Origin of the sequence: Sulfurimonas sp. hsl 1-7 (genome assembly GCF_030577135.1) — a bacterium.
Lineage (GTDB): Bacteria > Campylobacterota > Campylobacteria > Campylobacterales > Sulfurimonadaceae > Sulfurimonas > Sulfurimonas microaerophilus.
The window spans coordinates 1-230686 of sequence record NZ_JAUIRR010000002.1 but is presented as its reverse complement, the minus strand read 5'-3'; the positions used below and the strand labels follow the sequence as shown (position 1 = coordinate 230686).

At 36.1% G+C, this 230686-nt stretch carries 234 protein-coding genes and 1 pseudogene (1 of these 235 cut by a window edge); 146 read left to right on the top strand and 89 right to left on the bottom strand.

All coding sequences use genetic code 11. The annotated features are described in order from the left end of the window. Window positions 1-36 carry the 3' end of a CZB domain-containing protein gene (locus tag QWY88_RS04765; RefSeq protein WP_304544660.1) on the top strand. The gene continues 411 nt to the left of window position 1, outside the view, so only the last 36 of its 447 coding nucleotides appear in the window; its start codon lies beyond the left edge, outside the window; its stop codon occupies window positions 34-36. On the opposite strand, the gene QWY88_RS04760 is transcribed toward QWY88_RS04765, so the two are convergent. Together QWY88_RS04760 and ribA are read right to left on the bottom strand one after the other, a co-directional pair. Then, window positions 29-2494: an EAL domain-containing protein gene (locus tag QWY88_RS04760; protein WP_304544658.1), complete on the bottom strand. Its 2466-nt coding sequence runs from the start codon at window positions 2492-2494 to the stop codon at window positions 29-31. The genes QWY88_RS04765 and QWY88_RS04760 overlap by 8 nt on opposite strands. Before the next feature lie 14 nt (window positions 2495-2508). Further along, a complete protein-coding gene (gene ribA, locus QWY88_RS04755) occupies window positions 2509-3072 on the bottom strand; it encodes a GTP cyclohydrolase II (RefSeq protein ID WP_304544656.1) in 564 nt (187 codons plus the stop codon). A gap of 57 nt (window positions 3073-3129) precedes the next feature. Here ribA and hemB point away from each other — a divergent pair, with 57 nt between their 5' ends. From hemB to soxZ, 8 genes are all read left to right on the top strand, one after another. Then, window positions 3130-4101: a porphobilinogen synthase gene (hemB, locus tag QWY88_RS04750; protein WP_304544654.1), complete on the top strand. Its 972-nt coding sequence runs from the start codon at window positions 3130-3132 to the stop codon at window positions 4099-4101. A 36-nt stretch (window positions 4102-4137) separates the two neighbouring features. Continuing rightward, the gene (argF, locus tag QWY88_RS04745) at window positions 4138-5061 is read left to right on the top strand and encodes an ornithine carbamoyltransferase (RefSeq protein WP_304544652.1); all 924 of its coding nucleotides are present in this window, start codon (window positions 4138-4140) and stop codon (window positions 5059-5061) included. 3 nt (window positions 5062-5064) lie between these two features. Beyond that, window positions 5065-6252 (top strand): multiheme c-type cytochrome, encoded by a 1188-nt coding sequence (locus tag QWY88_RS04740; RefSeq protein WP_304544650.1) that lies wholly within the window; start codon window positions 5065-5067, stop codon window positions 6250-6252. Between the two features lie 114 nt (window positions 6253-6366). Continuing rightward, the gene (locus tag QWY88_RS04735) at window positions 6367-7035 is read left to right on the top strand and encodes a response regulator transcription factor (protein WP_304544648.1); all 669 of its coding nucleotides are present in this window, start codon (window positions 6367-6369) and stop codon (window positions 7033-7035) included. Next, on the top strand, window positions 6992-8179 hold the full coding sequence (locus QWY88_RS04730; RefSeq protein WP_304544642.1) for a sensor histidine kinase: 1188 nt from the start codon (window positions 6992-6994) through the stop codon (window positions 8177-8179). The genes QWY88_RS04735 and QWY88_RS04730 overlap by 44 nt, the downstream gene beginning before the upstream one ends. Window positions 8180-8254: 75 nt before the next feature. Beyond that, window positions 8255-8551: a c-type cytochrome gene (locus tag QWY88_RS04725; protein WP_304544640.1), complete on the top strand. Its 297-nt coding sequence runs from the start codon at window positions 8255-8257 to the stop codon at window positions 8549-8551. A gap of 48 nt (window positions 8552-8599) precedes the next feature. After that, a complete protein-coding gene (locus QWY88_RS04720; RefSeq protein ID WP_304544638.1) occupies window positions 8600-9079 on the top strand; it encodes a thiosulfate oxidation carrier protein SoxY in 480 nt (159 codons plus the stop codon). 125 nt (window positions 9080-9204) lie between these two features. Continuing rightward, the gene (gene soxZ, locus QWY88_RS04715) at window positions 9205-9519 is read left to right on the top strand and encodes a thiosulfate oxidation carrier complex protein SoxZ (RefSeq protein WP_304544636.1); all 315 of its coding nucleotides are present in this window, start codon (window positions 9205-9207) and stop codon (window positions 9517-9519) included. A gap of 9 nt (window positions 9520-9528) precedes the next feature. Here the strand turns inward: soxZ and trpS are convergent, their stop codons facing one another. Next, entirely contained in the window at window positions 9529-10494 is a 966-nt protein-coding gene (trpS, locus tag QWY88_RS04710) for a tryptophan--tRNA ligase (RefSeq protein WP_304544635.1), read from the bottom strand. Between the two features lie 102 nt (window positions 10495-10596). On the opposite strand from trpS, the gene hpf reads away from it, so the two are divergent. From hpf to hemJ, 3 genes are read left to right on the top strand one after another with little or no spacing between them, the layout of a single operon-like run. After that, the gene (hpf, locus tag QWY88_RS04705; protein WP_304544633.1) at window positions 10597-10926 is read left to right on the top strand and encodes a ribosome hibernation-promoting factor, HPF/YfiA family; all 330 of its coding nucleotides are present in this window, start codon (window positions 10597-10599) and stop codon (window positions 10924-10926) included. Next, complete coding sequence (locus QWY88_RS04700) at window positions 10919-11527, top strand: hypothetical protein (RefSeq protein WP_304544631.1); 609 nt, start codon at window positions 10919-10921, stop codon at window positions 11525-11527. The genes hpf and QWY88_RS04700 overlap by 8 nt, the downstream gene beginning before the upstream one ends. 11 nt (window positions 11528-11538) lie before the next feature. Further along, window positions 11539-11961, top strand: a complete 423-nt coding sequence (gene hemJ / locus QWY88_RS04695; RefSeq protein WP_304544629.1) for a protoporphyrinogen oxidase HemJ — start codon at window positions 11539-11541, stop codon at window positions 11959-11961. A gap of 49 nt (window positions 11962-12010) precedes the next feature. Here the strand turns inward: hemJ and der are convergent, their stop codons facing one another. Continuing rightward, window positions 12011-13486, bottom strand: a complete 1476-nt coding sequence (gene der, locus QWY88_RS04690) for a ribosome biogenesis GTPase Der (protein ID WP_304544623.1) — start codon at window positions 13484-13486, stop codon at window positions 12011-12013. Window positions 13487-13635: 149 nt separating this feature from the next. On the opposite strand from der, the gene QWY88_RS04685 reads away from it, so the two are divergent. Both QWY88_RS04685 and QWY88_RS04680 read left to right on the top strand, forming a co-directional pair. Further along, on the top strand, window positions 13636-14448 hold the full coding sequence (locus QWY88_RS04685) for a DNA adenine methylase (RefSeq protein ID WP_304544621.1): 813 nt from the start codon (window positions 13636-13638) through the stop codon (window positions 14446-14448). Between the two features lie 8 nt (window positions 14449-14456). After that, the gene (locus QWY88_RS04680) at window positions 14457-15701 is read left to right on the top strand and encodes a type II restriction enzyme (protein WP_304544619.1); all 1245 of its coding nucleotides are present in this window, start codon (window positions 14457-14459) and stop codon (window positions 15699-15701) included. Between the two features lie 6 nt (window positions 15702-15707). On the opposite strand, the gene QWY88_RS04675 is transcribed toward QWY88_RS04680, so the two are convergent. Beyond that, on the bottom strand, window positions 15708-16292 hold the full coding sequence (locus QWY88_RS04675; RefSeq protein WP_304544612.1) for an LPP20 family lipoprotein: 585 nt from the start codon (window positions 16290-16292) through the stop codon (window positions 15708-15710). 97 nt (window positions 16293-16389) lie between these two features. On the opposite strand from QWY88_RS04675, the gene QWY88_RS04670 reads away from it, so the two are divergent. Continuing rightward, window positions 16390-16839 carry a phosphoribosyltransferase gene (locus tag QWY88_RS04670; RefSeq protein WP_304544610.1) on the top strand — a complete coding sequence of 150 codons (450 nt, stop codon included), beginning with the start codon at window positions 16390-16392 and terminating at the stop codon, window positions 16837-16839. 2 nt (window positions 16840-16841) lie between these two features. On the opposite strand, the gene QWY88_RS04665 is transcribed toward QWY88_RS04670, so the two are convergent. Next, the gene (locus QWY88_RS04665; RefSeq protein ID WP_304544608.1) at window positions 16842-17597 is read right to left on the bottom strand and encodes a DnaJ domain-containing protein; all 756 of its coding nucleotides are present in this window, start codon (window positions 17595-17597) and stop codon (window positions 16842-16844) included. 76 nt (window positions 17598-17673) lie between these two features. Here QWY88_RS04665 and QWY88_RS04660 point away from each other — a divergent pair, with 76 nt between their 5' ends. The 13 genes from QWY88_RS04660 (at window position 17674) to aguB (ending at window position 30523) form a co-directional block, all read left to right on the top strand. After that, complete coding sequence (locus QWY88_RS04660; RefSeq protein WP_304544606.1) at window positions 17674-18561, top strand: DMT family transporter; 888 nt, start codon at window positions 17674-17676, stop codon at window positions 18559-18561. Next, window positions 18558-19073 (top strand): hypothetical protein, encoded by a 516-nt coding sequence (locus QWY88_RS04655; protein ID WP_304544604.1) that lies wholly within the window; start codon window positions 18558-18560, stop codon window positions 19071-19073. The genes QWY88_RS04660 and QWY88_RS04655 overlap by 4 nt, the downstream gene beginning before the upstream one ends. Window positions 19074-19157: 84 nt before the next feature. Continuing rightward, on the top strand, window positions 19158-19949 hold the full coding sequence (gene kdsA / locus QWY88_RS04650) for a 3-deoxy-8-phosphooctulonate synthase (RefSeq protein ID WP_304544602.1): 792 nt from the start codon (window positions 19158-19160) through the stop codon (window positions 19947-19949). 14 nt (window positions 19950-19963) lie between these two features. Then, window positions 19964-20428, top strand: coding sequence for a 6,7-dimethyl-8-ribityllumazine synthase (gene ribH, locus QWY88_RS04645; protein WP_304544600.1), 465 nt, complete (start codon window positions 19964-19966; stop codon window positions 20426-20428). Further along, entirely contained in the window at window positions 20428-20829 is a 402-nt protein-coding gene (nusB, locus tag QWY88_RS04640) for a transcription antitermination factor NusB (RefSeq protein ID WP_304544598.1), read from the top strand. Before ribH ends, nusB begins: the two co-directional genes overlap by 1 nt. 4 nt (window positions 20830-20833) lie before the next feature. Next, a complete protein-coding gene (locus tag QWY88_RS04635; RefSeq protein WP_304544596.1) occupies window positions 20834-22105 on the top strand; it encodes a hypothetical protein in 1272 nt (423 codons plus the stop codon). Beyond that, window positions 22105-22548 carry a DUF302 domain-containing protein gene (locus QWY88_RS04630; RefSeq protein WP_304544593.1) on the top strand — a complete coding sequence of 148 codons (444 nt, stop codon included), beginning with the start codon at window positions 22105-22107 and terminating at the stop codon, window positions 22546-22548. The genes QWY88_RS04635 and QWY88_RS04630 overlap by 1 nt, the downstream gene beginning before the upstream one ends. Next, window positions 22533-23582, top strand: a complete 1050-nt coding sequence (locus tag QWY88_RS04625) for a dehypoxanthine futalosine cyclase (RefSeq protein WP_304544591.1) — start codon at window positions 22533-22535, stop codon at window positions 23580-23582. Before QWY88_RS04630 ends, QWY88_RS04625 begins: the two co-directional genes overlap by 16 nt. Further along, entirely contained in the window at window positions 23582-24865 is a 1284-nt protein-coding gene (locus QWY88_RS04620) for a M16 family metallopeptidase (protein ID WP_304544590.1), read from the top strand. The genes QWY88_RS04625 and QWY88_RS04620 overlap by 1 nt, the downstream gene beginning before the upstream one ends. Window positions 24866-24872: 7 nt before the next feature. Next, window positions 24873-27113 (top strand): AAA family ATPase, encoded by a 2241-nt coding sequence (locus QWY88_RS04615; RefSeq protein ID WP_304544588.1) that lies wholly within the window; start codon window positions 24873-24875, stop codon window positions 27111-27113. 41 nt (window positions 27114-27154) lie between these two features. Next, window positions 27155-28066: an LOG family protein gene (locus QWY88_RS04610; RefSeq protein WP_304544586.1), complete on the top strand. Its 912-nt coding sequence runs from the start codon at window positions 27155-27157 to the stop codon at window positions 28064-28066. A gap of 44 nt (window positions 28067-28110) precedes the next feature. After that, window positions 28111-29634 (top strand): tetratricopeptide repeat protein, encoded by a 1524-nt coding sequence (locus tag QWY88_RS04605; RefSeq protein WP_304544584.1) that lies wholly within the window; start codon window positions 28111-28113, stop codon window positions 29632-29634. 43 nt (window positions 29635-29677) lie between these two features. Then, on the top strand, window positions 29678-30523 hold the full coding sequence (gene aguB, locus QWY88_RS04600; RefSeq protein WP_304544582.1) for an N-carbamoylputrescine amidase: 846 nt from the start codon (window positions 29678-29680) through the stop codon (window positions 30521-30523). Between the two features lie 248 nt (window positions 30524-30771). On the opposite strand, the gene QWY88_RS04595 is transcribed toward aguB, so the two are convergent. Further along, the gene (locus QWY88_RS04595; RefSeq protein WP_304544580.1) at window positions 30772-31308 is read right to left on the bottom strand and encodes a hypothetical protein; all 537 of its coding nucleotides are present in this window, start codon (window positions 31306-31308) and stop codon (window positions 30772-30774) included. A gap of 4 nt (window positions 31309-31312) precedes the next feature. Further along, entirely contained in the window at window positions 31313-32239 is a 927-nt protein-coding gene (locus QWY88_RS04590; protein ID WP_304544577.1) for a helix-turn-helix transcriptional regulator, read from the bottom strand. 169 nt (window positions 32240-32408) lie between these two features. Between QWY88_RS04590 and QWY88_RS04585 the strand changes: the two genes are divergently transcribed. Next, window positions 32409-33020 (top strand): adenylate/guanylate cyclase domain-containing protein, encoded by a 612-nt coding sequence (locus QWY88_RS04585; RefSeq protein ID WP_304544575.1) that lies wholly within the window; start codon window positions 32409-32411, stop codon window positions 33018-33020. Window positions 33021-33065: 45 nt separating this feature from the next. On the opposite strand, the gene QWY88_RS04580 is transcribed toward QWY88_RS04585, so the two are convergent. The 4 genes from QWY88_RS04580 to QWY88_RS04565 are packed head-to-tail and all read right to left on the bottom strand — an operon-like array spanning window position 33066 to window position 39277. Then, a complete protein-coding gene (locus QWY88_RS04580; RefSeq protein WP_304544574.1) occupies window positions 33066-33710 on the bottom strand; it encodes a CCDC34 family protein in 645 nt (214 codons plus the stop codon). A gap of 21 nt (window positions 33711-33731) precedes the next feature. After that, window positions 33732-37322: a caspase family protein gene (locus QWY88_RS04575; protein WP_304544572.1), complete on the bottom strand. Its 3591-nt coding sequence runs from the start codon at window positions 37320-37322 to the stop codon at window positions 33732-33734. Then, the gene (locus QWY88_RS04570) at window positions 37322-37936 is read right to left on the bottom strand and encodes a hypothetical protein (RefSeq protein WP_304544570.1); all 615 of its coding nucleotides are present in this window, start codon (window positions 37934-37936) and stop codon (window positions 37322-37324) included. Before QWY88_RS04570 ends, QWY88_RS04575 begins: the two co-directional genes overlap by 1 nt. A 12-nt stretch (window positions 37937-37948) precedes the next feature. Beyond that, window positions 37949-39277 carry a CHASE2 domain-containing protein gene (locus QWY88_RS04565; RefSeq protein WP_304544568.1) on the bottom strand — a complete coding sequence of 443 codons (1329 nt, stop codon included), beginning with the start codon at window positions 39275-39277 and terminating at the stop codon, window positions 37949-37951. A gap of 265 nt (window positions 39278-39542) precedes the next feature. On the opposite strand from QWY88_RS04565, the gene QWY88_RS04560 reads away from it, so the two are divergent. After that, window positions 39543-39905 carry a hypothetical protein gene (locus tag QWY88_RS04560; RefSeq protein WP_304544565.1) on the top strand — a complete coding sequence of 121 codons (363 nt, stop codon included), beginning with the start codon at window positions 39543-39545 and terminating at the stop codon, window positions 39903-39905. Window positions 39906-40017: 112 nt separating this feature from the next. Here QWY88_RS04560 and QWY88_RS04555 read toward each other — a convergent pair whose 3' ends face one another. From QWY88_RS04555 to QWY88_RS04545, 3 genes are all read right to left on the bottom strand, one after another. Further along, the gene (locus tag QWY88_RS04555; protein WP_304544563.1) at window positions 40018-40422 is read right to left on the bottom strand and encodes a hypothetical protein; all 405 of its coding nucleotides are present in this window, start codon (window positions 40420-40422) and stop codon (window positions 40018-40020) included. After that, the gene (locus tag QWY88_RS04550; RefSeq protein WP_304544561.1) at window positions 40423-40836 is read right to left on the bottom strand and encodes an RDD family protein; all 414 of its coding nucleotides are present in this window, start codon (window positions 40834-40836) and stop codon (window positions 40423-40425) included. It lies immediately after the preceding gene. A gap of 270 nt (window positions 40837-41106) precedes the next feature. Further along, entirely contained in the window at window positions 41107-41559 is a 453-nt protein-coding gene (locus QWY88_RS04545) for a hypothetical protein (RefSeq protein WP_304544560.1), read from the bottom strand. A 140-nt stretch (window positions 41560-41699) separates the two neighbouring features. Here QWY88_RS04545 and QWY88_RS04540 point away from each other — a divergent pair, with 140 nt between their 5' ends. Next, window positions 41700-42101: a hypothetical protein gene (locus tag QWY88_RS04540; RefSeq protein WP_304544559.1), complete on the top strand. Its 402-nt coding sequence runs from the start codon at window positions 41700-41702 to the stop codon at window positions 42099-42101. A gap of 191 nt (window positions 42102-42292) precedes the next feature. Here the strand turns inward: QWY88_RS04540 and miaA are convergent, their stop codons facing one another. Continuing rightward, window positions 42293-43201 (bottom strand): tRNA (adenosine(37)-N6)-dimethylallyltransferase MiaA, encoded by a 909-nt coding sequence (gene miaA / locus QWY88_RS04535; RefSeq protein ID WP_304544558.1) that lies wholly within the window; start codon window positions 43199-43201, stop codon window positions 42293-42295. A gap of 81 nt (window positions 43202-43282) precedes the next feature. Between miaA and mqnP the strand changes: the two genes are divergently transcribed. Genes mqnP through bcp form a run of 8 tightly spaced genes read left to right on the top strand, consistent with a single transcriptional unit; the run spans window position 43283 to window position 48942 of the window. Continuing rightward, window positions 43283-44143 carry a menaquinone biosynthesis prenyltransferase MqnP gene (gene mqnP, locus QWY88_RS04530; RefSeq protein ID WP_304544556.1) on the top strand — a complete coding sequence of 287 codons (861 nt, stop codon included), beginning with the start codon at window positions 43283-43285 and terminating at the stop codon, window positions 44141-44143. Continuing rightward, entirely contained in the window at window positions 44140-44664 is a 525-nt protein-coding gene (locus QWY88_RS04525; RefSeq protein ID WP_304544554.1) for a hypothetical protein, read from the top strand. Before mqnP ends, QWY88_RS04525 begins: the two co-directional genes overlap by 4 nt. 44 nt (window positions 44665-44708) lie before the next feature. Then, window positions 44709-45185, top strand: coding sequence for a DUF6115 domain-containing protein (locus QWY88_RS04520; RefSeq protein ID WP_304544552.1), 477 nt, complete (start codon window positions 44709-44711; stop codon window positions 45183-45185). 5 nt (window positions 45186-45190) lie between these two features. Next, entirely contained in the window at window positions 45191-46366 is a 1176-nt protein-coding gene (locus QWY88_RS04515; RefSeq protein WP_304544550.1) for an FtsW/RodA/SpoVE family cell cycle protein, read from the top strand. Then, the gene (gene murG, locus QWY88_RS04510) at window positions 46363-47391 is read left to right on the top strand and encodes an undecaprenyldiphospho-muramoylpentapeptide beta-N-acetylglucosaminyltransferase (RefSeq protein ID WP_304544549.1); all 1029 of its coding nucleotides are present in this window, start codon (window positions 46363-46365) and stop codon (window positions 47389-47391) included. The genes QWY88_RS04515 and murG overlap by 4 nt, the downstream gene beginning before the upstream one ends. Beyond that, entirely contained in the window at window positions 47384-47983 is a 600-nt protein-coding gene (locus tag QWY88_RS04505) for a DedA family protein (RefSeq protein WP_304544547.1), read from the top strand. The genes murG and QWY88_RS04505 overlap by 8 nt, the downstream gene beginning before the upstream one ends. A 2-nt stretch (window positions 47984-47985) precedes the next feature. Next, window positions 47986-48462 (top strand): DUF420 domain-containing protein, encoded by a 477-nt coding sequence (locus tag QWY88_RS04500; RefSeq protein WP_304544545.1) that lies wholly within the window; start codon window positions 47986-47988, stop codon window positions 48460-48462. A gap of 12 nt (window positions 48463-48474) precedes the next feature. Further along, complete coding sequence (gene bcp / locus QWY88_RS04495) at window positions 48475-48942, top strand: thioredoxin-dependent thiol peroxidase (RefSeq protein ID WP_304544543.1); 468 nt, start codon at window positions 48475-48477, stop codon at window positions 48940-48942. A gap of 55 nt (window positions 48943-48997) precedes the next feature. On the opposite strand, the gene QWY88_RS04490 is transcribed toward bcp, so the two are convergent. Further along, window positions 48998-50617: a DUF3373 family protein gene (locus QWY88_RS04490; protein ID WP_304544541.1), complete on the bottom strand. Its 1620-nt coding sequence runs from the start codon at window positions 50615-50617 to the stop codon at window positions 48998-49000. A 312-nt stretch (window positions 50618-50929) separates the two neighbouring features. Between QWY88_RS04490 and rpsB the strand changes: the two genes are divergently transcribed. From rpsB to argS, 9 genes are all read left to right on the top strand, one after another. Continuing rightward, window positions 50930-51697 carry a 30S ribosomal protein S2 gene (gene rpsB / locus QWY88_RS04485; protein ID WP_304544539.1) on the top strand — a complete coding sequence of 256 codons (768 nt, stop codon included), beginning with the start codon at window positions 50930-50932 and terminating at the stop codon, window positions 51695-51697. 2 nt (window positions 51698-51699) lie between these two features. Then, on the top strand, window positions 51700-52755 hold the full coding sequence (tsf, locus tag QWY88_RS04480) for a translation elongation factor Ts (RefSeq protein WP_304544537.1): 1056 nt from the start codon (window positions 51700-51702) through the stop codon (window positions 52753-52755). A gap of 149 nt (window positions 52756-52904) precedes the next feature. Next, window positions 52905-54122: an NAD(P)/FAD-dependent oxidoreductase gene (locus QWY88_RS04475; protein WP_304544535.1), complete on the top strand. Its 1218-nt coding sequence runs from the start codon at window positions 52905-52907 to the stop codon at window positions 54120-54122. A 28-nt stretch (window positions 54123-54150) separates the two neighbouring features. Continuing rightward, a complete protein-coding gene (locus QWY88_RS04470) occupies window positions 54151-54795 on the top strand; it encodes an ABC transporter ATP-binding protein (RefSeq protein ID WP_304544533.1) in 645 nt (214 codons plus the stop codon). 1 nt (window position 54796) lies between these two features. After that, window positions 54797-55561, top strand: coding sequence for a flagellar biosynthetic protein FliR (gene fliR, locus QWY88_RS04465; protein WP_304544531.1), 765 nt, complete (start codon window positions 54797-54799; stop codon window positions 55559-55561). A 69-nt stretch (window positions 55562-55630) separates the two neighbouring features. After that, window positions 55631-57514, top strand: a complete 1884-nt coding sequence (locus QWY88_RS04460) for a DNA topoisomerase IV (protein WP_304544529.1) — start codon at window positions 55631-55633, stop codon at window positions 57512-57514. Then, window positions 57511-58131, top strand: coding sequence for a guanylate kinase (gene gmk, locus QWY88_RS04455; RefSeq protein ID WP_304544527.1), 621 nt, complete (start codon window positions 57511-57513; stop codon window positions 58129-58131). The genes QWY88_RS04460 and gmk overlap by 4 nt, the downstream gene beginning before the upstream one ends. Before the next feature lie 87 nt (window positions 58132-58218). After that, window positions 58219-58458 carry a Sec-independent protein translocase subunit TatA/TatB gene (locus QWY88_RS04450; RefSeq protein ID WP_304544525.1) on the top strand — a complete coding sequence of 80 codons (240 nt, stop codon included), beginning with the start codon at window positions 58219-58221 and terminating at the stop codon, window positions 58456-58458. Window positions 58459-58463: 5 nt separating this feature from the next. Further along, the gene (argS, locus tag QWY88_RS04445; protein ID WP_304544523.1) at window positions 58464-60059 is read left to right on the top strand and encodes an arginine--tRNA ligase; all 1596 of its coding nucleotides are present in this window, start codon (window positions 58464-58466) and stop codon (window positions 60057-60059) included. On the opposite strand, the gene QWY88_RS04440 is transcribed toward argS, so the two are convergent. After that, window positions 60056-60739 carry a L,D-transpeptidase family protein gene (locus tag QWY88_RS04440; RefSeq protein WP_304544521.1) on the bottom strand — a complete coding sequence of 228 codons (684 nt, stop codon included), beginning with the start codon at window positions 60737-60739 and terminating at the stop codon, window positions 60056-60058. The two genes, argS and QWY88_RS04440, sit on opposite strands and share 4 nt — an antisense overlap. A gap of 51 nt (window positions 60740-60790) precedes the next feature. On the opposite strand from QWY88_RS04440, the gene QWY88_RS04435 reads away from it, so the two are divergent. Both QWY88_RS04435 and QWY88_RS04430 read left to right on the top strand, forming a co-directional pair. Beyond that, the gene (locus QWY88_RS04435; RefSeq protein ID WP_304544520.1) at window positions 60791-61414 is read left to right on the top strand and encodes an acyl-CoA acyltransferase; all 624 of its coding nucleotides are present in this window, start codon (window positions 60791-60793) and stop codon (window positions 61412-61414) included. 90 nt (window positions 61415-61504) lie between these two features. After that, window positions 61505-62791 carry a Na+/H+ antiporter NhaC family protein gene (locus QWY88_RS04430; RefSeq protein WP_304544518.1) on the top strand — a complete coding sequence of 429 codons (1287 nt, stop codon included), beginning with the start codon at window positions 61505-61507 and terminating at the stop codon, window positions 62789-62791. Here the strand turns inward: QWY88_RS04430 and QWY88_RS04425 are convergent. From QWY88_RS04425 to QWY88_RS04405, 5 genes are all read right to left on the bottom strand, one after another. Beyond that, window positions 62786-64225, bottom strand: a complete 1440-nt coding sequence (locus QWY88_RS04425) for a hypothetical protein (RefSeq protein ID WP_304544516.1) — start codon at window positions 64223-64225, stop codon at window positions 62786-62788. The two genes, QWY88_RS04430 and QWY88_RS04425, sit on opposite strands and share 6 nt — an antisense overlap. A gap of 1 nt (window position 64226) precedes the next feature. Next, entirely contained in the window at window positions 64227-64967 is a 741-nt protein-coding gene (locus QWY88_RS04420) for a 3'-5' exonuclease (RefSeq protein ID WP_304544514.1), read from the bottom strand. Further along, entirely contained in the window at window positions 64967-66295 is a 1329-nt protein-coding gene (locus QWY88_RS04415; protein WP_304544512.1) for a DUF4139 domain-containing protein, read from the bottom strand. The genes QWY88_RS04420 and QWY88_RS04415 overlap by 1 nt, the downstream gene beginning before the upstream one ends. Window positions 66296-66361: 66 nt before the next feature. Continuing rightward, window positions 66362-67225: a DMT family transporter gene (locus QWY88_RS04410; RefSeq protein ID WP_304545302.1), complete on the bottom strand. Its 864-nt coding sequence runs from the start codon at window positions 67223-67225 to the stop codon at window positions 66362-66364. A 225-nt stretch (window positions 67226-67450) separates the two neighbouring features. Continuing rightward, window positions 67451-68689, bottom strand: a complete 1239-nt coding sequence (locus QWY88_RS04405; RefSeq protein ID WP_304544509.1) for a hypothetical protein — start codon at window positions 68687-68689, stop codon at window positions 67451-67453. A gap of 190 nt (window positions 68690-68879) precedes the next feature. On the opposite strand from QWY88_RS04405, the gene QWY88_RS04400 reads away from it, so the two are divergent. Together QWY88_RS04400 and QWY88_RS04395 are read left to right on the top strand one after the other, a co-directional pair. Next, the gene (locus tag QWY88_RS04400; protein ID WP_304544507.1) at window positions 68880-70010 is read left to right on the top strand and encodes a DUF819 family protein; all 1131 of its coding nucleotides are present in this window, start codon (window positions 68880-68882) and stop codon (window positions 70008-70010) included. Next, window positions 70007-70996 carry a dipeptide epimerase gene (locus tag QWY88_RS04395; RefSeq protein ID WP_304544504.1) on the top strand — a complete coding sequence of 330 codons (990 nt, stop codon included), beginning with the start codon at window positions 70007-70009 and terminating at the stop codon, window positions 70994-70996. Before QWY88_RS04400 ends, QWY88_RS04395 begins: the two co-directional genes overlap by 4 nt. Here QWY88_RS04395 and nhaA read toward each other — a convergent pair. After that, window positions 70956-72308: a Na+/H+ antiporter NhaA gene (gene nhaA, locus QWY88_RS04390; RefSeq protein ID WP_304544502.1), complete on the bottom strand. Its 1353-nt coding sequence runs from the start codon at window positions 72306-72308 to the stop codon at window positions 70956-70958. The two genes, QWY88_RS04395 and nhaA, sit on opposite strands and share 41 nt — an antisense overlap. Before the next feature lie 102 nt (window positions 72309-72410). On the opposite strand from nhaA, the gene QWY88_RS04385 reads away from it, so the two are divergent. Genes QWY88_RS04385 through QWY88_RS04375 form a run of 3 tightly spaced genes read left to right on the top strand, consistent with a single transcriptional unit; the run spans window position 72411 to window position 75779 of the window. Further along, window positions 72411-73649: a hypothetical protein gene (locus QWY88_RS04385; protein WP_304544500.1), complete on the top strand. Its 1239-nt coding sequence runs from the start codon at window positions 72411-72413 to the stop codon at window positions 73647-73649. Continuing rightward, the gene (locus QWY88_RS04380) at window positions 73646-74635 is read left to right on the top strand and encodes an AAA family ATPase (RefSeq protein ID WP_304544498.1); all 990 of its coding nucleotides are present in this window, start codon (window positions 73646-73648) and stop codon (window positions 74633-74635) included. The genes QWY88_RS04385 and QWY88_RS04380 overlap by 4 nt, the downstream gene beginning before the upstream one ends. A gap of 1 nt (window position 74636) precedes the next feature. Beyond that, entirely contained in the window at window positions 74637-75779 is a 1143-nt protein-coding gene (locus tag QWY88_RS04375; protein WP_304544496.1) for a vWA domain-containing protein, read from the top strand. Here the strand turns inward: QWY88_RS04375 and QWY88_RS04370 are convergent. From QWY88_RS04370 to QWY88_RS04360, 3 genes are read right to left on the bottom strand one after another with little or no spacing between them, the layout of a single operon-like run. Further along, window positions 75765-77021 carry a GGDEF domain-containing response regulator gene (locus QWY88_RS04370; RefSeq protein WP_304544494.1) on the bottom strand — a complete coding sequence of 419 codons (1257 nt, stop codon included), beginning with the start codon at window positions 77019-77021 and terminating at the stop codon, window positions 75765-75767. The two genes, QWY88_RS04375 and QWY88_RS04370, sit on opposite strands and share 15 nt — an antisense overlap. After that, window positions 77014-77727, bottom strand: a complete 714-nt coding sequence (locus QWY88_RS04365; RefSeq protein ID WP_304544492.1) for a phosphatase PAP2 family protein — start codon at window positions 77725-77727, stop codon at window positions 77014-77016. Before QWY88_RS04365 ends, QWY88_RS04370 begins: the two co-directional genes overlap by 8 nt. Further along, on the bottom strand, window positions 77693-79336 hold the full coding sequence (locus QWY88_RS04360; RefSeq protein WP_369811213.1) for a phosphoethanolamine transferase: 1644 nt from the start codon (window positions 79334-79336) through the stop codon (window positions 77693-77695). The genes QWY88_RS04365 and QWY88_RS04360 overlap by 35 nt, the downstream gene beginning before the upstream one ends. Window positions 79337-79357: 21 nt before the next feature. Between QWY88_RS04360 and QWY88_RS04355 the strand changes: the two genes are divergently transcribed. The 4 genes from QWY88_RS04355 to QWY88_RS04340 are packed head-to-tail and all read left to right on the top strand — an operon-like array spanning window position 79358 to window position 83557. Beyond that, a complete protein-coding gene (locus QWY88_RS04355; protein ID WP_304544489.1) occupies window positions 79358-80620 on the top strand; it encodes an ATP-dependent DNA helicase in 1263 nt (420 codons plus the stop codon). Next, window positions 80614-81504 carry a DMT family transporter gene (locus QWY88_RS04350; RefSeq protein ID WP_304544487.1) on the top strand — a complete coding sequence of 297 codons (891 nt, stop codon included), beginning with the start codon at window positions 80614-80616 and terminating at the stop codon, window positions 81502-81504. The genes QWY88_RS04355 and QWY88_RS04350 overlap by 7 nt, the downstream gene beginning before the upstream one ends. Window positions 81505-81546: 42 nt before the next feature. After that, window positions 81547-83382, top strand: coding sequence for a pyruvate kinase (locus tag QWY88_RS04345; protein ID WP_304544485.1), 1836 nt, complete (start codon window positions 81547-81549; stop codon window positions 83380-83382). 34 nt (window positions 83383-83416) lie between these two features. After that, window positions 83417-83557: a hypothetical protein gene (locus QWY88_RS04340; RefSeq protein WP_304544483.1), complete on the top strand. Its 141-nt coding sequence runs from the start codon at window positions 83417-83419 to the stop codon at window positions 83555-83557. A 9-nt stretch (window positions 83558-83566) separates the two neighbouring features. On the opposite strand, the gene QWY88_RS04335 is transcribed toward QWY88_RS04340, so the two are convergent. Together QWY88_RS04335 and QWY88_RS04330 are read right to left on the bottom strand one after the other, a co-directional pair. Continuing rightward, window positions 83567-84163, bottom strand: coding sequence for a peroxiredoxin (locus QWY88_RS04335; RefSeq protein WP_304544481.1), 597 nt, complete (start codon window positions 84161-84163; stop codon window positions 83567-83569). Window positions 84164-84277: 114 nt separating this feature from the next. Beyond that, complete coding sequence (locus QWY88_RS04330) at window positions 84278-85048, bottom strand: CHAD domain-containing protein (protein WP_304544479.1); 771 nt, start codon at window positions 85046-85048, stop codon at window positions 84278-84280. Window positions 85049-85197: 149 nt separating this feature from the next. On the opposite strand from QWY88_RS04330, the gene metK reads away from it, so the two are divergent. The 7 genes from metK (at window position 85198) to QWY88_RS04295 (ending at window position 89866) form a co-directional block, all read left to right on the top strand. After that, window positions 85198-86358, top strand: a complete 1161-nt coding sequence (metK, locus tag QWY88_RS04325; protein WP_304544477.1) for a methionine adenosyltransferase — start codon at window positions 85198-85200, stop codon at window positions 86356-86358. Between the two features lie 101 nt (window positions 86359-86459). Next, window positions 86460-86744 carry a 4Fe-4S dicluster domain-containing protein gene (locus tag QWY88_RS04320; RefSeq protein WP_304544475.1) on the top strand — a complete coding sequence of 95 codons (285 nt, stop codon included), beginning with the start codon at window positions 86460-86462 and terminating at the stop codon, window positions 86742-86744. A gap of 150 nt (window positions 86745-86894) precedes the next feature. After that, entirely contained in the window at window positions 86895-87308 is a 414-nt protein-coding gene (gene ndk, locus QWY88_RS04315; protein WP_193113987.1) for a nucleoside-diphosphate kinase, read from the top strand. 15 nt (window positions 87309-87323) lie between these two features. Continuing rightward, window positions 87324-87680: a DUF177 domain-containing protein gene (locus tag QWY88_RS04310; RefSeq protein ID WP_304544472.1), complete on the top strand. Its 357-nt coding sequence runs from the start codon at window positions 87324-87326 to the stop codon at window positions 87678-87680. A 21-nt stretch (window positions 87681-87701) separates the two neighbouring features. Beyond that, window positions 87702-87851 carry a 50S ribosomal protein L32 gene (rpmF, locus tag QWY88_RS04305; protein WP_013326319.1) on the top strand — a complete coding sequence of 50 codons (150 nt, stop codon included), beginning with the start codon at window positions 87702-87704 and terminating at the stop codon, window positions 87849-87851. 3 nt (window positions 87852-87854) lie between these two features. Further along, the gene (plsX, locus tag QWY88_RS04300) at window positions 87855-88865 is read left to right on the top strand and encodes a phosphate acyltransferase PlsX (protein ID WP_304544460.1); all 1011 of its coding nucleotides are present in this window, start codon (window positions 87855-87857) and stop codon (window positions 88863-88865) included. Beyond that, entirely contained in the window at window positions 88865-89866 is a 1002-nt protein-coding gene (locus QWY88_RS04295) for a beta-ketoacyl-ACP synthase III (RefSeq protein ID WP_304544457.1), read from the top strand. Before plsX ends, QWY88_RS04295 begins: the two co-directional genes overlap by 1 nt. Window positions 89867-90016: 150 nt before the next feature. Here the strand turns inward: QWY88_RS04295 and QWY88_RS04290 are convergent, their stop codons facing one another. The 4 genes from QWY88_RS04290 to QWY88_RS04275 all read right to left on the bottom strand — a co-directional run bounded on the left by QWY88_RS04290 (window position 90017) and on the right by QWY88_RS04275 (window position 96814). After that, window positions 90017-91486 (bottom strand): acetyl-CoA carboxylase biotin carboxylase subunit, encoded by a 1470-nt coding sequence (locus QWY88_RS04290; RefSeq protein WP_304544455.1) that lies wholly within the window; start codon window positions 91484-91486, stop codon window positions 90017-90019. Window positions 91487-91661: 175 nt separating this feature from the next. Next, on the bottom strand, window positions 91662-94769 hold the full coding sequence (locus tag QWY88_RS04285) for an HD domain-containing phosphohydrolase (RefSeq protein WP_304544452.1): 3108 nt from the start codon (window positions 94767-94769) through the stop codon (window positions 91662-91664). An 82-nt stretch (window positions 94770-94851) separates the two neighbouring features. Next, complete coding sequence (locus tag QWY88_RS04280; protein WP_304544450.1) at window positions 94852-95229, bottom strand: HIT family protein; 378 nt, start codon at window positions 95227-95229, stop codon at window positions 94852-94854. Window positions 95230-95305: 76 nt separating this feature from the next. Beyond that, a complete protein-coding gene (locus tag QWY88_RS04275; RefSeq protein WP_304544447.1) occupies window positions 95306-96814 on the bottom strand; it encodes a DEAD/DEAH box helicase in 1509 nt (502 codons plus the stop codon). A gap of 219 nt (window positions 96815-97033) precedes the next feature. Between QWY88_RS04275 and QWY88_RS04270 the strand changes: the two genes are divergently transcribed. From QWY88_RS04270 to QWY88_RS04240, 7 genes are read left to right on the top strand one after another with little or no spacing between them, the layout of a single operon-like run. Continuing rightward, window positions 97034-98251, top strand: coding sequence for a DNA recombination protein RmuC (locus QWY88_RS04270; RefSeq protein ID WP_304544445.1), 1218 nt, complete (start codon window positions 97034-97036; stop codon window positions 98249-98251). Between the two features lie 59 nt (window positions 98252-98310). Continuing rightward, entirely contained in the window at window positions 98311-98589 is a 279-nt protein-coding gene (locus tag QWY88_RS04265; RefSeq protein WP_304544443.1) for a hypothetical protein, read from the top strand. 44 nt (window positions 98590-98633) lie between these two features. Next, entirely contained in the window at window positions 98634-99803 is a 1170-nt protein-coding gene (locus tag QWY88_RS04260) for a TolC family protein (RefSeq protein ID WP_304544441.1), read from the top strand. After that, on the top strand, window positions 99800-100858 hold the full coding sequence (locus QWY88_RS04255; RefSeq protein ID WP_304544439.1) for an efflux RND transporter periplasmic adaptor subunit: 1059 nt from the start codon (window positions 99800-99802) through the stop codon (window positions 100856-100858). The genes QWY88_RS04260 and QWY88_RS04255 overlap by 4 nt, the downstream gene beginning before the upstream one ends. Beyond that, entirely contained in the window at window positions 100851-103913 is a 3063-nt protein-coding gene (locus QWY88_RS04250; protein WP_304544438.1) for an efflux RND transporter permease subunit, read from the top strand. The genes QWY88_RS04255 and QWY88_RS04250 overlap by 8 nt, the downstream gene beginning before the upstream one ends. Then, the gene (locus QWY88_RS04245) at window positions 103910-104104 is read left to right on the top strand and encodes a hypothetical protein (protein WP_304544436.1); all 195 of its coding nucleotides are present in this window, start codon (window positions 103910-103912) and stop codon (window positions 104102-104104) included. The genes QWY88_RS04250 and QWY88_RS04245 overlap by 4 nt, the downstream gene beginning before the upstream one ends. A gap of 2 nt (window positions 104105-104106) precedes the next feature. Beyond that, on the top strand, window positions 104107-104493 hold the full coding sequence (locus tag QWY88_RS04240; RefSeq protein ID WP_304544434.1) for a DoxX family protein: 387 nt from the start codon (window positions 104107-104109) through the stop codon (window positions 104491-104493). A gap of 1 nt (window position 104494) precedes the next feature. Here QWY88_RS04240 and QWY88_RS04235 read toward each other — a convergent pair whose 3' ends face one another. Then, window positions 104495-105052, bottom strand: a complete 558-nt coding sequence (locus QWY88_RS04235; RefSeq protein ID WP_304544432.1) for a CDP-alcohol phosphatidyltransferase family protein — start codon at window positions 105050-105052, stop codon at window positions 104495-104497. Window positions 105053-105204: 152 nt separating this feature from the next. Here QWY88_RS04235 and QWY88_RS04230 point away from each other — a divergent pair, with 152 nt between their 5' ends. Genes QWY88_RS04230 through mltF form a run of 6 tightly spaced genes read left to right on the top strand, consistent with a single transcriptional unit; the run spans window position 105205 to window position 112316 of the window. Then, entirely contained in the window at window positions 105205-106470 is a 1266-nt protein-coding gene (locus QWY88_RS04230; protein ID WP_304544430.1) for an OprD family porin, read from the top strand. A 10-nt stretch (window positions 106471-106480) separates the two neighbouring features. Continuing rightward, entirely contained in the window at window positions 106481-106705 is a 225-nt protein-coding gene (locus tag QWY88_RS04225) for a FeoA family protein (RefSeq protein WP_304544428.1), read from the top strand. After that, window positions 106702-108846, top strand: a complete 2145-nt coding sequence (gene feoB, locus QWY88_RS04220; protein ID WP_304544425.1) for a ferrous iron transport protein B — start codon at window positions 106702-106704, stop codon at window positions 108844-108846. Before QWY88_RS04225 ends, feoB begins: the two co-directional genes overlap by 4 nt. Window positions 108847-108895: 49 nt before the next feature. After that, window positions 108896-109564 (top strand): response regulator transcription factor, encoded by a 669-nt coding sequence (locus QWY88_RS04215; protein WP_304544422.1) that lies wholly within the window; start codon window positions 108896-108898, stop codon window positions 109562-109564. Continuing rightward, the gene (locus QWY88_RS04210) at window positions 109561-110841 is read left to right on the top strand and encodes an ArsS family sensor histidine kinase (RefSeq protein ID WP_304544420.1); all 1281 of its coding nucleotides are present in this window, start codon (window positions 109561-109563) and stop codon (window positions 110839-110841) included. Before QWY88_RS04215 ends, QWY88_RS04210 begins: the two co-directional genes overlap by 4 nt. A 23-nt stretch (window positions 110842-110864) precedes the next feature. Further along, on the top strand, window positions 110865-112316 hold the full coding sequence (mltF, locus tag QWY88_RS04205; protein ID WP_304544418.1) for a membrane-bound lytic murein transglycosylase MltF: 1452 nt from the start codon (window positions 110865-110867) through the stop codon (window positions 112314-112316). On the opposite strand, the gene rsfS is transcribed toward mltF, so the two are convergent. Next, window positions 112300-112623 (bottom strand): ribosome silencing factor, encoded by a 324-nt coding sequence (gene rsfS / locus QWY88_RS04200; protein ID WP_304544416.1) that lies wholly within the window; start codon window positions 112621-112623, stop codon window positions 112300-112302. The two genes, mltF and rsfS, sit on opposite strands and share 17 nt — an antisense overlap. After that, window positions 112613-113155 (bottom strand): nicotinate (nicotinamide) nucleotide adenylyltransferase, encoded by a 543-nt coding sequence (gene nadD / locus QWY88_RS04195; RefSeq protein WP_304544414.1) that lies wholly within the window; start codon window positions 113153-113155, stop codon window positions 112613-112615. Before nadD ends, rsfS begins: the two co-directional genes overlap by 11 nt. A 62-nt stretch (window positions 113156-113217) precedes the next feature. Between nadD and gap the strand changes: the two genes are divergently transcribed. Genes gap through fabI form a run of 4 tightly spaced genes read left to right on the top strand, consistent with a single transcriptional unit; the run spans window position 113218 to window position 117001 of the window. After that, the gene (gene gap, locus QWY88_RS04190) at window positions 113218-114219 is read left to right on the top strand and encodes a type I glyceraldehyde-3-phosphate dehydrogenase (RefSeq protein WP_304544412.1); all 1002 of its coding nucleotides are present in this window, start codon (window positions 113218-113220) and stop codon (window positions 114217-114219) included. 20 nt (window positions 114220-114239) lie between these two features. After that, entirely contained in the window at window positions 114240-115433 is a 1194-nt protein-coding gene (locus QWY88_RS04185) for a phosphoglycerate kinase (RefSeq protein WP_304544410.1), read from the top strand. A gap of 11 nt (window positions 115434-115444) precedes the next feature. Next, on the top strand, window positions 115445-116155 hold the full coding sequence (locus QWY88_RS04180) for a triose-phosphate isomerase (protein WP_304544408.1): 711 nt from the start codon (window positions 115445-115447) through the stop codon (window positions 116153-116155). A 24-nt stretch (window positions 116156-116179) separates the two neighbouring features. Beyond that, window positions 116180-117001: an enoyl-ACP reductase FabI gene (fabI, locus tag QWY88_RS04175; RefSeq protein WP_304544406.1), complete on the top strand. Its 822-nt coding sequence runs from the start codon at window positions 116180-116182 to the stop codon at window positions 116999-117001. A 2-nt stretch (window positions 117002-117003) separates the two neighbouring features. Here the strand turns inward: fabI and QWY88_RS04170 are convergent, their stop codons facing one another. Beyond that, window positions 117004-117429, bottom strand: coding sequence for a hypothetical protein (locus tag QWY88_RS04170; protein ID WP_304544404.1), 426 nt, complete (start codon window positions 117427-117429; stop codon window positions 117004-117006). A 108-nt stretch (window positions 117430-117537) separates the two neighbouring features. Between QWY88_RS04170 and QWY88_RS04165 the strand changes: the two genes are divergently transcribed. After that, window positions 117538-118905: an OprD family porin gene (locus tag QWY88_RS04165; RefSeq protein ID WP_304544402.1), complete on the top strand. Its 1368-nt coding sequence runs from the start codon at window positions 117538-117540 to the stop codon at window positions 118903-118905. A 174-nt stretch (window positions 118906-119079) separates the two neighbouring features. On the opposite strand, the gene QWY88_RS04160 is transcribed toward QWY88_RS04165, so the two are convergent. Both QWY88_RS04160 and QWY88_RS04155 read right to left on the bottom strand, forming a co-directional pair. Beyond that, window positions 119080-119667 carry a hypothetical protein gene (locus QWY88_RS04160; protein WP_304544400.1) on the bottom strand — a complete coding sequence of 196 codons (588 nt, stop codon included), beginning with the start codon at window positions 119665-119667 and terminating at the stop codon, window positions 119080-119082. A gap of 59 nt (window positions 119668-119726) precedes the next feature. Then, window positions 119727-120773 carry a BaiN/RdsA family NAD(P)/FAD-dependent oxidoreductase gene (locus QWY88_RS04155; RefSeq protein WP_304544398.1) on the bottom strand — a complete coding sequence of 349 codons (1047 nt, stop codon included), beginning with the start codon at window positions 120771-120773 and terminating at the stop codon, window positions 119727-119729. A 68-nt stretch (window positions 120774-120841) separates the two neighbouring features. On the opposite strand from QWY88_RS04155, the gene rimO reads away from it, so the two are divergent. Together rimO and tilS are read left to right on the top strand one after the other, a co-directional pair. Then, window positions 120842-122173, top strand: a complete 1332-nt coding sequence (gene rimO, locus QWY88_RS04150) for a 30S ribosomal protein S12 methylthiotransferase RimO (RefSeq protein ID WP_304544396.1) — start codon at window positions 120842-120844, stop codon at window positions 122171-122173. Further along, on the top strand, window positions 122154-123143 hold the full coding sequence (gene tilS, locus QWY88_RS04145) for a tRNA lysidine(34) synthetase TilS (protein WP_304544394.1): 990 nt from the start codon (window positions 122154-122156) through the stop codon (window positions 123141-123143). Before rimO ends, tilS begins: the two co-directional genes overlap by 20 nt. Here tilS and QWY88_RS04140 read toward each other — a convergent pair. The 8 genes from QWY88_RS04140 to QWY88_RS04105 are packed head-to-tail and all read right to left on the bottom strand — an operon-like array spanning window position 123089 to window position 128635. After that, window positions 123089-123646 (bottom strand): hypothetical protein, encoded by a 558-nt coding sequence (locus tag QWY88_RS04140; RefSeq protein ID WP_304544392.1) that lies wholly within the window; start codon window positions 123644-123646, stop codon window positions 123089-123091. The two genes, tilS and QWY88_RS04140, sit on opposite strands and share 55 nt — an antisense overlap. Continuing rightward, window positions 123636-124166, bottom strand: a complete 531-nt coding sequence (locus tag QWY88_RS04135; RefSeq protein ID WP_304544390.1) for a hypothetical protein — start codon at window positions 124164-124166, stop codon at window positions 123636-123638. Before QWY88_RS04135 ends, QWY88_RS04140 begins: the two co-directional genes overlap by 11 nt. Continuing rightward, on the bottom strand, window positions 124163-125170 hold the full coding sequence (locus QWY88_RS04130) for a hypothetical protein (RefSeq protein ID WP_304544388.1): 1008 nt from the start codon (window positions 125168-125170) through the stop codon (window positions 124163-124165). Before QWY88_RS04130 ends, QWY88_RS04135 begins: the two co-directional genes overlap by 4 nt. 23 nt (window positions 125171-125193) lie before the next feature. Further along, entirely contained in the window at window positions 125194-126030 is an 837-nt protein-coding gene (locus QWY88_RS04125) for a tyrosine-type recombinase/integrase (protein WP_304544386.1), read from the bottom strand. Next, window positions 126011-126466 carry a PWWP domain-containing protein gene (locus QWY88_RS04120; RefSeq protein WP_304544384.1) on the bottom strand — a complete coding sequence of 152 codons (456 nt, stop codon included), beginning with the start codon at window positions 126464-126466 and terminating at the stop codon, window positions 126011-126013. Before QWY88_RS04120 ends, QWY88_RS04125 begins: the two co-directional genes overlap by 20 nt. Continuing rightward, entirely contained in the window at window positions 126456-127079 is a 624-nt protein-coding gene (locus QWY88_RS04115; RefSeq protein ID WP_304544382.1) for a lysophospholipid acyltransferase family protein, read from the bottom strand. The genes QWY88_RS04120 and QWY88_RS04115 overlap by 11 nt, the downstream gene beginning before the upstream one ends. Further along, the gene (miaB, locus tag QWY88_RS04110) at window positions 127072-128376 is read right to left on the bottom strand and encodes a tRNA (N6-isopentenyl adenosine(37)-C2)-methylthiotransferase MiaB (protein WP_304544380.1); all 1305 of its coding nucleotides are present in this window, start codon (window positions 128374-128376) and stop codon (window positions 127072-127074) included. Before miaB ends, QWY88_RS04115 begins: the two co-directional genes overlap by 8 nt. 13 nt (window positions 128377-128389) lie before the next feature. Next, window positions 128390-128635, bottom strand: a complete 246-nt coding sequence (locus QWY88_RS04105) for an HP0268 family nuclease (RefSeq protein WP_193114028.1) — start codon at window positions 128633-128635, stop codon at window positions 128390-128392. Window positions 128636-128807: 172 nt separating this feature from the next. Between QWY88_RS04105 and nusA the strand changes: the two genes are divergently transcribed. Then, window positions 128808-129944, top strand: coding sequence for a transcription termination factor NusA (nusA, locus tag QWY88_RS04100; protein WP_304544375.1), 1137 nt, complete (start codon window positions 128808-128810; stop codon window positions 129942-129944). A gap of 34 nt (window positions 129945-129978) precedes the next feature. Here the strand turns inward: nusA and QWY88_RS04095 are convergent, their stop codons facing one another. From QWY88_RS04095 to tatB, 4 genes are read right to left on the bottom strand one after another with little or no spacing between them, the layout of a single operon-like run. After that, window positions 129979-130938, bottom strand: a complete 960-nt coding sequence (locus tag QWY88_RS04095) for an ABC transporter permease (RefSeq protein ID WP_304544372.1) — start codon at window positions 130936-130938, stop codon at window positions 129979-129981. Window positions 130939-130957: 19 nt separating this feature from the next. Continuing rightward, complete coding sequence (gene queA, locus QWY88_RS04090) at window positions 130958-132004, bottom strand: tRNA preQ1(34) S-adenosylmethionine ribosyltransferase-isomerase QueA (protein WP_369811212.1); 1047 nt, start codon at window positions 132002-132004, stop codon at window positions 130958-130960. Further along, entirely contained in the window at window positions 131976-132767 is a 792-nt protein-coding gene (gene tatC, locus QWY88_RS04085) for a twin-arginine translocase subunit TatC (RefSeq protein WP_304544368.1), read from the bottom strand. The genes queA and tatC overlap by 29 nt, the downstream gene beginning before the upstream one ends. Next, window positions 132760-133140 (bottom strand): Sec-independent protein translocase protein TatB, encoded by a 381-nt coding sequence (gene tatB / locus QWY88_RS04080; protein ID WP_304544366.1) that lies wholly within the window; start codon window positions 133138-133140, stop codon window positions 132760-132762. The genes tatC and tatB overlap by 8 nt, the downstream gene beginning before the upstream one ends. Window positions 133141-133272: 132 nt before the next feature. Here tatB and QWY88_RS04075 point away from each other — a divergent pair, with 132 nt between their 5' ends. Further along, entirely contained in the window at window positions 133273-133476 is a 204-nt protein-coding gene (locus QWY88_RS04075) for a hypothetical protein (protein WP_304544364.1), read from the top strand. Here QWY88_RS04075 and hemW read toward each other — a convergent pair. Next, on the bottom strand, window positions 133473-134528 hold the full coding sequence (gene hemW / locus QWY88_RS04070; protein ID WP_304544362.1) for a radical SAM family heme chaperone HemW: 1056 nt from the start codon (window positions 134526-134528) through the stop codon (window positions 133473-133475). The genes QWY88_RS04075 and hemW overlap by 4 nt on opposite strands. Before the next feature lie 92 nt (window positions 134529-134620). Between hemW and QWY88_RS04065 the strand changes: the two genes are divergently transcribed. The 7 genes from QWY88_RS04065 (at window position 134621) to QWY88_RS04035 (ending at window position 142602) form a co-directional block, all read left to right on the top strand. Then, window positions 134621-137230 carry a bacteriohemerythrin gene (locus QWY88_RS04065; protein WP_304544360.1) on the top strand — a complete coding sequence of 870 codons (2610 nt, stop codon included), beginning with the start codon at window positions 134621-134623 and terminating at the stop codon, window positions 137228-137230. Between the two features lie 61 nt (window positions 137231-137291). Then, on the top strand, window positions 137292-137762 hold the full coding sequence (locus QWY88_RS04060; protein ID WP_304544358.1) for an RNA pyrophosphohydrolase: 471 nt from the start codon (window positions 137292-137294) through the stop codon (window positions 137760-137762). Further along, window positions 137762-138973, top strand: a complete 1212-nt coding sequence (locus QWY88_RS04055) for an aspartate kinase (RefSeq protein WP_304544357.1) — start codon at window positions 137762-137764, stop codon at window positions 138971-138973. Before QWY88_RS04060 ends, QWY88_RS04055 begins: the two co-directional genes overlap by 1 nt. A 9-nt stretch (window positions 138974-138982) precedes the next feature. Continuing rightward, window positions 138983-139528, top strand: coding sequence for a HobA family DNA replication regulator (locus QWY88_RS04050; RefSeq protein WP_304544355.1), 546 nt, complete (start codon window positions 138983-138985; stop codon window positions 139526-139528). Beyond that, window positions 139518-140135, top strand: coding sequence for a DNA polymerase III subunit delta' (locus QWY88_RS04045; RefSeq protein ID WP_304544353.1), 618 nt, complete (start codon window positions 139518-139520; stop codon window positions 140133-140135). Before QWY88_RS04050 ends, QWY88_RS04045 begins: the two co-directional genes overlap by 11 nt. Further along, window positions 140135-141277 carry a dihydropteroate synthase gene (gene folP, locus QWY88_RS04040; RefSeq protein ID WP_304544351.1) on the top strand — a complete coding sequence of 381 codons (1143 nt, stop codon included), beginning with the start codon at window positions 140135-140137 and terminating at the stop codon, window positions 141275-141277. Before QWY88_RS04045 ends, folP begins: the two co-directional genes overlap by 1 nt. Window positions 141278-141279: 2 nt before the next feature. After that, window positions 141280-142602, top strand: a complete 1323-nt coding sequence (locus QWY88_RS04035) for a diguanylate cyclase (protein ID WP_304544349.1) — start codon at window positions 141280-141282, stop codon at window positions 142600-142602. Window positions 142603-142615: 13 nt separating this feature from the next. Here QWY88_RS04035 and QWY88_RS04030 read toward each other — a convergent pair whose 3' ends face one another. The 8 genes from QWY88_RS04030 to QWY88_RS03995 form a co-directional block, all read right to left on the bottom strand. After that, window positions 142616-144259, bottom strand: coding sequence for an inorganic phosphate transporter (locus QWY88_RS04030; RefSeq protein WP_304544347.1), 1644 nt, complete (start codon window positions 144257-144259; stop codon window positions 142616-142618). A 9-nt stretch (window positions 144260-144268) separates the two neighbouring features. Further along, window positions 144269-144811, bottom strand: a complete 543-nt coding sequence (locus QWY88_RS04025) for a peptidylprolyl isomerase (RefSeq protein ID WP_304544345.1) — start codon at window positions 144809-144811, stop codon at window positions 144269-144271. After that, a complete protein-coding gene (gene msrB / locus QWY88_RS04020) occupies window positions 144811-145200 on the bottom strand; it encodes a peptide-methionine (R)-S-oxide reductase MsrB (protein WP_304544343.1) in 390 nt (129 codons plus the stop codon). Before msrB ends, QWY88_RS04025 begins: the two co-directional genes overlap by 1 nt. After that, window positions 145181-146683: a hypothetical protein gene (locus QWY88_RS04015; RefSeq protein WP_304544341.1), complete on the bottom strand. Its 1503-nt coding sequence runs from the start codon at window positions 146681-146683 to the stop codon at window positions 145181-145183. The genes msrB and QWY88_RS04015 overlap by 20 nt, the downstream gene beginning before the upstream one ends. 39 nt (window positions 146684-146722) lie before the next feature. Then, window positions 146723-147007, bottom strand: a complete 285-nt coding sequence (locus QWY88_RS04010; RefSeq protein ID WP_304544339.1) for an HU family DNA-binding protein — start codon at window positions 147005-147007, stop codon at window positions 146723-146725. Between the two features lie 389 nt (window positions 147008-147396). Further along, window positions 147397-147639, bottom strand: coding sequence for an XRE family transcriptional regulator (locus tag QWY88_RS04005; RefSeq protein WP_304544337.1), 243 nt, complete (start codon window positions 147637-147639; stop codon window positions 147397-147399). A 215-nt stretch (window positions 147640-147854) separates the two neighbouring features. Further along, window positions 147855-148547: a hypothetical protein gene (locus QWY88_RS04000; protein WP_304544335.1), complete on the bottom strand. Its 693-nt coding sequence runs from the start codon at window positions 148545-148547 to the stop codon at window positions 147855-147857. A gap of 17 nt (window positions 148548-148564) precedes the next feature. Then, entirely contained in the window at window positions 148565-149197 is a 633-nt protein-coding gene (locus QWY88_RS03995) for a hypothetical protein (protein ID WP_304544334.1), read from the bottom strand. 78 nt (window positions 149198-149275) lie between these two features. Between QWY88_RS03995 and fbaA the strand changes: the two genes are divergently transcribed. Together fbaA and cmoA are read left to right on the top strand one after the other, a co-directional pair. Continuing rightward, entirely contained in the window at window positions 149276-150355 is a 1080-nt protein-coding gene (gene fbaA / locus QWY88_RS03990; protein WP_304544332.1) for a class II fructose-bisphosphate aldolase, read from the top strand. Between the two features lie 15 nt (window positions 150356-150370). Next, window positions 150371-151078, top strand: coding sequence for a carboxy-S-adenosyl-L-methionine synthase CmoA (cmoA, locus tag QWY88_RS03985; protein WP_304544330.1), 708 nt, complete (start codon window positions 150371-150373; stop codon window positions 151076-151078). Between the two features lies 1 nt (window position 151079). Here the strand turns inward: cmoA and QWY88_RS03980 are convergent, their stop codons facing one another. Continuing rightward, entirely contained in the window at window positions 151080-151301 is a 222-nt protein-coding gene (locus QWY88_RS03980; protein WP_304544326.1) for a hypothetical protein, read from the bottom strand. Between the two features lie 26 nt (window positions 151302-151327). Continuing rightward, window positions 151328-151969 (bottom strand): endonuclease III, encoded by a 642-nt coding sequence (gene nth, locus QWY88_RS03975; RefSeq protein ID WP_304544324.1) that lies wholly within the window; start codon window positions 151967-151969, stop codon window positions 151328-151330. Window positions 151970-152059: 90 nt separating this feature from the next. Here nth and QWY88_RS03970 point away from each other — a divergent pair, with 90 nt between their 5' ends. From QWY88_RS03970 to QWY88_RS03955, 4 genes are all read left to right on the top strand, one after another. Then, entirely contained in the window at window positions 152060-154030 is a 1971-nt protein-coding gene (locus tag QWY88_RS03970) for a response regulator (RefSeq protein WP_304544322.1), read from the top strand. A gap of 68 nt (window positions 154031-154098) precedes the next feature. Continuing rightward, window positions 154099-154929 (top strand): peptidylprolyl isomerase, encoded by an 831-nt coding sequence (locus QWY88_RS03965; protein ID WP_304544320.1) that lies wholly within the window; start codon window positions 154099-154101, stop codon window positions 154927-154929. A gap of 3 nt (window positions 154930-154932) precedes the next feature. After that, window positions 154933-155808 (top strand): 1-aminocyclopropane-1-carboxylate deaminase, encoded by an 876-nt coding sequence (locus QWY88_RS03960; RefSeq protein WP_304544318.1) that lies wholly within the window; start codon window positions 154933-154935, stop codon window positions 155806-155808. A 137-nt stretch (window positions 155809-155945) separates the two neighbouring features. Next, the gene (locus QWY88_RS03955) at window positions 155946-158525 is read left to right on the top strand and encodes an ATP-dependent Clp protease ATP-binding subunit (RefSeq protein WP_304544315.1); all 2580 of its coding nucleotides are present in this window, start codon (window positions 155946-155948) and stop codon (window positions 158523-158525) included. Here QWY88_RS03955 and QWY88_RS03950 read toward each other — a convergent pair. From QWY88_RS03950 to QWY88_RS03940, 3 genes are read right to left on the bottom strand one after another with little or no spacing between them, the layout of a single operon-like run. Continuing rightward, window positions 158498-160501, bottom strand: a complete 2004-nt coding sequence (locus tag QWY88_RS03950; RefSeq protein ID WP_304544313.1) for a bifunctional diguanylate cyclase/phosphodiesterase — start codon at window positions 160499-160501, stop codon at window positions 158498-158500. The two genes, QWY88_RS03955 and QWY88_RS03950, sit on opposite strands and share 28 nt — an antisense overlap. Further along, on the bottom strand, window positions 160501-161952 hold the full coding sequence (locus tag QWY88_RS03945; protein ID WP_304544311.1) for a DUF3373 family protein: 1452 nt from the start codon (window positions 161950-161952) through the stop codon (window positions 160501-160503). The genes QWY88_RS03950 and QWY88_RS03945 overlap by 1 nt, the downstream gene beginning before the upstream one ends. Then, window positions 161952-162230 (bottom strand): hypothetical protein, encoded by a 279-nt coding sequence (locus QWY88_RS03940; protein ID WP_304544310.1) that lies wholly within the window; start codon window positions 162228-162230, stop codon window positions 161952-161954. The genes QWY88_RS03945 and QWY88_RS03940 overlap by 1 nt, the downstream gene beginning before the upstream one ends. A gap of 193 nt (window positions 162231-162423) precedes the next feature. Here QWY88_RS03940 and rpmH point away from each other — a divergent pair, with 193 nt between their 5' ends. From rpmH to QWY88_RS03900, 8 genes are all read left to right on the top strand, one after another. Further along, window positions 162424-162558, top strand: coding sequence for a 50S ribosomal protein L34 (rpmH, locus tag QWY88_RS03935; RefSeq protein WP_304544307.1), 135 nt, complete (start codon window positions 162424-162426; stop codon window positions 162556-162558). Then, complete coding sequence (gene rnpA / locus QWY88_RS03930) at window positions 162546-162884, top strand: ribonuclease P protein component (RefSeq protein WP_369811217.1); 339 nt, start codon at window positions 162546-162548, stop codon at window positions 162882-162884. The genes rpmH and rnpA overlap by 13 nt, the downstream gene beginning before the upstream one ends. Next, a complete protein-coding gene (yidD, locus tag QWY88_RS03925) occupies window positions 162826-163188 on the top strand; it encodes a membrane protein insertion efficiency factor YidD (protein ID WP_304544305.1) in 363 nt (120 codons plus the stop codon). The genes rnpA and yidD overlap by 59 nt, the downstream gene beginning before the upstream one ends. A 3-nt stretch (window positions 163189-163191) precedes the next feature. Further along, on the top strand, window positions 163192-164784 hold the full coding sequence (gene yidC / locus QWY88_RS03920) for a membrane protein insertase YidC (RefSeq protein ID WP_304544303.1): 1593 nt from the start codon (window positions 163192-163194) through the stop codon (window positions 164782-164784). A 2-nt stretch (window positions 164785-164786) separates the two neighbouring features. After that, window positions 164787-165617 carry a Jag N-terminal domain-containing protein gene (locus QWY88_RS03915; RefSeq protein WP_304544301.1) on the top strand — a complete coding sequence of 277 codons (831 nt, stop codon included), beginning with the start codon at window positions 164787-164789 and terminating at the stop codon, window positions 165615-165617. Between the two features lies 1 nt (window position 165618). Then, complete coding sequence (gene mnmE / locus QWY88_RS03910; RefSeq protein WP_304544298.1) at window positions 165619-166950, top strand: tRNA uridine-5-carboxymethylaminomethyl(34) synthesis GTPase MnmE; 1332 nt, start codon at window positions 165619-165621, stop codon at window positions 166948-166950. Further along, window positions 166951-167340: a Holliday junction resolvase RuvX gene (gene ruvX, locus QWY88_RS03905; RefSeq protein WP_304544296.1), complete on the top strand. Its 390-nt coding sequence runs from the start codon at window positions 166951-166953 to the stop codon at window positions 167338-167340. Between the two features lie 70 nt (window positions 167341-167410). Then, the gene (locus QWY88_RS03900; RefSeq protein ID WP_304544294.1) at window positions 167411-169915 is read left to right on the top strand and encodes a bifunctional diguanylate cyclase/phosphodiesterase; all 2505 of its coding nucleotides are present in this window, start codon (window positions 167411-167413) and stop codon (window positions 169913-169915) included. Window positions 169916-169918: 3 nt separating this feature from the next. Here the strand turns inward: QWY88_RS03900 and QWY88_RS03895 are convergent, their stop codons facing one another. Together QWY88_RS03895 and QWY88_RS03890 are read right to left on the bottom strand one after the other, a co-directional pair. Further along, window positions 169919-170644, bottom strand: coding sequence for a hypothetical protein (locus QWY88_RS03895; protein ID WP_304544292.1), 726 nt, complete (start codon window positions 170642-170644; stop codon window positions 169919-169921). Continuing rightward, a complete protein-coding gene (locus QWY88_RS03890; RefSeq protein WP_304544290.1) occupies window positions 170644-171297 on the bottom strand; it encodes a hypothetical protein in 654 nt (217 codons plus the stop codon). Before QWY88_RS03890 ends, QWY88_RS03895 begins: the two co-directional genes overlap by 1 nt. 158 nt (window positions 171298-171455) lie before the next feature. On the opposite strand from QWY88_RS03890, the gene ilvC reads away from it, so the two are divergent. From ilvC to dxs, 17 genes are all read left to right on the top strand, one after another. Continuing rightward, window positions 171456-172478, top strand: coding sequence for a ketol-acid reductoisomerase (gene ilvC / locus QWY88_RS03885; RefSeq protein WP_304544288.1), 1023 nt, complete (start codon window positions 171456-171458; stop codon window positions 172476-172478). A 157-nt stretch (window positions 172479-172635) separates the two neighbouring features. Next, window positions 172636-173283, top strand: coding sequence for a dethiobiotin synthase (gene bioD, locus QWY88_RS03880; RefSeq protein ID WP_304544286.1), 648 nt, complete (start codon window positions 172636-172638; stop codon window positions 173281-173283). Window positions 173284-173323: 40 nt separating this feature from the next. Beyond that, window positions 173324-174199: an aspartate carbamoyltransferase catalytic subunit gene (locus tag QWY88_RS03875; protein ID WP_304544284.1), complete on the top strand. Its 876-nt coding sequence runs from the start codon at window positions 173324-173326 to the stop codon at window positions 174197-174199. A gap of 7 nt (window positions 174200-174206) precedes the next feature. Continuing rightward, on the top strand, window positions 174207-175145 hold the full coding sequence (locus QWY88_RS03870; RefSeq protein ID WP_304544282.1) for an aminodeoxychorismate synthase component I: 939 nt from the start codon (window positions 174207-174209) through the stop codon (window positions 175143-175145). Window positions 175146-175214: 69 nt separating this feature from the next. Continuing rightward, the gene (locus tag QWY88_RS03865; RefSeq protein ID WP_304544281.1) at window positions 175215-176195 is read left to right on the top strand and encodes a transaldolase; all 981 of its coding nucleotides are present in this window, start codon (window positions 175215-175217) and stop codon (window positions 176193-176195) included. Next, window positions 176192-177385 carry a type IV pilus twitching motility protein PilT gene (locus QWY88_RS03860; RefSeq protein WP_304544279.1) on the top strand — a complete coding sequence of 398 codons (1194 nt, stop codon included), beginning with the start codon at window positions 176192-176194 and terminating at the stop codon, window positions 177383-177385. The genes QWY88_RS03865 and QWY88_RS03860 overlap by 4 nt, the downstream gene beginning before the upstream one ends. 59 nt (window positions 177386-177444) lie before the next feature. After that, window positions 177445-177981, top strand: coding sequence for a 50S ribosomal protein L25/general stress protein Ctc (locus QWY88_RS03855; RefSeq protein WP_304544277.1), 537 nt, complete (start codon window positions 177445-177447; stop codon window positions 177979-177981). A gap of 13 nt (window positions 177982-177994) precedes the next feature. Continuing rightward, window positions 177995-178567: an aminoacyl-tRNA hydrolase gene (pth, locus tag QWY88_RS03850; protein ID WP_304544275.1), complete on the top strand. Its 573-nt coding sequence runs from the start codon at window positions 177995-177997 to the stop codon at window positions 178565-178567. Next, entirely contained in the window at window positions 178561-179631 is a 1071-nt protein-coding gene (locus QWY88_RS03845; protein WP_304544273.1) for an LptF/LptG family permease, read from the top strand. The genes pth and QWY88_RS03845 overlap by 7 nt, the downstream gene beginning before the upstream one ends. Window positions 179632-179693: 62 nt before the next feature. Further along, window positions 179694-180905, top strand: coding sequence for a diaminopimelate decarboxylase (gene lysA, locus QWY88_RS03840; protein ID WP_304544271.1), 1212 nt, complete (start codon window positions 179694-179696; stop codon window positions 180903-180905). 13 nt (window positions 180906-180918) lie between these two features. After that, window positions 180919-181710, top strand: a complete 792-nt coding sequence (locus QWY88_RS03835) for an HAD-IIA family hydrolase (RefSeq protein WP_304544269.1) — start codon at window positions 180919-180921, stop codon at window positions 181708-181710. Beyond that, window positions 181707-182792 carry a prephenate dehydratase gene (gene pheA, locus QWY88_RS03830; RefSeq protein WP_304544267.1) on the top strand — a complete coding sequence of 362 codons (1086 nt, stop codon included), beginning with the start codon at window positions 181707-181709 and terminating at the stop codon, window positions 182790-182792. Before QWY88_RS03835 ends, pheA begins: the two co-directional genes overlap by 4 nt. Beyond that, on the top strand, window positions 182789-183883 hold the full coding sequence (gene hisC / locus QWY88_RS03825) for a histidinol-phosphate transaminase (RefSeq protein WP_304544265.1): 1095 nt from the start codon (window positions 182789-182791) through the stop codon (window positions 183881-183883). The genes pheA and hisC overlap by 4 nt, the downstream gene beginning before the upstream one ends. 15 nt (window positions 183884-183898) lie before the next feature. Beyond that, window positions 183899-185608, top strand: a complete 1710-nt coding sequence (gene fliF, locus QWY88_RS03820; protein WP_304544263.1) for a flagellar basal-body MS-ring/collar protein FliF — start codon at window positions 183899-183901, stop codon at window positions 185606-185608. 6 nt (window positions 185609-185614) lie between these two features. Continuing rightward, window positions 185615-186643 (top strand): flagellar motor switch protein FliG, encoded by a 1029-nt coding sequence (gene fliG / locus QWY88_RS03815; protein WP_304544262.1) that lies wholly within the window; start codon window positions 185615-185617, stop codon window positions 186641-186643. A gap of 4 nt (window positions 186644-186647) precedes the next feature. Further along, a complete protein-coding gene (gene fliH / locus QWY88_RS03810) occupies window positions 186648-187421 on the top strand; it encodes a flagellar assembly protein FliH (protein ID WP_304544260.1) in 774 nt (257 codons plus the stop codon). Window position 187422: 1 nt separating this feature from the next. After that, on the top strand, window positions 187423-189246 hold the full coding sequence (dxs, locus tag QWY88_RS03805) for a 1-deoxy-D-xylulose-5-phosphate synthase (protein WP_304544258.1): 1824 nt from the start codon (window positions 187423-187425) through the stop codon (window positions 189244-189246). On the opposite strand, the gene pgeF is transcribed toward dxs, so the two are convergent. Then, on the bottom strand, window positions 189238-189933 hold the full coding sequence (pgeF, locus tag QWY88_RS03800) for a peptidoglycan editing factor PgeF (protein WP_304544256.1): 696 nt from the start codon (window positions 189931-189933) through the stop codon (window positions 189238-189240). The genes dxs and pgeF overlap by 9 nt on opposite strands. A 36-nt stretch (window positions 189934-189969) precedes the next feature. Between pgeF and ovoA the strand changes: the two genes are divergently transcribed. The 4 genes from ovoA to QWY88_RS03780 are packed head-to-tail and all read left to right on the top strand — an operon-like array spanning window position 189970 to window position 193883. Continuing rightward, entirely contained in the window at window positions 189970-192081 is a 2112-nt protein-coding gene (gene ovoA, locus QWY88_RS03795) for a 5-histidylcysteine sulfoxide synthase (protein ID WP_304544254.1), read from the top strand. After that, window positions 192078-193262 carry a PatB family C-S lyase gene (locus QWY88_RS03790; RefSeq protein ID WP_304544252.1) on the top strand — a complete coding sequence of 395 codons (1185 nt, stop codon included), beginning with the start codon at window positions 192078-192080 and terminating at the stop codon, window positions 193260-193262. Before ovoA ends, QWY88_RS03790 begins: the two co-directional genes overlap by 4 nt. Beyond that, complete coding sequence (locus QWY88_RS03785) at window positions 193252-193470, top strand: hypothetical protein (RefSeq protein ID WP_304544250.1); 219 nt, start codon at window positions 193252-193254, stop codon at window positions 193468-193470. Before QWY88_RS03790 ends, QWY88_RS03785 begins: the two co-directional genes overlap by 11 nt. After that, window positions 193470-193883: a pyridoxamine 5'-phosphate oxidase family protein gene (locus tag QWY88_RS03780; RefSeq protein ID WP_304544247.1), complete on the top strand. Its 414-nt coding sequence runs from the start codon at window positions 193470-193472 to the stop codon at window positions 193881-193883. The genes QWY88_RS03785 and QWY88_RS03780 overlap by 1 nt, the downstream gene beginning before the upstream one ends. On the opposite strand, the gene QWY88_RS03775 is transcribed toward QWY88_RS03780, so the two are convergent. Continuing rightward, on the bottom strand, window positions 193870-194043 hold the full coding sequence (locus QWY88_RS03775; protein WP_304544245.1) for a uracil-DNA glycosylase: 174 nt from the start codon (window positions 194041-194043) through the stop codon (window positions 193870-193872). The genes QWY88_RS03780 and QWY88_RS03775 overlap by 14 nt on opposite strands. Window positions 194044-194161: 118 nt before the next feature. Here QWY88_RS03775 and QWY88_RS03770 point away from each other — a divergent pair, with 118 nt between their 5' ends. Then, window positions 194162-194857, top strand: coding sequence for a dUTP diphosphatase (locus QWY88_RS03770; protein ID WP_304544243.1), 696 nt, complete (start codon window positions 194162-194164; stop codon window positions 194855-194857). A gap of 6 nt (window positions 194858-194863) precedes the next feature. Beyond that, window positions 194864-195433 (top strand): ATP-binding cassette domain-containing protein, encoded by a 570-nt coding sequence (locus QWY88_RS03765; RefSeq protein ID WP_304544241.1) that lies wholly within the window; start codon window positions 194864-194866, stop codon window positions 195431-195433. On the opposite strand, the gene crcB is transcribed toward QWY88_RS03765, so the two are convergent. From crcB to QWY88_RS03730, 7 genes are read right to left on the bottom strand one after another with little or no spacing between them, the layout of a single operon-like run. Further along, window positions 195423-195809 carry a fluoride efflux transporter CrcB gene (gene crcB / locus QWY88_RS03760; protein WP_304545296.1) on the bottom strand — a complete coding sequence of 129 codons (387 nt, stop codon included), beginning with the start codon at window positions 195807-195809 and terminating at the stop codon, window positions 195423-195425. The two genes, QWY88_RS03765 and crcB, sit on opposite strands and share 11 nt — an antisense overlap. Beyond that, on the bottom strand, window positions 195778-196476 hold the full coding sequence (locus QWY88_RS03755) for a lysophospholipid acyltransferase family protein (RefSeq protein ID WP_304544239.1): 699 nt from the start codon (window positions 196474-196476) through the stop codon (window positions 195778-195780). The genes crcB and QWY88_RS03755 overlap by 32 nt, the downstream gene beginning before the upstream one ends. Next, window positions 196454-197503: a hypothetical protein gene (locus QWY88_RS03750; RefSeq protein WP_304544237.1), complete on the bottom strand. Its 1050-nt coding sequence runs from the start codon at window positions 197501-197503 to the stop codon at window positions 196454-196456. The genes QWY88_RS03755 and QWY88_RS03750 overlap by 23 nt, the downstream gene beginning before the upstream one ends. Beyond that, window positions 197500-198174, bottom strand: a complete 675-nt coding sequence (gene purQ / locus QWY88_RS03745; RefSeq protein ID WP_304544235.1) for a phosphoribosylformylglycinamidine synthase subunit PurQ — start codon at window positions 198172-198174, stop codon at window positions 197500-197502. The genes QWY88_RS03750 and purQ overlap by 4 nt, the downstream gene beginning before the upstream one ends. After that, a complete protein-coding gene (purS, locus tag QWY88_RS03740; RefSeq protein ID WP_304544233.1) occupies window positions 198174-198413 on the bottom strand; it encodes a phosphoribosylformylglycinamidine synthase subunit PurS in 240 nt (79 codons plus the stop codon). Before purS ends, purQ begins: the two co-directional genes overlap by 1 nt. 20 nt (window positions 198414-198433) lie before the next feature. Next, window positions 198434-199147, bottom strand: a complete 714-nt coding sequence (gene purC / locus QWY88_RS03735; RefSeq protein WP_304544231.1) for a phosphoribosylaminoimidazolesuccinocarboxamide synthase — start codon at window positions 199145-199147, stop codon at window positions 198434-198436. Window positions 199148-199155: 8 nt separating this feature from the next. Next, window positions 199156-200466, bottom strand: a complete 1311-nt coding sequence (locus tag QWY88_RS03730; RefSeq protein WP_304544229.1) for a S41 family peptidase — start codon at window positions 200464-200466, stop codon at window positions 199156-199158. A 138-nt stretch (window positions 200467-200604) separates the two neighbouring features. Between QWY88_RS03730 and QWY88_RS03725 the strand changes: the two genes are divergently transcribed. The 7 genes from QWY88_RS03725 (at window position 200605) to QWY88_RS03695 (ending at window position 209234) form a co-directional block, all read left to right on the top strand. Then, the gene (locus QWY88_RS03725; RefSeq protein WP_304544227.1) at window positions 200605-201117 is read left to right on the top strand and encodes a shikimate kinase; all 513 of its coding nucleotides are present in this window, start codon (window positions 200605-200607) and stop codon (window positions 201115-201117) included. Next, window positions 201114-201524, top strand: coding sequence for a thioredoxin family protein (locus tag QWY88_RS03720; protein ID WP_304544225.1), 411 nt, complete (start codon window positions 201114-201116; stop codon window positions 201522-201524). Before QWY88_RS03725 ends, QWY88_RS03720 begins: the two co-directional genes overlap by 4 nt. Before the next feature lie 11 nt (window positions 201525-201535). Next, window positions 201536-202825, top strand: a complete 1290-nt coding sequence (gene hisD / locus QWY88_RS03715) for a histidinol dehydrogenase (protein WP_304544223.1) — start codon at window positions 201536-201538, stop codon at window positions 202823-202825. Window positions 202826-202835: 10 nt separating this feature from the next. Next, complete coding sequence (locus QWY88_RS03710; protein WP_304544221.1) at window positions 202836-204074, top strand: molybdopterin molybdotransferase MoeA; 1239 nt, start codon at window positions 202836-202838, stop codon at window positions 204072-204074. A 212-nt stretch (window positions 204075-204286) separates the two neighbouring features. Then, window positions 204287-204925, top strand: coding sequence for a 4Fe-4S dicluster domain-containing protein (locus QWY88_RS03705; protein WP_304544219.1), 639 nt, complete (start codon window positions 204287-204289; stop codon window positions 204923-204925). Beyond that, window positions 204925-205827, top strand: a complete 903-nt coding sequence (gene nrfD / locus QWY88_RS03700) for an NrfD/PsrC family molybdoenzyme membrane anchor subunit (protein ID WP_304544217.1) — start codon at window positions 204925-204927, stop codon at window positions 205825-205827. Before QWY88_RS03705 ends, nrfD begins: the two co-directional genes overlap by 1 nt. Window positions 205828-205841: 14 nt before the next feature. Continuing rightward, window positions 205842-209234, top strand: coding sequence for a molybdopterin-dependent oxidoreductase (locus tag QWY88_RS03695; protein WP_304544215.1), 3393 nt, complete (start codon window positions 205842-205844; stop codon window positions 209232-209234). A 23-nt stretch (window positions 209235-209257) separates the two neighbouring features. Here the strand turns inward: QWY88_RS03695 and QWY88_RS03690 are convergent, their stop codons facing one another. Beyond that, on the bottom strand, window positions 209258-209764 hold the full coding sequence (locus QWY88_RS03690) for a redoxin family protein (protein WP_304544213.1): 507 nt from the start codon (window positions 209762-209764) through the stop codon (window positions 209258-209260). Between the two features lie 89 nt (window positions 209765-209853). Here QWY88_RS03690 and QWY88_RS03685 point away from each other — a divergent pair, with 89 nt between their 5' ends. Next, window positions 209854-210360 carry a nitrous oxide reductase accessory protein NosL gene (locus tag QWY88_RS03685; RefSeq protein WP_304544211.1) on the top strand — a complete coding sequence of 169 codons (507 nt, stop codon included), beginning with the start codon at window positions 209854-209856 and terminating at the stop codon, window positions 210358-210360. A 10-nt stretch (window positions 210361-210370) separates the two neighbouring features. After that, on the top strand, window positions 210371-211090 hold the full coding sequence (locus tag QWY88_RS03680; RefSeq protein ID WP_304544208.1) for a DUF4395 domain-containing protein: 720 nt from the start codon (window positions 210371-210373) through the stop codon (window positions 211088-211090). A gap of 255 nt (window positions 211091-211345) precedes the next feature. Here the strand turns inward: QWY88_RS03680 and QWY88_RS03675 are convergent, their stop codons facing one another. The 3 genes from QWY88_RS03675 to grpE all read right to left on the bottom strand — a co-directional run bounded on the left by QWY88_RS03675 (window position 211346) and on the right by grpE (window position 214751). Beyond that, a complete protein-coding gene (locus QWY88_RS03675) occupies window positions 211346-211909 on the bottom strand; it encodes a putative metalloprotease CJM1_0395 family protein (RefSeq protein WP_304544205.1) in 564 nt (187 codons plus the stop codon). 287 nt (window positions 211910-212196) lie between these two features. Next, on the bottom strand, window positions 212197-214083 hold the full coding sequence (dnaK, locus tag QWY88_RS03670; RefSeq protein WP_304544203.1) for a molecular chaperone DnaK: 1887 nt from the start codon (window positions 214081-214083) through the stop codon (window positions 212197-212199). 116 nt (window positions 214084-214199) lie between these two features. Continuing rightward, a complete protein-coding gene (grpE, locus tag QWY88_RS03665; RefSeq protein ID WP_304544201.1) occupies window positions 214200-214751 on the bottom strand; it encodes a nucleotide exchange factor GrpE in 552 nt (183 codons plus the stop codon). Window positions 214752-214929: 178 nt separating this feature from the next. Between grpE and QWY88_RS03660 the strand changes: the two genes are divergently transcribed. Further along, a complete protein-coding gene (locus QWY88_RS03660) occupies window positions 214930-216930 on the top strand; it encodes a translocation/assembly module TamB domain-containing protein (RefSeq protein WP_304544199.1) in 2001 nt (666 codons plus the stop codon). On the opposite strand, the gene QWY88_RS03655 is transcribed toward QWY88_RS03660, so the two are convergent. The 9 genes from QWY88_RS03655 to QWY88_RS03615 form a co-directional block, all read right to left on the bottom strand. Continuing rightward, complete coding sequence (locus tag QWY88_RS03655) at window positions 216927-219008, bottom strand: RND transporter family protein (protein ID WP_304544197.1); 2082 nt, start codon at window positions 219006-219008, stop codon at window positions 216927-216929. The two genes, QWY88_RS03660 and QWY88_RS03655, sit on opposite strands and share 4 nt — an antisense overlap. 8 nt (window positions 219009-219016) lie before the next feature. Continuing rightward, the gene (locus QWY88_RS03650; protein ID WP_304544195.1) at window positions 219017-219484 is read right to left on the bottom strand and encodes a thioredoxin domain-containing protein; all 468 of its coding nucleotides are present in this window, start codon (window positions 219482-219484) and stop codon (window positions 219017-219019) included. A 70-nt stretch (window positions 219485-219554) separates the two neighbouring features. Next, a complete protein-coding gene (locus tag QWY88_RS03645) occupies window positions 219555-220115 on the bottom strand; it encodes a phosphoribosyltransferase family protein (RefSeq protein WP_304544193.1) in 561 nt (186 codons plus the stop codon). 10 nt (window positions 220116-220125) lie between these two features. Further along, the gene (gene lepA, locus QWY88_RS03640; protein WP_304544192.1) at window positions 220126-221916 is read right to left on the bottom strand and encodes a translation elongation factor 4; all 1791 of its coding nucleotides are present in this window, start codon (window positions 221914-221916) and stop codon (window positions 220126-220128) included. A gap of 9 nt (window positions 221917-221925) precedes the next feature. Further along, a complete protein-coding gene (locus tag QWY88_RS03635) occupies window positions 221926-222852 on the bottom strand; it encodes a ribose-phosphate pyrophosphokinase (RefSeq protein ID WP_304544190.1) in 927 nt (308 codons plus the stop codon). Between the two features lie 71 nt (window positions 222853-222923). Continuing rightward, entirely contained in the window at window positions 222924-223325 is a 402-nt protein-coding gene (locus tag QWY88_RS03630; protein ID WP_304544188.1) for a Fur family transcriptional regulator, read from the bottom strand. A 61-nt stretch (window positions 223326-223386) separates the two neighbouring features. Further along, window positions 223387-224349 (bottom strand): DNA polymerase III subunit delta, encoded by a 963-nt coding sequence (gene holA / locus QWY88_RS03625; protein WP_304544186.1) that lies wholly within the window; start codon window positions 224347-224349, stop codon window positions 223387-223389. Beyond that, a complete protein-coding gene (locus QWY88_RS03620) occupies window positions 224342-226276 on the bottom strand; it encodes an RNB domain-containing ribonuclease (protein ID WP_304544184.1) in 1935 nt (644 codons plus the stop codon). Before QWY88_RS03620 ends, holA begins: the two co-directional genes overlap by 8 nt. A gap of 16 nt (window positions 226277-226292) precedes the next feature. Continuing rightward, the gene (locus QWY88_RS03615; RefSeq protein WP_304544182.1) at window positions 226293-227093 is read right to left on the bottom strand and encodes an HDOD domain-containing protein; all 801 of its coding nucleotides are present in this window, start codon (window positions 227091-227093) and stop codon (window positions 226293-226295) included. A 135-nt stretch (window positions 227094-227228) separates the two neighbouring features. Between QWY88_RS03615 and QWY88_RS03610 the strand changes: the two genes are divergently transcribed. From QWY88_RS03610 to QWY88_RS03595, 4 genes and pseudogenes are all read left to right on the top strand, one after another. Further along, window positions 227229-227555 (top strand): hypothetical protein, encoded by a 327-nt coding sequence (locus QWY88_RS03610; protein ID WP_304544180.1) that lies wholly within the window; start codon window positions 227229-227231, stop codon window positions 227553-227555. A 3-nt stretch (window positions 227556-227558) separates the two neighbouring features. After that, the gene (locus QWY88_RS03605; protein WP_304544179.1) at window positions 227559-228083 is read left to right on the top strand and encodes a GreA/GreB family elongation factor; all 525 of its coding nucleotides are present in this window, start codon (window positions 227559-227561) and stop codon (window positions 228081-228083) included. Window positions 228084-228146: 63 nt separating this feature from the next. Continuing rightward, window positions 228147-230360 (top strand): phosphoribosylformylglycinamidine synthase subunit PurL, encoded by a 2214-nt coding sequence (gene purL / locus QWY88_RS03600; RefSeq protein ID WP_304544177.1) that lies wholly within the window; start codon window positions 228147-228149, stop codon window positions 230358-230360. Window positions 230361-230516: 156 nt separating this feature from the next. Further along, window positions 230517-230686: pseudogene (locus tag QWY88_RS03595) on the top strand (ammonium transporter); the annotation flags it as partial.

The following is a 230686-nucleotide window of genomic DNA, read 5'->3' as shown; positions in this document are numbered from 1 at the left end:
AGAATCACAGCTTTACAAGAGAGCAAGTTTAATTAGCAAGTAAAAATTTTTCCATATTACTTGAGTCGATAGGCTTGGAGTAATAGTATCCCTGAATAACATTACATCCATTCTCAAGCATAAACTCTTGTTGCTCTTTTGTCTCAACACCCTCTGCAATAAGATCTAGATTTAAAATTTTAGCAAGTGCAATAATCGCTTTAGAGATTGCAATATCCTCCTCATCATGAGGCAATCCGTCTACAAAGGCTTTATCGATTTTAAGTTTATTTAGAGGAAGTTTTTTCAGATATGCTAACGATGAATACCCCGTACCGAAATCATCAATCGCAATTTCGATTCCAAGTGCATTGATCTCTTTGAGCTTTTGAATCGAGTCTTCCGGATTTTTCATAATTTGACTCTCGGTTACCTCTAATGTAAGCCATTTTGGATCAAATGCCAATGTCTGCATAGTCTCTGAAAGTATCTCAATAAAATTACTGTTTTCTATCTGTCTTGCCGATAAGTTCAAAGAGAGTTTCCCCGGAACAAATCCTTGCTCATACCATTGTTTAAACTGTGTCATCGCTTTTTTAAGAACAATAAGGTCTATTTGGATGATCATCCCCGTTTCTTCAGCTAAAGGGATAAAGTTTGCGGGTGATACGATTCCGACATCGGGATGTTCCCATCTTACAAGTGCTTCCATCCCGACAACTTTTTTATTTTCTGAATCAATTTGAGGTTGATAATATACAAGGAAGTTCTCTTGCTGGATTGCAACACGCAGACTCTGCTCCATAATAACGCGCTCAAATGCAGATTCGGTCATCTCTGATGAATAGTACTGATAGTTGTTACGACCTTCATCTTTTGCTTTATACATAGCAGCATCTGCATACTTTAAAAGGTTATCCCCCTCTTTAGTATCGTCGGGATAAACAGCGATCCCTATACTTGAAGAGACGTAGAGTTCAAGCTCTTGAATAATGATGGGATCTTTTAAAACATCTATAATTTTTTGTGCAACAACGGTAGCACTTTTTGCATCTTTTATATCTTTTAGGATAATGGTAAATTCATCACCGCCGAGTCTTGCAAGGGTATCCTCTTCACGAATTACACTGCTTAAACGTTTTGAAGCTTCAATTAAAACTTCATCACCAATATGGTGCCCCAGGGAATCGTTGATATTTTTAAACTGATCGAGATCGATAAATAAAAGTGCAAATTTTTTGTCATATCTTTTTGCAGTAGCTATGTTTTGATTGAGTCTGTCTCTAAATAAAACTCTGTTTGGAAGATTTGTAAGCATATCATGATGCGCTTGATGTCGTAGCTTTTCAGTCTGGATATCAAGCATCTTTTGGGTTTCTTTTTGTTTAGTGATATCTTGTATGTATCCTATATAACCGTTTATATTGTGATGAGTATCGGTTGATACGCTCAGAGATATATCACATATAATCTCCGTACCATCTTTTTTAATCATCAAAAACTCTTCATTGAGGTTTTTACCGTTATTGATGTTTTCAAAACATTCAGAGAGGCTGACTTTATTATTTTTACTATAGATGATTTTGATATTCTGTCCGATCACCTCTGGTGCTTCATAACCAAAAAGTCTTTGACTTCCTTTGTTCCATGTGATGATATTGCCGCAGTTATCTGTACTAATAACGGAGTCGTGAATATTTTCTAAGATTTTAGCTTGTTTTTTATACTCTGATTCGAGTTCTATTATTTGAGAAATATCGGTATCGAAGATAACATACGCTTTTTTATTTTTGTACTCTATAATATGTAAATATGATTGTACATAGTATAAAGTACCGTCTTTTCTTTGATGGATAGTTTTATTAAGGATATGTCCATTATTCTCTAGTAACTGTTTTAGATTTTTAATTTCAGAGTTTTTGAGATAAGGATTGACATCTTTAATACCCATCTGTAACAACTCTTCTTTAGTGTAACCAAGTGCTTTTGTTACACCCTCGTTTACGTAAAGATACTCTAACGTATTAAAATCAACAATATATATCTCATTGGATGATTGCTCTACAAGTTCCGATAACTCTTTTGCTTCTTGTTGGAGTTTTATAATATCTGTAATGTCTTGTGTGGAGCCTATAAACTTTAGAGGTGTACCATCTTCATCAAAGAGAGTTTTTCCATTGATAAGTATGTCTATTATCTCTCCATCTCCCCGTTTCGCTTTTGCTTGGAAGGTGAAAATCTCTCTTGATGTTCTAGACAGTGCTATAATCTTTTTAGCTTCTTCGACATATTCAGGTAAGATAATATTTAAAAAGGTTTCGAAGTTGATAGGTGTATGTTTTGGGATTTGATAGATGTTGTATAGATTTTCAGACCACTCTGTAGACTGAGTCTGTAAATCTATAGCCCAACTTCCAAATCCGGAGAGGGTACTAAATTCGTGAAGAATATCTTCTCGTGCTTTGAGTTTGTTGATGGCACTATTTAAATTATCTTCTTCTATACTTATTACCATCTCTATACCTTACTTTATATGAGGTGTCCCATCTCATCACGTTTGACGTTGAGATAACCTTCATTATGTTTATTTGATTGCATCACAATAGGGATCCTCTCAACAATCTCAACTCCGCTAATAGAATTGACTTTAGCAGGGTTGTTTGTAAGAAGTTTGATCTTTTCAATATTAAAGTGGTTTAATATAAATGTAACTATCTCATAGCTTCTTTCATCGGCAGAAAACCCAAGTTGATGATTAGCCTCTATGGTATTGTAACCCTGATCTTGCAGAGCGTAAGCATTCACTTTATTAAGAAGCCCAATATTTCTTCCTTCCTGACGAAGATAAATCACCATTCCACCTGTTTCATTTGCCATCTCTAAAGCATATTCGAGTTGATCGCGACAGTCACATTTTAGGCTGCCGATCGCATCTCCGGTTAAACATTCCGAGTGTACTCGTACGATGGGAATATCATCTAAATTTTTTGAATAGATAACTAAATGTTCTTTATGTCCCTCTTTAAATGCTTTGACTTTAAAGTCGCCAAAACGTGAGGGTAAATTTGCTACTTCTGATATCTCTATATTCATTTATTAATCTTTATAATGGTAAAATAATCACAATTATAGCAAAAAAGGTTAAAAACTATGTTCCAAAGATTTCGTAGAACACGTTTAAACAAACATTTACGTGCATTAGTACGAGAAACACAAGTGAGTGTTGATGATTTTATCTATCCATTATTTGTAAGAAGTGGGGAAGGGATTAAGACTGAAGTAGCATCTATGCCGGGCGTGTATCAGATGAGTATTGATGTTGCTGTCAAAGAGTGTGAAGAGTTAAAAGAGTTAGGGATCTACTCTATTATACTATTCGGTATCCCCGATACGAAAGATTCGGTTGGAAGTGATGCATTATGCGAGCACGGAATTATTGCAAGTGCGGTAAAAGCGATCAAAGCTGAACATCCAGATATGTTTGTAGTAACTGATCTTTGTTTTTGTGAATACACTGATCACGGACACTGTGGAATTATCGATGAAGAGAGAGAAACGGTTGTTAATGATGCAACTTTAGAGCTTTCGGGTAAACAAGCTGTTGTTCATGCAAAAGCGGGTGTTGATATGATCGCACCTTCAGGGATGATGGACGGTATTATTGAAACACTTAGAGATGCACTTGATGAGGCAGGCTATGAAGACCTTCCAATCATGAGTTACTCAACGAAATTTGCTTCAGGATACTATGGACCTTTCCGTGACGTGGCAGAATCTACACCGAGTTTCGGAGACAGAAGCTCTTACCAGATGGATCCTGCAAACCGTCGTGAAGCGATCGCTGAATCGATCGAAGATGAGGCACAAGGTGCAGATATTTTAATGGTAAAACCGGTTCTTGCTTATCTTGATATTGTACGTGAGATTAAAGACAACACAACAAAACCGTTAGCCGTATATAATGTAAGCGGTGAATATGCAATGTTAAAACATGCCGGAGCGGCAGGTTTAATCGACTATGATCGTGTGATGATGGAAACTATGGTAGCATTCAAACGTGCAGGTGCCGATATAATTATTTCATATCACGCCAAAGAAGTAGCAAAACTTCTAAAAAAATAGTATAATTGATGCTTATTTAAAAATTTAGGACAGAGAATGAGACATTTTTTAACACTAAAAGACTTTAGTAAAGAAGAGATATTAGAGATTATTGATCTAGGTCTTAGTATTAAAAAAAATTTGAAAAACGGTATATATAACAAAGAGCTGGAAAACAAAACTTTAGCGATGATTTTTGAGAAAAGTTCAACAAGAACTCGTGTAAGTTTTGAAACCGGAATGTTCCAACTCGGTGGACATGCCCTCTTTTTATCAAACCGTGATATCCACTTAGGTCGCGGTGAACCCGTTAAAGATACTGCGCGTGTTATTAGCAGAATGTGTGACATGGTTATGATTAGAACTTTTGAACACTCAATGATCGAAGAGTTTGCAAAATACTCTAAGGTTCCTGTAGTAAACGGTCTTACAGATTCATACCATCCTGTACAACTTCTTGCAGATTATATGACTATACTTGAATACGGTATGGAAAAAGATCTTGTAGTTGCATATGTGGGAGATGGTAACAATATGACTCACTCTTGGTTGATGTTAGCTGCAAAACTCGGATTTGAGCTTCGTATAGCAACACCAAAAGGGTATGAGGTAGATAGCGATGTACTTAAAGAGGCTTACGAACTTGCAAAAGAGAGCGGGGCTGTTATTAAAGTAAGCAATGATCCAAAAGAGGCTATTACGGATGCCACAATTGTAACGACAGATACTTGGGCATCTATGGGGCAAGAGGATGAAAAAGAGCAACGTATTAAAGATTTTGACGGTTACATTGTAGACGGTCTTATGATGTGTTTAGCAAAAAAAGGTGCAAAATTTCTTCATTGTTTACCGGCATATCGTGGTCAAGAGGTAAGTGAAGAAGTTTTAGAAGAGCATAGTGAGATAGTTTTTTCTGAAGCTGAAAATCGATTACATGCTCAAAAAGGGCTTATGGTCTGGTTAGATAAACAAAGAGGATAACATATGAAGATTTTTCTAGTTTTTTTACTCGCAGTTAGTTTTAGTTATGGTGCTGAAGTTGTTAAGGTAGATGAAAAGTATCAAGAGTCTACAAGTTGTAAAACGTGTCACAAAAGAATAGTGGACGAGTGGAGCAACTCTTGGCATGCAAAAAGCCACTTTAAAAATGATGAGTACTTTAGAAAAAGTATAGAGTATGTAAGTAGAAAAACAAGAAAAAGTCTTAATAGTGTAAAAATTGAGTGTGCAACATGCCACAATCCTCGAATTTCAGTAACAGATACCGGTATTGATTATGAGATAGCAGCTGTTATGGGCCTTGATAAAGGTAGTAATGTTAACAAAGCAGTTAACGATAATGCTATCAGTGAGGGGATCAATTGTGTCGTATGTCATAATGTAGATAAAATCCATGATGAATACGATGAGAAAAAACGTGGAATGGATAGAGTTGAATGGACACCGTCTGGAACTATGACGGGACCATATGATGATGCTCAATCTCCATATCATAAAACTATACACCACGATTTTATGGATAAAACACCTAACAGACTTTGTTTCGTATGTCATGCAAATGACAGAAGTGTGAAAAAAGGCTTAGTCTTTACAAATATGGAAGCTGAGTACAAAGGGGACCAGGCATGTGTGACATGTCATATGGGACCACAGAAACAAGATGTCGCTGCAACATTTAGCATTAATGGAAAACAAAAAATCAGAACTGTAAGAAATCATGGTTTTATGGGTGCTCACTCTTCAGCGATGTGGGAAGATGCATTAAAACTTTCATTGTCAACAAAGCAGAATAAGCTTCTTATCACTATAACAAACCCTCAACCTCACAATATCCCTAGCGGTTTTGGTGGAAGAGAATTAGTTTTAGATGTAGTTTATAAAGATACCGGAGACAAAGTTATAGAAAATAAAACTATCTCTTTAACTACTACGTACACGAGAAGAAAAGGGAAAGAGAGTACGCCTCATATGGCAAGAAAACAATCTAAAGATATGAGTATTCCTGCAAAAGGGAAAAAAGTCTTGAAAGTTGATAAATTGCCTGGTGCTAAAAAAGTTGAAGTAAACTTAAGTTACAGATTAGTAAATGACGAGATAAAAGGTCTTTTAGATTTAAAAGATCCTATCTGGAGTAAAAAGTTTGCTATAACAAAAGCAACTAAAAAGTTATAAGATACATTTTTAGTATCTTATAATTGCTAGACTCCAATCACTTTAGAAGCACCTCTTCTTGCTTCTATCTCCAAAAACAATTTATATATTTACAGACAATGTTATAATTTAAGTATGAAAAAAATATTACTTCTTGAAGATGACATGGCATTGCATGAAACCGTTAAAGATTTTTTAGAATCTTTAGAGTATGAAGTGATCAGCAGTTTTGACGGAGAAGATGCCGGTGAAAAGGCCTACGAAAATAATTTTGATCTACTTCTACTTGATGTAAATGTCCCTAAAATGAGCGGTTTTGAACTTTTAAGTGAAATAAGAGACAGACAAAATGAAACACCTGCCATCTTTATTACATCTTTGAGTGGTATAGCAGACTTAGAGAGTGGCTATGATAGCGGATGTGATGACTATATAAAAAAGCCGTTTGCACTCAAAGAGTTGCAACTAAGAGTTGAAACACTTTTAAAAAGAGAGTTTTACCATAATAAAAGTGATGAAGTAACGCTGCCAAATGGATGCAGTTTTGATACAGGCAATGATACATTAAAACAAAACGGTGTTTTAATATCACTAGCGAATAAGGAACTGCAACTTTTAAAACTTTTTTTACAGCATAAAAATGAATTAGTAAGTCATGAAGTGATTGAGAACAGATTGTGGGGATATGATGAAGAGAGCAGTGAGAGTGCCGTACGAACGTACATTAAACATCTGCGTCAAATTTTAGGAAAGGATACAATTGTCAGTATTAAAAAATCTGGATATAAATTTATCCAAAAGTAGCAAGAAAACGCTTCGAAACTTTTTATTACTCTATATCTTTTTTACACTGGTTATCACGGGACTAGGTGTATATCTTTATTACAGTTCACAAAAAGAGATCTATAATCAAGAGCAGTTGGTCGCTTTAAATGATTATGCCAATGAATTAACTCTAAAACTCAAAGATCTGAAAAACGATACGACAAACGAGTTACTCTATCCTTGGGATAAAAAGTTTAAAACTACCCTTTACGACAAAGATTATAAACTTCTATATTCAACAAAACAAAATCCTACGCTTGATTTGAGTGCTCTGCAGATGACGCAAAATATGATAGCACGCTATCTGAAAAACAGTGATGAATATTATTTGGGAGCGCAGTATATTATAGTTGAGATGGCAGGGGATGAAAATTTTGAATCTTCACTGTTACGTACGATAGTTTTGTTTGCCAGTATCTTCTTAATATTTATGCTGAGTGTAGGATATTTCTTACTCAGACTTTTACTGAGTCCTATGAAGGATACACTCTATCTACTTGATAGATTTATCAAAGATACGACACATGAGTTAAATACACCTGTTAGTACGATTTTAACAAACATTGAACTGCTTCAAACTCAGGAGCAAAACAAGTTCTCTCAAAAGGTGATAAACAGAATTGAGATAGGGGCAAAAACACTTTCAAACATCTATGATGATCTTACCTTTTTAGTACTCAAGCATAAACTTGTATCACACGATGAAAAGCTTATACTCAATGAAGTCCTAGATGAGAGAGTAGAGTATTTCAACTCTTTGGCAAAAATAAAAAATATTGAGATAATTGAGAATTTTCAAGAAGAGATTGTTTTAAACATTGATCGGAAAAAACTTATAAAGGTAATTGATAATCTTCTTTCAAACGCTATTAAATACAATACTATTAACGGAACAATAGAGATAGCAGTTAATCAAAAGAGTTTAACTATTAAAGATAGCGGCATAGGGATAGCCAAAGAGAACTTGGAGAACCTTTTCACACGTTATGCTAGATTTACAAACTCTACGGGTGGATTTGGGATAGGTCTGCATATTGTAAAATCTATTGTAGATGAGTATGGATTTGGGATCAGCGTCGATTCTGTTGAAGAGAAATATACAGCTTTTACCATTACATTTTAAATCTGAATCCACTTCACAATCACTTCACAATTATTTTCTATACTACTCTTAACAAAATAAAAAAAGGAGTTTCAAATGAAAACTTTATTAAAAACAATCATCGCGTTAGGAATTTTAGGTGCGGCAGCTTTAAGTGCAGACGCTAACTTTGCAAAATGTACAGCGTGTCACGGTGCAAACGGTGAGAAAAAAGCTTTAGGAAAATCACAAGTGATTCAAGGTTGGAAAGCAGAGAAAACTCTTGCTGCTTTAAAAGGATATAAAGATGGAACATACGGTGGTCCTATGAAAGGTGTGATGAAAGGTCAAGTGGCAAAATTAAACGAAGCTGATATGAAAGCACTTGCTCAACATATAGAGGGTTTAAAATAAGCTAACACATTATACAATAATATTTAATTTCAAAGTAAGGAAAAGATTATGGAAAGAAGACAATTTTTAAGTATGACTTTAGGTGCATTAGCTTTAGCTGTTGTACCTGCAAGCGTAAGAGCTGAGGATTTCAGAAAATCTAAACCAGCTGTATGGACTGCACACACTGTTGATGATGCTATCATGGCAATGTATGGTAAAAAAGACCTCACTATGAGTAATGTTAAATTAACTGCTGCTAAAGTTGCATCTGACAGCCCTAAAAAAGCTGTTGCATCTAACGGTGGTGCAATTCCAGTAGATTTTTCAGTATCTGTTCCTGCTAAAACTGTAGCAGTATTCCAAGATGCTAACCCAGAAGCTGCTGTATGTGTTTACACTGTATCTAAATACGATGTTATGGATTATTCAATTAAAATCAAAATGGCTAAATCTGGTACTATTACTATCGTAGCTGAAGGTACTGACGGTAAACTTTATGCTGCTAAACAAACTTTAGATGTTGCACTTGGTGGATGTGAAGGTTAAAGATTTATATGTACGCCATTGAAGCAAAGCTCCAAAATTGGCTACGTTTGCGCCACTTTGGCGACTAAAGCTTGTCTTATAAAAGGCAGATAGTGAATGAATAAGAAAAAATATAAGGATAAAAAATGGCTGATATTAAAGTAAAAGCAAAATTAAAAGGCGGCGTAGTTTCTGTTAAAGCAATGGCTAAACATGAGATGTCTACATACAACATGGCGGAGAAAAAAACTGGTGACAGAGAAAATGCTAACTTCATTACTCACGTTGTTGCTACTGTTAACGGTGAAACTGTAATGGAGATGTCTACTTCTCAATACCTATCTAAAAACCCAATCTTTAAATTCGATATCAAAGGTATCGGTGCTAAAGGTGACTCTCTAGAGATGGTTGCTGTTGATAGAAAAGGTAACACTTTAAAAGGTAAAGGTAAAATTAAATAATTTTACCTTTTAGTATTTGATTCCCGTAACGCTTCTAACTTTTTCAATAAGTTCAGAGGCTACGGCTCTTGCTTTATCAGCACCGGCATTTAAAATCTCTCTCACTTCATCCTGATGTGTTTCAAAATATTCACGCTTTTCTCTGTATGGTCTAAAATACTCCCAAATTACATCGTGAAGGTAAAGTTTGAAGTGGCCGTGCCCCTCTCCGCCTCGTTGATATCTTTCTTGAAGCAGTTGGCACTCATTTTCATTTAAAAAGAGTTTTGCCATATTGTAAACATTACACTCTTCATACTCTTTTGGAGCTTCCATCGGTACGTTTTCCGTTACGATTTTTTTGATCGTTTTAAGCTGTTTTTTCTCTTCACCAAAAATATTTACAGTGTTCCCGTAACTTTTTGACATTTTTTGCCCATCTGTACCGGGTACAGTTGCAACATTTTCAGCAACTTGATACTCAGGAAGTTTAAATATTTCACCGTATTCATTGTTAAACTTGATAGCAATATCACGTGCGATCTCAACGTGTTGTATCTGATCTTTTCCAACAGGAATAACATCCGGAGAAAATAGTAATATATCTGCTGCCATTAATACAGGATAAGAAAATAGTGAATGGTTTGCTGCGATCCCTTTGGCAGTTTTGTCTTTATAACTGTGCGCACGCTCCAATAATCCCATAGGTGTAAAAGATGAAAGTACCCAATAAAGCTCTAATACCTCTTTAACATCTGATTGTACCCAGAACGTTGATCTAGAAGGATCAATTCCAAGTGCTAAAAAATCAGTTGCCGCTTGCATCGTTAACTCTTTAAGACGATCTCCGTCATTAAGTGATGTCATAGCGTGGTAGTTTGCAATAAATGCAAAAGTCTCATTTTGTTCTTGTGCATCAACCATCTGCTTAATGGAACCGAAGTAATTCCCTAAATGCAGATCTCCTGATGGTTGAATTCCTGTAAAAACTCTCATACATCTCTTCCTATTTTTTTTCGTATTATACTCATCTTAGCTTTATTTTGCTATTATTTGAGTAAATTAAAGGGTATAAAAGCCCTATATAAAGGATATGTTATGAATTTACAAATTCGTGCAAAAGATATTACATTAACTGACAATACAAAAGACCACATTGGAAACGCTGTTGAAGCATTTAGAAAATATTCACTAGATATTACAAGTATTGACTGTGTTGTAGCATCTGAGAAAAAAGGTGTAATGGTAGAGTTCAATATTAAAGTTGCTCACGCTAACCCTGTAATTATTACACAACATGATGAAGATTTAGATGCTGCAATCGATCTTGCAGTTGAGCGTGCTACAAAAGCACTTCGTCGTTTACATGAAAGAGTTGTTTCTCATGGTGCTGAGTCATTAAAAGACTTAGAAGTGGTTGATGCATAAAATATTTTTTTTAAGTATTCTACTGCTATTTTTCACTAGCTTATCTGCTAGTGAAAATCAATATTCAATTCGTGGTGTTTATGGTTGGTCTTCAGTTAAAGATCTTGGGGATATTTTATTAGGTGACGTAGATCCAGATCATAAAGAGTATAAGCTTTATTCTGTTGATGCTGGTAAGTTATTGTATAGTAACGTAAATGAGTGGCCTATAGATCTTTACGCTAAAGCTGGTTTTGTTTATTACAATGAAAACAACTTTGAAGATTGTTATGGTGCAGATGTTTACATCAAAGCATTTTGGAACCTTGATTTTTTGGATAATCGTGTTCGTTTAGGTCTTGGTGAAGGACTCTCCTATACAACAAGACTGTTACAAATTGAAGAACTTGATGCAGAGCTTAAAACTTCTCCAACTTCCAAATTTTTAAATTATCTTGATCTTAGTATAGATTTTGATCTTGGAAAACTTATAGGATCAAAACCTTTGGAGGAACTCTACTTAGGTGTTGTAATGAAACATCGTTCAGGGATATTTGGAACTTTTAGCGGTGTTCACGGTGGTTCAAACTATAACTCTATCTATTTAGAGAAAAACTTTTAAAGGATACAAAGATGTATGACTGGGTAGTATGGTTTCATGTACTCTCGTTTATATCTTGGTTTTCCGCTTTATTCTACCTTCCTCGATTATTTGTATATCATGCAGAGAACATCGAGAACAAAGGTTTTGTAGAGGTTGTGAAAATTCAGGAGTATAAACTCTTTAAGTATATCGGTGTTCCTGCAATGTGGGCTACACTTTTAAGTGGTGGTTATCTGGCATACAGTCTCGGTTTTAGCGGTAACGCTTGGTTACATGCAAAAATCTTGTTTGTTGTATTTTTAGTGATCTATTTTGTGTCGTTAGAGAAGTTTCGCAGAGATTTTGAAGCTGATCGATGTACAAAAAGTGGAAAATTCTTTAGAATGTACAACGAAATTCCAACATTATTGATGTTGGTAATTGTTGCAATGGTAGTAATAAAACCGTTTTAACCTTCTCCCTTGAAAATAGGGGATAAGGTTGTTCCAAAGGAACGCTACCTTACCCTCTTTTCTTCGCCTTAAACAGTAAAGGTGTCCCCTCAAAATTAAATGCTTCTCTAAATTTATTTGCCAAATATCTTCTATATGTGAAGTGTAAACCTTTTGGCTTATTCATAACGAGTGCAATTTTCGGTGGTCTTGTTTCATACTGTGTCGCATAGTAGATACGAATTACCTGTCCGCTTACACTTGGAAGTGTGTGGCGTCTAAGTGCACGCTGTAATACTTCGTTGAGTTGTGAAGTTGGAATTCTTTGTGTATAGTTTTCATTGATGCTCAGAATCATGTCGTGAAGTCTATCAACACGCTGCCCCGATTTTGCCGAGAGAGTAATGATCGGTGCGTATGCCAAGAATTTAAATCTGTCGCGTACCTCTTGGATGATTTTATCGTGCTCTTGTTTATCTGAGATATCCCATTTGTTAAGTACGATAATAGCAGCCAGACGATTCGAGTCTACAAGTCCCGCAATCTTTTCATCAAGGTCTTTAAAAGGTTCACTTGCATCTAAAACGATTAAGGCCATATTTGCATTTTCAAGCATCTCTTTCGTACGAAGCAGAGCATACTTCTCGATACCTACAATTTTACCGCGACGGCGAAGACCGGCAGTATCTACGAATGTGAGTTGTTTGTCTTTGTAAACGATAGTCTCATCAATAGGATCTATAGTTGTCCCTGCTACACTACTAACAACTGAACGTTCTTCATGTAAAAGAGCATTTAAAAGTGAACTTTTACCGACATTTGTACGCCCGATAATAGCGATTTTTATATGGTTGTCATCTTCTGGATCATACTCTTTGATGTTGTCATTTTCTGCAAAGATTGAATCATCTTCAAAATTGCTTTCATCATCTGCATCCCAGTAGTAGTAGCCATCCTCTTCATCATCGCTTTTATCTTCCATAAAGAACTCTTCATCACTAAGTTCCTCTTCATCAACAGAAACAACCTCTTGTTCCTCCTCTTCGACAATGATATCCTCATCAGGGATTCTCTCATATAGCCAATCGAGTAGAGCAATTGTATTTCTGTTATGTGCTACAGATATTCCAAAAATAGCATCAGTTCCAAATTCGTAAAAGTCCCAAAGTTTCTCTTTCATCTTGTCATTATCGATTTTGTTAACAACAAGAGCTACATCTTTTCCAAGAGTTTGGAGCTCATAAAAAAGCTTTTTATCTTCCTCTTCAGGTAAACCTTTACCATCAACCATATAGAGAATGATATCTGCTGCATATGCTGCTTTTAAACTCATCTCTTTGATCTTGTCATATAGTTCACAACCTTTGTCAAGACCACCGGTATCTAAAAGCTCTGCCTGTTTATTATTTATAATGGCTACTTTTCTTTTAATATCTCTTGTAGTACCTGCCAGATCGGATGTGATTGCATCACGTTTCTTGACTAGTCTGTTAAATAGTGAGCTTTTTCCAACATTCGGACGACCGATAATGGCGATTTTTTTCATGAGATGTACCTTAAAAGAAGTATATTTTTTTTGGAATTATATCTAAATTTGAGCTACCTTTAAATATAATGCCAAATTGCATTTTGACATATTTTTAAAAAATGTGTTTTTGACGTAGTAAGATTCTGTATATTAAATGAAGGTAGAAGATGTGTAAGCCAATAATAAAATGGGTAGGTGGAAAAAGACAGCTACTCTCCGATCTCAAACGATTGATGCCAAAACAGTACAATCGATACTTCGAACCTTTTATCGGAGGCGGGGCACTTTTCTTTGAACTTAAACCGCAAAATGCCTTTATAAACGATTACAATACAGAACTTACAAACCTTTATAAAACAATTAGAGACAATCCTGATGAATTGATCAAAGATTTGGCAAAACATAAAAATGAATCGGATTATTATTATGAAACAAGAGCACTCGATCGAGATAAAAAAGTGTTTGACAAACTTAACAGTATTCAAAGAGCAAGCCGCTTTATCTATTTAAACAAAACCGGTTTTAACGGTTTATACAGAGTAAATTCAAAAGGGGAGTGTAACGTCCCGTTTGGAAGATATAAAAATCCAAAATATTGTGACAGTGAAAATATAAAAGCGTGTAGTGAGCTTTTAAAAAATACACAAATCAATAACGGAGATTTTGAGTCTATCAAAGAGCATGTAAAAGAGGGGGATTTTGTCTATTTTGACCCTCCTTACGTTCCGTTAAATGCGACTTCAAGTTTTACGGGCTATACAGATCAGGGGTTTGATGAAGATATGCAGTTTCGATTAAAAGAGTTATGTGAATATATCGATAATGTAGGAGCATATTTTATGCTCTCAAACTCTTCTGCAGAATATGTCTATAAACTCTATAAAGACTACACTATCCATGAAGTAAAAGCGACGAGAAATATTAACTCTAACGCTTCAAAAAGAGGCAAGATTACAGAAGTGGTTGTAACAAACTACTAAGGTTCATTATGCAAAAAGTCTCTAACAATGAAGCATGGAACCACATCTTTGATGATCTTGATATCTTAGAACATATTAAGACAAACGGTTATTTTGACATCTCGGCCGAAGAGATAAAAAAAAGAGACGGCAAAGAAGCCAGACTAATGACCAAGACGGATCACAAAGAACACCTTCCTGTAGTGATGCAGGAAAACTCTTTATCGATTTTGGCAATTGAAAACGGACTTTACAGAATTGCAAAAACAGACCCTTTTATCTATATAGAAAAAGAGCCGCAGTGTGAAATAAAAACGATTAAACAACCTGTAGATATTACAACGCTTGATCCACTTAATCTTAAAAGTGAATCGGCAGCGTTAGATATAGCAAGCATATCTGGAATGTTGGATGAAGTTTTCGGTGAAGCGACAAACTTAACTATCCGCGGAAGATTACGAGGGAAACTATCTTTTTGTTTAGACTCGGTACCCTATGATATTGAAGGGGTGCAAATAGAGGTTGACGGCGGTTATGAAGGGCAAAACAGCGTTAATTTGGTAGAAGCCAAAATAGGCTATAGAAATAACATCAACATCAGACAGCTGTTATACCCGGAGCTCTTTTGGAAAACCCAACTCAAAGGGCAGAGAAAAGAGGTCAGAAGTTTTGTTTTTTATTACCAAGACGATATCTTTCGATTTATCCCTTTTTATTATGACGGCAATATAATTACGGCTTTGCATGATCAAGAGAAGGCATTTGTCTTTGATCGTAAAAGCTCTTTTAGACTCGATCTGTTAGAGAAAAATAAAACCATTTTAGTTGATCGGACGATTCCGTTTCCTCAGGCAAACGATTTTGAGAAAGTACATGCAATCTTTTTAAATATCGCCAAAGAGGAACATCCTACAAAAACCAGTGTAACTGATGAGTTTGATATTGTCTCAAGGCAATACGATTATTATCTAAATGTTTTAAAATGGATGAGGGTATGTCAAGAGCGTGATTCAGAGATCTTTTTAACAGAGCGTGGAGAGCGCCTGCTTACTTTAAACATCGAAAAAAGGTTAGAAGAGTTTGCTAGAATTATTTTTTCTGAACCTATATGTTTTGCGCAGTTGAAAAAGTTAGAGCAAAACGAAGAAGATTTTCAAGCATATAATTTAAGTGGAAGTACTATAGAGAGACGAATGCAAAGTATTCGATCGTGGATCAAATATTTTGAGAGTTTTTTTACAAAAAGTTCCCCGAAGCAGGGGAGACTTTTTTAAGAGTGATTACTCTGTTGGGAACTCTTTATCTAATTGCTCAAGAGCTTGTTTAGATTGGAATTGTTGCCATAAAGCTTCGTCGTTTTTGAAGCTAGTTTTTACAGCTTTTTTAACCTCTTTGTTTACTTCACCTTCTGGAACAGTAACTAGCATATAGATAGCTCCTGATGGTGCTTGCCACATATTTACAGCTTTTGAAGATTTTAGATCAACTTTTGCAACTTGTTTTGTTACTGCAGTTGTAACCATATCTACAGTTTCAGCTGAACCGTTACCAGTAGCACGAGTAAAACCTTCTACTTTGTCTTTTACTTGTGTTTGGATCTGTTGCGCTAGGTCACTTCTACCGTTCATAACAGCAACTCTTCTCATGTGTGCAATACCTGCAGCAGATTTATCAGCTACACCAACACCTGAATAGTAACCCGGTACATCAGGGATACAAGTCCAAGTAGGTGCAAGAACATTCTCTTGTTTACACTGAAAATCAGTTGGAAGCTGATCTTGAGGCTCTGGTTTTTTATCACCACAAGCAGATACGAAAGCTGCAAGCGTTAAAGATAAAGCAATCTTAGAGATATTTTTCATCATTGTATGACCTTTTATTTTATTTATGGATATAGTATACTAGCAAAATTCTTTAGCAAATATTATGCAACGTTGGAAAATTTAAATCTATAGGAATATTTTGAAACACTATTACACATATGAAGAGTTTAGAACCGATACAAAAGCGTTACTCAAACAAGTTGAAACACAAAAGCCTGACGGCATTGTTGCGATCTCACGGGGTGGTCTGACACTTGGACATTGTTTGGCTGAAGGTCTTGATTTAAGAGATGTTCAAACGATACGTACAGAGTTATATGACGATACGACGAAACGTGATGCTATCAAACTTTTTGGGGAATGTAAATTTGAACAACATAAAAAAGTTTTGGTAGTGGATGATATATCAGACAGCGGTGAGACACTAAAGTTTGTAATGGAGTACCTTCAAAATAATTTTGAAAATATAGAGTTTATTTCAGCTACACTGTTTTATAAACATACTTCAAAATATGAGCCTACTTTTTGGATTAAAGAGGCAAAAATGTGGATAGATTTTTTCTGGGAAGCTGATTACACAGAGGAGTAGAATTACTCTCCTCTTGTTTTTTTAATCAGTTCATACGCCTGATTGATCTCTTGTGTTTTTTTAGTTGCATCTTCCATGTGCTTTTCAGAATGAGTTTGTGATGCAATAATATCCGGATGGTATTTTCGTATAAGTTTTCTATACGCTTTTTTAATTGTCTGCATATCATCATTTTCAGATACACCTAAAATATTGTAAGCATTTTTTACAGTGTGTTGTGGTTGAATATTTTTAATCATCTCTTCAAAATGATCAAAGATTTGATGGTAAACTCCCGGATTTACTCTCATTGTCTCAGCAATGATCTGTAAAAGCTCCTCTTCTTCTTTACTTACTTGACCGTCTGCAAAAGCAAGCTGGATTAAAAAGCCCATAAATTTTTCTTGCTGGGTAGTATTTTTATGTGTAGCATCCCCTAATCTTTGTGCGATCTCTTTAACATTATCGCTTCGATCTTTTTCTCTTGCAAAAATATCTTTGAGAATTTCGCGCGTTTTTTGAGGTTCTGGAAACACAGAAGAAACATCGTCAAACATTAGTCCTACGAGTTCTGCTTCAAGATTATCCACCTTTCCGTCAGCTTTTGCAACTTTTGCTACAAGAGCTACAAAAAGTCCAAGGTCACTATTTTCAATAGCTTCGGGTGTAGCTGCATACTTTTTCATAGTTTCAGCCGTATATGCTTCATATGTTGAATAACTTCTAAATACGTAGTAAAAAAGTACACCGGTAAGTAAAGTAATTATTATATAAGACATCAATTGTCTCCTGTTGGTATAGATTATTTATAAATTATAATACAAAAAAGAGGTTAATGTAAGTAGAATTTCAATTATGAAAAGAATTTTAGAAATAAATAAGGGTGTACTCTATATGCTCATCGCATCTTTTACATTTGCGATCATGGGTGCATTTGCAAAACTGGCATCAGATCACATGAGCTCTTTGGAGGTTGTTTTTTTTAGAAATATAGCGGGTGTTATTTTAGTGGGCCTTGCGATTTGGAAAAGACCTTTAAAAAACAAAGGGGGAAAACCTTTTTTACTCTTTTTTAGAGGATTCATGGGGTTTGTCGCACTTCTTGCTTTCTTTTACAATATAGCCCATATCCCACTCGGTGATGCGATGACATACTCAAAAACATCCCCTATCTTCACAGCAATATTTGCATGGATGTTTTTACAAGAGAAGTTAAGTCTTAAAGCATGGGGTGCGATCGGACTTGGGTTTGTGGGAATAGTGTTTATTACACAGCCGACGGAAGTCGGATTTACAAAGTACGATTTACTTGGAATCTTCTCAGGTGTGGGTGCTGCACTTGCATACACTTCGATCAGAGAGTTAAAAAACTACTATGATACAAGAAGCATAGTACTCTCTTTTATGGGTGTAGGTACAGTAGGGCCCGTGATTCTGTTTTTAATATCTCCGTTTTTAGAAATACCGGAACTTGACTTTATGCTTGGGGAATTTGTACTGCCGCAAGGGATAGTGTGGTTTTATGTACTGGCTATGGGCGTATTTGCAACCATTTCACAACTGTTGATGACAAAAGCATATGGATATGCAAAGGCAGGAATTGTCGGGACTGTTAGTTACAGTAACATTGTCTTCTCAATCTGTGTAGGGATGTTGTTAGGGGATGCCTTTCCAAGTATGAGCACTACGATCGGAATCGTACTTATTATTGTTGCAGGAATTATGGTGGCGAGGGCAAAATGAGTCTTGATTTAACTGTAAGATATTATTCAGAGTCAAAGATAGATAAGAGCAAATATGTTGATGCTTTGCTTGGGGAATATTATGATGACGAAGATGAAGAGGAGTATCTGGATAATTATAGTGTTACACTAGATTATCGCCTGGTAATTAGTGCCATAGCAGAGGAAAGCAGACTTATGAATGTGCAGTTGAACTCTCCAAGTATATTGAGTCTACTTACTTGCTACGAAGGGTGGAGCGGTTTTAACGGTGAGAGCTACATAATAAGCAATACGGGAGATGCCTTGCTTTTTGAAAGTGGTGAATATGATGAAGGTAAAGTGATTGCTGAACTCAAAGGGGATGATCTTCAAAGATATAAAGAGGATGTTTATAGAACCTACGAAGAGCTTGAAAAGTACTTGCAAACAGATTCAAATGATTACATTGCAAGTAAAAACTTCGTTATTTTGGAGATGTTAAAAGATCTTCTTGAAAATAAAGAATCACGCCTGTATGCTGACTTTGACTAATCTTTTAAGTTTCTCGAAAATAGCATAAGTGTAGATTTACAACAAAACGGTATAATTATAAAAATTTCTATTAAAGAAGATGTTATGAAATTACTTGCGGGACCATGTGTCATAGAGAGTGAAGAAAATATTTTAAAAATTGCTGCAGAATTAAAAAAGTATCATGAAGATGATAGTATAGATTTTTATTTCAAAGCGAGTTTTGACAAAGCAAATCGTACATCGTTAGAGTCTTTTCGCGGTCTAGGAATCGATGAAGGGCTTCGTATTTTACAAAAAGTAAAAGATGAATTCGGATATAAAATTGTTACAGATGTACATGAAACTTATCAGGTTGAAAAAGTTGCACAGGTTGTAGATATGTTACAGATTCCGGCATTTTTATGTCGCCAGACAGATTTACTTGTAGCGTGTGCACAGACAGATAAAGAGATTAACATTAAAAAAGGGCAGTTTCTTTCAGCAGACGCTATGAAGTACCCGCTTTTAAAAGTGCTGCAAACTCGTGGATGTGATGAAGCGACTTATGAAAATTCTCAAAAACACGGAGTGTATCTTTGTGAACGCGGGAACTCTTTTGGTTATGGCAATCTTGTAGTAGATATGAGAAATCTTGTGATTATGAGAAATTATGCACCTGTAATTTTTGATGCTACACACTCGGTTCAAATGCCGACAGCACAAGACGGTAAAACAGGTGGAGACAGTTCGATGGTACCTTACCTGGCAAGTGCAGCGGCGGCAATAGGGGTTGATGGTTTCTTCTTTGAAACACACTTCGATCCAAGCGTTGCTTTGAGTGACGGGCCAAATATGGTAAAATTAGACCAATTAAATGATTTAATAGAAAAAATCAAAAAGATTCAAGCGATATAGATTAAAGGAAAATGATGAACGTTATTGAAGGTAAATTAAGAGCCGTTGAGGGTAAAAAAGTTGCAATCGTAAGTACAAGATGGAATCACTTTGTAGTTGACAGACTTGTAGAGGGTGCAAAAGATGCATTCTTAAGACACGGCGGTGAAGAGAGTAATTTAACACACGTGTTAGCACCGGGTGCATTTGAATTACCGATGGTTGTTCAAAAACTTTTAGAGAGTGGAAAATATGACGGTGTATGTGCATTAGGTGCAGTGATCCGCGGTTCAACTCCACACTTTGATTATGTATCTGCTGAAGCGACAAAAGGGATCGCATCAATGAGTTTAAAATACCAAAAACCGGTATCGTTTGGTCTTTTAACAACGGATACGATCGAGCAAGCAATTGAGAGAGCGGGGACAAAAGCAGGAAACAAAGGTTTTGAAGCAATGACTGTTGTACTTGAAATGCTTGACCTTTACGAGGTACTGTAATGGCGACTAGACATCACGCAAGAATGGCAGTTGTAAGTTTATTATACGCTTACGATTTAGGAAACGGTAATATCGCTGAACACACAGATGAGATCTTAGAAGAGAAAAAGATCCGTAATAAACAAAAAGATTTTGCACTTAATTTATACGAAGGTGTAATGGAAAAACTACCGGAATGTGACAGTGCAATCATCGAACATCTAAAAGAGTGGGATTTTGAGCGTCTTGGTGCTATTGAGAGAGCGACACTTAGACTTGCAGCATATGAGATCCTATTTAGCGAACTTGACAATGCCGTTATTATTAATGAAGCTGTTGAGATCACAAAAGCTTTTGGAACTGAACAGTCTCCAAAATTTATTAACGGTGTATTAGACGCAATCTCTAAAGACAAAAAGTAGTTTTATGAGGACTCTTGCACTCGTACTAGCGTTTGCTTTAAATCTTTTTGGATCGAATGAATGTAGTTCTTGTCACCAAGAACAAACAAAATATATGACAAGTGAATGTACAACTTGTCATGTAGATACTAAGCCACATTTAAAAGATAATCTGCAAAAAACATCTCCGGTTACACTTACAAACTATAAACATTTTTCTAATGATGATCAACCGATCATACTCTCTTACCAGGGACTTCTTCAAAAAAACTACGGTTCTTCAGAATATTTTCACATGCAAGGTGACGTCCATTTTCAAAAAGGGATGATATGTCAAGATTGTCATAGTTCAAAAGAGCTCCACAGTGACGGTTTTTGGCAAGCAAAGCAAACGAGTAAGATTAAGTGTCAAGATTGTCACGGAACGATCGAAGCATACCCTTGGGAATTGGAAAATCACTCAGATATTAAAGCTGAGCGACAAGGGGATAGCCTTTTTTTCAATTTAGCATCTAATAAAACTATAGAACTCAAACCTCTGAAACTTTTAAAAAGAAGCAATGCCCTCTCTAAAGCAGCATGTGTAGCTATGAAAAATATTGAAGGACATGCAAAAAGTTTAGAGTGTGCAAGTTGTCATGCTGCATGGGCACCTCAATTTTACGGTTCTACACTAACGAGAAAAGAGCTGAGAAACAAAACACAAAATGTAGTAAAAAACAGTTCGTTCATGAGATGGGAGGAACCGTTTTTAGTACAAAACAAAGATGGAAAGATTAGCCCGGCAGTACCAAAAACACCTGCTAAAGTAGTAGTTATTGATCCTAAGGGAAATAGCACGATTGTAAAAGATGAGAATCTCTTACAACCGCTGAGCCCTCATACGATTGGGAAAAAAGCAAGAAGTTGTGAGTCTTGCCATACCTCTTCTAAGGTTTTAAACGGAAGTGTTGATGGGGGGATGTTTCAAGATACAAACATCACACACTTTAATCTATCTAAAGTTTTAAATGATCTTCAAAGGGATAAGCTTGATCGCAGAGGTGTTTGTTTATCATGTCATGAAACAATTCCAAATGGAAATTTAGCGATCTCTGCAATCTCTCATATAACACAGATGGTTTCGATTGGGATTGATGAAAAACAGCATCAAACGATTCTTAAACGCATACTCAATATGAGTGCTTGGTTTCAGATTATTTTAGTATTATTCGTTGTTTTAATATTGGTATATGTAATCTATACTACTGTCATAAGAAAAAGATCGATAAACCCACGAAACAGAGGTTGGAAATAATGAAAATTTTACTATTTTTAGTTACTCTCTCTTGGAGTTTACTTGCTTCAGAGCTGATCATTAAAGAGAGTTCTTGCAGTGTAGATGAAACAGTTTTAAACATACAAAATATTGTGAAGAAAAAAGGTCTCAGTGTATTTGCTACTATCGATCACGGTGCAAATGCAAAAGCTGTAGGGATGGAGCTAGCCGAGTCTAAAGTAGTGATATTTGGAAACCCTAAACTTGGAACTGCATTGATGCAGCAAGATATTAGATCAGGGCTTGATCTTCCACTTCGTATCTTGGTGTACAAAAACAATGACGGAAAAGTAAACATGGCATACAGAGATGGTACGTGGCTGGCTGAACACCATCTTCTAAATGCCCCTGAAAAAATTGCAAAAGTAAATAATGCGATGGATAAAATTACAACTAGAGCGGGACAATGCAAAAAAGACTAACAAAAGCAGAAGCACTTGATTTAATTAGAAATGCCGATCTCAAAGAGTTAGGAAGATTAGCGACACAAAGAAAAAAAGAGTTACATCCTGATGGTGTTACATCGTTTGTAATAGACAGAAACATTAACTACACGAACATCTGTTGGGTTGACTGTAAATTCTGTGCATTTTACAGACATGAAAAAGATGCAGATGCATATGTACTCACATTTGATGAGATTGATGCAAAGATAGATGAACTCTTAGAAATCGGCGGGACACAGATCCTTTTTCAAGGGGGAGTACATCCAAAGCTAAAGATCGAGTGGTATGAGGATTTGGTTGAACATATCCATACAAAATATCCTAGCATTACGATCCACGGATTTTCTTCGATCGAGATCGACTTTATCGCTAAAGTTTCGCGTATCTCGGTATCTGAAGTTTTAGCTCGCCTAAAAGCAAAAGGGTTGGCATCTATTCCTGGTGCTGGAGCTGAGATCCTATCAGACAAAGTAAGAGACATCATTGCACCGAAAAAGATCGACAGTGAGGTATGGGTAGATATCCATAGACAGGCACACAAACTTGACATTAAATCAACTGCGACTATGATGTACGGAACTGTTGAAAGTGATGAAGATATTATCGATCACCTCGATATGGTAAGAAACTTACAAGATGAAACGGGCGGATTTAGAGCATTTATTATGTGGAGTTTCCAAGGGAAAAATACTGAGCTTTTACGCCTGATCCCAGATATGCCAAAACCATCATCAAACAGATATTTAAGACTTCTAGCGGTTGCAAGACTATATCTAGACAATGTACCGAATATTCAAAGTTCATGGGTAACGCAAGGTCCATACATCGGGCAGATGGCACTTCATTTTGGAGCGAACGATCTCGGCTCAACTATGATGGAAGAGAACGTTGTAAGTTCTGCAGGGGCTAGTTTTAGAATGGCAAAAGATGAGATGGTACATCTTATCAAAGAGATAGGTGAAACACCGGCAATTAGAAATACGGCGTATGATATTTTAGAGACTTTTTAATGAAGTTTTTTCTAGCACTTTTTTTATTAGGACAGATTGTAATGGCAGCAAAGATTGAGAGTATAGAGGTAAAGGGTATAGACGTTCCCGTAATTTTTGAAGAGGATTCAAGACTCCCCATTGTGACAACGCAGTTTGTATTTACAAACTCGGGAAGCATCGGTGATACAAAGATAGCAGGTCTTGCAAAATTTTCGTCTCGTATCTTAAATGAGGGGACGAAAAAATTAGGTTCTGACGGTTTCGCACAGGAGTTAGAATCTCGTGCTATCCATATCTCTTCAAATTGCGGCAAAGAGACTTTTGTGATCGAAGTAAGTTCTTTAAAAGAGCAGTATGCAAACTCTATGAAGTATCTAAAAGAGCTACTAAACGATCCAAACTACAGTGAAAATGCACTTCAAAAAGTAAAAACGACTATGATAGGCGGACTTTCAAGAAAAGCAAACGACTTTGACTATGTTGCGGCAGTTGAGTTAAACAAAGTTCTTTTTGAAGGGACGGTACTCGCACAACCTAGCAGCGGTGAGATCGAAACACTTAAAAAGATCAAACTCAAAGATGTAAAAGAGTTTGTAAATGAGCATATCTGTCTATCTCGTGCAATCGTAGTGGTTGGCGGAGACGTGACTTTAGAGGATGTAAAAAAACAGATCAAAAAAGTTTTAAAAACACTTCCTAAAGGGAAAGCTGAAGAGTTAGAGCACTTTGAAGTAAGAGCAGAGCCAAAAGAGAATGTGTTAGACAAAGAGACACAACAGGCGTATATCTATTTCGGTTCTCCGTACAATATGGATGTAAGCGATGAGGATTACTACAAAGCAAGAGTAGCTACTTTTATCTTGGGAACTGGCGGTTTTGGAAGCCGTTTAATGGAAGAGATTCGTGTGAAACGCGGTTTGGCTTACAGTGCATATGCAAGAGTCGAAGTGACAAAATCTCGCTCATACCTAACAGGATACCTTCAAACAAAAATAGACTCAAGCGATGAAGCAAAAGCAACTGTAAAAGAGGTGTTCTCAGACTTTGTTAAAAACGGCGTGACACAAGATGAACTAGAGCAGACGAAGAAGTTTTTACTTGGAAGCGAACCGCTTAGAGTTGAGACAATGAGTCAAAGACTAAACCGTACATTTATGGAGTACTACAAAGGGTTTAAACTTGACCACTCTAAAGAGGAGTTACAAAAGATCGAAGCGCTGCAACTTGATGATTTAAACGAGTTTATAAAGAAACATACAGAGATACTGCAATTAAGCTTTGCGATCGTGACAAAAAAATAAGTAACATATGACACAAACACTTATAGGGCAGATCGATAGGATCCTTTTTGAAGATGACGGATTTGTTATCGCTGTGCTTAAGAGTGGAGAGAAAGTAAGCGGTACATACTATGAGAGTAGTATCGAGAGTATCAAAGGTTCTGCCGTTACTCTAAAAGGGGTGTGGGAGGAGCATAAAAAGTACGGGCGTACTTTTAAATTTGAATCTCTTAAAGTGAACCAAAACGAGCTCTTTTTCTTTTTAAACAAAATAATAAAAGGTTTTACGAAAAAACTCTCAGCCGATCTGATCGAACATTTCGGTTCTGAAGCCTTAGTAGATATTTTAGACAATGATATAGAGAGACTTTTAGAGTTTAAAGGGATCAAAGAGAAACGTCTCAAAAAGATCCAATCCTCTTGGAAACAGTTTCGCTCTATGAGAAATCTGGGGGAGTTTTTAAGCCCTTTTGATGTCTCCCCCGCACTACTTACTACAATCGCAAACGCGATGAAAGATGTACAGGAACCGTGTACAAAGATTAAAGAAAACCCTTACGTACTTACAAACATCTCTGGCATTGGTTTTAAACGTGCTGATGAGCTAGCTCTTAAAATGGGTGTAGCAGCCGAGGATGAAAACCGTTTGAGTTCGGCAATGGACTATGTACTTTTAGAGTACTGCGAAGCAAACGGAAACAGCTGTATAGCAAAACAGATCCTTTTTTCTGCTCTTGATGAACTGCTTGGATTTTTTAACAAAGAGAATCTTTATGAGGCTATTTTAATCGAACGTGTAGCAGAGCAAAGCATCGTACTTATGAAACATGATCGAGTATCTCCTGCAAGACTGTACGATGCGGAAAAGTTCTTATACGATACCTTCTCTAAACGCTCAAAACTAGATAATGGCGGTTTTGTAAAAGACCTTGACGTTTTTTTAGCTGATCAGGAATTAAAACTGGGAGAGCAGCAGAGAAAAGCGGTAGAGTCGATCAACCAAGGTGCGAGTCTGCTCTTTTTGGTCGGATATGCAGGTACGGGTAAATCAACCACTTCAAAAACAATCCTAAATCTTCTAAATACACGTTACGATAAAAAAGAGATCATCACCTGTGCACTCAGCGGTATTGCATCGCAGCGTATCAGTGATACGACGGGGTATGAGAGTGCGACTATTCAATCACTCTTGGTAAAACATGAAGAATCGGATAAATTCCCATATTCGGTAGTACTCATCGATGAGGCGAGTATGATAAACTCCTCCCTTTTTGCCCGATTGATGGGGAAAGTCTCAAACGGTGCTATAGTGATCGTAGTTGGGGATGATGCACAGTTACCTCCAATAGGCGCTGGAAATGTACTGAGTGATATGTTGGAGTTACAGTTTGCCCCGATAGTAAAGCTGACACAGATCTACCGTCAAAGTGAAGATCAGGCGATCACACTTATAGCCAACGATATCCGTCAGGCACAAGTACCGCAGTATCGCGCAAAGTATGAGGATTTTGAGTTTATAGATGTGAGTATTGCAAACTATTACGCTTTGAAAAATCAGCTCTCCCAAGATGAGTTAAAAGATCTTCGTGAGAAAAACTCTCAAGATATTATTGCAGAGATGTTGCATAAAGTTATTGAGTCGATTGAAAAAGCGCGTTATCGACTTAACAACAAACAGATAAAAGAGTACCTGAACTATTTTCAAGTGATCACTCCTATGAAGGGCGGGACACTCGGTACTACAAATCTCAATACCATTTTGCAGGAGTATTTTAATCCCAACCCGAAAAAGTGTTTTAAAAAAGGGAATGTAGAGTTTCGCTTGATGGATAAGGTGGTACACACCAAAAATGAAAACATGACCTCATGGAGTTCGGACGGCTTTAAGATGGGGGAAGATTCTGCTCAAAGACGTATCTTTAACGGGATGAGCGGACTGCTGTTTAAGATAGAAGACGAAGATGAACAACTGTTCGTATACTATCCGAATGAAGATATCGTAGTGCAGTACGAGTTTGATGAGGCGAAAAACTACCTAATGCTCTCCTATGCACTTACAATACATAAAGTGCAGGGGATGGAGTATGATATAGTTGTGATCCCTATGAGCTTTTCACACTATATTATGCACAATACGAAACTCATCTATACCGCGATCACAAGAGCAAAACACAGATGTATAATAATCGGTGAAAGCGGAGCGTTTGAAAATGCGTGCAGACGAGTAGAGAGTACAAAAAGAGATACAGTTTTATTGGAGTTAAATTGAAAAAGGGAGAAAATAGTATAATAATGCAAAGGTGGTCAGATATGGAAAATGAAAAAAGAGTAAGATTTCCTTGGCAGGATCCCAAGTCGTCAAAAGAAGATCCAAAAGCATCTGAACTCATTGATAGATTGGTAAAGAGTCCGACATATAAACTGGCTTTTCAAGACAGTGAGTTTTTAGAATCGAGTGAAGCTCGTGGCGTACGTTTAGAGCTTGACTATTTAAAAGCTGAATTACAGATCAGAAGACTGGGAATCGAGCACACTATTGTTGTTTTCGGAAGTGCGAGAATAGTAGAGCCAAAGACTGCGATAGCTCGATTTAACGAAGTGGAAGAGAAGCTTGAAAAAGCACCGGATGATAGAGTTTTATTACGTGAACTGTATGTTGCCGAGCGTATGATCGGAAAGAGTATCTACTATGAAGATGCACGCAGGTTCGGCCGACTCGTAGGGGAGAGCGGAAAAAATCCTGATGATTGTAGAATTACAGTTATGACAGGTGGTGGCCCCGGTATCATGGAAGCTGCAAATCGCGGTTCTTACGATGTAGGTGCAAAAACTATCGGGCTTAATATTTTACTACCTCACGAACAGTTTCCAAACCCTTATATTACGCCGGAACTTTGTTTTCAGTTTCACTATTTTGCCGTGAGAAAGATGCACTTTTTAAATCGTGCCAAAGCACTTGTGGTATATCCGGGCGGTTTTGGAACGTTTGACGAACTTTTTGAAACACTGACACTTATACAAACAGAAAAGACAACTCCTATCCCTATTGTGCTTGTTGGAAAAAGTTTTTGGGAGAGAGCTTTAAATTTTGCTTTTTTACAAGAAGAGGGTGTAATAGCAGCTGAAGATTTGGAGATATTCAAGTTTGTAGATAACGCCAATGAAGCGTGGGAATATATACTCAACTGGTATAAAGAAAAAGGTATGCCGTTAGTACAATGATTTAAAATAGTGTACAATAGTGAAAAAATATTGAAAGGTATCGTATGAGAACTTTGATTTTTTCACTATTGCTACTAGGTACAATTCTCCTAGCCAGAGGCTATGAACCCCAAGAAGTTTGTGTAAATGTTGACAAAGCAGTTGAAGAGGCAAACTTTATATATAAAAAATTTGATGATCCTACAAATGCGCTAGTGCTCCTCAACGGTAGCGATTTCAGAAATATCACCTATCGAAAACCTGACTGTATGACTGAAAAGAAGTATCTCTCTTATTTAGAAAAATATGCTTTTTACAGTGCTAAAAGTACAAGAAATTCTAGAAATGTAAGGGTGTTGGAGGAGTTTGTAAAAAAATATCCTAACCGTCCCAATTTTCTACTTTATCTTGCAAATGCTTACGAAAACAACTATTTCTCCCAAAACTACTACAGAGATAAGGGGAAAATGAGAACGCAGGCTATCGATACCTATAAAAAGTATATAGAGCTTGCAAAAAAACAAAAACAAAGAGTCGATAAACACGCTTTAGAGTTTGTTAAAAGCGGCGGACTGAAAAAAGCGGAAAAAACCTGGGGAAAATATCTCAATCCTAACAACAAGATCCCTCTTGGAGCATTTCAAGCTTATTATATCGATACGCGCGAACCGAAAAAAGTTATCTATTCAGAAAGTGTCGATACTGTAAGTGTGAACTATCCGTACGATCAGTTTCATAACATAAACTCGGCAAATTTCGGGGGATACTGGGTTGGAAAAGTAAAGTTTGACAAAGACACGAAACAAAACATTACGATCTACCAGAGTCAAGCGACGACTAGAATTATAGTTGACGGATATATTATTTATGACGGAACAAATTCAGCAGAGATTCCATATGAATTTAAAAAAGGGGTCCATACTATAGAGGTTGAGCATCTTAACAGATGGCATACTACAAATCTTCTTGTAAAAATTCTCCCTATTGTGAAAAAATACACTAGAAATGAGTTGCAAGAGGCATTAAAACCGTTAGTTAGTAAGCAAACTCAGTTTTGGTACGTGGGTGTATATGAGAGTGAACGTAAAGGGAACGATATTACACTTCGTATTCAAAAGTCTGATAAACCTGTTGTGTTGATGTTACAGTCACATAGAATGGTAACGTGGAACATTATCAATGACTATAATATAGATATAAAAGCGATAGTGGCAAATTCAACTTCAATGGTCTCTTCAATCAGCGGCGATCTGAAAAAGAGCAAAATATTTTTTACCGATTATCCAGTTGGACGCGGTTATAAAAGCGGTCTTGAAACTAAAAGAGAACAGGAATGCAAATGTATAGCTAACGGCATTTTAACATGTGGCAGTTCTGGCGGTTTTAATGCCGATACTATCCCTGCAATGTTTGGAAAAAAGGTAAGAGGTTTTAGCGGAAAGTATAAAACTGCTATCTTGGCCGTACCGCAAGTACAAATGAGCGATAAAAAATATCAAGAGATCGAAGCACGTAAAGAGAAAATAGATGCACTTAGAGCAAAATGTACGAAAAACAAACAGATAAATACAGAGGATTTATTCAGATAAAATGTAGTAAAATTTCCTCAATTATTTGAAGTGGGGGAATACCATGGTAAAAGTTGCAGCGATTCAGATGCAAATGGGTGAAGATAAAAGTAAAAATGTTGCCAAGGCAAAGGAGTTTGTCAAAGAAGCGGCAAATAACGGTGCAAATATTATACTTTTACCGGAGCTTTTTGAGGGGTACTATTTTTGTAAAGATATGGATAAAAAATATTTTTCTTGGGCACAGCCACTGGAAAATAATCCGGTAATTGCAGAGTTTATTCCACTTGCACGTGAGCATCATGTTGTGATCTTGGTGAGCTATTTTGAAAAAACAGAAGATAAATACTTCAACTCTTTAGTTGCCATAGATACGGACGGAACAGTGATGGATAACTACCGTAAAACACATATTCCAGACGGTCCTGGATATGAAGAAAAGTTCTATTTCACTCCGGGTGATACAGGCTTTAAAGTGTATGAGACAGAGTTTGGAAAAGTGGGCGTGGGGATCTGCTGGGATCAGTGGTTTTGTGAAACTGCACGCGCTCTTACACTTATGGGTGCAGATATTATTTTCTATCCGACTGCGATTGGAAGCGAGCCTGAGATCCACTTAGATTCTAAAGAACATTGGCAACGTGTTCAGATGGGGCATGCTGCGACAAATACTATCCCTGTAGTTGCTGCAAACAGAATAGGTACAGAAAAAGGTGAAAGCTGTGAGCTTACTTTTTACGGTTCATCGTTTATAACTGATTATACGGGTGAGAAGATAGCTGAAGCGAGCCGTGACAAAGAGGAGATCATCTACGGTGAATTTGATTTTACAGAAAATGCAAAACAAAGAGAGTACTGGGGACTGATTCGTGATCGTAGACCTGCTGCTTATTCAAAACTCTGTAAATAAAGGACGGACCTCTCAGTAGAAGTCACGTTCCAAAAAGAACTGTTTTAGTAACAGTCTAGCTTATAAGGAACATTCCATACTATTAAAAATATCAAAGAATTGATTTATAGAGAATATTATGAAAACAGGGAGGCTAAACTGCTGAAAGATATGGCTTATATAGCAAGCTTTTGCGATATTTTAGCTAATGGATATATTTTCGACTAAATGTTCATATTGAAGAATAGAATCAAAAGCTGCATAAAATTTTATTGAAGTTGCTTATATAAAAAGTTGATATCTTCGTGTAATTTTGTCGTATCTTTTTTCATGCTGTACGGTTTCATAATCTCTTTTTCTGTTATGTTTATCTCTTTTGCAACTTCTTCTCTTTTTTTCATAAAATAAGGATCTTTAATATTCTTGAGTTCTTTGTAAAATGCTATTTGAATTTCATGTTTTAACAATAAATATTCTTCATAGCTTGAGAAACATATTAAAATGTTATTGTTATTACTATTAGCATTCTCCAAAACTTTTAATTTATTTTCATAAAATAAAAAAGTGATATGGTTGTTTTTTATGTCTGTATACTTACAATTATTTTTAGTCCTTGTTTCTGACCTATGACTATCATCTATTAAATTCGTAAATTTTAAATTTTCATATCTTTTTTTTAATTTAATTTGTTTATTTTGTCCTAGTTGTTTGACTAAATACTCATTATCTACATTACTATCTAAATTATATATATCAGCATCTAAAGTCATAGCTAAGAATATAATCAAAAAAACTATTATTTTCATGGTCTTATTCCTTGATTTGTGCGATATAGTTTTCTAACTCTTCTACCAGTTTATTGCGTAAGCGTTTAGGGGAAATAATTTCTATATAAGGTAGCCATGCTTTGATCAGATTATCTACATCTTCATCATGGCTTACCTCAAATGAAACAAGTAAAGAACCATCATCATATTTTTTTAAAACTTTTTGAGATGAAAGATGTTTTTTTAGTTCAAAAAATTGTGAAACCTCTGGTTTAATTTTTACTTGAACTTCAAAACTGTTTCCATCATCAAACCAAGCACTATGAACATTTTGAAGTAGTTTATCTACATCTGTATAAGTAGTGTCAAATACTTCTGTTGTCGCATGAAAGTCTTGCATATTTGCTAACATATAGGTTTTGATTTTATTATCTGCTCTATCTTTTGCTAACAAGTACCAAAATCCATCAAAAGCAACCATTTTATATGGTTCAACGACTGAAAACTGCTCATTGTTTTTTACTTTAGAGACATTTCTTTTAGTGATAGCATCTTCAATTTTATTTGAGAGTTCAGAATCCATATTTATTTCTTCATATGATTCTGGTTTAATATCGTAAGGAGTAAAGAACATAGGATTTGAAATTTTTGCACGGATTGAAGATAGATGCCTGTCTGTATTGTGATCAATATTACGAATAGAACTAAAAGCAAGTTCAGCAACTAAAAGTTCCAAATCCTGTAGTTTTGGATTTTCCAGTGCAAAGCCTTCAGCTATACGTACAATACCTTTTCCCTTTTCAAGCTCTATGGGAAAGAAATGAAGTCTCTCTATATCTCTATAGATTGTACGTTTATTCACTCCAAACATCTCTGCTAATTCACTTATGTTTTTGCTGCCACACTCAGAAAGCTCTTGTAAAAGTAAAATTGATCTTGCAAAGAATTTATCATGTTGTGATGTTGCCATTTCTAACTCCATTCAATTATTGACATTATCTTAGATTAGTAGTTTAACAATTATACAGAATCATCTTTAAAGGCACTCTTGTAGTCCTAATATCAAAGTCTATTAAGGGGGATTTAATTAAGATATGAAATAAATTTTATAGAACACTACACTTTATAAAGTGAGATAAATGAACGATAAACATGAACTACATAGATTGTTAGTTAAATATTCTAGTGCCTTATATGAAGAGGATCGAAAAGCTTTAGAACATGAGATATGGAAAAAGTTTGGGCAAAAAAAAGCTGTTTTGGTAATCGATATGTCAGGTTTTAGTAGAATCACTAAACAATATGGAACAGTACACTATCTCGCCATGATTCAAGAGATGCAGACACAAGCTATTGAACTTATAAATAGTAGTAACGGTGTAGTTGTAAAAATGGAAGCAGATAATGTATTTGCAGTTTTTGATGAAACTATAGATGCTATTAGTGTTTCGATCGCTTTAAATACTCAGTTAAAGGCAGCAAATATATCGAAACCAGACGAACATGATATAAAGATTTCCATTGGCATTGATTATGGAGAAATTCTTTTACTCGATAACAATGATTTTTTTGGAACACCTGTTAATATCGCAAGTAAACTTGGGGAAGATCTCGCAGGTGAACATGAGATCTTGATTTCCCAACAAGCTGCTTCCTGCATTTCTCAAATAACCGATTTTGAACTTATAGAAATAGAACATTCCATTTCAGGAATAATAGTCGAGAGTTTTCAAGTCATTTATAAAAGTTAAACACAATTTTTTAATAAAGCATGAGAAATCTTCAGAACAGTTGATTTAAGAAAATGTTTGTTGAATAAATTCTATTATATAAAGAATAGCAACTATCGGAGTCAATACTATAAGAGAATCTTTAATAGCTGCAAAATAATAGCGATTTACTAATTTATTAAATCGAGATGAAGTTGACACAGCACCATATAGGCTATTTAGCAATGCCATAAAAAGATTTTTTACTAAACTTACAACTGATAATAGATAGAACTTTACTATCTTCATAAATAAACTGCCTTGAAGATTTTTTATCTTTTCCTTGTGTGCAGCTCTTTCTTCTCGTATATCATTCAATTCGTCTTGATATTTTTGATTATCTTCAACTTTGTCCTGTTGTTTTTTTCTATCAAGTTCTTCACGTTCACGCTGTTTTTGTTCTTGTTTTTGAAACTTTTCAGCTTCTTGAGCAGCAATTTTATCATGATATGGTGAGAGATCAAGATCTATTTTTTTAATCTCAAACTTTTCATCTTTTGCATAATAACGTCGTAAATAGCTGGCAAGTTCTTCAACACTTTTGCCATATTTGGAGTCTTCTCCAAATAAGCCTAAGTCTATCATATATCTTTGCCCATCATAGTAGATATCTACAGCAGAATATGCAGTCCATCCGCTCGCATAAAAATGTATTTTTCCTACTTTTTCCATTTTATAACTTCTCCTAAATTGTTATCTCAATTGTTTCACTTTTGTATCTTCACCAACATTTCTAATGATTGGAAATTGATGTTCTACACTATATTTTGGATCTTTTAAGGCATCCGATAACTCTATAATAGATATTTGCTTATCTCTATTTTTATCTGTATGCTTATCATTTAAAGCTTTTAAAATATTGTTTGTAAAAACTCCATGCTTGGCATTTTTATCTGCACTTTCAAACGCAAAAGTCCCTTTAGTAGTAGCCATTAAAACATGTACTCCAGATTGTTTAGCAAGAACAGAAGCTTTAGCATCATAAACAGCGGACATGATTTCACTCGCTTGACCGGATTCACAAGCATCAATAATAAATATCTGATCAAGTGCAGAAATAGACTGTATCTCTTTAAAAAGATCTTCAAAGTTTAGCCAATTTTTTAGTTTTTTATTGTTTTGCGGTACCAAATATAATCGTCCACGAGCAGATTTACCATGTGTAGAGATATAAAACACGATTTTATCTTCAAGATGAGCTTTCTTTTTTATATTTTCTATAGCTGTAGAAATATTTTCTTTTGTAACTTCTTTACCTGTTAAAAGAGTTACTTCTGTTTTATATTTTGTAGCATTTTTGATCTCTTTAGCTATGCTTTTTGCATCATTTTCTGAATATTTTAATGTGCTTACATTGTTCTGCTCAAATTGATTAACCCCTGCTGCAAGTACATATATTGTAGGTTGACGTTCTTTTAGTTTAGCGTCTACATCTATGCTGGCTCTATAACTTGCGACAGTATTTGTTTTGTTAAAAGCTTCAACCGCAATGTTGTTTTTTCCAGCTTTTATAGGAAGTGTTATTGTGTATTCACCAGCTTTATTGTTTAGTTCTTCTATCTCTACATCACCTATCAATTCAGAGTCATTCAATGTACCGTTTACAGACTTTGATACACTAGTTTCCAGTTGAGCTAAATACTCTTTTTGTCTTTGCTTGGAAAGTTCATTTAATTTTTCTTCTCTTAACTTTTCATCTGCATTTGCTATAGCACGGTTTATTTTTCCTTCACCAATAGTTTTAACAAGTTTTCCTTCTTGGTAAACACGTATAATACCAATTCCACCAGCATCTGTTTCTTGAACCTTGAAAGAAAGTTTTAGAGTTCTTTTTCTCTTATCTATACCATTTTTAGCAACTTCTTCAATGCTCACAGTCGGAGGTGGACTTTTAAGTACATCTTTAAATGTTAGACCACCAGTATATTTACTAATATCTTTTCCTTCTAATTTCATTTTTACTAAATCTGGTCTAAAAAAATGATCATATAATTTATCCATAGAAACCCATTGTGCTTCTTTATCTATTCCTTTATTCAAATGAAAACCAATATCTTGTAGTCCATGCTCTGAGGAATTAAAAAAACCTTCTGGAGTCCACATTATCCATTCGTCTAACGAAGTGTTTAAATGTATACTAACTAAAGGTTCAAGTAGGGATTGTGATCCTATTTTTGAAAGATCCCAAACCTTAATACTTTGATCTGTTGCAATACTTACTAAACGATCTTGGTCTAGGGCCAATTGATAAATTATTCCATTATGTCCGACTAAACGAGTTATTAGGTCACCATTTAAACTATATATACTGATAACATCATGACCCGCAGAAAGGATATAGTGTTTATAAAATCCAAAAACTCCATGTTCTATCCCCATAAATCTGTCTTGAATAATTGTTTTAATGACTTTATCATTTTTCATTATAAAGAGCTCATTATGCATTGCATTAGTTTTTAAACTGAGATTACCTTTACTTCTTGGTAACTCTGTTTCAGAAGGGATACCAGTAACAAATTTTCCATTCAATATATCTAATGCTCTTCTTTTTAAGAATTTTCTTTTCTTTTTATTATTAGAAAATTTATTCCAGGCAATAGTATGTCCTTGAAAACTTACTTTAAGTTCTTTAAAACCTCCAAGATTTTTTTGTATTACTTTTTTGGTATTTATATCTAAAACAGCAATCTTATTATATATGTCTGTAAAAAGTAGTTTTTTATTAGTTAAAAATATTATTGTATTGATATAACGAGCAAAATCTTTATTAGTATATTCATATTCTAAATGATAACCTTTTGACCTATTATAAATTACAATTTTATCAAATGCCAATACAGCTAATTTATTTCCTTTTTCATTATAAACTAATTTTGTTGGTACTTGATAACCTTTATATACTAATGATGCTAATAGATGTAATCCATAATCCAATATTACAATATTTCTTTTTCCTTTTGGATTGGCTCTTTCTTCTTCACCATAACCAGAGATTGCAATATCTAAACCATTTACTGCTAAGCCATGTATTGGATAATTATTAATATATTTGTTAGAAAACTTTTTTGTGTCTAGATCATAAATAGCAACTTCTTTACCATATGTTATAACTATTTGATGTAACTTAGAATTTTCTATCTCTCTTAATTGTAAGGTAGTTGGATCTACTTTAACACCATTGTAAAATGATATATTATCAATGAGTTTAAAAGTTTTTGTATCCCAAATTTTTAAAGTATAATCTTGTCCTATAGAGTACAGATATTTCCCATTCTTGCTAAACTGCATGTCTGAAACAGAATTTTGATGTGCTTTTAGAGTATGTAAAAGTTTTCCTGATTTAAAATCAAAAATTCGGATTTTAGTAACATCTCTTCTTGTAGGACCATCAAAATAACCAGTAGAACATAAAAGTTTTTGATTTGGGCTTACTGCAATGCTATTGATTTTTCCTATCATGCTTTTTCCAATTTGTCCTATGATCTTTCTTTGACTTGTAGCAGTATTGCTATCCCATACACGAATTGTTTTATCTTTGCTAGAGGTAATAAAATGTTTTTTATCTTTTGTTACTATTAGATTATTAATCATGTCAGAATGGGCTTTGTTATCAGTTCTAAGATAAATTTTGGAATCATTGTTTTTTTCATATGTTGTTAGTTGTTGTTCACCTAATGAACTGCTATATGGATTCTCAAATGTGGATGTAGGCAGCTTATATTCATCCGAACGTACTAAATTAAAAAAGCCAACGCTGTTGGCTTTTTCAGTATTAGACTTTATTAAATCTACATCTCCAGTTAATATATTATGATTTATATCACTTCTCCAAAATGAGAAGGTATAGATATCTGTATTTTTGTGTTCATTGACCCATTTTTTTGTAGGTGCTAAAACAAATAATACTCCGTTAAAGGACTCCATGACTGCATCATAATAATTGTTAACTTGATGACCATTTTCATCAAAAATCACTATTCTCACAGGTTTGTTTTTTAGGTTAGAATTTTGAACTTTTACCATAAAATAAAAAACTTTATTCTCAGCTATAAAATAACCAGTCCAGTGACTTTTTTTAAAATAATTTGCTCTTAACTTAGTTGAAAATTGGTCTTCTATTGGTGTTAAAAACTCACTATCATTTTGCTTTTCAGGAAAAAGATTCTTAGCTTTGTCATAAGTCATGCCAGGCACAAAAACCAATGCCAAATCTTTAGCCGTGCATCCACTAAAAACTATACTGAAACTTACTATTAGAATGTAAATAATTTTATTCTTGAACATTACAATCCCTTGACGATAACTTTTTTACTCAACATTAATTCTTCAAATCCATTATAAACTTCTACCGTCATACCAGTTTTTAGATTTTGCTTTCCTATACGAACTAAGGTTGTTTCACTCTCTTCATTCTCAAAGCTCATCACTTCTCCTCCATTAGCATCTAAAAGGTGTACAACAACAGGAAGAGGTCCAAACTCTTTACCATAGATAACTAACTCTTTTTGTTCTGGAGTTAAAATAAATGCCCCATCATTATTAAATTCTGTTTGTCCTTTAGTTCCTGTACCATGACGAACACTTTCACTCGAATCCCATAATGCTATTGTTGCTTTATGTTTCATATCTGCCATGTAACTTGTTACAGTCCCTTCAGAGAGTGGTACCATTAAACATCTTCCCGGTTTTTTAAGCTGCTTTTTTAATGCAGGTATAACAACCTTTCCTTTACCGTCAACAAAACAGATTGTGCTTCCCTCTGTCAGCTCTTGTTTTTGCCCTTTTTTTAACGTAGTTTTTTGAGTATTAATACTTACGATTACATCATCTTTTTTTACTGTCATTTCAACAGCGAAGAGAGAATTCACTAAACAGATACAAGTAACTATTTTCAACATTTACATTCCTTTTTATTTAATAAATTTTTTAAATCCCATCAAAACAAGATATGGTGGATACATTAAGGCTGGTATCATCCAGTTAAACCAATAGTGCTGTGTCGATAACAATAGGTTGTATGAGATGAGGAACATTATCCCTAAAGAGATTACAACTAACCACATTTCATGAAAATCGTCTTTTTCATCGTGGATAAAGAATGTCATACATTTTTTCACTTTTTGTGATTGTATAGACTCTTTTAGTTGCATCAGTTTTTCATAGAGTAGTGATAGCATCAAGTCTACGAATAGGATAACAAAAAATACAATTAAACTACTTATGTAAAGAGGTAACCGTTTGAGCTTTCCTTGGAGATAATTAAGTGTCATAAGTGCGTTAGCATGCATCTCTATCCCACTAACTTGCCTGGAATAAGCATCTATCTCAAAAGTGTCATCACTGGCACTATGCGCAGCTCCAACAAAAAAAACAGCATTTTTTAAGTCATCTTCATAAATTGTATCAAGCGGATAATTGGCTGACATTGCAGAAAGTTTTTTCCAATTACTCTGATAAGTCGTATAATCATTAGTATCTTCCAACACATTAAAGTCTTTAAAAATAATTCTATTCTCAACAAGTGCTGAACCTGTTTGTGAAAAAGTATCAAAGATATTTTTCTTTAAATGATTTTGATCTACATAAAGTTCTATGGCGACATTCATAAACTTTTGCTCTTTATTTTCTCTATCTCTATAAAGCTCATAAGGGTAATATCTTCTACTTACATTGTCACTTGCTGACGTTAAGCCCACAGAGATAAATTTGATCTTACCAATATCAATAAGTTTTTGAATCTCTTTGTCGGCTGAATAATATATATAGTTATAGTTCGATGTGATTGGTAGGTAAATAATGTATGGTCGAGGATGTTTTAAAACTTCTAAAAGTTCTATATCCCCGGCACTTGCTGTTTTGTTGTGGGGATCACTTAAATATGAAAGATCGTAATCTAAAAAAAGAGCAGAAGGATAATTTTCTTCATCAATATCTTCAACCAAAAGATCAAGATTTGAGATTATCTCTGCTAAATATTCGCGCGGGAGAATATATCCATAGTTTGTTTCATTGTTGTCATCTAAAAGTTTTTTTGAATTCAAATACTTATCATCGAGCATTAAAATAAACACATTGCTTTGATTTGTATCTGTAGATGTCTTAGAAAGAGCGAACCAACTTGTAGTATCGAAGGCCGCATCTTCTATCGTTGCACGAATAAACTCTACATTATAAAATTGATAAATTATAAATGTTAACAGTGCACTTATCGAAGCTTTTATCAATGATTCTTTTATCAAACTATACCTATTCTTTTTTATTAAAAAGCATTCTATTGTTATTTTACTTATATAGCTCTTTTGTCATATTTTCTCTTAGCTGTGTGACATGATGTATCAAAAGCTTTTTTTATACTGTCAAAAATAATATAAAATGAATATGAAAAATTTCTATATCATTATAAATATTCATTTTTTTAGTTATATATTATGATTTTATAGGAGTTGAAATGAAGAATAAAAGGTATTATAAAATCATTGTTTCAGGGTTGACTTTAATAAAAACGTGCACAAGTATAATAAGCAATGTGTAGGTAAAGTAAGTTATTCTACATGGAAAGAAGAACAATGTAATGGAATTATTGGAACACTAAATCGTACTATATTACCAGCAATTTGGTCAAAAAGTTTTATGGATGCTAAAATCAATGATACTAATATGAAGGATTATTTTACAGAAGAAAGAATTAAAAATGAGATGGGAGAGAACCTTGCTGGATGTATTACAGCTGCTGAGTTTTCTAGGGTGATTCAAGGAGGTGCTGGTACCAGTGGTACTTTAAAAATAGAAGATGTTGAATATAAATGTACATCAATGACAACACCTACGGGAAACCAGTCTCCATATATTAGTTGGCATAAAAAATAATCACACTTTAGTATTATATAACTTGTGTAATATTGGTTGATGCTTTAAACTTATGATAAAAGTTTAATCATCACCCAATATAGTTTTTTCATTAACGGTATTTTTTATTCTATCATCTATTCTTTAATATATATTCCATAGAAGCACGTAATAACAAGTTTGCTTCCCACGCCGACCTCTCTATTAATTCTTCTTTGTCGTTTTCGTAAAATGAGTTATAAACGTCTACATCGTTTTTTGTTTTTTCAAAGTGATATAGTAAGGTATCAAAACCTTTGTATGCTATACCTTCTTCAGGAAGTTGACACTCCATCAATACTAATTTTTGACCCTTTTCATATTCTACTTCTGACCAATCAACGGAATCACAAAAATCAGAATCTTCAAATAATTCTGCAATAGTAATTCCTTTACCATACTTTGTTTGTTTTACTTCAGAAACCAAGGCAGTATCACATCCTGTAAATACACTAAACAAACCAACTAATACAAAAATTTTAATCACAAATAATTTCATTTATTTCCCTACTACATATGTTTTAGCAAGTTTATCATGTAAAGCTTGCTTCTTTGGTGTAAAAAGTACCATTAAATAGCCTATTCCTAAAATTAGTCCCGACAAAATTCGACCAAAATTTCTTCCTGCAGAATTCGCAATAGAAAGTCTTTCACCTTCATGATTTACAACTTTTATCTTGAATATTCTTTTTCCTAACGTTGCCTGTTTTTTAGAACTTTCTAAAAATATGAAGTAACTAAAATAAATTAATGAATAAACTATCACAACTACTTTACCAATTGTTTCCTCACCCCTAAGGCCTAAACCAAATAGTAAACCCATTAAGAACTGCCACACTACAAAGATAATAATTGCATCTATCATAAATGCACCTAATCTTTTTCCAAAACCAATAAACTTTTCGTTTTCCATTTCTACTCCTTTGTGTTTGAAACATTATTTCAAATAATAGTGACATATTGTGTCAAAAAGACAAAGTGTTAGTTTCACTAATTTAAAATGCTGTTTTTCATTAACGAAACAAAATATTATCTAGTTTTATAAAAAAATACAATGAAACAATAAATAATTATATTCTATCGTTTAGAAATGCTCAAGGTTTTATAAAAGTGATTTAATTAAAGCAATATGAGTATATAAGTTTATTGTTATTGCGTAATTAGCAACAGCGTTTTTTTTTAATTATTTGTTCTTTAGAATATCTTCCATAGAAGAATCTAATAAATATTTGGCTTCCCATCCAGATCTCTCTACTATCTGTTCTTTATCATTTTGATAATATGAATTATAAATTGCTGCATGATTCTTGAACTTTTCAAAATGATAGACTAAAACATCAAAGTCTTTATAAAATATACTGTCCTCTAGAAGAGTACACTCTACCTTTACTAATTTTTTATTAGTGCTGTATTCTACCTCTAACCAATCCACTGAACTACAATAATCAGAATCTTCGAATAATTCTGCTATAGTAATTCCTTTAGCATATTTCGTCTCTTTTACACTTTGAACCAAAGGCGTATCACAAGCAGTAAAGATTACTAAAGCGAAAAAACACACCCATATGAATAATCTTGCTCTAAATGGTATCATCTGTGTTCTTTCCTCAAAACTAATATAGCTGTTGTTTTTCATGTGTACTCCTTTTTGATTCAAGAAGTATTTCATGGTATTGTGACAAGTTATGTCATAGAATAAAATGCTTAGTATTTTATTAAGATTTTTTAAGCTGTTTTAAGGTTGATTATTTAATAGTACACTGAAAAAGGAAAAGTGTGAAAAAAATTTTATTAATAATTGGATTAAGTTTAAGTCTTTTTGCTGCTGAAACAGCATTGGAAATGAATAAAAATGTAAATAGAGCTTCTTTATTGAAATATTTTCCACAATATCAAGGAAATAAACATAAAACTTCCTTTATTTATGAAATGTATGATTTAGGACAAAAAAATCCCTATGAAATACAAAGATGGTTGGACTCATATTATGAAGTTGCGATTACAAGGTTATTAAGAATAAATGTTTTAACTGTTAAAGAGTATGATGGTTGGTTAGATTTAGATATAGTTGAAAATAAAGAAATTAAAAAATGTAAAGATCTGGGGTTAACTCCATTTACATTAAAGAAAAAATATCCAAATAAAAGTTGTGAACAAGTAAGAAGAATATTACAATAATTCAAATATCTTAAAACTGTAATATAGTCAAGTCAATGACTATATCATGGTTGTTGATTTTAAAATATTATAAGTTGTCAAATAACTCACTTGTCTTAGAATGCTTAGATTTTGGAGTATATTGGTAATTATGAGTTACACATGTTCCAAAAAGTATTCATAATTATAAAAGTCTAAATTCTCTCAAATCTTTAGGAGTTTTGGAATAAAAAGTTATGATTTAAAATAATCTCCTCGAGATCTTCAAGTTTCGCACTCGTTATATTTTCAAACTGAGTGCGATTAAACGTCTGCTGCCTTTTGGCAAGCTGAGCCGTATGGATCGCAATGAGTTGTATCATCTCATCTTTTTCTATTTTTCCATCTAAGTAATCAAGTACTTCAACGATGCCGATCGCCGCCATTGCATTGGGACTACGCGTATATTTTTGCTCGAGATAAGCTACTTCATCAATGAGCCCCATCTCAGCCATTTTAGATGTACGCTTGTTGATTCTCTCGCGAAGCACTTCTCTTTCAACATCGATATTAAAAACCTCTAAATCTTTTATGACAGGTTTTGGAGGATTTTGTTTAAACCATTCGCTTGGTGAGATCTTTGAAGCTTCATAAATCAAAAGCGCTTTCTCAATTCTGTAGCGATCGTTTTGAGCGATGTTTTTCATATAATCGGGATCTATTTTACTAAGACACTCATAAGACTCTTGGAGGTTTTTAAGTTTTTTCTGGACTTTATATGTTATCTCCTCCGAGATATCGGGTAATTGGGATAAGCCATCGAGTAAAGATTTCAGGTAAAAAGAGGTCCCCCCTACAATTACGAGGTTTTTCTGATCTTGTCGACATCGTTTTACAACATCTTGATAGATCTTGATAAGTATCTCGACACTAAAGTACTCATTTGGGGAGAGTTCATTTATGCCAAAATGCTTTATTAAAGAGAGCTCCTCTTTTGAGGGTTTAGCAGATACGATATCGATCTCTTTATAGATACTTAGTGAGTCGATAGAGAGTATATAGGCATCTATTTTTTGTGCTATTTTGATTGCGAGATCACTTTTTCCTGATGCGGTCGGACCTATGATTGCGAGTTGTTTCATTTTAGAATTATACCATTGAGTTATATCATTTTAAAGCAAGTTTGGATAAAATAGCTTAAATTATACAAAAAGGGTGAGAGTTTGCAAGATTTAAAACAAAAGCTGAAAGACTTTAACGAACTTGTAATGTTTGAACACTCTATATTTTCACTGCCGTTTATTTTTATAGCGATGGTAGTAGCAGCTAACGGATGGTTTGGTTTCGGACTTCTTTTTTTAGGAGCGTTAGCAGCTGTAACTGCAAGAAACTTTGCAATGGGTGTAAACCGTTATGCCGATCGAGATATCGATGCACACAATCCTCGTACTGCAAACCGTCCAAATGTTGACGGCAGACTTGATGCAAGCGCAATACTGATTTTTATCGCTGTAAATGCTTTAGCTTTTATTGTAGTAGCATACTTGATAAACCCCTTGGCATTCAAACTCTCTATCCCGATTTTGTTAGTACTTGGATCATACTCATACTTTAAGCGTTTCTCTGCAATGGCACATATTATTTTAGGGATTTCACTGGGACTTGCTCCAATTGCCGGAGTTATTGCGGTGAGTGCAGCTATCCCTATCTGGTCGGTACTTCTTGCTCTTGGTGTTATCTTTTGGGTGGCAGGATTTGATCTGCTCTATTCACTTCAAGATATGGAGTACGACGTAGAGAAAGGTCTGCATTCTATCCCGTCAAAATACGGTGCAGAATCGACACTTTTTATCTCGGCAATTTTTCACGGACTTGCGGTGCTGTTTTGGCTCCTTTTCGTTTGGGCGGCAGACCTTGGATTTTTTGCACTTTTAGCAGCTGCGGGGAGCGGGCTGGTTCTTGCGTATGAGCAAAAACTGGTACGCCGTGATTTTACACAAATTGATCGAGCATTCTTTACGGTTAACGGTTATCTGGGGATTGTATTTTTTATCTTAATTGTACTTGATAGGATGTTTGCATGAATGAACCACGTTTAGTACCCGCACCGATAAGTATCTCTTTTAGTGAAGCAGATTTAGATCTTGAAAATTACGAAAGAGAGTTTCAAAGTTTAAGTGAAAGTGATGATGACCCGATCAGTCAATGGCTGAAACTTGCAAAAGCAAGAGGGGAAGCATCCGAGAGTGATCCGGTACTTTTAAATCTACTGGTGGAACTCCACAGAAAAGTGGATGCACTTGAAGCATTTTTAAAAAATGAAACTCCTAAAAGAGTTTCGTTGACAACCCAAGAGGATATTGAAGGGATTGGATTTGAGCACTTCAAACTAAAACAGCCGGCTTTAGAGGTTGGAAAAACTTACTATGGGCGTATTGAGATGCCTGTACATCCAAAAAGAGATGTAGGGGTGTTTTTTAAGGCAGAGAGTCCTACTTTGGCAAAATTTACCCGTATCCATGAAAGAGACGAAAAAGAGTGGGCATCATATATGACTGCCCGTGAACGTGTACTGATTAGAGAATTAAGAGAGAAGAAAAGTTGAATTTAGCGCAGATAAATTTTCAGTTAGAGTATGTTGTTGTCATAATGGCACTCATAATCCTATATCTTTTATATTATGTTTATACAAAAGACACGACATACTCAAAAAATATCCGCTCGGTTGCTTCTGTGGTGGAAGACCTAAATCGTGAGCTTTATTATCTTAAAAAACAACTCTCAGAAGCTGAGACAAAATTTCAATCAAATTCACAAAGAATGAATGATGATGAGATCTATCAAGAGATTGAAAGAAGTGTCTATGATATGGTACAACCGCTCTCTATAGCTATGAAACAATTACAGTCAAACATTGAAATTATTGAGGGGCAGATAGAACATAGAATTGCACAGCTTGAAAGCGGTGTAAAACAGTTCTCTATCCCGACATCTATCCATGCAAACGATGATGAAAAAATCATTTCACTTTTTAAGCAGGGTGTATCGATCGAAACAATTGCAAAAGAACTTCATCTTTCAAAACCTGAAGTAGAGTTTGTTCTTAAAATCAATAAAATTAAGTAGTATTAATGGCGGATAGAAAACTTTTTACTTTAGTATCTATTTTAATAGGACTAAGTATAATTATCTCCTATTCACTGACAGAGTATACGGTTTTACTCTTTGACACAAATCAGTTCCATTTTGCAATCCGTCAGAGTGCTTTTGGTTTTGTAGGGATTGTACTTATTTATGTGCTCTCTTTGGGAGATCCGGACAAACATTTAAAACCCCTTGGGTTCTCACTCTTTTTCGGCTCACTTATCTTAATGATCGCTATGCCTTTTTTACCTGAGAGTGTGGTTTCGGAAGTTGGGGGAGCAAAACGCTGGATAAAGGTAGCAGGATTCTCTTTAGCTCCCGTAGAGTTTTTTAAAGTTGGATTTGTTTACTTCCTGGCTTGGAGTTTTTCCCGTAAGCTCGGGCACCATAACGGCATGGGGATAAGAAGTGAATTTCGCCGTTTCCTCCCTTATGCGGTTGTGTTTGTTGCCGCAATGTTTATTATCGCCTTTTTACAAAAAGATTTAGGACAGGTAGTGGTTCTTGGCGGGACACTGCTGTTTATGCTTATTTTTGCAGGGAGCAGTTTTAAATTTTTCCTGAGTATATTGGGTGGAATCTTCGGAGCAGTCGTATTGTTTATACTTACGGCTGAGCACCGTATTGCCCGTATTAAATCTTGGTGGGCATTGGCACAAAACTCGGTACTTGAAATTATGCCGGACTTTATTGCCGATAAGCTGCGTGTACCTGTTGAGGTGGAACCGTATCAAATAGGACACTCTTTAAACGCTATCCATAACGGTGGACTCTTTGGTGTGGGTCTTGGTAACGGTACATTTAAACTCGGGTTTTTATCGGAAGTTCATACCGACTTTGTTTTAGCGGGGATTGCCGAAGAATTTGGATTTATAGGGATAGTTTTTGTAGTATTTATTTTTATGTGGATGCTGCAAAGAATATTTAAAATAGCAAACCGCACCAGAGATACAAGTATCTATCTTTTTAGCATAGGGATAGGTTTAGTACTGTCGTTTGAGTTCTTGGTAAATGCTTACGGTATCAGTGGAATCACCCCTATTAAAGGGATCTCGGTTCCATTTCTATCATACGGTGGTTCGGCGATGCTGGGTGCTTGTTTATCTGTGGGTATGGTGCTCATGGCATCCAAAAAAGCAAATATGAGTGGGAAAAGCTTATGAAAATATGTATAACAGGTGGTGGAACCGGCGGTCATTTAATGGTGGCAGAGGCATTGGTTGAAGCTGTTGTAAATGATGGTGATGAAGCGATATTTATCGGTTCAAACAAAGGTCAGGACCAAAAATATTTTGGTGAGCATAGTGAGTTTTCCCATGTATATTTTTTGGAGACTACCGGTGTTGTAAACCAAAGAGGTTTAGGAAAGATAAAAGCACTCTATAAAGTGTTTAAAGCTTTTTTAGAAGCGAGAAAGATTTTAAAGAAACACAAAATAGAAGCAACTTACAGTGTCGGCGGTTTCTCTGCAGCAGCGGCATCTTTTGCAACGCTCTCTTTATTTAAACCCCTTTTCATACATGAACAAAATGCGAAAACGGGACGACTCAATGCAATTTTAAAACCGTTTGCTAAACGTTTTATCTCCGCTTACGAGAAAGATTCTAAGATTCAAGGGTATCCGGTCAAAGAGCTTTTTGTAAAAACTGCAAGGGTAAGAACAGAATTAAAAACGATTATATTTTTAGGCGGCAGTCACGGAGCACGTGCTATTAACGATCTTGCTCTCAGTATAGCTTGGAAGTTAAAAAAACAGGGAATAAAAATTATTCATCAAGCGGGAGAGAGTGACTTGCAAAGGGTAGAGGATGAGTATAAAAAACTCGGCATTGACGATGTTGAACTCTACGGGTTTACAAAAGAGCTGCCTGCTTTGATCGAAAAAGCAGATATGGCGGTAAGCCGTGCAGGAGCTTCAACACTTTGGGAGTTGAGTACAAACGGATGTCCGGCATTTTACATCCCATACCCTTATGCAGCAGGTGATCATCAGTATTATAATGCAAAGTTTATCGTAGATCATGAGTTGGGATGGTGTGAGCGAGAGGGTGAAGAGTTACGCTCGAAACTGCTTCATGCAATTAAAGAGAGTGATCTTAAAAATAAAAGTGAAAAGCTCTTGAATTATAATGAAGAGAATGTTGCAACAAAAATGATCAAAGAGGTGAGGGATATACTTCATGCTTAAGGAATTAGCACAGTTTTTAGTTGACCAGATATTTGAGTTTGGATATCCGGGTATTTTTATTTTAATGGCGGTAGAATCGAGTTTTATCCCGTTTCCTAGTGAAATAGTATTAGTCCCTGCCGGGTATCTCGCATCTCAAGAGAAGATGAATATAGTTTTAATTACTTTGAGTGCCGTTGGCGGTTCTATGGTGGGTGCACTTATCAACTACTATCTGGCATATTTTGTAGGGCGCAGATTTTTAAAAAAATATGGAAAATATTTTTTCATATCTAAAGAGACACTTGCTAAAATGGACAGCTTTTTTACAAAGCACGGTGCTATTTCAACTTTTACGGGGCGACTCATTCCTGCCGTTCGTCAACTTATCTCGATCCCTGCAGGTTTAGCGCATATGGATATTGTAAAGTTTTCAATATATACTGCTTTGGGTGCAGGACTGTGGTCATTGGTTCTTATATTTTTAGGGTACTTCATAGGTGAAAATCAAGAGCTGATAGATCAGTATCTCAAACAAATAACTTTCTCTGTAGTTATTTTAGTTATAATATTTGCTTTCATATATTATAAAATCAAAACAAAAAGGGTTTAAAAATGGACTATATGTTCTCAAGTGGATTTTTTGGTACAAGAGCACCGCTTTTTATGGATGTTGTTACGTTAATAGTAGCAGTTTTACCGTTATTGATTTTCGGTGCTATTTTGTTTGCAAAAAAAAGCAATTATAAAATGCATGCTTTTGCACAAAATTTGATCTATGTAGTTTCTGTAATCGTTGTTATATATTTTGAATATGGTGTAAGAATCGGTGGGGGATTTACCACTTTTGCATCTGATACTGAAGTAAATTATACATATGCACTTTTTGTTTTAGTTTTTCATATTTCTATTGCAGTTGCTACTTTCGCTTACTGGACACTTACAATTATAAAAGCAAACAAATGGTTTAAAAACGATGTAATACCCGGAGAGATGTCTAAAACTCATAAACTGATGGCTATTAAAAGTTTTTTAGGTATTATTTTTACATCTATGACAGGTATCTGGGTGTATATATCACTATTTATATAAAGGAGAAAATATATGATTGAAGTTGGCGCAAACGCACCGGAATTTTGTTTACCGAATCAGGATGATGTGGAGATCTGTTTACGTGATCTCAAAGGAAAATGGATAGTACTTTATTTTTATCCAAAAGATTCAACTCCTGGTTGTACGACTGAAGCGTGTGAGTTTACTGAAGCGGAGCCTCAGTTTGGAGATATGGATGCTATTATTTTAGGTGTAAGTGCAGACAGTACAAAACGTCACCGTAACTTTATTGAAAAACAAAATCTTAGCATTACACTACTAAGTGATGAATCAACAGATATGATGCAAGAGTACGGTGTTTGGCAGCTTAAGAAAAATTACGGCCGTGAATATATGGGAATTGTCCGTTCAACTTTTATAATCGATCCTAAAGGTGTTGTTCAAGCTGTTTGGGATAAAGTTCGTGTAAAAGGGCATGTTGAAGCTGTAAAAGAGAAGCTCGTAGAATTACAAGCTTAACACTCTTAGCTTGAGCTAAGAGTATTAAAACTAGACAAGATGTCTAGTTTGTTTTTTAGAATTTATATCTGATATAAAAACGGATATCTTGTGCTTTGTCAACATTGACAGCAGCATCAGTACCAGTAAGTTCTGAAATCTTATATGGCGTACCTGTTGTCTCTCCAAAGAAATAATTACTTCCAGTAAAATCATAATCAATATATGTATAGCGAATCTGCATAGATAAGATATCTTCTACTAAATACTCTGTGAAATATACTTCATATGCATTACCGCGGGCAGCAACTTTTGAACCTATATTTGTATCTTCAGAGTATGTAATACTTCTCCAGTATTTTGTACCGTGGTTATACTCAAGACCCCATTTTCCATCTTCAGTAAAGAGTGAAGGCATTTGTAAACCTACCCAGTAAGAGTAACCAGTTCTGCTTTCCCCAATAGGAGCACCAAGCATACTTGCATCTTGTTTTGGATCAGTTTTAGTCATAGCAGCACTTGCAAAGAAAATAGTATCATCAAGGTAATCACTATACCCTTCACCGATACCGTTAACCATAAAACTAGCAGTCCCGCTATAAAGGCCTCCAACAGTTTTCATTCCTGACATGACACCAGTAGTACTGTCAATATCAGCATCAATTAAATTATTAGCATAGTAAAACTGTGTATCAAAAGTATATTGTCCATTGCTATAGACTCTAAAGATTAAACCGGCTAAATCAATATCTGCTATATCCCCTGGATTTGTAGCATATGGAGCATTTGGAACAGGTTGATACGTTGTTGGATTTACCGAGAAAAACTTAGGAGCTGCGTTACTTCCACCACGTCCTGCACAGAACTTAACATACATACCGTTTACGCCTGTAATATTTTCAAGTCCGAATTTTGCACTTAAACCATCAAATTCAACATTGATAGTGTGCCCTTGAGGAGATGCTGCACGGTCATCATCTCTTAAATTTATAAGGTGACCGTTTGTAGACGGACGGCGACCTATACTAAATGTCCAAGGGATATCTGCTCCGATAAACTCATTATTAGTATATAGAAAGTATGCATTTTTTACACGAAGTACATCATCGTATGCATTCTCATTAGTAATCCAGTCAAATGTTTCAAATCCGGCTTGATTATTATTCCAGCCACTTCTTGCACCAAAAGCTTTGTTGTAAGCCAGTTGACCGTGGAAGCTTAGATTTTTCGTAGCCGCCCAGTCCATGTTTAGCCAAAATCTGTTTGTCATAAAGGCATCGTTTTTAGCTTCGCTTCCATCTGCCATTTTATAGTTTAGATTTTCAAGTGCGAATCTGTAATCTACACCGAATTTGAGATGACTACCGTTAGTAGCTTTGTTGAGTTCTGTAATGTTCTCTTGGATCTCTGCTATTTGATCCTCAATGCTATCTTCCTCTTCATCGTCCTCTTCATCATCAGACTCTGCACTGGCTACTTTTTCTTCATCATCTTCTGAGTCTGCAGTTGCTTCTTCATCATCTGCTTCTTCATCCTTTGATACTGACTTTTTAGCTCTTAGCTCATCTAACTCTTTTTGCATTGTCTGCATTTTAAGTTCCATCGCTTCAAATCGATCATACATTGTATCTGCTGATAAACTACTCCCCATAATAGTAGCTGAAGCGACCAATGATAATAATAAAGGCTTATTCATCTCTTCCCTTTTCGTATTACATTTATTAATACTTTCTGCATTAATTCCGTTACTATACATTAATATATATAAATCTTTTTTTAAACTCTGTGATAAAAATATAATATGAAAAAGTCTTATTCAGAAAAGCTTAACTTAAACATAATTTCAGTATAATTCGCCGATTTTTCCTCCCTAGTGGTTGAAAATATTAACAGGTAATGTCAAAAAAGTTAGTGCGACCTCTTCAAACATAAGAGCCATCGTTCGACATTTTCCAAAGCAAACTAACATAAATTCTGGCTCGCAAAAGAAGCCTTTAAAGGACCTTATATGGTAACTATGAAAGACCTATTAGAATGTGGTGTACACTTCGGTCACCAAACTCGTCGTTGGAATCCAAAAATGAAAAAATTCATTTTCGGTGTTCGTAAAAATATCTATATCCTAGATTTACAAAAAACTTTACGTTACTTCCGTAACACTTACCAAATCGTAGTAGATGCTGCTGCAGAAGGTAATACAGTACTTTTCGTTGGTACAAAAAAACAAGCTCGTAACTCTGTAAGAGAAGCTGCACTTTCTTGTGGTATGCCTTACGTAGATAACAGATGGTTAGGTGGTATGCTTACTAACTTCCCAACTATTCAAAAATCTATCCGTAAACTTGACGTAATTACTGAGATGCAAGAAAACGGTCAAATTGATCTTTTAACTAAAAAAGAAGCTTTAATGCTTTCTAGAACTAAAGAGAAATTAGAGATGTATTTCGGTGGTATCCGTGATATGAAAAAACTTCCAGATATGCTTTTCATTATCGATGCTGCAAAAGAGCACACAGCAGTTCTTGAAGCAAAAAGACTTGGAATCCCAGTTGTAGCTCCACTAGATACTAACTGTGATCCAGACCTTATCACTTACCCAATTCCAGGTAATGATGATGCTATCCGTTCTATTCAACTTTTCTGTCGTGAGATGGCTGCTGCTATCAACGAAGGGAAAGCTTTAGCAGAAGGTGGTGCTGATAACTCAACTGAGGAAGCATCTGAAGAAACTGCAACTGAAGCTACAGAAGCAGTAGAAACTACAGAGGAAGCATAATTATGGCAGCAATTACAGCAGCAATGGTTAAGGAGCTCAGAACTGCAACTGACGCTCCAATGATGGATTGTAAAAAAGTTTTAGTTGAAGCTGACGGAGATATCGAAAAAGCGAAAGAGCTTTTAAAAGAAAGAGGTATCGCTAAAGCAGCTAAAAAAGCTGATAGAGTAGCAGCTGAAGGTCTTGTAGGTCTTAAAATTGCTGATGATTTATCTAAAGCTACAGTTGTTGAAATCAACTCTGAAACTGACTTCGTTGCTCAAAATGAAGGTTTCAAAGATTTAGTTCTTAAAACTACTGAAGAAGTATTCAACACTAACCCAAGCGATGTTGCTGGTGTAATGGGAACTGAATTCGGTTCATACTTCACTGAAACAGTTGCAAAAATCGGTGAGAAGATCGAACTTCGTCGTTTCGGTACTTTAGAAGCTGAAGATGATACAGTTGCAATGAACGCTTACGTTCACTCTAACAACCGTATCGCTGTAATCGTAAAAGCTAAATGTGACTCTGCAAAAACTGCTGAAGGTATGAAAGACGTACTTAAGCAAGTTGCAATGCACGCATCTGCTATGAAACCACAAGTTTTAAGCTACAAAGATTTCACTTCTGAATTCGTTGAGTCTGAAACTAAAGGTCGTATCGAAGCTATTAAAAAAGAAAACGAAGAGTTAGCACGTTTAGGTAAAACACTTAAAAACGTTCCATCATTCGTTTCTATGATGCAATTAACTGACGAAATTATGAAAAAAGCTGAAGAAGATATCAAAGCTGATCTTGCAGCTCAAGGGAAACCTGAAAAAATCTGGGACAAAATTATCCCTGGTTCTTTAGCTCGTTTTGTTGATGACAACACTACTTTAGATAAAGAGCAAGCTTTACTTGACCAAACTTACGTACTTGACGATAAAAAAACAGTAGCAGAGGCTGTTGAAGCTGCTGCTAAAGCTCTTGGCGGTACTGCTGAGATCGTTGACTTTATCCGTCTTGAAGTGGGTGAAGGTATCGAGAAAGTTGAAGATGACTTCGCAGCTGAAGTAGCTGCACAAATGGGTTAATGCCCTTAGTTTGTGCGTATCGAACATTTTTCTAAGAAAAATGTTCACGGGAGCTCAATATAGAGCTAAGGGTACTTACCCTTTTCCCACCCCTCCTTACATATTAATATTCCTTATATAAATTCCTTTTAACATGCTATAATCTTTTTATGCAAAAAGATCAAAAAAATAAAATCGTGATCATCGGTGGCGGTTATGCCGGACTCAATGCATTAAAAAAACTCGCCAAAGACCAAGATAACGAGATCGTACTTATTGATAAAAAAGCGTACCATTTTATGCAGACGGATGTGTATGATCTAATCGCGAATGAACATGATTTTGCCCAAGTGAGTGTAGATCTTTTTACTTACTGTATGGGATTTGATCAAAATGTCACTTTTTTAAAAGAAGAGATAAAGAGTGTTGACTTTAAAAATAAAAAAGTTATATCTGATCGAAAAAGAATTAACTATGACTATCTGATAATTGCAGTAGGGGCTAGAACAAAATTCTTTTCAAATATCGTTGGTTTAAGAGAGTATGCATACGGTGTTAAATCCCTCCACAGAGCTATGTACTTTAAGCAAAAGTTTGAGATGAGTCTTTTTCAAAAGATCGATCAAGAGGGAACTTACTGTAAACCTCTAAATATTGTAATTGCAGGTGGAGGTTTAAGCGGTGTGGAGATCTCTGCACAAATGGCATCATTTGCACAAGAATTTTATAAAAACAACCACTTTCTATGTAGAAAGCTCAATATTATACTGGTTAATTCATCGGAACATGTATTAAAAGGTTTAGATGAAAAACTTGCAAAATTTTCTGAAGAACATCTCAACAAACTTGATGTTACAATTAAGAAAAATGCTAAAGTGCAAAGTTTGACACCAACAACAGTATCGCTGACTAACGGTGAAGAGATCGAGATGGATTTTATGATATTTGCAGGTGGTATTGAGCCAAACGGGCTTATTTTTAATCTGAAATTATCGAAAAATCAACAAGGCTATTTGGAGACTAATGAGTATCTTCAAAGTATCGATTATGAAGATGTATTTGTTGTTGGAGACTGCACAACAATATATGATAAAAATCAAAACCGTTTACCCCCTACGGCAGATATAGCAGAACAGATGGGTAGATGTGCAGCAAAAAATATTATGAGAAAAGTAACTGAGAAGAAGTTAGTAAAACATAAAGTGAGACAAAGAGGAATACTTATCGCTTTAGGAAGACGCTACGCTTGTGGAAAGGTTTTTGGTTTTTATTTGCACGGTTTCCCTGCATATGTAATGAAAAAGATGATCGAAAAATTTTATCTATTCAAACTCGATAAACACTCAAAAAAAGGTTGCCAAAAGATATTTTGTACTCCACAAGATTAATTTAGTAACTTTTTACTATAATCTTTTTATGGAAATTTTAGAAGCAAACAACCTTTCTCACTCATTTGATTATAAACTTTTTGATGATGTAACATTCTCTTTAAATAAAAAAGAGCGTATAGCTATCATCGGTTTAAGCGGAAGTGGAAAGTCGACACTTTTACATATCATCTCATCATTATTAAAACCTCAAAGTGGCAGCGTGAAACTTTTTGGAGAAGATATTTACAATCTCTCTAAAAGTAAGCTGGCAGAGATCAAAAGAGATAAAATTGGACTTGTATTTCAGTCTCATTATCTTTTCCGCGGTTTTTCAGCGTATGAAAATTTAGAGGTTGCAGAGATATTATCCCAGCAGCCCATAGATGAAGAGTTGTTAAAAAGACTCGATATTGAGCATTGTATAAAACAAAAAGTTACAGAGCTTTCCGGCGGTCAGCAACAACGTGTTTCGATCGCAAGGGTACTAACAAAAAAACCACAAATTATTTTCGCAGATGAACCGACTGGGAATCTGGATAATAAAACTGCCCATGAGGTGATGGAGTTGTTTTTTGAATATTGTGAAGCAAACGATGCCGGTATGGTTTTAGTTACGCACGATACGGGGCTTGCACAGTTGTGCGATAAAGTATACCGGTTAGAAGACAAAGAGCTAAAAAGAGAAAAATAGTATGCAGTGGGCAGTAATATTTAACGATCATAACGTAGTTGGATTTTTACTCCTGTTTTTCCGTTTTGCAGCACTGTTTTTAGCTGTACCTATCTTTTCCCATCAAAATATTCCCATCACTATCAAAGCCGCAATCGCTTTTTTCTTTACGATAGTATTTTATTCCTCTATGCCGCCGTTGCAAATCTCTATTGATATTCCTACCATAGTATTAGCGATACTGAGTGAGTTTATCTTTGGATTAGCGATAGGGGTTGTGTTACAACTTGCATATCATGTTATCACCTTTGCGGGTGGGCAGATATCCTATATGATGGGTTTTTCACTTGCGAGTGCAATCGATCCGCAAACGGGTGTTTCTATGCCTATCATCTCACAGTTTCTGTCCCTGATCGCTTTAATGGTACTTTTTACTTTAAATCTGCATCATTGGGTACTTCTGTTTGTAGATGCTTCGCTGCAAAGTGTCCCTTTAGGCGGCTTTTTAATGAGTGAAGACTTTTTTAACTATACACTCCATGCCACTTCAAATATGTTTTTAGTAGGCTTTATGATAGCTTTTCCGATCATCGCTTTATCATGGTTGGCAGATGTGATTTTTGGGATGCTTATGAAAACGATGCCGCAGTTCAACTTACTTGTTATCGGTTTCCCGATAAAGATCATGGTTGCATTTGTTGTTCTTATAGCAACGATCACTGCAACAATGTTGATCGTTAAAGGGCAGATGCAAGAGGCTTTTAATACCTTAGAGATGTTTTTTTAGTTTTTTTTGATACAATACAGTGATTATTGATGTTGATATAATCAGAGAATAATGTCGAAGGAAAAACAAGTGAAAATCTTACTTTTAAATGATAATCCAGTTGTTACTAAATTAGTTACATTAAGTGCCCAAAAAACATCCGATGAACTTGATGTTGTAGGGAGCCTAGATGAGATTGAACCATCGAAAGATTATGATTTACTTGTTGTTGACGACACAAAATACACTGAAGAGCTTTTAGAAGAGATAAATGCTAAAACCACCTTTTCTAAATCACTTTATATAGTATCAAGAGATGCTCAAAGCGTAAATGGTTTTACTACTACACTGAAAAAGCCTTTTTTACCTACAGACTTAGTGGAGCTTTTTGCAGTACTTGGCAAAGAGATCGCAAATGCAGATGTTGAAGAGATAGATGATGATCTTATTAACGATGAAGGAATCGCACTTGATCCTGTAAATCTCGATAGTGATTTTGAATTGGATGAAGAACTAGACCTGGACGATGAACTTCCTGATCTTGACGGAGAACTCCCTGACCTTGAAGATGAACTTTTAATCCACGAAGATGATACTTTAAGCGGTGAGAGTGTTTTAGATTCTGAAGAGGCGCAAAAAGTAAAAGATTTATTGGATGAAGCGGAAGATGACTTTGAGATAGATGACTCTTTAGAGCTTGATGAAGATTTAGAAGATCTTGACGAATTGTCAACTACAGAGGAAGATGCAGATGAGCTAGAGAGTTCAGAAGATGACTTTGATCTTGATGATTTAGTAGATGGATTCGGGGAAGAGGAATCTGAGTTAGATGAAGATTCAGAACTAGATGAACTAGACGATAACTTTTCAGTAGAAGGGGAGCTGGAACTTCCTGAAGAAGAGCTCTTAGATGAAGCTTTAGAATCAGAGTCTGCACTGGATGATGACCTTGAACTTCCGGATGAGCTTGAAAGTTTAGATGAAGCACCTGCTGCAGTAGAAGATGAAGACTCAGAAGAGGATTTTGACCTTGATGCATTAGTGAATGAAGTGGCAGAATCTAATGAAGAAGAGTCTTTAGAAGAGAGTTCGGAAGAGTTAGAGGATGAAGATTTTGATCTTGATGACTTAGAAGGGTTTGATGAACTAGAAGAAGAACAACCTCAAGAGGAAGAAGAACTCAGCGAAGAGGAGACACTTGATGAGCTTGAGGATGAGATGATCGATGATTTAGCAGAGTTATCGGGCATTGAAGAGGATGAAGAAGCTCTTGAAGAAGAGGAACCTCAAGAGCAAGAGGTTGCAGAATCTGATTTTGATGAAGAACTTGAACTTCCGGATGAACTTGAAAGCCTGGAAGAGGAGCTTACTGCTCAAGCTGAAGAAGCTGAAGAGTCGGAAGAGGATTTTGACCTTGATGCATTAGTGAATGAAGTGGCAGAGTCTACTGAAGAAGAGCCTGTAGAAGAAAGTTTTGAAGAGTTAGAAGATACTACACTAGAGGGCACTGAATTTGATGATCTTGAAGATGAGTCTTTTGAAGAAGAACTAGATGAGGAATCTGAATTAGGCGAAGAGCTAGAAGAGAGTTCAGAGAGTGATGAAGATATCTCGGCACAAATTGAAAATGCGGTAAGCCAGTTAACTCCTGAAGAACTAGAGAGTGAAATAGAACTAGATATTGACACTTTATCAAGTCAGGATCTAAAACTTGCACTTGGTGAAGAGATCGAAGAGATTATCCCTGAAGAAGAGGAAGTTGTAGAGGAACTACAGCAAGAGAGTTCAGAGGAAGCGGATCTAGGTGAAGAGCTAATTGAAGAGATGAGTTCTGAAGAAGAAGTTTCTGAAGATGAGAACGACGGAGTTGAAGCACTTAAAACACTTCTAAAAGCTTTGACAGACAAAGATGTTGCTGCTTCTATGAAGGGGATGAAAATTAGTATAAATATAACATTAGGTGAGGGTAAATGAGTAGTATAAACGGTGCGGTGTTAGTACTTTCAGGACCAAGCGGTGCTGGAAAAAGTTCTTTGATCAATGAGATCTTTGATGAGTTGGGAAATTGTTATTTTTCGATCTCAACAACTACTCGTCCAATGAGAGAAGGGGAAGAGGATGGTGTTCATTACCATTTCGTAGATGAAGAGGAGTTCAAAAAAGATATCGAAGAGGATAACTTTTTAGAGTATGCAGTAGTACACGGAAACTACTACGGAACTTCTTTAAAACCTGTAAAAAAAGCACTCTCAGAAGGAAAATTAGTAATTTTCGATATAGATGTACAGGGAAATACTGCGGTAAATAACCGTCTAGGTGACATCACGACATCTGTATTTATTACACCGCCGACTTTGAGTGAACTTGAAAAAAGACTTCGTAACCGTTCAACAGACGAAGAGGAAGTGATTGAACGCCGTATTAAGATGGCAAAAAAAGAGATTCAGCGTGTAAGTGAGTACGATTATCTTCTTATTAACGATGATCTCAAAGTAGCGGCAGAAAAACTGTTACTGATTGCAAAAACTGCAAGATTTAAAGAGGCAAATGAAGAGATTAATGAATTTGTCCAAAAATGGGAAGATATTTAACAGTTCATTATATAATTTGAACTGATAAGAGAAGATACAGAAAAACAGTGATATAATCACGCACTTAAAATTATAAAGGATATTACTATGGGTATGCCAAGTGGAACAGAGTTACTACTGATATTTGGAATTATCGTACTTTTATTTGGAGCTAAAAAAATACCTGATTTAGCTAAAGGTTTAGGAAAAGGTATTAAAAACTTTAAAGACGAGATGAAAGATGTGAACGAAGAAGTAGCATCTAACGAGCCTAAAAAAGTTGAAGGTGATACTACTGAAGTAGCATCTAAAACTGAAGAAGCTCCAAAAAATACTACACAAGCGTAACAGCCTTGAAGCAACGTGTATCACAGATACTTCGCGACAAACTTGGTCGTGAAGTTGTTTTAGAAAAACCGCGTGACCGCTCTTTTGGTCATTTTGCAACTCCAATAGCTTTTTCATTAGCAAAAGAACTTAGAAAATCTCCAATGATGATCGCAGAAGATCTGGCAACTTCATTTGAAGAGCATGATGAGTTTAGTGCAGTAGAATCTGTAAAAGGGTACTTAAACTTCCGTTTAAGTGAAAACTTTTTAGCTGAGTATGCATCATGGGCACTTGAAAATCCGAGTGAATTTGCAACTCAAGAGAAAAACCAAAAGGTACTTTTAGAGTTCGTATCGGCTAATCCTACGGGTCCATTACACATTGGTCATGCTCGTGGTGCCGTATATGGCGATACTTTGTACCGTCTTGCAAAACACCTTGGTTATGACATTACTGCCGAGTACTATGTTAACGATGCCGGAAATCAGATAGATTTACTTGGTCTTTCTATTCAGCTTTATGCTAGAGAAAACCTTTTAGGTGAAGATGTCGAGTACCCTGAAGCGTATTATCGCGGAGAGTATTTAGAAGGTTTAGCTAACGGTGCAGAAGCGAAGTTTGGTCGTGAAATCTTTACGGATGAATCACGTCAAAAAGAGCTTGCAATGTGGGCTAAAGATGAAGTTATGAAGATCATCGTAGCAGACCTTGGCGATACTAACATCAAATTCGATACTTTTGTATACGAGTCAACACTTTATGATGACTGGGACAGAGTAATGGCTAAGATGGGCGAAGGTGTTTACGAAAAAGATGGTAAAACATGGATCGCATCAGAAGCTAAAGGTGATGAGAAAGATAGAGTTGTAGTTCGTGAAGACGGACGCCCAACTTATCTTGCCGGAGATATTGTGTACCACAACCAAAAATTTGAGCGTGGATATGAGCACTATATCAATATCTGGGGAGCTGATCACCACGGATATATTGCACGTGTAAAATCTGCAATTGAATATCTTGGATACGATAGTGAAAAACTTGAAGTATTACTTTCTCAAATGGTAAGTCTACTTAAAGACGGTGAGCCGTACAAGATGAGTAAACGTGCAGGTAACGTAATACTTATGAGCGATATCGTTGAAGAGATTGGTGCCGATGCACTGAGATTTATCTTCGCAAGCAAGAAAAGTGATACGGCTTTAGAATTTGACTTAAGCGAATTCAAAAAGCAAGATAGTTCAAACCCTATCTTTTATATCCAATATGCTCATGCCAGAATCAAAACGCTATTAGAAAAAGCGGAAGTTTCAGCTGAAGATATTGCGAATGCAAGTCTGAAAAATTTAGGTGAAAATGCAGATACACTTCTTTTTGATGCACTGCTTTTACCTGAGGTGATCGAAGATGCCTTTAATTCTCGTCAGATACAAAAACTGCCGGATTATTTAAAAGCACTTGCAGCATCACTTCACAAGTTCTACTATGATGTTCGCATCATTGGAACTGAAGATGAAGCAAAACTTCTTAAACTTCTCTCAGTAGTAGCTCTTAGTATCAAAACTGGTCTAGGACTAATGGGAATCGAAGCAAAAGACAAAATGAGCAAAGAGGAGGATTAATAATCCTCTTTTAGCTCAGGATAGAGTTTATAAACCTCTTCTAGATAAACTTTCGGTACTTGTATAAGTATCGGATTTTTATCCTTATCTAACCACTTCATAACTTTTAACAGCTTATTTTCATTCATTGATGTACATCCAACCGTTGGTGCATCTTTTGCTTTTTCTATATGGATAAATATACAAGAACCTCTTTTTTTTAGCTGCTCGTTGTTATGAAGGACAACTATCCCGTATTTGTATTGATTGTCTTTACGCTTCATATACTCAAAACTTTTGACCCCATCTTTGAAGTTTAAAAATCTATTGTAATAGTTTGAATCGCTATCATCGACACAAATTAGGTTTTCATCCGCATAAAGATACGGAAGATTTAGAGAAAGGTTTTTCTCGTAGCCAAATGCAGAACCGAGTTTAAAAATACCTGCCGGGGCTTTCTTATCACCCTCTATTTTTATCGGTTCATCACTTTTATGGGGAATTGTGATAATTCCCAGTCCCCAACCCAAACCATTCTTTCCAAGGTTAACATCTATGTTTTTAAAGACCAGTTTATCATCTTCATAAGCCCTAAGCTGCGCCTTTGAAGCATTGAAATCATCGGCAACTACAAGGAGTATTTGGGATGAGGAAAACAGTAGTGAACAGAAACTTATAACAATTAAGAAAACTTTTATCATAAAGTATGGTACTATTAGAAAGTTTTGATTTAAATAAAATTGGAAAATATGATGGGTATACAGATAAAACAAGCTACAGTTGATGATGTAAAGTTCCTTGCTCAAATGATATTGAAAAGTTCTCGTGCAGGTAAAAAGACGGGTCTTTTTGACTTCTTGTTTGAGATGAAACCTGCAGATGAAATACTGGGTAAACTGGAACAACTTACACAAACGGAGTCGAAAAGTCATTGCCATTATAAAAATTTCCTAATAGCTCAAATAGATGGGAAAAGCGTAGGGACACTCTGTAGTTATGAACCCAGAATATCTAATAAAGATACATTTATAAAAGCTTTACAAGAGATAGGATGTTGCGAAGATGCAAATACTATTTTAGAAGCTTTTTACGATTGTCATTTCGATGTAAGAAAAAGTACATTGATGTTTGACTTTATGGAAGAGTTAGACGGTTTTGTAGATGTGGGGGTTTTAAAGTCTTTAATGCAAAAGTCACTTTTAACTGCACGCCTTAAAGGGTATAGAAGAGCACAGACTATTATAGAGATCGGTTCGCTTGAAACTGAACTTTTTTACAAAAAACTCGGATTTAAATTCATCGAGCAAAAAGAGTGTGAAAGTTATAGAGAAACATTCGGTCGTAACGGGATCATGCTTTTTGAGATAGAGTTTTAGGATAGTTATATAGAACCTTCAATCCTATCAATTATCCCCCCTCTTGTAGCAATTTTTTTAGCACTTTACACAAAGAATGTTCTTCTCTCTTTGTTTGGTGCGATCTTCTTAGGTGTATTTATTATAAACGACTTCTCTATCGTTACAACTTTTAGTGGGGTTGCGACACTTTTTATTACTCTACTCTCAAAAGGGTGGATACTTAAAACTTTAGGGTTTGCAATCCTTGTGGGAAGTATTATGGAGATACTTGAGCGCTCAGGGGCAATTGCCTCTTTTGTAAAGTATATGACGGAGAAACGCTCCATAGTAAACTCCCCTCGATCGGCCTTGATGATAAGTTATATTATAGGGGTTGTCATTTTTATAGAATCCTCTATAACATCACTTATAGCCGGTGCGGTAGGAAAACCTTTGTGTGACAGAGAAAAGGTGAGCCGTGCAAAGCTGGCATATGTATGCGATTCAACATCTGCACCCATTAGCTCGCTTATACTTTTTAACGGCTGGGGTGCTTTGCTTTTAGGGCTTATTATGACACAAGTTGAAAGCGGCATCATCGCAGGTGACAGCGTTTCACTTTTGATCCATGCAGTGGTGTTTAACTTCTATTCTATCAGCGCACTGATCGTAACTTTTGTAGTGATCTGGTTTGGACTTTATACAAAAAGGATGGAAGCATCGCAAGTATATAAACCAAGCACTGCACACATATCTACAAGCGGTGCAAGTGTGTGGAATATGCTTTTGCCGATTTTGTTCTTGGTGTTCTCGGTATTTGGCTTTTTATATCTCACGGGGGATGGCAACATTTTAAAAGGGAGCGGTTCTAGTTCCATTTTTTATACTACCATCTCAACTATGGTGTTTATGTTGCTGCTTTATGTCGTACTTCAAAAGATGAGTTTTAAACACTATCTCAGAGCCTCTTATATTGGAGGGAAAAAACTGTTTCCGATTGCCATGGTACTTCTGTTTGCATTTGGAATAGGCGAGGTGACAAGTGATCTAAAAACGGGTATCTATCTTGCCTCTTTTGCAAGTGAAAATATCAGTATATCGTTACTCGCAGCTGTGATCTTTGTACTCAGCGGGATTATCGCTTTCTCAACTGGGACAAGCTGGGGGACGTTTTCTATTATGATCCCGATCGCAGTCCCTATGGCTGTAGCACTTGACGGAGACGTGGCTTTGGTTATAGGTGCAGTTATAAGTGGCGGGGTTTTTGGAGATCACTGTTCACCCATTTCGGATACTACGATCATCTCCTCGCTTGCAAGCGGGTGTGATGTTGTTGAACACGTCAATACACAACTTCCCTATGCGCTGTTAAGTGCTTTGATCGCATTGGTGTTTTTTATACTCTTCTCATTATAAAGAGGTATATTTATTTTTATACTCTTTCTCGATCAGCGTTTTTAGTTTTTTAGCTTCTGGAGCTTTTGGATAGCGTTTTATGTACTCTCTGTAGAAGTTGATATTTTCTGAGCGTTTAGCTTCTCTATAAGCCTCTATCTCTTGCACGCGGTTAGGTTGCAGTGTAAAAGATTTATAGCGTAAATGACCCTTTTTTACAGACAGTTTTATCACCGGAACAAGGCGCTCTTCTAACAGTTTTTCTTTTAGATCTAAAAAGTTTTTTTGTTTTGTTTTTAGAGAGATCTTTTTATGAAAATTGTTTGTAGTTGAGTAGAGTGTAGCTTCAAGCTTCCCTGTTTTTTTATTGTACACAATATCTTTGAACTTTGGATCTCCTAAGAGTGCTTTGGCTGTTTTCGTTGTTGAGCCTAGAAGCGCATAAAGCTGCATAAACTTCTCATCGATTGAAAGTGTACTATCGTAGACAATGGCATCTACATCAGAGCTTTTCTTGCGTACAGGAGTGATAAGGGAGATCCCTTGTGCGTGTGGCAGTTGTTTTATGTAACTGCTTTGAGCTCCGTTGTAGAGGTTTTTATTTTTTTTGTAACCGAGTGCACCGTTTGTTAGGTACCCGTCTTTTGCTCTGTAACTGTAAAGCAGCGGCAGGTTCATCTTGACAATGTTCCCTTTATTCCAAACAACCTGATAATACTGCTGATACTTTTTAAACGGATTGTTTCTCTGTAGATCTTGCAGTGTAGGAATAGACCAACTGTTATTAAGACCGTTAAGCGTTAAGCGTGAGAGTGAATCGTAACCCTGTTTTTGTGAATCGCGTTTTGACTGGAGATACAAAACCATAGAGTTGTTTTTACTAAAGAGATAAGAATCTCCTTTTTCTCTGAAGTTACCGCTATAGATCAGTGTGTTGAATTTTGCCCTGTTGATTTTGGGCCATTTCGATGTAACACCGATGGTTTTTGGAAGATACTCTTTAGGCTGGTACTTCTCTACATAGTCAACATATGGGGTAGGGAATGCCCAGATAAGATCTGTTTTTTTATCGTAGAGTGTGTAGAACTGCTGGTTGTCATACTTCCAGTTAAATGTAGAGACGTTGAGATTCTTTTGCAACTCAACTTTATAGGTAGTAGCCTTATCGATTTTAAGCCACTTAGTGACTTTTTGATACCCTTTTTTACTTACCTCTACAAGATAGTCTCCGGCATCAAGCTCGATGCCGTCATAATATTTGGGTTTAATATTGAGAATTTTGATTGTTGCACCTTTTGGTGCGATTACGTGCAGAGAGGGTTTTTTGAACTCTTTTGTTGTTTGAAGGTCTTGTTTTATCGGCTGATCGACTTGTATCGCTCTTTGCTCTTTAGTACTACATCCGGTTAAAAAAACGAAAAATAAAACAATACCAACAAAAAAGTTCCGTACCATGTTAATCTCCTAGATAAAAATTAATAGAGTATCTCATATCCTCATCAAGATTTTCCATACTTTTTAGCATCCAGCGAAGATACTGCGGATCTTCAGCGGCTACCTCTTGAAGCATTCTCCCTCTGTATTTTCCAAAACGGAACACTTTTACAAGTATAGGCTCTTTTGTAAGCGCTACCATCTTCTCAACAGGATTTTCGTTTGGAAATTTTGCTTGAACAGCTTTTCTAAGTTCAGTTAAAAAGAGTTTTAGTACCAAAACATCTCCGATCGCATCGTGCGCTTTTACTTCGATTCCTAAAGCATCCGCTTCTTGTTTTTCCTGTTTGTAAAGTCCCATTTTATAGCGGAAGTACTGAAGTCTGTGTGCCTCTTCATCCTCAAAGACGTGTTTAGCCACACGAAGAGTATCGATCAGTTTCATCTGTAGATTAAAACCCTCTTTTTGAAGCATTCCAATGTCAAAAGGGGCGTTGTGGATGATCATGTAGTTATCTGGAGTATTGAGCTCTAGCAGTTTTTGGTACGAGCCCATCTCCGTACATCTCGGTTTACCTGCGATCATCTCGGGAGTGATGCCGTGAACCTCCATTGCAGGGTATTTGATCTCTATATCGCTTGAACAAAACTCGTTATAAACCTCTATCTCTTTGCCGCCTAGTACTAAGTATCCTAGCTGAATTATTCTATCGAGTTCGTCTGTCCCTGTTGTTTCCGTATCTAGTATTATATATTTTGCCATTATCTCTTTCTTTCAAATTCTGCTGTAAATGTTTTTGTTGTATTTGCTTGAATCGTAAGGGTAAATGTAACAAAATTTCCCTTAGTATAACTGTATTTTTCCCTTGAAAAAACTTTTGCGCTTTTATCTTTACTAAAAGGAACACGGATTATTACGGTTTTTTGGTTGTCCGAGCTGTTGGTGATGGCGTATTGTACTTTTGCATTTAAATGATGTGTTCTCTCTTGTCGCTCGATCAGTGTTTGGAGCACTTTAATGTCAAACTCTTTGCCGATGGCGAGATCTATCTGTGTATTTTTAGGAGTATGTGCAATTGAACTCTCACCTAAAAGGATACTCTGCCCCTCTAGTTTTGAGTAAACTCTTACAACCCCTTTTGGAAGCGGCTGATCAAGCTCTTGTACAACTACATGCTGGATCACGTCATGTTTTGTTTCCCCTTTGAGGTGTAGCGGGTTAAAGAGCTGGGCTACATACTCTTTGTGAAACTTCACATTTTCAAGTGATAAAAACTTGATCTGCGTTTTTTCATTGTTGGCCAGATCTACTTTAAAAGGGACATTGTAGTGATGGTACCCCTCAAATGACTGGTGTTGTACGCTTGTGTCCATCTCGGCTGCGGCCAAAGTTTTGTAGCGTACGGGTTGAGGCTTGTTTACAAAGTTTACATCACCCGCGATAAACGAGAGTGAAGTGTCGTGAAACGCTTTTCCCGAACGGTTGTTGACACTCAGCCAGCCGCTTAAATCTCCCGTCTCTTTGTTAATGTTGAGGATGTAGTTGCTAGTGAGTGAAATGTTGGAGATGAGGTACTCAAGCTCCATCGGGGCGTTTATGTTTTTAGAGCTTTTCACATTCCAGACAAGTGAGGGTTTTGTGATCAGTGTGTTTGGGATATCTTTGAAGATGATATTTTCAACTTTTATGGGGATGATCTGGTTTTGTTTTGTCCTAACTAAAGCGCGTGAGCCTTCTACAGAGAGGAGTGTTGCTTTTTTGGTTTTATCTTTATCTGTTTTGAACGTTATCTCTTTAGCTATGTGGGCATCCAACATTTTTCTAAGGGAAAGTTGATCGTAACGGTACTGCTGTGAGTAAAGAGTTACCCCTTTTGGAAGTTTTATGTTTACAGAATCGGTATTGATGCTGTTTGCAACATTGTCGTAGACAATAAAGGTGTCGTTGCGACTTAGTTTGAGATCTCTTTGCTCATGGACGAGCGCACGGTTGGAGTTGTAAACAACGAGTGAAGAGTTTGTAGGCTCGTTAGAGAGTGTGGCGCCAAAACAAAAAGATGAAAAAAGTAGAAGCGATGTGAGAGTTTTCATAAGAGTACCCTTTTAAATAAAATATTTAATGATACTCTTTTATGAAAAATTTGTCTAAAAGTATTACTAGGTGTTTTTGTAAAATAAAGATAAGTAGATCCCAAAGGCTATTAGACTAGCGCCCAAAAGATGGTAGGAGTGTAAACTCTCTTTTAAAAAGATCGAAGCTAAAATAATTCCGAAGATCGGCATAAGGTGGGTAAACTGTGCCGTTTTTGATGCACCTATTTTCTCTATGCCGTAATGCCATAAATAGTAAGATGAGATCGATGCAAAAATGGAGACATACAAAAAAACTGGGTAGTTGTTTTGCAACACTTCGAGTTCTTGTTGAAGCGAGTATCCCTGATAGAGATAAAACGGCAGCAAGACTATTAAACCGATTGCCACGGTTGTAGAGAAATACTCAAAATCATTGAGATCTTTTGGTTTGTACTTGAGTAAAACAGAGTACAAAGCCCACGATAGTGAAGTGATGATAATGAGAATATCCCCTTCATTAAATTCGAGAGTCAAAATATTTGCAATGTCAGCTTTGAGTATTAAAAATATTACACCGAGGGTTGATAGTACGATCCCCGTAGTTTGGTAGAACTTTATCTTTTGTTTTAAAATAAAGAAGGAGAGAACAAGTACTAAGATCGGAACCGTCGAGTTTATGATCAGAGCATTTGTGGAAGTTGTGAATGTAAGTCCGTAGTACAACAAGGTATTAAACGTTGTGATCCCAAGGATTGCCAGCACTGTTAGAATTGTAAAATTTTGTTTTAGAGAATGGATGATTTTTTCGTGTCTGATGATTAAGATCGGAGACACCATCAAAAAAACAAAAAACCATCTGAAAAAAGCTAATTCCATAGGTGTTACATCGTCTTTGACAAATCTCCCCAGTACAAAGTTTACAGACCAAAATAGGACACATAAAGTTATTAGAAAATAGGTTTTGATTTGTTGCTCCTTAAAATTATGAAAGCGGTATTTATATGTTTTAGTTGGGTAATTATACCTGTTTTAGCTATGCGGAAATCTAACATTTTGGTAAGGGAAATTTTTTATAAGAGTACCCTTTTTAATGGAATATTTAATGATACTCTTTTATGAAAAATTTGTCTAAAATTTAGTTTTGGATAAATGTGTTATTTAATTTTTAGTATATTATTTCCGTGTATCTTTACGAATAGATACAATGAATTGATAATAAAAATATCCCAATAAAACTTTATTTAGAATGAATATTATAGGATTTTTCTTTATACAATCATCATAATTAATGATGGATATATATTTAAACATATCTATTAAGTTATTACTACATCCATATCTGGCACAAACAAAACTGTCTAGACTTAAGTATGTTAAATAACCTATAGCTAATATCCACAAGACTGGTAAGACCCAATACTGAGAATGGTTAGAACTAATCCAATGAAAAAAGAATACCAAATAGTTAAAAAAATCAGCTGACAATATCTTTAATTGATTTCTTCTTTTTTTTAGTTCTAAAGCATGATATTTATTCGCTTCAATAGTATTCCCTATTTTAGTAAAGTTGTGTTTTATTATTCTGAAGGTTTCTTGTGATGTATTGTTTTTAGCTTCAGAATTATCTAGTTCAGTTACATCAAAAAAGTTCATTTCATTTTGAATATTTGAATAATCTAAATCTAAACCTTTAAAAAGTTTTGCTTTTCTAAAATGACTGAAACTTTCAAATGTTACATATTTAAAAATAAGTTTTTTATGGAATTCTGTGTCTCCAAAAAGTGCTAACCCTTTAAAATTGATAGCTTTGAAACCAATATCATTATCATTAATTTTTTCTATATCATCTTTTTTTAGAGTACCTTGATGAAATATACTTTTAAAAAAATCAGCATGTTTTTCAAAGTCTGTGTCTTCAATATTAAATTCTTTTAGAACAGTCTTATGAAGTTTAAAGTTACTTTTAAAGACAGTATTCTCTATTTTTAAACTCTTAATTGTTAAAGTTTTATTATTGCCTGAATATTGTTTATTTATATAAAATTTTCCATTCAGTGTACAACCAAAAAGAATAAATTTTTCGATTTCTTGATTTGTGTTTTGTTCATCATAGTCAAATAAAAGATTTGCATTAATAATTTCTTCTTTAATTATGATATTAGAAAAATGACAGTTCTTAAATTCTATATCAATTATGAAGTCAACACCTGTTAAAAATCTCCTTTGTCTGATTTCTTCCTTACATTCATCGATAAAATTTTTGTCTATTCTCAAAGTTGTATTACTAAAGTCCTGATTTTTAAATTGAATGCCATTCTCTTTGTAACTAATATAATTTGTACTAGAAAAGTCTAATTCTTGCAAATTAAAGTCATCCAAATTAAGTACGTCCCTATAAATATGATTTTCCAAATTTATGTTTCCTATAATGAATTTAAGTCTAATATTAATAAAGTAAATATTATATAGTATTTGTCTTGATGAAAGATAAATATAAAAACACTAAAAATATTAATTTAAATGGTTCATTCGGTGTTTTTTTCATTTTATCTATATAAAATCCAAAATCCACTACACTTATAGCAAAAAAGTAGGGCAACACGTGATCGAAAATCCTTTGGTATATTTACTTACACTTTCTATTTTGGCAAGTGGATTTTACTTTTTGGAAGAGAAGTCAAAACACAAGGTCTTCACCTTTCTTCCCTCTGTTGTGATGATCTACGCTTTTTCTATGTTCTTGGCGAGTACGGAACTCTTTGCACAAAACGATGCGATCCACGACATTTATAAACTTGCAAAAACAAATCTGCTCCCTGCAATGCTCTTTTTGATCCTCTTGCAAGTTGATCTAAAAGACTTTGTAAAACTGGGATGTAAACTTCTCATCGCTTATCTGTTGGCGGTGGTCTCGATCGCAGTCGGTTTTATGGCAGTGGTGTATCTTTTTGGATTCGATGAGACGATCGCAAGCTCTTTTGGAGCACTGGCGGGAAGCTGGATGGGCGGTACGGCAAATATGGTAGCTGTCGGTTCGGCTCTTGGTGTGAGTGAAGATGCTTTTGCGTATGCGCTTGTCGTTGACAGTGTGAACTATACGATCTGGGTGGCATTTTTACTCTTTTTAACTCCCTTTGCAACTTACTTCAACCGTTGGAGCAAAGCGGACGATAGTGTCGTGACTATGAATGGGATCGGATGTTCATGTACAGTCGGTGCGAAGCGCTACTGGTTTTTGGTTCTGCTTGCAATCGTAGTCTCTTTTGTTACTCAACTTTTGGCAACTCAGTTTACTATTTTAAACTCCACTACAACCATAGTGCTACTTGCTACACTTTTTGGGATCTTCGGCTCTTTTACAAAACTAAGAGAGGTTGGAGGCTCAAGTGAGATCGCAACGACAATGCTCTACATCTTGGTAGCTCTCATCGGTTCGCAAGCGGTGATCGAGAGTTTTTGGAGTGTGGGATTGTACGTTCTTGCAGGGTTTCTAATTTTGGCTATCCACTTTGTGTTAATGGCACTAGGGGCGAAACTTTTTAAACTCGATCTTTTCTCGATCGCAGTGGCATCACTCAGCAACATCGGCGGTGTAGCCTCGGCTCCAATTCTTGCCGCGACTTACGATAAAAAACTTGTAGGGGTTGGAGTGCTCATGGCGATCATGGGCTACATCATAGGGACTTTCGGAGGTCTATTTGTGGGAAATATTTTAGTGGGGATGGCACAATGAAGATAGTAAGCATTACAACAACAAGAGAGAGCATCCCTTTAAAAACTCCGTTTGTAACAGCTCTTAGAACTGTATATGATGCGGAGTTTATTCGTGTAAAAGTAGAGTTTGCAGACGGTATTAGCAGTTTTGGAGAAGCTCCTGCAACCAAAGCGATTACGGGAGAGGATTTAGAAAGCATCGAGCAAAACATCAAAGAGCTGACACCAACACTTCTTGGGCTTGGTAGAGCAGAAGCTTTAGATATTCTGCACACCTCTTCAATCGGCTCCTCTTCAAAAGCGGCACTAGATATGGCACTTTTTATCCAAGAGGCTATAAACAATAATGAGCCTATAGAGACGGACATCACGATCTCGCTTGGCAGTAAAGAGGAGATGTTAAATGAAGCTCAGATCGCAAAAGAGCGGGGGATAAAACTCTTTAAAGTAAAACTCGGCAAAGATATAGAGCATGCCATAGAGGTAACGCAGAGTTTGGCGGCGCAGTTCCCAGAACATCAACTCCTCATAGATGCAAATCAGGCGTGGAGTGTTGCGCAGAGTTTGGAGTATATTGAGGGGGTAAAAGAACTCAGCTCCATAGCTTTGATCGAACAGCCTGTAATAGCAAAAGATCTAGAAGGGTTAAAAAACATCTCGCAAAATTCACCCATTCCGATCTTAGCAGATGAAGCGGTATTTAGTTTTGAGGATGCAAAACATATCCACCAAAACGGTATTGCAAAGATGATAAATATTAAACTGATGAAGTGCGGCGGTGTGAGTCAGGCGATTAAGATTTTAGAGTATGCAAGGGAGCATAACATAACTTGTATGCTCGGCTCGATGATCGAAGGTCCCATCTCTATCAATGCGGCTGTGCAGTTAGCATTTAATTACAGAGATGTGATCAAATTTGTCGATCTTGACAGCCCGCTGCTCTATAGAGAGCCCTCAGAACTGCTTAGTTTCCATTTCGATCGGGGTGAGGTTTTTGTGCGATAAAACGCAACCAAAGGAAACCGCCAAGACCCGCTAAAAGCGAGGCAGTTAAAATAGCTATTTTTGCTTGAAAGATGTAAGAGGCATTACCGTAAAAAGCAAGTTCGGCTACGAAGATACTCATAGTAAAACCTATTCCGCCCAGAAGTGAAACCCCAAAAACCTGACTCATAGAGCTGTTGTCAGGAAGTTGAGCAATCCCCAGTTTTGTAGCGATGTAAGAGACTCCCGCTATCCCTAAAACCTTACCAAACACTAACCCTAAAATAATCCCAAGAGAGATGGGCTGCAGCAACGCTTCATCCACTTCGGCAAAGTTAATGCTGATACCCGCATTTGCAAGGGCAAAAAGGGGAATAACAAGTAAACTCACTGGTAGATGCAGCACCTGTTCTAGTCTTGCAGAAGGTGATTGGATCGAGTCGATCTTCTCTGACATATTGATAAGAAGTGCTTTTTGTTTCTCGTGTAAAGAGTAGTCTGTCGCAACAGGGTAGTTGTCATACTCGTTTAGATTGTTTTGCATATGGTGGGTAAAATCATCTGGAGTGTACTTTGGTTTTGAGGGAATCGCCATTGCCGCTATAACACCTGCGATTGTAGCGTGTACACCTGATTCGAGCATGAAAAACCATAGAAACATACCCACAAGAAAATATGGAAGTACTGCATGGATTCCAAATCTGTTAAATGCAACCATTATAAGAAAGCTGGCTCCGGCAAGGACTAGAGGAAGCAGGTGTATATGCTCTGTGTAAAACACGGCAATAACCACAACGGCACCCAAGTCATCTACTATGGCAAGTGCAATTAGAAATGTAACAAGTGAAGGCGATACGCGTTTGTTTAGCAGTACGAGCGCACTAATGGCAAAGGCGATATCTGTGGCCATCGGGATTCCCCAGCCGTTTTGACTTGCAAGCCCGTTGTTTATATATATGTAGATAAGAGCGGGTACTACCATTCCGCCAAGTGCAGCTAAAATCGGCAGTATTGCTACGCGTACGTTTGAAAGCTCCCCTACTAAGATATTTCTTTTTATCTCAAGACCGATGAGAAAGAAGAAGATCGCCATCAGACCGTCGTTGATCCAGTGGTGAATAGTATGGGAGAGTTTCCAGTCGCTGACATTGAAAGATATTTTGAGATGAAAAACATCTTTATAAAATTCATAAAGGGGCGTGTTTGCCAGCAGCAGTGCAACTATTGTCATAAAGACAAGAATAATACCCGTAGTGGTCTGTGCATGAATAAAATGCTCTAACGGAGTCGCTACCTTTTGAAATGTCTTTTCCCACGGTGCATAAAGTTTCATATATTTCCTTGTATAGTTCTGCAAAAAGTCTTAATTCTTAATTATAGCAACTATTTATGAGTTTATATAAAAGTATGGAAAAAACTGCTGTATAATCCTGTTATGAATTTAGAAAATTTGAAAGATCAAACAGTTTTATTGCTTGGAAAACCGAGAGCCTTTAACCAAGAGGAGTTTCTCGCCCAACTTAAAACTCATAATATTGAGCTGACTAAAGAGCTTGATGAAAATGTTCGTTTTATTATTGAGGGGAGAGTGCTTACTCCTTATGAGCAAAACTTCTCAGATGAGTTGTATGAGATGAAAAAATTTGAGTTTATCTCTATAGATGAACTAGAAACTGCTTTGGCTCAGGAGATCGATGACAATGTACTTCTGATGAGCCTAAAGCTCTCAAATGATCGTGATAGACTGAAGAGTTTCCTGCAAAACGGGTGCATAAGCGATCAGCTCTTTTTTAAACTTTTGAAAAGTTACAAATGGGGCGGGGAAGATTTTTTTGAAAACGATGATAACCGTGATATTACGGCGGCACTGATCGAGCGTTTTTATGAAAACATTGAGCGTAATCACAATGTACAGTTTGCTACAACGGGACTTATCCATCTGATCTCCCAAACAAAAGATGAAGAGTTACTTGAAGCGATCAGCGAACTAGAGCCTATCAAGTTCCATCCGAAGATAAAAATCATTTTAGCGACACATCCAAATACACCTAAAAAGGTTTTAAAACGATTTTTAAAAGAGGGTGACGATGAGGTTTTAGAGGTGATCTACTCTAACGTAAATCTCGATAAGATGATCGCAAAAAGTTTGCTGGATGAACCAAATATCGCGAAAAAAATAGCGGCAAATATAGCACTTGATAATGAGCTATTTAGATTGTTGGAAAACTATGCAGACCAACTTGCAAAAAACACGACTCTGACTGAGGAGATGCAGCAAAGTTTACTTGATATGTCTGAAGAGAGCGTTGATGAAAACCTTGCAAAAAACAGCAGTGTAAAAGGGGAGTTTTTAGAAGAACTCTATCAACAATCATCTAAGAACAGAGGGTACATTTTAGAAAACCCTTCTACTCCTCAAGAGATTTTAGAGCGTGCGTTTGAAGAGAGTGAAAATCATCTCTCTCTTGCAAAAAATATTTCCACTCCGCAGGAGATATTAACAAAACTTTATGATCTGGGTGAGAGTGATGTGCTCTTAGAACTTGCAAAAAATGAAAATACACCAGTTGAGCTGCTTTACCAGATGCAGTTAGACAGCAGGTTTGAGCGTGCAGTTAGAACAAATGAAGCGTTTGGAAAACATATTCAGACAGAAAATATAGGATGGTTATGAAAGCGACAAATTTAGTAAAATCATTAACGGCTTTGATCGAGAAAAAAGTACCTACTTTTCTTTGGGGCGCTCCGGGGATCGGAAAATCTTCAATTGTCAGAGAGATTGCACAGACTCAGGATGTCGGGTTTATCGACCTGCGTCTAGCTTTAATGGATCCTACAGATCTAAAGGGGATTCCTTTTTACGACAAAGAGAGCCATACTGCACTTTGGGCACCGCCTGCATTTTTACCAAAAGAGGGGGAGGGGATACTCTTTTTAGATGAGTTAAACTCAGCACCTCCTGCTGTTCAGTCTTCAGCGTACCAGCTGATCCTCGATCGCAAGATCGGAGAGTATGAACTTCCTGAGGGCTGGGCGATTGTAGCTGCGGGGAACCGCGAGGGTGATCGAGGGGTGACATATAAAATGCCTTCACCTCTTGCAAACAGATTTGTGCACTTTGAGCTTGAAGTAGATGTAGATGACTGGCGTGAGTGGGCGTATAAAAGCGAGATAGAGCCAAGCATAATTGCCTACATCTCATACAAAAACGAACACCTTTTTACTTTTGACCCGAAAAAAGACACGAAAAGTTTTGCCACTCCGAGAAGCTGGGAGTATGTAGATAAGATACTTAAAGCGGAAATAGGTAGTGATGTGATACTCGATACTTTAAGCGGTGCGATCGGCAAAGATGTAGCGGTGGGCTTTTTGAGCTTTGTAAAAGTGATGGACAAGCTGCCTGACATTAACGAGATCTTGGAGGGGAAAAGTTTTGAGTATCCTGAAGAGATCGATGTGCTTTACTCTTTATCTTCGGCACTGGTGAGCGGTGTACTGCAAGATAACGAGAAGCTTGATAATCTGCTGAGATACACGCTTGATCTAAAAGGGGAGTTTGCGGTGCTGATTGTTCAAGACTTACAGAGAAACGGTCTGACGATGGAGTACTCTGCACCTTTTAAAGAGTGGGTACAAAAATTCTCTTACCTGTTGGGATAAAATGACTTTAGAGGAGAAAATCTCACAGGCAAAAGCGAAGCTCTTAGTGGAGTACCCGTATTTTGGGACACTGGCGGCAAAAATATCACTAGAGCTAAATGACGATATAGAGAGTTTCAAGTCTGATGGCAAAAAGATTGAGTACCGTGAAGATTACCTTTCAGATCTCGAACTGAATGAGATAGAGTTTATCTTGGCAAACGGTGCGATGCATAAAGCTTTGGCTCATGAGAACCGTAAAGGGGAGCGAAGCGGCTGGTTGTGGCGAATGGCGACAGATATTGCGATCAACGATATGCTTCTTGAAAACGGGATGGATATGCCTTATGGTGCAGAGTACAGAAAACGTTTTTCTGGGATGTATGCCGAAGAGATCTATGCCGAGTTAAAAGATGATATTTTGCGTGATGATGAAGATCTAGAGTATGAAGCGGATGATACTGACGACATTGAAAAAAAAGATGATCAGCAAAAGCAAGAACAGCAACAGGAACAAACTCAAGAGGAACTGCAAGAGGAGATACTCCAAGAGCAGTTGATGGCGGAAGAGGCTATCTCTCTTTTAGAGCAAAAGTTTCAAAGCGGTGAAGCTCCTGAATCTATCGAGCGTTTTTTCGATATGAGCGGTTTTGGGAAAATCAACTGGCGCGACGAGCTTAGAGATGCGATCGATAAATATTACAGAGATGATTACACTCTGCTCCCACCGTCAAAAAAACTGCTCTATCAGGGGATATATCTCCCTTCAAATATCTCAAATACCTTCAAACTTGTTATTGCCATAGACTCTTCCGGTTCGGTTGACGAGGAGCTGCTAAATCAGTTTTTAAGCGAAGTGAACTTTTTGATGGAGCATGTGCAAAATTATGAGATAGAGCTTATTGTTTGTGACGATATGATCCATTCCCATCAAACTTTTTACAGCGGAGAGCCTTTGGATGTAAAACTCATAGGAAGTGGGGGCACTGACTTTCGCCCTGTGTTTGAGTTTGTCGAGCAAAATATAGACGAGGTGAAATTGCTGCTATATTTTACCGATCTTGAGGGAATTTTTCCTAAAGAGGCACCAAACTATGAAGTGAAATGGGTCTCTCAAAAAGAGAGTGAGATCCCATTTGGAGAGTTGATTTTACTCGAAGACTAAAAGGTTTTTGCCTGAATGTTTCGCTTTATAGAGAAGCATATCTGCTTCGTTTATGTTCTCTTCAATACTCTCATCCGTATTGTAAAGAGTTGCACCTAGTGAAATAGTAAATTTGATAGTTTGTTCTTTGTCGATCTTAATAGTAGCGAGTTCAACTTCTGAGCGGATCGCTTCGTAGATGTCTGCCGCAGTATCTCTGTCGATATCTTTTAAAACTACACAAAAATCCTCTTCACTTATACGTGCTACGATATCACTTGCATTTGTTCCACTTTGGAGGATATTACCAAGAGCTACAAGCACTTTGTCACCCAGTTCAGCACCGTAAGTATCGTTAAGGTGTTTAAAGTTGTCAATGTCGATAAGGGTAATGGCTAGTTTTATCTCATCCTCTTGAATATCTTCCAGGTACTCATTCATTAAGTTATAAAAATTGCGTTTGTTATAAAGTCCTGTGAGATGATCTCTGTTTGAGTACTGCGTTATCATCTGGATGTTTTCCAGTGCCTCGATCGAGTTAGTGATGCGGCATGAAAACTCCTCTTTTGAGAAAGGTTTTTTGATGTAGTCGTTTGCACCGTTTTTTAGAAAAAGGGCATTGATGTCATCGGAATCGTTACCCGATAAAGCTACTACAGAGAGTTGATCTTTTGGGTATGTTTTTCTGATCTCTTTTGTGAGCTCTAAACCGTTCATAACAGGCATATTGTAATCAGTGAGCACTAAAGAGATGTCTGGATGTGCGTTGAGCATCCCTAGCGCTTCTTCACCGTGAGCTACGGTGATAACATTAAAGAAATGATTTTCAAGCATGCTTTTCATCTGGTTTCTAAAAACGAGAGAATCATCTACGACTAAAATTTTATGTTGCTGGTTTTGACGGAGCCTTTTAATAGTACTGATAATATACTCTATGTCATTCATACCGCTTTTGTTTACATAATCGATGATGTTCTTCTCAAGCATTTTTTGTCGAAACTCTTTATCGATATTTCCGCTTAATACAAGCACATGGTTTTTGTTCTTTAAAGCGTAGTCGATCACTTCGCCATCGGGAGCATCAGGAAGGTTTACATCCAGAACCGTTACGAAATATTTATACCCTTTTAAAAAGAGTTTTGCCTCCGCTAAAGTGAAGGCTGTATCAACCTCCATACCTAAAGCAAGCGAGAGTTTTTTTGCTATGAGTTTCGCGAGAGACTTGTTGTCTTCAACGATGAGTATTTTTTGTGTATTATCCATGTTTTTCAACCTTTTCAACTTTTACAATGCGCGCAATAATGAGTATTATAAGCCAAGCGAGTAACATTGTGATAACGGTATGGCTTAAAAAGTGATCCCCTATGATCATCTTATATGTCCCCATAGCCCAGCCGATTACCAAAGCGGTGCCAAGTGCTATATATTGGTTTCTTTTTCTTTTAAAGAGAAAAAAGAAACTCATCAATGCAAAACCGCCGCTTGCATGACCGGCAGGCCAGCATTTGAGTTGCTGACCTCGATCAAGCACCTCTTGAGGGTAGAACTCCCAAACTTTTGTTTCGGGATATACTCCTCCGTATTCGATCACATCTCTTGGACACGGCATATTTGTATTTGCTTTTATTAGACCCACGATTGAGGGTACGAAGATAGCTGAAAGAACTATAACTAAAATTCCTCGTTTGTAGCTATCTACCGTTTTGCTTATTTTAAAAAAAGCAAGAGAAAAAAGAAATAAAATACTGATAATAATGAGAAGTTTTTTTATCCCGTCATAAAAAATAAATTTATAGGGTTGGAGTGTCGGGGGGATTACCCAATGTTTAGAATCAAAGTTGTAAAAAAGATCCTGAAAATGTTGATCGGCACTTGTAAGTCCGAAAAACAGGATGCTAAAAAGTAAAATAGCAGAAGTAATAAAAATATTTTTATTACTTGCCATTGAAGACATCCAGATCTTTGTCATACACTTCTGTTTTTACTTTAAATACACCGAGCATTGAATGAAACAGGTTATCTTGAGTAAATTTTTTATCTTTTACAGCTTCAAGTTGCTTTACATCAACATCTTGCTTCATTTGTTCACCCAACCACATAAATGCGCCAATGTGTGTTTGTGCATCAGGTGCCATAAAGTATGGAAGCCCGTGAAGATATACACCGCCTTCACCGAGAGATTCACCGTGGTCACTCATGTAAAACATTGCAGTTTTAAAGTCTTTATCATATTGTTTCAAAAATGAAATTGTTTTTGAAAGGAAAAAGTCTGTATATAACAATGCATTGTCATAAGCATTTTTGATCTCTTCTTGTGTACACTCTTCAAGTTGGTTCGTTTCACATACAGGTGTGTATTTTTCAAACTCTTTTGGATAGCGTTTGTAGTATGCCGGACCGTGATTACCCATTTGGTGTAAAACGATAAACATATTTTTGTTTTTGTTCTTTTCTATGAAATCGTCAAGTCCTATAAGCATACCGATATCACGACATTCACCGTCCTCTGTACAGATAGTGTTGAGTTTATTAGATTTATAGTTTTCATAAGGAACTCTTAGAGCCATCCCTTTAGAGTCTGAGTTGTTATCACGCCATAAAACCGCTATGTCATTTGTATGTGCAAGAACATCTAGAATATTTTCGTGTGTGATCCCTTTTTTGTATGTATATTCATCTCTGTCAAACGGTGAGAACATACAAGGTACTGATTCCGCCGTTGAAGTTCCACATGAAAATACGTTTGAGAAGTTGATAATATCCTCTTTGCTTAAACGTGGATTTGTCTCTCTCTCATAGCCGTTTAGTGAAAAATGATCAGCGCGGGCAGCTTCACCTACAACGAAGATTACAAGTTTTTTTGTTGTATTTGTATCCTCTTGTATCTTCGCATCTTTACCTAACGGTTTAACAATGATCGGACCTGAATTAAATGTTTTATGAATATATTTTCCTGTTGAGTAGATCCAGTACGGAGGGTTTGTTGAGTAACGAAGCGGTTTATGCTCACGGAAAAACGACGTATAGTGTTTAGAGAAGATAAATACAGAGAGTAATACCAGTGCTAAAGCACCAAAAACAGTTACTATCTTGCTAAACATCTCTTTTTTAAATGAGCCGTATTCGATTTTTGCTTTATAAACTAAAAATGCCGGTATCAAACCTAAAATTATGAAGTAAAGAACCTGTTTAATACTAATAAGATCAAGTGTTTCAGCCGTATCCGTCTGCATCATGTTTCTGATCATAGTATCATCAATTACTACTTTATAAGAGTTCATAAAATAGTTTGTCATAGATGAGACTATCAGCACAATGATAATGATTGGTTTGAGTGTATATTTAGAGCTAACAAGTGTAAAAAGTAAACTTGTAACTGCAAAGAGTACAACTGCTAAAGAGATTAAAAATCCCGAGTTTGAAAAGTTAAACGGATACACTTCGAGTACATTGTGAAAAAAAGCGTAGTTGTCAAAAAGGACTAAAAAAAGTGCCGTAAAAAGTATAAGTTTTGTTTGTGTAAGAGCTTTGATAACGGTTTCCTTAAATTTTTTCGTAATTGTAGCAAATTTAAACAAATACTTGCTACTCTTGCACTTATGAAAAGTGAAGTGATAAGTCTCCTTGAATCGGGTAGTAATGTTTTTTTAACGGGTGGGGCCGGAGTTGGTAAAACTACGATCACACAAGAGGTGATCAAACATTATGAGAGTGAAGCAAAAAAAGTTGCAAAACTGGCTTCTACAGCAATGGCAGCTACCCTTGTGGGAGGGCAGACACTTCATAGTTTTTTTGATTTTGGGATCGCTTCCTCTTTGGAAGAGCTGGAGAAAAACGGCAAACTTGAGCCGAAAAAAAAGCTAAAAAAACTGATCAGTACCCTTGATCTAATCGTGGTCGATGAGATCTCTATGGTGAGTAGCGCTTTGATGGAGATGGTTGCCTATCGTTTGGAGCAGTGTGAGTTTGAAGGCTCTATCTTGGTAGTCGGAGATTTCTTACAATTGCCGCCGGTTGTCAGAGGCTCGCAAAGAGCAGAATTTGCTTTTGAGTCACCATCGTGGGACGAGTTGGATTTTAAAGTTGTGGAACTCACGCATATATATAGAACCGACGATCAGCAGTTTATTGAGCTGTTACAACATGTACGTTTCGGGTATGTAGATGAAGATGTACACAATGAACTCAATCATTATATAAAGCCGCTTCCAAATGAGCTTAATAATTTTACCTTTTTGTTTGGAAAAAATATCTCTGCCTCAGAGCACAACAAAAAGCAGTTGGAAAACATTGAGGGTGAGCTTTATTCTAAAGAGGCACAAATAATCAAACATAAAACAAGTGTCAACGATAAAGAGATAGAGAGATTTTTCGATGATGCGAGGATCGAAAAAGAGTTGGATCTAAAGATCAATGCCCCTGTACTTTTTACAAGAAATTCCTGGAACTACTATAACGGTGAGCGCGGCGTGATCGTAAACATAGATGAGCAGTACCTCTATGTGCAAAAGAGTGACGGACGTGTCGTTAAACTTGAAACGGTAGCACAAAGCAAATCGCAGTGGGTTGAAAAAACGATAAACGGAAAAAAAGAGATGATTGAAGAGAGCAGTTTTTCGATCTATCAGTATCCGGTAAAACTTGCTTTTGCGATCACTATCCATAAATCACAGGGGATGAGTATTGAGAATCTGATCATAGACACAAGACAGATCTTCGCCCCGTCACAATTTTATGTAGCACTCTCAAGAAGTTCCAATCCGAACAATCTTATTCTTATCGCTCCAAATACCCAGTGGTATAACTTGGCTTTTGTAGACTCTAAAGCTTTGGCATTTGTAAAACAAGGCTCAAAATGTTAAGACAACTCGATAACGGCATACTCTATATGTTGCTCTCAGCCCTCATCTCAGCACTCAACGGTGCACTTACAAAAATACTTTCCGATGATATGTCGGCTTTAGAGATAGTGTTTTTTAGAAATGTGATCGGAATATTTTTGATCCTTTATGCACTCAGACATACACCACCGAAACTCAGCGGCGGGAGTTTTCATCTGCTTGTAACAAGAGGCTTATTTGGATTTCTGGCAATGATCCTCTTTTTCTATACTATTACAACTATCCCTTTAGGCGAAGCGATTACGCTCAATAAAACCTCTCCGTTTTTTGTAACGATACTGGCATTTTATCTTCTGGGAGAAAAGTTGAGTCCTACGACACTATTAGCCCTGCTTATCGGTTTTTTAGGGGTGATACTCATTGTAAAACCTTTTGGAATGAGCTTGTCATATGAACATATACTCGGAGTGCTTGGCGGTTTTTTTGCTGCAGCTGCCTATACTACTATTAAAAAGATCAAAGATGTGTACGATTCAAGGGTGATAGTTTTATCATTTGTAGGGGTGGGGACAATTCTTCCAGGCTTACTCTTTTTGGCAGCTCCCTATCTAACGGCACCAGAATCGATAGCTTTCCTGTTTCCGGAGTTTATAATGCCTAATAGTTTCAAACTATGGGCTTTAATAGCTTTTATGGCCTTGATCTCTACACTTTCACAATGGCTCCTTACAAAAGCGTACAGTGCAAAAAAATTAAGCGTAGTAGGGGTAATCAGCTATACAAACATCCCTTTTGCGATCGGATTTGGATTTTTACTCGGAGATGCATTTCCTGATAATTTAACATTCTTAGGGATAGCACTGATTATTTTCGGTGGTGTATTGGTTGGGAGAAAAAAGAGTTAATTTTTTGGTATCATAACTGTAATGTCTTAAAGGGTACATATTATGTTAGATAAACAGCTCATAAAAAAAACGATTCAAGAGATCAAACTATTAAGAGAAGAACTTTTTCATGCTCGATCAAAAGTCTCTGTTGATGAAATCCATTTTAAAAGTTTACTCAATTTAGAACATTATATGATCCTACGTTCTAAAGACAGAACAAAACTGCAAGAGAAACTTTTTTTACTTTCACTCTCATCTTTAGGACGCTCTTATGCTCATGTTGCAGCCAGTATAGATACCCTTTATGATCAATTGAGTTGTTGGACTAATCAAAAAAGTATCTCTAAGAAGAAGATGAAGAGTTTTTTCCACATTAGTATCTCTGAGTCAATTACAGAATCTTCAAAAAATGCAGCGGCACTTTTTGGTGGAGATGTAGTAGAAAGGCTAAGTAAACAAAAAACAGCAGTAATGGTTACGCTACCCTCACATGCTATTGAAAATGATGGGGCACTTATTTATGAATTGGCATCATCCGGTGTACAGGTATTACGTATAAATACTGCACATGATGATCTGAGTGTATGGAAAAAGATGTCCGATGTAATTGGAAATATCAATCAAACACGTCAAATTGAAGATAGGATCAGGATATTTGTCGATCTTGCAGGACCAAAGATTAGAACAGGGGCGATACAAAGATTGTCCTTACCTGTAAAGATAGGGAGTAACAAACATCAAAGTGAAGTACTCTTATCTACTACTCAAAGCACTATGCCACAAGTTCGTGATCCTTTTACTCTAGAGAAAATACCTGCAAAGATAAAGGTTGAAGAAGAGTTTCTTAGTCAATTAGTACCTGGAAAAACAGTTACACTTTATGGTGTAGATGGAAAAAAAGCTCCAATAAAGATTATAGAGGCTACAACTGATTATGTAAAAGGGATAATTGAGAAAAAGGTCTATACTGATGAAGATTCACATTTAGAATATAAAATGTATAGGAGCTCAGTAAAAGATATCGTAAAACAGATGGAATCGATCCGTTTATACACAGGGGATACCTTAGTGCTTACAGAAAAAGATGTCTTAGGCCGTTCTACTAAAATTGGAACAAACAAAGAGGTTGTTACTCCGGCAATAATTAGTTGTAGTTTCAAAGAGGTAAGTACAATGGTACAAGTTGGTGACCCAATTTTCATAGATGACGGAAAAATCAGACTTAAAGTTGTGGATATTGTTGATAAAGATATTGTATGTGAGGTACAAAGTACTAAAATAAAGGGTGTAGTGCTTAAAGAAGAAAAAGGGATTAACTTCCCGGAGACACCTATAAAGACTGCAGCTATAACCGAGCACGATAAAGATTTAATAGATGGAATTCTGGAGTTTGTGGATCTGCTTGGAATATCATTTTGTCAAAGTGCAAAAGATGTTGAAGAGTTACAAAGTATTTTAACCTCAAAGGGGCGCACTGATATTGGAATTGTCCCGAAGATAGAGACAAAACAGGCGGTCATACATATGCCGGAAATTTTACGACAACTACTTAAATGGAAATCTTCGGGAGTGATGATCGCACGCGGTGATCTTGCTATTGAGGTTGGTTTTGCAAATCTGGCTTCTATTCAAGAGAAGTTGCTCGATATATGCGATGCGGCACATATTCCTGTCATTTGGGCTACACAGGTATTGGAGGGGCAGATGAAAAATAATTTGCCGAGTCGTGCAGAGGTTACTGATGCGGCAATGGGAGGTCGAGCAGAGTGCGTTATGTTAAACAAAGGGATGTTTGCTGCAGAGACCATTACAATTTTACGCCACATTTTGCATGAGATGCATCAGAGCTTTAAGAAAAATAGACAGTTGTTGAGTAAAGAGACAATGTGGCATTAAGAAAAGTTGGTATAGAATCTTTTAAGGAGTTTTTATGAAAATTATTTTTGTAAGTTTATTGGTTGTTTTAGGTTTTAGTGCTTGTAGTACAAAAAGTAGCGGGGTTTCAGATAAAGAGTATCAGCGCTCAAACAGTGCGAGTGAAAAATCGCTTAATAGATTAGATAGTGAATGAGTTGAGCTATTAAAGCTCAGACTCATGTTTCGCTAAGTATTCTGCAACACCTTCAGTAGATGCTTTCATACCTTCGTCACCTTTGTTCCAACCAGCTGGACAAACTTCACCGTGCTCGTTAGTGAAAAGCATAGTATCAACCATACGAATCATCTCGTCAATGTTACGTCCAAGTGGTAAGTCATTGATAACTGCATGACGAACTGTACCGTCTGCATCGATTAAGAATGAACCACGAAGAGCTACAGACTCACCGAAAAGTACATCGTAATCTCTAGAGATTGATTTTGAAAGGTCAGCTACTAGTGGATATTTGATTCTACCGATACCACCTTTTTCAACTGGAGTTTCTCTCCATGCGAAGTGTGAGAATTGGCTGTCAACTGATACACCGATTACGTTAACACCACGGCTTGTGAACTCTTCGATTCTGTGAGAGAATGCGATGATCTCAGATGGACAAACGAAAGTAAAGTCTAGTGGATAGAAGAAAAGTACTGCACCTTTTTCCCCTAAGTTATCCATTAAGTTAAAATCTTCTACGATTGAACCGTCAGCTAATACCGCTGTTGCTGTAAAGTCTGGAGCTTTGTTTGTTACTAACATTATATATGTCCTTTTTTTTAATATTTAAAGTTACCAAAATTCTATCTAAAGTTTATTAAGCTAAATTTAGTTGAGAGTATCTAAATGATTATTTTAAGTTAAAGATAATTTTTATCATTTAGAGTTTTTTCCTCTTTTATGAATCGGTGAGATATTTTTCTTGAGAGCTTCTAAGATTTCGGTACGCTCTTTTATGAGTTTTCGGCACTCTTTTGATGGTTCTTTTTCACAAAAGTGCTGTAGCCATTCAAGTTGATTTGCATAATCTTGTACCATCCCCAAATGTTTTTGAACCAACTTACACTCTTTAATCGTTTTGGAGAAATCTTTGATTTTCAGTTGATGAATAAACTCGAGTGCATATCGCAGAACTTTAAACTCAATCCGTAACTTGTGCATTTTTTTAGTTGAAGGTTGTTCCTCTAAATGTTCAAATGCAAAAAAAGTATTTTTTTTATGGAGTTGAGTAGTTGTAAGAAGCCACTTTGAATCATAGGAAAGGGGCAGCTTTACAAGTTCCTCTTTTAATAAAGAAAGTTTGTATTCAAATTGAGTTATAAAAAGTTTAGTCCATACTTTTTTAAAGTACTTTTTTCTATAAGCTTGAATACTTTTTGTTAATGAAGGATACTCAAAAGGATCGAGAGAGGATAAAAATACATCAAGCTCCCGTAATTGATTTGTCGGTTCTATAAGGGACTTAAGTGTATGGTTGAAAGTAGAGGGCTCCACGAGATAAAGTTTTATCAAAGAGCGTAAACGCCTCAGAATAATCCTTAATTTATGAAGGTGCTCAATATCTGATTTCTCAGAGATTAAAGGTATTTTTTCTATGGCTTGATCGAACTGGTCAAGCAGATACGCTTTGAGAGGATTACTTTGCATAAGTTAATTATATAATATCTTTATAATATTTTTTGGATTCGGATTAGATATAAACTATTATTTATTCAATTTGGATATACTTTCAGCGATTTATGAACACGCTAATGTGCGTCCATACTTCAATAAACAATCGATGACGGGAGAAAATAATGTCACAAAAAGAGTACATATTTACTTCAGAGTCTGTAACAGAGGGGCATCCTGATAAGATGGCTGATCAGATCAGTGATGCAATTCTGGATTATATTATTGAAAATGATAAAAATGCTAGAGTGGCATGTGAAACTCTAGTATCTAATGGTTTTTGTGTAATAGCAGGCGAACTGAAGACTAAGGCGTATGCGCCGATGCAAGAGATTGCTAGAAAAGTTGTTCAAGAGATAGGCTATACTGACGCTACATACGGTTTTGATTACCGTTCTGCTGCGGTTTTAAATGGAATCGGTGAACAATCACCTGATATTAATCAAGGTGTTGATCAAGCAAGTGGTGAGATCGGTGCAGGTGACCAAGGTTTAATGTTTGGTTATGCATGTCGTGAAACAGATGTGCTTATGCCATTACCTATATATCTTGCTCACCGTTTAACGCAAAGACTGGCTCAAGTAAGAAAAGAGGGGATTATCCCTTACCTTCGTCCTGACGGAAAAGCACAAATCAGTGTGAAGTATGTTGACGATAAACCGGTTGCAGTTGATACAGTTGTTGTTTCAACGCAACATGCACCGGATGTTTCTCAAGAGCAGATTCACAAAGATGTGATCGAAGAGGTTATTAAATATGTAATCCCTGCCGAGATGATGAGTGATGCAACTAAGTTTCACATCAATCCGACAGGAAAATTCGTAATTGGTGGTCCGCAAGGTGATGCAGGTCTTACAGGGCGTAAGATTATTGTTGATACTTACGGTGGAAGCTGTCCTCACGGTGGGGGAGCATTCTCAGGAAAAGATCCGACCAAGGTTGACAGAAGTGCGGCATACGCTGGAAGATGGGTTGCTAAAAACTTGGTAGCTTCAGGTGCGTGTGATAAAGCGACTATTCAAGTAGCGTACGCTATCGGTGTTGCTCATCCTGTATCTATTATGGTAGATACACACGGAACAGGTAAAGTAGAAGAGTCTGAAATTGAAGCATGTGTTAAAGAGATATTTGACCTTTCACCTGCGGGGATTATTAGAGACTTAGATTTACTTCGTCCAATATATAGAAAAACTGCTGCGTATGGTCACTTCGGTAGAGAAGAAGATGGCTTTACATGGGAGAAAACAGACAAAGTTGAGGCGATCAAAAGCTTTTTAAATATCTAAGTGTAACTAATTATTACACTTAGTAAACTATATGATAAGTTTTAGCTACATTTAAAACTCTTCATTGTATAGTTACTTTCAAATAATTACAGGAGAAAATAATGGCAGTTTATATTAATGATACATGTATCAACTGTGGTGCTTGTATTGATGAGTGTCCAGTTGAAGCTATCGTAGATGAGGATGATAATCCAACTGGTGAAGAGATTTATTACGTATATGGTGATAAATGTGTTGAATGTGTTGGTCACCATGATGAACCAGCATGTGCAACTGCATGTCCTACAGAGGGTTGTATCGTATGGGATGCTATCGGAGATTCTCCAGAGCACCGTGATGATATCACTGATGAGCAACGCTCAAACCAAGAACCAGTAGTAGAATAATTCTGGTTTTAGTGAGGCACCTGCCTCACTTTTTTAGTCGAAAAGTCGACATCTTTCTTAATTTCAATCAAAAAAATCAATTTTTAAACTAAAATATACTTTTTTTTAGATATAATCGCACCCTAATTTTATATTTTCAGAGGAGATTTGATGGAACGTACACTATCAATCATTAAGCCAGATGCAGTTGCAAAGGGTGTTATAGGGAAAATTTTAGATCGTTTTGAAAGCAATGGTCTTAAAATTGCAGCTACAAAAAAACTTCAATTAAGCAGAGCAGATGCTGAGGCATTTTATGCTGTTCATGCTGAGAGACCTTTCTTCAATGACTTAGTTGATTTTATGATCAGTGGACCGGTTGTTGTTTCTGTATTAGAAGGTGAAAACGCAATGGCGAAAAACCGTGATCTTATGGGTGCAACAAATCCTAAAGAAGCTGAAGCAGGTACAATTCGTGCAGATTTCGCTGAAAATATAGATGCTAATGCAGTTCACGGAAGTGACTCTTTAGAAAACGCAGCTATTGAAATAGCATTCTTTTTCTCTGAAAGAGAAATTTCATAATTTAAGCTGTATTTTTTGAAAATACTACTTAGAAAAGTAACAACTACTCCAGTAGAGTTTGAGCTGGACTCAAACGAAATAACTTTTAAAGGTTATTTGGAGTATTATAAGCCAAAGTTGATTTTGCTCAAAGCAAATTTAAACGGAAAGCTTGACAAGCCTTGCGATATGTGCGCAGAGGATATGCAGATCTCAGTTGATGAGGATGTAGAATTTTATATATCTGATGGAATATATAAAGATGAGAATGACATCGAACTTGATGTTGTTGAATCTTTTGACGGCCATGCAGATTTAGATGAACTTTTACACTCAGAGATTGAAATGATCAAAAGTGATTATCATTTTTGTGATAATTGCAAAGAAGACTAAATTAAACTAAGGATATAGATTATGGCAGTACCTAAAAGAAGAGTATCTCATTCTCGTTCAGCAAAACGTAGAACTCACTACAAAATCTCTTTAGCTCGTCCAGTTAAAGATAAAGATGGAACTTATAGATTACCACACCACATTAATCCAACTACTGGTGAGTACAAATAATTAATGGTTACAATTGCTATTGATGCAATGGGAGGGGACTTTGGTCCCGAACCAATTGTAAAAGGTTGTTTAAAAGCACTTAAACGCAAAGACTTCACGCCTATACTAGTGGGTAACAAAGAAGAGATTTTATCTCTATTACCAAAAAAACTACCAAAAAGTTATAGAGATAAGATTTCAATAGTTGAAGCTGATGACGTAATTAGTATGTCAGATGCCGCTACTGATGCAGTAAAACGTAAAGAGAGTACTATTTACAAAGCTGTAGAACTAGTAAAAAACGGTGAAGCGCACGGTGTAGTTTCTGCTGGACACAGTGGAGCGACAATGACATTAGCAACACTCCGACTCGGTCGTCTAAAAGGTGTGTCTCGTCCGGCACTTGTGACTTTAATGCCAACAAGAACAGGACGCCGTTCTGTTGTACTTGATGTTGGTGCAAATGTAGACTCTAAACCTGAGCATTTAGCAGAATTCGCCGTAATGGGTGGATGTTATGCAGAAGATGTTCTAAATATTGAAGAACCTTCTATCGGGCTATTAGCAAACGGTGAAGAGGATTCAAAAGGGAACGAACTTACAAAAGCTACTTTTAAACTTCTTCAAGGTTATAGAGGTTTTAAAGGAAATGTTGAAGGGAGTGATATCTTCAACGGAAGCTGTGATGTAATTACATGTGACGGTTTTGTTGGAAACCTTGTACTTAAAGCAAGTGAAGGTGTAGCTTCAACAATCTCTGCACTTATTAAAGATTATATTAGAAAATCACCTATTGCAATTACCGGTGCTCTTTTAATGAGAAAAGTTTTTAAACTTCTTAAAAAAGAGATCGATTATGCTGAAATCGGTGGTGCACCGCTTATCGGTATAAAAGGGTGTGCAATTGTTAGCCATGGTAAAAGTAATGCTAGAGCAATTGAAAATGCTATTTATCAGGCAATTAGATATGTTGATACAGGTGTAAACAAACATATAGAAGCTAGAATAGCTGAGTTAAAACAAAAGGAAGCTTAATGGCATACGCTGCGTTTCGTTCTATTGGTGCTTATGTTCCAGAGAAAATTTTAACAAATGAAGATCTTACAAAAATGGTAGATACTTCAGATGAATGGATCACAAAAAGAACAGGAATCAAAGAGAGACATATTGCAGCAGATAGCGAGTTTACAAGTGACCTTGGTACTAAAGCAGCTGAGAAAGCTTTAGAGAGAAGCGGTATAAGTAAAGATGAAATCGACATGGTTGTATGTGCGACTATCTCTCCGGATTATTTCTGTATGCCATCAACTGCTACTATCATTGCTACAAAGCTTGGGATTAAAAACGCAACTGCATTTGACATAAGTGCTGCTTGTACAGGTTTTGTATATATCCTTTCAATAGCAAAAGCCTTTATCGAAGCTGGTATGAAGAAAAATATACTTATCATCGGTGCAGAAAAGCTTTCAGCTATTACTGATTACACTGATCGCGGTACTTGTATCTTATTTGGTGACGGTGCTGGTGCTGCAGTTATCTCAGCAACTGAGAATAAGGAAGAAGCTATCATTGATGTGCATACTGGTGCAGACGGTGAATATGCAGACCTTCTTATGACTCCAAACGGGGGAAGCGGTTCAGCTCACGATTCACTTGATCAAGAAGCATCAAGCTGTTTTATGCAGATGAAAGGGAATGAAACTTTCAAAGTTGCAGTAAGAACTCTAACAAATGACGTGAAAGAGATTTTAGCTGACAACAATATTGCAAGTGATGATGTAGTACACTTTGTGCCGCATCAAGCAAACTACCGTATTATTAAAGCGGTTGGTGATGCTTTAAAAATGAAAGATGAACAAGTTGTTCTTACTGTTGCAAAATACGGTAACACTTCTGGTGCATCTATCCCTATGGCTATCAATGATATCTATGAAGAGGGAAAACTAAAAGCGGGTGAGCTTATGCTACTTGATGCTTTTGGTGGGGGATTAACTTGGGGATCAGCTCTAGTCCCATTTTCACCACTTAAAAAATAACACTTTTGTCCAACTTCTACGTTGGACTTTAATTTTTCCTCGTCACTTACTTTATGTAAGCTCCTCCAAAAAATAAAACTCCGCCTTGAATTTGAACAAAATTGAGAATTTTTCTCTTTTACACTCCCATTCAGAAGGGGAGTGAATAGATTAATAGAGTGTAAAGTTGTTTTGCAGTGATACGAGTTTATTCTCTTTTAGCTCTTGAATCATTGCTGTTAATTCTAAAAATTTTTCATCCTCATTTGCAACATCACTTTTAGTATTAAATGTGAATGTATCTAGATTAGTATCAAGATAACCAGTATCAAACTTACCTGCTTTAAATGCTTCATTACGCACAATAGCTTTATGTAAAGTGATGTTTGTCTGAAATCCTTCAATGTGAAACTCATCCAATGCACGTCTTGCTTTTGCAACAACACCCTCCCAGTCTAAAGCTGAGATTATAAGCTTTCCAATCATCGAATCGTAGCAAGTCGGTAGTTCATACCCTTCATACAGACCAGTGTCTAGTCTCACGCCGGGACCACTTGGCGTGAGATATTTTTTTACAGTTCCAACTGTAGGCATAAAGTTTTTTTGCGGATCTTCAGAGTTTATTCTAAATTCAATAGCATAGCCACGGAAGTTTATCTCATCTTGTTTATATCTTAGAGTGTCACCTGCAGCTATCTGTATCATTCTTTGTATGATATCAACGCCTGTAACCATCTCGGTAACGGGATGTTCAACTTGTACACGAGTATTCATCTCTATAAAATATATCTCATCTTTGTCATCTACTAAAAATTCAACTGTACCGACACTTTCGTAACCAAGTTTTTTCATCGCATTTACTGAGATTTGACAAAGTTTCTCTCTTACAGCATTATTTAAAAGAGGTGATGGTGTAATCTCTATCACTTTTTGATGACGTCTTTGAATGGAACAGTCTCTCTCCCCTAAATGGAGAACATTACCATGTTGATCAGCTACAATTTGAATCTCAATATGTCTAGGATTTTGTACATACTTTTCAATAAACACCTCTCCTCTGCCAAAGTATTTTATTGATTCGTTTGTAGCAGATTCAAACATCGCTTCAAAATCATTGGCAAAATGGACAATCCTCATACCTCTACCGCCACCGCCAAATGCAGCTTTAATGATTACGGGATAACCTATCTCCTGGGCTATTCTTTTCCCGTCGTTATAATTTATGACAGGTGTAGACGTCCCTTCAACTACAGGTACTCCTACATCTTTCATAGCAACTTTTGAAGCCATTTTATCCCCAAAGAGTTGTATATGGTGAGGTTTTGGTCCTATAAATATGAAACCTTTATCTTCACAGGCTTGAGCAAACTCTGCACTTTCAGATAAAAAGCCATATCCTGGGTGAATTGCATCACACTTACTTTTTTTTGCTATGTCTAGTATCTTTTCGTATTTTAGATAGGCATCGATTGGATTGCCGACAATTGGATAAGCCTCATCAGCACGAGCTACCCATAAACCATTCGCATCTGCTTCAGAAAATATGACAACTGATTTTATCTCAAGTTCTCTACATGCTCTGATAATTCTAAGTGCTATCTCTCCACGGTTTGCTATTAGAATTTTCGAAATTTTTTTCATAGTAATGCCTTTATTAAATTATGGCAATGATTGTAGTAGATTCAAGGTAACTTGTCTGCTTATTTTTTGTGAATATAATTATTAATATATGAACTAAAAGTTATCCATTTTTGCTATAAAAATTCTCTTTTGAGGTATAAGAGAAAATACAATAGTGTAGAATCCTCTTTTTATCTTATAAATAGTCTTTTATATTGACATCATCAATTTGTTCGGGATCTAGATATTGTCTTGCATAAATATTGTGTAAATCACTCTCTAAAAACAGTTTAAATATATCTTCGTCGATATGTTCATCTTTTACCATGAAACTCAAAATTTTTATAGATTCTGAGAGTGTTTTTGCCTTTTTATAAGGTCGGTCTGAAGCTGTTAAGGCTTCAAATATATCTGCAATTGCCATTATACGGGCAGGAATAGAAAGATCCTCTTTTACGAGTTGTTTTGGATAACCATCTCCAATGAGTGTCTCATGATGCGTCCCTGCGTATTCAGGTATTTTAGTAAGTTGTTCGGGGAAAGGGATATCTTCTAGCATCTTAATAGTCATAATGACATGCTCGTTGATTTTATAACGTTCCTCATCTGATAGTGTCCCTTTTTCAATACATAAGTTATATATCTCCCCATGATTATACAGGTGCTCAGGGACCTCTAGTTTAAAGCCGCTTTTACGATAAGCATCATAATCAAAGTTTTCCCTTTTTATAATATGTTCCTGTTTGTCACTGAGTAACTTTTCTTTCACCGGTAAAGTTTGTGTTTTTGATTGATCGTAGCGTAAACTTTCCTCTTCACCTAAACCTAGAGAATCGTCAAAATGTCTGATCCATTCTCTTTGAGATATCTCTTTTACTCTTTGTTGTTTCTCTTGGCTCATATACTCCCCGCCGATATTTACACTCGCTATAAAAGCAAAGTCATCAATGAGCTGTGCTTGTTCTTTGTTGAGTTGTTCAAGGAGTTGTTTCTCCTCTTCATTATTGAGTCTTGCTTCTAGGTATCTGATATGTGCATCACGCCAGAGAACTTCAAATCTTGTACGTATCTCATGTATACGGTTATAGATAGTTTCAAGTTTTGTTGCTTTATCTACAACGTACTCAGGTGTTGTCACTTTTCCACAGTCGTGCAGCCAAGCACCTAACTCAAATTCGCGCAATTCATCTTCTGTGGTAAGCTTAAAATCTTTAAAAATACCATCCTGTGATTCATTAGCTTTATCAACAAGCATTTGGGCAATTACAGGTACACGCTTACAGTGTCCTCCGGTATAAGGAGATTTCGCATCGATCGCATCTGCGATAAGTTTTACAACGGAATCAAGCAGTGCTTCTTGAGACTTTTGATACTCGTTAATACTTTGGGACATTGAAACCAGAGAGTTAGAGAGCTCGATAAACTCTATAATATTTGTATCTATCGCTTTAACTTTACTAAATCTACGATGTTTTATGTGCTCATTTTCAACAATCAGATCTTTAATAGGTTGAATGATGATTCGTGTTGCGTAAATAATGATCGGTAAAGAGAAAATAAGAAGTATAAAAGCAATTATAAATGAGTAGAACATATTCGTTTTATATGGTTGAAAAAGTGGGGCCGAATCTATTTTAATACCTAAGTAGAGCTTCTCATTCAGTGGTATATACATTGCAAAATAATTCTTCTGATCCAGATCATAGGAGATTACTTCATTGTTTTTTTTGATGAAAGCATCCATCATTTGCGGATCGATCATGGCATTGGCATCAGACTTTGGTGAAAGCCATTTATGTATGAGTAAAACCTTCTCTTTTGGTGTAATGGCACGTAGTGATTTATTGATAATAGAGAGTAGTATTGGATCGTCTTTTTGAAGCATTAGATAGATTGCTCGTTGTTTATAGTTATCATACTCTTTACACCATTCCCCTATGGTAAGATTTTTAATATAGAGCTGGTTCGATAAAAATCTAAATGCTTCATTTGTTTCAATAATGGCATCAATATCATCTCGAGAAAGCGCTAAGATACTTGATGTAAGATCATCATAGCGTTTGAGTTGTATTTTTGGGTATTTTTCTTTGATAAGGTCTTCTATCGCCCAGCCTTCCACTACACCGACTCTTTTGTAGTTGAGATCTCGTAAAGAGTGAACATCTGTTGTATGTTGATTCGTAATAAAGTAGTTTTTAAAGTGGTAAATTGGATCGGAGAACGAGCCAAATTCTTCCCTTTTAGGTGTTTTATAAATTGACTGGACGATATCTATATCTTTATTTTTAAAATTATTTATAATCTCCGTCCATGTAAGACCATTTACAAACTGAATTTTAAGTCCGCTTTTTTTAGAGAGCAGCTTGAGTATGTCCACGGAATAACCCATAGGTACACCGGCAGATTGAAAATCAAAAGGTACCCAGTCTTTTTCATTTGAAATGATTACAGGAGGTGCATTTTTAATATACTCCATCTCCTCTTGAGTGAAGTCGATTTTTGATTCAACTGTAGATTCAGATTGCTTACTCATTTGCATTATATGATCGGAAGAAGCGAGTTTATTCCCATTATGATTAAATAAAAAGATTTCAGAGTTTTGTTCAAATTTTTGAAGATTTAAAAAATGGTTTAATCTCCTCATAGTATAGTCAACTGCAAATACGGTTCCTTTGTGTTGTAGTTCAACTGCATATGTAGTTCCCGATTTCTTGAGGTTGGTAAAAAGGTACGGTTCGGTCATGATCACTTGCTTAGAGTTGATCGCAGCTTTATACCAAGGTCTGGAGAGGGGATTATATTTTTTCTTTTTAATACTCGTACCTAAAATTTTTTCAGCTTCATCTAAAAAGGTATATCTTACTTCATTGTTTATATGTATAAGTACGATCCATCTTGTGTTTTCAGGAGCTTGATAAGTATCGTAAAGTAGCGGGGACTCATCCATATTAATTACTTCATAAAATCTACCGTTTTTATGAGCAAAATAGAGAGAATAAATATTGTGATTGATAGACATGATTTGAATGAGAGATTCTAAGGCCGGATGTTTGTAGTCAAAAGTGATCTCTTTATAGAGTTTAGAGTTCTCTGTGTTCGCCTCTAATATATGTTTTAGCTCACGTTCATTAGAAGCGATCTCCTCAGAGATATTATTACTAATCATTTTAAAAGTTTTATGTGTTGATTGGAGTGCTAAAGATTGATTGAAGTAATATTGAGAAGTGAGTAGTGAAATAGCTACAATGCCGACAATGACTAAAAATATACCTAATATATTGGTTCGGATACTTCGTCTAAACATAGCATTACCTTTAGTATAATGTTAATGCTAGTCTATTTCAGATGAATATAAGATTAAAGTTATTATTTAATAACAAATAATATTAGTTGTAAAAAGCGGTTAGTTTATTAAAGAGATTTTTATAAAATTTCTTTTCGTCCGGAAGATCGAGTTGATTATCTCTTTGTTTTTCACCCCACATAGGGTTTGGGTAATAGTTGTCATTTTGAAATCTTGCCATTACATGGATATGAACGCGCGGAAGCATATTTGCAAATGATGCAACATTGACTTTTGTAGGTTTGTAGTAGGCGATCATCTCTTTCTCAACTACATTAACAATATCAAAAAGCTGATGTCTAAGCTCATCGCTTAAATCACTAATCTCTTTATATGGTTCTTTTGTAAAAACTTTTACCCATGGGATTTGGGACTCTTCTTTTTCTATATAAAAATCTTGGTTTTCGAAAATAATATACATTTGCAGATCACTTTTTTGTATATTCTATCATAAAAAAGGGGAAAACTAAATCCAAAAAGGATTTAGTATGGTTTTGTTAGTGTCTGTTTGAAGATCTTCTTCTTGAATCTCCGCCGCGAGAACCGCCATCACGAGAACCGCCTGAACGACCTCTAGAATTTCTGTGTCCACCACGTCTGTTTCCACCGCGGCCTCTAGAGTTTCTATCGTTTCCGCGTCTGCTTGCACGATCAAGTATAGCTTCAAGTTTATCCGCAGGGATACCGATGTTGCTTGGCCCTTTGATATCTTGTTTGTTAAGAATCATAGAGATGAGTTTGTACATAATCGTCTCTTCATCAATATCTTCTTTTAATTTATCAAGGATAAGGTGTGCTTCATCATAGATTTTTTGATCTTCAATACTTTTTACGATATTGTCAATATTTGTTTGACGAAGATCGTTTTTACTCGGTACAAAAGCGTGCTCCATTGAAGTTCCAACGATTTTCTTAATCTTTTGAAGCTCTTTAAACTCTAAAGGAGTTAAAAGTGTAATCGCTTTACCTTTTGTTCCTGCACGACCCGTACGACCGATTCTGTGTACGTAAGACTCAGGGTCAAACGGAATATGGTAGTTAAATACGTGAGAGATGTTGTTAACATGGATACCACGTGCTGCAACGTCAGTTGCAACTAACACTTTTACAGAGTTAGATTTGAAACCTTTAATAACTGTTTCACGTTGACGTTGTTCCATATCTCCGTGTAAACCGTTTGCTAAATAACCAGCGTTGCTAAGAACGTTTGAAAGTCTGTCAACCTCAGATTTTGTTCTACAGAAAACTACCGATTTTTGTGTAGTTTCACTATCCATTAAACGGATAATAGCATCATCACGCTCATGCTCATCGATCACATAGTAAAGTTGCTCGATATCGGCATTTGTAGTCTCCCCTTTTGTGATTGAAACAAATTCAGGGTTTTCTAAAATTTTATGTGCCAATGTTTTGATCGGTTGCGGCATAGTTGCCGAGAACAGTAATGTTTGGCGATCAGTCGGCAGATATGAGAAGATCTCAGTAATGTCGTCTAGGAATCCCATATCTAACATCTCATCCGCTTCATCAAGTACAACCATACTTGGTGCAAAGTCAGGGATCATGTTTTTCTTTAAGATATCTAGCATACGACCCGGTGTTGCAACTACTACGTTTGCCCCACGGCTAATAAGATCAATTTGACGTTTATATGAACTACCACCGTAAACAGTTACAGTTCTAACACCCAGGTTTTTACCGTATTTGAAGATCTCATCACTTACTTGAGTAGCAAGTTCACGAGTTGGAGTGATAACTAGAAGTTCAACTGAACCGTCAAGTTTCATGTTGTTAAGTGCCGGAAGACTGAATGCTGCAGTTTTTCCTGTACCTGTGTGTGCTTGACCTACCATGTCTTTACCAGCTAAAACTACTGGAATTGCTTGTGCTTGGATCGGAGAAGGGCTAGTAAACCCTGCAAACTTGATACTCTTTAGTATCTCTTTTTTTAAGCCTAACTCATCAAACGTTAGTACTTTTTCTTCTTGTTGTGCATTGTCTTGCATCATATTCCTTGTATATTAAGGAGATGATACAGACTATTTAAACTCTTTATAGCACCTTCTCCTCAAATTGTTTTGCGAATTATACCCAAATAAACCATAGAAGTTATTAAAATTATTAATTTTACAGATAGTTTAAGTTTATATATTGCAAATTGTAATATATTGTGAATCAATTAAATAAAAGAATGTATAATTTTGGGATAAAACTAAAGGGATATGATGCAAATAGATATAAACATTTTAATAATTTTAGTGTTATTCGTGACACTTTTTGGTACATTGATTTTATTTATAAAAGAGAAAGCATTCCGTAATAATGAAACAGAATTGAAAAACAATATTGAAAAAGAGTATATATCTTTAAAAAGTAGATATGAAGCAGAGATCAAAGCTTCCAATGAAAAATTGAAACTGCTTCAAGATGCAAAAAATGAACTCTCTTTAGAGTTTAAAAACCTGGCAAACCAGATCTTTGAGGATAAATCAAAACAATTTAGCTCTTCAAACAAAGAGCAGCTTGAGCTTTTACTCAAACCGTTTCGTGAACAAGTTGCAAATTTTTCAAAACAGACACAGGAGCAGTTTGAGGTTGAACTCAAAGACCGACACCTTTTAAAAGATGAGCTTTATCGTCTTAAAGAGATGAATGCCCAGCTCGCATCTGAAGCGTTAAATCTGACAAAAGCGCTTAAAGGGGAAAATAAAACGCAAGGAAACTGGGGTGAGATCGTACTAGAGAAGATTTTAGAACAATCGGGTCTGCGTAAAGGTGTGGAGTATGAACTTCAAGCGACACTCAAAAACGAAGAGAACAAAACTTATAGACCCGACGTGATTGTACATATGCCACAGGAGCGTGACATTGTGATCGATTCAAAAGTTTCTTTAACGGCATATGAGCGTTTTATGAACAGTGAAGATGAGTTTGAAAGAAAACAAGCACTTAAAGAGCATATAGGAAGTATCTCAAACCATATAAAAGAGTTAAGTGCCAAAAGTTACGAAAAATTGGAGAATATAAACTCTCTTGATTTTGTTCTTTTGTTTATGCCGATAGAGGGTGCTTTTTTACTGGCACTCGAGAGTGACTCTGAGTTTTTTAAACGTGCGTATGAGCAAAACATTTTGGTGGTATCCCCATCGACGCTCTTGGTGACACTCAGAACGATCGAACATATCTGGCGAACACAAAGACAAGAGGAACATGCCCAAAAGATAGCCAAAGAGGCTGAAGCGATGTATGACAAACTTGTACTCTTTTTAGATGAGATGAATAACATAGGGCATCAGATCCAAAAAACGCACGACTCTTATGAAAAGGCAATGAACCGTCTTAGTTCAGGGCGTGGAAACGTGATCAAACGCGCACAAAACATTGTTGATCTCGGGATAAAAACAAAAAAAGAGCTCCCTATAAAAACAAATGAAGCTGAATAAAAAAGATTAGTTTACAATTTTATAATTTTGTAAATTAATTAGTTGATATACTTCGAATTATGAAAAGAGTAAAATTTATTTTAAGTGGCTTATTGGTTGCAATGTTGTTTTTTGCAGTACATGACTATATGCTCACGCAAATGGATTTTACGGATCAGGTAAAAAAACAAAAGACACTTACAAAAGTGGAACATAACGTTTTTCATACCCCTATGATTTTAACAGACTTAGATACGGACTTTGAACTTGCATTTATAGAAAAAAATATATATCCTCTTAAAAGCTTTGTAATTGATAATTTTACAAACTCCCTCTTTAAACCACCACAACACGTATAATTAAACTCACAACAAAAAAATAATCATTATTAAGGAATTTAAATATGAGATTTATTCTTATATTGTTATTGCCGTATATCATTATGGCAGATAGCATTGAGACACTTTATGAAAAAGTCTCTCAGAGTAATAACTACAAAAGTAAAATAGAAACATTAAATGCCGAGTTTCAAGGTACAAAAGCAAGTGTTTTAGCAGATGGATTTAATGTCGGCGGCGGTGTTACATATGCCGATCTTAAAGACAATTCAGACTCCGGAATTGAATATGAAGCTTTCATCTCAAAAGAGTTGAAATTAAACAGTTCAAAAATAGATAATTTTTTACGTCAAAGTAATCAATATAAAAACTTACAAACAAAGAGTCTTCAAAACCGTTATAAAGTACAGATCTGGCAACTCTATGGGGATTATTGTGTAGCTATGGAAGCTTTGCAAGCCAAAGCGGAACTTTCATCTGTATATGATGCGATTAAAGATCATATGCAAAAGGGTGTAGAGTATGGAGAGTTTGATAACTCGAAACTAATCATGTCCTCTTTGGCATTGGAGAGTTTAAATCTGGAACTCTCAAAGTTAGAGAATCTTGTTCAAATGTATGAATCTCAAATAAAAATTTTGGTTGATTTTGACGGACAGTTTGAGTGTAAAAACTTGGAAGTTAATATTGACAAACTTTTTGATCCTGAGCATTCGGCACTTTGGCCGATGTTGGAGTCTAATGTACAAAAGAGTGAAGCATCTTTAAAGATGGCGCAAACAACTTTTAACAGTGTAAACGTAGAGGCAAAGTATATAGATGAACTAGATACTAATAGATATATGGTGAATTTCTCACTTCCTCTAAATATAGGTGAAAAAAATGAAGCCAAGCGTGCAATGGCTATGAGTCAAACAAGTGCTGCAAATTATGAACTAGAAGCATTTCGTAACCATTATAGACATGAAAGCAATGCTTTAAAACAAAGAGTAGACATCTATAAAAAGTATCTTCTTTCTAGTGAAAAAACAATATTACAGCATGCAAATAAACTCATTAAACAAAGCAATATGAGATTTATGGCCGGAGAAGAGAGTTTCTTGTCGATGATCAAAGCTACAGAAACAAAGCTTAGTATGATTGAAACTATTTTAAATTTAAAAATTGAAAGACACAATGCCGTCGCACAATATATGTATGACTATTCTATCGATCCACAAGGGGTAAAAAAATGATAAAAATAATAATATTAAGTTTTATAACAATTGCATCACTATTTGCAAACGAATTAGTAGTAGTGGGTGAGAACCCAATGATAAAGTTAACAAAGGTAAAGCAGACAAAGAGTGTATATCTTGGAAGTTATTTAGCACAGGGACATCTGCCTGCAAATGCTACTTTTAGAATAGATGCCCCGCTTGAAGGGATCGTAGAGAAGCTTTATGCAAATATATATGATAACGTGAAAAAAGGTACAGTACTTGCGGTGATCAAAAGCCCTAAAATCCTTGAACTTGAAGCTGAGTATATCAATCTTCTGATCGAAGAGGAGTATAATCAAAATGAGTTAAAAAGATTAAAGCCTCTATATGAAGCGGCTGTTGTAGCGAAGAAACAGTATCTTATGGCACAAAATATTTCTAAAAAGTATCAGACACAAATAAAATTTTATAGAAATCTTCTTTTAGAATGGGGACTGTGCGAGAACCAGATAAGCATTGTAACGAAGACAAAAAAAGCGATTACCGAGATCAAAATATATGCTCCAATCTCAGGAAAAGTTGCAGATCTGAATATCTATCCGAAAATGTATCTGCAACGCGGTGAACATATGATGAGTGTAGTTGATGCTACTAAGACACACCTTGAAATCTCACTCCCTATAAACTTTGCAAAAGAGTTAAAAGTAGGTGCTACACTTTACATAGAAGACAAAGCGGTGGAAGTTGAATCGATTGCTGCAAAGATTGACCCAAAAACACAAACAATAGCTGTACACCTTTTAAGTAAAAAAGATATGGTTGTTTTACCGGATGAGAAGAAAAACATTAAGCTGTTCTGGCCTAGAGAGGCGTATGAAGTTCCGGCATCGTCTATTGTAGATTTTAATGAACATCCATCGGTATTTGTCAAGGTGAAAAACGGCTATAAACTGGTTCAAGTTACAGTACTAAGCAGAGATATCTCTAATGTATATGTTATCTCTAAAGAGTTAGATAAGAATTCCCAGCTTGCAGCAAGCGGTGCTATAGCACTTAAAGGTGCGCTGGAGGCACAGGGTAATGATTGATAAACTTATAAGTATTGCACTCTCACAAAGGGTACTAGCACTTATTATCGCTTTAGCTATTGCAATTGGTGGAGTATTTTCTTACTCAAAACTAACAATTGATGCTTTTCCCGATGTATCAACAACACAGGTAAAGATAATTATAAAATCACCGGGTATGACACCACAAGAGGTGGAGCAGCAGATCACGATTCCAATTGAGCTTGAGATGCAGGGTATTCCACATCAAAATATAGTTCGTTCAATATCAAAGTATGCCTTAGCCGATATTACGATCGATTTTGAAGAGGGTACTGATCTGTACTGGGCAAGAGACAGGGTTTATCAAAGATTTAACAACATTAAAAATTCTTTGCCTGCGACAATGACAGGGGGAATTGCTCCAGTTACTACACCGCTAGGCGAGATACTTATGTTTACGATCGAGTCTAAGAGTCTCTCGTTAATGGAAAAACGTACTTTACTTGACTGGGTGATACGTCCAAGTCTTCGAAACATTGAAGGTGTGGCAGATGTAAATGCACTAGGTGGAGAGGTGCAGACTTTCCGCATTAAACCGGACTTTACCTCAATGGCATCATTGGGACTCACTTTAGAAGATATAGAAAATAAGCTCGAGAAAAATAATGCAAATTTCGGTGCAGGAAGAATTGAGCGAGGGGATGAAGCGCTTCTTGTAAGACTTCCGGGAAGTATGAAAAATAGCAGAGATCTTTCAAATCTGGTAGTAAGAGTTGATGAGAACGGTGCTATTGTACGTTTAAAAGATGTGGCAGAGGTTCTGACTGACAAACTTACACGTTACGGATATGTTACAAAAGACGGTGGAGGTGAAGCGGTTGAAGGGCTTGTTCTCGGACTTAAAGGTGCAGATGCTTCGCGTGTTACTTCACAAGTAAAAGAGCGTCTTGACGAGTTGGAGAAAAACCTTCCCGAGGGGACGCATATCAATGTGTTTTACGATAGAAAAGATCTGATCTCTAAAGCTGTAAGCATGGTACAAAAGTCACTTACTGAAGCGGTAATACTTGTACTTATTATCCTTTTTTTATTTTTAGGAAGTTTTGTTTCAGCAATCACCGTTGCACTAATTTTGCCGTTATCAATACTCAGTGCTTTTATCTTTATGTACTATTTCGGCATAAGTGTGAACTTAATGAGTCTTGGTGGTATTGCAATTGCGATCGGAATGATAGTTGACTCCGGTGTTGTTTTAGTTGAGAACGTAATTGCACGATTAGCGGAAAATAAAGGGGTAAGTCGTTTACACACTATCTATAATGCAGCAAAAGAGGTAAGTACCCCTATTATCTCAGGTGTACTTATTATTATTATCGTATTTACACCTCTGCTGATGTTGCAAGGTTTAGGGGGTAAACTTTTTGCTCCTGTTGCACTGAGCATTGTTTTTACACTTGCTGCGGCAATATTTTTAGCGCTGTTTGTGATCCCGACAATTGCATCGTTTTTGATCAGAAAAGTAGACCACAGTGAAACGTTCTTGGTACGTCATCTGATCGCTTGGTATGAGCCGTTACTCCAAAAAGCTTTTAGAGTAGAAAAAACTATCTACGCTTTATTGGCTCTTTTACTAGTAGGGACATTTTTCGCCTTTTCAAACATAGGAAAAACATTTATGCCTACAATGGATGAGGGTAATATTGTGATCGGAATTGAAGCACCCCCTTCGATCAATATCCCCGCAGGTATCTCACTCAATACTCAGATCCAACAAAGACTGATGGATGAGGTGCCTGAAATTCAATCTATTATTGCCAGAACAGGTTCCGATGAGATAGGACTTGATCCTATGGGGCTTAATGACAGTGATACTTTTTTAGTATTCAAGCCAAAAGAGCAGTGGAGAAAACAAGACACAGAATGGTTAAAAGAGCAGATGAGAGAGGTTCTTGAAAATATTGCCGGGATTGAATATGGATTTACGCAGCCTATTGAAATGCGTACATCAGAGATGCTTACAGGTGCACGTGGTGATGTTGTGATTAAAATCTTCGGTGAAGATATAGATAAACTTAATGAACTTGGAACTAAAATTAAAGAGATTACTGAAAAAACAGAAGGTTCTGAAGATGTTTATATGCGTCAAAATGAAGGGGCTGCTTATCAGGAGCTTCGTTTCAATGATGAAAAGCTAAGAAACTACGGACTCGATAAAAGTGATGTAGCACATCTGCTTAAAGCTGCAGTAAGCGGTGTAGAGGTTGGTACAATCTATCAGGGGATGAAACAGTTTTCGATCATCATAAAAGGGGATTATAAAACAAAAAACCTTGACGAAGTTTATCTTGTAGGCGCACAGGGTGAGGCAGTATCACTTTTAGAAGTTGTAGATATTGTAAGAAGCAGCGGTCCGGTTGAAATAAAACATGAAAAAGCAAGACGTTTTGTCTCAATTCAGACAAATGTGACGGGGCTTGACTTAGTAACATTTGTAGATAATCTTAAAGAAAATATAGCAAAAGATGTACAACTACCGGCTGGATATTCACTTACTTTTGGCGGAGAGTTTAAAAATCAGCAAGCAACTATGGAGCGTCTTAGTTTAGTTGTCCCGATCGCACTTGTGCTGATTTTTATGATACTTTATATGACGTTTAAGTCAATTGTACAGAGTGTTATTATCTTTACAACTATTCCGCTTGCGATGATGGGAGGGATCTTTGGACTGTATCTGACAAACTCTTATCTCTCGGTTCCTGCATCTGTAGGGTTTATTGCACTTCTAGGGATCGCAGTTCTTAACGGTGTGGTGATGATCAGTTACTTCAATGAATTGGCACAAACTATGAGTATAAAAGATGTTGTTATTCAAGGTGCAAAAAGAAGATTGCGTCCGGTTCTTATGACTGCTACGATCGCAGCACTTTCCCTTGTACCTATGTTATATGCTACAGGGCCAGGTTCTGAGATCCAAAAACCTTTGGCGATAGTTGTGATCTTTGGATTGATCTCCTCTACGGCACTTACTTTATTGCTTTTACCGATGCTGTATAAAAGATTTATTAAAGAGAATAATGATATAAATCTATCATGAAGATAGAAACAAAATATAGTTACGAAAAAACATGGTCATTAACTGGAGAGGCAGATCTGTTGAAGATCATTGCCGAAGAGGTTGGTGATGCAGATCCGCAAGGGACACTGTTGTATATCAAAGAGGTTATCAAAACCGGCAAAGAGATCACAGTGGGTTCTTGTAAATTTAGAGAAAAGAAAGAGGGATAACAATGTTACAAAATCCAGATATAGCAAAACTATTACTAAGACTGAGTCTTGGTATCTTAATCCTCTTTCACGGAATTAATAAAATGATTCATGGAATCGGAGGGGTAAAAGCGATGCTGGCATCAACACCGTTTCCGACATTTTTTGCATACGGTGTTTTTGTCGGGGAGCTTATTGCCCCTATTTTTATCATTTTAGGTTTATATGCAAGAGTAGCTGCCGGTGTATTGGCATTTAATATGTTTATTGCTATCTATCTTGCATACGGTTTTTCTCTTAGTCTTTCAAAGCATGGAGGACTGAGCTGGGAATTAGCTCTTTGCTATTTTATTATGAGTATTTTAGTGATACTTTTAGGAAGCGGTAAATACGCAGTAAACTCAAAATAGATTAAAGGTGTTTCACCTTTATCTTTGAGTTTAAGCTCCAACCGATAAGGATCATAAATCCAAGCACGCCGTAAGCCGGTAAAAACTCATACGTGTTTGCAAGATATACTAACCATAAAAGGATCGCACCAAGCGGTGTCGGTACCCCTACAAAGTGTTTTTCAACAGAACCTGCATCTGAATTAATATTGAACTGAATCAATCTTCTAAGCCCTGAAATTACGTAATAGATACTGATAACACCCGCCGCAATTAGAAAAATTCCTTCAAAACTTGTTGCATATGTCGCCTGAAAGATTAAAAATACCGGCACAAGTACGAAACTTAAAAAGTCTGCAAAACTGTCAAGTTGAATTCCAAACTCGTTAGAGAGATTGAACTTTCTTGCAATTTTTCCATCAAATATATCAAATGCCCCACCGATCCAAGCAAGGATAATAGCAAGAAAGAAATTGTTCTGCGTAATAAAATAAGTTGCAAGTAAACCGGCTGTGATATTTACAAATGTAAACATATTCGCAAGATTAAAATGTGATGAAGGTGTAAATAGAAATTTCATTATAAAAGTAAGCCTTGTAGTTTTTTGAAATTATAGCAGAAGATCGAAATATTAATTATGTAATGAAATTGATAAGTATTATCAATATTAAGATATTAATAAGTAAACTTTGATTATCATTCTCAATAAGTTAATTTTTTAAAGGTATAATTATGAAGCGTTTATTGCTATTAATAAGTTTAATGTCTTTAACAACTGAATTGTTTTGTGAAGGGATTGAAGAGTTAAAAAGAAAAGACTCTGTTAGAGAGTCTGCTTTTGAAATCGGAAAACTTGAAGAAAAAGAGATATCTGTTGTTAATAATTTTAAAAACATGTTTAAAGATGGAGAGGTGAGCGGCCAGGTAAGGGTTGTTTATGCCGGTTACAATAACAAAAACAGCGATCCTGACCTTTATGCTACGGCAATCGGTGGGATACTGAAGTATGAACTAGCTGAGTACAAGGGTTTTAATGCCGGTGTTGCTTTTTATACTGCAAAAGATATCCCAGCATTTAGCGGTGAGGGTGAGAAGAGAAATACTGAACTTTCATCGTCAGAGGGTGAAGACCAAGATATGAATGAAGCGTATATTAATTATAAATATAACAACTTCAATTTGAGGCTTGGTCGTCAAGTGCTTAACACACCTTTAGCTGACAGTGATGATATTAGAATGATTCAAAACACGTTTGAAGCGTATGTTGCTTCATACATCAAAAACGGTTGGGAACTCCAAGCAGGAAATATCCAGTCATGGCATGGGATTGATCTTGAAAACGGTCTTGATGACGGTTGGAAAAAGCTAGGTGACAACGGTGTAAATTTTGCCGGTGCACGTTACTATGATATGTGGGAGTTTCAATCATGGTATTACAATATTACAGGTCTAACTAATGCTTTTTATATAGATTTTGGAGTGGAATATCCTTTCAATGATGATTTTACACTGCATATAATGGCACAGTATCTGAATGAACAAGAGTTGAAAAGCAGCGGATATGAGGCGAGTATTTACGGCGGATTGTGTGAATTCGTTTTTGGTGATTTAGGGGTTAATTTTGCATACAACCACGCGGATAAAAAAACAGATAAAGAGAGTTTTTCCGGTGCCGGCGGAGGGACATTGTTTACCAATATGGACATGATGATCATGGATAATATTACAAAAGACAGAGAAGTTGATGCAATCGTTTCAGGTTTGGTGTATAATCACGATACCATATCGCTTTTATATGCTTATGGTGATTTCTCCGGTAAAGCAAACAGCTTAGGTGAGAAAGCGCATATTGTTGAGCAAAATTTTAATATTGATTACAATATCAATGATGAGTTTTTAGTAGCGTTTATCTATATTATGAGTGAAGATAAACAAAGTGTTTTAAAAACAGAATACGATTATGATAGAACACAGTTAATGATAAATTATAATTTTTAAAAGAGGCTACATGAGATTAAATGAGTGTAATAAGGGGCAAAAGTTAGAAGTGCTAAAGCTTTATGCAAATGAAGAGTTAAAGCACAGACTGATATCTTTTGGAATTATGAAACATGCCCTTATAGAGTTTATAGGTGAAGCACCGAGAAAAAAAACTATAGAGATTAAAGTGGGAAATATGCAAGTAGCATTAAGAGCCAAAGAAGCAGAAATGATAGAGGTAAAAGAGATATGAATGAAGAGACACTAGCCTGTCCCGTTACTGCAAAACATATTAAAGTAGCACTTGTCGGGCAGCCCAATGTCGGCAAAAGTATGCTTATCAACTCAGTAAGCAATGCTCATTTGCATGTGGGAAACTTTTCGGGTGTAACGGTAGATAAAACGGAAGTCCTGTTTGACTATAAAGGGTACAACTTTACGGTAGTTGATCTTCCGGGGACGTATGCGTTTACAGATTATACGATCGAAGAGCGGGTAACACACGATTATCTCTGTGCCGAAGAGTACGACATCATTATTAATGTGGTAGACTCAACAAATTTACTCAAAAATTTACAACTTACATCTGAACTTCTTACTATGAGTAAAAAAGTGGTGATTGCACTTAATATGAGTGATGAAGCTGAAAAAGAGGGGATCTCGGTAGATGCCGAGTATATGACGGAACTGATGGGGATCCCTTGTGTAAAAGTTTCAGCTGCTACAAAACTGGGTATCGATCAGCTGATCGATAGCGTTGTAAAAGAGTTTGAAAACGAAAAGGTCGATCCGAAACTTGTTTTTTCAGTAAGTGTCGAAGATGAGATCAGTAATCTTGTAAGTTATTTTAAAAAGCATAAATACCATGCAGTAAATTCGTATAGAAACATAGCAATCAATTTGCTAAAAAACAATAAAAAGACATATGAAAAACTGCATGACAATCCTATCTGGACTGAATTACAGCCAATTTTGATTGAAGCTTCAAGACATATTGAGATACACCATGATACGGATGATGTAAAAGAAGCCTTTGCCGAAGAATATGCATCATTTAACAGAGGTATAGTTGCCGAGGTAGTAAAACAGGATAAAAGAGAAGAGAAAAAAACACTCACGGAAAAGATAGACTCTGTACTTATTCACCCTGTTGTAGGGATCCCGATATTCCTCTTTTTTATGTGGGGGCTGTTTCAGCTCACTTTTGAGATAGGTGCAATCCCTATGGATTATATCGATGCCTTTTTCGGCTGGTTCGGAGATGTGATCGGAGCTACTATTACAAACGAGAGTATACGCTCTCTTGTGGTGGACGGGATCATCGCCGGTGTAGGTGCGGTTGTATTGTTTATACCAAATATCGTGATTCTTTTTATCGGTATTGCCTTGCTAGAGAGTACGGGATATATGTCTAGGGTTGCATTCCTACTTGATGGATTTTTCCATAAATTTGGGCTTCACGGACAAAGTTTCATTCCGCTAGTAACCGGTTTTGGATGTTCAATCCCTGCATATATGAGTGCAAGGGTTTTAAAAAATGACCGTGACAGACTTTTAACTCTTTTTATTATAGGTTTCATGTCTTGTGGTGCAAGACTTCCTGTATATGTACTTTTTGCAGGGGCATTTTTCCCTGAAGATATGGCTGGAAATGTTTTATTTGCCATCTATATCAGTGGTGCGATCTTGGGGCTAATTGCGGCAAAAATCTTAAAACTAACTGCGTTTAAAGGTGTTGATGAGCCGTTTGTTATGGAGATGCCGAAGTACAGACTTCCGAGTGTAAAATTGATCTGGCATACGGTTTTAACAAAAACAATGATGTACTTGAAAAAAGCGGGTACGTTTATCGCAGGTGCATCAATGCTTATTTGGTTTTTATCAACTTATCCGCACAATAGCGAACTTGAAGCCGAGTATGAGGTTCAAATCCAAAAAGCGCAAAGTGAACAAGAGATTATTCAACTTGAAAATAAACTTGCAATGGAGCATTTAGAACAGAGTTATCTTGGAACTATAGGGAAATTTACTGAACCTATTTTTGAACCGCTTGGATTTGACTGGAAGATGAATATAGCACTTCAAACGGGTCTTGCAGCTAAAGAGGTTGTAGTCTCAACACTTGGAGTTCTTTATTCGCTAGGGGATGATGTGGACGCTGAAAGTCAAACTTTGGTCAATCAGATCAGCAAAAACATTCCGTTTGCATCTGCGGTATCGTTTATTGTGGTTGTGATGATCTACTTACCGTGTTTGGCAGCTTCTATCGTTTTTACACGTGAAGCGGGTAGTATTAAATACTTTTTCTACCTTTTTGCCTTCACTTCGATAGCAGCATATGTGATGGCATTTATTGCCTATAGAGTAACGTTGGCGCTAACGGGTGTTAGCTAATTGTTATTTTCATAAAGTTATAATTGAGAAAAATGAAAAGGTTTACATAATGGCACAACATAAAATATTGATGATTGAAGATGATCTTGAACTTGCCGAGATCTTAACAGAGTATCTTGAACAGTTTCATTATTCAATTACTGTTGAAGATGATCCCTTTAAAGCAGTTAGTATTTTAAAGTTAGAGCCTTTTGACCTTGTTATTTTGGATTTGACACTTCCGGGTATGGATGGTCTTGAAGTATGTGAAGCTATACGCGCACGTCAAGATATCCCTATCATTATCTCTTCAGCGAGAAGCGATGTGACAGATAAGGTAAAAGCACTGGAACTCGGAGCTGATGATTATATGCCAAAACCTTACGATCCACGTGAACTAGAAGCGAGAATTCAGTCAGTTCTTCGCCGTTATGCTGCAAAAACAGAAGCAAAAGCGGAAAATAAAAGTGATTTTAAATGTGATAGAGAAACAATGACTATCACATATAAAGGACGAAATATCGATCTGACAAATGCAGAGTTCGGTATTTTGGCTTATATGATCCAAAAACACGGTCTTGTAGTATCTCGTGAAGACCTTATCCATAATGTAAATGCGATCAATGAAGACAGTTCCAACAAGTCTATTGACGTTATGGTTGGACGTATCAGAAGTAAGTTGGGTGATAAATCTCTTATCGAATCGGTTCGTGGTGTAGGATATAAACTGCTTAAATGATGAAAAGAAATGCAGTACTTATCACGATACTTTTTGCACTGAGTGTCTCACTAATAAGTGTCAGTGCAATCTTTTGGGAGTTTTACAAGCTCAATAAACAACAATATATAGACCACATTTTTACAAAATATTCCGTTATTGCACAAATCTATCGTGAGCATATGCAAAGAAGCTCTTCTGAAATTATGCTTGAAGCAAATCTTGCCGTGTATGATCTTTTTATCATTACAGATAAAAAAGAGAAGAAGGGGATTTTAGAAAAAGCGAAACTGCTTAAAAAAGAGGGATTTAAAAGTTTTGGGACCTCTTTGATGCTTAATAAACAGGGACTCTTTACTAAAAATACCGTGACCAATCTTGAAGCTTCAATGTTAAAGTATAAAAAACAGATCTATTTTTATATAGAAAGCCCTGATTCAGAAGTGTTAATTAAAGATGAAGTGTTAAAACCCTACAGCCATATAAATATGCTTTACTATTATAGTATGGTATTTATCATCATCTCACTCTCTTTTGTATTGGTAATGCAAAAACTGCGTCCGCTGATCAGACTTAGAAGAAAGATAGCACTCTACGGAAACGGAGATATGGATGTCTCTTTTAAAACGAAAAATATTGACGAGATAGGTTCCGTTGCAAACGAACTTGAAAACACAAAAGAGAAGATCAACACTATCTTGGAGTCACGCACACTCTTTTTAAGAAACCTTATGCACGAGTTAAAAACACCGATTGCAAAGGGGACAATTGTTACACAGATGTTAGCAGAGAAAAAGCAGCGTGATCGTTTTACTTCAATTTTTAAACGTTTAGAGACTTTGGTTGAAGAGTTTGCACTAATTGAAGAGGTTACGAGTCTTGGGGATACTACAGAGTTTAAAGAGTATCGTTTAGTAGATGTAATTGACGGTGCAATCGACATGGCAATGGTAGATAGAGAAAAAGTAGGGGTGATGATTAGTACCGATGTAAAAGTAGATGTAAATTATAGACTTTATACTACTGCCATAAAAAACATGATCGACAACGGGATGAAATATTCTGATGATACATATATAAAAATTCTTATCAATGAAAAAGATGAACTCTGTTTTGAGAGTAAAGGGGAGTGTTTAAAACATCCGCTGCAGTATTATATTGAACCGTTTACGAAAGAAAATCCGTCGAAAAACAGTTTTGGACTCGGTTTGTATCTTGTTGATTCTATCTTAAAAGCGCATGGAAAAGTTTTAGCACACGAGTATGAAAACGGGGTAAATCGTTTTATATTTGCGTAAGTTTAAATATGTAAACTGTTGTAATGAATAAATTTCTCCACATTGGTGTGTATCTTTTTTTTGCATCCTCTTTTTTCCTTTTTGGCTGGTTTAGTCATTCAGCTTATGAACCTGGAAAACGTATAGAAAAAAAATCTATTTTAGATACCATAAAAGAGAGAAAAACATTAAATGTAGTCCTCTTAAATGCCCCATCAACTTACTATATTGGACCTGACGGTCCCAGCGGATTTGAATATGAACTCTTAGATGCGTATGCAAAAAGTTTGGGAGTTGACCTTAATATCACTGCCGCACATACTGTAAAAGAAGCATTAGAATATATTGGCAAAGACGGGATCGATCTTGTTTCAGCATCACTCACAAAAACACCCCATAGGGAAGAGTTGTATAATTTTGGACCATCCTATTTTGAAGTACAGGAACAGGTTGTATGTCACCGCGGGATGTTGGGCACTTCAAAGTTTCCAAGAGATGTAGAAGACCTGGAAGGATTAGAGATTGTTGTCGGGGAAAATACAAGTTACTATGAAACAATAGCATCTTTGATAGATGACGGTTTCGACATAAACGTGAGTGTGACATCGGAGTACTCTACGGAAGAGCTTTTGGAGATGGTATCGAATCATCAGATCGATTGTACCTTGGCCGATTCTAATATCTATTCAATTAACCTAAAATATTTTCCAGATATTGCAATGGCTTTTGCAATTAGCGGAAGAGAACAACTTGCATGGATATTACCGCCTAATTCTACAAAGTTAGAGACAAATATGTACACTTGGCTCAATAGTTTTGTTCAAAGCGGAAAGATGACACGCTTAAAGGACCATTACTACTCTTATGTTCTGTTTTTTGATTATTACAACACAAAGATGTTTTATAAAAGAGTAGGGGCAAGACTACCGAAATATGAAATACATTTTAAAGATGCAGGAACAAGATTTGGAATTCCATGGACACTTTTAGCTGCCGTATCGTATCAAGAATCACACTGGAATCCTAAAGCAAAAAGTTTTACGGGTGTAAGAGGGATGATGATGTTAACACGTCATACCGCAAGGCTGTTAGGTGTTAAAAACAGACTCGATCCAAGACAAAGTATTGTAGGTGGTACGAGACATTTAAAACAGATGATCAAAAATGTTCCTGAAGGTGTAGAGGGTGAAGACAGATTAAAGTTTGCACTCGCTGCATACAATGTAGGGGGCGGACATATACAAGACGCTATGTCGTTAGCAAAAAAACTGGGGCTTAATCAGTATGTCTGGAGTGATATGAAAATTGTTTTACCGCTTCTATCGCAAAAAAAATATTATAAAACTCTCAAGTTCGGATATGCTAGAGGAAGTGAGCCGGTTAAGTATGTTGAGGCAATTTATAATTATAAGTCTATTTTAGATAAGTTGGTAGATGAAAAAGTGAAAGAAGAGCAAGAAAAAAAGCTAGATGAGAATACTACTCACCAGCTTTAGAAAGTTCTGCTAAAAAAGTTTCCATATCGTATTTAACACGATATTCAGGAGTCATGATATGGATGAGGATATCTCCAAGGTCTATAACAACCCAGTCTCCGCTCTCATCAACATTGTTGAAATGTTCCTCAGGTTTTAAATCTTTTTTTAAGTGATCTAAAAGAGCAAGAGTATGTTTCGGTCCAAGTGATGAAGCAATGATCGCATAGTCAACGATATAGTCTTTACCCTGTAGGTCAAATACCTCAATAGCTTCAGCTTTATTTTTATCTAGTACAGAAGTTATTTTTTCTATTCTATTTAACATTATGTTCCTTATAATAATTTTCTATTTTTTGTGCAATTTTTGGAGGAAGATATTTTATATCTATACTCTCTCGTAATTTTGTAGACGATACTGGAACATCTACTTCTATTTTTATATAGTTGTCCGGAATGCTAACAGCTTCACGAGTTACAACTATAAACTTTACTAAGTTTTTGAGTTCATCAAATTTATACCATTTTTCTAAAGAGGCTAAATTATCAGCGCCTATAACAAGATAGATAACATCATAATATTGTTGAAGATGTTTTACTGTTTGTATCGTAGGAACTTTTGTAGCCTGATCGACTTCAAAAGAGCTGACTTCTACATTCTGATCATCTTGAAATATATCTTTTAACCATTCTAATCGTAAAGCTGCATCTGCTACAAACTTTGATTTAAACGGATTGAGGTATGTTGGCATAATTATGATTTTATCTATAAAATCTAAATTCTCTAACGCCTCTACTATTTTTATATGACCTAAATGTGGAGGATCAAAAGAGCCGCCAAAAAGTGCTATATTTTTCATTTAATTAGAATTATAACTAAATTTGGATAAAATAACCGAATTTAATTTTTATAGGATATAAAATGGCACTTAAAATAGCAATTAATGGATTTGGTAGAATCGGTCGTTGTGTTGCTAGAATAGCAGCAAAAAGAGATGATGTAGAGGTTGTTGCTATCAATGATATGGCAAGTATGGATATGATGTTATATCTTCTTAAAAACGATTCTGTTCACGGTACATTCCAAAGTGAAGTTGAACAAGTTGATGAAGAAAATATCAGTATAGATGGGCAAAAAATCAGAGTTTTTTCTGATAGAGATCCAAAAAATCTAAAATTTGCTGATTGTGGTGCAGATATGGTGTTAGAGTGTACAGGTGTATTCTTAACACAAGAGAGTGCGCAAGTACACATCGATAACGGTGTTGAAAAAGTACTTTTCTCAGCTCCAGCAAAAGATAAAAATACTCCAACATTTGTTATGGGTGTAAATGAAGATAAATATGATGGTCAAAAGATCGTATCAAATGCTTCTTGTACAACAAACTGTTTAGGTCCGGTGGCAAAAGTTTTAGATGATGCATTTGGAATTGAAAAAGGTCTTATGACAACTATCCATTCATACACAAATGATCAAAATATCTTAGATGTAAAACACTCTAAAGATAAACGTCGTGCTCGTGCAGGTGCTATTAACATGATCCCGACAACTACAGGTGCTGCAAAAGCTATCAGCCTTGTTCTTCCACAACTTGAAGGAAAACTTCACGGTCAATCTGTTCGTGTTCCGACTCCGGATGTTTCAATGGTTGACTTAAACGTAGTTGTAAGAAAAGAGACTACAAAAGAGGAAGTAAATGCAGCATTTAATGCAGCAGCTGCAAGTTCTCACCAAGGACTTATCTTAGTAGATAAAGAGATGAGAGTTTCTCAAGATTTCGTAGGATGTGAGTACAGTTCAATCGTTGCAGAAGACCTTACACAAGTTATCGGCGGCAATATGGTAAAAGTTATGGCTTGGTACGATAATGAGTGGGGTTATTCTATGAGACTAATCGATATGGCTATCCACATTAGTAAATAATCATACAGGCAAGGAAGTAGATGGAATTATTACATTTAAAAGATTTAGATTTAAAAGATAAAAAAGTTTTTATCAGATGTGACTTTAATGTTCCAATGGATGAATTTGGAAATATTACGGATGACAGACGTATCCGTTCAGCAGTTGCAACTATCAATCATTGTTTAGATGAAGATTGTGCAGTTATTCTTGCTTCTCACCTTGGACGCCCAAAAGGTGAAGTGGTTGAAAAATACTCTTTAGCACCAGTTGCTCGTAGATTACAGCAACTTTTAAAGCGTCATGTAGAACTTGCTCCTAGTGTTATTGGTGAAGATGCGATCAAAATGGCAGCAGAGTTGCCTCGTCACGAAGTTATGCTTCTTGAAAACCTTCGTTTTGAAAAAGGTGAGACGGAAAACGATGAAGAGTTATCTAAAAAACTTGCATCTATGGCAGAGTTTTACATCAATGATGCATTTGGTGTATCTCACCGTGCACACGCTTCAGTTCATGGTATTACAAAATATTTTGATGATGCGCACAAAGCAGCCGGTTTCTTACTTGAAAAAGAGATTAACTTTTTCGCTAATTTAATTGACAACCCAGTTCGTCCATTTGCTGCAATCGTAGGTGGTTCTAAGGTTTCAGGAAAACTAGAAGCACTAGTAAACTTACTTCCTAAAGTGGATAAAGTTTTTGTTGGTGGCGGTATGGCGTTTACGTTCCTAAAACAATTAGGATACGACATTGGTGCATCACTTGTTGAAGATGATCTTCTTGAAGAAGCACAAAAGATTATGGATAAAGCAAAAGAGTTAGGTGTAAAATTCTATCTTCCTGTAGATGTGATCGCAGCTGAAAAATTTTCTGCCGATGCCGTAAGTAAAATTGTAACTGCTCAAGAGATTCCAAATGGCTGGATGGGTCTTGATATTGGACCTGCTACTGTTAGACTTTACCGTGAAGGTCTTAATGATGTTCAAACAGTACTCTGGAATGGTCCAATGGGTGTGTATGAGATGGAGAAATTTGCAAGAGGTAGTTCTAAAATAGCACACTTCGTTGCAGACAGCTATGCAACTACTGTTGTTGGCGGCGGTGATACGGCTGACCTTGTACAGCGTGTAAATGTAGGAAATGAGATCACATTTATTTCAACAGGTGGCGGAGCTTCACTTGAACTTTTAGAAGGTAAAGTTTTACCTGGTGTAGAAGCACTTGTAAAAGCATAATTGGAAGTGGTATGATAGTAGCAGCTAATTTAAAAACAAACCTGACAAGAAAACAAACAAAAGAATATATAGAGACGCTTGATGATTTTATAAAAACAAATCATATAGATCAAGAAAGTTTTGTTTTCCCTGCTACATCCTCTTTAGATAGTTTTGATACAGATGTAACTATCGGTGCACAAAATGCTTATCCTGTACAAAACGGAGCATTTACCGGTGAGATAGGTGTTGACCATCTAGATGAATTCGGTTTGAAAACTATTTTGATAGGCCACAGTGAACGTCGTCATATTTTAGGTGAGACACAAGAGGTAATATCGCAAAAGTTTGATTACTTTAAAGCACTTGGATACACGATAGTATATTGTGTAGGTGAACCGTTAGAAAAACGTGAAGCCGGTGTATCTGAAATGATGGAGTACATCGATTCACAATACAAAGGGATCGATACATCTTATGAAAAGCTGATCATCGCTTATGAACCTGTATGGGCGATTGGTACGGGACTTACTCCTACAAATGAAGATATTATAGCAATTCATCGAGAGTTGAAGAAAAAATCACCTGCACCATTATTATACGGTGGAAGCGTAAAAGTAAATAATGCAAAAGAGATTATGGCACTTAAGAATGTCGATGGTATTTTAGTCGGTAGTGCAGCATTAAAAGTGGAAGATTTTTGTCAAATGGTTATGTTTGCACAAGAACTAGAAAACAAGTAAATAAAATTAAGGAGAAATATAAAGATGGTAATGAAAGGTAAAAAAGGTCTAATCGTAGGTCTTGCAAATAATAAATCAATCGCATATGGAATTGCTAAAGCTTGTAAAGAACAAGGTGCTGAGCTTGCATTTACATATCTTAACGATGCTCTTAAGAAAAGAGTTGAGCCAATCGCTACAGAGTTTGGAAGCGGTGATTATGTATATGAACTTGATGTATCAAATGAAGAGCATATGGCCGGTATCGCTGAGAAGATTGAAAAAGACTTCGGAAAAATAGACTTTTTAGTACATTCTGTTGCATTTGCTCCAAAAGAGGCTTTATCTGAACCGTTTATGAAAACTTCTAAAGAAGCGTTTAGAATTGCTATGGATATTTCAGTATATTCTTTAATTGATTTAACAAACCGTTTAGAGAGTGTTTTAGCAGATGATGCTTCAATTTTAACACTTTCATATCTTGGCGGACCTAAATATGTAGCAAACTACAATGTTATGGGTGTTGCAAAAGCTGCACTTGAATCAACTGTTAGATATATGGCAGTAGATTTAGGTACAAAAGGTCAACGTGTAAATGCAATTTCAGCTGGTCCTATTAAAACTTTAGCAGCTGCAGGAATCGGTGATTTCTCACAGATCTTAAAATGGAATGAAACTAATTCTCCGTTAAAAAGAAATGTAACAATCGATCAAGTTGGAAACTCTGCAATGTATCTATTAAGTGATCTAGCTTCTGGTGTAACTGGTGAAGTACATTATGTTGATAGCGGTTACAATGTTATGGGTATGGCTGCAGTTGAGTCAAACGATGAAGGAAAAACTGTTCTTTCTTGGGATGTGAAATAATTTCACTTCCCTATAGCAGGTAAACTTTCCATCTGTTTAAGATGGGAACTGTTTTCATCACTAGGCTTTGCCTTTTGATATGCTCCAATCTTATCTACATACTCTTGTAGTGTAAATCCTTTTGTTTTGCTTTCAGTATACTTAACTTCTTGTGTAGTAAGATTTTGATCCTCTTTTTTTGTTACTACCTCTTTTGTCATATACTTTTTTTGAATTTCCGGATCTTGCTCCACCGCTGGAGACCAATCATTCTTAAGCCAATTATCTAAAGAGTTCTGCATAAAACCGGCTTTTTTGTTGCTTGTTGTTGGACTCACACTATTTAACTCATTGTTTGTAGTGGGCGTTACACCCCCATTTGAGGTACATCCACTTAGTGATATTAATGTGATAAACGAGATTATTGTGATATTTACTTTTTGTTTCATATTGTCATTTTAACTAAAGATAAGTAAATAATAAACAGTTTTAATCATAAATTAAGAATAGGGTGTGCTATACTGCATATGAAATTTGTAAAGAAACAAGGAGAATATATGAAATTTACAAAATTAAGTTTAGTAGCTGCATTACTTGCTGGTTCAGCTGCATTCGCTGTTGATAACGTAAAAGTTAGTGGAGATGCTAATCTTTTTTATATGACAAGTAATCAAGGTGATGCTGATCTTTTTGATAAAGATTCTTCAGCTGCTGATGCTTCTTTAAACCTAAACATTACTGCTGATTTAGCAAAAAATGATATGGTTACTTTAAGTGCTGGTGCTGGATATACTATTCTTACTACACTTGGGTTAGAAAATAACTTAGTATCAAATGTATGGGGTGGTGCACATACTGCAACTGCTGGAACGGGTAATAACTTTGCGAGTGGATTAGGTGGTGCTAAAGTTGAAAATGCATCTTGGATGAATGAACTATGGATAGCTGCAACTGCTGGTAAAACAACTCTTAAACTTGGTCGTATGGAATTAGATACTCCATTAGCATTTACTGAAAAATGGTCAATTGAAAAAAATACATTTGAAGGTATCGCTGTAATTAATCAAGATATTCCAGATACTACTTTAGTTGGTGCATGGGTAGCTAACGGAAATGGTACAGAAACATTTGGTACTGGTAGTAATACGGTAGATGTTGTACCAGGTGCAGCAGTTCCAACAAATAATAATATGCAAAGTAATGTTGTTACACTTGGACATGCAGCAGGAGCTGTAGTAAATGCAAATGGTGACTTCGCAACATACGGTTCAGACGGTGCTTATGCAGCGGGTATTATTAATAACTCATTTAAACCATTAACTGTTCAAGCATGGTACTATAATGTATCGCAAATTGCAACTGCATACTGGTTACAAGCAGATTTAGCATGTCAAAAAATTCCTGGTTTATTAGCAGGTGTTCAGTACACAGGTTTAGATATTGATTCTACATCTGATAAAATTCATAATGATGGTAGTACAGCAGCTGCTAAAGTTGATTCTGATGCACTTGCAGTAATGCTTGGATATGAGATGAAAGATATGGCTACTATTAAAGTATCTTACTCTCAAATTGGAAAAGATCATTCAGCTGGTCAAAATACTGCAACTGATTTTGTAGGTGGTACAGCACAATCTAAACTATATACTGAAGCATGGTGGAACTATGGTTACATCACACAACAAGATACAGATTCTTATAATGTAACTATTGAATCTCCAGTAAATGGTTTATTTGACCTTGGTATTTACTATACTGAAGCTGATCAAAGTACAGCTGCTGGTGATAATGACTTATCTGAAGTTACTGTAACAGCTGCTAAATCTTATGGTCCAGCAGATATTACTGTAGCATATATTAATGCAAAAACTGGTAATCTTAAAAGACATAGTGTTGCTCAAGCATACTTAACTCTTAACTTCTAAGAAATTACTTTCTTAAATTCAACTCCTTTTTGGAGTTGAAACTTTTTTTCTACTCATTAAAAATCATTTATTTTTACTTTACTAAATTTATATTTATATGATAATAGTTTAATTTTTATGAATTAAATTATGATTATTGGAAGATTAAAAAAGAAAGGATAATGAGATAGGAAATTAATCCATATCCCATTTAATGATAGCACTTACATAGAATGTTTGTAGTCTATCAAGTTGATAAGTGTAAGTTGAACGCTCTATGTCATCTTTAAATGTCATAAATCTATATCCAAGCTCTACATCAACAAGTTCAGTTGCATGGTAATTAAAACCTAAATCACCACCAATATAGTTTAAGTTCTCATAGGCTGTATCATATGTAGTTGTTCCGGTAACTCTAAGGTTAGCGATACCACCATTGATACCTACGAAGAAGTTAACAGGTTCTGAAAAGTTAAACATATATTGTGCTTCAGCGCCATAAGTATTTAACCTACTTAACTTATCTGCATCATAATGTCTTGCACTAATGAAAATTCTGTAATTTTCAGTTTGTGCACCTACTTTAAGACCGATAGTTCCCATTCCGCCGTTTTCTTTACCTAGGTTAGAGATACCGACTCCAGAATCGTACACATTGGCACCTAGGTCACTGTAACCACCTTCAATAGCAAATAATGATTTTGTATTGAAAGTGTAGTCAGCCATTAAAGGCATAGCCGCGATAGAAGTAGCTAAAGCTAATTTCGTTAAACTATTTTTCATATTTTTCCCTTTCGCATAATAGATGATTATACATCATACTCTTTTATGGTATCTTTAAACTATGACACTTTTATACATTTGGCACAAAAATATGCACTAGAAAAAGCCCATTGAAAATTATAACCACCAAGTTCCCCAGTAACATCGACAACTTCACCTATAAAGTAAAGCCCTTTTACTTTTTTTGCCTCTAAAGTTTTAAAATCTAACTCATCTGCCATTATACCGCCGCGAGAGACCTCTGCTTTTGTAAATCCATAGTTTCCTGCAGGAGAAAATTTGTAGTTAGTGAGAGATTTGTCTTTCATCATATTACTAAGACGTTTTGGAAGACTCTCTTTTTTCTCTTCAGGGATGAAATTAACACTAATATCACCTTTATTCCAATACAATGATGCAGATAACACGGCTGGACCACTGAGACCTTTGTGTGTAAAAAGAAGTTCCTCTTTGAGAAGTTTATCTCCAACTTTTATGTTGACATAGGTGCTCAGACCACTTAACTCTTTCATCCAAAACTGTTCTTTTTGTACGGTTAGTCCAACAAGGGCAGGTGTAAATTCTTTTACTTCAAGACCAAAACTTTTAGCGATTTCAAGACCTATATCACTCGCACCAAGATTTGCAAAACTTTTTCCACCTGTTGCTACAACTACATTTTTTGCTTTTATATATTGTTTGTCTGTTTTGAGTATAAAAAGATCGTCCTCTTTTGTAAGGGAGATGATTTTGTGGTTAAGGTAAAAATGGTGTTGCTCATTGAGCTGTACTAGGAGGTTTATAATATCATCCGAAGAGTGTTTACAAAAATAGTAACGCTCTTTACGCAATTCAAGATCAATATGGTTACGATCTAAAAAACGAACTAGTTTCTCTTTATTGAACTTTTTAAAAACTTGTTTGATGAGCTCTTTGTTACCGTCAAAATTATTTGGTTTTACACTTACATTTGTGATATTACATTTTCCGCCACCAGAAATTTTGAGTTTTTTTGCAACTTTGTCATTTCCATCAACAATTGCAACAGAGAGTTTTTTGGGTAAGTTCGCTCCACACATCAGTCCCGAAGCGCCAGCCCCTAAAATAAGTACATCATAGTTTTTCATAAATGCAATTATAACTTTAGCGGACTAAAATTAGCTATAATTTCATAAATAAAATACAAAGTAGGGTAATGGCAAACAAACTACATATAGTCTCATTGGGATGTACAAAAAATCTTGTAGATACTGAAGTTATGATGGGACGACTCAAAAATTTTGAATTAACAGACAACAATGAAGATGCAGATGTAATCATTGTAAACACTTGTGGATTCATTGATGCTGCAAAAGAAGAGTCTATTAACACAGTTCTTTCTTTAGATGAAGCAAGAAAAGAAGATTCTGTTTTAGTAATGGCAGGATGTTTAAGTGAAAGATACCAAGAGGAGCTCCAAGAGCAGATCCCGGAAGTTGATATCTTTACTGGTGTTGGTGACTATGACAAGATCGATGAGCTTTTAGCACAGAAAAAAAGTAGATTTAGTGATGAAGTATATCTGATAGATGGTGCTGAAAGGGTAGTTACAGGTTCAACATATCATGCATATGTAAAACTGAGTGAAGGGTGTAATCAACAGTGTTCATTTTGTGCTATTCCAAGTTTCAAAGGAAAACTTAACTCTCGTGAGCTTGATTCAATTGCAAAAGAGGTTGAAAGTTTAGTAGCTAAAGGATACTGGGATTTCTCATTTGTATCGCAAGACTCTAGTTCATACCTAAGAGATAAAAATGTAAAAGATGGACTTTCATTGTTGATTGAGAGAATTGAACTTATCGAAGGTGTGAAAAGCGCAAGAATTCTTTATCTATATCCATCAACTACATCACTGAACCTTCTTAAACGTATAGAGAAAAGTGAAGTGTTCCATAACTATTTTGATATGCCTATTCAACATATAAACGATGATATGTTACGCATTATGAAAAGAGGTTTCGGCAAAGAGAAAACATTAGAGCTATTAAACTATATGAGAAATATGCCAAACTCTTTTGTAAGAACAAGCTTTATTGTTGGACATCCTGGTGAAACACAGGAGATGTTTGATGAGATGTGTGAATTTACTAAAAGTTTTGGATTCGATCGCGTAAATGTTTTTGCATATAGCGATGAGGAAACGACATCTGCTTACGATATGGTAGCAGATAAGATCGATGAAGAGACTATTGCAAAACGTGCAGAGATTTTAGGTGAAATCGTAAAAGAGGTGAGCCTTGAATCACTAGAGGCTGAGATCGGCAAAGAGGTTGATATCGTAATTGACGGTGAGAGCGACGAGCATGAGTACCTTTTAAGTGCACGTGAGATTCTTTGGGATAGAGATATTGACGGTGAGATCTTTGTTAACGACAGAACAGATGAGGATGCCGAAATTGTTTTCGGGAAACCGTACAAAGCGAAAATCACAGGTATTGCCGGTGATATTTTAATGGCAACAGTGGACAATGCTCCTTCAAACAACTAAAGAGCTCTTACAAGACTCTAAAAACCTTCTGGCATTTTCAGCCGGAGGTGATTCTACTGCACTATTATTTCTTCTTTTAGAAAATGAGATCAAATTTGACATTGCTATTGTTGATTACGGTATTCGTGAACAGAGTAAAGATGAAATTGCTTATGCAAGAGAATTGGCAGCTAAGTATGGATTTAGTTGTTATGAAAAAGCAGCTCAGGAAATTACGAAAAACTTTGAAGCTGAAGCTCGTTCATTACGATACGGTTTTTTTGAAGAGTTGATCGAAGAGTATAGATATGAGAACCTTTTAACTGCACACCATTTGGGCGATAGACTGGAATGGTTTTTGATGCAGTTATGTAAAGGTGCAGGGTGTGTCGAACTTTCAGGGATGAAAACTGTTGAAAAAAGAGAGAACTATAATCTTGTAAGACCGTTGCTCCATTTAGATAAGCAGGAGTTATTAGGGTATCTGAACTCCAAAGAGATAGATTATTTTGAAGATGAAACAAACAGTGATGAGAGTTATCAAAGAAACTATTTTCGTCATAACTTCTCTGAACCGCTTCTTCAAAAGTATAAAAGCGGGATTGAAAAAAGTTTTGCCTATATAGATCAGGATGTAGATTCTTTAATAGAAGAGACTGAAGTTAAAGTCGTAAATCAGTTGGCACATTTTGAATCAAAAGACAGAAGAACGAATCTTGTTTATATAGACAAATATTTAAAATCTTGCGGAGAATTGATAACGGCGAATGAGAAACAAGAGCTTTTGAAGCATGAAAGTGTTGTAATCGGGCGTAAATATATCGTTACACAAGATACTAAAAACGTATTTATAGCACCCTATGTTCAGGCGACGGGTCTAGAAAAAAAGTTAAAAGAGAAGTTCCGTGTGCTGGAAGTTCCCGTAAAACTTCGAGGTTATTTAGCCTCGGATGTTGAAGCACTTGAGTTTGTATCGTTATTGTTAGAGTAAACTCTCATAGTAAAAGAAGAGTTGATCATCTCGCCTTCTCTTTTAAAAACTATAGGAAAGTTCACAGCGATGATCCAATCAGCTTTATTGATTGCATCTAAAAAGTCGTAAAAATTAGTAGGTGAACTTATCTTTGAAGTGGTATTTACTTCATACACTGCAAAACCTTCATCATCTTTTGCTCGATCAACTTTAGAGATCTTTAGATCGGAAAAGTAAGTTTTATGCTGCTTCTCAAATCTTTGAGGATTAAAAGGTTTATCAAATGCTTGGATGATGTGTCTATTTTTACTTTGGAGATCTTTTAGCACATCGAGTGTCTCATCATAAAACTCTTGATATTTAGCATACTCATTGAGTTCTGTTTTAAAAGAGAGTCTTTCGATTCGATACTCTTTCCCTTTAGGGATAAGTACCGAAAAAGAAAATACAATCACAAAGATAAGCAGTACTATCGATATTAATGTCAGATAGAGATAGTGACGAGGGATACTAATTTTCATTTTCTAACTCCGCATCCATTTCATCAATGTAGTTTGTAGATACAAATCGCAACCAACCGTTTCCTGCAGGATAAAAACTGCTATATGTTTTATGGAAAATCGAGCGTAGAGGTGCTTGTAACATAAAGTTGTACACATCTTTATTTGGTGTAATACCGTAAAGAATTAATCCGTTTTGCAGCAGTTCTGCCTGAGAGAGTGTTATACGCTCGGGAACAAGGTCAAAGAGATTTGTAATAGAGTCTTTTAAGACACTGTTTTTTGTAAAAATTCTTTCGGAGAGATCTTTTTGTTTTTTAATATATGTTATTTGGTTTTTCATATTTTCTATATCTTTTTGCAACTCTAGTCTTGCTTCGATAGTTTCAGCTTTCTGTTTTTGGAAACTGTAGTCTTTGTATACCAAAAATATAAAAGTGGAAAAGATCATAATGAGTGTCATTGAAAAAAAAGTCACTAAGAGTTTGAGTTCTTGGGTAAAAGGAGTTTTCTTTCTTGGTTTTATATAACTGTATTTCATACACCAAGCTCCTCTTTTGCAAGTTCACAAATCTCTGCTCCTAGATCGACAGTTCTGATGTATGTATTTAAAAACATCTCCTCTTCAAGGTAACGTTTTAGGTCATTACTCACTTGCGTATTATCTGCAATATAGATGTTCTCAATGAACTTACTCTCATAGCGTGTATCTTTATAAAAATGGTTGATCGCATTTTGTATCAAAGAGAATCGTTGGTAGTCTTCATTGAAATGTGAATCTTCACTTTCTGATATCTCTGTTGCGTGTTCCTGAGCTTCATTTTCATAAAGTTCCTCTTCAAGGTCTTTTCCTTCAGAGAACTCATCAATATCCTCTAATGAGTCAAGATCTTCAATGTCGGAAAAATCTTCAAGCTCATCATCAACGTCCATATCATCAAGAACTATCCCTTCATCATCCAGGTCAAGTTCAAAATCTTTTTCATCTTCAAGATCGTCTAAAGCCATATTTTCCGATTCTAGATCGACCTCCATATCAAGATATTCTGCAAAAAGAAGTTCAGAATTTTCAAAAATAGCTAAAGATAAAGAGCTGTCTTCGATAAGTACAAACATTGCCAGGTTTTTATCGATTTTATCTTTAAAGAACTTCGTTAACACTACAAAAGGGGAAAATATAAAGTCTATCCCTATATCTTCATATTTTTTTTCCAGCTCATAAAGATCTGTTTTAGATGTGTACGTTGTCCAGCTGTTGTTAACACATTTGTACTCGGTAGTGGAAAGATCCTGATACTGTGCAAGTTTATTTTTATCACATGAAGGGAGAGCCCCTTGTTGGGCAGATGTATCTAAAAACGAGATGTAATAGTATGGAGATTCATTTGTATGACTAGTGATGTATTCATATATCTCTTCAGTTAGTTTTGTAGAGTGAAATACATGCTCATAGTGTGATACCTCATGTGTTTTTGAGTGTACCTCCACATGGATTGTTGTGCTAGATCTTTCAACAATAATGTTAATAAAAACTTTTAAGTACAAAGACTCCAGTATTTTACTTAGCACTAAGAACTAACCCCACATAATGGATGTGCTTTGTCATAGTTTTGTTTTTTCAAGGCACTACCTAATTTCGTATAGATTTGCGTTGTTGCCATCGAAGAATGACCTAAAAGTTCACTTACATCTACAATAGGGGCTCCACCGTTTAAAAGAGATGTCGCATACGAGTGACGCAGTTGATGAGGTGTTACTTTTAATGATATTCTAGCAAAAACTTTATTTATGATATATCTTAGACTATTTTCGCTTAATTTTTCGCCATTTTTTTCAAAAAGAAATTTTTTTGGCGAAAAATCTCGTAAATACTCCTCTAAAATTTTTTTTGTCGATTCTATTACCGGAATATCTCTTTGTTTGTTTCCCTTCCCGATAACGCGTACCCATTGCGGGGATATATCATTTAATTGTAGATTCGAAAGTTCTGAAATACGAAGACCCATAGTATAAAGAACGGTTATAATTAGTCTCTCTTGCAAATCAGCGTGTTGCAACGCTTCAACAATATGTTTATGTGCAATAGGTTTGGGGAGTGTTTTAGCGACTTTAACACTCTCATCAGCTTTGAGTATTACTTTGATTTGCATCTCTTTGAGGTATTCGCCAAAGCTTCGAACAGCACTGAGTTTTTTACTGATAGTTTTAGACTGGAGTTCTGAGATGTGGATACGGTAAGGCATCAAATTAAAAAGGATATGGTCATCCTCTTTAACAATCTCTATAATATCAAGGGCTTCATCTAAAGCCTCTTTATAGGTCTTTATAGTAAGGTCAGAGTAACCTTTGTAGGTTTTTAGATGGTCTAAAAACTTGAGTTTGTACTCATCTATCAACTTTTTCAAGGATTTTCTCAAACTGTTCATGGTATTTTGCCGCTTCACTGACAAGCTCTTTATTTGTAATGACACTAGGAGCAAGTTTTACATAACTCTCAACCATGATTTCACTCATAAGTTTTATTCTCGCTCTTTGTGCATCATCTATACTGTCTTGTGCAACCATTTCATTGATCTCTCTAAGATATTTTCTTGCTTCTTTGATATATTTTTCATACTTCATAGATGTTTTAGATTGTGCCATGATTGTTGAGGCCATTCTATTATATATATCTTCTGAAAAAGCTTCATTTGCAAGTGCATAAGCTGTGTTGTAATCACCCATTTCGTAGTAATATTTTGCTTCAAGAGATTTTTCGTAAGAGGGATTTGTTACAAAGAAGAGTATCATGAAAGAGACAATAAAAACAGCTATAAAAATAAAGAGATTTTTAATGTTCATGTTTGAGTAAACCTTCTTTTATTAGAGCCCTTGCAGCTTCAAGTTCCATCCCACAAATATCTATCTCTTGTGTGGAGTAGTAATGTATTGTACCAAAAGGTTTAGGAACTGTAAAGCGGTCCCAAGAATTAAACTGCCAATATTTCGTAGGTTTGATCTCTACAAGTACTATTTTTGCTTTTGCTTTTTGTGCCATCACGATAATACCATCGGCTACTTCATGGCGGGGACCTTTAGGACCATCGGGTGTGATCCCTATGTCATAACCCTCTTTTAAAGTCTTAATTGCTTGGATCAGTACTTTTGCAGGAGATTTATCGCTTGAACCGGCAAGTGTACCCAGACCAAAGTAGGAGATCGTTTTAGAGATCAGTTTTCCGTCAAAATGGGGTGAAATTAAAACTTTAGCATGCGGTTTTTTTCTGTAATGGCTGTAAAGATACGGAAGCATTAAAAGCTCACCGTGCCAACAGGCAAATATAATAGGGTTTTCTGAAATTGTTTCGGGAGAGTGGTAAACTTTTTTATTGGTACGGTATAAAAAACGGATCAGGAGAGATCCTAAAAGTGGAACAAATACCAGCGCTAAAAAGCGAGATAGTTTTTTACTCAACTATCTCCCCCGTACAGATTGTACGTCCAATCTGTGTAATTTTAACGTTTTTAAATTTGCCAAGAAGCTCTTCAGAACCTTTTACCTTAACAACAAGGTTAGCATTTGTACGACCTGAAACATAGTTGTCACGGTTAAGGTCTTCAAAGTAAACCTTATATGTTTTGTCTAGGTGTTTCTGCATATTTTTATCTATTATTTCTGTTTGCATTGATTGAAGATGAGAAAGTCTAGCTGAACCTATCTCTTCATCAACTGTATTTGTAAAGTGTTCTGCTTCGGTGTGTGGACGAGCTGAATATTTAAAGCTGAATATTTGATCAAACTCCACCTGTTTCATAACATCTAATGTATCTTCAAAATCCTCTTCACTCTCACCAGGGAAAGCAACGATGATATCTGTGGAGATACTCACATCAGGACACTCTTTGCGCAGTTTTTCAACTCTGTTTAAAAACCACTCCTTTGTGTATCCGCGTTTCATATCTTTGAGAACTTTTGTTGAACCTGATTGAAGCGGCATGTGCATAGATTTACAGATCTTAGGGTTTTTAGCAAACTCTTCGATAAACTCATCATCCATATGGAAAGGGTGAGGTGACGTAAAACGGATACGCTCTAAACCTTCTATCTTAGAAAGACGGCGTAGCAGTTCCGTAAAGTTTACTTTTTCGTGTTCAGAATCTGAGAATCTTCTTCCGTAGTTGTTAACATTTTGTCCAAGTAAGAAGATCTCTTTTGCACCGTTGTCAACAGCTTTTTTCGCTTCGTTGATAATCAACTCATCCGGAATAGAGATCTCTTCACCGCGAGTTTTAGGAACGATACAAAATGTACATTGCTTATCACATCCGATTGAGATGTTGATGTATGCTTTGTACGGAGATGTACGAAAATCATCAAAAGCAAATTCACTCTCATCGTAGTTGATATCGATCTCAACCGCTTTGTCTTTGTGAAGTACTTCAGAGATTTTAGAAACATTTCTAGCACCCAAAACAAAACTCACATAAGGGGCACGTTTGATGATCTCATCACCTAGATGTGAAGCGGTACAACCACATACACCTATCTTTGCTCCCTCTTTTTTCTTTTTGTTAAAAGCTCCAAGCTCCGAAAAAAGTTTTTGTACAGGTTTTTCACGTACTGAACATGTATTTATTAAAATTAGGTCAGCCTCTTTAAGATCTGTTGTTGTATCATACCCTTCACGCTCTTTAAGCTGCGCTATCATATGCTCTGAATCACGAGTATTCATCGCACAACCTAATGTTTCAATAAATAACTTTTTACTCATATTTTCTCTCTGTTTACGCCATTATATGTACTTGGTACATGTAATCGTTATCGCTTAATGCGTATTTTACTTCGTTCATATAGAAGCTTTTTCCTTCAGCTTCGAAGTGATCTTGTAATGCTAAAAGATCTTTGTGTGAGTTTTCTCTATCGAAATAAAGAATTACACTTTTCTCTTTTTCAACTAAAGATTCGATTTTTGCTAAGTCTATTTTCTTTGGTTTAGCGTCTAGCTCCATTCTTACAAGCTTTAAATCCATAACTTTTCCTTATATAGTCTTTTGAAAGTCTTGAATTATACTTTATTTGTAATAAAAGTCCGATTAAAGATGTTTTTATAACTACTTCGGTACAATTTCACACTATCAAATAAGAAATCCCCCAATTATTACTTATCATTGTCAGATTTCTTAAAAAACAAAGGATATTACTGTGGAAAAAATATTAGATATCGCAGAAGCTATTGCAAATGAAAAAGGTTTACAGCCCGAAAAAGTTTTAGAAGCGTTAAAAACAGCTTTTGTACAAACTGCAAAGAGAGTAATCAATCCAAATTTTGCTTTTGAAGCACAAATAGACGAAGTAAATAAAAAAATTAAAATTATTCAAACAATTACAGTTGTAGCAGATGATGACGCAAAATTAAAAGATGAAGAAACTGCACCTGCATATATGGCGATCAGTGATGCAAGAAGTTACGATGACCAAGTGGAACTCGGTGACCAACTTCAAGAAGAACATGATCTAGAAGACTACGGTAGAACTGCCGCTTCACAACTTCACCGTGAGATTGAGTATCACATCCAAAGAATGGTAGAAGATGAAGTATTTACTAAATATAAATCAAAAATCGGAACTATCGTAAACGGACGTGTTACACGTGTTGATTCAAATAATTCAACATATATCGAAGTAGATGAGATCCGTGCAGTACTTCCTATGAAAAGCCGTATTAAAGGTGAAGTGTTTAAAGTAGGTGATGTACTTAAAGCTGTAGTTCGCCGTGTAAATATGGATAAAGAAACAGGTATCCATATTGAACTTTCACGTACATCTCCAAAATTCCTTGAAGCACTTTTAGAACTTGAAGTACCTGAGATCGAAGATGGAAGTGTTGTTATTGAAAAATCAGCTCGTATCCCTGGTGAGAGAGCAAAAATTGCTATCTACTCTACACACCCGCAAGTTGATGCAGTAGGTGCTACTGTTGGTGTTAAAGGTGTACGTATTAATGCTGTAAGTGAAGAGCTTATCGGTGAAAATATTGACTGTATCGAATATACAAACATTCCTGAACTTTTTATATCTCGTGCGATGAGTCCGGCAATTATCTCTCATGTTGAGATCGTAAAAAATGAAGAGGGTGAAAACGAAAAAGCTATCGTAACTCTTCCAAGTGACCAAAAATCTAAAGCGATTGGAAAAAGCGGTATAAATATCCGTCTTGCTTCTATGTTATGCGGTATGGATATCGAGTTGATTGAAAACGATTCTATGAGTCCGGAAAGCAGCGTTGAGCAAGAGGAAGAAAAAGACGGCGTAGATGCACTAGAGGCGTTATTTAACTAGAATCCGTTAAATCTTAGTAAGTTCATAAACGAACTTACTTGTGCATATAAGGGTTTAATCTTAAAAGGATTAAATCCGCTATCACGTTTCCAAGAAGCGTTAAAAAAGCACTTATCATAAGAATCCCCATAATAGTCGGGTAATCGCGTGAAAGTGCACTTATATAAAAAAACTGTCCCATCCCGTCTATTCCAAAGATCGATTCTAAAATAACACTCCCACCGATTAAAGCTGGCAATGAAAGACCAAGTAACGTCACGATAGGCGGTAAGAGATTCGGCAAAATATAGTATCGCAGTAGTTGTTTATTTGAAAGTCCGCGTGAGCGTGCAAAATAGTAATAATCACTTTTAAGTATCTCTAATGTCAGTGAACGGATATAGATGATCATACTTCCAAGTCCCCCAAAGATCATAATAGAGATAGGCAGTACCAAATGCCAAAGCATATCGAGATAATAATGTAAACCCTCACCCTCAATATCTACAGAGTGTAAACCCGCAATAGGAAAGAGTTTGAAGTTCACCGAAAAAATTATGATCAGAAGCAGGGCCAAATAAAAAGAGGGCATTGAAAACGATAAAAGAGAGAGTTGTCTAATCGCCAAGTCCGATTTTTTCTCATAACTCAGAGCCGCTTTTATCCCTAAATATAAAGAGAGAATAAACACAAACACGAGTGAAGTGATGTTGATAGTAAGTGTAATGGGAAGTCGTTTTAAGATTTCAGAAGCTACATCTGCTCCGCTCACAAAAGAGATACCGAAGTTAAGCTGTACCATATTGCCTACCCAGTCGGTATATTGAGTCAGTAGAGGTTTATCTAAACCATAAACGGCTTTGAGCTTTTCTATTGCTTCGGGTGTCATATTGGGATTGAGTTCACCCGCTCCAAAAAAGCTGTTAGGTGCTGCGTGGATCGCTAAAAATGAGATGATTGAGATTAGTAGTAACATCCCAAAAATATAAGAAAGTTTTTTCAGTAATATTTTCATAGGGATGATTATAACAGATTTAGATGATAAGCATCGCATCACCGTAAGAATAAAAACGGTATTTATTTTTAATAGCTTCCTCATACAACTCTAAAGTTTTTTCAAGTCCTACAAAAGAGGCTACCAGCATAATGAGTGTTGATTTTGGCAAATGGAAGTTTGTCAGCAGGTGATTTACCCGAAGCGGTTTATTGTTTGGGTGAAGGAAAAGATTCGCTTCACCGCTAGTTTGGTTTTTATGTCTTGCATAAAACTCTACGGTTCTTGTTGAGGTTGTCCCTACACTTAAAATCGGCTGTGCAGAGTCTAAAATCTCTTTTGCCTGCTCAGAGATCTCATAAAACTCAGAGTGCATAGGGTGCTCTGTAATTACATCCGCTTCAACAGGTTTAAATGTTCCGCTGCCTACATGTAATGTAACGTAGGCGTGTTTATAGTTCTTACATACTCTTTTGTGCTGCTCTGGCGTGAAGTGAAGCGAGGCTGTGGGTGCTGCGACTGCACCTTCATTCTGTGCAAAAACGCTTTGGTACTCATTTGCATCCTCTTCGTTATCTTCTCTTTGAATATATGGAGGAAGAGGAATATGCCCGATTTTATCTATGATCGGCAAAAGATCTTCAAAACGAAGTAGTTGATCATCTAAAAAGAAGTTTACAATACGTGTACCGTCATCTTTTAGCTCTTTTATAACTGCTTTGAGATTCTCATCAAAGAGTATCTCTTGAGCTTCTTTTACACGCCCGCGGATATATACATGGACATCGTTTGCATTTAATGCACGGTTGATAAGCAGTTCTATTTTCCCGCCGCTTGGCTTATGACCGTAAAGTCTCGCCTTTATAACTTTTGTATCGTTAAAAATAAGGGCACAATCTTTGGGGATAAACTTTTCAAGATCGTAAAAGTGTGCATGGGTAATAGTGTCGGATTTACGATCATATACTAGAAGTTTTGCGTGATCTCTTGGACTGGCAGGGTGTGTCGCAATGAGTTCATCCGGGAGATGAAAATCATAGCTTGAAGTCAGAAGTGCTTTATCTTGCACTTTCTTCCTCTTTTTCATCTTCTTCGTCATCTTCCTCTTCAAGAGGCGGCGCAGGGTTTACTACTTTAACTATCAAGATAGAGAAGCCGTAAAGGATAATAAGCGGACCGGCCATAAGCAGCTGTGTTAAAACATCCGGCGGTGTAAGAAGTGCGGCAACGATAAAGATAATAACAATGGCATATTTGAAAAATGCTGTCATTTGTCTATCGTCAACCAAACCTAAAAGTGCTAAAAAGTAAGCAAATACAGGAAGCTCAAATGCAAGACCGAAACCAAACATGATCTTTGTAAAAAAACCTACATAATCTTCAATGTTGATAAGCGGCGTAAATTTAAAAGAACCAAATGTGATCAAGAAGTCAAAACCAAAAGGGGTAACGATGTAGTAGGCAAACAAAACGCCGACTAAAAACATAAACGTTCCACCTACAATAAAGGGAATGATCATCTTTTTTTCATGTGAATATAAGCCCGGTGCTATAAACATCCAGATTTGAGAAAGAATAATAGGTAATGCTCCTAAAATTGCTGCAAAAAACGAAACTTTTAACGCTACGAAGAATGCACCGCCCACTTGACTTGTCGTAACCATACCGTCAGCTGCATGCACCGACTTTTTACCAACTTCGATCAAGGCATCATTTAAGGGTGTAACCATCCAGTCTAGGATCGGTTCGTGGAAGTAAAACATTACAAAAAACAAAACAATCAGGCTTCCGACAGAAATACCTAATCTTTTTCTCAGCTCAACTAAATGGGGTCTAATCTCTTCAAACATCTATATTTTCTTCTTCAGTTTTCTTTTTTTTCTTTTTCTTAAAAGTCACTTCTTCAGGTTCACTAGAAGCTTTTTTAGTTTCGGGTTGCGGTTCATCATCTAATAGATTATCTATATGAGAATTGATATTAGCAGCCTTTGAAACATTGTGTGATGCACGTTCTAACTCTTGTTTATATGCAAGTGCTTCTTGTTTAATATCTGCAACATGCATCTCTTCTTCTATAGTACTTTTCATAGTACCTAACGTGTTTTTCATGCTTCTGAAAAATTTAGCTATCTCTACCATTGTGCTAGGGAGCTTATCGGGCCCTAAAAATAAAACAGCAATAATGGCGATGATAAGTATCTCTGTAAAACCCATACCAAACATAATATAAGTGCCTTTAAAAATTATAGTTGGCGTGATTTTATCTAAAGAATGGTTAAAAAATCTTCAAGAATAAAAAATTCAATTCAAATAAAGCATAAATATATAAAATTCGGAAAAAATTAGGAGAAATATATGAGTCGTGTAATTATTGAAAAAGAGTGTGGTTGTTTCAAAAGAAGTGATTATCAAAACAATGTAGAGTATGCAACAAAAGAGGAAGCTTTAACACAGGCTTTAGAGATCGCAAAAGATATGAACGATGTATTTTGTAAAAAACATGTTTTCCAAGCTGTAGAAAACGGTGACGACATCGTTATCAAAGTAGATATGAACTAAGATGTTAGATAAAGAGCTATCTCGTCACTTAAGAGATACTCTTTATTAAAATATTTTTCCTCTTGAAAAATTAACTTTTCTTCTTGGACTAACAAGTCCGCTTTTTGAATCTCTTGTTTATCTAAAATATTTTTATCAATTCCCACAAGTGATCGAAGTCCTAAAAAGATCTTTTCTATCTTCATATCCTCGTCATTTAACTCCTCATCTCTAATATCGAGCGGATTTTGTATATATTTTTCTATATCGGGTTGCGGGTAATAACGTTTGTTTGCTATTCTGCCGACTGCACCGGCACCGACACCCAGATACTCTTCATACTCCCAGTATCCAATGTTGTGAACAGACCTGTATGTTCCGAAGTTACTGATCTCATACTGAGAAAAGCCTCTTTTTTCGATCTCCTCAAAAAGCCATTGTGTAATTTCCAGCTGCTCTTTTGACATTTGGGGTTTATTCTCAAACGCAGTCCCCTCTTCGATCGTTAAAGCGTAAGCACTCAAATGGTTGATCGGAAGTGAAAAAGCGAGTTCTAAATCGTTTTGCAGTAACTCCTTCGTATCTCCGAGTGTCGCATAGATAAGATCAAGAGAGATATTTTCAAAGCCCGCTTTTTTTGCATTGTTGACAGCTTCAAGCGCTTGTGCTGGATTATGGGCACGGTTGAGGAGTTTGAGTTTTTTCTCATCAAAACTCTGCACACCAAAACTAATACGGTTTACTCCAAGTGCTTTCATCCCTGTAAGCCACTCGAATGTCGCACTGTTTGGATTTGCCTCACTTGTTATCTCAACATCCTCTTTTAAATAAGGGGAGATAAGCTCAAATACCTCTTTATAAAGCTCTGGTGCAACTGTTGAAGGTGTCCCTCCGCCTATAAAAACAGATTTGATACTTTGTTTTTGAGGTTTGGATCTTTCTATCTCATAAATTAGCTGTTTTTTTAAGGCTTTCATATACTCCTGCTTGAGATGAAACTTATCTACATAAGAGTTAAAAGCACAATAAGAACATTTGGAATCGCAAAAGGGGATATGAAAATAGATGAGCATTGGATTCCTCTGGAGATTGAAGTTTAATATTGCGTATTATATTAAGATTTACTTTAAGAAATTTGTTATAGCAGCTAAGATATGATATTCAGATGAATAAGAATATAGATATATTTGAGATATTCCCGTGGGACAGTAACTTTGAAACGGGAATAGAAAAAATTGATGAGCAACACAAAAAACTTGTAGAGATTTTAAACCGCCTGGCTGCACACCTAGCGAGTCATTCAAATATAGATGAATTAAACGATATTTTTGATGAGCTTGCAAATTATGCAGATTATCACTTTAAAACGGAAGAGGGTGTCTGGAGTCAATACTTTGAAAATGACAAATGGTTTACTGAGCATGAAAAGACACACGGCTCTTTTCTGGATGAAGTGGTAGCGATCAAAGAAAATAAAAAGCACAAAGCATTTGACGAGGTTATTTATGAGATTGTCCTTTTCCTGGCACAATGGTTGGCGTACCATATCCTCGACACTGACAAAAGGATGGCAAAAGTTGTTTTAGAGATTGAAGCGGGACGCTCTTTGGAAGATGCGAAAAAACACTCCAATGAGTTTATGAACGGTTCTATAAAAACACTCATCGATACAGTCCTTAAAATGTACAGCGATATCTCGACACGTACACTTGATTTGATGCGTGAAAAAGCACTTAGAATAAAAGCAGAAAAAGCGCTGCAAAAAAGTGAAGAGAAGTGGAAGTTCATACTCGATAACAGTGATGAAAGTATTTGGGACTGTGATCTGCAAAAAGATCAGGCTTGTATCTCTCAAGAGGGTTCAGTGCTTGATAAAGTTATAACTAACTCTCTCGATCAGTTTGATAATTTTTCACAAATTCACCCTGATGATATAGAAAGGGTAAGAAAAGACTTTTTAGCCCATCTCAAAGGGGAAACGGAATTTTATTACAATAAGCACAGAGTACTGCGAAAAGATGGAAGCTGGAACTGGATATTGAGTCGCGGGAAAGTACTCAAGCGGAATGAAGAGGGGATGGCAGAGAGAATCATCGGTATCCATAGCGATATTACTGAACGTGAACTCTCATCTATTATCTATCAAAACAGTTCTCAGGCGATGTTTATCTGTGATCAGAATAATAAAATCATTAGTATCAATCCTGCATTTACAGAGATAACACAATACAAACTTGAAGATGTCATCGGAAAAGATCCGAATATCTTGGCTTCGGGTGAGCTTGATGAAGAGTTTTATCAAAGAATGTGGTCAGATCTTTTTAAGCACGACAGTTGGTCGGGTGAGGTTATTAACAGGCGAAAAGACGGGGAACTCTACATTCAAGAGCTGAACATCAATGTAGTAAAAAATCCTCAGGGGCTGATTGACCATTATGTGGGACTTTTTTCAGATATCAGTGAAAAGAAAAAATCGGAAGACCTTATAGTAAAACAAGCCAATTTTGACCCATTAACCGATCTGGAAAATCGCAGAATGTTTGAGAAGCGTCTTTTAGAAGCGATTAGTTTGTCAAACAGAAATAAACTTCCGTTTGCGGTACTTTTTATAGATCTTGATCATTTTAAAGACATTAATGATACTTTAGGGCATGTTGTAGGGGATTCTATCTTAATTCAAGTCGCATCCAGAATTAAAAAAGAGATAAGAGATACAGACGTGCTCTCAAGGTTTGGCGGTGACGAGTTTACTTTGTTACTTTCAAACATTAAAAATACAACGGTAATCGATCGAATTGCGCAAAATATTATAGACAGCATAAAAAAACCGTTTGAAGTTCAGGAGAGAACACTTCACCTCTCTGCAAGTATCGGTATTACACTTTATCCGGATGATGGAAGAGATAATCTAAGTTTGTTAAGAAATGCTGATCAGGCGATGTACCAGGCAAAGCATAGTGGACGAAGTAAATTTAATTATTTTACCAGTCATATGCAAGAGTTGGCTCAAAAACGTCATACGATGCTTAATGATATGCATAATGCGATTAAAGAAAAACAATTTGAAGTGTATTATCAACCGATAGTTGATACTTTAAGCGGTAAAGTTGTTAAGGCAGAAGCATTGGTGAGATGGAATCATCCTCAAAACGGTTTAGTCAGTCCCGGAGAGTTTATACCTTTAGCAGAAGAGAGCGGGCTAATAGTTGAGATCGGAGGCTGGATATATAAAACAGCTGTCTTACAAGTTGCAAGATGGAGGGAGCTGTATGACCCTCAATTCAAAGTGAGCATAAATAAATCACCGATACAGTTTAAAACTTCTCAAACATTGGCTGAATGGATGGCACATATCGATGAAACGGGAGTAGACGGTACAAGTGTCATTATTGAAGTTACCGAAAGTATATTGATGGAAGAGGATGAACTTGTAAAAGAGAAGCTTCTGACTTTTAGAGAAAAAGGGATAGAGGTAGCTATAGATGATTTTGGAACAGGCTATTCCTCTTTATCATATCTGAAAAAATTTGATATAGATTATCTTAAAATTGACAAGTCTTTTGTAGATAACTTAGTAACATCACAACAAGACAAAGTACTTTCGGAAGCTATGATAGCAATGGCCCATAAGCTTGATATTCAGGTGATTGCCGAAGGTGTTGAAAATGCGGAACAAAAAGAGATATTAACGAGTATGGGGTGTGACTTTATTCAGGGATATATCTATTCCAAACCACTTCCTGCCAAAGAGTTTGAAAGAGTATTTTTAGCTTAAATTATATTATTTTAATTAGAAATTTTGTATAATCCCGATAATTATTAAATGGGGTGCTTACATGAAAATAGAAGAACAATATCGTCCGAATGTGGCTATGATCATCGTGTCACATGAGTATCCGCAGAAAAAAAATATTTTTATAGCACAAAGAAATGACCTCGGAGATATTTGGCAGTTTCCTCAAGGGGGAATCGATGAAGGCGAAGAGGTACTTGATGCACTGTTCCGTGAGATGGAAGAGGAGATCGGTACAGCAGCAGCTGAAATCGTTGCAGAATACCCTGAATGGATATCGTATGATTTTCCTGCAAAGATTGCTAAAAGTATGAAGCCGTACAAAGGGCAGACACAAAGATACTTTTTGGTGAAACTTGATAAAGATGCGAAGATTGATCTAGAAACGCATCATCCGGAATTTTCTTCATACAAGTTTGTCGATGTTGATGAGGTGCTGGATATCACTGCACATTTCAAAAAACCTGTTTATGAAAACGTAATAAATTATTTTAAAGATGAAGGACTACTTTAATGTTAATTGTTCAAAAGTTCGGTGGAACTAGTGTTGGAGATTTGGAGCGTATCCAAAACGTTGCAAATCGTGTTGCAAAAACAAAAGAGGCTGGCAATGATGTAGTAGTTGTTGTTTCTGCTATGAGTGGTGAAACAAACAAACTTGTTAGTTATGCTGAACACTTTTCAGAGACTCCGGCTCGTGCAGAGATGGATATGCTTCTTAGTTCAGGTGAAAGAGTAACTGCATCGCTGCTTTCTATTGCACTTCAAGAGATGGGGTATAAAGCAACAGCAATGAGTGGTAGAAAAGCTGGAATAGTTACAGATAACAGCCACACAAAAGCACGTATTGAGGATATCGATCCTACATCGATGCAAGATGCTGTAAAAGAGGGAAAAATTGTAGTTGTCGCAGGTTTCCAAGGTGTAAACGAGTATGGTGACGTAACAACACTTGGTCGCGGTGGAAGTGATTTAAGTGCCGTTGCGATTGCAGGTGCATTAAAAGCCGACCTTTGTGAGATCTATACAGATGTTACAGGTATTTTTACTACGGACCCTAGAATTGAGCCTAAGGCACATAAACTAGACAAAATATCTTATGACGAGATGTTAGAGTTAGCAAGCCTTGGTGCAAAAGTTCTTCAAAACCGTTCGGTAGAGATGGCAAAAAAATTAAACGTAAATTTAGTAACAAGATCAAGCTTTTCAGATGAAGAGGGAACATTAATAACAAAAGAGGAAAACATTATGGAAAAACCATTAGTAAGTGGAATTGCTTTAGATAAAAATCAAGCTCGTATATCACTTTTAGGTGTAAAAGACAGACCTGGTATTGCAAGTGAAATTTTCAACAAACTCGCACGTGCAGAAGTAAATGTTGACATGATAGTACAAAACAAAGCAGTTGACGACACTACAAACATTGATTTTACGGTTGCAAAAAGCGATCTTCATGATGCTAAAGCAGTGGTTGACACATTTGTTCAAGAGGGTGAGATTAAAGATGACACATACAATGAAGCTATCTGTAAAGTTTCAGTTGTGGGTGTTGGTATGAAATCTCATGCCGGTGTAGCTGCAAAAGCTTTCACAACAATGGCTGATAACAACATCAACATCAACATGATATCAACTTCAGAGATTAAAGTATCTATGGTAATCGATGAAAAATATGCAGAGTTAGCAGTAAGAAGCTTACATGATGCATACGAGTTAGAGAAGTAGTCAAGTTTTATGTTAGATTTTGCACAGTGGAGTCTCGATGCTATTCGTGAAGAGGGCGGGTCTCTAAGCTGGCTTGAAGAACATAGATTTGAATGGTCTAAAACAACTGCATTCGCACTGGAGCAAATTCTAAACGGCAAGACAGTTATTTTAATTACCGATCAAAAGAGAAAATGGTTAGAGCGCTATATTTTAGATGCTATTAACAGCGTTGATATCGATAGACCTCTTATCCCTATCGTAACGATAGATTCTCTTTATACTCACTACAACAATATCAGTGGAGGAGAGATGATCGATATGGTAGATGACCTTATCTCCCTTTCGTATAAAAATGATCATTTCTTCTGGTACATCGGTAAAGGTGATGATAAAAGAAGTGATATAGCAAAAAGAAAAGACAATAGCTACTTCTGGACATTTGATGAAGATTTTAACAATGCATTTACGCTAAAGTCTTACGATCCACTATTAGATATAAAACTTTTACAGCTTTATAGACTTTTTGATGCATCTTTAAATGCAACAATGTTCGGAGAGGTTGATGCAAGCTAATGAGTCTCTAAAGGGTCATATTATCATCTCAAAAGAGCTTGAGAATGAGATAGAACAACTAGAGAGACGTTTAAGCGGGCACCGCGTAGTAAAGTTTATAGAAGAGACTTTCAAAATTGAACATGCAAAAGAGGTGATGGCCGCTGCGTATGTAAGTGAATCAACGACAAAATATATCATCTTAGCGGCGATCGATTTTACGGATGTCGCTCAAAATTCACTTCTAAAGCTTTTAGAAGAACCCCCTACAAATATTGAGTTTGTCATTATTACAACGACAAAATCAACACTGCTTCCAACGATTCGCTCAAGACTGCCAATATTAAAAGTGGATACTTCACATGAGATCAAAGAGCTTGAAATAAGTTTGGCAAGACTCGACTATGATCAGATATTTTCCTTTTTAAAAGCAAATGCAAGAGTCTCAAAAAATGAAGCAAAAGAGTTGATTGAATCACTTTTTTATAAAGCGGTAGTAGTTGAAAAACTTATCCTCTCTCAAAAACAACTTGAAACCTTTGATAAAGCATATAGACTAGTGGAACTGAATTCACGTCCACAAAGTGTTTTTGCAATGCTATTAATGGGATTTACTCAGGAGCGCTAATGGAGATTAAAAAACTTTCCAACGAGATCGATATTCAAAAATATTTAATCGAACTAGGTGTTGACAGCGGCGGTGTTAAAATCTTAGCATCAAAAGCAAAAACTGAAGTCTTTTATATCAAAGACCTGGCAGTAGGCGGGGCAAACATTCTCAAGCAGGATGCGCTCTCAATAGGTGCTGATCTTGCAGTACCACGAGGGACTGTCATTGCAAAAACACCTCATGTTGATTGTATATTAATAGCTACAACAAAGCAGATCGAGACACTCGCAAAAAAAGAGCTGGCACAACCTTTTGGACTTAAAGAGGTAGCACTTCAATTACAAAACTATCTAAAAACAAGAAAAGCTCATGATGTTGAGATTATGGGAATTGTCAATGCAAATGACGACAGCTTTTTTAGCGGTTCAAGATTTTTTGGAGATGCTGCCGTAGCTAGAATAGAGAAGATGATCGAAGATGGGGCAGACATTATAGATATCGGGGGTGTTTCATCACGACCCAATGCTCCTGAAGTAAGTGCTAAAGAGGAGCTAGAGAGATTACAACCTATACTTGATGCCATTGGGAAAAACAAGCTGTATGAAAAAGTGAAGTTTAGTATAGATTCTTATACTCCGAGCGTTGTTCAATATTCGCTAGAGAATGGTTTTAAAATCGTAAATGACATTACCGGTTTTGAAAACGATACGCTATGTAAACTAACTGCCGGATATAATGCAAGTGCAGTAGTGATGCATATGCAAGGGACTCCTCAAACAATGCAAGCAAATCCTCAGTATAGTGATGTTATTCTTGATGTATATAAGTACCTACAAATGCAGACACAAAAGCTAGAAGATTTTGGAGTACAAGATATTATCTTAGATGTTGGAATCGGATTTGGTAAAACACTGGATGATAACCTTCAACTGTTGAAGCATTTAGAACATTTTAGCTCACTCGGCAAACAGTTGCTCATCGGTGCTTCAAGAAAATCGATGATTGACAAGATAACCCCCTCAGCTATTGAAGAGAGGCTGGCCGGAACACTTGTACTTCATTTAGAAGCGATAAGAAACGGTGCTTCTATTATTCGAGCTCACGATGTATATGAACATAAACAGGCTTTAGAGGTATTTAAAAAAATACAAAAGGTGTAAATATGAAATTTCCTAGTGCAGGTGATATAGCAAGTACGCAAGTAGTTTCAATAGATATCAGTGAACCTATTAGTAAGGCTATAGATATGATGATCGAGAGCGATCATCGTGATATAATTGTACAGGATTATGATCTGTTTTATGTACTGACTGCAATAGAGGTATTAAAACTACGCGAATCAACTATAAAACTTACAGACCCAATCTCCCATCTAACTTTAAAACGAACTCCGGCAGTTAAAAAAGATACAAACGTTCTTAATCTTTTAAGATTTTTAGATGAGTTAACTGAATATATCTGTGTTGTTAATGATGATAAAACTATTTACGGATTGATAACACATACAGATATTACTAGCAATATAGACCCTGAAATAATTATGGATAACTACACTATTGAAGATTTTTTAAGACTGACAAGACGTGTACGCTGGATCGATAAAGAGATGAGTACTACGGATGTATTGTCGCATATGTATACAGGGGAAAATGATAGTGTTATAGTTGTTGAGGGGCAAAAGCCCATAGGTATACTTACAACAAAAGATGTAGTACAGTTGATCAAACACAATGCAGACCTTGAGCTACCCATTAAAACATATATGAACTCACCTGTTGATTGTGTACACAAAAGAACGAGTGTCAGAGAGGCTTTAGAGTTTGTAAAACAAAAGCACTATAAACGTTTAATAGTTACTGATGATGAGGGTAAACTTACAGGAATAATTACACAAAAAGAGTTGATACTTTTAACCTATAATAGATGGGCATTAGTGATGAAAGAGCATCAAGAGGAGTTACAGGAGATCAACTCTATTTTAAAAGCTCAGAATCAAGAGTATGAACTGTTGGCCTCAATCGATCCACTTACAAAACTATATAATAGATATAAGTTCAAACAACTTTTCAATTCCTCTTTGGAAACTATGCTTCAAAGAGCCGGTGTTATGTCTTTAGTTCTTTTGGATATAGACTTTTTTAAAAAGGTGAATGATCAGTATGGGCATAACGTTGGAGATGATGTATTACGAAAAATTTCTGAACTGCTAAAAAATGAAACGAGAGAAGTGGATATTGTATGCCGATGGGGTGGGGAAGAGTTTATTATCCTTTTTCCAACAGTTGACTTAGAACAAGCATGCAGTATCGCTGAAAAAATAAGAGGCAAGATAGAACAACTTCAAATCGATGTAGTTGGTCAGGTGACTGCTAGTTTCGGTATAGCTGAAGTATCTCAAAAAGTTTTTCTAGAAGATGTAGTGGCAAAAGCCGACGATGCGCTCTATAAAGCGAAATCTGCCGGTAGAAATAAAGTTATGTGGTAAGGGTTATGCTTACTTAGAGCATAATCCCTTTAATAGCGTAGAATAGTACTGCAGCAATAATTGCGGCAGCCGGTACCGTAATGATCCAAGCTGCGATTATCTTTTTCACAGTGTCACGTTTTACATACTGTACTTTTTCAATTCTCTTAATATGTTTTTTCGTAGATTTTAAGAGCTCTTCCTCTTTAGCTATGAGTTTGTAAAGTTCTACAACTCTTTCATAATCAGCTTTAGATTTATCATCTTTTTTCTCTAGTGTAGTGAGTTCAGCTTTATAAGCATTCATTGTAGCTTTTTCATCTTCGATAATCTGTAAGTCATCTTCAACACTATGTGTCTCTTTTGAAGTGATATGGAGATATTCTCTTAAAAAACCAACACCGAAAACTCCACCGATAGCGATATGAGTAGAACTTACTGGAAGACCAAGCTGAGAAGCTATAATAACCGTAATAGCCGCAGCCATTGCAATTGAGAAAGCTCTGATTTGGTTGAGCTCAGTGATCTCTGCACCAACAGTTTTGATAAGTTTTGGACCATATAACATAAGACCTAGCGCAATACCAAGAGCACCCACAGCCATAACCCAAAGAGGGATAGATGCTTTTGTTGATACACCGCCGTTAAGTACTGCATCACTAATAGCAGCTAATGGGCCTACAGCATTTGCAACGTCATTCGCACCGTGAGCAAAACTTAGAAGTGCCGCAGAAAAAATCAATGGAATCGTAAAAAGAGTATTTACACCGTCATTTGAATCATCAAATACTTTGTTTTTAATTTTATTTGCAATGTATATATAAACAATTACTGCCGTGATAGCACCCATAATTAATGCTGTTGTGAAACTTGGATGTGAACTTACTTCAAGTGAAAGAGAAAAAATAGAGTTTATTTTTTCAATAATATTTGGCCAAATCTTTTTAAGCCCTTTGAGTGTTAAGTAAGTTACAAAAGCCCACGCCATAATAGCTACATAGATTGGTACATATTTTTTTGCGGCATCTATCTTGTTCTTTTTAAATACTATCGCTTTTTTAATAGAGAATAAAAATGCTGCAGCAATAACTCCACCTAAAACAGGAGAGATTACCCATGATGCTGCAATTTTTCCCATTGTCGACCATGATACGATACTAAAGCCTGCTGCTGCAATACCTGCACCCATTACACCACCTACAATAGAGTGTGTAGTAGACACAGGAGCTCTAAGTGCAGTAGCAAGGTTTAGCCAAAGTGCAGCAGCTAAAAGTGCAGCCATCATAGCCCAGATAAAAGGATCGGCATTGCCTCCAAAAGCAGAGATATCAATGATCCCTTTTTTAATTGTTTTAACAACATCTCCACCGGCAATAAGTGCACCGCTGGCTTCAAAAACAGCAGCAATAACAATTGCCATAGTCATAGTCATAGCACGTGAACCAACAGCCGGTCCTACATTGTTTGCTACATCATTAGCACCAATGTTCATAGCCATATATGCACCGATTAAAGCTGCAATTGCTAAGAACATATTATTTGGAACACCACCGTTTGACACAAAACTAAAAGTTAAAACTGCAACTGCAAAAAAGAGTGCAACTCCTAATCTTGTAAAGTCCATTCCGCTTTTTTTAAGTGCTTTTTTCTCTAGTTTATTGAGTGTTTCTATATCCATGTAATCTCTCTATTTTAAGTATGCTTTTTTAATAATTTGGGGTTGGTTAGGTCTGTCTCCCCCGTATCTTCCGTTTGTTGCTACATTACTCATTTTAAGAACTACGTTCATAGAAGCTTCGTTCGCAACTTTTCCAAAAATTGTATAACCACCGTTTAGCCAAGGTGTCGGTGCAACCGTAATAAAAAACTGGCTGCCGTTTGTATTTGGTCCTGCATTTGCCATAGCTAATATACCAGGCTCGTCAAAAACAACATTTGCTTTATATTCGTTTTTAAACTCTTTACCCCAGATAGACTTTCCACCACGGCCTGTTCCGGTAGGATCACCGCCTTGGATCATAAAGTTTTTAATGATTCTGTGAAATGTTAGGTTGTCATAGTAACCGTTTTTTACATGTGTAGTAAAGTTTTCAACAGCTAAAGGAGCTACATCTGGATAGAGCTCTAGTTCAATGTTCCCCTGGTTTGTTTCTAAAACAACATGTGGATTTTGGGCATTTAATATAGTTGCCGACAGAAGTAAAAACAGTGTAATAATTATGTTTTTCATTATTCGTTCTCGTCAAGTGTTAAGCATACAGAGTTGATGCAGTATCTCATCCCAGTCGGTTCTGGTCCATCAGGAAAAACATGTCCTAAATGAGCATCACATGATGCACATCTTACCTCTATACGGATCATTCCGTGAGTCATATCTTTATGTTCAGTTATAGCATCTTCAATCGGTTCAAAGTAGCTTGGCCATCCGGTTCCGGAGTCAAATTTTGTAGAAGATTCAAAAAGTGGAGCCCCGCAACATACACATTTGTAAACACCTTCATCTTTACAGTCGTAATATTTACCGGAAAAAGGTGCTTCGGTTCCATGCTCTCTACACACATAATACGCTTCAGGAGTTAGTTGTTTTTTCCATTCCTGTTCACTCTTGATTACTTTCATACTTTTCCTTTAACAACTCTATGATTTCACAAGAATTATCATAGAGAACGTAAGCACTTTTCGTGGCTAAATTAAAAGCATATTCTATCTGTTTTTCATTATATTCACATAAATCTAGCAATATAATGTGTTTTGTAGAAAGTTCAAACATATCATTGTATGTTGCGAGTCTTAACTCCTCAAGATTTTGCTCTAAAAGTGTTTTTCCACCTTCAATATCTAAAGCATTATGTTCTATAAAATGTTCTAAATCATCTTTGAGTTTTTGTTGGTTTTGAGGGTTGGAAACTACAAGAATATCGTTTGGCAGATTTTCCTCAAGAAGTTTTTGAATCAACTGCATCGTTTTTGCTAAAGGGTGTGTCTGTAAAAATTGATATGTTTTAGTTTCTAGAGCAGACGGTAATGTAAATTGAGTCGCTATTTGCTCATCTGTAAGATTGACAAATATTGCCGGTTTATTTTTTTGAATATTTTTAATATAACCGATAAACTGAGCATCTAAAAGATTTGCATCATCACATATGACCAAGTCGGCAATTTGAAAGCTCTTTTTCAATAGTTTTGTATCAAATTCGGAAAAATCTTTGATCATAGGTTTTTTTAACTTCTGCAGATGTTTATTTATAAGTTCAAGAGGTGTAAGAAGTTCTATAGCATTCATATCGAACTCTATGATGCCGTGTTCTATGATCTCTAGTAATTTTTTGTAGGCAATATCACGTGCTAATGTCGTAGGTTTTATTAAGATGATTTTTTTATGTCGTTGTTTAAACACTTCAATGATAGCTTTGAGAAGTAAAAGGGAAGTTTGTCCGGTTTGAAAATCTATCGTAAGATTTGAAAAATCGTTTAATGGAGTATTTAAAAACTCTATCTCTTGATCATTACACAGTGTGAAGCTTCCGTCATCTTCAAGTTTAGTATATTGTGTTAAGAGTATTTCTAAGGCAGTGTTATCACGTTGTCCTACAGGGACTTTATCTTCACTCTCAAGTTTTTTAAAAATATCGGAAGTAAGAGAATCGCTAAATATGATCTTCTCTTTCGGCAGAAGTGTTTTAAATGAATCATCTAAATGCTCATATTCATCAGCACTTAAATTTTCCATTAGTAGATAATTATATATTTTTGGTCCATCGGTATGGTTAATCTCATTATACTTTCTTTTGATCAATTCTTGTGTCTTATCGAAAGCGAGTGTATTGTTAGCATGCTCTTGATTTTGAGCTTTTTCTATAACAGAGTTTTTGAGATCGTCAAATGACCATTTCTTTATTTCAAAAAGATAAAGTCCGCGTATTTTGTCATAAAGCATAAGTTCTATATTGTAACTTTGTTTATGGAGATAAATATCTACATTTGAAAATACCTTTAAGTCACTATTTTTTGCAAGAGATTTGATACGTTTTACTAAGATTGTATCGGGAACGACTAGGTCTGATTTATTTTTTTGAAATAATGAGAAGAGATTAAAGTTCATAAATTTAGTATATATCGCCGTAAAGGCGATATAAAGAGATTATTTACCAGCTGCAATGCGGTCTTTAAGACCTTTACCAGCTTTAAATTTAGGAACCATTTTATCTTGAGTAGTATAAGTTTTGTCAGTACCTGGAACTGTACCACTTTTACCTTTTTGTAATGCAGCAGCAAAACTACCAAAACCTACTAGAGAAACATCCTCTTTTTTTACTAAAGCTTCAGTTACAGCTTCAGTGAAAGCTTTAATAGCTGCCTCTGCTTCTACTTTAGTTTTGTAGTTACCACATTCTTGTACTAATTCAACGAATTGTGCCTTATTCATAAATTTACCCTTGATTTAAAATTTTTCCGAATCTCTGCCTATCCTCCTAATAAAGGGGGATACACAAAATAATTCAGCTAAAAGTACTTTATAGTTTATTTCCTTAAATTTTTCTTCTTTTTTCGTTTTTTTAGGAAAAAATATGCAATTTTTACCCTAAATAGCTCATTTTTAGTGAAACTAGAGCTATTTATTGCGTTTGCTTATACTCTTAAGATAGAGAGAATACGCGCTGTTTTTCATCTTATGGGTAGTTATTTTAATATATGTAAATACTCTTTTCTTAGTTTTTTGTATTAATGTAAAAAATTGTTCGGAACGATTTTTAGAGTGAATAGACAAGAAAACATCCTCTAAAGCTTCTCTCTCTTTTTTTGTCAAGGCTCCCATTAATTATCCTTTAGTTTGTTGATTTTTCTAACAGCGCGAATAATCTCATCATCATCTAACATACCTAACATTTTGATCACGGTTGCAGCCGCTTGAGGTTTGGCACGACCAAGCTTCCAGTCTTGGTATGTACGCATAGATAGCCCTAAAGAGTTTGCCATGTCCTTAAGAGATATCTTACGTCCATTGTTTTGTGATTCTACCGAGTTGTGAAGTATATTAAACAAGTCATCAATTTGCATAACGACGATTATACGTATTAAATACTTAAATACACATTTAATTTATATAAATATACTTAAATATATATATTATATACAGTAAATAATATTTTTTATAAAATAAATATACAATCAAATATATTAAAATGAATATATTATACGGAAAACCGTATAATATGGAGGAAAAAAAAGCCTTCAAAGCGTTGAGTGCTTTGAAGGCTGAAAGTTTTAAAAGATTAGTTTAGAAGATCTGAATAGTCGTATTTTGAGAAGTCTAGATAGATTTTTCCATTTTGTTTAATGATTCTTATATCGCTGCCGTAAGCACTTAAAAATCTTTTTTTAATCGTTTTTCTTTGTTGCGGTTCAATATCTAGATTTTTAAGATATTCTTTAAGCTCTACAATTTTTGCTTCTTTCTTTTGAGAGATAGGAGTTATAGTTTCAATTTCGTGAACAGTTTCATTCTCTCTTTCAATAGTAAGCTTAGTATTGATGAGTTCTAAAATGTTTTTGAGTTGTTCATCTTTTTTACTATATACCTGCTCTATTTTATTCATCTCATCGCGAAGCATCTGCTCTTTATCATTGATCAGCTTGTCAATTTTTGCTTCAAGGTAACTTATCTTCTCTTTGAGTTGTTGGTTCTCTTTCTGATAAAGAGAGATTACCATCGAGACTGTAGTTTTTGTTTTTGCAGGTACAGGCGTATTATTAGCAGTAGTTTGTTTTTTTTGTTGTACCTGTTGCTCTTTTTTTTCCTGATGAATCTCTTCACGTTTTTGCGGTTCAAGTGAACTTCTAGTCACTATAATATATGTAACACCGTTTTCTATGATGTAGTTGAGTTTTTTTGTTCTGAGTTTTGAGTTTATCATCTCTTTAGACATTTTGAAATGTTTTGCATATTCATCTAAGGTAAGTCTCATAATATTCCCTTATTTAGTTATAAAAAATCGATTTTTGGTGGGGTAATTATACCCGATTTTCTGAGCCAGACTAAGTAGCCTTTCTTTTCATTTCCGTGTTTATCATTGAAAGTATATGCTTTGGAGCGTTTAAATTCTCTCTCTATCAATATCTTCTCAAAATCCCGATGGTAGCGTAAAAATTTTTTTAACTCATTATAGGCTGTTTCAGAGATCATAACCGTCGAGATAGTAAAGTTTTTAAATTCAATGTAGCGTGAACAGTCATTAAGTCCGTCACCAATATAGTTTTCATTTCCCAAGATATCGATAAAGCGGTTTACTCCACCAGTATGAACAGCTATCTTGATACCCTGAAAATATGGATATTTTTTAGAGATTTGTTCCGAAAAGTGATTGAAACTAAGACCTAAAAAAGTTCCATACCCTTTAAGCTTTGGATCGAGGATACAATAAAATCCGTCCCCTGTTGATACAAAACTAAGTATAAGAGTAGAAAGGGGCATTTTAGAACTGACCAACATCTTCTCAATTACACGTTTATAACTTTTTGTTAAAAATGTAATGATCTCCAATTGTTGTTTTGAAGTGAGCGTTGAAAAGTTTATAATATCTACTAAAATTATATCGGTGATTATCTCTTGTTTCATGAATGAGATAGTAACATAAAGTTGTTTTAAATGAACTGTATTATATAATTTCGAAATTAAATTTTTTAGGGATATTGTATGAGTACTGGTATATTAGATATTGTAAAACCTGGTGTGTTATTTGGTGATGATGTTACAAAAGTTTATGAGCATGCAAAAAAGAACGGATTTGCTATCCCGGCCGTAAATGTTGTAAATACAGATTCGATCAATGGTGTTTTAGAAGCTGCGAGCAAAGCAAACTCTCCTGTAATAATTCAATTTAGTAACGGTGGTGGTTCTTACTTTGCTGGAAAAGGTTTAAGTAATGAAAATGAACAAGCTGCAATCGCCGGAACTATTGCAGGTGCTATGTATGTTCACATGATGGCTGAAACTTACGGAGTAGCTGTTATTCTTCACACTGACCATGCTGCAAGAAAACTGCTTCCATGGATCGACGCTCTTTTAAGTACTGGTGAGGTACATTACCAAGCATACGGCAAGCCGCTTTTCTCTTCACATATGTTAGACCTCTCAGAAGAGCCTTTAGAAGAAAACATTGCTACTTGTAAAGCTTACTTAGAGCGTATGAGTAAAATCGGTATGCACATCGAGATTGAGCTTGGTGTTACGGGTGGTGAAGAAGACGGTGTTGATAATACAAATATTGACAATGCACTTCTATATACACAACCAGAGGAAGTTGCATACGCATATGAAGAGTTAGGAAAAATCTCTCCAAACTTTACAATTGCAGCCTCATTTGGAAATGTTCACGGTGTATATAAACCGGGGAACGTTGTTTTAACTCCAAAAATTTTAGACAATTCACAAAAATATATCCAGGAAAAATTTTCTACTGCTGAAAAACCTGTAAACTTTGTTTTCCACGGTGGTTCTGGATCACTTCCTGAAGAGATCTCTGAAGCTATCTCATACGGTGTTATTAAAATGAACATCGATACAGATACACAGTGGGCTACTTGGAACGGTGTAAGAGAATATGTAGCTAAAAATCATGATTACTTACAAGGTCAGATCGGAAACCCAGAAGGTGAAGATAAACCAAACAAAAAATACTACGATCCTAGAAAATGGTTACGTGCAGGTCAAGAGAGTTTAGTAGAGCGCGTAATTGAAGCGTTCAAAGATCTTAATGCAATGGACAGAAACTAAATTTAAAAGAATCCTATGAACGATCAAGTATTTACAAAACCTATAAAAAAACAGTTTGAGTTTGATGAAGAGGTTGCTGCCGTTTTTGACGATATGTTGGAACGGAGTGTACCTTTTTATAAAGAGAGTCAAAAAATAACAAAGTTTTTTGTGCTCAAAAATCTAAGTGAAAACGGTATAGTGTACGATCTTGGATGTTCAACTGCAAGTTTATTATTGGATATAAACAGAGACTTAGAGTGTAAAGCTAACCTTATAGGATTAGATAACTCTGAAGCGATGCTTGCACGTGCAAAAAGAAAGATAGAAGCATTCGGCGCAGATATAGAGGTAAAACTTGCTGATATACTGGAGTATGATTACAAAGAAGCAGATGCTTTTATCAGTAACTATACATTGCAGTTTATCCGACCGCTTGTAAGAGAGAAACTCATTAAAAAGATAGCTGATTCGCTAAAAAAAGAGGGCGTGTTTATCTTTAGTGAAAAAGTGATCTCTCACCATCCAAAACTCAATAAAGACCTGATCGAATGTTATTACGACTTTAAAAAAGAGCAGGGGTACAGTGAGTATGAGATCATGCAAAAACGTGAAGCTCTAGAGAACGTACTGGTTCCTTACAGTGAAGAGGAAAATATTAAAATGGCGTTAGAAAACGGCTTTACCCATTGTGAAGTTGTTTTTCGCTGGGCAAACTTTGCCACGTTTATAGCGATCAAATAAACTACCAGACATTTCCTTTTGGAGGTGTCTCTTTTTTCTTGATGACATTTTTCATCTGCTCATAAGTTACAATATCATCTTCTCCACACTCTTTATGATAATATCCTTGCAGATCGTAATACTCTTTACAATCACTGTAATATTTCGCCGAGATGCCGTGCTTATTTACACAGCCGGAAAATGAGAGTAGTAGTAAAATAAAAGTTAAAGTGATTTTTTTCATACATCTATCTAAGCAAAGAGTATTCCCTATACTTTAAAAGTTTCCTTTGTCTTACAAAATTCCGTTAAAAAACACTCTTCACACTTTGGATTTTTGGCACGACAGATATATCTTCCAAAAAGTACCATCCCCTGATGCAGTGCATGGAGATCGTTTTTAAATTTTTTAACAAGGGTAGCTTCTGTAGCGATCGGTGTTTTGTCATCACTAAGGCCCAGTCTATGTGAAACCCGAAAAACGTGCGTATCAACCGCCATTAAATTCGCACCCGTGTATTCGATCATAACAACATTTGCAGTTTTTTGCCCAACACCTGCAAGAGTTTGTAACTCTTTTTCATTCATTGGAATCTCGCCATCATACACTTCTACAACTCTTTTTGCCATCTCTATAATGTTTTTAGCTTTATTATTAAAAAATGAACAAGTGTTAATAAGCGCTTTTACATCTTCAATATCTGCCTGTGCAAGCTCTTTTGGAGATGGGTATTTTTCAAAAAGTGCAGGTGTGATTACATTTACCCTTTTATCTGTACATTGTGCCGAAAGGGCTACTGCTACAACCAGTTCATAAGCATTTTTGTATGCTAATTCCGTTACCGCATCGCTGTATCTCTCTACAAAACGTTTGTGGATCTCAGCTATCTCTTTTTTCGTTGCTTTTTTCATGGGCTAATTTTAGCAAACTTGTATTAAGATTAATTTATATGGTATAATCGATGGATTATGTTAAATTTTAATTTTATTAAAGGGTAGCTCATGGGTTTCTTCTCTATTTTTTCATCAAATAAAACTGCAAATGAACAAAAAGATGTTGTACGTGCACCACAAACATTGCATGGTGGACTTGAGGCCAGTTTAGGGCGAGAGTTTTTTGTTGAACTTGCAGATGAAAATGATGATATGTTGCTTTACTTCCTTCAAGGAACAGGCTGGATAGGGGCAAATACAACTTTTTTAAAGAAAATGAACTATCATGATATATCAGACTTTAATAGAGAAAATGAGAGTATCAGAGATATCTTTTTAAATGAAAGTGAAGAGATCTTTACAGAATCAGATAAGTCTTGGCTGGACTATATAAGAAAATATAAAAAAGATGGTTATCGTGTCAGTATACTTGATAAAAACAGTTCCGATGTGATAATGATCGATGCAAAAGCGTATCAGTCAAAACTCAACAGTAGAGTTTACGTGCTTCATCTAAAAGATGTGACAGATATCTATAAAGCTGAACAAAAAACAAAAGAGATTGAAAAACTCAAAACAAAATTTTTAGCAAATATAGGGCATGAATTTAGAACTCCTATGAACGGAATTTTAGGTTTTGTGGATCTTCTTGAACATACCCATCTTGATGCGCAACAGAGTGAATTTATCAGTATGATCCATCGCTCTTCAAAAAGTTTGATGACAAATATTGAGACACTTTTAGACCTTGCTCAACTGCAAAGCGGCAGATTAGAACTTTCAAATGAACCTTTTAACCTTTTACCGTTAGTTGAGATGCTGTCATACAGTTTTTGTAAACAAGGCAAAGAAAAAGGGATCAAAGTTATGAGTTTTGTCGATCCTAAACTGCCACATGAACTCAACAGTGATTCCAAAAAAATTATGCAGGTTCTTAATGCTTTGGCATCTAATGCAATCAAGTTTACACCGCGCGGCGGAAAGGTAATCATTGAGGTAAAACTATTAAAACGTCAGCAAAACGGCGATTGTAGTATAGGATTTAGTGTTAAAGATACGGGACAAGGGATATCTGAAGAGCAAATTGCGCTTATAAATGAACCTTTTACTGCAGGAAACCAGGCCGATGAGAGACTCGGTGTGGGATTGAGTCTCTCATCTGGGCTTGTAAAGCTTCTTGGCTCAGACCTGCGCATTACAAGTGACAGTAGCGGTACATATGTAAACTTTGTTTTAAACTTCAAAAACTCTAGCGGGCAAAATTATAAAATGATGCCGAAGAAAAAAGTCAAAGTTTTATTGCTTGATCAATCTAAAATAGAAGAGGCAAACTTTTTAACTATCTATCTTCGTGCTTTTGCTTTGGATGTTATCAAATCAAACCAGTTGGATGAACATGTATATGAAGATGTAGATGCGTTGTATATTGTCGCAAACCAAAATGATTCTTCATGGATTCTCGAACTTGGAACATACTTTAAAAAAGTACCGGTTTCAATACTTCTTGATGAAAACGAAAAACTACAAACAAAACTTACACATCTTGTAGATGATGTAATCAACAAACCACTCCTTCCAAGTTATATGGCAAAACATCTTTATGCAATGAACAATATTGAGATGCATACAGAGAAAAAAGAAGAATTTTCTATAAAAGATGAAAATATAACAGCTCTTGTAGTTGAAGATAATATGATCAATCAAAGACTGATAAAACTATTATTACAAGGGTATAATATTGATGTAGAGACTGCCGCAAACGGTTTAGAGGCTGTACAGCAATATAAAAAACATAATTTTGATATTGTATTTATGGATATAGATATGCCGCAAATGAACGGTATAGTAGCAACAAAAGAGATAAAAGCGGTGATGTCTTTAGGTGCGAAAAAAACACCTATAGTCGCATTGACAGCATTATCAATGGATGGTGATAGAGAGATGATCCTTAGTGAAGGACTGGATGATTACCTCTCTAAACCGTTAACTCGTGATAAATTAGAGCTAATTTTAGAAAAATATTTAAAAGTACATGTATAGGTTCGTTTAATATTCGTTATCCAATTCTCATTACACTTTCTATATACAAAATGTTATAAGGATATATAATGAACAAGGCAAAAAAATTACTTTCTGTTGTTCTTCTTGCTGGAACAATTGCTTCAGCACAAACGTTAGTTACAGTAAACGGTAAAGCGATTACGCAAGAGGATGTTGATAGTGAGCTGATGAGAGCTACTCAGGGAAGATTTAATCAAGTTCCACCTGAAAAACAAGCTGCTTTCAGACAACAAGTACTGCAACAACTTATTGGCAAAGAACTGATTTTTGAAGATGCTAAGAAAAACGGTATCTTAAAATCTAAAGAGTATAAAGAAGAATACAAAAAGCTTGAAGAGCGTATGAAAGAAGAACTGGCTATTCAAGTATGGCAAAAGAAACTTTTAGATGAGATCAAAATCTCAGAAAAAGAGCTAAAAAGCTATTATAAACAAAACAAAGAAGAATTTAACGAACCAAAAAGTGTACATGCTCGTCATATCCTTGTAGCTACTGAAGATGAAGCAAAAAAAATCATTAGCGGTTTAAAATCTTTAAGCGGTGAAAAACTAAAAGATAAATTCATAACAGAAGCAAAAGCAAAATCGACTGGACCTAGTGGGCCTAAAGGTGGTGATTTAGGTTACTTTACTGAGGGTCAAATGGTACCTGCATTTAACGATAAAGTATTTTCTATGAAAAAAGGTACGGTAACAACAGAACCTGTAAAAACACAGTTTGGTTACCACGTTATCTATCTAGAGGATAAAAAATCTGCAATGACAAGAAAGTTCGATGAAGTAAAAGCATTTATCGATCAACGTCTTAAAATGGAAAAATTCAAAGAGACTATGAAGAAAAAAATGGACTCTTTACAAAAAAAAGCAGTTATCAAGTAAATAATGGAACACTCTTCTATCTCTAAAATCTCTTTAGAGGGAAGAGAGTTTTTCGTTAAGCGTGACGATCTTATCGATCGACATCTTGCCGGTAATAAATACAGAAAACTCTACACACTCCTTCAAACTCCAAAAGAAAAATACAATAAACTCATCTCTTACGGCGGTACACAGTCTAATGCTATGCTTGCTATTGCTGCATTATGCCAAAAAAAGTCTTGGGAGTTTATCTACTATACGAAACCTTTAAGTGCTGCACAAAAAGAAAATCAAGTAGGTAACTATTATGAAGCTTTAACTCTTGGAATGAAACATATCGAGATAGATCAGGAGTTATATAAAGATTTTATAGCCTCTTTGAGAATCAATATGGATGAGAAAACCTGCATTGTCGATCAAGGGGGTGCCGGTAAAGATGCGCAAATCGGTTTAGAGGTCTTAGCTAAGGAGATAAAAGCTCAAAAAGAGTTGTTAGAAAAAAATAAAATCAGAAGCTTGGCAACACCCTCAGGAACAGGAACTACTGCACTCTTCTTGGCACTCTCTCTTCCAGAATACACAATATATACAACTCCTAGCATAGGCGATAAGGAGTATCTGCAAACGCAAATGCTTTCATTGGTTGAAGAGCTTCCAAAAAATCTAAAAATATTGGAACCAAAAAGAAAGTATCACTTTGCAAAGCTCTATAAAGAGTTTTATGAACTCTACAATAAGCTAAAAGACTCGGGAATTGAGTTTGACTTACTCTATGCTCCACAAATGTGGCAGACACTGCTTGAACAAACTACAGAGTCTATTTTGTATATTCATAGCGGAGGCGTTACGGGTAATGCCTCAATGCTTGCACGGTATGCAAAAAAGTTCAATGCTACATAAGTTGCATTGCAGTTTCTAAAAATGGTGTACACTTATACCCATAACAATTAAAAGGCAGAGAAAATCCTAATCTTTGCCGGCAAAACATTATATAATGTTTGCTCGTTAAAGGGATTAACACTATTAAGGAATTTAAAATGAGTAATAATATTTTTGAGAAACTAACACATAATATGACACAAGCGATTGAGAGTGCACTCTCTTTAGCACTGCACAATAAAAATCAAGAGGTTACTGCCGAACACTTTTTATGGGGATTATTGACAAACCATGATTCTGTATTAAATCAGATGTTTAATAAGATGGGAATCGATAAAGTAGCAATGGAGTTAGATGTAAAATCATTAACTGAAAAATTTCCGAAATCTTCATCTGTATCTAAAGAGAATATCCGTCTCTCACACTCTTTTGTTCAAACACTTGAAAACGGTGTAGGATTGATGACGAAAAACGGAGATAGTTATTTAGCTGTAGATACATACATCTTAGCAAACTTAAAAACTGAACCTTACGCTACGCTATTTAAAAAGTATTTAGATGTTATGGCACTTGAAAAAGAGTTAGAAGCATCTCGTGGCGGTGCAAAGATCGATTCACAAAGTGCTGATGAAACTTTAGAGTCTTTATCAAAGTATGGAGTAGACCTTACAAAAGAAGCGGCAGAGGGGAAACTCTCACCAGTAATCGGACGTGATGAAGAGATCACACGTATGATGCAGATCTTAATTCGTAAAACGAAAAACAATCCAATGTTACTTGGTGAACCGGGGGTTGGTAAAACTGCATTAGTTGAAGGTTTAGCACAAAGAATTTATCACGGTGAAGTTCCTACATCTTTGCAAAATAAACGTGTGATTGCTCTTGATATGAGTTCACTTGTTGCAGGTGCTAAGTATAGAGGTGAGTTTGAGGATAGATTAAAAGCGGTAATTGATGAAGTAAAAAGTTCAGGAAATGTTATTCTTTTTATCGATGAGATCCATACAATTGTAGGAGCAGGTGCATCAGAGGGAAGCATGGATGCGGCAAACATTTTAAAACCGGCTCTTGCTCGCGGTGAACTTCATACTATCGGGGCAACAACTTTAAAAGAGTACAGAAAGTATTTTGAAAAAGATGCAGCACTGCAACGTCGTTTCCTGCCGATTAACTTAGATGAACCGACAGTAAATCAGTCACTGCAAATTCTTCGTGGAATTAAAGAGAGATTAGAGGCTCACCATAATGTAACTATTACAGATAGTGCCCTTGTTGCAGCAGCACGTTTGAGTGACAGATATATTGCGGACAGATTTTTACCGGATAAAGCGATCGACTTAATTGATGAAGCGGCAGCTGAACTGAAAATGCAGATCGAATCAGAACCGCATGAGCTAAGTGCAGCAAAACGTAAAGTAAGTGAATTAATGGTTGAAAAAGAGGCGTTAAAGATGGAAAAAACGCCATCAAATGAAAAACGCTTAGGTGAGATCGAAAAAGAGTTAGCAGATGTTAAAGAGGAGCTGCGTAAGCTAGAATCTCAATTTGAAACTGAGAGAGGTGTTTTTGAAAGAGTCTCAAAGATCAAAGGTGAGATTGAGGCAAAACGCCGAGAAGCTGACCAAGCGAAAACACAGAGTGATTTTAACAGAGCAGCTGAGATTGAATACGGTGAGATACCAAAACTTATTGAAGATGAAAAATCTCTGAATGAGCAATGGGAACAGATGCAAGAGAGCGGTACGCTTTTGAAAAATTCTGTAGATGAAGAATCTATTGCCTCTGTAGTTTCTCGTTGGACACATATCCCTGTAAATAAAATGTTACAGGCTGAACAAGAGAAGATTCTACATGTTGAAGATGAACTCAACCGTGATGTTGTTGGACAGAGTAAAGCAACACATGCAGTTGCGCGTGCTATTAAAAGAAATAAAGCGGGACTTAGCTCTGCAAATTCTCCGATTGGAAGCTTTTTATTCTTAGGTCCGACAGGGGTTGGTAAGACACAAACTGCAAAAACTTTAGCGAAGTTCTTATTTGACTCTGAAGAGTCGATGATCAGAATCGATATGAGTGAGTATATGGAGAAACATGCAGTTTCCCGTTTAGTTGGTGCAGCACCTGGCTATGTAGGGTATGAAGAGGGTGGACAGCTAACAGAAGCAGTTCGTCGTAAACCATACTCGGTAGTTCTGTTTGACGAGGTTGAAAAAGCGCATCCTGATGTGTTTAATGTACTGCTTCAAGTACTCGATGACGGACGTTTAACGGACAACAAAGGTGTAACGGTTGATTTTAGTAATACTATTATTATTCTAACATCAAACATCGCATCTGATAAAATCATCAACAATCCGGAATCTCCGGAACTTGAATCTATGGTAATGGGTGAGCTGAAACAGGCATTTAAACCGGAGTTTTTAAACAGACTTGATGATGTAGTAATCTTTAATGCTTTAGGCGAAGATCAAATTAGAGGTATAGTTGACCTGTTCTTTAAAGAGATTCAAAATAAAGTCAAAGACAGAGATATAGAACTTTCTCTAAGCGATGAAGCAAAAGCGTATATCGCTGAAGCGGGATTTGATCCTGTTTACGGGGCAAGACCTTTAAAACGTGCTCTTTACGAGATCGTTGAAGACAGACTGGCTGACCTTATCTTAGAAGGTAAAGTGAAAGAGGGAAGTAAAGTTGAGTTTATCGTTCGTGATCAAGCGATCGATGTAATACTTAACTGATCCTCTATCGGCAGAGGTTTCCCCATGTGGAAGCCCTGCACATAATCAACTCCCAAAGATTTCACCATATCTAAAATATCTTCTGACGATACAAACTCTGCAATAGTTTCAACATTTAATTTTTTCGCTAAAACAACAATTGTCTCAACCATGATCTGTGAGCTTAGATCCCTGTCAATATTTGAGATAAGTGATGAATCGATTTTAATATAATCAACCGGTAAATGAAGGATATGGGTAAAGTTGGAGTATCCGCTTCCAAAGTCGTCAAGTGCGATCTTAATCCCGTAAGTTCTAATTTTCATACAAAATGAGTAAACCTCTTCATAATTATCAAAATCTTCAGTTTCAAGAAGCTCTATAGTTAATAGTTCCGTTAAATCAAACTCATCTAAAACAGAATAGAGATATTTTATGGTGCGTTCATTTTTAATGTCTGTAAGTGAAAGGTTTATTGAACAAGGTACTTGGTACTTCTCAATAGTGCTTAATGTGTTATGAATAACTTTTTTAGTCACCTTATAGTAGACACGGTTTTGCTTTGCAATATCTAAAAACTTAACAGGTGGGATAACTTTACCCTCTTCATCGATAAGACGTACTAAAGACTCATATTTAATCGGTTGTGTCGTGTCTTTAATAGGAATGATAGGCTGAAAATAAGATGTGAGTCCATTATGTTCGAGTGCATAGAGCAGTTTTTTCTGAATCTCCATATCCTCTTTATGTGTATGTTCTAGATTTCTATCATCTTCAAATACGGAGAAAGGGATGTTTTTCTTTTTTGCATCTTTGAGTGCCATATCTGCATATGCCAGCATTTTATTTTCACCGCTGAATGTAATTCCTGAACTCATAATGAACTGATACGATTTATCTTCATATTGAAAAGATATGTTTTTATATTCGTTGAGAAGTTTTTGAATGTAGTTTATAAACTTTGTATTGTTAATATATCTATCTAAAGAGCTTATTACAAACTCATCGCCACCCAAATGGTACAAAGAGTACTCTTTAGTGTCAACATGCTCTATAAGCCACTGTGCTGTTTGTTTTAAGGCTACGTTTCCAATCTCTTCACCATATACATCGTTGAAAGACTGAAATTTATCGATATTGAGAATAGCCATCTTTGTAAAATTATATTCGTTCCCGTCTTCAAGGAGTTTGTTTCTATTTGGAAGACCGCTTAAGAAGTTTGTATATATTTTTTTATGAAGCTCTTGTGTTTTTTTAGTAATTTCATTCTCTAGATTTTCATTATATAAAAGCAGTTGTTTTTGTGCATTTTTTAAACCGTTTTGCGCTTTTTCTTTGAGTTGAAGTTGTTTAGAGATTTTAACATTTGCAGAGTGAAATTTATATACTGAGATGATAATTAGAAAACTGGCAAAAATAAATGAAAAAACAAGAATTAAAGAGTTTTGTTTATTTGTTTCTTGAAGTATAGTAATTTGCTGAGTAAGTGAAGTTCTTACCTCTTCCATTAGAATTGAAATGTCGTGAGAGAACTTACTAGTAATCATATCAAAGCCGATCAGAGCATCTTTAATATCTTCTGTATCGTGAGAGTTGACAGCTGTGACAAGAGATTGTTGTACCAGGTTATAACCAATTGCTCTTTTTTCAATTGTGATCAATGTTTTTTCGAGTTTTTTTGAAAAGTTTGGCTTGAGGTATGTAAGTTGTTTTAATTCTTTAATATCTTTTTGGATCTTTTTTTGAGACTCTTGCATATTAAGCAGATCAAGATTGTTATGTAAAGAGAGATATTGCAAAATATCCGATTGATTCTTTTTAACGGTATAGTTAAGATGATTAGCATAGTAACTAAGAGTTACTTGCTCTGTTGATAAGTCTTTTAAAAGAGCACTACTTCTATGCAGATTTTTGTAGCTGATAAGAAGTGAGTACATCAGCAGACCAAAGCTGATTAGAAGTGTAAAATAGACCCATTGCTGCGACTTTAATTTCATTAAAAGCGTGCCTCTAAGCTAAGGTAGTAGATATTTTGTTTTGCATCTTTTGTAGCAGGTTCGCCAAAGTGCCAACCACTGCCAGTATAATCTTCTTTCATATGTAAATACCCTAATTTGGCATTGAGATATTGGTTTAAGTTCCATGTACCATAAACTTCTAAAGCGTGACCGCGAATTGAAAGTTTATTAAATATATCTTCAGAACCTTGTGTCGCTGCAAACCAGTATTTACTTCCATAGTTGAACTCCGCACCTAAAGAGAGTTGAGGAATAAGGTTGTATTTACCGCCAAAGTAGAATGAATATCCCATTTTTCCTATCATCGGTCCGCTAGCATAGTCTTCTACGGTAAAACCTGTGTAGCCACCTTCTGTAAGTTCATCTGTAACTGGAGCGATGATTTTATAGTCGTCTATCGCCCCGTTAGGATTAGGACTTGAAGCTGCCGCATGAACAAAAACTATATTTGAAGTACTTAAAAAATTATTTATATCTAAACCGACTCCGTAAGTAAACATACGTCCAAGTTCATGTGCATGTGAGGAATCAATATCTGGACCTAAATAGGGATGTGCTTTGAGATCATCGAGTACATTTACACCAAAAGAGAGCAGAGAATTGCCCAAAAAGTTAAATGAGAAGTCACTGTAGAGTCCATATACGGTTGCATTGTCAATATTTTCACGGTTACATTGATATGGGTAGAAATTTTCTCTAAGTGTATAGGCTTTAGCCACAATTGCTCTTACATACAGAGAGTCATAAAATTTTTTTGTAAGAATTGCTCCATATGTATTCATGTCAAACACGAGTGCAGGAAACATTGAAGAGCGTTGTTTATTCTGTGAAAAATGGGAAGGTGTCCCTCCGCTAGTTGGCAGTATCCCAAATGAAAACGTAAGGCTGCCTCCATTATATCGATTTGGTGTATAGTCTATATATGCACGATCGAGATCAAAAGCACTGCCTCCCTTCGCTGATTTTATATCTCGAGAGAGTATACAAAGTCTTTCATGCGACTGAGAAGAGTTTGCATATAATAAACGGCTATGGAATTTTGTATCACCAAAATCACCGTTTACATTTAGGCGCATTCTAATATATCCGGCCGGTTCAAAACTTTTATAGTATCTATCACGACGTGTCATTCCATCATATGGACCGCCGTTAATTAATGTCGCATCACCGTTTTCTCCAATAAGTCCAGTTTTATAATCCATTTTATCTACACGTATTAAAAGTTCCGGTGAGAGAGTAAGTTTATCTAAGATCGCGTGTTTCTCATTCTTTTCAATAATAGGAAAACGTTCATCCAAGTCTTCTTGGTGTGTTTTCATCTCTTCTTTGAGTTGTAAAAGTTGTTCCTCTAAGTTTTTGACTTTAAGTGATAGATCCTCAGATGCTAGGAGCAGTATTGGTAATGTTATTAAAGTGATTAGTAGTTTCATTATAATATTCCTGGTACTATAGGTTGTTCAGAGTCGGCAGCATGTTTAATGAGGTACTCCTCAAGTTGCTCTCTTGTATGTTGATCGAGATTTTCAAGTTTATAGCGCTTAAGATGTCGGGGTGATGAAAAGACTCTTTTCCACTGTATAGAGGCTTTTGAACCTCCGTATAGATTCAGCTCTTTAGCTAAAAGTTCTATGTTTGTAGGTTTTGATTCTGCATTTAAAAGAGTTACCAAGATAGTGGTAAATATAAATGATATGAAAAAATTTTTCAAAATTATGGTGAACTCCCTGCAGGATTAGTAAGTATTTTAAGTAATAAAATGATATTGTATCATATCATAAATGTAATATGATCTGCTTTAAAGGGTTTTTCTTCTGAAAAACTTTGTAAAAAGTAACCTTAAAGAGTGTTTAAGTAATATTTTTGTAAAATTTCGCTCTTAAATTAAATAAGGATATGTCCAAATGAAAAGAACATACCAACCACATAATACACCTAGAAAAAGAACACACGGTTTTAGAGCTAGAATGGCTACTAAAAATGGTCGTAATATTCTAAACCGCCGTCGTGCAAAAGGTCGTAAAAAATTGTCAGTTTAGGCGGATTTAACACACTGAAACTCCATAAAGAGTTTCAGTATGTTTATAAAAAAGGTAAAAATCAGCATACAAGTAGTGTAGTGCTATTTTATCTCCCACAAGATGGAATTCGCAAAGTGGGCTTCACAGCAACCAAGAAATTGGGTAATGCTGTCAAGCGCAACCGTGCAAAGCGCAGAATGCGCGCATGCTTTTGTGAATTTTCTCCAGATCTTAAAGACGGTATCTATATTTTTGTTGCAAAAATAGCTCTCTTTGATACATCTCATGAAAACTTCAAAAATGACTTCAAAAAAGTTCTCTATCGTGCGAAAACTATTGCTTAAGCTTTTATGGCTTTATCAGAAGTTTTTTACTCTCATCGGTTACGGTTCGTGTCGATACTACCCAAGTTGTAGCGAGTACGCAAGAATAAATTTTGAAAATAATTCACTTTTAAGTGCTTTTTATAACTCTTTGACTAGAATACTACGTTGCAATCAACTTTTTGACGGCGGTATCGACTATCCTGTCTTAGATAGACTAGAGTTAAAACCCTCAAAATTAGAGCTTGATTCTATAAAATATTGGTTGGTTCCCAAGAAAAAGAACCGTTATCACATTATTAAAAATTTTTCATATAAAGGGTAATTTGTGTTTGACAAGATGACACCAAATCAGAGATTATTAGTCGCAGTACTGATATCTATAATTTTTTTCGTAGCCTATACGGCAATATTTCCACCAGAGGAACCAAAACAAAATCTACAAAAAGATACACAAGAAGTAGTAGAAAAAACTCAAAGTGTTTCTGTTGAAAAAGTGAGTGGGCATACAATCTCTGAATCAGAGAAGATAAATGCAAGCGGATCAAACGATATTGTTGTTATAAAAAATGATAAATTTATATTAAAGATAGATTCTTTAGGCCGTATATCGTCAAAAGAACTACTTGAAGAAAAGTTCAGAGATTCTGAAGACCTTCATGCGCAAGTTATTCCTCAAAACGGTACAAAACCGCTTTTTGTTAGATTTTTAGATAAAGAGATCAACGAGAACTCACTAAAAACTCCGTACGTTGCAAGTATCGCAAATGCAGAACTTTCAGCAGAGAAACCTGTAGAAGTGACTTTAACACAAAATCTACCTCAGTTGACAGTTACGAAACAACTAAAATTCTATGCTGACGGTCATTACGATGTAAAAATCAGTACATCTAAAGATGTACGCTATTACGTATATATCGGAGATCGTCCACAAGTTACAAAACAACTTATGGCAGTAGCTGGATCTATGATCTACACAAACGAAGATGTAGCACACATTACAGAAGATGGCGAAGCTGAAGGGCGTAAAGTTTTTTCAGGTGTTGAACTCGCTTCTGCGTTTGATCAATATACTGCAACTCTTATGTATGGATTTAAAGCGGATACAAATGTTATTGTAGAACGTGGTTTTGATAATAATCCTGTAGTATATTTTGAAGCTGAAAACAATGGTGAATTCCACGGATACATAGGACCAAAAGAGTATAAAGTTTTAAAAGCGATAAACCCTGTTTTAGTAAATGCAATTGAATATGGTTGGTTTACATTTGCTGCTAAGCCTTTATTTGCACTACTTTCTTGGTTATACGGAATCTTTGGAAACTGGGGTTGGGCAATTATTGCGTTAACTGCTATTATTAGAGCTGTACTGTATCCACTTACTCATAAGGGTATGTCAAGTATGCAAAAGATCAAAGAGCTGGCACCACAGCTTAAAGAGATCAAAGAGAAGTATGGAAAAGATCCACAGCGTATGAACGCAGCGACTATGGAGATGTATAAGAAACACGGGGCTAATCCACTGGGTGGATGTTTACCGATGCTATTACAGATCCCGGTATTCTTTGCAATTTACCGTGTACTTTTAAATGCAGTGGAACTGCAAGGTGCATCTTGGATATTATGGATCGATGATCTTTCACGTATGGACCCTTACTATATTTTACCGATCTTAATGGGTGCTTCAATGTTCTATCAACAACATTTGACACCAAACAACTTTACAGATCCAATGCAAGAGAAACTGTTTAAATACCTTCCGGTTATTTTTACATTCTTCTTTATTACATTCCCGTCTGGACTTGTGTTATACTGGTTTGTAAATAACTTATTCTCTATTGCACAACAGTTTGTTGTAAACCAACAATTTAAAAATGCAAAAGATGCGAAAGCGGCTGTCGAGAAAAAAAGCGGGAAATAGATATGATCAAGATAGAATCTATAAGTTTAGAACAAGCATATAAAGAGGCTGCAGAGTCTCTTAATTGTTCAGTAACTGAATTGGTTGTTGAAGTCGTACAAGCACCAAGTAGTGGTTTTTTAGGACTTTTTAAAAAGAAGGCAGTAATTGTTGCAACTGTGAAAACTACAAAAGAAGCTCCAAAAGAGAAAGTAGTAAAAAAAGAAAAAATCGTAACACCTACGGTTTTAAACGATACAATACTACCGGAATCTTTTGTAAGTGATCAAGAAGAGGACCTAGATGAAGATTTAGGAAGCGGTCTTGACTATACTGCTGATTATGACGATGAGTATGATGAAGTAGATTATGAAGATGAAGCTATTCATAATGACATCTCTGATATTGTTGAAGAGGTAAAACACGATATCAATCAACTCTTCAAAACAATCTGTTTTGATATTGAAGAGATAGATGTGAGTGCATACGATGAAACAACTTTACTTATAGAGTTCAAAGGGGAAGATGCTGCACTTCTTATCGGAAAAGAAGGGTACAGATATAAAGCACTCTCTTATATGCTATTTAACTGGATTAATGCAAAATATGATCTGCAACTCCGTTTAGAGATAGCAGAGTTCTTACACAACCAAGAGGAAGCTGTTGCAAAATACCTAGAGGGTGTGTATGATATTATTGAGAGAGACGGACGTGCTCAGACAAAAATCCTTGACGGTGTACTGGTTCAGATCGCACTTAAAGAACTTCGTAATAGATATCCGGACAAATATGTTGTTATCCGCTCTACTAAAGAGGGATTAAAATATATCATCGTAAACGATTATCACGTATAAAATGGATAATGATACTATAGTAGCTATTGCCACTGCAAATGGCATAGGCTCGATCGCAATTATAAGACTCAGTGGTGATAAAGCACTGAGCATCGCAAAAACACTTTCACAAAAAGAAAACTTTTCTCCGAGATACGCAACACTCACAAACGTATATGATAAAAATAACGAATTGATAGATGAGACGATCATCATCTATTTTAAAAATCCACACTCTTTTACAGGTGAAGATGTTGTTGAGATCCAATGTCACGGCGGATATATTGTTGCACAATCAATTCTACAAAGCTGTTTAGATGCAGGAGCCCGCGTTGCAAATGCAGGTGAATTTTCTAAACGTGCATTCTTTAACGGTAGAATCGATCTCTCAGAAGCGGAAGCTATCTCCCAACTTATTGAAGCAAAAAGTGAAGATGCTGCAAAGATTTTAGCTAAACAGGTAAAAGGTTCTTTAAAAGAGTTTATCGAAAATGTTCGAGATGAGATTATACATATATTGGCATATTCGGAAGTGAGTATCGACTATGCGGAAGAGGATCTCCCAGAAGATCTTGTAGAGCAGATAAAAGCAAAACTAGAGGGTCTTAAAAAACAACTAGAGCGTACATTACAGGCTTCAAAATCACGTGCAGGTTTAATGCAGGGATTCCGTGTGGCAATTGTAGGAAAACCCAATGTTGGAAAGAGTTCACTTTTAAACGGTTTATTGAACTACAACCGTGCCATTGTAAGTGACATAGCCGGAACTACTCGTGATACGATCGAAGAACAGGTGAAGATAGGTACACACCTAATCCGTATCGTAGATACGGCAGGAATCCGTGATGCAAGTGATGAGATTGAAAAGATAGGGATACAAAGAAGTTTAGAAGCAATTGAGCAAAGCGACATTGTTGTTTCTGTTTTTGATAACTCAAGAGAGTTGGATGAAGAAGATAAGCAGATCATCTCACTTTTGGAAAAAACTAAAAAGCAACAAATCAGTATTAAAAACAAGATTGACTTGGAAACGAAACTCGATGTTTCCTTAGATTTTGATATAGAACTCAACTCTAAAGATGATGTAACTCCTCTAATTAAAAAACTAGAGAACATAATGGACCGCTCAAACAGCAGTGAAGAGATAATGCTGATCTCACAAAGACAAATAGCTGCTGTAGAAGAGACAATGAAAAATATCGATGAAGCATTCTTCCCTCTAGAGGATCAAGAGTTGGAAATTTTTTCATTTCATCTTAACGAAGCTGTAAAAGCGATGGCAAGTATTACACGACCGTTTGAAAATGATGAGATGTTAGATAAGATGTTCGGCTCATTTTGTTTAGGAAAATAGTTGAAATATATTGCAATAGATCTTGGGCTTAAAAGGATAGGTTTAGCCTATTCGGCTCATAAAGATATCGTTACACCGCTTCCTGCAATCATCCGAAAAAATAGAAATCAAGCTGCAAATGAACTTAAAAACGTACTTCAAGAGTGGGAAGCTGAGGCTCTGGTTGTAGGTATCCCGCTAGGTGGCAGCAGTGAAGATGAGATGCGAAGACGGATAGAGCATTTTTTAAATCTTGTAGAGTTTGAAGGTGAAGTGTTCTTCCAAGATGAAGCAAACAGCTCTCTTGAAGCCGAAGATTTAATGAAGGGTGACATGCGTTATATTAGAGATGGTCGTGTTGATTCTATCTCAGCTATGATTATATTGCAGAGGTATCTGTCTTCAAATTAACAGGCTCGATAAAAGATAACAATTTTAAATAGAAAAGAATTATTAAGCTAAATGATACTAGAATGATTAGATGAAAAATATCAATCTACCATTTAGTACTATTGAAGAGCTAGAACTTTTTATTAATGAAAACAGTATTGAAGATAGTAAACAACTGCTTATACAGTTGTTCTGTTCATGCACTGATTTAATATTTATAAAGAGTGTTCAAAAATATATTCAAAAAAAACTACCCTCTTGTGTTTTAATAGGAACTACGACAGACGGTGTAATTGATTCAAGTACGGTATATTATAAATCAAAAAATGTAGCTTCTTTTTCTATCTTTGAATCTACAAAACTACAAGCAAAACTTATCAAGTATGCCGAATGTGAGCATTGTATCTATGACGCGGGTAAACTTTTAGCCTCTTACATCCAAGACGAAGATTTAAAAGCACTCATAAGTTTTGCAGACGGGATAAATACAAACGGCGAAGATTTTGTTAAAGGGATAGAAGCAGTAGTCCCAAATGCAGTTTTAGCCGGTGGGTTGTCCGGAGATAACGGTGAGTTAAAAGAGACATATGTTTTTGACAACTATGAAATAACAAACTCAGGGGCTGTCGGTGTGGGGTTGATAAACCCTAATTTAAACGTAGCAACAAGTTATCTCTTTGATTGGAAACCGATCGGTAAGAAAATGAGAGTTACAAAAGCTGTCAACAACAGAGTATATGAACTTGACGGTTTACCGGTTGTAGATGTATACGCAAAATATATGGGGCAGGAGTTGGCAAATAAACTCCCTCAGATCGGTATTGAGTTTCCTCTTATATTTGAAAAAGATGAGATCTCTTTGGGAAGAGCACCGTTAGTAAAACATGATGACGGCTCTATGACATTTGCAGGGAATATTGATGAGTACGATATGGTCTCTTTTGGTGTCGGTGATATAGATGCAATTCTCAACAACGGTACATACGCTATACATTCGTTTGCAAATCAAAACATGTGTCAAGCTGAAGCCGTATTTATCTACTCTTGTATGGCACGCAGAAGATTTTTAGAGAATTATATTACACATGAATTAGAAACACTTGCTAAATTGGGAAGCAGCTCAGGTTTTTTCACTTACGGGGAATTTTTTCATTTTCAAAATAAAAACCAACTCTTAAATGAAACGATGACTTTTATTGCATTATCTGAAACGTGCCATCAAATTGATCATCATGTTATACTGCAAGATGAAAGTTTTGACAGAACAGAGATCATCAATACACAGCATGTTCTAGCAAATTTAGCAAATACCGTCTCTAATGAACTCGCAGATCTTAATGAGCATTTAGAACAGCGTGTCCGGGAAAATTCTACATATATATTTCAACAGGCTTATATTAATCAACTCACGGGACTCCCTAACCGTATAAGTCTTATCAATGCATTGGAAAAGCATGTAGGGCAAGTTTTATTGCTGATCAATATAGATGATTTTACTACAATTAATGACTTCTACGGATATCAGGTAGGGGACGAAGTTCTTAAAAAAATAGGTGCAGTACTGCAACAGTTTGCACGTGAACATAATTCAAGGGCCTATAAACTTCCTTCAGATGAATTTGCGATGATTTTAGATGTTAAAAATCATAAAACTGTTATTGAAAACAATATTAAGGAGTTAATAGCTGCAATTGAAAACAGAGAGTATTATTTTAATGAACATCATATACATATCGGAATAACGATTGCCGGAGCTATTATAAATACAAATAAGACAGGTTTAGTAAACGCCGACATGACGCTTAAACTTGCAAAAAACCAAGGTAAAAGCTTTATGCTCTTTAATGAAGATCTTAAGCTGGCACAGCAGTATGAGTATAATGTTAAGATGGCAAATCTCATCAAAAATGCCTTAGTATCGGGAAATGTAATCCCTTATTATCAACCTATTGTAGATGTCAATACCTTAGAAACAAGAAAATATGAGGCCTTAGTTCGATTGAAAAAACCGGATGGAACGATTCTTTTACCTTGTCAGTTTCTAGAAATAAGTCGTAAGATACGATTATATGAGAAGATTACTTTGACAATGATTGAACAAACATTCTCCTTTTTTAGTAAAAACGATCTGAAGTTCAGTATCAATTTTGATTTCAGTGATATAGCAAGTGAAAAGATCAAAAAATTCCTTTTTGAGAAAATTAAAGAGTATGGGATCGCGGAACAACTTACTATCGAGATCCTTGAAACACATGAATTTCAAGATGTTCAAGCGGTACTTGATTTTGTAGATGAGGTGTATGCACATAATGCGAAAATAGCGATAGATGATTTTGGCAGCGGATATGCGAATTTTGAATATATAACAAATATCCGTTCAGATTTTATGAAAATAGACGGTTCCCTTATCAAAAACATACATAAAGATAAAAATGCAAGAATTATTGCAGAGACTATTATTGGGTTTGCAAAAAAATTAAATAAAAAAATTGTTGCCGAGTATGTACACTCTAAAGAGGTGTTTGATGTAGTAAAAGAGCTGGGTGTAGATTATGTTCAGGGATATTATCTAGGAGAACCAAAAGAGTTAATATAACTCTTATTTTTCCATTATATAAAGATTTGAGTGTTTATCTATAGCCTCTAGAAACCTCTCTTTTAATTCCCGATCAAATGTGAGTAGAAATATATTTGCATTTTTGATATTTAGTTGTTTGTAGTTTTCCAGCAGAAGATCATCAGCTACATTTTTCCCATGATCACACTTAATAAAATTAAATGAGTTCAGCGTTTTTCCGTAGTCATAAAGATTTGCCTCCCATTCGGCACGTTTTAGATAGAGTGAATCAGGATTGGCAGCAAGATAGATATCTTTATCTTTAATATCATACGGTTCTATAATCTCTGAAAATATTGATGAGATTGCCGAGAAGTTTTCAATATCCCAAAAGAGGTAAGAGTTTTTTAGATTCTTTTTGTGATTTCCACTTATAAGTTTCAAACGTTTTGTAATATTAAAATGGGAGTGGGCATAATCGTTTGTAAGAAGAATTGAATTTTTTAATTTTTGTGCATCTGTTGTATCAAACTCGAGGATTTTTCCTAGTTCTATGTAAAGATCTATATTTTCAAGTTCACTTTTGGCTCCACCTTTTTGGTAAGAGCTTAGTTTTCTGAGTTTGTGTTGGTTAAAAAGCAGATGCACACCCATCTGTTGATGGTTAGCATATGCTTGTTTGACTCTAAAGAAAATATCTTTAGCATATCTGTTGTTTGGCAGATATATTTTACCGCGAAATTTATGTTCTATTTTTACAGGTATCATTAAAGAGCTTTAAAAAACTGAGCAGCTTCCTCTTCGTCATCTGAAAGATTGTCTGCAGCATAGAGTTCATCTTCTGCAATCATCTTTTTAATCCTTGTTTGACAAAAATCAAAAACTATTTTTTGTGCTTGTTCGTCATTTTCTATAAAACCGAGTCCGCTAAATTGGTACTGTGGCTCCTCTTGTTCAATACAAAGTAAAATACCGTCACATTGCTCTTCGATCAGTTCAACAAGTTCTCTATACGAAATATTAAACTCTGTAGCGTGCCAGCCCATAGTCTCAAGCTCTTTATTTGAAAACTCTCCTACACCGTCACCAGTAGTATCATCATATGATGCTCTGATCACATTTGCAGAGATTAAATTCTGCCAGTTTGAAAATGCTTTAATGAGTACTCTGTCTTCATCTTCAACTACTTGATAGTTTTGTCCTAAAATTTCAGCAAGAGTTGTAGGTTGTGGAGGCATAAGTGAATTTGCAGGTTTTGGAACATGTTGTCCAATGTAGATAACGGCTACTTTGTCTGCAAGTGGAGTAAAAACTATCTCACCCTTTGTGGTGATCGCAAACTCTTTTTGTGAGTTGACAGCATTGAGTAACTCCTGTTTGTTTACTATAATGATCTCTTTAAAAAGGTTGAATTTTTTCATGTTGACCCCATTAATTTTTTTAGCATTATACAAGTTATGATATTAAACCGATAAAATTAAAAATAAAACTAAGTTTACTCTAATAAAAGTTTTACCATATTTTTAGTATAATGCGACAAATTTTTTAAGAGACAACTCTTAAAGTCAAGGGAAATATAATGGCATTAAACGTATATTATGACAAAGATTGTGATATTAACATCATTAAAAGTAAAACTGTTGCGATGATCGGTTTCGGTTCTCAAGGTCATGCACACGCTGAAAACTTAAGAGATAGCGGTGTAAACGTTGTTGTTGGTTTAAGAAAGGGTGGAAGCTCTTGGGATAAAGCTGCAGCAAAAGGATTTGAAGTTTTAACTGTTGCTGACGCAACTGCAAAAGCAGATGTTGTTATGATCCTTTTACCAGATGAAAATCAAGCTGAGATCTATGCAAACGAAATCGCTCCAAACTTAAAATCTGGTGCTACTATTGCATTTGGTCACGGTTTCTCAATCCACTACGGAAGAGTTAATCCGGCTGCTGATATCAACGTAATGATGGTAGCTCCAAAAGCTCCAGGTCACACTGTAAGAAGTGAATTTGTTAAAGGTGGCGGTATTCCTGACCTTATCGCTATCGGTCAAAACCCAAGCAACGCTACTAAAGAATTAGCTCTTTCTTATGCTTCTGCTATCGGTGGTGGACGTACAGGTATCATTGAAACAACTTTCAAAGATGAAACTGAGACTGACCTTTTCGGTGAGCAAGCAGTTCTTTGTGGTGGTGTTTCTGCACTTATCCAAGCTGGTTTTGAAACTTTAACTGAAGCTGGTTACCCTGCTGAGATGGCATACTTCGAGTGTTTACACGAGATGAAACTTATCGTTGATTTAATCTTCGAAGGTGGTATCGCTGATATGAGATACTCTATCTCTAACACTGCTGAGTACGGTGACATGGTTTCTGGACCACGTGTTATCAACGAAGAGTCTAAAGAGGCTATGAGACAAGTTCTTAAAGAGATTCAAAACGGTCAATTCGCTAAAGACTTCATCTTAGAAGGTCAAGCAGGATACCCAAGAATGAATGCTGAGAGAAATAACCTTAAAGCACATCCACTAGAGCAAACTGGTGAGAGACTTCGTGAAATGATGCCTTGGATCAAAGCAAACAAAATCGTAGACACTAGCAAAAACTAAAATAGCGACGCAACTTCTGCGTCGTTACACTCGTCACCTACTAGAAGTAGGCTTCCTCGTTAGACTCCTTGAATTTACATCACTCTTTTCGTTTTTGCACAATTTATTTTTTAATTTCTTTCGTTATAATTTTTGAAATTAATACAAAGTGATTATTGTGGCAAAAAGAATTTTTATAACAGCGACAAATACAGATATCGGTAAGACATATACAACTAAACTTTTGATGCAAGAGTTTGCAAGTCAGGGTTATAAGGTAGGTGTCATTAAACCTATCGAAACAGGTGTAAAAGATGGTGTATATCCAGACGGTGATGCACTTTTGGAACTTTTAAAACAAGTTAATCCACTCGCATGGTCGTTAGATGTTGACGATATCGTCCCTATCTCTTATGAACTTCCCGCTGCTCCGGTAATTGCATCTAACTTTACCTCTATTGATTATAAAAAGATAGAGGAAGCTATTCATCAGCAAGAGGCGATGTGTGATATCTTACTGATCGAAGGTGCGGGCGGTTTATTTGTCCCTGTTGATGAGAAGATAATGATGATTGATCTTATTAAAATATTCGATGCACAGGCGATACTGGTAACTCATTGTTCCCTTGGGTGTATCAGTGATACTTTAGTTAATAAAAAAGCTTTGGATGACATGGGTATAAAAAACGAAGTGGTATTTAACTGTCGAGATGAAGAGAGTAAAAGTTTTAAAAAGATCTCTTTACCATACTTTCAAAAGAGAGATTTTGATCTTTTTACAACGGTAGAGATAGAAAAAGTTGTTGCTAAAATAGTAGAGATTTAGCTATAATTGCACCACTTAAAATGAGTGAAAAAGGGAGAGAATGAGCCACTTAATCCGTACAGATGACTTTAGTGTAGATGAGATAAAAGCACTTTTAGCAGATGCTAAAAAGTTTAGTGATGGAAGGTTTGAGCGAATCTTAAAAGATAAGATAATAATCACTCTCTTTTTTGAAAACTCAACACGTACGAAAAGCTCTTTTGAGATTGCTGCAAAGCGTTTAGGTGCTGAAGTTGTACATCTAGATGTTGCAAAATCTTCAACAAAAAAAGGTGAAACACTTGTAGATACTGCAATGAATCTTGACTCAATGGGGCCTCATGCGATCATTGTTCGTCATCAAAATGCAGGTGTACCAAAAATACTTTCAAATCATACAAAAGCTTCTATTTTAAACGCAGGTGACGGTGCACATGCTCACCCGTCTCAGGCTTTACTTGATCTTTATACTTTAACGGAGCATTTCGGTGATGTAAAAGGGAAAAAGATAGCTATCGTAGGTGATATTAAAAGTTCCCGTGTTGCAAATTCAAATATTGAGCTTCTTACACGTTTTGGAATGGAAGTTATCTTAGTAGCTCCACCGCAATTTTTACCTAAAACAGATTTACGTTCAACACACCATTTAAAAGATATTATCGATGAAGTGGATGCAATTATGTCACTGCGCACTCAGACAGAGCGCCACTCTTCACAAAACTATGCATCTTTAAAAGATTATGCGAGTGACTTCTGCATCACAGAAGAGCTAGTGGGTGATCGTGATATTATCCTTTTACACCCTGGACCGGTTCACAGAAATATAGATATCTCAGATGCAATGCTTGATGATCCAAGATGTAAAGTACTGAAGCAGGTAAGTAACGGTGTAAATATCCGTATGGCAATACTCAAAAAACTGATCGCTGACAAATAGAACATTAATGTCATTTCAAGAGTTGAATGCTTATGGGAAAAGGGGTGAACCTTTTTTATTTATAAGCGATTTTAAAGGGGAAAACGTAGAAGTTTTCTCTTTAGAAACATTAAAGCAAAACGATATAGAGTTTGCAATCGATGAAAACTACATCTACAAACAACATCCCCATTTTTTACAAAAACAACCCATAGATTTTGCGAATTACAAAGTAAAATTTGATCAAGTGATCGAAAATATCAAAGCGGGTAATACTTACATTCTTAACTTAACACAGCCAACACCCATCTCAGTTGACTTAACGCTTCAAGAGATCTATAGCGTTGCAAATGCGCATTATAAATTACGATATAAAGATCAGTTTGTTTGTTTCTCACCGGAGAAGTTTATACAAATTAAAAACAATAAAATTGCAACATTTCCTATGAAAGGGACGATAGATGCTTCAATAAAAGAAGCTAAAGAGAAGATACTTGCAAACGAAAAAGAGATGGCTGAACATATAATGATAGTTGATCTGCTGCGAAATGATCTCTCGATTGTTGCAAAAGATGTGAAAGTGGAGAAGTTCCGCTATATCGATGAGATTGTTGCAGGGGAGAAAAATCTTTTACAAGTAAGTTCTCATATAAGCGGAATAGTAGAAGAGAACTGGCAAGAGAGGATTGGGGATATTCTAGAAGCCTTGTTACCTGCAGGTAGTATTAGCGGGACACCGAAAAAAAGTACCGTAGAGTTAATTGAAAAAATAGAAAGCTATAACAGAGGTCATTTTACCGGAGTTTTCGGTATGTTTGACGGGAAAAGTTTCGACAGCGGTGTGATGATCCGTTTCATTGAAAAAACAGCGAATGGTTACCTTTATAAAAGTGGAGGGGGGATAACTCTTGATAGTGATGTACACTCAGAGTATCAAGAGATGTTAGATAAAATTTATCTTCCTTAAGAATTTCTATAGGAGTTTTAGAAATATTGGGTTATAATAGAGTCAAAAAATATTAAAAGGGCTTTTTATATGTACATAGAGGATTTGAAATTTTCACTTTGGGCTGACTTTATCGAAAGAGATTTTTTAGATAATGAATTTCAAGAGTTGATCGATGCCAAGATCATTAACGGAGCGACTTCAAATCCTGCTATATTTAAAAATGCCATCCTAAATTCACCTGCATACCTTTCACAACTAGAAGCATTAGAAGATCTAGAACCAAAACAAAAATATGAAGCAGTTGCTATTTACGATATCCAAAAAGCTGCTGATATTATGAGACCACTTTACGATAAAGGTGATGACGGTTATGTAAGTATTGAAGTTGATCCCCATTTATGTGATGATACTGAAGCAACAATTGAAGAGGGAAAAAGACTTTTCGCTGCAATAGAACGTCCAAATGTAATGATTAAAGTTCCTGCTACCGATGCCGGATATGAAGCTATGGAAGCTCTTACATCAGAAGGTATCCCCGTTAATGCAACACTTATTTTTAAAAAATCTCAAGCGATAGAGTGTGCCGAGGCATTTAAAAAAGGTGGTGAGAAATATGGCTCTAAAGTAGATACTGTAATCAGTATTTTTGTTTCTCGTGTTGACAGAGCTATTGATAAATATCTCAAAGAACATGGGATAGAGGTGGCTCTTAGCGGTATCTATAATTCAGCAGATATCTATAATGAGATCGAAGCGATGCAAGTACCGGGATGTCGTACGTTATTTGCAAGTACCGGGGTAAAAGACGACTCTCTTCCAGCACATTATTATGTTGAAAAACTTCTTGCTTATAACAGTGTAAATACTGCACCGATAGAAACAATCAAAGCATACTATGAAAATGGTTCGAAAGAAAAAGCTCTTCCTCTTGAATCAAAAACAATTCAAGCACATTTTGATAAAATAGCTGCTATCGGGTTAGATTTAGATACTGTTTTAACACAGCAGATCGAAGATGGTTTAGAAGCATTTAAAGACGCATTTCAGGAAATATTGGAGGCATTATGAATAAGAATGAAGTAGATGTAAGCAAACTAACGTTTGAGCAGTTAAAAAAAATACGAGTCCATCTTAAAAAGATGATTGAAGTTGGAGGAAGTGACCTCCACATAAAAGCCAATTCCGTAATACGTGCAAGAATAAACGGTGAGATTAAACAGTTTTCGGGTGGAATCTTATCAAAAGAGGATGCTCTTACATTCGCAAAAGAGTTACTCAAAGGGAGATTCGCGGAGTTTGTCGAGAAGAAAGAGCTTGACCTTGTTTATCCGTTTGATGAGAATAACCGTTTCCGTGTAAATATCTTTTTTCAAATGGATGGAGTTTCTGCAGTATTCAGGGTTATTCCGGTACGTATTCCAAGTTTGGAAGAACTCCACCTACCTGAAATTGTAAGAATGTTTACAAAAAAAGAGCGTGGTCTTGTTCTTGTAACAGGTGTTACAGGTTCGGGTAAGTCAACAACACTTGCTGCACTTATTAATGAACTCAATCTAAATAAGAAAAAACACGTTATTACGATTGAGGATCCGATTGAGTTCGTCCATAAAGATAGAGGGTGTATTATCAATCAACGTTCAGTTGGACAAGATACGATCTCTTTTTCAAATGCACTTCGTGCTGCACTTCGTGAAGACCCCGATATTATTCTTGTTGGGGAGATGAGGGATAGAGAAACTATCAACTTGGCACTTCACGCTGCAGATACGGGACACTTGGTTTTCTCGACACTGCATACACTTGATGCAAAAGAAACTATCAACCGTATTATTGCACAGTTCCCGACTGATGAGCAAAACCGTGTCCGTATATCGCTGGCAGGGGTTATCCAAGGTGTTATTTCTCAACGTCTGGTCCCTGCAAAAGATGGGGGAAGACGTGCAGCATTAGAAATTCTCGTGCGTACGCCACTTATTGAAACATTGATTATGGAAAACAGAGATGTTGAAATCCGCGATGCAATTGAGGCAGGAAAAGATCACTATAAATCGCAAAGTTTCGATCAAGGGATTTTAGACCTTTACAATGAAGGTGTCATTACAAAAGAGGCTGCACTCGATTATGCAACGAGTGCATCTGACCTTGAACTTAAAATTTCAGGACTCATGAGTGGAAAAATCTCGAGCAATAATCACAATGCTATGGGTGAAACGCATGAGATCACTATGGATGATGATGTCTTTGATCTAAAGTCTTAAAGTAAAATTTAATTCAATTTTAGGTATAATTCCGCCTATTTTAAAATTAAGGACTTCATATGTTAGAAGGTATAGTTAGAGAGAGTACTGGTAAGAAAAGTGTTAAAGCACTTCGCCGTGATGGTTATCTAATTGCAAATATTTACGGAAAAGGTGTTGAAAATATCAACGCTGCATTCAAAGAAAATGAATATATCCGTGCTGTTCGCAACAAAGAATCTATTGCATTCCCAGTAAAAGTTGGTGGAAATGAGATGAATGTTGTTGTTCAATCATATGAGTCTCACGCAGTTACAGGTAAACTATTACACGTTGATCTAATGGTAGCTCAACCAGGTGTTGAAACACACTACATGGTTCCAGTTGTAGCACAAGGTGATGCTGTTGGTCTTAAAAATAAAGGTATGGTTTTCATTTCTAAACCACGTCTTCGTGTAAAAGCTAAAATCGAAGATTTACCAAATGAAATCGTTGTTGACGTAACTCCTATGGATGTTGGTGATGCAAGACTTATTCGTGACCTTCCAGCAATCGAAAATGTAACTTTCACAGACGCTGACCGTGTTGCGGTTCTAAGTGTGATCAAAGCTAAATAAGGAACCCCTTATTATGCTTATAGTCGGACTAGGAAACCCTGGATCCGACTATGAAAAAACACGCCATAATATTGGTTTTATGGTAATTGATGAGCTCAGAAAAAGACTGAGTGCTTCTACACAATCCTCTTCAAATTTTAAAGGTGAACTCTTTAAATTTCAAAACCCTGTTTCTTTAGAAAATCATTTTTTATTAAAACCACTTACATATATGAACCTTTCAGGTGAATCTGTTGTAAAAGTAAAGAACTTTTATAAAATAGATGAAGTTGTTGTAATACATGATGATTTAGATCTCCCTTTTGGAACACTCCGTTTTAAATTCGGCGGCGGTCACGGTGGTCATAATGGATTAAAATCGATTGATGCTCATATCTCACGTGAGTATGCACGAGTTAGAATGGGAATAGGCAAACCAGAACATAAAGGGGAGGTTGCTTCTTACGTTTTAAGTGATTTTTCACCTAAAGAACAAGAGCATTTAGATGAGTGGATAGGCCACGCTGCAGATGCAATAGAGTTTTTACTCAAAAACTCTCTAGAAGATACAAGTTCACAGTATGCTAAGAAAGGTTCACCTTGTTAGCCTATAAGTACATAGCACTCCACTATCTCAAATATTTTTCAGTTATCCTTCTTGCACTAGTGCTTTTTATGGTTGGTTTTGACTATATGGGAAATGCTGATGCACTCTCAAAATCAGCCAATCTTGTGTTAATTTACCTTGTGTACAAAACTTTTTTTGCCATTGATATGCTTTTGCCGATTTCACTTGTTTTTGGAATGATAGCAACTAAGATCTACCTCATTCGATCAAACGCTTTAGTATCTTTGTACTCATTGGGATATTCACGGGTTGATGCACTCAAACCATTTGTCGTTGTAGCATCGTTAATCATATTTTTATTCATATCTTTACATGCTTTTACAAAGTTTTCACGTGCACAAGAGTATGCCTACAATATCCGTGTTCATGGAAAATATCTTAACCCCAGCCGGGATCTGTTCTTTATACATAAAGGGCAATATATCTACTTCTCAAAACTTTTACCTATTCAGGAAAAGGCTCTCGGTATTAGAGTATTTGAGGTGAACAATGGTTCACTAAAGTCTATTTTAACGGCTAAAGAGGCCCGTTATGAAGATAACTTTTGGCGTATTAAAGATGCAGATGTAATTACAAAACCTGATGATTTGAGTTTCGGCTCAACGGGGATCAGTGTTACCGAGGAAAAAGATCTTAAAATTCTTGAAGAGTTTAGACCCAAGATGCTTGATCAGGTTTATCTGGGACAGGTTGATTTTACAATTTCCGATGCATTTGAAGCGTACAAACTTTTAAGTTCTCAAGGGGTTGAAACGAGTAATATCCGAGGTGCACTATACAGGATCTTTATTTACCCGTTTTTTGCACCGATATTGATCGTAATTATTTTCTTTTTAGTCCCTATTAGTGTCCGTTTTCTAAATGTGTCGTTATTCTCTTTTGGAGCTATACTTTCAACACTGTTGGTATGGGGATTACTCTTTATGTTGATCGAGCTTTCAAACCACAAAACCATATCTAGTGAAGTAGGTCTGATCGGGCCTATTTCCATACTCCTTTTCATAGCCTTGTGGCTGTGGAAAAAACATCGTTTGTCAACTTAGGCACTTATAAGCACATTTTGGATAAAATCGTTAAAAATTTATAAAGAGATTGGGACATTTTTATGATCGATTTTAAATCTTTGGCGAATGAATATCAGACGCCTCTTTATGTGTACGATTTTGACTACATGAAAGAACAGTTCGATGAACTTAAAGAAGCTTTTCGTGGAAGAAAATCTATAATAGCATATGCTGTAAAAGCAAACTCAAATTTAAGCGTAGTAAAACATTTTGCAAAAATGGGAAGTGGAGCTGATTGTGTATCGATCGGTGAGGTTCGTCGTGCATTATTAGCAGGTATTGCTCCGTACAAAATCATCTTCTCAGGTGTTGGTAAAACTGATGACGAGATTCGTGAAGCGATTGAAAAAGATATCCTTTACATCAATCTTGAGAGTGAAGCGGAACTTGGACGTGTTGAACTTGTCGCACGTGAGTTAGGGAAACAAGCGCGTATCAGTATCAGAGTAAATCCAAATATTGATCCAAAAACACACCCGTACATCTCAACGGGACTTCACGACAACAAGTTTGGTGTTGATCTTAATTCTGCAAAAAGAATGTACATCAAGGCAAAAAATTCTGAAAACCTAGATCCGGTTGGTATTCACTTCCATATCGGTTCACAACTTACAGAACTTGATCCTATCCGTGAATCGGCTGAGATTGTAGCTGACTTAGTGCGTTCACTACAAGCACTTGATATTGAACTGAAATTTTTTGATATCGGTGGCGGACTTGGTGTTCAATACAAAGATGAAGTTACTATTAAACCGTACGATTATGCACAGGCTATTTTAGGAACTTTAACGGCGATGGATATGACTATCCTTTGTGAGCCGGGACGTTTCTTAACTGCTAATGCCGGATACTTCTTAACAAAAGTACTTTATGAAAAACAAAATGGTGAGAAAAAATTTGTAGTGGTTGACGGTGCAATGAATGACTTACTACGTCCATCACTTTACAATGCATATCATGGAATCGAAGCAATTACTGATAATACTGAAGATGAAAGAGCTGTAGATATCGTAGGGCCGGTATGTGAGAGTGGTGACTTCTTTGCGAAAGATTATAACTTACCGCCGTTAAATCATAACGATCTGCTTGTTGTGAAATCGGCAGGTGCATATGGTTTTGGTATGGGAAGTAACTACAATACACGTGGCAGAAGTGCAGAGGTTGCTGTTGAAGGTGGAAAAGCAAGACTTATTCGCCGTAGAGAGAGTTTTGAAGATCTAATTGCTCTTGAAAAAGAGTTTTTAGAAGACTAGGGAAGAGAAAATATTGTATTTTATAGATGTTCAAGGGACTTTGATTAGTGATAGTGATAAATCGCCTATAGAGGGCAGCAGAGAGTTTATTAACTATCTCAACACGAATCAAATACCGTATATGGTTATCACGAACAATACAAAAAAAGCTTCTACGGATTTTTATAATTATCTGCTATCAATAGGGTTTGCGTTTGGATTTGACAAGTATCTTGATCCTTTGATGCTCCTTGAAGAAAAAGTTGAAAAAGAAGCGGTTGCTGCATATGGAGCACAGGAGTTTTTAAATACTCTTGTATCTATGGGATATACACTCGATTATGAAAAACCTAAAACAGTTTTGGTCGCGATCAAAGAGGATTTTAGTGCTGATGAGTATGCACAGATGATAGAGTTTTTACTTCAGGGTGCGAAACTTGTCGGGATGCATGAAACATCTATCTATGCAAAAAATGGCAAAAGATATCCGGGTGTCGGAGCAGTGCTTAAAATGTTAGAGTTTGCTACAAGCTCGTCGTATGAGGTTGTCGGAAAACCAAGTACCGCTTTTTACAATGAATCGTTACGTAGATTACAAGAGCAAGAGAGTTCAGCTAAGTTTGAAAATATCGAAATTATCAGTGATGACGTAAAAGGTGATCTTGGCGGTGCAAAAGAGCTTGGGATGAAAACAGTTTTTGTAACAAGCGGAAAGTATCAAACAGCCGAAGAGATAGTGCCTTTTTTAGATGAAAATTTACGACCTGATTTTATCTATAAAAATATGCAAGATATTTTAGACAAGCATAATTTGGAGAGAAAATGAAAACTTTAGATGATTGTAGAGTAGCGATAGATGCGATAGATACCGAACTTTTAGAACTTTTAAACAAACGTATGAAAGTTGTAGAACGTGTAGGTGAGATTAAAGCAGATACAGGCGGTGCAATCTATAGGCCTGAACGTGAAAAAGCTATTATTGAGCGTTTAAGCAAATTAAGTGAAGAGCAAAACGGGATCTTAAATAAAGCTGCAATTGAAGCTATATTTTTAGAGATCTTTGCAGTTTCTCGTAATTTGGAGCTTCCTGAACGTATTGCATATCTTGGACCTGAAGGGAGTTTTACCCATCAAGCGGCAGAGAGCCGTTTTGGTGCAATGAGTGAGTATCTTTCTCTTAACTCTATCGAGTCTGTATTTAAAACTATTGAAGCGGGACGTGCAAAGTTTGGAGTTGTACCGATTGAGAATTCTCGTGACGGAATTGTGGGTGAAACCCTTGATCTGCTTTCAAAGTCACCTATGAAAATAGTTTCAGAACTTTATATGCCGATCCATGTTGCGTTTGCAACAAAGGCTCATAAACTTGAAGATATTAAAAAGATCTACTCAAAAGATAAAGGTTTTGGACAGTGCCGTGACTTTTTAAGTGAACACGGCTTTAACGATATTGAGCTGATTCCCGTAGAATCAACTGCAAAAGCTGCGATTTTAGCAGCAGAAGATCCAAGTGCGGCGGCAATATGTTCTCACATAGCGGCAAAACTTTACGGTGTCCCGGTACTCTTTGAAAACATTGAAGATGAAGCTGAAAATACAACTCGCTTTATTATTCTAAGTGATTTTAAAAACGGAATAAGTAACGATGACAAAACTTCTATATTGGTACGTTTAAAAGATGCCGTAGAAGCCGGTTCACTTGTTCATTTTTTACAAGATTTTGATGAAGAGAAGATTAACCTCTCTAAGATAGAATCGCGTCCGTCGATAGATAAAGACGGTGGTTTTGGATATTGGTTCTATATAGACTTTTACGGTCATATAGATGAAGAACGAATTAAAAAAGTTATAGATAAACATGCTAGCGAAGTTACATGGCTAGGATCATATGCAAAGGGTGAAAATTGAAATTTAATAAACATCTAGAAAGTATAAAAACGTATGAGGCTGGAAAGCCTATAGAATTAGTTGTACGTGAGTTTGGTATAGAACCAAAAGATATCGTAAAACTTGCATCAAATGAAAACCCTTTAGGGTGTTCACAAAAAGTGCAGGATGCAGTAAGTAAGATCGTAAAAAATATGGCTTTATATCCGGATGATTCTATGATCAAGTTAAAAGCGGGTCTTGCAAAGCGCTTTGATGTAGAACAAAAGAATATCATTATCGGTAGCGGAAGTGACCAGGTTATTGAGTTCGTTATCCATGCAAAGGCGGATGAAAATACGAAAGTTTTAGTAAACAGTGTAACATTCGCTATGTATGAGATCTATGCAAAACACGTAGGGGCACAAATTATTAAAACTGCTTCACAAAAGCATAACCTTGATGAATTTTATGAGCTTTACAAGAAAGAAAATCCATCAATTATTTTCTTATGTACACCGAACAATCCAACGGGTGATGCGATTGATGCGGCAGATATGATGGCATTTTTAGAGAAGATCGATGAAGATACTCTAGTTGTTGTTGACGGTGCATACATGGAGTATGCAAAAGCTGCTGATGAGAAGAAAGCTGTTGAGCCTAAAGAGTTGGTTGAAAAGTTTAAAAATGTTATCTATTTGGGAACTTTTTCAAAAGCATACGGTCTAGGCGGAATGCGTACAGGATACGGGGTGGCTGATGAACTTATCATCAATGAACTCTATAAGCTGCGTCCACCGTTTAACATCACTACGTTATCTCTGGAAGCTGCTTCTGTTGCATTAGAGGATGAAGAGTTTGTTAACAAAAGTATCGCTTTAAATTTTGAGCAGATGAAACGTTATAAAGAGTTTGCAAATGAACAAAAACTAGATATAATTGAGAGTTATACAAATTTCGTTACTTTATGTCTCAATGAGAACCAAAATTCAACAAAATTAGCAGATGATCTACTTCGTCGTGGAATGATTGTAAGGGATTTAGCAGGTTACGGAATGAATGCTATACGTGTAACAGTTGGAACAAGTGAGCAAAATGATAAATTTTTTGAACTTGCAAAACAATATTTATAGGTGATGTAATATTTAATGGACTTTAAGGCACTTTTCTCACAGTTATCGGTTGTATATGCAAAATTGACAAAGCAGCAAAAAGCTATTATAGCTTTTGCGGTTTTTGGGATTGTTGCATTTTTGATTTTTCTTGTAACATATACTTCTCGAAACTCAAGTTTAAGCTCTTATGAGGTTCTGTTTGATTCTCTTAGTTCACAAGATGCTGCAAAAGTAATCGAGCAGCTTGAACAAGATAAGATCCCATATAAACTTGAAGATAACAATATCATAAAAGTGCCTCGTGATGTTGTGTACAAAGAAAGAATCTCTATTGCATCTTTGGGAATACCAAAAGATAATGTTGTTGGATTTGAACTGTTTGATACGCAAGAGTTCGGTGCAACAAAGTTTGATCAGGATGTAAAATATCTTCGTGCGTTAGAGGGGGAACTCTCACGTACTATCAATGCACTTGCCCCTATTAAAAATGCAAGTGTATCCCTGGCACTTCCCAAAGAGACCCTTTTTGTTTCTAAACAGTCACAGCCTACTGCATCTGTTATGGTTGAACTTGAGAGCGACCGTACACTTTCACACAAACAAATAAGAGGAATTAAAAATCTTGTAGCTTCTGCAGTACCTAAACTCGATCCATCAAATGTTATGGTCGTAAGCAGCGACGGTGTCACATTGGGTGATGATGATGAGATGGGACAGATGGATGAACTCTCTGTGGTACAACAACGCTATAAAACTAAAGAGGAGGGGAAACTTCGCAATAAAATTGTTGAAGTTGTTGCTCCTTTTGTCGGCGGAAAAGATAAAGTTGTAGCACAGGTAACAATCGATTACGATTTCTCTATCCAGAGCTCTACAAGTGAAAAATATGATCCTGAAAATGTAGTTAGAAGTGAACAGGTAAGTGAAGAAAAACGTGAGGGGATGTCACCTGACGTTGTTGGCGGAGTACCTGGAACTGTTAGCAATATCGGACCTGTTGAAGGGCTTCAGTCAAATAAAACTACTGAAAAATATAGTAAAAATTCAGGGACAACCAACTATGAAGTTGGAAAAACTGTAAGTACGACTAAGTCTCAATTTGCTCGTATTAAAAGAGTTACAGCTGCTGTTTTGGTAGATGGAAAATACAAGTATAAATTAGATGATGAAGGTAAGTTTACTAGTGAAACAGAATACACTCCACTCGATGAAGCTGATATAAATGCATTAACTTCACTTGCAAGTCGTTCTATCGGTATAGATACTGACAGGGGTGACTTGATAAGTGTACAAAACTTACAGTTTGAAAGAGAAGCAAAAGATCCTTCTGCTACGCAAGTAACTGAGGTGATTAAGTTTAGTGAAACATATCTAGCACCTTTTGCCGACCTGTTTAAGTATGTATTTGTATTACTGCTTCTTTTTATTGTATACAAAAAAGCGATTGTTCCATTTGCGGATCGTATGTTAGAGGTTTCTAAAGAGGATGAAGAGCTTGAGAGACCGAAATTGGATCTAGAAGAAGATGAAGATGACGACTTAGTTGAAAAAGTACAAAGTATGCGTAAAAAAGTTGAAGATCAACTTGGTATTACGGGTACACTCAATGAAGATGAACTCAAACATGAAGTACTTCTTGAAAAAGTAAGAGTGATGGCTGAAGATGAGCCGGTAAATGTTGCAGCACTTCTTCAAGCACTTTTATCAGAAGAAGCTGATCTTCCACACCGTAGACAAGGATAGATAGAAATGGCAAAATTATCACAACAACAACAAGCTGCATTCGATGAGATGGGGATGGCAGAGAAGATTGCCATTTTACTTTTACAACTTGGTGAAGAGATTACTGCTGCAATATTCTCAAATATGGATGTAGAAGCAATTACTGAGATCTCTAAATTTATTGCGGTAAATAAAAGTATAGACAGAGCTTTGGCTACGACGATTTTAGAAGAGTTCCATGCCATTTTTCAATCGGGTCAGTATCTTACTACCGGTGGTCTTGAGTATGCTCGTGAGCTATTATACAGAACACTTGGTCCAGAAGAAGCAAAAAAAGTTCTCGATAAACTAAGTAAGTCTATGCAGAGTACACAAAACTTTGCATATCTTTCAAAAATTAAGCCGCAGCAGCTTTCGGACTTTATTTTAAACGAGCACCCTCAAACTATTGCTCTTATTCTGGCACATATGGATTCAACTGAAGCTGCCGATACATTACAGTTCTTCCCGGATGATCTAAGAAGTGAAGTTGCTATGAGAATGGCAAAACTTGGTGATATCTCTCCATCGGTTATTAAACGTGTATCTGCCGTACTTGAATCAAAACTTGAATCTCTTGCTTCATACAAAGTTGAAGTTGGTGGTACGCGTGCAGTTGCAGATATCTTTAACCGTTTAGGTGCAAAAAGTTCTAAAGCAACACTTGCAACAATTGAACAGGTTGATGAAGAATTAGCGACTCAAATTAAAGAGATGATGTTTACGTTTGAAGATATTGTTACTTTAGATAAAAATGCTATTGCCGAGATCTTAAAAGCGATCGATAAAGCAGATCTTATGTTAGCACTCAAATCTGCTCCTGAAGAGTTAAAAGAGAAATTCTTCTCTGCAATGAGTGAAAGAGCACAAGAAGCATTTGATGAAGAGATGCAGTTTATGGGTGCTGTTAAAATGAAAGATGTTGAAGCGGCTCAGAGAAAAATTGTTGAAGCTGTTAACCAGCTTGCTGAATCAGGCAGTATCCAAATGGGTTCAACTGAAGAGATGGTCGAGTAAAATTATGGCAACGGTAATTTCAAACGAGTCTATTGAAAAACACAATGTAAATAAATACAATTTTAAAGTGATCGCTTTTGGTGCAAAAGATGAAGAGATCAAAGAGGAACCAAAAGTAAATATAGAGCCACAGTTAACAGATGAAAAAGTTGACTCAAGTGCTTTAAGTAATAATACAAAAGATTCTTTGATCGAATCTTTGATGAAAAAAACTGATGAGATGTCATCAAACTTTATTAAACTGCAGATGAAACTTGAAGCAAAAGAGGAAGAGTTCCAAGCTCAGCTTCAAAAAGCAAAAGAGGACTCGTTTGCAGAGGGACTTGAAACTGGTGTGAAACAGGCTCAGGAACAATTGGCATCCGGTGTACAAAACACTGTAGAACTCTATACGACATCAATTAAAAAACTGGAAGATTCGTCGAACGAATTTAAAACATCAATAGAGTCACTGAAAAACGAGTTGGTATTGGCAGCACTTGACATAGCTAAAGAGGTAATAAAAGTTGAGGTCTCAGAAAACTCAAGTGAGATAGCAAAAAAACTGTCTGATGAACTTATAAAAGATTTACAAGGTGCTTCTAAAATTACCCTAAAAGTAAATCCTAAAGATCATAGTGTAATATCTCAACATCTAGGTAACTTAGAAAATATAACAGTGTTATCAGATAATGCAATAAGTGAAGGCGGTGTCATAGTACTTAGCGATGCCGGTAATATTGATGCACAGGTCCAGAAAAGATTTGAAAGAGTAAAAAAAGCAGCTTTAAGTGAGTAAAATGAACATTAAAGAAAAAAGCATCGAAGAGCTGGAGGCTCTTTGTGGTGATATAAGAGAAGAGATATTAAGAGTTGTAAGTAAAAATGGGGGTCATTTAAGCTCAACACTCGGTGCAACTGAACTTATTGTCGCTATGCATAAGGTATTTGACAGTAAAAAAGATCCGTTTATTTTTGATGTATCACATCAGGCGTATGCACATAAATTAGTAACGGGAAGATGGGAAGCGTTTGATTCTTTAAGAACTTTCGGCGGACTGAGCGGTTATACAAAACCAAGTGAAAGCGACGATGATTACTTTGTAGCAGGACACAGCTCGACATCTATCTCTTTAGGTGTAGGTGCCGCAAAAGCGATTTCTCTAAAAAATGAACAGGATGAACGTGTACCCGTAGTTATGATCGGTGACGGATCGATGACTGCAGGTATGGTGTATGAAGCACTGAATGAACTCGGTGATCGTAAATACCCGATGGTAATCATTTTAAATGATAATGAGATGTCTATAGCAAAACCTATCGGGGCGGTAAGTAGAATGCTTAGTTCTGCAATGGCAAGCCCTTTTTATCAAAGGTTTAAAAAACATACCGAAAACTTTGTAGATAACTTTGGTGAAGGTGCCCGTTATATAGCTAAGCGTATGGAAGAATCGTTAAAACTAGTAACTCCTGGAATTATGTTTGAGGAGATGGGAATCGATTATATCGGTCCTGTTGACGGGCATAACCTTTCTCAGCTTATAGATATTTTTCAAACGGCAAAAAACCTCAAAAAGCCTGTGATTATCCATGCACAAACCATAAAAGGTAAAGGGTATGAGATAGCTGAAGGGCAAGAGGAAAAATGGCACGGAGTAGGGCCGTTTGATATCAGCAGCGGAAACAGTGCAAAGAAATCTTCTGCAAAATCAGCTACACAGATCTATACTGAAGCGTTAATGGATTTGGCCGACAAAGATGAAAAAGTGGTTGGGCTTACTGCTGCTATGCCGAGTGGAACAGGTTTAACACCTTTAATGGAGAAATATCCTGAACGTTTTTGGGATGTAGCGATCGCTGAGCAGCATGCTGTGACTTCGGCATCAGCTCTTGCAAAAGAGGGGTTTAAACCTTTTTGTACGATCTACTCAACATTCCTGCAGCGTGCGTATGATCAAGTGATTCACGATACTTGTTTGATGGATCTACCGGTAGTGTTTACACTTGACCGTGCAGGAATTGTAGGTGAAGACGGTGAAACACACCAGGGTACATTTGATATCTCTTATCTTCGTGCTATCCCAAACATGACACTTTTAGCTCCAAGAGATGAAAAAAGTTTTCATCAGGCAATGGGCTTTGCACACAACTATCAACATCCGTGTTCTATCCGTTACCCAAGAGGTGCATTTATAGAGTCTGAAGAGTTACCTGAATCAAAACCGTTTGAATTGGCTAAATCTCAACTTTTACAAGCGAGTGAAGGGGATACTCTTTTCATCGGATACGGTAACGGTGTAGGGCGTGCAGCACAAACAGCAAAATTTTTAGAGAAAAATGTAGCACTATTGGACCTTCGCTTTGTGAAACCTTTAGATGAAGAGATGCTGAAAAATCTGGCCTCTAAACATAAAAAGTGGTTTGTTTTTTCAGATAGTGCAAAAATGGGAGGGGTTGGCAGTGCAATCTCAGAGTTTTTAGCAAAAGAGTTTATTCAGGATGTGCAAGTGGTAAGTTTTGAGTATGAAGATAAGTTTATCACTCACGGAAATACAAAACTTGTTGAGGAATCTTTAGGGTTGCTTCCTGAGCAACTGGCAAAGAGGGTAAAAGAGTTATCGTAACTCTGCCACAGCACTAAAACGTCCAGTTTGTCCCTCACCTCTGTATGAGTAGTATCTGTCAGTATTACAGCAGCTACACTCAGTTGAGATACTGTAGTTACTAATCCCTAAATCTTCAAACTGTTTTTTTAAAATAGCAGGAATATTAAGATAGTAACTGCCGTTATTTTTTTCGATCGCAAAGGACAGTCCAAGATCTTTTGCTTCATCTGCAATCTCTTTACCAACCTCGTAACAACAAACTCCAATAGCAGGACCGACTGTCACTTCAATGTCGTCAATCTTTGAATCATATAGGTTAAGAAAACTCTCGATCACATTTTTTGTAATGTTCTGAAATGTACCTTCTCTCCCTGAGTGTGCAACTGCAATCACACTTTTAAAAGGATCGTAAAATACAATGGGGCTGCAATCTGCTACCATTACCATTAAAGGGATGTTTTTTTTATCTGTAATCAAAGCATCACAAGTAGGGGGATTGTTAAAATCATTACTATCCTCGATCACATGAACGATATCGGAGTGAATCTGTTTCATATGTACAAGTTTTGTATGGTCGTAATTATATTTTTTTGCCAAGGCTTGATGATTAGCTATAACATTTTCTATATTGTCCCCAACATGAAAAGCAACATTACCATCTGTTTTATCGGTAAAAATTAATAAAGGCTTTTGATTTAATTTCATATAATGATTATAACAAAAATTGAGGGGTGTGTAGTTGTGAGTAGATTGAGTCTTTTTCCACCAACTTTGGATGGTGATAGCATAGAGGATAAACGGCAGGAGATAAAGAGATATTTCAACAACAGTTATGATCTTTTTGAAAAGCTTTTTGAAGTTTTAAAAGATGAAACGGTTTTTTATAAAAAATCTGAACCTACACGCCACCCTATGATCTTTTATTTTGGTCATACTGCTACTTTTTTTATTAATAAACTTATTTTGATGAAGATAATTGAACAAAGGATAAATCCGGAGTTTGAATCACTGTTCGCCATAGGTGTTGATGAGATGAACTGGGATGATATGGATGAGTCAAACTATAAATGGCCGAAAGTTGACGAGGTTCGGGCATACAGAGTAAAAGTGCGAGAGTTAGTGAATACTCTGATCGATACATTGGAATTTACTCTGCCTATTACACAAAACTCCCCTATGTGGATTATTTTGATGGGGATTGAGCATGAGCGTATCCACATAGAAACATCTTCTGTATTACACCGTCAAATGCCTATAGAAGCTATTTTAGAAAATGACACTTTTAATATCTGTGAATATAGTGGAAAAAATGTAAAAAACGAGATGATCCATATTGATGGCTCTGAAGTTCACCTAGGGAAAACTTATGAACATAACTTATATGGTTGGGATAATGAGTATGGAAGTTACAAAGAGGATGTAAAAGGGTTTGAAGTTGCAAAATATCTGGTAAGCAACGGAGAGTTTTTAGAGTTTGTAGAAGCGGACGGATATGAAAAAGATGAGTATTGGAGTGAAGAGGGGAGAGAATTTTTAAAACGAAGTGGTGCAAAACATCCCCATTTCTGGAATAAAGATGGAGATCGATGGAGTTACAGAGCATTGACAAAGATAATCCCGCTCCCGCTTAATTGGCCTGTAGATGTTAATGGATTGGAAGCTGAGGCATTTTGTAATTATAAATCGCAAAAGGATGGAAGAAATTACACTTTGCCGAGTGAAGCTGAGTATATGGCTATTTACAAATTATCTAACCTCAAAGATATTCCTGAGTTGCATGAAAGCAGTGCAAATATTAACTTTTACCACTATGCTTCATCTTGTCCTGTCGATCAGTTTAGTTTTTCTCTTAAAAACGGAAGTATTATTTATGATCTTATAGGGAACGTGTGGCAATGGAGCCGTACGCCTATTCGAGGATTTGAAGGATTTACACCATATGAAGCATATGATGATTTTTCAACACCCACTTTTGATGAAAAACACGCTTTGATACTCGGTTCCTCTTTTGCAAGTACGGGAAACCTTATTATGAAGCATTCCCGTTATGCTTTTAGAAGACATTTCTTTCAGCATGCTGGTTTTCGATATGTAATCTCTCAAAACGGGGAGGGTGATGAAAATATTTATGAGACGGATGAACTAGTTTCGCAGTATTGTGAGTTTCAATACGGAGAGACTCATTTTGGAGTTGAAAACTTTGCAATCTCTTGTGCAAAACTCGCAAAAAAATATGCAATAAATAAAGAAAAAGCACTTGATCTAGGTTGTGCAACAGGAAGGGCAACTTACGAGCTGGCAAAAACTTTTAACAGCGTAGAGGGGATAGACTTCTCTGTTCGTTTTGTAGGTGTTGGGAGTAAACTCCAAGAGGATGGGAAAATAGCCTATAAGGTAAAACAAGAGGGTGAGATAGTTCAAGAAAAAATTGTAACTATTGAAGAGTTAGGATATGAAACACTCAAAGATAAAGTGAGTTTTTGGCAGGGTGATGCATGTAATTTAAAGCCCCGTTTTAAAGGGTATGATCTAATCCTTGCAACAAATCTCATAGATAGATTGTATAATCCTAAACTTTTTTTAGAGGATATCCCAAACAGGTTAAACGATGAGGGGATACTCATCATTACATCCCCGTATACATGGCAGGAAGAATCAACAAGTAAAGAGTTGTGGCTTGGCGGATATTATGACAGCCAAGGCAAAGAAGTGAGTACATTGGAAAGTTTGAAACAGATTTTAAAAGATCAGTTTGAACTAGTAGGAGTAGAGGATCTGGAGTTTGTGATCCCTGAAACAAAGAGAAAATATCAACACACGATTTCAGAAGCAAGTGTTTGGAGAAAAATTTGAGTTATGACTTTACAAGTTCTGCCGATCGAAGTGGTACGAACGCAGAAAAATACACTTTAAGAGAGGAGCTTTTCGGAACCGAAGATGTGCTTCCTGCCTGGGTAGCTGACATGGATATAGATACACCCGATTTTGTGTTGGAGAGTGTCAAAAAAAGGCTTGAGCACCCTGTAATTGGATATGAAGAGTTTCCAAAAAGCGCTTTTGAAGCACAGATAAGATGGATGAGGAAACATCATGGGATAGAGTACGATCTTGAGGGGATGTTTTATTCCCACTCTGTTGTAGCTTCTATGCAGGTTGTGATCGAGGCTTTTTCAAATAAGGGGGATGAGGTGATTGTGCAAACTCCTATCTATCCACCTTTTTTTCATGCACCGGTACATATGGAGAGAAAAGTAGTGAAAAATCCTCTCAAATGTTTAGAGGACGGCACATATACTTTTGACCTTGAAGATTTACAGGCAAAGATCACAAAAAATACAAAACTCCTTTTACTCTCTTCCCCACACAACCCGGTTGGTCGTGTTTGGAAAAAAGAGGAACTAGAATCTTTGTTAAAAGTTTGTGAAGAGAACAATATTATTATTTTTGCCGATGAGGTACATTGTGACCTTGTATATGAACCAAGCAAACATATTCCTCTTACTTCGTTGGAAGCTGCTGATGAAAGAGTGATAACGGCTATCGGTGTGGGAAAAACATTTAATATGGCCGGTTTTGCAGTAAGTAGTATTGTAGTACCCAAAAACCTACGGGAGCAGTTTAAAAAAGCGTATGATAACGTCCATTTTGCACAAGGGAGTGTACTGAGCCATGTTGCGTTTGAGAGTGCTTATAACAACGGTGAAGAGTGGCTTCAAGAGTTAAAACTGCATCTTTATAAAAACTATGAGATGTTGCTTGAACTATCGAAAAAATATAAAGAGTATATTGAACTCACACCAATCGAGGGTACCTATCTGGCATGGTTGGATTGCAGGAAAATGAATCTAAGCAATAAAGAATTACGGGAATGGTTTGTAAAAGAGGCAAAACTGGGACTCAATGCAGGGCTTAGTTTTGGGAAAGAGGGGAGTGGTTATATGCGCTTGAATTTTGCCGTCTCATCTGCTAAAATGGCGCAAATAATTACACAGCTTGAAAATGCTTTACAAAGGAAAAAAGAGAATGAACATTGATTGGGATGCATATAAAGAGCATAAACAATACAGCGTACGAAATGACAATTTTGAAATAACTTTGGAGTTTATGAAAAGTTACTACAATATGACAAATCCATATGATATTTTTGATGCTCTAAAAGAGGATGATATCGGTCAAATGATGTTAAACAAACGCAATATCACTGATGCGGTAGCATTGGAAAAAGTTCTTCATACGATCTAATGACACAAGATTTAGAAAAGATAGAGGCGTTTATAGAGCAGCATCATGTCATGACACTTGCTACATGTGGTCATGAATCTGTGAGTGCTTGCAGCCTCTTTTATGCGTATGATAAAGCAAAAAGAGTCTTTGTCGTCGCAAGCAGTGATGATACACTGCATATAGAACAGATACGACAAAACAATAAAGTAGCGGGAAATATTTTACTTGAAACAAAAGAGGTTGGAAAGATCCAAGGTCTACAGTTTAGAGGGATGTTTAAAGCCAACAGCTCAAAAGAGTTCAGCCGTTTATACTTTAAGCAGTTCCCTTACGCTTTGGCTTTAAATCCGAAACTTTGGAATATTGAAGTTGATTTTTTTAAATTGACTGATAATCGTTTGGGGTTTGGTAAAAAGGTTATTTGGCCCTAGGTTTTTCTTGAAAGAGGCTACAAGGGACACCACTGCTTGAAAACACAACCATAGATGGAAGCTGTTTAGACTTAAATCCGTATGCTTTACATCCATGGGGTTGATTCGCTTCCCAAGTTACAAAATAATATTCACATCTTCTACAGTTAATTCTTTTCATACTTATACTTTCTTTTATCAACGGTATTGTACAATAAAACTGCGAACTTCTTATAAACATATAGACGCAACTCGCCTATAAGTTTATAAGAAGTCTATTAAATGAGATGAGAGATGCAATGAACAGTAAAATTCTTTTAATGTTACAACTACAAAATCAATTAAACGATGCTACCAATGGTGAAGAGTGGACTAAAGGTCTTACAAAAAACAATAAAGTGATCAACTGGAGACGCTGTATATATATGGAGTGTGCAGAGATGATTGACAGTTTTTCTTGGAAACACTGGAAAAACATATATCAAGAACCGGATTGGGATAACCTACAAATTGAAGTAGTAGATGTATGGCATTTCATCATGTCTTTGGCGATAGAGAATTACGATCAAGAGATGAAGGGCGGTATCGAAGATATAGCTATGATGATCTCAGAGCTTGAGAGTCTTCAAACAATAGAAAATAGTGACTCTGGAGAGTTTGCATTAGATAGTGCCGTGATGCAAAAAGTTGAAGAGATAATGAGTATTGCATTATCTAGAGAGACTTTAGCACTAGATACTCTTTTAGCCGACTTCTTTGAACTAGTAAGTATGAGCGGATTAAATTTAGATACATTGTATCGCCTCTATGTAGGGAAAAATATCTTGAATCAATTCCGTCAAGATAATGGTTATAAAGATGGCACATATATTAAAGTATGGGGAAGTGAAGAGGACAATGTCGTCATGAAACGTTTATGGGAAGAAAACCCTGATCTTAAACCTGATGCCTTATATAAAGAGTTAGCGAAAGCATATCACGCTTTTGTAAAGTGATTTTATTTGGATAATATCTTAGAGATTCAAAATTTAGAGTTTGGGTATAGTCGGGACAATATCTTATTTTCCGATCTCAACCTCTCTTTAAAAAAAGGGGAGTTCAAATCCATTACAGGTGCAAGCGGTGCAGGTAAAAGTACCGTATTTGAACTTATTCTCGGGAATCTCAAACCTCTGAAGGGAAGTGTAAAAACGAGTAGAATCTCTCAGGTATTTCAAGACCCGTATAGCTCATTTCATCCCAGCTATACTATTATCAATCAGATTAAAGATGTCGCACCTCTTGATGAGTTACAAGGCTATTTAGATATATTACAGCTTGAGAGTGAACTTTTAGAACAATTACCACATAAACTCTCAGGGGGACAACTGCAACGTGCTTCAATACTCCGCGCAATGTTAATGAAGCCTGATCTTTTACTTTTAGATGAACCCACATCGGCTTTAGATAATGTGATTCAGTTAGATGTAATGCAGATGCTAATAAAACACCTTGATAAGATGGGGATGTTACTCATCACACACGACTTGGATTTGGCTCAGTGGTGCAGTGATGAGATTATTAAGATTTAAAAAAGTGGTTCACTAAATAGTAGCCGCTTCCCGCCATTAAAATAGTACCAAAAAGATTAAGTGCTATATTTACAAAAGCAAGAGCAAAGCTGCCACCTTGAAGCAGTAAAAAACTCTCCATTGCAAATGTTGAATAGGTTGTAAGAGCTCCGAGTATCCCCGTTGAGAGAAATGATTTAAAAGCTACGGGAAGAGATGAATAGAGAAAATAAGCTACTAAACACCCCATTATAAAACTACCTAAAAGATTTACACCCAAAGTACCAAAAGGAAGATCATGAGGTAGTTTATGCGAGATTACACCGTTTAGGTATGCTCTTAGAACCGCTCCGATAAAACCGCCGCTACCTATTGCCAGTAGCGTTTGCCAACTCATCATCGTAAACCTTTTGCATAGTATCGTGGAGATTATTTAACCAATCAGGATCGCTTTTGTCTGCAATAAATGGCTCTAAAAAAACTACCTTGATATTTTTAGGCATATAGTAAAAAGTTTTGACATCATAACACCCTGCAGTATTTACTAAAACGACAGGTTGTACTTTTAGTTTGTACTTGTCTGCAATAACTTTCGCACCCGCTTTAAAAGGAAGCATTCTCTTTGTACGTGAGCGTGTACCTTCAGGGAACATAGTAATAACTCTCTTTTTTGAAAGTCTGTCTTTCGTCGCTTTTAAAAGTTTTACAAGAGAGGTCTTGCTTTCACGCTCTATCTCAATATCTTCGGGAAGTCTCATAGCAAGACCGAAGAAAGGAACGTGAAAAAGAGCTTTTTTAGCTACCCAAGCAAGGTCTTTTTTTGTTGTAGTTTCCATTACGCCGATATCGAGGTCACTCTGATGGTTAACCAAAAACATTTGTACATCTTCAGCCTCTTCACCTTTAATTGTAGTGCGGAAAAAAGTAGTTACACGGATAAACCAAGATGAAATCTTTCTAGGGTAGGGTCTTGGTAGAATAAAGTGGAATAATATTGATAAGGCTAGAGCGGTAAATATTATAATTGTTGCAAATAACCAATTAATATGCGCAAGTATCTTCATTTTTAACCCAACCTATTTTTTCGTTTTCTAGTCTAACTTTTATATAGTTTTTAACACTTCCCTCTTTGAGAAGATATTTTTGATTTTCCGTAATTTCGAAAATTGTTCCATTGTCTACCGGAAGTAGGTGGATAGACGCATCTTTTTTTATACAAATCTCTTGTTGCGGTGTAGCTATGAAGTAGATATATCCTAATGGGAAAATAACTAAAATTAAATAGATATATTTTTTTCTCCATAAGATCAAAATTACAAGTAGTAATGCAACCGCTATAGCTATATACATTTTTACTTTTTCATGTGATTGATTTTGCGGTTTGAGATCTGTTTGTGTCGCTACACTGTCATCATCTACAATAATAGGAATCTCAATGTCTATAAACTTATTTTCAAGGAGGTTAAAATATGAAAATGTAAATGTTTCATATTTCTTATCAATTACTACAAAGTAAGTGATTTTTCCATTTTTAAGAGATTGTTGTAAAGACTCTTGTCCCTGTTTATAGACATTTTCAAACTCCATAGCATTAAGCATAGAGTTCTGAGCTGTTGCGCTAAATACTATAATGTTATGTTTGTTGTCATAGCTTGTTGTTTTGTAGTTTTTTAAAGAGAATTCATCTGCAATAACATGTGAAAAATCTCTTTGGGGATTAAGTGTAATAATGTTTAACTTATCCCCTTTGATTGTAGTAGAATCATACTCTTGAGAACTTACAAGATATGCTTCGATATCTGGGAGCTTTGCTCTGCTAGATGTAAGGTAGAGTTTAAAAGTATCGTAATAAAACTTCCCCTTTTTTACTCTGTAGGGTACTTTATTTAAAACACGAATACCCTTATGATCGCTAAATTCGTATTTTATATCGCTAAAATCTTTGACGGTAGAGAGTGTTTTCACCGTCACATCAAAGATTTGCCCTTTTATCACTCTTTGGGGTACTTCATCATAGCTAAAGTAGATTACTTTGTTTGCAAATAAAGCACTAGTAATGAGAGAGAGGATAAAAAGTAGTCTAACGATCACGACTCTAAAAATCCTTCTAGCATTTTAACACCGTCATCGCTACCTAGAACTGCTTCCATAGCACGCTCAGGGTGTGGCATAAGACCAAATACGTTTTTGTTTTTATTACAAACACCGGCAATAGAAGCTACACTTCCGTTAGGGTTTTGTACATTACCTTCTGCATCTGTATATCTTAAAAGAATTTGACCGTTTTCTTCAAGCTCTTTAAGTCCGTCTGCATCAATGTAGTAGTTTCCGTCATGGTGTGCAATAGGTATATTTACAACATCACCGTTATCAAGCTTTTTCAAAAATGTATTATCGTTGTTTTCAACTTTTAGGTGATGGTGTTTTGAAATAAAATGAAGGTTTTCATTTCTTTTAAGTGCACCCGGAAGAAGTCTAGATTCTGTTAAAACTTGGAAACCGTTACAGATACCTAAAACTTTTCCACCTTTGTCAGCATACTCTTTTACAGCTTGCATAACAGGTGAAAATTTTGCAATAGCACCACTTCTTAAGTAGTCTCCATAAGAGAATCCTCCAGCAACAACCAATAGGTCTGTGTCTGCCGGAATTGATTCTGACTTATGCCAAACGATCTCTGTTTGTGCACCTAATTTTTCAAATGCATACTGTGTATCATATTCACAGTTTGTACCTGGAAATTGTAAAATTGAAACTTTCATTATACTAGCTCGATCTCGTAATCTTCAATAACAGTGTTTGCTAAAAGCTCTTCGCACATTTTAGTAACATCAGCCATAGCTTTCTCTTTATCAGTCTCTTGAAGTTGTAATACTATTTGTTTCCCAACACGAACATCTTCTACACCGTTGAAGTGTAATGAACCTAATGCATGATGTACAGCTTTTCCTTGAGAATCTAATACACCTTGTTTTAAAGATACGTTTACAATTGCTTTCATTCTTTCTCTTTCCCTTGAATTTATTTGTTTAATATACGGTTTAGTACTTCTTCGTAAGCTACTTTTAGTCCACCTAAACCTTGACGGAATCTGTCTTTATCCATTTTTTCACCAGTTTCGGCATCCCAGAAACGACAGTTGTCCGGTGAAATTTCATCAATAAGGATGATGTTCCCATCAGAGTCTTTACCAAATTCAAGTTTGAAATCAACTAGGTTAAGACCTTTTGTCGCAAAGTAAGGTTTTAGTACATCGTTTACTTGTCTAGCCATTCTGCGAAGTTTGTCTAATTCATCTTGATAATCTACAAGACCTAAGATAAGTGCATGTTGATCGTTAAGTTTTGGATCGCCTAACTCATCGTTTTTATAGTCAAATTCAACTAAAGTAAACGGTAGAACTTTTCCGTCTTCAATTCCAAGGTTACGTGAAAGTGAACCTGTAGCGATATTTCTTACAATTACTTCTATTAAGATAACATCAGCTTTTTTATGAAGCATATGGTTGTCATCTAACATTTCTACAAAGTGAGTAGGGATCTTGTTCTCTGATAAAATTTTAAATAACTCAGTAGAGATCTTATTATTTAGTGCACCTTTTCCAGCTTCACTAGATTTTTTCTCACCATTAAATGCTGTTAAATCATCTTTAAATTCAGATATCACTAAGTTAGCATCTTCAGTAGACCAGATTTTTTTCGCTTTACCTTCATAAAGAAGTTCTTTTTTTTCCATGTTAAAAATTATCCTTTCGTAATTATAAGAGCTCTTAAAATATCAACACCAGTTTTGAGTTGATTATCTTTGTTTAACATTTCTGGCGTAATTATATCTTTTTTATCTTTTTCTTTAGCTTTGTCGGCAGATTTTTTTCCATCAACTTTTTCTAACTCTTGTTCGAGGTGTTTTTTGAGATCTGCTTCTTTAATTGCAAACTCGTTTTTATGTGTTTTTAACTCACCCGGTAATGCGGTAATGTCAGGTGTCACACCAACTGCCTGGATAGTTCTTCCGCTTGGAAGGTAATATCTTGCAATTGTAAGTTTAATTGCCTCTTCCTCTGTAATTGGAAGTACAACTTGTACACTCCCTTTTCCAAAAGTATTTTCACCGACTAAAACGGCACGTTTATGGTCTTGAAGAGCACCACTTACGATCTCACTTGCACTAGCACTTCCGCCGTTGATAAGAACAACCATTGGGACATCAGTTAATGTAGAAGAGCGAGAAGCTTTATATACTTTGTCTTCTCGTTTATCTCTCCCTTTTTGAGATACGATGTTTCCGTCATTTACAAAAATATCCACTAACCCTACAGCTTGATCTAAAAGTCCTCCCGGATCATTTCTAAGATCTAGCACAATCCCTTTTGTAGTACTTTTTCTTGATTTGATTGCTTTTGTAACATCTTCAACTACTTTTTTATCAAAGCTTGAAACTCTGATATATAAGATATCTTCACCGACAGTTTTTGAATGAACTGAATCTATAGTGATTTTTCCGCGAACGATATGTACAGCTATCGGTTGTAGCTCATCTTTTCTAACGATTGTAATGTCGATAGGGTCTCCAACTTTTCCTCTCATTAGTGAAACAGCTTCATCAATAGTCATTCCAAGTGTTGACTGCTCGTTTATTTTTAAGATAATATCGCCTGCTTGGAGACCGGCTTTATCTGCCGGAGTATCATCAATAGGTGCGATTACCGTAAGTGCACCGTCTTTCATACCTACAGTAATTCCCAGTCCACCAAACTCACCGTCTGTTTGCACTTTTAAACGTTTATAGTCTTTTTGCGTCAAATAGTTTGAGTGTGCATCTAGGTTTTTCATCATCCCGTCAAGTGATTTATCGATGAGCTCCTCAATCGTAACATCGTCAACATTGTATTGCTCAACTATCGAGATAACTTTTGTAAACTTAGCGAGTGCTTCAAGTCTTGATGTCTCGGCATCTTTTTTTGTCGCCTCTGCAAAAAGTGAGCTTGAGAGTAAGAGCGATAGTGAAACAGCTATAGAGCTAAATCCAAGGGTGAAAAGTTTTTTGTTTTTCATGATGATTACCTAATTTTTATGTAGTTGATTTGAAAGTGGATATTATACCAACTCTTATTAAATGGTAGTTTAAAAATAATTATATATAATGTCGAAAGAAAATGGCTGTAGCTTTATATAAAGGTGAATTTTACAAGAATGAAAAATATTGTACTTATTGGTTTTATGGGTGTTGGTAAAGGGAGCGTTGCTCGTGAAGTTATCAAACATTCTGATTATATAGCTATGGATACTGATGATCTTATTGAGAGTATGGAAAATAGAAAAATTAAAACTATTTTTGAAATCGAGGGTGAAGAGTATTTTAGAAAAATAGAAAAAAAAGTTGCTAAATGGTTGGAAGAGAGTGTTAAAAACACGCTTATATCTACAGGCGGCGGATTTTATAAACAAAAAAACATCAAAAAAATAGGTACAATTGTTTTATTGGATTCCCCTTTTGATGAAATAATCCAGCGTATAAAAGAGCATCCAAATGCAGCTAAAAAGTTTAAAAAAAGACCTTTACTGCAGGACCTGAAAAAAGCTAAAGAACTGTATGATTTACGTCGTCCCGAGTATTTGAAATTGGCTGACGTGGTAGTAGACGTAACAAATAAACCGGCACACGAGTGTGCAAAAGAGTTATTGAAGAAGGTGAAAAAATTATGAAAAAGTTATTAATTATAATGATGCTTTTAAGCGGATCTCTTTTTGCAAACGAGATCAACTGGGCACAAGATTTTACAAGCGGTGTAGAAACAGCAAAAAAGGAAAACAAGCCTGTTTTATTTGTTTTTTCAAGACACTCTTGTAAATACTGTGTAATTTTAGAAAAAACAACTTTTTCAAACAAGCAGGTTATTGATGCTTTAAACAAAGATTTTGTCTCTATTATCGCGTATAGTGATGAAGGGGATAGATTTCCTCAAGAGCTGTGGAGACCGGGAACACCGACACTTTGGTTTCTAGATGCAAACGGACAACCGATGTACCAACCTTTAATGGGTGCAGTTGGAGAAGAGTACTTTTTAGAAGCATTAAAAGTTGTAAAAAAAACATTTGATACAAATAAATAAGGCAAAATAAAATGATGTTTATAAATTCAAAAGATGGTGATTTTGAGGCTAATTTCCAAGAGCTTTTAGGGCGTGGAAAAATGGATATTGCGACAGTTAGCAATATAGTAATGAATATAATTAACGAAATTAGAACAGATAAAAATAAAGCTTTAAAAGAACATATTAGCAAATTTGATAAATGGACACCGGCAAGTGATGAAGATTTACAAATTTCTACAGAGTCTATGGCTAAAGCGTATGAAAATTTAGATAAAAAGTTAAAAGATGCTCTTCACTTGGCATATGACAGAATTAAGTCTTATCACCAAAAACAAAAACCAAAATCTTGGTTTGATGATGAAGCAAACGGTACAATACTCGGACAAAAAGTAACACCGGTTGACAGTGCAGGGCTTTATATCCCCGGTGGTAAAGCGGCATACCCGTCATCACTTCTTATGAATGTTATCCCGGCACAAGTTGCGGGTGTAGAAGAGATCGTAGTATGTACACCGACACCTGATAACGAACCAAATGAACTTTTACTTGCAGCTTGTCACTTATGTGGTGTGACAAAAGTGTTTAAAGTTGGAGGTGCTAGTGCAATTGCTGCTATGGCATACGGGACTGAAAATATTCCAAAAGTTGATGTAATTACAGGTCCGGGAAATATCTTTGTAGCAACTGCTAAAAAGATGGTTTTCGGTGATGTAAATATCGATATGATTGCAGGACCGAGTGAGATAGGAATCTTGGCAGATGAGAGTGCAAATCCTAATCACATGGCGATTGACCTTTTATCTCAAGCAGAACACGATGAGATGGCTAGTTCTATTTTAATTACTCCGTCACAGAAACTTGCAGATGAAGTAAAAGTAGAGATTGAAAACTGGTTACAAAAACTTCCTCGTCAAGAGATTGCTAGAAAATCTATTGAAGAGCGTGGAGCGATTATCGTAACATCTGATATGGATGAAGCTATAGATTTAATGAATCAAATAGCACCTGAACACTTAGAGGTAGCTACTATGTCACCGTTTGAACTGTTACCGTTTATTAAACATGCAGGTGCAATCTTCTTAGGACACAACACTCCAGAAGCGATAGGAGATTATGTAGCAGGTCCAAACCATACATTACCTACCGGTGGTACTGCGAAGTTTTATTCACCGCTAGGTGTAGAGAATTTTATGAAAAAATCATCTATAATCTCGTTTAGTTCAAAAGCTATTAACGAGATAGGTGAAGAGTGTGCTTTAATCGCAAATACTGAAGGGTTAACTGCACACGAACAATCTGTAAGAGTTAGATTAAAATAGGACAGTAGTTTTGCCAAAATTTACATCATTATCATTAAGTCAAGCCCAAGAAAAGGTTATAGAGGTAATAACGCCTAAAACCGAATCATTATTTGTTCCAACAATGGAATCTGAACAATCAATCTTGGCTACTGATATATATGTAAAGAAAAACTTACCATCTTTTGATAACTCTGCAATGGACGGATTTGCATTTTTACACTCAGATAAAGGGAAAAAACTCAAAATCGTATCTACTGTTTTTGCAGGAGAGGCACATGAGTGTAAAATAAAAGAGGGTGAATGTTGTAAAATCATGACGGGTGCTAAAGTTCCCGAAGGGATTGATACAATAGCTCCTATTGAAAACTGTAGCGATGTTACAGCTGAGAGCGTAGTTGTTCCTGAAAATATCAATCTAGGTGATAATTTAAGAAAAAAAGGGGAAGAGCTAGAAGCTGGTGAAATTTTATTTCACAAGGGTGAAATTGTAACAGCTGCCCATATAGCTCTTTTAGCCTCTCAAGGGATAACTACCATAGAGGTTGTTGCTCCTTTAAACATCGCCATTGTATCAACAGGTGATGAACTTAAAGAACCTTGGGAACAGGCAAACGAAGATGAGATCTACAATGCGAACGCTTTTGGTATTAAATCTCTTTTACAACAGTTTGGATTTAAAGCCTCTTATATCGGCTCTATTCCAGATGATCTGGAGCAAACAATTCAATTCCTTTCTACATTAAAGTCTTACGATGTTGTTATCACAACAGGCGGTATCAGCATGGGCGATGCAGACTTTTTATACCAAGCATATGTAGCTAACGGTTTAGAATCTATTTTTCATGGTGTAAATGTAAAACCGGGCCGTCCAACTATGATGGGTAAAATGGGAACAACTTTAGTAATGGCTATGCCTGGAAATCCGTTAACAACTATGTTAAATGTATTTACACTTTCAATTCCGGCACTTTTTAAAAAGCAGGGTGCTACTAATTGTTACCATACTCCACTCTATGCAAAAAGTGCTAAAGAGCTAAAACTTAGAAGCGGAAGAGATAACATGGTGTTAGGATCTTTGGAAAACGGTATTTTTACCCCTACAAGAGATAATAAAATAGGCTCAGGAATGTTGTCTCCTTTAGTTGAAAGCAATGCAATCGCATATTTTGCAGATAATGTAGAAGAGTTACACAAAGATCAATTTATCAAAATCGTTTTATTAGAAGATATAACTCGAGCTTATAAGATAAATTCTATAAACTTTTAATAGTTTAGTTAAAAAAATTATTTAAGTTTAAAATTACCCACTTCCAAATATATCTCAAAAAAATCACATAAATTTATTTTTTATTTAAGGTTACTTAGTTACTATATTTACAGTAAAAAGAGTCCCTATACCCGTATATAAGGGCTTCTTTTAATCTTAATTAGTCTTGGTTATAAATATTAAACTAGCCGTATTTGGTCAAAGGAGAATATATGCAATTAGGTTTCCTAGTTGATTTGCATCTATGTATGGGATGTAAAGGTTGTGAGATCGCATGTAAAGTGGAAAATGAGGTTCCACTTAGTACATGGAGATTACGTGTTAAATATGTAGACGTTGGGACTTTCCCAGAAACTAAAAGAACATTTACACCTCTAAGATGTAACCACTGTGAAAATGCTCCATGCGAGAGAATTTGTCCGGTAAGTGCGTTACACTACTTAGATAATGGAATTGTTAACATTGATAAAGAAAGATGTATCGGTTGTGCAGGTTGTGTAATGGCTTGTCCATATGGAGCGATCTATATCGATCCACAAACACAAACAGCTGATAAGTGTACATATTGTGCTCACCGTATCGCTTCTTCAATGATGCCAGCGTGTGTTGTTGCATGTCCAGTTCAAGCAAATATCTTTGGTGATTTAGATGATCCAACATCAAACATCTCTAAATATATTCAGTCTCACCAAGGTGATGTTCAAGTTCGTAAACCTGAAAAAGGTACTAACCCTCATCATTACTATACTGGTGGTGGAAACGTTACTCTTAACCCACTTGCTTCAAAAAGAGAAGAGGGACATAACTTATTCAATAATATCACTAAACTTCCACTAGGAGGGCATCACTAATGGTACATGAAACTTTAGCAGCTACAAACGCTGTAGTAACTTTGGACGTAGCTTTACCGGATATCTTTTGGGGTTGGTATGTTACTATGAATATGTGGGCGAAAAGTATAGGTACTGGTTTGATCTTTATGCTTTTCCTATTAATGAAGAAAAATGCAAATGAGATGGAAGGTTTAAGAACTTCTACACTTATCGTATCGTTCGTATTTATGAATATCTTCTTACTATTCACATGGTTAGACCTTCACCAAATGTGGAGAATGTGGCATATTTTCGTATATCCACACTGGACTTCTGCAATTACAGTTGGTGCATGGATGGCTACACTGTTTGTTGGTTTAGAGTTCCTAATGATCGTTGTTATGCTGTTAAGAAACAACACAGAAGCATTTGACAAATTATTATTCTGGGTAACTTTACTTGCTATCCCTGTTACGCTATATACTGCTGGTATTATGGCAGAAGCTACAGCTCGTGAATTATGGCAAATGCCAACTGAGTCTGCACAAATGATTTTAGCAGCTACACTATCTGGTTCTGCAGCTATGATCTTAATCGGTGGATCTAAATTAAGTGATGAAACAAGAAGATTTTTCGGTGCTGTACTTGGATTAAGTGCATTAATGGCATTTATTATCTATATGTCAGAGTATATCTTCGGTTCAATGAAAGCTGAAGAAGTTGCTGCAATTATTGATTATGTTAAAGGTCACGGTGAATATGCAACTATGTTCTGGATTGGTCAATGGACAGCATATATCTTACCAATGTTACTTGTAGCATTAAGTAGAGTAAATAACTCAACTGCTATGTTAAATTTAGCAGCAATTTTAGCAATCGCTGGGTTATGGGTTGTTAAACACGTTTGGTTAGTAATACCACAATTATTACCGTTAAGTTAAGAAGAGGATTATAAATGTATTTAGAAAGTAGAAGAACATTTTTAAAAGGTGCTGCATTTACTGTTGCTGGTGCTGCAATTGCAAAGGGTGTTTTTACAACTGATGCTATCGCTGAATCTGTTGAAGAGAGCAAATTTACTAATACTCCGGATTCATTATCATTCTATCCTCCAATGGAAGAGTGGTCAGATTTTAAAGAATTAGATGGTGATGATTGGAAACGTGGTGGTATTGATCGTCACGGTGTAAGAAGTGAATCAAATCCGGATGGTATCGAAGTTAATGATTATACAATCGTTCCAACTGCATGTTCAAACTGTGAGGCTTCTTGTGGTTTAACTGCATGGATCGATAAAAAATCATTCACAGTTAAAAAATATATGGGTAACCCACTGCACCCAGGTTCTCGTGGTAGAAACTGTGCAAAAGGTTACGCTACACAATCTCAAATGTACGATCCGGATCGTATTGCATTCCCATTAAAGCGTGCTCCAGGTTCTGCTCGTGGTGAAGGTAAATGGATCCGTACTACATGGGATGAAGCTATGACTACTATCGGTAAGAAGATGGGAGATACATTAGCTAAAGGTGACGAGTTATCTAAAAAATCTGTAATGTTCCACGTTGGTCGTCCAAATGAGAACGGATTTACTGGTAAAGTATGGCATACACTTGGTTGTGATGCATTCAATTCACATACAAACATCTGTTCATCAGGTGGTCGTACACCAACAATTCAATGGGCAAATGACGATAGAACATCTCCGGATTGGGCTAACGCTAAGTTAATTTTCCTTAACTCTTCTCACGCTGCTGATGCTGGTCACTATTTCCAACAGTCAGCTTCATTTATCGCTGATGCAAGAGCTAAAGGTGCAAAACTTGTAGTTATGGACCCACGTATGTCTAACTCTGCTGGTATGGCAGACCTTTGGATTGCTGCATGGCCTGGTACTGAGCCTTTAATCTATCTATACTTAACACAAAGAATTCTTAACGAAGGTAAAGTAAACCGTGATTTCGTTAAAAAATGGATGAACTGGGAAGTATTCTTAGATAACAAAAAATACTTAGAGTATATGGTAGAAAAAGGGTATATCTCTAAAGTACCTACTAAGAACGATTTCGATGCATTCTTAGATACTATTAAAGAGTTATATACTCCATATACATTAGAGCACGTTTCAAAAGAGACACACGTTCCTGCATATAAACTAGAGAAACTTTATGAAATGTTTATCTGGGCTGGTACTTCAATCTCTTCTTACTTCTGGCGTGCAACTGCTGCTGGTAACCGTGGTGGTTGGATGAGTGGTAGAACTGGTTATTTACCAATTGCTCTTCGTGGTGCTATCGGACCAGAGGGTGGTACTTTCTTCCACCACTGGCACGTAATTTCTGTTGCTGGTAAAGGTGGGGCTGCTACTGTTGGTCAAGGTAAACGTGGTGCTAACGTTGCTCCTGTAGATGTTTACAACGAATTAACTTGGCCGCCTGAATGGCCATTATCAACTTACGAGTTATCATTCTTGTTACCACACCTCCTAACTGATACAGAGTGGCAAAAGAAATGGCAAGCTAAAGGACTTAACGTTCCAACTAAACTTGCTGTATGGATTCCTCGTATGTATAACCCGGTATGGATTAACCCGGATGGTTTCAGATGGTTAGAGGTTCTTAAAGATGAAAAGAAAATGGAACTTACTTTCAACCTTTCACCAACTTGGTCTGAAACAAACTGGCATGTTGACTATATCTTACCTGTTGGTTTAGCTGGTGAGCGTCACGATCAACACTCTGAAGCAACAATGCCTGCAAGATGGACTTCATTCCGTCAACCGGTAATGAGAGTTGCATTAGAAAAAGCTGGATGGAAACCGACTAACCCTAACCGTGCTACACTTGAAGCACACATCAAAGCTGGTCTTGGTGAAGTTTGGGAAGAGAATGAGTTCTGGTTTGATATGTGTGTTAACTACATCGATCCAACTGGTAAACTTGGTATCAAGAAAATGTGGGAATCTAAAAAGAATCCTGGTAAACCTGTTACAATTGCTGAGTGGTATGATGCTGCATTTGGTGATAACTTACCAAATCTTAAAGCAACTGCTACATCTGATGCAAGATACAAAGATAAAGAATACCCAGTTTATGAGTATATGAGAGATCACGGTGCTTGGATGGAAGAGAGTAAAATCTACTCTGCACAAGAGCGTGAGATTAAAGAAGAGGGTAATAACTATATCGCTCACGGTAAAAAATATAACAAACATCACGTACATATTGATAAACGTACAGGTGTTATGTCTGTTGAGCATGATGGTAAAAAACACTCTATCGGTATCGAGATTGACGGTAAGAAAATGGAAGGTTTCGCAACAATGGATAAGAAACTTGACTTCTTCTGTGAGTGGTTAGCTGATGACTGGAAATGGCCAGAATATGCAATTCCATTCTATCCGAGAACACCGGAAGAGAAAAAAAGAATGGAACACATCGTATCTCATGTAGACCATACATATATGACTGAAGAGAACTCGTATGCGTTAAATACTGTATTCCGTTTACCGTACAACATTCATACACGTTCTGCGAACTCTAAACACTTAATGGAGATCTCGCAAAACCACGATCCAATCTGGATCTCAACTAAAGATGCTAAGCGTCAAGGTTTCAAACGTGGTGATGCTATCCGTGTTAGAATCGTGGATTCAGTAACTGGTTTAGAGTCTGGTCACTTTGTTGCTATGGCTGTACCAACTGAAGGTGTATTACCAGGTACTTTAGCTTGTTCACACCACGGTGGTAGATGGAAACTTGTTAACTCTGTAAGTATCCCTAACGGTGTTACTGACGGTAAAGTTGCTTCTCAACCGGTTGCAAGAAATATGAATGACCCTCAATTCATGGCTGCTAAAGTAGAAAATGCAGGTACTGCAGAAGGTCAAATTAAAATTGAAGATTACGATGGTACAAGTGGATTAAACAGCTTTGGTGTTCCAACTGCTGAACTTGTAATGGATGGTAAAGTAGGTAAACTGAAATATACTCAAGGTATCGTACCTTTCCATACTGAACGTTTTGCTGACTATAACCGTGATAGCGGAAATATCTGGTGGGATGGTCTAAGTGGTTCATGGCAAAATGCTGTAGCTGCTGCACACCCGGATCCAATTTCTGGTATGCACTGTTGGCACCAAAAAGTTATTTTAGAGCCTGCTCAAGCTGGTGATAAAATAGGTGACATCTATGTTAACTATGAAAATAACTTCAAAATTTACCAAGGATGGAGAGACCAACTTACTCGTCCACTAAACGAGAACGATAAGTTACGTCGTCCACAACACATTAAGCGTCCATGGGTTCCACTATCGGACAAAGCTTATAAAGTAGAGATAAAAGCGTAAGGCTTTTATCCTACTTACCCCTGTTATTTTAGAAAATCTACCCACCACATTCGTAAAAACAATCCAAAAGTACTTGTATAACCAACTTCTCCAAAAACTAAGTTTTGCTTTTTATCATAGATAAATGTAGTAGGATATGCTTGAATGTTAAATATTTTAGAAAGTTCCGAGTTTGTGTCGTTTACTACTTTAAAATTTAAATCTCTCTCTTTAAGATAGGAGTGAACCTCATAGTCGCTTCCAGAGTTAACAGCAATTGTAACAACATTATAGTATTTAGATAATAGCTCTATATTTGAAGATTCAAGTTTACATGTAGGACACCATGTAGCCCAAAAATGTATAAGCAAAGGTTTAGTGTTGTCTATTTGATATTTTGAATTATCTATAAGTTTAAAAGTAGTGATTTTTAAAGCTTCTTTATTTAAGTCCTGACTTTTATACAAACTTAGTATATTAGCTATAAGAGTCATAAACAGAATAACAAAAAGCAGTTCTTTTGCATAGTGAATTATTTTCTTTTTGAACATACGTTCCCTTTTTGATTGATTTAATATAATTGTAATGATAAAAAGTTACAATTTTATTGAAATTGATATTATATAGAAGGAAAATTGATATGTTGAAAAATATAATTTTAGCGCTGTTTTTAATAGGATTCGCAGGTTGTAGTCAAAAATCTGAGATGACACACAAGGCACATCCAAAACCAAAAGCTATGTTTCAGTCAGTAAGTGAAAAAGATGCTGTACTGGTACAAGAAGGGAAAGAAAAATATCACTGTCATTTATGTGGTATGAATCTAGTGAAGTTTTATAAAACTGGCTATATTGCAGAGGATGCAAATCGTAAATATCAGTACTGCTCTATTCACTGTCTGGCTGATCATTTAAATCAAGGTGTAGAGTTGAAAAATCCACAAGTTATCAATGTAACTACTCTAAAGCCTATTCCTGTGCTTGAAGCTTACTATGTAGTTGGAAGCAATGTAAGAGGGACTATGAGCCGTGTGAGTAAATACGGTTTCAGTACTTTGGAAGCGGCAAAACAATTTCAGAAAAAACATGGTGGAGAGATCATGGATTTTAACGGTGCTTTAAAAGAGGCACAAAAAGATTTTCAGTAGAAGGACATAGATGGGGTTTTTACCGGAATATGGAGAAAAAGTTCCAGGATATGAAGTAAGAGTACTTAACGAGCGTGAAGCTAGAGCTGCGGCAGCTTTACTTTTTGTAGGAGCATTTATCGGTTTAACAAACGGTGTTATGCTTCAAACAGCAGTATTTTCAAAGTATTTCATCACTTTTTTTACTATAGATTTTTTAATTAGAATACTAAACCCTCGCTATGCACCTAGCTTAATGGTGGGACGCTTTTTTGTACAAAATCAAACACCTGAATATGTAGGTGCAACACAAAAGCGTTTTGCATGGGGACTTGGTTTTATCATAGCAGTACCGATGTTTTATTATCTGGTGATTAGTTTTGAGCCAAATCCGCTAAAAGTATTAGTGTGTTTAATTTGTATGTTTTTACTCTTTTTTGAAGCTGCATTTTCAATCTGTATAGGGTGTAAAATGTTTAATCTGTTTATGAAAGAAAAAGCGACACATTGCCCGGGCGGTGTATGTGAGTTTAGAGTAAAAGAGGATGTACAAAAGTTTAACCCACTGCAAAAGATAATTTTAATTGTGACAATAGTGGGTGCGTTATATGGAACGTATGCATACTTTACAGAGTTAAAAGACAGAACTATTTTTGTGAAAAAAATGAAAGAGCTTTTCATGTCAGATGAGGCACTAGAACAGATGCAGTATGAAAAAGATATGGCAGAATTCGATGAGGAAGAGTTTTAAAAATACAACCACTCCCTTTTAGGGAGTGATAACTACAGATTGATACCAAGATGATTGGATCAACCCCCTTTATCATCAAGCCGTAAATTAACTTTCACCATTTTTAAAAATACTATGTTAGGGTTCACCTTAGGATTATGGGCACTAAAAAGAGCAACTTCAGCATAAACATGGTTCATGACAGATCCTTAGTATTGATTTTTACAAAAGTAAAACAATATATTATAAGCAAATTGTGTTCACAAAATTGATTATTTATATAGCAATATCTAAGTTTTGAGTATTATTTTGAGAATTTGATGCTTGATTGGAACTATAAGCATCTTTGGCATTGAGTTTATCTTGTAGCTCTTTAACAAGTTCTTGCTGCGCTTGCATCTCTACCATTCGTGCAGATGAAGCGACCGAGTAATCTTGCGGACTTGGGTTTGCGGGTGCCATTGCAGCAGCAACTACTTGTCTGGCGTTTGTTATAGTCTCTTGTGGAGTGGAACCCTCTTTAAAAGAGATTGGAACCTCACCACCAATAGCATACATTTTACCATCAGGCCCTTTTTGGTAAGAAAAGGATGCAGAACCTGCAAGTCCACCACCTGCTGCCTTATGTGCAGCCTCATGTGCACGTACCTCACTATCTCTGGCTTGAAGTTTATTAACTTGCTGTTGCTCTGAAGCATCTAGTTTTAGTAGGTTATTATTTGATGATTTTGAGTCTTTTTGCGTAGATGATTCTTTTTTATCCTCTTTATTAGTGTTTTGAGATTGTTGATAAACATTTGCACCAATTGTATTGTAAGAGTTATTTGAACCTATTTGCATAATAAAAATTGTAACACGCTCTCTTTTAAAATAGACTTTGATATTATTTTAGTATATTTGATAAGGAGATTCCCATCTGTTTTGTATTCTCAATTATAGGTATTATCCTGACAATAGTATTTTATTCACAAGGGCTTATAGCGCAAGCTGTTTTTAGTGGAATTTTTACAACAGTATTATTTAGTATATTTTTGACTCGGATTTATAAAAATAGAAAGTGTATATTTGGAGATAAAAACGATTGTCATAAAGACAACCGTTTTAAAATTAAAAAGTAAGATTAAAGATTATTCGATTTCAGCGTCGATAACGTCGTCATCGTCTTTTTTCTTAGAAGCATCAGCGCCGCCTTGTGCACCTTCTTGCTCTTGTTTATACATTTGCTCAGCCATTTTGTGACTTGCTTCTGTAAGAGCTTTTACTTTCTCTTCGATTTGCTCTTTAGTAGCATTTTCATCTTTTAGAGTCTCTTTAAGAGCATCTATAGCAGCTACGATTTTAGCTTTTTCTTCAGCATCAAGTTTATCACCCATCTCTGTCATTGATTTTTCAGTTTGAGCGATAAGTGCATCTGCTTGGTTTTTAAGTTCAACTAACTCTTTTCTTTTAGAGTCTTCAGCTTTGTGAGCTTCAGCATCTTGAACCATTTTCTCAATCTCTTCTTCACTTAGTCCAGATGAACCAGAGATTGTGATTGATTGAGATTTACCAGTACCTTTATCAGTTGAGCTAACAGTTAAGATACCATTTGCATCGATATCAAAAGTTACTTCAATTTGTGGTACACCGCGTGGAGCTGCAGGGATATCACCAAGTTCAAATAAACCTAAAGATTTGTTGTCTTTAGCGAACTCACGCTCACCTTGAACTACGTTAATTGAAACTGCAGGTTGGTTGTCTTCAGCAGTTGAGAATACTTGAGATTTCTTAACAGGAATCGTAGTACCTTTTTCAATAACTTTAGTTGCAACACCACCAAGAGTTTCAATACCAAGTGATAACGGAGTAACATCTAGTAAAAGAACATCTTTAACGTCACCTCTTAAAACACCACCTTGAATAGCAGCACCCGCAGCAACAACTTCATCCGGGTTTACACCTTTGTTAAGGTCTTTTCCACCGAAGTATTCACTTACTTTTTGTTGTGCTAATGGAACACGAGTAGAACCACCAACCATGATGATCTCTTTGATCTCACCTTTATCTAAATCAGCATCTTTCATAGCTGTTGTGATGTGATCCATAGTCTCTTTAACAAGACCGTCAATCATACCCTCAAATTTAGCACGAGTCAGTTTTACAACTAAGTGTTGTGGACCAGCTTCAGTCATAGTGATGAACGGTAAGTTGATCTCAGTCTCAGTAGCTGAAGATAACTCTTTTTTAGCATTTTCAGCAGCATCTTTTAAACGTTGTAATGCCATCTTGTCATTTTTAAGATCAATTCCGTGTGAAGATTTGAACTCATCGTTTAAGAAGTCAACGATCTTGTTATCGAAGTCGTCACCACCAAGGAATGCATTACCATCAGTTGAAAGAACTTCGAAAGTTCCGTCAGAGATCTCTAATGTTGTAACGTCAAATGTACCACCACCAAGGTCGTATACTAAAACGTTTTCATCGTTTTTGCTGTCAAGTCCGTATGCAAGTGCAGAAGCAGTCGGCTCATTGATGATACGAAGAACGTTAAGTCCTGCGATTGTACCAGCATCTTTAGTCGCTTTTCTTTGTGCATCATTGAAGTAAGCAGGAACAGTAATAACAGCATCTGTAACTTTTTCACCTAAGTAAGATTCAGCATCCTCTTTTAGTTTTGTAAGGATCTTAGCTGAAATCTCTTGCGGAGTGTAAACTTTTCCAGCAACATCAACAGCAGCCATACCGTCTTTGTCTACGATCTTATAAGTAACTTTGTCATGCGCTTTTTTAGCGTTTTCTTCGTTCATCATAAGACCCATAATTCTCTTAACAGAAGAGATTGTTTTTTCAGGGTTTGTGATAGCTTGACGTTTTGCAGGATCACCTACTAAAACTTCACCTTTATCTGTAAATGCTACAACTGATGGAGTTGTGTTTTTCCCCTCTGCATTTGGGATAACTTTTGCTTCACCACCTTCGTAAACAGCTACACAAGAGTTTGTTGTACCTAAATCTATACCAATTACTTTGCTCATTTTTTTTCCTTTTAATTTATTTTTTTTCTATATTGATTAAAACTATTTATTTTTAACACCGTCATTGTACGATGTTTCAAAAATATGTTTTGCAACTTTTGTTGCATTGTGCGAAATTAATTCGCTACGACTACCATCGCTTCGCGAAGCGGTCTTTCTTTATATTTGTAACCAGTTTGGAAAGTTTGAACAATTTGCCCACTCTCAACATCTTCACTGTCTACACTTTGGATAGCATTATGGATATTTGGATCAAACGGTTCATCGTGTGATACCATTGTTACCCCATGCTTTTCAAGTGAAGTTAAAAATTGCTTATGTGTTAATTCAATTCCCTCTTTTAGCTTATCGAAAAGCTCTGCTTTATCTGCATCTGTTTGTACAGATTTTAAAGCACCCTCTAATGAATCTATAACAGGTACCATATCTTTTGCAAATTTTTCGTTCGCATATTCAACGGCTGTATATTTTTCACGCTCTAATCTTTTTTTGATATTTTCAAAATCAGCATGAACACGTGCATATTTATCTTTTAATGTTGTTAATTCGTTTTGTAATAGATCAAGTTCATTGTCAACAGCTTCAGCATCAGCTTGAGCTTCTTCATTTAACTCTTCTAAACTCTCTTCTAATTCTTCATTTTGTGTATCTTTTTTTTCTTCAGACATAATTATTTATACTCTCCTTTTCTCAAAAGATGACACTATTATACATATTGAGTGTAATAATGTCAAGTAGTATCTTATAAAAATTATATAAATAAAGTTTAGTCTAGTTATGTCAAGTTTGCCGTTTGGTCTATTATATCAATTAATGTATCATTATATATAAAATTTTGGAGTTATGATGAAGTTATTAAAGTGGATTATAGGAGTAGTACTTCTACTCTTGGCAAGTGTCTATACCCTTGCGTTTACAAGTTTTGGAAACTCGATAGTCAAGCCTATATTGGAAGAGCAAATAAATACAAAGGCACATTTAAATGCTAAAGTAGGAACATTCAGATTAAGTATGAGTGAAATTGAGCTAATGATATGGCTCCCTCAAAACAACACTATATCTGTAAAAGGGAACTATTCGCTTTTCTCTCAGTCACTAGATTTGAACTATATGGTTGATCTAAAAGATTTGGCCAGTTTAGAGTACCTGCTGCAAACAAAGTTAAACGGTTCTTTTTTTACAGACGGAACAGTAGTAGGGGATAAAGAACTTCTTGAGATCAACGGAAAAAGTGATCTTGGAAAAAGTGACACTACATATTATGTGAAATTAAATGAGTTTAATCCAAGTGCAATCATCGCTAAAATCGAAAAAGCGGATCTTAAAACACTTCTATATATGGTAAATAAACCTGCATATGCAAGTGCAGTCATTAACTTGGACCTTAACTTTAAAAACATAACTCCGCATCAACTAGACGGAGATATAACACTAATTACATTAAACGGGAAACTAAACTCTAATGTGATGAAAAAAGATTTTAATATTACGATCCCACAAACTGATTTTAAAATGAAGTTAGATGCAAAACTCCAAGGGGATGAGATCGTTTACAACTACCTGCTAAATTCAAATCTGGTAAAAATATCTTCAGATGGAAAAGTAGTTCCCCAGCCCTTAACACTTGATCTAAAATATGCACTGGATGTTGAGGAACTTGCAGTATTAAAACCGGTTACAAATGCAGATATCAGAGGAAATCTAAAACTAAGCGGTGATGTAAAAGGCTCAAAAGAGCAGATGAAAATAAAAGGCAAAACTGACATTGCGGGCTCAAACACAAGTTTTCAGGCAGTGCTAAAAGAGTTTGCACCAAAAACGCTCCAGGCTTCGATCCAACATCTTAAACTACAAAAACTTCTATATATGCTAAAACAACCCCATTATGCAGATGCTACGTTTGATCTGAGTGCATCTTTGAGCAGTTTGGATATGAAAAATTTAAAAGGTAGTGTAAAAACAGTAATTAGCGAGGGTGTACTTGATTCTAAATATCTCAGTAAAACACATGAGTTCAAGACACTTATGCCTCGTACAACTTTTAATGCTACAACTTTTACGACATTAGAAGGTACTCTAGTTGATACGAAACTAGATCTAAATTCAAATCTTGCAAATCTAGATCTAAAACGTGCCAGATTTAATCTGAAAGACAATTCTCTCAATAGTGACTACAAGGTAAAAGTTCACGATCTAGACAAGTTCTTCTTTGTAACTGAACGTCATTTAAAAGGTTCTATACTTGCAAACGGTGAAGTGAAAAAAGGAAAAGATTTAGATTTTAGCGCTTATAGTAACATTGCGGGAGGAAAATTAGATGCAAAACTTCATAACGATGATTTTGTAGCGAATCTTTCAAATATGGATACTTTAGAGGTGTTAGATATGTTGATCTATCCGAAATTGTTTAAATCAGCGGTAGATGCAACAGTTAAGTACAATTTGGCAACGGCAAGCGGTACCTGTGATGCAAAATTAAAAGATGGGTTGTTTATGAAAAACCAAGCTTTAGATTTAACAAAGCAGTATGCAAAAATAGATCTATATAAACAAAAATTCTTCGGTGATCTTAACGCTAAAATTAAGAAAGAGAATATTGTAGCTTCGCTTGATCTCAAATCAAACAGATCTTCGATCAAAACAACAGATACAAAACTGAACTCTAAAACAAAACAGATAGATTCAAAAGTAACGATTATTGCAAATAACAATCCACCGCTTTATGTTAAATTACAAGGAGATGTTAATTCTCCTAAAGTGCAAGTAGATGCAAGCGCACTCATAAAAGACGAGGCGAAAAAAGTGATCAATAAAGAGGTGAACAAACTCTTTAAAAAGCTTTTTTAACGCTCAGTTTGAAACTTATCTACAAACAGCAGCATTACCGGCAGAACGAAAAGGTCTGTCAGTAAAGAGAGCAGAATTAAAATCGCACTATATGTTCCGATAAGTTGGAGTGAGTGGATCTGTGAAAAGTATAAAGATGCAAATACTAAAATGAGTACAGCAGAACCTATGATAACCGGAATACCCGCATAGAAAAATACTTTTTCAAGTGTATGTTTTTGGCTGCGTCCAAAATATCTCAAACGGAAGTATTTAAAGGCAAAGTGAATTGTTGCATCTGAAGCAAGTCCCAAAGATATAGTCATGGCAATAAGCATCTCCAAACTCAGAGGGATGCTTAGCAGTGAGATGATAATTCCAAACCATAGTATTGGGATAACATTAATGGTAAAACCGACAAAGACCATCCCAATTGATCTAAAAATCCATCCTGTGATAAGCCCGATAATAACAAGGGCTGAAAAAAGTGACGTCGCAAGTAGAAGTGTTTGACTATACTTAGAGATACCAAGCAGTGTTTTATTGTCTATGAAATAGAGTTCTATCCCTTTGTAGTTTACAAGCCATTCCAGAAGTTCAAGCTTATTGATATCAAAAAGATTAATCTCGATGTTAATTGCACTTTCATCAAAATATTTATCGCTCAAATTATAGAGGTCCATATAAAAAAGAGCTTGCAGCAGTGCCTCCTCATCAAGCTCATCTGTTTGGGTATTCGCATTGTTTAGATTCTCTATAGCAGTTGCAAGTGAGTTTATATCTCCGAGTTCATCTTCAAATCTCTCTTGGAGATCGTTACTGAATTTTTCTACAGAGTGGATGAGGTTTAGATCGATCTCTCTATAGGGTACTTTGAGTTCAATTTGCTCGTTTTTGACAGGGAGTTTAAAGAGGTTATTGCTTTTTGAATAGATCAGATATCCGCCGCTTATAAGAAGCAGATAGGTAACGGTTAAAAAGCTGTAGAGATACTTTTTCGAATAGTGCAGTTCATTCGATGCAAGAAGGTATCCTAGTTTTGCATAGGGAACATGCGTGTGTTTGAGTTCAAAGTGGCTTACATATGCAGGTAAAAACGTTAAGTTTAACAGATACCCTATGATCGAGGAGATGATTACACTGAGACTCAGAAGTCTGATAATATCAGAATCGATAAATACTAAACTACCAAGTCCAAGTGCTGTTAAAACAGAGGTCCACATTGCCGGAACCATACTGCGGTTTAACATTTTTCGCAGGGCATTCACTTTGTTCGTTTTGTATTGAGATACATGCCATCTGTAATAAAAGTATAGAAAATCAACTAAAGCGATACTGATGGTGATAAAAGGCATCGTTACATGAATAGTATAGATATTTGTAACCATTATGATAGTGGTGAATGTTAAGATCGTTGAAAGTGCGACAAGTATCATTCCTCCGATAGCAGCGAGATAGTTACGAAAGAGCAAACGAAAAACAATCAATGTAACGAGCATGAAAATAAATGCGTAGAGAAACATCACCTGCCAGTTGATCTCATGAGTGACAGCTATATATTCATACTCTCCGGGAATATCTAAACTACTTAGATCGATTGCTTTTTGGGTACGGATAAAAAAGTAAAATGTTTGAAAATCTTCATCTACAACATTACAGTAGTCGTTATGCACCTCTTTTACCATCTTTTTAAGGTGTAAAGTATCTAAGTCTGTAGAGTTAACAACTACAACCATCTCTGAACCATCATCTTTTTTTGTCTCAATAAAGTCGTTGCTAAAAAGGGAAGATACTTTTGTAACCCCTTGGAGTGCTAGAAGTTGTTTGTGAAGATTTTTTAACTTTTCTAGGGAGTTTTCATCGAAATGATTTATATGGATTATGAGTTTTGAGAGATCATATGTATCAAACTGTTGAGCGTTCGTTTTTTTGAGCTCTTTGGAATCTTTTAACCAAAACAGCTCATCGGAAGAGAGAAATTTCGGTTGATATAAAAATGCGAGCAGTGCTGCAAGTAGAAAATAGAAAACTATAATAGGTTTTCGATATTTTACAACTTGATCAACATATCTATTTATATTTGGTGTATGGTAGTACATCTAAGAACTCACTTTTGAATAATTAAAAAGGGACGTTTATTAACATTCATCTTTTTGGCTATAGTTGCAATCCTTTGTACTCTTTGATTTGAGAGAGGAGTACCGACAGCACTTATTGTTTGTTTTTCTATCATGATCTTCAGTAGGGTATCTATAGGTTTTTTAGAGAGATAAACGGCTGATACCGCATCCGTTGAATGAAGGCGGGGAATACTGTAAAGATAGATACAGTAACGATATTTTAATAACATTTTAGGGTTTTGTGAAACCATAGAGATAAACTTACGTGAGTATGGGCATAGAGGATCTAAAAAAACATAGACTAAAAGCTTCCCTTTACCGTAAATTATCCCGTCATTCTCTATACTTTTTAAAAGTGAAATAGAGGTTTCATAAGTTAAAGGTTTCTGCTGCAGAGTTTCAGAAGCATTGAGATAAACTGCTAATAAAATCGTAAATATTATCGTTTTAATCATAGGAGAATTATAACAATTATTTATTACACTCACATTACAAAATTGTATGTTTTTTAATCAGAAGGGAAAATTACTTTTGACTGATATCCACAAGACTAAGGGCTAGAGCGACTCTGTTGTGGCCAATTAAGTCTATTGCTTGTTTCATTGTTAAACCCGTGGTCACGATATCGTCTACCAATATAATTTTATCCCCTTGAAAATTTTTTAGTTCAAAATCTCTTGGATTGTTTTCTCTGAAATACTTAGACTTTCCGGAATAAGATACACTGTTTTTTGCTCTTAGTTTATTAAACATAGGTTTGATATTGTAAGAGTTGAGATGTTTATTGAGAATGGCAGTATGGGAGTATCCGCTTGTTACTTGGTCATCTATGGGGATAGATATATAGTTCTCTTTTGTATGAAGCTCCTCTGCAAATTTGGCAAATGAATGTTTTGCCAAGATATTGTAGATATGGTAACCCACATCTGTATGTTTTGTGTGGAGCAGTTCTTTGATCTCATTATATTTGTAAAAAGATAGGAGCTGAATATTATTGTGAAGAGTTCTTTTATAGAGAGAGGGTTGGAGAAATTTTTGTTGACACGATTTGCAGATATGAGTGTAAGAAAAACTCTCACACATCATACAGCGCATTTTAGTCCATTTTCAGAACTGACATAAAAGCTTCTTGAGGAAGTTGTACTTTTCCGATAGCTTTCATACGCTTTTTACCAGCTTTTTGTTTTTCAAGAAGCTTTCTTTTACGGGTAATATCACCACCGTAACATTTGGCAGTAACGTTTTTACCTGTAGATTTTACAGTTTCACGAGCAATAACCTGACTTCCAAGAGAAGCTTGAACGGCAACTTCAAAAAGTTGACGAGGAATTAACTCTTTCATGTTCTTTACAAGTGCACGTCCGCGTGGAAGTGCTTGTGTTCTCGGTACGATAACACTTAGAGCATCTACAGCTTCTCCCGCAACTTTGATATCTAGTTTAACAAGGTCACCCTCTTTAAAATCGATCGGCTCATAATCAAAAGAAGCATACCCTTTTGAGATAGATTTTAATGTATCGTAAAAATCCATTACGATCTCATTCATCGGAATCTCATACTCAAGCATTACCCTGTCTTCATTAAGGTAAGTCATCTTTGTTTGGTTCCCGCGTTTAGAAACTAACAGAGTAATAATATTTCCAAGGTATTCGCTCGGAGTAATTACTGTCGCACGTACATACGGCTCTTCAATATGATCTATCTTCTGAACAGGTGGCAGTTCTGATGGGTTTTGTACCTCTATGTTTGAACCGTCTGTCAGATAAACATGATACACAACAGATGGTGCAGTCGCAATCAAATCAAGACCGTATTCACGCTCAAGTCTCTCTTTGATAACTTCCATATGGAGCATTCCAAGGAAACCTACACGGAAACCAAACCCTAGAGCCACTGATGTTTCAGGCTCATAAGATAAAGAGGAATCGTTTAGTTTTAACTTATCGAGTGCATCACGAAGATCTTCAAATTTATCTGTATCGATTGGATAAAGTCCCGCAAATACAAACGGTTTTGCCGGTTCATAATTCCCAACAGGCTCTGCAGTCGGGTTTTTAGCATCTGTGATAGTATCACCTACACTTACAACACTTACCTCTTTAAGACCTAGAACAACAATACCAATCTCACCAGACTTGATAGCTTGTGTTTTGATCTTTTTCTTAGGGTGTGGATACATAAGATCAAGAACTTGATGCTCTTCACCACTACTCATAAGTTTAATTGTCTGACCTTTTGAAATCTCTCCGTCAAATACACGAACCAGTGCAAGTGCACCAAGGTATGTATCGAACCAAGAATCGTAAATGATAGCTTTTGTTGTCGCATTTGGATCACCCACAGGTGCCGGTACACGCTCAACAATAGCGTCAATTAATTCACGGATACCTATACCTGTTTTCGCACTTACAAGTACAGCATCTGTTGCATCGATTCCGATCGAAGTTTCAATCTCTTCAGCTACACGTTCAGGTTCAGCTGCAGGTAAATCTATCTTATTGATAACTGGAATAAGTTCAAGGTCATTATCAAGTGCAAGGTAAACATTTGCAATTGTTTGTGCTTCAACACCTTGTGCAGCATCAACGATTAAAAGTGCACCGTCAGATGATGCCAGTGATTTACTTACCTCGTAAGAGAAGTCAACGTGGCCCGGAGTGTCTATAAGGTTAAGGATATAGTGCTCACCGTCTTTTACATAGTCAAGTCTAACAGATTGTGCTTTGATCGTGATACCACGCTCTTGCTCAATATCCATAGTATCCATCATCTGTGAGCTAAGCTCTCTTTCACTTACAGCTCCACACTCTTGGATAATTCTATCTGCTAGTGTACTTTTACCGTGATCAATATGTGCGATAATAGAAAAGTTTCTAATATTTTCCAAGGTTTTCCTCTACATAAACAGGCTGTTAACACTTTCGTTGTGGTAAACTCTACGGATTACTTCAGCGAATAGCGGAGCTACTGTTAAAACTTTAATTTTATTATGTTGTTTTGTCTCTAGTGTATTTGTAATGATAAGCTCATCAAGTTCACCGTTTGAAAGATTATCGTATGCTTTTCCGCTAAGTACACCGTGAGTTGCACATGCCATTACAGAAGCAGCACCTTTGTTTTTAAGTGCAGTTGCAGCTTTTACCATAGTTCCTGCAGTATCAACCATATCGTCGATCATAATTACATCTTTATCTGTAACATCACCGATAATGTTCATAACTTCACTCTCGTTTGCTTTTTCACGACGTTTATCAACGATAACCATCTCTAAGCCCATTCTGCTTGCAAAGTATCTAGCACGAGCAACCCCACCGATGTCCGGAGAAGCGATAATAGGGTTTTTAAGGTTTTTAGACTTAATGTATTGTTCAAAAGTGATACTTCCGTAGAGGTTATCAACCGGAATGTCAAAGAATCCTTGAATTTGTCCAGCGTGTAAGTCGATTGTTACAACTCTGTCGATACCCGCAGTTTGATACATGTCTGCAACTAGTTTTGCAGTAATAGGAACCCTTGGAGCAGCTTTACGATCTTGTCTTGCATATCCATAGTATGGAACAACAGCAGTGATACTTGAAGCTGAAGAGCGGCGAAGTGCATCTGTCATAATTAGAAGTTCCATTAAGTTGTCATTAGATGGAGCACCAGTTGATTGTACAATGAAAACATCACGACCACGAACAGACTCAGAAATTTGTACTGAGATCTCACCATCACTAAACTTTTTAACATCAGCTTTTGCCAACGGCACATCTAAAACAGAACAGATCTCTTTAGCAAAATCGACACTTGCAGTACCAGCAAAAATTTTATAACCACGCATAAGTTACCTTTTGAAAAAATTATTACGTGATTATACTGCAAGAGTTCTAAGAGGATGTTAAAAGCAAAAAATTACTGGCAGTTTTTGCAAAGTCCGGATAAAACCATATCAACTTTATTGACTTTAAAATTTGTATGGCTGAGATCGAACTCATGAATAGGAGAAAGATCTAAATGGATATCTTCTACCTCTCCACATTTTTCACATACTAAATGTGAGTGTGCCTCTTTTGTAAGTTCATAGACAGATTTGGCATTTGGAAGTTTTACCTCTTGTATAAAGGCATTTTCGATCATAATATTTATATTTTTATAGATCGTCGCCAAAGATATAGAATTGAACTTCTTTAACAATATATCATAGAGTTTTTCTATAGTTAAGTGCCCATTGAGCATCAAAGCATTTGCGATCTCGATACGTTGAGGAGTCGCTTTTAGATGATGAGCTCTTAACAGTTCTGTATAATTTTCCATGTTTATATTATACAACACCAATTATTAAAGGAGAATCCTTATATTTTAATTATAATTTTTTTTAAAGTATCTTTTGGAAACGGATAAGGGTAGAGCGTAAAATAGCACCTTTGTCGGTATGGGTGCTTTTCATCTGAAGTTCACTCTCTAAAAGAAGCTCGTGAAGTTTATAATATACAGGCGGCTTTATCTTAATTGATTGGTTCGCTTTTGCATCAACTACAAATTTTGGAGCAGGGTAGCCTAAAATATCAAGGGCATTGGGTGCACCGTTAACTCGGATATAGATATTGAACATATAGAGCTGGGTAATATAAGATGTAAGTGTAGTGAGAATACGAATCTCATCTTCACCGTGTTCGAGTATGTTTTGAAGATCTTCGGTAATATCCCGTTTTTCTAAAAGTTTTTTCATAAAATCTTCAAGATTTATCTCCCCCAAACCATATACGATGTTATCTATGTCTTTAGTGGTAATTTCACGATCGAAAACTGCGAGTTTGTCAAGCTCATTGGCTGCAAGCGCTACATCTGCATTATGAGTATTAAGAAGATGGGATACACTATATTTATCTATATTGACGTTTTTTTGCTGAGCAAGGTTGAGAATGATATTTTGCGCTTCATACTCTTTTGGATTGAAAAACCTTACACTCATCGCTTGTGTTTTTGCAAACGCTTTTGTATATGTTTTATGATCGCTTCCGTAGTAAGCATACACAAAAACATTATCTGGATTTTTTTCACACAGTGCAATGAGTGTTTCAAGATCTTTTTTATTGACTTTCTTTTCACTCTTAATGATCAAAATATTGCGATCGCCAAAGAGTGACGCTTGTGAAAGATGCGCTTTTGCAGAGTTGAAGTCATACTCGTCATAATAATATGTAAGAGTATTTGCATCCTCGATGTTAGTCATCATTTTAGTGTACATATCTATTAAAAAAGCACTCTCTCCAAAAAAGACTAAGGCGTTTGAGACACTTTTACTTTGAATATGTTTGTCAAACTCTGCTTTATACATCAACTCTTCTTACAACAGTTGCAAAGATTTTCGCCCGTGCAATATCAACTTTATCGATTCTGACAATGACATCTTCAAAGAGAACAAAATTATCGTGTGCAGTGAGTTGCAGTTTCGCACCAACGATCTCATCTTTAAGTTCACCTCTAAGCTCAGGATCGGTTGCCGAAATTTTTGCTTTAAACTCTTTACCTATGTTCTCATTTGCCCAGCGTGCATATTTACGAGCCATAAACTCTATCTCGATAGTGCTTGCCTCACGCTCTTTTTCACTGATCGCCATTGAAAGAGATTCTATATTTCTAAGAACGTAAGAGCCCTCAGCGGTATCACCTGCATTGATAGCTTTGAGTAAACGGTGTACAATCAGGTCACTATATCTTCTAATCGGAGATGTAAAATGTGTATAGCGCTCAAATCCCAGTCCAAAGTGTCCATAGTTCATAGGTGCATAACGTGCCTGCATCTGTGCACGGATGATCAGTGTATCCACTTCACTTTCAAGATTTAAGTCTCTAGCTTGCTCTTGAATGAACTCAATAGTCTCTTTGACCGTATCTTTCATCTCTATCTGAATACCGATAGAGGATAACTCTTGATAAAGTACCTGCAGTTTTGCCTGACTAGGCGGTTCGTGAATCCTGAAAATACCGCGGTCATAACGTGCAGCAGCTTCTTTATTTGCTAAAAGCATACAATCTTCGATCAAAGAGTGTGACGGAGTCTCCTCAGCTTCATGTGTTGAGAGAATATGGTGCTGTTCATCGATCTTCATCTCTATCTCGCTTGATCTAAAGTCAAATCCGATTTTCAATCTCTTTTCACGCAGTGCATCGGTAATAGGCTTGAGTTTAGAGATCGCATCTAAAACCTCTTCTTCATCACTGTTTTGTGGTTTGAGCTTCCCTTCAAAAAAGAGGTCTATCTCTTCATAGTTAAATCTTCTTTTTGAATGGATAATAGCCTCATAAACCTCAGAGTGTACAACCTCTAAAGATTCACGATCGAGTTGCATCTGAAATACATAAGAGAGTCTGTCTTTATGGGGTTGGAGTGAACATAAAGTTTCACTTAGTTCACGTGGTAACATCGGGATCGAACGATGAGGCAGGTAGATAGAAAAACTTCTGTATATCGCTTCATCATCTATTGGACCGAACGGTTTTACATACTCACTTACATCTGCGATCGCTACATAAAGAGTAGAGTTTGCATCATCCCAGCAGATGGCATCATCAAAGTCTTTTGCGGTAACGGGATCGATTGTAGAAAAAGGTAATGCTCTGAGATCTTTTCTCTTTGGATATTTTGAAGCATCTACCTCAGGAAATGATTTTGCAAGTTTTAAAACCTCTTCATCGAATTCGTCATGCTTATTGAACTGAGCAAGTACGATCTTCTCATCTACTAAAGGATCATCAAGGTTACCAAGAAATTCAATCACTTTATTTTCGAAGTTGTCTATTTTAAAAAGGTCCCCTAGATTGTGGTTGTTTAATTCCTCTTCGCTAAGTTCTGCTCCGACAGGATGCTCGCTTTTTAAATCTACTAACGATCTGTGACCGTACTTTTCTATAATGTAACCGATAGAGTAGGTTTGCTCACGCCCTACAATTTCAGCGATAACTGCAGCGGGAGTTCCACGCTTGCCAAGCAATCTTTTTGCAATAATGAGATCACCCTCTGTGGCTACACCGATCTCCTCTATATATAAATCTTTTACATTTTCACCGATAACATGCAGGTATGCTGTGTTGTTTTGGATAAGTCCCAAAGTTCCTGCACGATATTTAGAATGAAATTTGTAAACATTGTCTTTGTATGTGAGGTAGTTTTTTGCAACCCATTCTTTAATGAGCTGGAGTTCGTGTTCAGTGGTATCTTGCTCACTCAATCCATGAGTGAGCTTAATGAGTAGAGATTTCAAGTTGTAAGATCTTTTTCTATAGATTTTCTATAGCTGTTTCATAGCTTTCTAAATCAAGTTCATATTTTGCGATTAACTCTTTTGCTGCTGCGATACTTTCCTCTGTAACAACACCGTTCATAGGTACCGATACACGAACAACATGAAGAATTTTTGCTGCACGTTTTGTATCTTCATCTTCCGCTTTTTCAGGATCTTCACAGTGTGCGATTACATCAACAAGGCTTGATTCAAATTTCCATTGGCTGAAGATTAAAGAACTAACTTCTGGAGTATCTGCACCCACAACCTCTTTCTCAGCTTCTTCAACATCTTTTAATTTCTCAAGAGCCTCACGAAATTCTCCCTGTTTTGATTCAGCAATAATTTGTTGAGCTATAAGAACTTTTCCAATCTCAACTAAAAAAGCCGCAGGAGATAAAACACCCATAAGTTTGTTTTCTTTTCTTAAACACCATGCAGTTACAAGTGCGTGTTGTTTTTTTGAAAGAGTAGAGAACATCTCGTTAGAGATTCCGTACGGAGATAAATCAAGAGGAAAGCTTTTCTTTACAATCGATGCCAAAGCAAAACCACGAACAGTCCCCATCCCAAAAAGTCCTACAGCTTGAGAGATAGCATTGATCTCACGTGAAAAACCGTATAGTGGAGAGTTTGCTGCTTTTAAGATATCTGCAGTTAAAAGAGGATCCTTTTCCAAGATCTTTACCATGTCGTTAAAAGTACTATCCGGATTTTGATACACTGCTTCTATTTGCATAGCAGATTCCGGAAGTGGCGGCAGTTGTTTAATCTTTTTTAAAATTGCTTCAGTCATAAGGCTAGACTCTCTTCTTTTAGAATTATTGTAATTGTATAATTATATAACTAATATATAAAATCACACTGAATATTTACAAAAAGCTGTTATGATTTTTGTTTAAAACAAATTACTAAAATATGGAGACAAAATATGCAAAATGATGCGATGCTAATACAGTTAGGATATGCACCAAATCAAACATTGATTGAACAGTTTGAAAAGATAAAAAATAATACAAAAGATTATGCAAAAATTGAGAAGCATATTATGGACTTACACGATCATTTAAAAGTGAACAATGCCTATGTAGCACTCTCAAACTCAAAAGATTACTTAAAGATTAAAATCGAATCTGATTCTAATGAATTGGTAGAAGAAGCACATCAAAAAGTAAAACATTTCAGCGATAAGTATAAAGTTAAGCTTGAAAAAATTCCTCAAAAAGAAACGTACTATATTTTAGGATTCCACCACTAAATTATGACAGAACCTATGAGTTTAGAAGGGTATGATCTTCTGGTAGAAGAGTTTAAATTTCTACTAGAGATTGAAAAACCCAAAACTGCAGAAGAGAAAAGGGTAGCTGCCGCACTTGGAGATAGAAGTGAAAATGCAGACTACCAAGCCGCTAAAGAGAAACTTCGTTTTATCGATAAAAGACTTTTTTATCTTGACAAGATGATAAAATCCGCAAATGTGATAGACCCTTCACTCCATCCTCATCTAAAAGTTTCATTTGGAAGTACGGTTACAATTATAAACATAGATACCGATGAAGAGGAAGTATATACTCTGTGCGGTGTGTTAGAGAGTGAAATAGAAAACGGTTTGATCTCGATCCATTCCCCTCTAGCACGTGCTATGATTGGTAAAGAAGAGGGTGATGATTTTAAAGTAAAACTTCCTAAGGGTGTTAAAGAGTATGAGATTGAGAAGATTGAATACATTAATATCTTTTCACTTAAAAAAAATATTCGAACAAAAAAAGAGTTCTCTTTCCATTAAAATAATATTTAGAAGATTTTAGATATAATCCACGTTTAAAAACTAAAATTTTAGGAACTATCCGTGAGCCAACAATTACCTGATATAGATCAACAACTTGCAAATCACAAGTTAAGCCAAGATGACTATACACATATAAAAGAGATTTTAGGTCGTGAACCAAATCTTGTAGAACTTGGTATTTTTTCAGCAATGTGGTCTGAACACTGTTCATACAAATCTTCAAAAGTGCACCTAAAAGGTTTCCCTACTAAAGCACCGTGGGTTATCCAGGGTCCAGGTGAAAATGCCGGAGTTATCGACATCGGTGATGGATATGCTGCTGTATTTAAAATGGAATCACACAATCACCCAAGTTTTATTGAACCGTACCAAGGTGCTGCAACTGGTGTTGGTGGTATTATGCGTGACGTTTTCACAATGGGTGCTCGTCCTGTTGCAAACTTAAATGCACTAAGATTTGGTAATGTATTAAATGATGATGATATCTCAAAACACCAAAGATATTTAGTACGTGGTGTAACTGAAGGGATCGGTGGATACGGTAACTGTATGGGTGTACCGACTATCGGTGGTGAGACTAGTTTCGATGAGTGTTATAACGGAAACATTCTGGTAAATGCCTTTACATTAGGTCTTGCAAAATCTGATGAGATCTTCTATGGTCGTGCAGAAGGTATTGGAAATCCTGTACTTTACGTTGGTGCAAAAACTGGTCGTGACGGTCTTGGTGGGGCTGTTATGAGTTCAGATTCTTTTACTGAAGAGTCAAAATCTCTTCGTCCTACTGTTCAAGTTGGAGATCCGTTTACTGAGAAACTTCTTCTTGAAGCGTGTTTAGAGCTTTTCAAAACTGATCACGTTGTTGGTATTCAAGATATGGGTGCTGCAGGTCTTACATCTTCTTCATTTGAGATGGCTGGGCGTTCAGGTTCAGGTATGATCATGCATCTAGATAAAGTTCCTGCTCGTGAAGAGGGAATGACTCCATACGACTTTATGCTTTCTGAATCTCAAGAGCGTATGCTTCTTTGTGCTAAAAAAGGGAGTGAAGCAGAAATTATCAAGATTTTTGAAAAATGGGATCTTGATGCTGCTGTAATCGGTGAGGTAACAGCTACTGGAAATATGGAACTATTCTGGCACGGTGAAAAAGTTGCTGAGGTTCCTGTTGATCCTGTTTCAGAAGAAGCACCTGAGCTGAACCGTCCAATGAAAAAACCGGCTTACTTAGATGAGATCAAAGATACTACTATTAATGATTTTGCAAAAGTATCAAATCAAGAAGCGTTTGAAAAGCTTACAAAATCTATGGAAGTTGTAGATAAATCTTGGATCTATACTCAATACGATTCTATGGTACAAACAAACACGGTAAAAAAAGGTGGAGAGCTTGATGCATCTGTAATCCGTGTAAAAGAAAACGGTCGTGCTTTAGCTATGTCGGCTGACTGTAATGTACGTTACTGTTTCATTGATCCTCGTGGCGGTGGAGCTGCTGCTGTAATTGAGTCTGGTAGAAATGTTGCAATGTCGGGTGCAAGACCGCTTGCGATTACTGACTGTCTTAACTACGGTAACCCTGAAAATCCGGAAGTTATGTGGCAATTCGGTGAAGGTTGTTTAGGTATTAAAGAAGCGTGTGCTGAACTTACTACTCCAGTTATCGGTGGAAACGTTTCACTATATAATGAAACAAATGGTGTATCTGTTTTCCCAACTCCATCAATTGCAACTGTTGGTGTAAACGATGACCAAAACAATGTACTTCTTTCAAACTTCCAAAATGAAGGTGATATCCTTTATCTAGTTGGTGAGTCAAAAAGTGAATTCGGTGGTTCATTATATATGAAAGAGATCTGTGGCACTGTTGCCGGAACTCTTCCTGAGATCGACTACAAAAAAGAGCTTGCTCTTTGGGACTTAGTAATTGAAGCGAATAAAAAACACTTATTAGAGTGTGCAAAAGATGCTTCAAGCGGTGGTGTTGCGATTGCGTTAGCTAAAATGGCAGCAACATCAGGTCTTGGATGTGATGTAAACATGAGTGTTATAGATGAAAGAGATATCTTTGCTGAGTCTTTCAGCCGTGCTATCGTATCTGTAAAACCTGAGAATGCAGCTGCTTTTGAAGCTGAGTTAAACGGTCTTGCATGTGAGAAAATCGGTACAGTTGGTGGAGATACAATCAGAATCAATGACGTTTCAATGAGCATGGAACTACTTAAAGACAACTACTTCAACACATTTAAAAGAGTAATTGAGAGAGATTTATAGTCTCTCCATACTCCCTCTCTACAGACTTTCCCTTAATTTTCACTCACTTTTTGATTAATTATTAATCAAATTAACTGCCTAAAAAATAATCAGTTTTTTGTCATCAATCACTTTGAAAAGGTATATAATTTTTCTACATTATTTCGAAGGATTAACATGAAGAGATGGCTAGTAGCGATGTTGTTCGCATTACCGACTTTGGCGTTAGCAGAGGATGCGCCGAAATTAGATACAGGTGATACAGCGTGGATGATGGTATCAGCTGCATTAGTATTACTAATGACACCGGCAGGGTTGGCGCTTTTTTATGCAGGTATGACAAGAAG

Excerpts from the sequence above, each read along its gene's own strand:
- QWY88_RS04365 (WP_304544492.1), bottom strand. The coding sequence starts at position 77,727 with ATGACAAAGATCTGGATGTCTTCAATGGCAAGTAATAAAAATATTTTT.
- gmk (WP_304544527.1), top strand. The coding sequence starts at position 57,511 with ATGAGTAGTATAAACGGTGCGGTGTTAGTACTTTCAGGACCAAGCGGT.
- QWY88_RS04285 (WP_304544452.1), bottom strand. The coding sequence starts at position 94,769 with ATGTTTAGACGAAGTATCCGAACCAATATATTAGGTATATTTTTAGTC.
- QWY88_RS03855 (WP_304544277.1), top strand. The coding sequence starts at position 177,445 with ATGTTAGAAGGTATAGTTAGAGAGAGTACTGGTAAGAAAAGTGTTAAA.
- QWY88_RS04255 (WP_304544439.1), top strand. The coding sequence starts at position 99,800 with ATGATAAAAATAATAATATTAAGTTTTATAACAATTGCATCACTATTT.
- QWY88_RS04275 (WP_304544447.1), bottom strand. The coding sequence starts at position 96,814 with ATGCAAGACAATGCACAACAAGAAGAAAAAGTACTAACGTTTGATGAG.
- QWY88_RS04685 (WP_304544621.1), top strand. The coding sequence starts at position 13,636 with ATGTGTAAGCCAATAATAAAATGGGTAGGTGGAAAAAGACAGCTACTC.
- QWY88_RS04585 (WP_304544575.1), top strand. The coding sequence starts at position 32,409 with ATGAACGATAAACATGAACTACATAGATTGTTAGTTAAATATTCTAGT.
- QWY88_RS04610 (WP_304544586.1), top strand. The coding sequence starts at position 27,155 with ATGGAAAATGAAAAAAGAGTAAGATTTCCTTGGCAGGATCCCAAGTCG.
- QWY88_RS04250 (WP_304544438.1), top strand. The coding sequence starts at position 100,851 with ATGATTGATAAACTTATAAGTATTGCACTCTCACAAAGGGTACTAGCA.
- QWY88_RS04075 (WP_304544364.1), top strand. The coding sequence starts at position 133,273 with ATGAGTCGTGTAATTATTGAAAAAGAGTGTGGTTGTTTCAAAAGAAGT.
- QWY88_RS04265 (WP_304544443.1), top strand. The coding sequence starts at position 98,311 with ATGAAAAGAGTAAAATTTATTTTAAGTGGCTTATTGGTTGCAATGTTG.
- QWY88_RS04660 (WP_304544606.1), top strand. The coding sequence starts at position 17,674 with ATGAAAAGAATTTTAGAAATAAATAAGGGTGTACTCTATATGCTCATC.
- QWY88_RS04270 (WP_304544445.1), top strand. The coding sequence starts at position 97,034 with ATGCAAATAGATATAAACATTTTAATAATTTTAGTGTTATTCGTGACA.
- purQ (WP_304544235.1), bottom strand. The coding sequence starts at position 198,174 with ATGAAAGTTTCAATTTTACAATTTCCAGGTACAAACTGTGAATATGAT.
- tatC (WP_304544368.1), bottom strand. The coding sequence starts at position 132,767 with ATGTTTGAAGAGATTAGACCCCATTTAGTTGAGCTGAGAAAAAGATTA.
- fbaA (WP_304544332.1), top strand. The coding sequence starts at position 149,276 with ATGAGTACTGGTATATTAGATATTGTAAAACCTGGTGTGTTATTTGGT.
- QWY88_RS04340 (WP_304544483.1), top strand. The coding sequence starts at position 83,417 with ATGAAAATTATTTTTGTAAGTTTATTGGTTGTTTTAGGTTTTAGTGCT.
- QWY88_RS04490 (WP_304544541.1), bottom strand. The coding sequence starts at position 50,617 with ATGAATAAGCCTTTATTATTATCATTGGTCGCTTCAGCTACTATTATG.
- QWY88_RS04030 (WP_304544347.1), bottom strand. The coding sequence starts at position 144,259 with ATGGATATAGAAACACTCAATAAACTAGAGAAAAAAGCACTTAAAAAA.
- QWY88_RS04680 (WP_304544619.1), top strand. The coding sequence starts at position 14,457 with ATGCAAAAAGTCTCTAACAATGAAGCATGGAACCACATCTTTGATGAT.
- QWY88_RS04015 (WP_304544341.1), bottom strand. The coding sequence starts at position 146,683 with ATGAACTTTAATCTCTTCTCATTATTTCAAAAAAATAAATCAGACCTA.
- QWY88_RS03915 (WP_304544301.1), top strand. The coding sequence starts at position 164,787 with ATGATCAAGATAGAATCTATAAGTTTAGAACAAGCATATAAAGAGGCT.
- QWY88_RS04605 (WP_304544584.1), top strand. The coding sequence starts at position 28,111 with ATGAGAACTTTGATTTTTTCACTATTGCTACTAGGTACAATTCTCCTA.
- QWY88_RS04395 (WP_304544504.1), top strand. The coding sequence starts at position 70,007 with ATGAAGATAGTAAGCATTACAACAACAAGAGAGAGCATCCCTTTAAAA.
- QWY88_RS04165 (WP_304544402.1), top strand. The coding sequence starts at position 117,538 with ATGAAATTTACAAAATTAAGTTTAGTAGCTGCATTACTTGCTGGTTCA.
- gap (WP_304544412.1), top strand. The coding sequence starts at position 113,218 with ATGGCACTTAAAATAGCAATTAATGGATTTGGTAGAATCGGTCGTTGT.
- QWY88_RS04370 (WP_304544494.1), bottom strand. The coding sequence starts at position 77,021 with ATGGATAATACACAAAAAATACTCATCGTTGAAGACAACAAGTCTCTC.
- QWY88_RS03635 (WP_304544190.1), bottom strand. The coding sequence starts at position 222,852 with ATGCGTGGTTATAAAATTTTTGCTGGTACTGCAAGTGTCGATTTTGCT.
- QWY88_RS04385 (WP_304544500.1), top strand. The coding sequence starts at position 72,411 with ATGAATTTAGAAAATTTGAAAGATCAAACAGTTTTATTGCTTGGAAAA.
- QWY88_RS03785 (WP_304544250.1), top strand. The coding sequence starts at position 193,252 with ATGAACATTGATTGGGATGCATATAAAGAGCATAAACAATACAGCGTA.
- QWY88_RS04185 (WP_304544410.1), top strand. The coding sequence starts at position 114,240 with ATGGAATTATTACATTTAAAAGATTTAGATTTAAAAGATAAAAAAGTT.
- QWY88_RS03725 (WP_304544227.1), top strand. The coding sequence starts at position 200,605 with ATGAAAAATATTGTACTTATTGGTTTTATGGGTGTTGGTAAAGGGAGC.
- QWY88_RS04415 (WP_304544512.1), bottom strand. The coding sequence starts at position 66,295 with ATGAAAACTCTCACATCGCTTCTACTTTTTTCATCTTTTTGTTTTGGC.
- QWY88_RS03895 (WP_304544292.1), bottom strand. The coding sequence starts at position 170,644 with ATGATACCTGTAAAAATAGAACATAAATTTCGCGGTAAAATATATCTG.
- QWY88_RS04420 (WP_304544514.1), bottom strand. The coding sequence starts at position 64,967 with ATGGCAAAATATATAATACTAGATACGGAAACAACAGGGACAGACGAA.
- der (WP_304544623.1), bottom strand. The coding sequence starts at position 13,486 with ATGAAAAAAATCGCCATTATCGGTCGTCCGAATGTTGGAAAAAGCTCA.
- mltF (WP_304544418.1), top strand. The coding sequence starts at position 110,865 with ATGAATAAATTTCTCCACATTGGTGTGTATCTTTTTTTTGCATCCTCT.
- nhaA (WP_304544502.1), bottom strand. The coding sequence starts at position 72,308 with ATGAAACTTTATGCACCGTGGGAAAAGACATTTCAAAAGGTAGCGACT.
- QWY88_RS04060 (WP_304544358.1), top strand. The coding sequence starts at position 137,292 with ATGAAAATAGAAGAACAATATCGTCCGAATGTGGCTATGATCATCGTG.
- nth (WP_304544324.1), bottom strand. The coding sequence starts at position 151,969 with ATGAAAAAAGCAACGAAAAAAGAGATAGCTGAGATCCACAAACGTTTT.
- QWY88_RS04505 (WP_304544547.1), top strand. The coding sequence starts at position 47,384 with ATGCTTAAGGAATTAGCACAGTTTTTAGTTGACCAGATATTTGAGTTT.
- fliH (WP_304544260.1), top strand. The coding sequence starts at position 186,648 with ATGGCAACGGTAATTTCAAACGAGTCTATTGAAAAACACAATGTAAAT.
- QWY88_RS04575 (WP_304544572.1), bottom strand. The coding sequence starts at position 37,322 with ATGTTCAAGAATAAAATTATTTACATTCTAATAGTAAGTTTCAGTATA.
- QWY88_RS03950 (WP_304544313.1), bottom strand. The coding sequence starts at position 160,501 with ATGAAATTAAAGTCGCAGCAATGGGTCTATTTTACACTTCTAATCAGC.
- QWY88_RS04725 (WP_304544640.1), top strand. The coding sequence starts at position 8,255 with ATGAAAACTTTATTAAAAACAATCATCGCGTTAGGAATTTTAGGTGCG.
- QWY88_RS03695 (WP_304544215.1), top strand. The coding sequence starts at position 205,842 with ATGTATTTAGAAAGTAGAAGAACATTTTTAAAAGGTGCTGCATTTACT.
- msrB (WP_304544343.1), bottom strand. The coding sequence starts at position 145,200 with ATGAAAGTAATCAAGAGTGAACAGGAATGGAAAAAACAACTAACTCCT.
- QWY88_RS04590 (WP_304544577.1), bottom strand. The coding sequence starts at position 32,239 with ATGGCAACATCACAACATGATAAATTCTTTGCAAGATCAATTTTACTT.
- nusB (WP_304544598.1), top strand. The coding sequence starts at position 20,428 with ATGGCGACTAGACATCACGCAAGAATGGCAGTTGTAAGTTTATTATAC.
- QWY88_RS04005 (WP_304544337.1), bottom strand. The coding sequence starts at position 147,639 with ATGCAAATTGATGACTTGTTTAATATACTTCACAACTCGGTAGAATCA.
- QWY88_RS04595 (WP_304544580.1), bottom strand. The coding sequence starts at position 31,308 with ATGAAAATAATAGTTTTTTTGATTATATTCTTAGCTATGACTTTAGAT.
- QWY88_RS03995 (WP_304544334.1), bottom strand. The coding sequence starts at position 149,197 with ATGAAACAAGAGATAATCACCGATATAATTTTAGTAGATATTATAAAC.
- QWY88_RS04440 (WP_304544521.1), bottom strand. The coding sequence starts at position 60,739 with ATGATAAAAGTTTTCTTAATTGTTATAAGTTTCTGTTCACTACTGTTT.
- fabI (WP_304544406.1), top strand. The coding sequence starts at position 116,180 with ATGGTAATGAAAGGTAAAAAAGGTCTAATCGTAGGTCTTGCAAATAAT.
- QWY88_RS03870 (WP_304544282.1), top strand. The coding sequence starts at position 174,207 with ATGTCATTTCAAGAGTTGAATGCTTATGGGAAAAGGGGTGAACCTTTT.
- plsX (WP_304544460.1), top strand. The coding sequence starts at position 87,855 with ATGGTTACAATTGCTATTGATGCAATGGGAGGGGACTTTGGTCCCGAA.
- ribA (WP_304544656.1), bottom strand. The coding sequence starts at position 3,072 with ATGAATATAGAGATATCAGAAGTAGCAAATTTACCCTCACGTTTTGGC.
- QWY88_RS04280 (WP_304544450.1), bottom strand. The coding sequence starts at position 95,229 with ATGTATATTATTTTCGAAAACCAAGATTTTTATATAGAAAAAGAAGAG.
- QWY88_RS04330 (WP_304544479.1), bottom strand. The coding sequence starts at position 85,048 with ATGCAAAGTAATCCTCTCAAAGCGTATCTGCTTGACCAGTTCGATCAA.
- QWY88_RS03980 (WP_304544326.1), bottom strand. The coding sequence starts at position 151,301 with ATGAAAAAAATCACTTTAACTTTTATTTTACTACTACTCTCATTTTCC.
- QWY88_RS03705 (WP_304544219.1), top strand. The coding sequence starts at position 204,287 with ATGCAATTAGGTTTCCTAGTTGATTTGCATCTATGTATGGGATGTAAA.
- purC (WP_304544231.1), bottom strand. The coding sequence starts at position 199,147 with ATGGAAAAAAAAGAACTTCTTTATGAAGGTAAAGCGAAAAAAATCTGG.
- QWY88_RS04235 (WP_304544432.1), bottom strand. The coding sequence starts at position 105,052 with ATGAAATTTCTATTTACACCTTCATCACATTTTAATCTTGCGAATATG.
- grpE (WP_304544201.1), bottom strand. The coding sequence starts at position 214,751 with ATGTCTGAAGAAAAAAAAGATACACAAAATGAAGAATTAGAAGAGAGT.
- QWY88_RS04170 (WP_304544404.1), bottom strand. The coding sequence starts at position 117,429 with ATGAAACAAAAAGTAAATATCACAATAATCTCGTTTATCACATTAATA.
- QWY88_RS04230 (WP_304544430.1), top strand. The coding sequence starts at position 105,205 with ATGAAGCGTTTATTGCTATTAATAAGTTTAATGTCTTTAACAACTGAA.
- tatB (WP_304544366.1), bottom strand. The coding sequence starts at position 133,140 with ATGTTTGGTATGGGTTTTACAGAGATACTTATCATCGCCATTATTGCT.
- QWY88_RS03780 (WP_304544247.1), top strand. The coding sequence starts at position 193,470 with ATGACACAAGATTTAGAAAAGATAGAGGCGTTTATAGAGCAGCATCAT.
- QWY88_RS04720 (WP_304544638.1), top strand. The coding sequence starts at position 8,600 with ATGGAAAGAAGACAATTTTTAAGTATGACTTTAGGTGCATTAGCTTTA.
- aguB (WP_304544582.1), top strand. The coding sequence starts at position 29,678 with ATGGTAAAAGTTGCAGCGATTCAGATGCAAATGGGTGAAGATAAAAGT.
- QWY88_RS04225 (WP_304544428.1), top strand. The coding sequence starts at position 106,481 with ATGAGATTAAATGAGTGTAATAAGGGGCAAAAGTTAGAAGTGCTAAAG.
- QWY88_RS04345 (WP_304544485.1), top strand. The coding sequence starts at position 81,547 with ATGTTAGATAAACAGCTCATAAAAAAAACGATTCAAGAGATCAAACTA.
- QWY88_RS03860 (WP_304544279.1), top strand. The coding sequence starts at position 176,192 with ATGAATAAGAATGAAGTAGATGTAAGCAAACTAACGTTTGAGCAGTTA.
- ribH (WP_304544600.1), top strand. The coding sequence starts at position 19,964 with ATGAACGTTATTGAAGGTAAATTAAGAGCCGTTGAGGGTAAAAAAGTT.
- QWY88_RS04550 (WP_304544561.1), bottom strand. The coding sequence starts at position 40,836 with ATGGAAAACGAAAAGTTTATTGGTTTTGGAAAAAGATTAGGTGCATTT.
- hemB (WP_304544654.1), top strand. The coding sequence starts at position 3,130 with ATGTTCCAAAGATTTCGTAGAACACGTTTAAACAAACATTTACGTGCA.
- QWY88_RS04665 (WP_304544608.1), bottom strand. The coding sequence starts at position 17,597 with ATGTCTTATATAATAATTACTTTACTTACCGGTGTACTTTTTTACTAC.
- QWY88_RS03690 (WP_304544213.1), bottom strand. The coding sequence starts at position 209,764 with ATGTTCAAAAAGAAAATAATTCACTATGCAAAAGAACTGCTTTTTGTT.
- murG (WP_304544549.1), top strand. The coding sequence starts at position 46,363 with ATGAAAATATGTATAACAGGTGGTGGAACCGGCGGTCATTTAATGGTG.
- QWY88_RS04555 (WP_304544563.1), bottom strand. The coding sequence starts at position 40,422 with ATGAAATTATTTGTGATTAAAATTTTTGTATTAGTTGGTTTGTTTAGT.
- hpf (WP_304544633.1), top strand. The coding sequence starts at position 10,597 with ATGAATTTACAAATTCGTGCAAAAGATATTACATTAACTGACAATACA.
- rpmH (WP_304544307.1), top strand. The coding sequence starts at position 162,424 with ATGAAAAGAACATACCAACCACATAATACACCTAGAAAAAGAACACAC.
- QWY88_RS04335 (WP_304544481.1), bottom strand. The coding sequence starts at position 84,163 with ATGTTAGTAACAAACAAAGCTCCAGACTTTACAGCAACAGCGGTATTA.
- QWY88_RS04570 (WP_304544570.1), bottom strand. The coding sequence starts at position 37,936 with ATGTTGAAAATAGTTACTTGTATCTGTTTAGTGAATTCTCTCTTCGCT.
- folP (WP_304544351.1), top strand. The coding sequence starts at position 140,135 with ATGGAGATTAAAAAACTTTCCAACGAGATCGATATTCAAAAATATTTA.
- QWY88_RS04625 (WP_304544591.1), top strand. The coding sequence starts at position 22,533 with ATGCAAAAAAGACTAACAAAAGCAGAAGCACTTGATTTAATTAGAAAT.
- QWY88_RS04435 (WP_304544520.1), top strand. The coding sequence starts at position 60,791 with ATGGGTATACAGATAAAACAAGCTACAGTTGATGATGTAAAGTTCCTT.
- QWY88_RS04425 (WP_304544516.1), bottom strand. The coding sequence starts at position 64,225 with ATGGTACGGAACTTTTTTGTTGGTATTGTTTTATTTTTCGTTTTTTTA.
- bcp (WP_304544543.1), top strand. The coding sequence starts at position 48,475 with ATGATTGAAGTTGGCGCAAACGCACCGGAATTTTGTTTACCGAATCAG.
- QWY88_RS03660 (WP_304544199.1), top strand. The coding sequence starts at position 214,930 with ATGAAGTTATTAAAGTGGATTATAGGAGTAGTACTTCTACTCTTGGCA.
- QWY88_RS04035 (WP_304544349.1), top strand. The coding sequence starts at position 141,280 with ATGAAATTTCCTAGTGCAGGTGATATAGCAAGTACGCAAGTAGTTTCA.
- QWY88_RS04375 (WP_304544496.1), top strand. The coding sequence starts at position 74,637 with ATGACTTTAGAGGAGAAAATCTCACAGGCAAAAGCGAAGCTCTTAGTG.
- QWY88_RS04105 (WP_193114028.1), bottom strand. The coding sequence starts at position 128,635 with ATGGATTTAAAGCTTGTAAGAATGGAGCTAGACGCTAAACCAAAGAAA.
- dxs (WP_304544258.1), top strand. The coding sequence starts at position 187,423 with ATGAACATTAAAGAAAAAAGCATCGAAGAGCTGGAGGCTCTTTGTGGT.
- QWY88_RS03900 (WP_304544294.1), top strand. The coding sequence starts at position 167,411 with ATGAAAAATATCAATCTACCATTTAGTACTATTGAAGAGCTAGAACTT.
- yidD (WP_304544305.1), top strand. The coding sequence starts at position 162,826 with ATGAAAACTTCAAAAATGACTTCAAAAAAGTTCTCTATCGTGCGAAAA.
- QWY88_RS03675 (WP_304544205.1), bottom strand. The coding sequence starts at position 211,909 with ATGCAAATAGGTTCAAATAACTCTTACAATACAATTGGTGCAAATGTT.
- miaA (WP_304544558.1), bottom strand. The coding sequence starts at position 43,201 with ATGAAACAACTCGCAATCATAGGTCCGACCGCATCAGGAAAAAGTGAT.
- QWY88_RS04140 (WP_304544392.1), bottom strand. The coding sequence starts at position 123,646 with ATGAAAATTAGTATCCCTCGTCACTATCTCTATCTGACATTAATATCG.
- QWY88_RS03655 (WP_304544197.1), bottom strand. The coding sequence starts at position 219,008 with ATGTACTACCATACACCAAATATAAATAGATATGTTGATCAAGTTGTA.
- QWY88_RS03955 (WP_304544315.1), top strand. The coding sequence starts at position 155,946 with ATGAGTAATAATATTTTTGAGAAACTAACACATAATATGACACAAGCG.
- QWY88_RS04025 (WP_304544345.1), bottom strand. The coding sequence starts at position 144,811 with ATGAAAAACATAATTATTACACTGTTTTTACTTCTGTCGGCAACTATA.
- QWY88_RS04295 (WP_304544457.1), top strand. The coding sequence starts at position 88,865 with ATGGCATACGCTGCGTTTCGTTCTATTGGTGCTTATGTTCCAGAGAAA.
- fliF (WP_304544263.1), top strand. The coding sequence starts at position 183,899 with ATGGACTTTAAGGCACTTTTCTCACAGTTATCGGTTGTATATGCAAAA.
- QWY88_RS03680 (WP_304544208.1), top strand. The coding sequence starts at position 210,371 with ATGGGGTTTTTACCGGAATATGGAGAAAAAGTTCCAGGATATGAAGTA.
- QWY88_RS04240 (WP_304544434.1), top strand. The coding sequence starts at position 104,107 with ATGTTACAAAATCCAGATATAGCAAAACTATTACTAAGACTGAGTCTT.
- QWY88_RS04500 (WP_304544545.1), top strand. The coding sequence starts at position 47,986 with ATGGACTATATGTTCTCAAGTGGATTTTTTGGTACAAGAGCACCGCTT.
- QWY88_RS04655 (WP_304544604.1), top strand. The coding sequence starts at position 18,558 with ATGAGTCTTGATTTAACTGTAAGATATTATTCAGAGTCAAAGATAGAT.
- QWY88_RS04180 (WP_304544408.1), top strand. The coding sequence starts at position 115,445 with ATGATAGTAGCAGCTAATTTAAAAACAAACCTGACAAGAAAACAAACA.
- nadD (WP_304544414.1), bottom strand. The coding sequence starts at position 113,155 with ATGAAAAATATAGCACTTTTTGGCGGCTCTTTTGATCCTCCACATTTA.
- QWY88_RS04260 (WP_304544441.1), top strand. The coding sequence starts at position 98,634 with ATGAGATTTATTCTTATATTGTTATTGCCGTATATCATTATGGCAGAT.
- QWY88_RS04380 (WP_304544498.1), top strand. The coding sequence starts at position 73,646 with ATGAAAGCGACAAATTTAGTAAAATCATTAACGGCTTTGATCGAGAAA.
- QWY88_RS04120 (WP_304544384.1), bottom strand. The coding sequence starts at position 126,466 with ATGAACATTAAAAATCTCTTTATTTTTATAGCTGTTTTTATTGTCTCT.
- cmoA (WP_304544330.1), top strand. The coding sequence starts at position 150,371 with ATGAACGATCAAGTATTTACAAAACCTATAAAAAAACAGTTTGAGTTT.
- metK (WP_304544477.1), top strand. The coding sequence starts at position 85,198 with ATGTCACAAAAAGAGTACATATTTACTTCAGAGTCTGTAACAGAGGGG.
- QWY88_RS03945 (WP_304544311.1), bottom strand. The coding sequence starts at position 161,952 with ATGAAACTACTAATCACTTTAATAACATTACCAATACTGCTCCTAGCA.
- pth (WP_304544275.1), top strand. The coding sequence starts at position 177,995 with ATGCTTATAGTCGGACTAGGAAACCCTGGATCCGACTATGAAAAAACA.
- QWY88_RS04320 (WP_304544475.1), top strand. The coding sequence starts at position 86,460 with ATGGCAGTTTATATTAATGATACATGTATCAACTGTGGTGCTTGTATT.
- QWY88_RS03615 (WP_304544182.1), bottom strand. The coding sequence starts at position 227,093 with ATGACTGAAGCAATTTTAAAAAAGATTAAACAACTGCCGCCACTTCCG.
- rsfS (WP_304544416.1), bottom strand. The coding sequence starts at position 112,623 with ATGTTAAATAGAATAGAAAAAATAACTTCTGTACTAGATAAAAATAAA.
- QWY88_RS04135 (WP_304544390.1), bottom strand. The coding sequence starts at position 124,166 with ATGAAATACAGTTATATAAAACCAAGAAAGAAAACTCCTTTTACCCAA.
- rimO (WP_304544396.1), top strand. The coding sequence starts at position 120,842 with ATGGCAAACAAACTACATATAGTCTCATTGGGATGTACAAAAAATCTT.
- QWY88_RS04215 (WP_304544422.1), top strand. The coding sequence starts at position 108,896 with ATGGCACAACATAAAATATTGATGATTGAAGATGATCTTGAACTTGCC.
- QWY88_RS03960 (WP_304544318.1), top strand. The coding sequence starts at position 154,933 with ATGGAACACTCTTCTATCTCTAAAATCTCTTTAGAGGGAAGAGAGTTT.
- QWY88_RS03720 (WP_304544225.1), top strand. The coding sequence starts at position 201,114 with ATGAAAAAGTTATTAATTATAATGATGCTTTTAAGCGGATCTCTTTTT.
- QWY88_RS04545 (WP_304544560.1), bottom strand. The coding sequence starts at position 41,559 with ATGAAAAACAACAGCTATATTAGTTTTGAGGAAAGAACACAGATGATA.
- tilS (WP_304544394.1), top strand. The coding sequence starts at position 122,154 with ATGCTCCTTCAAACAACTAAAGAGCTCTTACAAGACTCTAAAAACCTT.
- QWY88_RS04615 (WP_304544588.1), top strand. The coding sequence starts at position 24,873 with ATGACACAAACACTTATAGGGCAGATCGATAGGATCCTTTTTGAAGAT.
- fliR (WP_304544531.1), top strand. The coding sequence starts at position 54,797 with ATGCAGTGGGCAGTAATATTTAACGATCATAACGTAGTTGGATTTTTA.
- QWY88_RS04450 (WP_304544525.1), top strand. The coding sequence starts at position 58,219 with ATGGGTATGCCAAGTGGAACAGAGTTACTACTGATATTTGGAATTATC.
- QWY88_RS04065 (WP_304544360.1), top strand. The coding sequence starts at position 134,621 with ATGAATAAGAATATAGATATATTTGAGATATTCCCGTGGGACAGTAAC.
- miaB (WP_304544380.1), bottom strand. The coding sequence starts at position 128,376 with ATGAGTAAAAAGTTATTTATTGAAACATTAGGTTGTGCGATGAATACT.
- QWY88_RS04675 (WP_304544612.1), bottom strand. The coding sequence starts at position 16,292 with ATGATGAAAAATATCTCTAAGATTGCTTTATCTTTAACGCTTGCAGCT.
- holA (WP_304544186.1), bottom strand. The coding sequence starts at position 224,349 with ATGTATAAAGCAGAGTTTGACAAACATATTCAAAGTAAAAGTGTCTCA.
- purS (WP_304544233.1), bottom strand. The coding sequence starts at position 198,413 with ATGAAAGCAATTGTAAACGTATCTTTAAAACAAGGTGTATTAGATTCT.
- QWY88_RS03865 (WP_304544281.1), top strand. The coding sequence starts at position 175,215 with ATGTACATAGAGGATTTGAAATTTTCACTTTGGGCTGACTTTATCGAA.
- QWY88_RS03770 (WP_304544243.1), top strand. The coding sequence starts at position 194,162 with ATGAACAGTAAAATTCTTTTAATGTTACAACTACAAAATCAATTAAAC.
- QWY88_RS04350 (WP_304544487.1), top strand. The coding sequence starts at position 80,614 with ATGTTAAGACAACTCGATAACGGCATACTCTATATGTTGCTCTCAGCC.
- QWY88_RS04160 (WP_304544400.1), bottom strand. The coding sequence starts at position 119,667 with ATGAAAAATAGTTTAACGAAATTAGCTTTAGCTACTTCTATCGCGGCT.
- QWY88_RS04095 (WP_304544372.1), bottom strand. The coding sequence starts at position 130,938 with ATGAAAATATTACTGAAAAAACTTTCTTATATTTTTGGGATGTTACTA.
- QWY88_RS04620 (WP_304544590.1), top strand. The coding sequence starts at position 23,582 with ATGAAGTTTTTTCTAGCACTTTTTTTATTAGGACAGATTGTAATGGCA.
- queA (WP_369811212.1), bottom strand. The coding sequence starts at position 132,004 with ATGAAAAAGAGGAAGAAAGTGCAAGATAAAGCACTTCTGACTTCAAGC.
- crcB (WP_304545296.1), bottom strand. The coding sequence starts at position 195,809 with ATGAGTTGGCAAACGCTACTGGCAATAGGTAGCGGCGGTTTTATCGGA.
- QWY88_RS04520 (WP_304544552.1), top strand. The coding sequence starts at position 44,709 with ATGGCACTCATAATCCTATATCTTTTATATTATGTTTATACAAAAGAC.
- QWY88_RS04055 (WP_304544357.1), top strand. The coding sequence starts at position 137,762 with ATGTTAATTGTTCAAAAGTTCGGTGGAACTAGTGTTGGAGATTTGGAG.
- QWY88_RS04245 (WP_304544436.1), top strand. The coding sequence starts at position 103,910 with ATGAAGATAGAAACAAAATATAGTTACGAAAAAACATGGTCATTAACT.
- QWY88_RS03610 (WP_304544180.1), top strand. The coding sequence starts at position 227,229 with ATGCAAAATGATGCGATGCTAATACAGTTAGGATATGCACCAAATCAA.
- feoB (WP_304544425.1), top strand. The coding sequence starts at position 106,702 with ATGAATGAAGAGACACTAGCCTGTCCCGTTACTGCAAAACATATTAAA.
- fliG (WP_304544262.1), top strand. The coding sequence starts at position 185,615 with ATGGCAAAATTATCACAACAACAACAAGCTGCATTCGATGAGATGGGG.
- QWY88_RS04740 (WP_304544650.1), top strand. The coding sequence starts at position 5,065 with ATGAAGATTTTTCTAGTTTTTTTACTCGCAGTTAGTTTTAGTTATGGT.
- QWY88_RS04010 (WP_304544339.1), bottom strand. The coding sequence starts at position 147,007 with ATGAATAAGGCACAATTCGTTGAATTAGTACAAGAATGTGGTAACTAC.
- ilvC (WP_304544288.1), top strand. The coding sequence starts at position 171,456 with ATGGCATTAAACGTATATTATGACAAAGATTGTGATATTAACATCATT.
- QWY88_RS03730 (WP_304544229.1), bottom strand. The coding sequence starts at position 200,466 with ATGAAAAACAAAAAACTTTTCACCCTTGGATTTAGCTCTATAGCTGTT.
- QWY88_RS04630 (WP_304544593.1), top strand. The coding sequence starts at position 22,105 with ATGAAAATTTTACTATTTTTAGTTACTCTCTCTTGGAGTTTACTTGCT.
- pheA (WP_304544267.1), top strand. The coding sequence starts at position 181,707 with ATGAAAACTTTAGATGATTGTAGAGTAGCGATAGATGCGATAGATACC.
- QWY88_RS03875 (WP_304544284.1), top strand. The coding sequence starts at position 173,324 with ATGAGCCACTTAATCCGTACAGATGACTTTAGTGTAGATGAGATAAAA.
- dnaK (WP_304544203.1), bottom strand. The coding sequence starts at position 214,083 with ATGAGCAAAGTAATTGGTATAGATTTAGGTACAACAAACTCTTGTGTA.
- QWY88_RS04290 (WP_304544455.1), bottom strand. The coding sequence starts at position 91,486 with ATGAAAAAAATTTCGAAAATTCTAATAGCAAACCGTGGAGAGATAGCA.
- QWY88_RS04045 (WP_304544353.1), top strand. The coding sequence starts at position 139,518 with ATGCAAGCTAATGAGTCTCTAAAGGGTCATATTATCATCTCAAAAGAG.
- QWY88_RS03970 (WP_304544322.1), top strand. The coding sequence starts at position 152,060 with ATGGGTTTCTTCTCTATTTTTTCATCAAATAAAACTGCAAATGAACAA.
- soxZ (WP_304544636.1), top strand. The coding sequence starts at position 9,205 with ATGGCTGATATTAAAGTAAAAGCAAAATTAAAAGGCGGCGTAGTTTCT.
- QWY88_RS04050 (WP_304544355.1), top strand. The coding sequence starts at position 138,983 with ATGTTAGATTTTGCACAGTGGAGTCTCGATGCTATTCGTGAAGAGGGC.
- QWY88_RS04525 (WP_304544554.1), top strand. The coding sequence starts at position 44,140 with ATGAATGAACCACGTTTAGTACCCGCACCGATAAGTATCTCTTTTAGT.
- QWY88_RS03890 (WP_304544290.1), bottom strand. The coding sequence starts at position 171,297 with ATGAAAAAATTCAACCTTTTTAAAGAGATCATTATAGTAAACAAACAG.
- pgeF (WP_304544256.1), bottom strand. The coding sequence starts at position 189,933 with ATGAAATTAAATCAAAAGCCTTTATTAATTTTTACCGATAAAACAGAT.
- tsf (WP_304544537.1), top strand. The coding sequence starts at position 51,700 with ATGGCAGCAATTACAGCAGCAATGGTTAAGGAGCTCAGAACTGCAACT.
- QWY88_RS04000 (WP_304544335.1), bottom strand. The coding sequence starts at position 148,547 with ATGAGACTTACCTTAGATGAATATGCAAAACATTTCAAAATGTCTAAA.
- QWY88_RS03775 (WP_304544245.1), bottom strand. The coding sequence starts at position 194,043 with ATGAAAAGAATTAACTGTAGAAGATGTGAATATTATTTTGTAACTTGG.
- kdsA (WP_304544602.1), top strand. The coding sequence starts at position 19,158 with ATGAAATTACTTGCGGGACCATGTGTCATAGAGAGTGAAGAAAATATT.
- mnmE (WP_304544298.1), top strand. The coding sequence starts at position 165,619 with ATGGATAATGATACTATAGTAGCTATTGCCACTGCAAATGGCATAGGC.
- QWY88_RS04760 (WP_304544658.1), bottom strand. The coding sequence starts at position 2,494 with ATGGTAATAAGTATAGAAGAAGATAATTTAAATAGTGCCATCAACAAA.
- QWY88_RS04470 (WP_304544533.1), top strand. The coding sequence starts at position 54,151 with ATGGAAATTTTAGAAGCAAACAACCTTTCTCACTCATTTGATTATAAA.
- QWY88_RS04155 (WP_304544398.1), bottom strand. The coding sequence starts at position 120,773 with ATGAAAAACTATGATGTACTTATTTTAGGGGCTGGCGCTTCGGGACTG.
- QWY88_RS03605 (WP_304544179.1), top strand. The coding sequence starts at position 227,559 with ATGACAGAACCTATGAGTTTAGAAGGGTATGATCTTCTGGTAGAAGAG.
- lysA (WP_304544271.1), top strand. The coding sequence starts at position 179,694 with ATGATCGATTTTAAATCTTTGGCGAATGAATATCAGACGCCTCTTTAT.
- QWY88_RS04700 (WP_304544631.1), top strand. The coding sequence starts at position 10,919 with ATGCATAAAATATTTTTTTTAAGTATTCTACTGCTATTTTTCACTAGC.
- QWY88_RS03685 (WP_304544211.1), top strand. The coding sequence starts at position 209,854 with ATGTTGAAAAATATAATTTTAGCGCTGTTTTTAATAGGATTCGCAGGT.
- hemW (WP_304544362.1), bottom strand. The coding sequence starts at position 134,528 with ATGCTCATCTATTTTCATATCCCCTTTTGCGATTCCAAATGTTCTTAT.
- hisD (WP_304544223.1), top strand. The coding sequence starts at position 201,536 with ATGATGTTTATAAATTCAAAAGATGGTGATTTTGAGGCTAATTTCCAA.
- QWY88_RS04635 (WP_304544596.1), top strand. The coding sequence starts at position 20,834 with ATGAGGACTCTTGCACTCGTACTAGCGTTTGCTTTAAATCTTTTTGGA.
- QWY88_RS03965 (WP_304544320.1), top strand. The coding sequence starts at position 154,099 with ATGAACAAGGCAAAAAAATTACTTTCTGTTGTTCTTCTTGCTGGAACA.
- QWY88_RS04735 (WP_304544648.1), top strand. The coding sequence starts at position 6,367 with ATGAAAAAAATATTACTTCTTGAAGATGACATGGCATTGCATGAAACC.
- QWY88_RS03755 (WP_304544239.1), bottom strand. The coding sequence starts at position 196,476 with ATGAAGATACTTGCGCATATTAATTGGTTATTTGCAACAATTATAATA.
- QWY88_RS04515 (WP_304544550.1), top strand. The coding sequence starts at position 45,191 with ATGGCGGATAGAAAACTTTTTACTTTAGTATCTATTTTAATAGGACTA.
- hemJ (WP_304544629.1), top strand. The coding sequence starts at position 11,539 with ATGTATGACTGGGTAGTATGGTTTCATGTACTCTCGTTTATATCTTGG.
- QWY88_RS03630 (WP_304544188.1), bottom strand. The coding sequence starts at position 223,325 with ATGGAAAATTATACAGAACTGTTAAGAGCTCATCATCTAAAAGCGACT.
- QWY88_RS03650 (WP_304544195.1), bottom strand. The coding sequence starts at position 219,484 with ATGATTAAAACGATAATATTTACGATTTTATTAGCAGTTTATCTCAAT.
- QWY88_RS04355 (WP_304544489.1), top strand. The coding sequence starts at position 79,358 with ATGAAAAGTGAAGTGATAAGTCTCCTTGAATCGGGTAGTAATGTTTTT.
- argF (WP_304544652.1), top strand. The coding sequence starts at position 4,138 with ATGAGACATTTTTTAACACTAAAAGACTTTAGTAAAGAAGAGATATTA.
- QWY88_RS03645 (WP_304544193.1), bottom strand. The coding sequence starts at position 220,115 with ATGATGTGTGAGAGTTTTTCTTACACTCATATCTGCAAATCGTGTCAA.
- rpmF (WP_013326319.1), top strand. The coding sequence starts at position 87,702 with ATGGCAGTACCTAAAAGAAGAGTATCTCATTCTCGTTCAGCAAAACGT.
- rpsB (WP_304544539.1), top strand. The coding sequence starts at position 50,930 with ATGGTAACTATGAAAGACCTATTAGAATGTGGTGTACACTTCGGTCAC.
- QWY88_RS04475 (WP_304544535.1), top strand. The coding sequence starts at position 52,905 with ATGCAAAAAGATCAAAAAAATAAAATCGTGATCATCGGTGGCGGTTAT.
- QWY88_RS04210 (WP_304544420.1), top strand. The coding sequence starts at position 109,561 with ATGATGAAAAGAAATGCAGTACTTATCACGATACTTTTTGCACTGAGT.
- ndk (WP_193113987.1), top strand. The coding sequence starts at position 86,895 with ATGGAACGTACACTATCAATCATTAAGCCAGATGCAGTTGCAAAGGGT.
- QWY88_RS04580 (WP_304544574.1), bottom strand. The coding sequence starts at position 33,710 with ATGGAAAAAGTAGGAAAAATACATTTTTATGCGAGCGGATGGACTGCA.
- nrfD (WP_304544217.1), top strand. The coding sequence starts at position 204,925 with ATGGTACATGAAACTTTAGCAGCTACAAACGCTGTAGTAACTTTGGAC.
- trpS (WP_304544635.1), bottom strand. The coding sequence starts at position 10,494 with ATGAGAGTTTTTACAGGAATTCAACCATCAGGAGATCTGCATTTAGGG.